Origin of the sequence: Saccharothrix sp. HUAS TT1 (assembly GCF_040744945.1) — a bacterium.
Classification (GTDB): Bacteria; Actinomycetota; Actinomycetes; order Mycobacteriales; family Pseudonocardiaceae; genus Actinosynnema.
This window is the reverse complement of sequence record NZ_CP160453.1, coordinates 3,284,300-3,512,978: the sequence shown is the minus strand read 5'-3', so window position 1 is coordinate 3,512,978 and position 228,679 is coordinate 3,284,300. Positions and strand designations below refer to the sequence as shown.

Sequence of the window (228,679 nt, the reverse complement as noted above, 5' to 3'; positions counted from 1 at the left end):
CGTAGCCGGAGCAGTTGCCGGACGTGCCCTCGCACGCGGGCCAGCCGTAGTTGCCGCCGCGCTGGGACAGGTTCAGCTCGTCCATCACCGTGTTGCCCAGCTCGGCCTGCCACAGCCTGCCCTGGCCGTCGAACGCCAGGCCCTGCACGTTGCGGTGCCCGTAGGTCCACACGTACCGGGCGTTGCCGCCGTTGCCGTAGAACGGGTTGTCGGTCGGCGCGGAGCCGTCGGCGTTGAGCCGCAGCACCTTGCCGCCCAGGTTGCCCAGGTCCTGCGCCCAGTTGGCGTTCTGCCCGTCGCCGGTGCCCGCGTACAGCTTGCCGTCCGGCCCGAACCGCAGCCGGCCGCCGTTGTGGTAGCGGTTGCGCGGGATGCCGGTGAGCAGCACCTGCGCCGAACTGGGCGCCAGGGCGTTGTTCTGCACCTTGATCCGCACGATGCGGTTGTCGCTCGCGGTCGAGTGGTAGACGTACAGGTAGTTGTCGGACGCGAAGGTCGGCGACACCTCCACGCCGAGCAGGCCGCCCTCCGCGCCGGTGCCCGACACGTTCGGCACCACGCCCAGGCTGGTCTTCACCCCGGACGGCGACAGCTTGACGATGTCGAACGCGTCGCGTCGCGCGTACACGCCGGAGCCGTCGGGCAGGAAGTCCAGGCCCCACGGCACGTCGGTGTCGGTGGTCAGCTGCGTCACCGCGCCGACCTGGTCGCCGCCCGACGACGTGGTGGCGGTGACCCCGGTGCTCTGGTCGGAGACGTTGCCCACCGCGTCGAACGCCCGCACGGTGAACAGGTACGAGGTGTTCGGCCGCCGGCCGCCGATCACCGCCGACGTGCCGGTGGCGTCACCGGCCTTCGCGCCGCCCGCCAGGACCTCGTAGCGCGTCACGCCGACGTTGTCGGTGGACGCGTTCCACGCCAGCGACACCGAGTTCGCCGTGACGCCCGTGACCCGCAGGCCCATCGGCGGCGTCGGCCGCTCCGCGTCCGCCTGCGCGGGCGGTGTGCTGACCTCGGCGTTGTCGCTCGCCTGCGAGATGTTGCCGGCGGCGTCCTTGGCGTTGACGTAGAAGGCGTAGGAGCCGTTCGGGTTCAGCCCGGTGACCGTGGTGGACGTGCCGGTGACGGCCTTGACGAACTGGCCGCGCTGGTAGACCTCGTAGGACGTGACGCCGACGTCGTCGGTGGCCGGGTCCCAGGCCAGGTCGACCGAGGTGGGCGTGACGTTGGCCGAGCGCAGGCCGGTCGGCGGCGACGGCGGCGAGGTGTCCGCCCGCCCGGTCTCGCCGAACACCTGGAACTCCTGCAGCGAGTAGCTGTTGTAGGGCGCGGTGCGGCACCGGGCGACGCCGTGCATCCGGACGTACCGACCGGTTCTGCTCACCGCCAGGTCCTCGACGCCGCCCGCGCCGTTGGCGGTCGAGTGGACGGCGGTCCACGTGCTCGCATCAGTGGACGTCTCGACGCGGTACGCGCGGGCGCAGGACAGGTCCCACTGGAGCCGGACCCTGGTGATCGTCGCGGTGGCGCCGAGGTCGACCTGGATCCACGACGGGTCGATGCCGCCCTGGCTGGCCCAGCGGGTGGCGGAGTTGCCGTCCACGGCCATGGCCGGCGCGAGGCCGGAGCTGCCGGAGGACGAGGCGGTGGCCGGTTTTCCCCGGGACAGCAGGACGGGCGCCGCGTGCGCGGGCCCGGCCGACACCAGACCGGACGCCACCAAGGCGAGCGCGGCGAGCAGGGTCGGCCGAGCACGCCGGACAGGGGGTGCCACAGGAGCCTCCACAGTCGTTGACGACTCCCCCGAAGGCCGGGGGAACTGGTGTGGCGGCGGGAGCGGACGTCAGCGCGATCGGGGGTCGGGTTTGCGCAACTGTTGACCCCCAAGCCGGTCGCGTGTAGTGATTCGTCCTGGTGCCCCAAAGGTAAGGGCTTTCCCCGACAGCGTCCAGTGGTGAGGGGAGCGCACCCTGTTCACCGAGCTGCGCCTCGACGGCGTGCGCCGCGCCTTCGGCGACCACGTCGCGCTGGCGGGCGTCGACCTGACCATCGCCGGCGGCGAGTTCGTCGTGCTGCTCGGCCCGTCCGGCTGCGGCAAGTCGACGGCGCTGCGCTGCCTGGCCGGTGTGCTGCCGTTGAGCGGCGGGCGGATCCTGCTGGACGGCGAGCGGATCGACCACCTGTCACCGGCGGAACGCGGGTTCGGCCTGGTGTCGCAGGACCACGCCCTGCCCCCGCACCTGTCCGTGCGGCAGCACATCGCGCCCGGCCCCCTCGGCGACGCCGACCGGGTGCTGCGCCTGGTGCGGCTGACCGACCACGCGGACAAGCTCCCCGCCCAGCTGTCCGACGGCCAGCGCCAGCGGACCGCGATCGCCCATGCCCTCACCCCGCGCCCACCGCTCGTGCTGCTGGACGAGCCACTGTCCGACCTGGACACCCCGCTGCGGTTGGAACTGCGCGCGGAGGTCCGTCACCTGCACCGGTCCCTCGGCCTGACCACCGTCTACGTCACCCACGACCAGGAGGAGGCCCTGGCGCTGGCCGACCGGCTCGTGGTCCTGCGCGACGGCGAGGTGGAGCAGGTCGGCGCCCCGGAGGAGGTCTACGCGCGCCCGCGCAACCACCACGTCGCCGCCTTCATGGGCTACCGCAACCTGCTGCCCGCCCGCGTGACCGCGACCGACGGCGACCACGCGACCGTGTCCCTGGGCGGCGTGCCGCTGACCGGAGTGACCCGCGACGACCTGACCTCCGGCGACGCCGTGGTGGCGATCCGGCCGGAGGACTTCAGCGTGGCCCTCCGGCAGACCGACAACGTCCTGGAGGCCGTGGTGGAAGCGGTCGAGTACCACGGCCGCGAGCACGCGGTGGCCGCCCGGCTGCCCGACGGCCGACCGCTGCACGTGCGCACCGCCGGCAGGCCCTCGCCGGGCGACGCGGTCCGCCTGCGCGTGCCGGTCGACCGGGCGCTGGTCTTCGCCCCCTAGGCCCGGTCACACCACCAGCAACCCCCAGTGCACCGCCCACGGGACGAACAACACCCCGCCGCCGACCACGACCCCGACCCGAACCCGTTGCGCCACCGTCAACTCATCCCTGACCCGCCACCCCCGGACGGCCGTCACCACGAGCGCGGCCACCGCGCCCACCGCCACCACCTGGAGCGCCAGCCACGGCAACGGCCGCCCCAACACCACCACGCCGAGGCTCTTGGCCCCGGTCGACGCGAGGTGCCCCAAGTACCCGAACAGCCCCAGGACCCCCACCGACCCGGCCCCGACGAGCCACCGCACCGGCCGACGGACAACAGACCGACGACCAGCCACGCTCACCCCGAACCCGAACGCCACCGACAACAGCGAAACCGCCGCCACCTGCACCCAGGGCGTCCCGACCTCCACCGGCGCACTCCGCCGCTCCTGCTCCCCCACCGGCCCGACCTCGACCACCGGCGCCCCCGCAGCCAGCCCCTCGACCCAACCGACCACCTGCTCCACGTACTCGGGCGAAACCTCCTCCCCCTTCCGGAACCCGTCCACCGAAACCCGCATCGTGTGATCCGCCCCGGCGACGGCCCGCAGCGCGTAGTTCCGGTTGCCACCCCGGTCCAACGCACCCCGGAACACCTCCACGCTCTCGGCGCCGGGGACCACCCGGTCGAGCGCACCCCACAACCCGAGCACCGGCTGCCGAACCCGCTCCAGCACCGCCGCCACGTCGAACCCGGCCTCCGGGAACAACCCCGCCCCGACCAGCAGCCCCAACGTGGTCCGCGTGGCCGTCCCGACCAACGACCCCGTCACCCCCGCCGCGCCGAACCGGTTGGCCAGGTTCCACGACTGCTGCCGCTCCGGCGGCACCCCGGCGGCCCCGACCGTCACCAGGAACGCCACGTCGGCCGACGCGGACGCCGCCAGCGGCGCCACCCAGCCGCCTTCGCTGACCCCCCACAACCCGCTGCGCGCCGGGTCCACGCCCGGACGCCCCCGCAACGCGCGCAACCCGGCCAGCGCGTCCTCCGCCAACAACCCGAAGTCCACATCCGACTTCGACCTCTTCGGCCGCTTGTCGTAGACCAGCGTCACGATCCCGGCCCGCGCGAACGCCTCCGCCTCCGCCCGGTACCCCTCCCGCGACACCCGCCCGGACCCGTGCACCATCACCATCGCCGGCCACCGGGCGCCGGGATCGCCCACCGGCGCCAGCACCGTGCCGCGCAGGAGGAGATCACCACTCGAAAAGGTGATTTCCTCCGCCACCAACGACACCGGCGACGCCACGGCCACCGGCCCGGACAACCCGGCGGCCACCACCACGACCAGGACTTCCAAGGCACGCCGAAGAGGCGAGTTGCGTTCGGGGAGCACAGGTGCTCTCCTTCCCGTGGGATTCGTGCGTACGAGGAACACGCCGTTCAGGCGTGGTGCCGCGACTCCCGCCTTCCCGGGCCGTCGAGTGCCAGCTCGGCGGCCCGGGGTTTCACGAGCGGTCGTCCGGCTCACCGGGCACCGGAAACGCGAAGAAGCGCACGGCGACCCGCCGCGCGCCCCCGGGCGTCTCCTCCGCCGGTCGCTGGTAGCGCTTCAGCAGCGCCATGTACTCGTCGAAGAACTCGTGCAGCTCGGCCAGCGTCACCCGGACCGAGCCGCGCGAGTACGGCAGCACGTCCGCCCACTCGCCCAGCTCCGCCCGCCCGGCCAGGTAGCTCGCGAACAGCTCCTGGTCGGCCGCCAGCTTCAGCTCGTCGAGCTGCTGCACCAGGGACCGCACTTCCCGGTCCTCCGGCGCGCGCGGGTAGCGCAGGTCCTGCGCGGGCGCCCGCCACCACCGCTCACGGCCGTGCGCCCGCTCGGGCACCTCCTCCACGAAGGCGTGCTTCGCCAACGCCCGCAAGTGGTAGCTGGTGGCGCCGCTGCTCTCACCGAGGGCCTTGCCCAGGACGCTCGCCGTCGCCGGCCCGTGCTGCGCCAGGTGCCGCAGTATCCGCTGCCGCAACGGGTGCGCCAACGAGCGCAGCTCGTCCACCTCGGTGATCTCGCGCGGTTCCACCACGTCGCAAAGCTACCTTTGCAAAGGTACCTTTGCAACCTCAGTACAGCGAGCCGTACAGCTCCTCGTGCACCGAGTGCACCACCTTCCGCTTCACCTTCAGCGTCGGCGTCAGCTCACCGTCGTCCTGGCTGAGGTCCCGGTCCAGCACCACGAACCTCTTGACCTGCGACACGTGCGCGAAGTGCGAGTTCGCCTCGTCCACCACCCCCTGGACGAGGTCGCGCACCTCCGGCGTGCGCGCCAGCGACGGCAGGTCCCCCGGCAGCCCCCGCTCCGCCGCCCAGGGCAGGACCTCGTCCGCGTCGAGCGTGATCAACGCGACCAGGTACGGCCTCCGGTCCCCGTACACCACCGCGTGCGAGACCCACCTCGACCGCCGCAGCTGGTTCTCCACGTTCGCCGGCGCGATGTTCTTGCCACCGGCGGTGATGATGATGTCCTTCTTGCGCCCGGTGATCGTGACGAAGCCGTCCGCGTCGACCTCGCCCAGGTCACCGGTGCGCAACCACCCGTCGGTCAGCACCTCCGCCGTGGCGGCCGGGTTGTTCCAGTACCCCGCGAACACGTGCGGCCCGCTCATCAGGATCTCGCCGTCGTCGCCCAGCTTCAGCGACAGGTCCGCCATCCCGTACGCCCCGACCGACCCGAGCTTGTGCCGCGCCAGCGTGTTGACCGTGCCGACCCCCGTCGACTCGCTCATCCCGTAGCCCTCCAGCACCGGCACCCCGGCGGCGGAGAAGAACTCCAGCACCTCCACCGAGATGGGCGCCGCCCCCGACAACGCCTGGCGCAACCGCCCGCCGAAGATCGCCCGCACCTTCGCGAAGATCGGCTCCACCTGGTCGAAGGCCCTCGCCAGCTCCTCGGGCACCGCCTGCCCGGCGCTCCTCAACCCCCGCACCGCCAACCCGACCGCCACCGCCTGCCGCAACCGCTCCGCCGGCACACCGGCCGTCGCCGCCGCGTAGACCTTCTCGAAGATCCGGGGCACCGACGGCAGGAACGTCGGCCGCACCTCCGACAGCTCCGGCACGATCCGCGACGCGTCACCGCAGAACGCCACCGCCGCCCCCGTGTACAACGCCGACAGGTGCACGATCTGCGCGAACACGTGCGCCAGCGGCAGGAACAGGTAGGACAGGTCGTCCGCCGTGACGTAGGACAGCTCGTCCGTGAGCCGGCACATCGTCAACCAGTTCCGGTTGGTCAGCACGCACCCCTTGGGCGGCCCGGTCGTCCCCGACGTGTAGATGATCAACGTCGGGTCGTCCACCCCGACCGCCGCCCGCCGCTCGTCCAACTCCCCCGGCACCGGCGACGTCCGACCGACCGACCGCAACTCCTCCAACCCGCCACCCTCGACCACCACGACCTCGCGCAACCCCGGCACCAGCCCGCGAACCGACTCGACCTTGTCCCGCTGCGCGGCGTCCTCCGCCACCAGCACCACCGCACCCGAGTCCCCGATGATCCAAGCGCACTCCTCCGCCGCGCTGGACGGGTAGATCGGCACCACGATCCCCCCGACCGCGAGCACCGCCAACTCCACCGCCGACCACTCGACCCGCGTGCCGGACAGCACGCACACCCGATCACCCGGCCGAACACCCAGGTGCACCAACCCCGACGCCAACTCCATGACCCACTCGGCCACCTCGACGAACGTCAGGTCACACCACTTCCCACCCTCCCGGTACCGCCAGGCCACCCTCTCGTCGTGCACCTGCGCCGCCACGAACGGCAGATCGGCAACAACCCTCGCCACCACGACACACACCCCCGCACCCATCGGGCCCGCACCGACCCACCGAGGCTCGATTTGACATGGGTTCGGGCGCCTTAGGCTGGTCGAAGCCGGCAGGCCTGGCGGGACGCTTTACCCCGCCGGGCCTGCCGGCTTTGGCCTGCCTGGGGTGCCCGTAAGGGCCCCATGTCAAATCGAGCCGGACAGACCCACCCCACCCCTTCTTTCTCCCTTCAACAAGTCGTAACCCCACAACAACTAAGCCCCCACCCTCACACCCACCCATCCACCACCCTGGCCAACTCCAACCTCGACCCCACCCCCAACTTCCCGTACACCCGCGACAGGTACACCTCGACCGTCCGCGGGCTGTAGTGCAACGCCGCCGCGATGTCCCGATTCCGCATCCCCTGCTGCACCAACCGCGCCACCTTCTCCTCCGCCTCCGTCAACACCCCCGCCCCACTCCCCACCCCTCGCCCCTTCCCCCTCGCCCTGGGCACCTTCGCCCCCAACTCCCGCAACCTCACCCCCGCCTGCCTCCGCAACCCGTGCGCCCCCACCCCCTGGAACACCCCGTACGCCTCCAACAACTCCCCCACCGCCGCCTCGTCCACCGCCCCCAGCGCCAACTGCGCCCGCGCCTTCTCGAACACCAACCCGCCCACCTCGGCCTCCTCGACCGCCTCCCTCAGCGCACCCGCGTCCCGCTCCACCACCCCGACCACCCGCCGCACCGCCACCCGCGTCCACGGCGCCACCCGGTCGGCCGCCACCACCCGCAACCGCTCCACCGTCCGCCGCGCCTCGTCCACCCGCCCGAGCCCCAGGTCCAACTCCGCCAACCGCCCCAGCAGCACGCAGCTGTACGCCGTCGTCCCGTCCTCGTCCACGGCCGCCACCAGCACCGCCCGCGCGCGCTCCACGTCCCCGCGCGCCGCCAGGTACCCGGCCAGCGCCAACGCGTGCAACCGCGCCATGTTCGGGCTGCCCGGGACCTCCAGCGCCGCCAGCCGGGCCGCGACGTCCAGCTCACCGCGCCACGTCCGCACCTCCAGCTCGATCGCGCGCAGCCCGTGCAGCATCATCAGCTCCTGCCGCGACTCCAGCTCCGCCGTCGCCCGCCCCACCCTCTCCAGGCAGGCGTCCCACGCGCCGCCGAACCAGTCCAGCGCGACCCGCGCCAGCTCCAGCTCACCGCGGAACGCGTGCCCGCCCACCCGTTCCCGCAGTTCCTCCGCCCGCCGCAGCCGCCACGACGCGTCCTGCACCAACCCCGCCAGCGCCCCGGTCGACGCGCCGACCGCCAGCGCCTGCATCTCCAGCGACGCCGAGCCCCCGGCCAGCTCCAGCGACCGGTCGGCGTACTCGACCGTCTTGTCGTGCCGGAACAGCATCGACGTGATCATGGCCAGCCGGTCGAAGACCACCACCCCCTCCGCCGCCGACGTGACGGGCATGGCCTCGATCCGCTCGACCGCCTCCAGCGCCTCCGCGTGCCGCTCGCAGAAGACCAGCAACAACGCCCGCTGCGCGTGCAACGCGATCGGCGCGCCCCCTGCCAGCACCTCAGCGTCGGCCAGCTCCAGCGCCTCGGCCAACCTCCCCACCAGGAACAGGCTGCTCAGCACCACCACCGCGCACCGCGACCGCTCCGGCCCGGCCGGCAACGCCGCCAGCGCCGCCAACCCCGGCTCCACGGCGGCGGCGGGCCGCGAGGCGTGGGCCAGCGCCCGGCACTGCGAGGCCAGCAGCCCGGCCCGCTCCGGTGACGCCACCGGCAGCAGCTCCAACGCCCGCGCGCACAGCGCCGCCGCCGTCTCCGGCGCGGTCGTCCGGTTGGCCTCGGCGGCCTGCGCCATCACCCGGACCGCCCGCAGGTCGCCGGGAGGGGCGGACTCGGCCAGGTGCCAGGCCAGCTCCAGCTCGTCCACCGCCAGGCCGCGCTCCCGGTCGTCCAGCAGCCTGGCGCTGATCAGGCTGTGCAGGTGGCGGCGTTGCGCCGGACCGATCTCCTGGTACAGCGCCTCGCCGACCAGGGCGTGCGAGAACCGGTAGCCCCGGTCCTCGTCCCGGGTCACGACCTGGGCGCGCAGCAGCCGGTCGAACGCGTCCGCCACCGCCTCCTCGGGCAGCGACGACACCCGCGCCAGCAGCCCGATCCGGTCGAGCCGCACCCGCCGGAAGATCGACACCGCGCGGGCGACCGCCCGGGTGTCCCGGTCCAGCGGCGCGACCCGGCGCAGGACGGCCTCCCGCCTGGTCAGCCGGATCGCCGACGGCGACACGGTGAGCCGGGCCCGGTCGCCGTCCACCGCCACGAGGTCCAGCTCGCGCAGCGACCGGGCGATCTCGACCGCGAAGAACGGGTTGCCGTCCGCCCTCCGGCACACCTCGTGCGCCAGGCCGTCGTCCACCGGCGCGCCCAGCACCGCCTCCACGATCCGGGCCACGTCACCGCCCGCCAGCGGCGCCAGTCCGACCCGCACCACCTCGGCGTGCCGCTCGACCCGGTCCAGCAGCTCGTCCGCGCCGTGGTTGCCGTGGTGCGCGCGGGCGGCGGTGATCAGCACCAGCGGCGCGGCGGTGACCCGGCGCAGCACCACCGCCAGCATGGCCAGCGAATCGTCGTCCACCTGATCCAGGTCGTCGAGCACCACCGCCGAGAGGCCGGCGAACTCGCGGGCCACCAGCTCGCAGGTCCGCCCGAACCAGGTGGCGTCGTCCACCAGGACCGCGTCCAGAGCACTCAACGCACCCGACACACCCACCGCACCCGCCGCGGCCCCACCACCCGACACCGACCGCAACGCCGTCACCACCGCCGCGTACGGGATGCGCCTGCTCACGTCGTCCGACTCGGCCACGGCCACCACACGCCCGCGCTCCCGCAACCGGCGACGCACCTCGGCCAGCAGGCTCGACTTCCCGATCCCGGGCTCACCGGACACCACCACCGCCACCAGCCCGGCGGCGGGCGCCCGCTCCACCGCGTCGAGCACGGCTGCCAGTTCGACTTCCCGGCCGAAGAAGGGCGACAAGGGCACCTCCCTCGTTGGGCTCATCACCCTACCGATTGAGGAATCCCTACTCACGTGTCGTGGCTCACGGTGGTGACATGGCGGGGCAACCGAACCACCTGGAGGGTCCGATGACGGTCGAGGGCACCTGCGCCGACGAGTTCGCCGAGGTCCGCGCCGAGTTCGAGCGCAACTTCGCCGAGCGCGGCGAGCTGGGCGCGGGCGTGCACGTGACGGTCGACGGCGAGACCGTGGTCGACCTGTGGGGCGGCGACGCGGGCGGGCGGCCGTGGACCGAGGACACGATCACGCACGTGTGGTCGTGCACCAAGGGCGCGACCGCGCTGTGCTCGCACGTCCTGGCGCAGCGCGGTGAGCTGGACCTGGACGCGCCGGTCGTGCGGTACTGGCCGGAGTTCGGGCAGAACGGCAAGTCGCGCACCCTCGTGCGGGACCTCCTCGCCCACCGGGCGGGCCTGACCGCCGTCCGCGAGCCGCTGCCGCCCGGCGGCATGTTCGACTGGGAGCTGGTGACGGACCTGCTCGCCCGGCAGGAGCCGTTCTGGGAGCCGGGCAGCCGGCACGGCTACCACGCGCTGACGTTCGGGCACCTGGTCGGCGAGGTGGTCCGCCGCGTGGTCACCGCGCCGCTGGCCGAGTTCTTCGAGGAGGAAATCTCCGGCCCCCTGGCCCTGGACTTCTGGCTGACGCTGCCCGAGGACCTGGAACCGCTGGTCGCCCCCACCGTCCCGGCCGACCGCGACGCCGACGTCCCGGCCGTGCACGCGACCGCCATGACGCGGCCCGACTCCATGCAGGCGCTGCTCCTCACCAACACCGGCGGCTACGTCGCGGCGTCGAACTCCCGCGAGGCGCACGCCGCGCAGTACGGCTCGGTCGGCGGGATGAGCAACGCGCGCGGCCTCGCGCAGCTCTACCGCCCGTTGGCGCTGGGCGGCGAGTACAACGGCACCCGCCTCGTCGACGAGGACCGGGTCCGCTCGATGTCGGCCGTCGCGTCGTCCGGCCACGACGAGATGCTGCTGGCCCCGACCCGGTTCGCCCTCGGCTTCATGAAGTCCGTGGACAACCGCCACCTGCCCGCCGCCGACCGCGGCGTGCTGCTGCCGGAGGCCGCGTTCGGGCACTCCGGCATGGGGGGGTCGCTCGGTTTCGCCGACCCGTCCGCCCGCCTGTCCTTCGGCTACGCCATGACGAAGATGGGGCCGGGCATCGGCGTCAACGAGCGCGGCCAGTCCCTTGTGGACGCCGCCTACCGATCGCTGGGCTCCGAGATGCCGTAGACCGACCGCAGCCAGACGCACGTCAGCACGTCCACCAGCTCCCGGTCCCGCGCCGCCGACCGGCGGGTCCGGGAGCGGTTCAGGAACGCCTGCTCGTTCATCGACACGAGCACCCCGGCCAGCGCCTTGGCGTCCGGTCCCGGCGGCGCCGCGCCCGCACCGCGCTCGATGTCGATCTGCGACGCGGTCGCGTCCACGAACCGGTGGGCGACACCGGCCCAGAACTCGCGCATCAGCGGGTCGGTGTCGCGGGCGCGGACGGCGGCGCGCAGCACCGGGCCGTGCTTGCGCCACAGCGCGAGGCTCGCGCCCAGCGCCCGCCGGATCGAGTCCTCGGGCGGTTCGCTGCCGCGCCTGAGCCAGGACGACGCCGACTCGTAGAGCGCGTCGAGGACCCCGCCGGCCAGCGCGTGCAGCACCGCTTCGCGCGACGCGAAGTGGAAGTAGAAGGTGGACCGCGAGATGCCCGCCCCCGCGGCCAGCTCGTCGACCGCGATGTCGTCCAGCGACCGGGTCTGGAGCAGCCGCTCGGCGGTGTCGAGGATCGCCTGCGAGGTGAGGTCGCCCTTGCTGGGCTTGCGCCGCGACCCGACCGTGCCGGCACGTGGGGACATGGCGCACATCCTCGGTTCCCCGCACCGGCAGCCGCAAGGTTTCCGCGCGCACCGCCACCAAGTCGAAAGCTCAGGCTCCCCGCCGAGGGGCGGCCGGCTCCCGACCGGGTGGACAATCGGGGCGTGGACCCCCTCCGGGCGTTGAGGCAGGTCGCGTTCCAGCTGGAGCGCGCCGGTGAACCCACCTACCGGGTGCGCGCGTTCCGCAGGGCGGCCGAGGTGGTGGCCGCCCTGCCGGACGGCGAGCTGGAACGGCGGGCCGCCGCGGGCACGTTGACCGACCTGGCGGGCATCGGCAAGGCCACCGCCGGGGTGGTCGCCGACGCGCTGGCCGGGCGCGAGCCGACCTACCTGAGCCGGTTCCACGAGCCGGTGGTGGGCGGTCAGGCGCTGCGCGCGCTGCTGAAGGGCGACTGCCACACGCACTCCGACTGGTCCGACGGCGGCAGCCCGATCCGCGAGATGGCGGAGGCGGCGCGCGACCTCGGGCACTCGTGGGTGGCGCTGACCGACCACTCGCCCCGGTTGGCGGTGGCCAACGGGCTGTCCGCCGACCGGCTGCTGCGCCAGCTGGACGTGGTGGCCGAGCTGAACGCCGAGCTGGCGCCGTTCCGCGTCCTGACCGGCATCGAGGTGGACATCCTGGACGACGGCTCGCTCGACCAGCGGCCGGAGCTGCTGGCGCGGCTGGACGTGGTGGTCGCCAGCGCGCACTCGAAGCTGCGGATGGCCGCGCCGGAGATGACCCGCCGCCTGGTCGCCGCCGTGGCGAACCCGCACGTGGACGTGCTCGGCCACTGCACCGGGCGGCTGGTGACCGGCAAGGGCCGGCCGGAGTCGGTGTTCGACGCGGAGGCGGTGTTCTCGGCGTGCGTCGAGCACGGCACCGCCGTGGAGATCAACTCGCGGCCGGAGCGGCGGGACCCGCCGGGTCGGCTGCTGCGGTTGGCGGTCGAGCTGGGGTGCTCGTTCTCGATCGACAGCGACGCGCACGCGCCGGGGCAGCTGGACTGGCTGTCGTTCGGCTGCGAACGCGCCGAGGACTGCGCCGTGCCACCGGACCGCGTGATCAACACGCTGGACGCGCCCGCCCTGCTCTCCCTTCTCCGGTAACGCCCGGCCGCCGCCCAGCGGTCCCTCAACGCCCGGCCGCCGCCCAGTGGTCTCAACGCCCGGCCGTCGCCGGCCGCTGCACCCTGGACGCCCGCACCAGGTGCCCGTACCAGGGCACCAGCGGCCCGGTCCGCCCCTCCACCAACCGCTGCCACGTCGCCCGGCACAGCCCCAGGAACGGCGCCGCGTCCCAGTTCCGCGCCAGCTCCGCCAGCGGCCGGCTCTGCACGTTGCCCAGCCAGTACCGCCGGTCGAAGCCGTACGACACCGGCACCGCCGCGCCGTTCGCCTCGATCACCAGCGGCGTGAGCCAGCGGCCGAGCGGCTGGGAGTCGTCCACCGGCGCGGCCATGAAGGCTTCCGGCTGGCGCGCCAGCATGGTGCGCGGCACCGCGTCGAGCTGCACGGCCAGCCCGTGCTCCTCGGCGATGCGGCCCAGTTCCACCGCCGCGTAGGCCAGCTCGACCGCGTCCGGGCGCTCCCCCGCCATCGACCGGTTCGCCGCGCCCTCCGGTTCGAGCGGGTGCACCTGGAGCAGCAGCGCGCCCGACTGCGCCGCGGCGAGCGCGACGTCGCCGAGCTGGGTGGCGTTCCCCTGGGTCAACGTGGTGATCACGCCGACCGGGATGCCCGCCTCGGTCAGCCTGCGGATGCCGGCCAGGGCCTTGTCGAAGCAGCCCTCCTGGGCGCGGATCCGGTCGTGCGTGGCGCGGTCGCCGTCCAGCGAGACGGCCACCAGGTCGACCAGCCCGCGCACCAGGCCGATGCGCCGCTGGGTCAGCGCCACCGCGTTGGTCGTGACGGTCGTCCGCATCCCGGCGTCGCGCGCGGCGCGCAGCAGCGCGGGCAGCTCCGGGTAGAGGAACGGCTCGCCGCCGGAGACGTTCAGCACGTCGTAGCCGAGGTCGGCGGCGTCCGCGACCACCCGGGACAGCACGGGGATCGGGATCGACTCGGCGACGTCCGGACCCGAGCTGGAGTAGCAGTGCAGGCAGCGCAGGTTGCACAGCCTGCTCGGGTGGACCTGCAGCACGGCCCGGCCACTCGTCTGGCCCATTCGGCACCCTCCCGTGGATCTCCCTGTCGGTATGGAGGGAGCAAGCGCCGGCGTGATACGTCACCGGCCGTGGCAGTGCGGCGGCCGTCCCACAACCCCAGGACAATCCCGGTCACCCCGCGAACCGCAGGACGACACCAGCCACCCCCGCGAACCGCAGGACAGCACCAGCCAGCCGACCCCCGTCCCCACATTCCTGCGGATTCCGCACGGCGCCGAATGCGATTTCGCCGTTCCGAAGGTGAACCCGACCGACCCGGTGCTAACGTGCTGCGCCAGTCGAAAATGCGCGTCGCCGCACGAGTCCGGCTCACCTCTTGCGCTTGAAAGGGCCCGCCGACATGGACGACCAGGACCGGGACGACCCGCGCGACCGCAGAATTGCCGGAAAGGCGGTGTGGTTACCCGTCGCCGGGGTCGCCGTGCTGGCGGCGGGCGTGCTCATCGGGGTGCAGCTGAACCCCGCACCCTCGAAAACAGAAGCGTCCACGCAGGTCAAGACCACATCAGCCACGACGTCGACCACGACGTCGGCCGTCGAGGCGAGCATCGCCCCGGTGCGACCGGGCGCGACCTGGCTGGCCGACCTGGCACCGGTCGACAGCAGCTCGATCGACGACATGTACGTGGAAAGCCCGTGGACGGCCGCTCCCGCGACAGTGCGGGAAGTGACCTACACGAAGGCCGTGTCCGCCACCGGCGCCTGGTGCAGATCAGCCCAGCTCACATTCGCGCTCGATGGCGGATATGAGCGCTTCTCCGCCCGGGTCGCGATCGCGGACAATTCATTGGAAACGAAAGGGCTCGACTTCTACGTGGTGGTAGACGACCGGCGGGTGGTCGAGATCGCGAACGCGATCACCGAGCCGCAACCGGTCGACGTCCCGGTGGTCGGCGCGCGGTTGCTGACCATCGGCGTCGAGCCGCCGGCCGACGACCTCAGCGACTGCCCCGGCCCGGAGCGCGTCGGCGTCTGGGCCGACCCGTCCTTCACCACGCCGGCAGGCTGACGGGCTGACGGGTTGACGGGCACCCGGCGCGAACGGCCGGGTGCCCGACGAACCAGAAGAACCGGACGAACCGGGGGACAGAACCTCTGCCGGTCAGGTGTAGCAGGGCTTCTCGAACTTGAAGTCCTTCGCCGTCGGCCCGGTGAAGAAGTCCTCCACCAGCCCGACTCCGGTCGCCGCCTGCTCGTCCGGCTCGTAGATCAACGTCTGCCGGAACGCCGCTTCGTCGGTGTTGCCGGAGAAGTTGCCCGCGCCCTGCGGCAGCATCCCCTCGTAGTCCACCGAGTCCAGCTGCCGCACCGCGGCCAGCACGCCCGCCCTGGTCAGGTCCTTGTTCTCGGCCGCCTTCTCCAGCGCGGCCTTCAGCGGGTACGACCACACCCACCCGGCCGTGTAACCGTCGTTCGGCGTCACGGACGGCAGCGCCTCGCGCAGCGCCTTGTGGCCCGGCGAGTCGGTCGCCCACGACTTCCACGGCGCCGACTGGAGGTACAGCGCCTTGATGGCGGGCGCGGCGGGGCTCTGCATCAGGCCCTGGTTCCACGTCGGCGACGTGCCGATGAACTTGCCCTTGAAGCCGCGCGCCGCGGTCTGGCCGATGATCACCGCCGCGTCGGTCGGCCCGGTGGTCAGGATGACCACGTCCGGCTGGTTCGCCAGCACGGCGTCGATCGCGCCGCCCTGGTTGTCCTGGCCGGTCTGGGTGACCGCGGCGGAGTACGTCAACCCGCGCTTCTCGGCCGCGATCTTCGCGCCGGCCGCCGCGTCGTCGCCGTAGTCGCCGGGCAGGTGCACGGCCATCACGCTCTTGGCGCCCAGCTTGTCCACCGCGTAGTCCACCGAGTTCATCGACTCGACGCAGTAGTTCGCGCCGGATTCGAGGATGACCTCCTCCACGCCCCACAGCGACGTCCACGACGCGGGCACGCTGACCATCTGCGTGCTCTCCAGGTCGGGCAGGATGGCCGCGGTCGTCGGCGAGCCCAGGGTCTGCGCCAGGGCCAGCACCTTGCCCTTGATCTCCTGGTACACCTGGTTGTGGATCTGCGGGTTGTACTTGTTGTCCTTGACGTGGGTGGTGACGTCCACGTCGTAGCCGCCGATGCCGCCCTGGTCGTTGACGCGCTTCCAGAACGCCGCCTGCGACTCCGTGATCGGCACCGAGAGCGTCTTGAACGGCCCCTCGGTCAGGTCCGAGATCGACCCGAGGTAGATGCAGCCGCGGTCACCGTGGCCGGTCTTCGGGCACGGCTCGCTGGTCACCCCGAAGTCGACCTTGATGCCGCCCTTGCCCTCCTGCGGCGCCGCTCCGTCGCCGCCGCGACACGCCACGGCGGCCAGCGCCACCACGGAGAACAGCGCGAGCACCGCTCTGTGACTTGCCATCCGATCCACCCTTCAGTACGAGAAAGGCCAGGTGCGCCAGTAGTTGCGGACGCGCACCCAGATACCGAACAGGCCGCGTGGCTCGACGATCAGGAACACCACGATCAGCAGCCCGTAGAGGACCGCCTCGACCTGGAACACCGTGACCGCACCGGTCGCGTCCGAGCTGATGAACGGCAGCACCGCGGGCAGTTCCCGGGTGATGCGCGGCAGCAGCGTGATGAACAGGGCGCCCATGATCGCGCCGGAGATGGTGCCCGCGCCGCCGATCAGCACCATCGCGATGTACTGCACCGAGAGCAGCAGGCCGAACGAGCCGGGGTCGAAGAACCCGTTGACGACGAACAGCAACGAGCCCGCGACACCGGCGTAGAACGAGGACACGGCGAACGCCAGCGCCTTGTACCGGGTCAGGTCGACGCCGATCACGGCCGCCGCCAGGTCCCGGTCCCGCACCGCGGCGAACGCCCGCCCGATCCGCGACCGGACCAGGTTGCGCGCCAGCACCGCGAAGACCACCAGCAGCACGAACATCAGCAGGTACAGCTGCTGCGGCCCGGTGAACCACGCCGACGCCCGGTCCAGCCGCACGCCGAACAGCTCCGGCACCGCCGCGGGCCGGCCCACGCCGGGGCCGCCGGTCAGCGACGTCCACTCGCGGAAGACGTGCTCGCCGAGGAACACCAGCCCGAGCGTCACGATCGCCAGGTACAGCCCGCGCAACCGCACCGCGATGGGCGCCACCACCAACCCGGCCAAACCCGCCACCAGGCCGGACGCCAGCAGCCACACCGGCAGCGACGTCACGCCGAACCCGAGCACCCGCCCGTCCGGGTCGCCGGACAGCGCCGCGCCGGTGTACGCGCCGATGGCGAGGAAGAACGCGTGCCCCAGCGACACCTGCCCCGCGTACCCGGTCACGATGTTCAGCCCGATCGCGCCGATGGCCGCGACGAACCCGGTGGCCAGCAGCATCAGCAGGTCGTCGGTGATGGCGAACGGCACCAGCAGCGCCACCACCACCAGCGCGCCCGTCCACGTCCGCTTGGGGCGCGTGTTGAGGAACGCCATGTCCTGCGCATAAGAGGTGTACAGCTCCGGTCGACCCTTCACAGCCGCTCCACCTCCTTGCTGCCGAACAGCCCGTAGGGCCGCAGGAGCAGCACGACCAGCATCAGCACGTACGGCGCGACCAGCGCGAAGTTCGGCCCGAGCCAGGGGGCGACGCCGCCCTGGTACGTGCCGACGAGCGATTCGACGACCCCGACCGCCAGCCCGCCGACGACCGCGCCGCCCAGCGAGTCCAGCCCGCCGAGGATGATCGCCGGCAGCGCCTTCAGCGCGATCACCCACAGCTGCTGGTCGACGCCCGCGCCGGTGGCCACGAACACCCCGGCCAGCGCCGCCAGCCCGCCCGCGATCGCCCACGACAGCGCGAACACCGAGCCGACCGAGATGCCCTGCGCCAGCGCGACCTCCTGGTCGTGGGCGACCGCCCGCATCGCCAGCCCGATCCGGGAGTACCGGAAGAACGCGAACAGCACCACGACCACGGCCACCGTCGTCCCGAACATCACCAGGTACCGCTGCTGCACCTCGACGCCGAGCAGCGTCACCGTGGCCAGCCCCCACGGGTCGCCGACCTGCCGCACGTCCAGCCCGATGAACGCGTTGGTCACCACCCGCACCACCACGTCCACGCCGATGGTGATGATCGCGACCACGAACACCGGCTTGCCGATCATCGGCCGCAGCACGGTCCGCTCGACGCCCAGCGCCAGCACCGCGATCAGCACCGCCGCGATGGGCACCGCGGCGAAGAACCCGACCTCGGCGGCCAGGTAGCTGACCAGCACCGCGCCCGCCAGCATGAACGCCGGTTGGGCGAAGCTGATCACCCTGGTGGACTTGTAGATGATGACGAAGCCCAGCGCCAGCAGCGCGTAGATCGACCCGGAGCCCAGGCCCCGGACCAGCGATTGCAGGAACTCGGTCATCCCCGCCCCCCGGAGTACATCTCGTCCACCAGCTCGCCGAACACCTTCGCCAGCGCGGACCGCTTCACCTTCTGCGTCGCGGTCAGCTCGCCGTCCTCGTGGTCGAGCTCCTTGGGCAGCATCCGGAACTTCTTCACCTGCTCGACCGTGGCGAACCGCTCGTTGACCCCGGTGACGATGCCCCGCACCAACTCGCGCACCTCGTCCTTCTCCGCCAGGTCGCGGTAGGTGGTGTAGGCGATCCGGCGCTGCCTGGCCCAGTGGCCGACGGTGTCCTGCTCGATGCCGATCAGCGCCACCAGGTACGGCCGCCGGTCGCCGAGCACGATCGCCTCCTTGACGTACGGCGACGACTTCAGCGCGTTCTCGATCTCCGACGGCGCCACGTTCTTGCCGCCGGCGGTGATGATGATGTCCTTCATCCGGTCGGTGATCCGGACGTGCGTGCCGTCCACCCACTCGCCGACGTCGCCGGTGCGCAGCCAGCCGTCCGGGGTCATCGCCCGCGCGGTGGCCTCCTCGTCGCGCCAGTAGCCCGCGAACACGCCGCCGTGCCGGGTCTGGATCTCGCCGTCGTCGGCGATCCGCAGCTCCACGCCGGGGTGCGGCTCGCCGACCGTGCCGACCTTCACCCGGCCGGGCCGGTTGCCGGTGGCGACGGCGGTGTTCTCGGTCATCCCGTAGACCTCGTGCACCGGCACGCCGATCCCCATGAAGAACCGCAGCACCTGCGGCGAGATGGGCGCGGCGCCCGACGACGCGTACCGGACGTGCCGCATCCCGATCCGGGCCTTCAACGCGCGGAAGCACAGCAGCCAGCCGATGCCGTACCGGAGCCGGGTGCCGAACGTGTGCCGGCCGCCGTTGCGCACCAGCTCGTCGCCGAGCCCGTCGGCCACCCGCAGCCAGAACCGGGTGGTGGCCCGCTTGAGCCGGCTGGTGTTGGCCGCGCTGACCGTGATGGCCGCCATCACCTTCTCCCAGATCCGCGGCACGCCGAACAGGATCGTCGGCTGCACCTCGCGCAGGTTCGCCTGCACGGTCTCGATCGACTCGGCGAAGTGCACCTGCACCCCCGCCGACGCGCTGAACCACGTGGTGAAGATGCGCTCGGCGACGTGGCACAGCGGCAGGTAGGACAGCGTGACGTCCTTGGGCGACGGCGGCGGCGAGGTGAACCCGCCGCCCTCGACCAGGGACTCGACGGCGAACTCGACGTTGGCCACGGTCAGCATCGCGCCCTTGGGCGGCCCGGTGGTGCCCGAGGTGTAGATCAACGTCATCACGTCGTCCGGCTCGACCTCGCGCATCCGCCGCGCCACCGCGTCCGGGTGCTCGGCCCGGTGCTCCTCGCCCAGCGCCAGGAAGTCGTCCCAGGACAGCAGCTTCGGGTTGTCGTAGCGGCCCCGGACGCCGCGCGGCTCGACGTAGACGATGCGCTCCAGCGCGGGCAGCGCGTCCAGCACGGCCAGCGCCTTGTCGACCTGCTCCTGGTCCTCGGCGATGAGCACCCGCGCCCCGGAGTGCGACAGCAGGTAGGCGACCTCGTCGGCCGGGTTGGTCGGGTACAGGCCGACGGTCGTCGCCCGCACGGCCACCGCGCCGACGTCGGCGTAGAGCCACTCGCGGCGGTTCTCCGAGTGGATCGCGACCCGGTCGCCCACGTCGACGCCGAGCGCCAGCAGGGCGTGCCCGACCAGCTCGGCCCGCGCCCAGTACTGCGCCCAGGTGACCTCGCGCCAGACGCCGAAGTCCTTGGCCCGCAGCGCGACCGCGTCCGGCGTGGTCCCCGCCCGGTCGCGCACGCGGGTGACGACGGTCTTGACCCCGGTCACGCGGGACCTCCCGCGCTCTGGTGCGCCTCGCCGAGGTAGGCGCGCACGACGTCCGGGTCCCGCTGCACCTCGGCGGGCGTGCCGGTGCGGATCGGCTTGCCGAAGTCCAGCACCATCACCCGGTCCGCGAGGTCCATCACCAGCCCCATGTCGTGCTCCACCATCACCATGGCGATGCCCAGCTCGTCCCGGACGTCGAGCACGAACCGGGCCATGTCCTCGGTCTCCTCGGCGTTCATGCCCGCGACCGGCTCGTCCAGCAGCAGCACCTTCGGCTCCATCGCCAGCGCTCGCCCCAGCTCCACCCGCTTCTGCACGCCGTAGGGCAGCAGGCCGACCGGCAGCCGCCGCCACTGCTCCAGTTCGAGGAAGTCGACGACCTCCTCCACGGCGGCCCGGTTGGCCAGCTCCTCGCGGCGGGCCTTCCCGACCCACGCGAACGCCGCCAGCGCCCCGTACCGCATGTGGTTGTGCCGGCCGAGCATCAGGTTCTCCACCACCGTGAGGTGGGCGAACAGCTCGATGTTCTGGAACGTCCGGGCGATGCCCATGGCGGCGATCCGGTGCGGGCGCCTGCCCAGCAGCTCCTCGCCGCGGAACCGGACCGAGCCGGACTGCGGCCGGTAGACGCCGGACAGCACGTTGAAGATCGACGTCTTGCCCGCGCCGTTGGGTCCGATGATGGCGAACAGCTCGCCCGCGGCGACGTGGAACGACACGCCGTCCACGGCGGTGACGCCGTCGAACGCGAGCCGCACGTCCCGCACTTCCAGCACGTTGTCCCCCGTGCTCACGACAACCACCGCTTCCGCCGCTTGTAGTGCTTCACGTCGCGGAACGACCGCACGGCGCCCTCGCCGCGCAGGCCCAGGTAGAACTCGCGCACGTCCTCGTCGGCCAGCAGCGCGGCGGCCGGCGAGTCCATCACGACCTTGCCGGTCTCCAGCACGTAGCCGTGGTCGGCGATGGACAGCGCCATGGTCGCGTTCTGCTCGACCAGCAGCACCGTCGTGCCCGCCGCGTTGATCTTCACGATGAGGTCGCGGATCTGCTGCACCACGAGCGGCGCGAGGCCCAGGCTCGGCTCGTCCAGCAGCAGGTAGCGCGGCTCGGACATCAGCGCCCGGCCGATGGACAGCATCTGCTGCTCGCCGCCGGACAGGTAGCCGGCGCTCTGCCCGCGCCGCTCGCGCAACCGCGGGAACAGCTCGTACATCCGGTCGAGGTTGCGCTTGATGCCGCGCGGCCTGCTGTGCCCGCCGATGCGCAGGTTCTCCTCGACCGTCAGCTCGGCCAGGATGCGCCTGCCCTCCAGCGCCTGCTTCACGCCGAGCGAGGCGATCCGGGTCGGCGAAGAGCGGTGGATCGGCTCGCCGTCCAGCGTGATGCCCCCTCGGGTGATCTTGCCGTCGTGCACGTCCAGCAGGCCGGAAAGCGCTCTCAGGAGCGTCGTCTTGCCCGCGCCGTTCGCTCCCAGGAGGGCGACGATCCGCCCCTCGGGAACCCTCAAGCTCACACCGCGCAGCACCAACATCACGTCGTCGTAAACGACTTCAAGGTTGTTCGCCTCGAGCACCAGGCGCCTCCGGGGATCTCGGGAGGCGATCAGTATGACGCCGATCACAAGGTTACCTACCACCGTTCGCAAACCGTGATGAACCAGCGCACGGGGTGTTCGGCTTTCACGATTCTGTTGCGCAGTCCTGTGTGGACTGGTGTAGCGGCAGGTGAGCGCGGGTATGCCCTGGCGACCGGAACGAGGTGCGAGGGAGCGTCGCCACACATGTACGGCTCGGAGGTGGAGCTCAGGGTGGCGGCCAGGCCGGCCCACCTCTCGACCGTTCGCGCGGTCGCGGCGGCGATCGCCCGGTCCACGCCCGAACTGGCCATCGACCTGGTCATCGCGGTGGACGAGGCGTGCAGCTCGCTCATCGCCCGGACGCTGGACCCGTCCGCCGAGATGCGGTGCCGGTTCGCCCGGGAAGGTGATTCCGTGCGCTTCCGGGCAGAGGTTCGGTCCTCCGCCGTCACCGTCCCGGATCATGACTCGTTGTACTGGAGGGTTGTCAGTTCCGTGACCGACGCGGTGGCCACCTGGGTTGACGGGGAGGGCCGGTTGCGGGTCGAGTTGAGGTGCCGGGCATGAACGCCGTGGACTACCAGCCGCTGTTCCACCAGCTGGCGGAGGCGGAGCGGGACGGGAAGCGCTACCAGCGGTTGCGGGACCAGCTGGTCACCGAGCACCTGCCGATGGCCAGGCACATCGCCGACCGGTTCGCCGAGCGGGGCGAGTCGGTCGAGGACCTGCGCCAGGTCGCGGCGGTCGGGTTGATCAACGCGGTGGACCGGTTCGACGTGTCCCGCGGCATCGACTTCCTGGCGTTCGCCGTGCCGACCATCACCGGTGAGGTGCGGCGGTACCTGCGCGACCAGGGCTGGGCGGTGCGCGTGCCGCGGCGGTTGAAGGAGCTGTGCGTCGCGATCGACACGGCGCGGGTCGAGCTGTCCCGGCACACCGGCCGGACGCCGACGCCGAGCGAGGTGGCGCGGCACCTGGGCATCGGGGTGGACGAGGTGTACGAGGGGCTGCACGCGACGTCGGCGTACCACCTGCTGTCGTTGGACGAGCAGTCGATCAGCGACGAGCTGAGCCACGAGGACAGCCTGATCAGCGACGACCCGGCGCTGGAGGTGGTCGAGCTGCAGCACGCGCTGGACCCGATGCTGCGCGGGCTGCCGAAGCGGGAGCGGCGGATCGTCGTGCTGCGGTTCTTCCGGGGGATGACGCAGAGCCAGATCGCGGACTCGGTCGGGGTGTCGCAGATGCACGTGTCGCGCCTGCTGAGCCGATCACTGGCCCGGTTGCGCTCGCTGCTCGATGATGAGTAGGCCGCGCTGAGCCGGCGGCGGGGCGCTCCGTGCTCTCACCGTTCTCCGGGATCCGGCGACCAGCGGTCACCGGTCGAGCGAAAGGGGTGGTCGCAGTGGTGACGAACCTCGCCGGACTCGCGTGGCCACAGCGCACCGCCCTCCTCCTCGGTGGGCTGCTGGTGCTGTGGGGCGTCATCGACCTCGTCCGGGCCGACCCAACCCCGGGCGTCCTGCACTTGGCGACGGGTGCAGTGATCGCCGCCGCCGCGGTGCGCACCCGCGTGGCGCGGCTCGTCGGCTCGCTGATGGGCGTGGTGTTCCTGGTCGTGTTCGCGTTCGGCGTCGGCCAGCCGGGCGGCGCGATGGACGCCGGTTTCGCGGGGAACGCCGCGCACCTGCTGATCGGCTTCGCCTCGGTGGCCGTGGCCGAGAGCTGCGCGTGGTGCGAACAACGGTCCAAGCGCCCCACCACCACCTAGCCTCCCCTCCTTCTCCCCACTCCCCTCTTCACCTGTTCGCCCTGTTGCGTTGGTTGCACCGCTCCCCTTTCGGGTATCTCCCCGATGACCCGATCGGGGAGGACCGATGCACACGGCGAGTCTGCAAGACCTGGTGAACGTCGAGGGCCCGTTCGTCTCGGTGTTCCTGGACGTCGGCGATCACGTGGACCTGCGGTGGCGGGCGATGCGCGACCAGCTCCAGGCCATGGCCGCCGACCCGTACCTCGTGGCGTTGACGCACAACGCGATCACGTCCGGCGTGACCCCTCGCGGCCTCGCGGGCCGCGCGCTGGTCGTCGGCGGCGGCCGGGTGCTGGTGGACCAGTACGTCCCGGTGCCGCCGTCCGGCTACACGGCCCGCTACGGCCCGCTGCCCTACATCCTGCCCTTGGTCGACCTCTCCGAACCCCTGCTGCCGCACGTGGTCGTGCAGGTCGGTGAGCACGGCGCGGACCTGCGCGGCGTCGACCCGACCGGTCGACCGGTCGCCGTGGCCTCAGTCGGCGCCCGCCGTCCGGGTCGTCGCCTGGACGCCGCAGAACTGGCCGACGTCGCCGAGGAAGCGACCACCCTCGTGGACCGCCTCGGTGCGCCGCTCCTCGTCCTGGCAGGCCCCCTCGCCGGCCGCCGCTCACTCCGCGTAGCCCTCCCGACCCGCTACCACCACTTGGTCGTGGAAGTCGAGGGCCCCTCGGACCGGGCCGTCCTGCACCTGGCCGGCCGCGCCAACCAGGACGCCCGACGCGCCGTCGTCGAACGCTTCCGCGACGAGTCCACCCGAATGACCGGCCGCGCCGTCCACGGCCTGGACGCCGTCACCAAGGCCCTGACCGAGGGCCGCGCCGACACCCTGCTCCTCACCGACAGCCTCGTCGGCTCCCGCGAAACCGACCACGGCCGCGCCGACGAAACCCTCCCCCTCCAAGCCATCAAGTCCTCCGCCGAAATCGTCCTCGTCGGCGGCGCCGTCCGCCTCCACGAAGACGTCGGCGCCCTCCTCCGCGACTGACCCCCGCCCCGCCCCCAGCGAACAACCCACCCAAGCAATCCACCTCGCCGGCCACCGCCCACCCGGCCAGCCGTGTGGCGATCAGCGGGACAGGCCAGGCAACGCGCAGGCCCCAGCCACCGAGCAGGCCCCCACAGCTCCCGCCCACGGACCGCGCACGAGCGCGACAGACATCCGACCAGGGCCGCGCACAACGACCGTCGACAGACAGGCCGCGCGAGTCCACAGGCGGTGACACCGAGCCCAACGGCCGGGCATGCGGCGAATGCGATGGGCCGGTGACGTCGCGCCTCGCAGGAGGCCGGGCGGCGGAGCGGCACCGAGACGGCCAACCGCAAACTTCCCGGCCCGGCCCGGCCCGGCCCTGGCCTCGGCTCGACCCGGCGCGGAGAGGCGCGGCAGGACACGGCGAAGCACGGCAAGGCACACGCGGGCGAAACAGGGCACACGCGGGCGAGGCGTAGGCGGGCCGAGCCGGGGCGGGGCACAAGCAGCGCGGAGCCTTGGCAAGGCGAGCCGGAGCGGGCGAGCCGGGGCAGGCCGGGGGAGGCGGGCCAGTCAGGGACGGGCAAGCCGAGTCGGGTGTGACCGGCAGGCAAGCCGGGGCGGGTACGGCGAACAGGCCAGGCGGGACGGGAGCGCGGGACGGGAGCGGAGCCAGGCGGGGTGCTGGCGGGATCGGCGGCGCTAGCGGGTCAGCGGTCATGGCGAGGTCGGCGGCGCTAGCAGGGTCGGCGGTCAGGACGAGTCCGGCGGGGTCGGCGGGGTCGGCGGGGTCGGCGGTCAGTGTGGGTTGGCGGTGGACGTGGGTAGGCGGTCAGGGCGAGCAGAGCGGTCGGGCCGCTGCTGCTGCGGCGGCGGGTGGGGGTGGGGCGCGGGGCGGTGGGGGTAGTTGGTCGAGTGGTGGGGTGAGGGGAAATTGCGGGGTTTCGGGAGGTTCGGGTGAGTGGTGGGCGTGGGTGGTGGTTCGACGGCTCCTCATGGTTTTAACCGAGGCTTGGTAACAGTGTTTTGATACAATTTCAGGCCATGATCACCCGATCGTGAAGACCGACGAAACCCTGACCTGCGAAAACACCGCCCACCTCCCCGCTCACCCCCGAGACGCCGACTTCCCCCGCCCCTTCCGCCTCGGCCGGAGGAGTTGGAGGACGGCGCGTTCCACGGTCTCACGATCAGCGGACTTCGGCTGGATCACCGCGCCCTCCTCGAACAGCTTCACCACCCGCGGGTCGACGTAGGACTTCCGGGCCACCGCCGGCGTGTTCCCCAGGTGCTCCGACACCTCCCGGATCACCGCCGCCTCCACCCGCTTCCGCCCCCGCTTCGACTCCGGCCGCCCCTCCCGCGCGAACGCCGCCGCCGCCAGCACCGTCGCGTGCCAGGTCCGCAGGTCCTTCACCGAGAACTCCGCCCCCACCAGCTCCTTGAACCGCTCGTTCACGTCATCCGACCCGACCGGCCGCCCGCCGTCGTCCACCAGCAGCCGCTCGTCAGCCCCACCCCTCCCCCGCAGCAACGACGCCACCGCCCGAGCCAACCGCGCGTCCTCCACCTCCGTGCAGAACTCGATCCCGCCCTTCGCCGGGTAGCAGAAGTCCACAGTGGACCGCCGCACGGCCACGTGCGAGCACAGCAGCGTCGCCACCCCGTGCGTCCCGTTGTCCGCCGCGTACGTGTCCCCGCCCACCCGGAACACCCCCTGGTCCAGCACCGCCAACGCCACCGCCAGCACCCGCTGCCGGGACCGGCCGCGGCCGTCGAGCTCCCGCCGCACCTCCTCGCGGAACGCGGGCAGCACCGGGGCCAGGTCCAGCACCCGGTCGTGCTTCTCCTCGTCCCGGTCCTGCCGCCACCGCTCGTGGTACAGGTACTGGCGCCTGCCGGCGGTGTCCACGCCGACCGCCTGGATGTGGCCGTTCGGGTGGGGGCACACCCACACGTCGCGCCACGCGGGCGGGATGACGAGGGCCTTGATCCGGGCCACCGACTCGGCGTCGAGGGGCGCGCCGTCGGCGTCGGCGTAGCTGAAACCGCGGCCTCGGGCGCGGCGGCGCCAGCCGGGGGTGGAAGGATCGCTGCGGCGCAGTCTCACGACGGGCAGGTTCCCGGGGCCGGACGGATGAAACCGGTGCGCCGAACAATCCGCAACAGCATGGTTGAAAACTCATCCGATTGGGTATGGGACCGGCATGAGCGAGCCGTGGACCGTGGGTGTCGAGCAGGAATTCCTGCTGGTCGACCCGGAGACACGCCGACCCGTGCCCCTGGCCGAGTCGGTGGCGCAGCACGCCGGGGCGGGCCTCGACGTGCAGCGGGAGCTGACGCCGTTCCAGATCGAGGTCGCCACGCCCGTCTGCCGGACCGCCGAGGAGCTGGCCGAGCAGGTCCTGCTGGGCCGCACGCACCTGGCGAAGGCCGCGCACGCGGCGGGCTGCCGGCTGCTGGCCTCGGCGATCCCGCCGGTGGGCTCGCTGGGGCCGCCCGCCCTGACCGACGACCCCCGCTACCGCCTGATGCAGCGCACGCACCGCGCGATCATCGGCGGCCAGGGCGTCTGCGGGATGCACGTGCACGTGGGCGTGCCGGACCGGGACGTCGCGGTGCGCGTCGCGAACGCCCTGCGGCCGTGGCTGCCGACGTTGCTGGCGCTGGGCGCGAACTCGCCGATCGAGGAGGGCGAGGACACCGGGTACGCCAGTTGGCGCTCGATCGTGTGGTCGCGCTGGCCGATCAGCGGCCCGCCGCCGCACCTGGGCTCGGCCGCCGAGTACGACCGGCTGGTCGGCGCCCTCACGGCGACCGAGGCGCTGCTCGACCGCGGGATGGTCTACTGGGACGTGCGGCCGTCGGTGGAGCACCCGACGGTCGAGATCCGGGTGTCGGACATCCCGATGACGGCGCGCGAGGCGGTGGTGATCGCCGAGGTGATCCGGGCGTTCGCCCGCACCGCCGCCGAATCGGGTGAACCTGATCGGGTGGACGACGTGATGTTGCGGGCCGCCTACTGGCGGGCCGCGCGCGACGGGGTGGACGGCTTGGCGGTGGACCCGTTCACCGGCGGCCTGGTGCAGGCCCGGGAGCGGGCCGCGGAGCTGGTGTCCTGGTGCTCGGGCGCGCTGGCGGACGCCTCGGCGCTGTCCACTGTGGAAGACCACTTGGCTTGGCTGGGCACTCACGGCAGCGGTGCGGCGCGGCAGCGGCGGGCGCTCGGGGCGGACCCCGACGCGCGCGAGCTGGTCGACTCGGTGCTGGCCGAAACGGTCGCTGAGACCGGTTGAGGGCTACCGTGGATTTCGACGCCGCGCCGGCGTCGATGAGTGAGAGGAGAACCGGCGTGCCAGAACCCGCGGCGACGCTCGCTTCCGTGCGGGTCGACCGACCTTCGGACGGCGTGGTGGTGCTGCACGTGTCGGGTGAGTTGGACACGAGCAGCGCGGAGGAGTTGACCAGGCCGCTCAAGGAACACCTGGTCGAGAACGTGCGGGGTGTGGTGGTCGACCTGACCGGGGTGCGCTTCCTCGGCTCGGCCGGGTTGGAGTCGCTGGTCGTCGGCAGTCAGCGGGCGAGCAGCCTCAACGTCCCGCTGGTGCTGGTGGCGACGAGCCGGGCCACCCAGCGGCCGATCGAGGCGACCGGGCTCAGCTCCGTGTTCACCGTCGTCGGTTCCGTGGACGAGGCTTTGGGCCGGTTCTAGAAGGACCGGCGGACGATCCTGATGGCGCAGCGCACTGCTCCCAGCGGGGGCAGTGCGCCCGCCGGGGGCACGACCCACCTCGACGCGGTGGCCGGGATGCGACTCGGCCCGTGCCAGTAGCGGACGTCGGGCGGCGGCACGTGCCGCCGCTCGGGTCCGGGGTCGGGTCTGGCCAGGAACAGCCAGCGCAGCCGCGGGCCGGGAATGGCGAGGATCGGTCCGAGCGGGCCGGCCGAGCGGAGCTGGGTGCTGACCTCGGCGCCCCAGCTGGCGGGCACCTCCACCGCCACCGCGTGCTCGTCCAGCACCAGCGAGTCCGGGGTTTCGTTCGCGTGCCACCGTTGCATGTTCGGTGATCCTGGCGAAGCGCCGTGTCGGATTTGTGTCCGCGTGCGCCTCGTCGCGTTAATCCTGGCCGATGTCCTCGGACCACAGCTCCGGCTCGGCGGCGATGAAGTCGGTCATCATCCGCACGCACTCGGGATCATCCAGCAGGGTGATTTCGACGCCGTGCTCGGCGAGCCAGTCGTGACCGCCGTGGAACGTCCTGGCCTCGCCGATCACCACGTGGGGTATCCCGAACTGGCGAACGAGCCCGCTGCAGTACCAGCAGGGTGACAGCGTGGTGACCATGATCGTGTCGCGGTAGCCGGGCCGGCGGCCGGCGGCGCGGAACGCGGCGGTCTCGGCGTGGGTGGAGGCGTCGCCGTCCTGCACGCGCCGGTTGTGGCCGCGGCCGAGCGGGGCGCCGTCGGCGGTGAACAGGGCCGCGCCGATGGGGATGCCGCCCTCGGCGAGCCCGGTCCGGGCTTCGGCCACCGCCACTGCCAGCAGGTCGCGCAGGTCCACCACCCCAAGGTACCCGCGGGCTCAAGCGCCGAAGCACAGGAACCCGGCGCCGGCGGCGAACGCGGTGTCGCCGTTGTCCCGGTGCGCTTCCTGCGCGCCCGCCAGCGCCACCGCGGGCGGTTCGCCCGCGCCGAGCCTGCGGTGCAGGTCGACCATGAGCGGGGTGGTGATCTCGGCGGGCACCGGGACGACCGGCGCGACCAGGGTCCGGGTGCCGAGCCCGAGGAGCGCGGCGGTGAAGCCCATCAGCTCGTCGCCGGGTCGCACCGCCGACAGGCCGGAGTCGCACGCCGACAGCACGACCAGGGCGGGTGGGGTGCGCAGGCGTTCCAGGTCGTAGACGGTGAGCGGCCCGTCGGCCAGTTCCAGGGCGGAGAACAGCGGGTTGTCCGCGCGGAACGAGCCGTGCGCCGCGACGTGCGCCAGCGGCGCGCCGTCCATCGCCGACGCCACCGCGTCGACCGTCGCCGAGCCGCCGACCAGCACGGACGTCGGGGTGGAGCCGTTGAGCGAGGAGATGGCGGCGATCTCGGTCGGGGCGGCGGGCAGCCGGGGTCCGGCGGCCAGGACCGCCCGGTCGTGCGACGCGGGGGTGGACGTCGCCGCGCGCAGCCACACGGTCGCCGAGGGGACGACCGTCACCGGGCGGCCGTGGCAGGCGGGCAGGGCCGACCACGGCAGGCCGCCGAGCCGGCCGGTGGGCGCGAGCACCAGGGGCCGGTCGTCGAGCCGGCGGCGCAGCGGGTCGAGCAGCCGGTTCTGCAGGAGCCTGGCGGCGTGCTCGGCGCCGGCGCGCACCGGCGCGCGGTCCAGGTGCTCGGGGAGGGTGACCAGCCGGTGCAGGGCGAACCGCAGCAGCCGCAGCTCGCGCAGGGCGCCGTCCAGCGGGCCGAGGCGGTGCAGCGAGGCCCGGCCGCCGGCCACGACGACGGCGAGCAGGGCGCCGTCGTGGTCGACGTACTCGACCAGCGCGGACGTGCCCAGGGCGCGGGCGAGGTCGCCGACCTCGGGCGGTTTGCGGACCGCGCCGCCGCCGCCGACCTGGCGGGTCAGCTCGCGCACCCGCTGCTCGCCGCGCGCCTGCCACTGCCGCAGGGCCGCGGTGGGTCGGCCGGCCGTGGACGCGGCTTCCAGGTCGGCGGTGACGGCGCGCAGCTCGGCGAGCGCGTCGGCCAGCCCGGAGTCCTCCGGGGGTCGGGCGGGTGTCATCCGCAGGGCGCCGGCCCGCCACGCCTCGGCCCAGCTCAGCACCCGGCCCGCCCGGCCGCCCGCGACCGCCGTGCGCAGCCCTTCCAGGGCCAGCGCCTTGCCCTGCGCGCCGCTCAACGCGCGCAGTTCCGGCGCGCCGAGCGACACCCGGTACTCGTCCAGCAGCGCCAGCCCGCGGCGCAGCGCGATCTGCGCGCCGCGCGGGTTGCCGAGCAGGTCGCGCCGCAGCGCCTCGGCGTACCAGCCCTGCACCCGGTGGGCGGCGGGTCCGCCGCGCCGGGCCGCGCCCGCGGTGGTCAGCTCGGCCGCGGCCCGGTCGCGGTCGCCGAGGTCGCGGGCGACCAGGGCCGCGTCGACCCGCGCCTCCAGGCCGGCCATCCGCCAGCCGAGCTCGTCGAGCCGGGACGCGACCCTGGTCAGCGCGGTCACCAGGGCCCTGGTCCGGGTGCCGCTGAGGTAGGCCGCGCGCAGCTCGACGTGCCGCGCGCCCTCCGCCCACACCTCGCGCTTCTCGCGGCGGAAGCCCCGGCGCGCGGCCGCGGCGACGGCGACGGCGCGTTCCAGGTCGCCTTCGAGCAGGGCGATCCTGGCCCGGTAGAACAACGCCTCGGAGCGGGCCAGGACGAGGTCGCCGCCCAGTTCCTCCAGCGCCCGGTCGGCCGCCGCCCTGGCCTCCTCCAGCAGCGGCACGGACACCAGCAGCTCCAGCCGGTTGATCAGCAGTCCCGGTCGGGGCACCGCCAGCCGCCGGTACTCGCGCTCGGCCTCGGCGAACATGGTCAGCGCCCGCGGCACGTCGCCGGCGCGGGACGCGGAGATGCCCGCGTTCCAGCGCACGTCGGCCACGGCCAGCCGCTGGTCGAGCTCGCGGTAGAGGACGGCCGCGCGGTCGAAGTCCTCGTCGGCCGCGCGCAGGCCGCCGGTGTAGGCGCGCAGCAGGCCGCGGTTGTTCAGCGCCCGCGCCTCGACCAGCCGCTCGCCGGAGCGGCGGACGACCTCGATCGCGCCGTTGTAGTCGCGCAGCGCCTCCTCGTACCGGCACAGGTAGTGCAGCACCAGGCCGCGCTGCATCCGGCCGCTGCCCGCGTCGGCGCCGCGCAGGTGCGGGATCGCCGCGTTGATCGCGCGCAGCGCCTGGGCGTGCCGCCCGGTGTTGGACAGCACGAACGCGAGGCTCATCCGGGCCAGTGCCGCCAGCCGCGCGGACCCGGCCCGCTCGGCCGTCCGGACGGACCGCCGCAGGTGGGTCAGCGCCGCGTCGAAGTCGTGCAGCTCGCGCAGCGCGAGACCGATCGCGCGTTCGGCGGCGGACGCCTCCTCGGCGTCCCCCGCCGCCCTCGCCGCCCGCAGCGCGGCCCGACCCAGCTCGACGGCCGCGCGCGGGTCCCGTTGCCGGGCTTCCAGCGCTGCGGCGGCGGAAACCCCTGCCACGAACCCATTATTACCAGCAACGCTGTGGTAGCTTGCTCAGGCTCAGCACCTTCGACGCTGCTGTGAGGCCTCGGTGTCCGAACCATCGAACCGCTCGGAGCTCTACCAAAGAGCGTTCCAACAGGCGATCCTCCAGCACAAGACCTACCGGCTGCACGCCGAGCGCGGGCGGGAGTTCCTGTTCGTCGCGGCCGAGCTGCTGACCATCCCCGAGGACGTCGACCGGGTCTCGCGCAAGCTGTCGCAGAACAACATCTCGAACAGCCGGGGCCGAGACTTCGCCGGGATGAGCAGGCTCCTGCTGCCGCGCAACCCCGACGACGTGCCGTCGATCGTGCGGCTGCTGCGCGACCCGCGGACGTGGCCGGGCGAGCGGACGCCGTTCGTGCAGCCGCACCACGTGCTGGTCGGCCACGGCGGCAACATGCACGGCAACCCGGGCGAGCCGCCGCGGGTGGGCACGCCGCTGGCGGACCCGCCGCAGGGCACGGGCGGGCACGGCAAGGGCGTCGTGGTCGGCGTGGTGGACACCGGGATCGCGGCGACCGCGGGCGCGGACCACCCGCTGTGGCTGGGCGGCGCGTTCGCCACCAGGGCGGACGAGGTCGACACCGCGTACGCGCACGACGACGTGTTCGCCCTCGAAGGCGGGCACGGGACGTTCGTCGCGGGCGTGGTGCGGCAGGCCGCGCCGGGCGTCCGGGTCGACCCGGAGCGGGCGCTGGACCCGATGGGCCTCGGCACCGAGGAGGACTTCGCGCGGGCGGTGACGTCGTTCGACGAGCGGGTGCACGTCGTCAACGCCTCGATGGGGTGCTTCACCCAGGACGACATCGCCTCCGAGCCGATCCGCCGGGCGCTGGCGACCCTGCCGGCCGACGTCGTCGTGGTCGCCTCGGCGGGCAACCAGGGCACGGCCCGGCCGAGCTGGCCCGCGGCGCTGCCCACCGTGGTCGGCGTGTCGGCGGTCGCGCAGCAGCTGGACGGCAGCCGTTCGCCCGCCTGCTACGCCAACCACGGCTACTGGGTGGACGCGTGCGCGGTCGGCAACCGGACCAGCACCTTCCTCCGCGGCCGGTGGGAGCTGCCCGGCCTGCCCGCGGACGTGTTCGACCGGTTCGCCTACTGGCTCGGCACCTCGTTCGCGGCGCCGCACGTCGCCGGGCGGATCGCCACGACGATGACCACGAAGGGTCTTTCCGCGGTCGCCGCGCGGAATTCCCTGCTCAGCGGCAAGCCGGAGTTCTTCCCGGGCTACGGGGTGCTCGTCGAATAACACGATCGGGCGGATGCTGGTATCTGGCAGGCCCGTCGCGTCTCCGTACTGTGTGGCAGCGAAGAGTCCGAAGTCCGTGACCCGGCAGGGGTCCGCGCCGGCGACACCCGGGGCGGAGGCGAGGCATCCCCTGGACAAGAGGAGGGGACGTGACCCCTGCATCCCCGATCGCCGACCTGGTGAGCGCGGCGGCGGAGGGCGACCAGCGCGCGTGGAACGAGATAGTCGAGCGCTACACGCCGCTGGTGCTGGCGGTCGTGCACCGGCACCGGCTGCGGCCCGCGGACGTGGCGGACGTCAACCAGACGGTGTGGCTGCGGCTGGTGGAGCAGATCGGCAGGCTCCGGGAAGCCGACGCGCTGCCCGGCTGGATCGCCACGACGACCCGCAACGAGTGCCTGCGGGTGCTGCGGCTGCAGCAGCGCACCCTGCCGTTCGACCCGCAGTCCGAGGACGAGCCGGCGAGCCGGGAGGACGCGGTCGCGGACCTGGACGAGGAGATGGAGGCCGCGCAGCGGCGGCAGGCGCTGCGCGAGGGCTTCCGGTCGCTGCCCGAGCAGTGCCGGGTGCTGCTGCTCAAGCTGATGGCGGACCCGCCGCCCGGGTACGCGGCGGTCGGCGAGGAGCTGGGGATGCCGGTGGGCAGCATCGGTCCCACCCGGATCAGGTGCTTGGAGAAGTTGCGGAAGACTCCCGCGGTGCTGAGGCTGGTCCGCCCGCGGCCGGGGCGCGGAGGAGGAGGTGTGGTCGGTGTTGAGGGACGATCCGGGGTGGGAAAGCGATGAGGCGCTGCTGCGGGAGCTGGGTGAAGCGCTCGCCGAGGAGCGTGCCGTGCCCGAGCACGTCCTCGCGGCGGCGCGGGCCGCGTACACGTGGCGCACGGTCGACGCCGAGCTGATCGCGCTGACGAGCTACGACTCGATCCTGGACGCCGAGCTGGCGGTGCGGGCGCGGGCGACGCAGACCGCGCGGCAGCTCGTGTTCGACGCCGACGGGGTGTCGGTGCAGGTCGAGGTGACCGAGGCGGGTGTCGCGGGCCAGGTGCTGCCCGCCCGGCCGGGCCGGGTGCTGCTGGTCACCGCGACCGGGCCGGTGGAGGAGGCGGAGCTGGACGAGCTGGGCATGTTCCTGCTCGGGCCGCCGCCCGCGGGGCCGGTGCGGTTCCGGTGCGAGGTCGACGGCACGACCGTGCTGACGGACTGGGTGGTCGTGTAGCCGACCGGGGCGCCCCGAGGTCCGGCGCGCCGGAGGGCCGCCACCGGATCGACGGTGACGGCCCTCCGGCGCGCGGTGGTCAGGCGAACGTCGGCTGCCGCATCGCGTGCTGCACCAACGTGATCAGCGTCTGCTTGGTGGACTGCCGGTTGCGCGCGTCGCACGGCACGATCGGCACCGACTCGTCGATCGTCAACGCCTCGCGGATGTCCTCGATGCGGTGGTGCAGCAGGCCGTCGAAGCAGTTCACGCCGACCACGTACGGCAGCTCGCGGTCCTCGAAGAAGTCGATCGAGGCGAACGCGTCCGACAACCGGCGGGTGTCGACCAGCACGACCGCGCCGATCGCGCCGCGCACCAGGTCGTCCCACATGAACCAGAACCGGTGCTGGCCCGGTGTGCCGAACAGGTACAGGATCAGGTCGCTGTCCAGCGAGACCCGGCCGAAGTCCATGGCGACCGTGGTGGTCATCTTGTTGGGCGTGGCCGACAGGTCGTCCACGCCGACGCTGGCCTCGGTCATCACGGCTTCGGTGGTCAACGGCACGATCTCCGACACCGACCCGACGAAGGTCGTCTTGCCGACACCGAACCCGCCGGCCACCACGATCTTCGTCGACGTGACGGTCAGGCTCGCCGCGGGTGACCCCGGCCGTCCGGGAGCGCCACCGCTCATGTTGCTCTGCTTTCCCTAGTAGTAGGACCTCGCCGGGTGGTGGGACCTCAGCCGCGCATGGCGACGTGCAGCTGCGAGCGGATCTCCGGGGTGAGCTGGACGCCGACCCGCTCGACCAGCCGGGTCATGGCGTAGCCGATCAGGCCGATGTCGCAGTTGGGCGCGGCCAGCACGGCCAGGCACGAGCCGTCGCTGATCGACATCAGGAACAGGTAGCCCCGCTCCATCTCCACCACGGTCTGCTTGACGTCGCCCGCCTCGAAGCAGCGCGCCGCGCCGAGGTTCAGGCTGACCAGGCCCGACGCGACGGCGGCGAGCTGTTCGGCGCGGTCGATCGGCAACCGCTCCGAGGACGCGAGCAACAGGCCGTCCGCGGAGACCACGATCGCGTGCGCGACGCCCGCGACCCGGGCGACGAAGTCATCGACCAGCCAACTGAAGTTTTCGAGTTCCTCGGTTGCGGTGGTCACTTCTGCTCCTTGGTCTGGTTACCGCCCGTGGCGGCGGAGGTGTTGTCTTCGTTGCCGAGCGACAGCCCTTCCCACGGCATACCGGCCTCGTCGCCGGTCTGGCGGCCGAGCTGCACGCCTCGCTGGTAGGTGGCGAAGCGCTGGCGCAACCGGTCGGCAGACCGGCGCGGCGGGATCGCGGTGGCGAGCCCGGCGGGCGCGGCGCCGCTCGCCGCGGGCTGGGTCGCCGTCGGGGCCGACCCGCGCGAGGACGCGGGCGCGGTCAGCGAGCCAGGCATCAGGCGCGCCTTGGGGACGCGCTTGGGCAGGCCCGCGGTCGTGGTGTCGTCCACCGGCGCCTTGAGCGCGCTGGACGCCGCCGTCCAGCTGTCGTCCGCCGCGGCGCCCCAGCCGGGCGCGGACGCGCCGGACGACGGGATCGCCGACGGCGCGGGCTCCCGCTTGGGCAGGCCCGCCGGGGTGGAACCGCGCGGCGCGGGCGGCGTCGGCTTGGCCTGGGCGGCCGGCGCGGCCTGGGCCGGCGGCGTGATCAGGTCGGCCCGGTCGGTGTACGCGGTCTGCTCGGACGCCGTGCCCTCGTGGTGGCCGCCGAGGCCGTCGGCGCCCATCAGCTCGGCGCGGTCGGCGAACATCGTCCGCTCCGACGCGGTCTCCGGCGGCGCGGTGGCGGCGGCCGGCTGCTGGTCGCCCAGCTCGCCGTGCACGCCCGCCTCGGCCTCGCCGCCCTGGAACCAGCGCGACAGCACGTCCTCGTAGATCGGCAGCCGCTGGGTCGAGGCGTCGTCCTCCTCCCGCTCCCGGACCGCGACCGGCGCCGGTCGCGCGGCGTCCGGCGAGTAGGGGGCGTCCGGGGAGTAGGCGGCGTCCGGCGGGTAGGAGTAGTCCGGCACCTCTTCGCCGGGCGGCGGCACGGTCTCGGTCACGGTGGCGGTGAACAGGTCGGTGGCCGGGGTCTGCTCGACCTCGAAGTAGCCGCCGGACTCCGCCTCGTGCGTGTGCACGACCTGCGGACCGGTCGAGGGGGCCAGCTCCAGCGGCGCGTAGCCGCCGGGCGGGATCTCCGGCGTCCACTTCGGCACGCCGGCCAGCACGCCCACGCCGCTGTCCTCCAGCTGCGGGGTGGCCTGGCGCTGCGGCAGCGCCGCCTGCACCGGGCGCGGCGCGACCGGCTCGGGGCCGCGGTGCAGCAGGTCGACGGGCAGGACGACCTGGGCCGTGACGCCACCCTCTATGTCGTCGTTGTTGGTCAGCGTGACCCGGATGTTGTGCCGCTTGGCGAGCTGGCCGACCACGTACAGGCCCATCTCGCGCGCCACCGACACGTCGACCTCGGGCGGGTCGGCGAGCTTGGTGTTGGCCTCGACGACGTCCTGCTCCTGCATGCCGACACCGCGGTCGTGGATGCGGATGGACACCTCGCCGCGCCGGGTCTCGATCGCCCGCACGGTCACCTTGGTGGTGGGCTTGGAGAACGCGGTCGCGTTGTCCAGCAGCTCGGCGATGAGGTGCGCGAGGTCGTTGACCACGCGGCCCTGGACGCGCAGCTCCGGCGCGGGCGCGATCTGGATGCGCGCGTACTTCTCCACCTCGGACACCGCGGCGCCGAGCACCTCGGAGATCGGCACCGGCCGGGTGACCCGGCGGTTGACCGTGGTGCCGGAGAGCACCAGCAGGTTCTCGCTGTTGCGGCGCATCTGGGTGGCCAGGTGGTCCAGCTCGAACAGGCTGGCCAGCTGGTCGGGGTCCTGCTCGTCCTGCTCCAGCCGGTCGATGACGGTGATCTGCCGCTCGACCAGCGCCTGCGAGCGCCGGGACAGGTTGATGAACATGTCGTTGACGTTCGCGCGCAGCGCCACCTGCTCGACCGCGAGGCGGACGGCTTCGCGCTGCACGGCGTCGAACGCCCGCGCCACCTGGCCGACCTCCTCGGTGGTGTTGATCGGCACCGGCACCAGCGCCTCTTCCGCGGCGCGGGCCGGGTCGCGGTGCGTCCGGATCCGCTTGATCGCGTCCGGCAGGCGGTTGCGGGCCACGTCCAGCGCGGTGCGGCGCAGCACGCGCAGCGGAGTCAGCATCGAGCGGGCGACGAACGCCATGAGGGCGAACGCGATCACCAGCGCGACCGCGACCAGCGCCGCGTCGCGCCACGCGGACGCGCGGGCCGCCTCGGTCAGGTCGATCGACGCCTGGTTGGCCTGCCGCTCGATGTCCTGCGACACCTCGCGCAGCAGCGCCGCGGTCTGCTCGCCGAAGCTCAGCACGTCGGCGTCCGAAATGGACACCTTGCCCGCGTCGGCCTGCTGCACCAGCGCCAGCTGCACCAGGAAGTTGCGGCCGTCGACCGGCACACCGGACACGGTGTCCGACAGCAGCTGGCGGTTCTGCTGGCTCGCGGTGGTGGCGAAGTCGGCGAACGCCGCGTCCAGCCGGGACTGCGCCGCGCGCAGGGCGTTGACCTGGCCGGGCGCGAACTCGCCGCGCTCGGCCGTCGACAGCAGGATCGAGTTCTGCTGGGTCAGCTGCTCCTTCGCCGCGTACAGCGCGAGGTTGGCGCCGGCCAGCGGGGTGATGGTCTCGTTGCTCAGGCTGCTCGCGGTGGCGCGGTGCACCTGGGCGAGCGCGGCCAGGACCTGGCCGTAGGCGCTGTGCACCGAGATGTCGGGGTACTTGGTGGTGGTCACCGTGTCCCGCAGCGAGTTGAGGCCGTCCAGCGACTCCAGCGACTTCTGGAACGACTCGCGCACCGCGTCGTCGACGCCGGTCGTGGAGGCCGCGACGTCGCGCAACCTGCCGACCTGGGCGTCGACCTCGCCGGACCGCGTCTGGAACTCGGGGAGGTTCTCCCCGCGACCGCCCGCGACGAACCACACCGCGGCGTCCCGTTCCAGCTGCAGCGCGTTCGAGACCGCCGCCACCTGGGCCGACAGCTGGAGTTCCCGCTGCACCTGGCCGAACAGCTCGACGTCGTCCAGCTGGGTGTTCAACCTCAGCCCGGCGAGCGTCAGCGTGCTCAGCGCGGGCACCAGGAGCACCACCGCCAGCTTGCTGCGCAGGCGCCAGTTCCGCAGACGCCACCGGGAAACTCCCCGGTCGGCGGGCACGGCGCCTGTGCTGGGACCCGAGTCGGGTGGACCGCTTCCCGCGGCACCCGTGTCGAGTTGAATCCGCTCCGGATCTCTCCCGGAGGCGTGGTCGTCGTGACCGCGCACCGTCAGCACACTCCCCAGCCCGGTGAAACGACACTTCCCTACAAACCCGGTGGATCTTGGTGGAAAAATCCGCCGAGTCATACCGCCGTTCGGACGAGGTGACCGGTAGTTTGCAAATCAGCCATTGTCGCGCGCGCCACACCTGGACGCGCTAAACGATCGCTAACCAGCGGTCACCGATTTTTCACACCCTCGACCCGAACGGGAAACACCCGAGGGGGGGAGCCCGGCGACGAGCTCCCCCCGTCGGCTCAGCTGCCCGACCCGCTCACCAACATCGGAGCGACGTCGAAGTCCTGCTCCAACAGGCCGTAGGTTCGCATCAGGCCCGAGACGCGCTGCAGCCGGGTGGCGTCCAGCGTCGTCGGGAACTCGCCGAAGTGCACCAGGCTGGCGGTTTCCTTGTCCACCTTGGCGTACTCGACCAGCAGCGGCTCGACCGTGGGGCGGTCGGCGGCGTCGGCCTGGCCCTTGGCCATCGCGCGCTGGAACGCGGCGACGGTGTTCGGGTTCTCCTTCACGAACTTCCCGGTCGTGGCGTAGCCCGCGATCGGGATGTCGGCGGTCGGGCCGGACGCCGCGTCGAGCACGGTGATCTGACCGCTGGACCGCTGGGCGCGGCTGATGAACGGCTCCACCATGAAGGCGGCGTCGACCGTGCCGTTCTGGACCGCGGCCTCCATGTCCGGGAAGGGGAACTCCTTGAAGTTGACCTTGGCCGGGTCGACGTCGTTGGCCTCCAGGGTCGCCTTCGCGGTCAGCTCGGCGATGTTCCGGAAGGTGTTGATCGCGATGGTCTTGCCCTCCAGGTCCTTCGGCGACTTGATCGTCGAGTCGGACTTGGCGAGGATCAGGAACATCTCCGGCTTGGCCTGGTACCCGTCGCTGACGAGCTTCAGGCCGTCGACGCCCTGGGCGGCCTGCTTCGCCTCGGCGGCGAAGAACGACACCCAGTTGCCGAAGCTGAAGTCGAGGTCACCGCTGATCAGACCCGGGATGGCCGCGGCGCCACCCTGGATGATCTTGACATCTACCTCGAGGCCCTCGTCCTTGAAGTAGCCCTTCTTGATCGCGACGTGGACCGACGCGACGTCGAGGATGGGGAGCAGGCCAAGCGAGATCTTGGCCTTCTCGACCTTGCCCGGCGCAGCGGCGGCGCTGGTGGGCTCCTCCTCGGAGCCACCGAGCAGGCCGCAACCGGAGACGACGGCGAGCATCGCGACAGCGGAGACAACGCCGAAGATCCTTCGTGCCGAGAGGCCGACTCTTCGAGTCATGGGGGGAATCTCCTGTTGGAGTGACGACTTTGCGGGGGCAGGATGCACGGGCGACGGGGGCGCTGCGGAACCACTCAAAGTGACACGAGCGGGTCGGCAAGACCCCAGTCGACCGACACTCGAAGGCTGATCCACTACCTTCGGTGAGCATCTTTGCACAGGCTGTCCAGAGGTTGGGGTATGCGGTGAGCGATCTTGACGCGGAATGGGCCGTACAGAGCAACCGGCGACCGGTTGGCATCGTCGGAGCGGGCCCCGCGGGATTGACCTTGGGGAACCTGCTCCGCGAAGCCGGAATCCCCTGCGTTGTGCTGGAAAAAGGCACCCGTGAGTACATCGAGACCCGGCCCCGCGCCGGCGTCCTGGAGCACCGCGCGGTGCAAATGTTGACCGAGCACGGTCTCGCGGACCGGTTGCTCCAAGAGGCGGACAGGCACGGCGCTTGCGAATTCCGGGTGAACGGCGAAGCCCACGAAGTGGACTACGCCACGTTGTACGACGGCCAAACGCACTACATCTACCCGCAGCAGGAGGTCGTCCAGGACCTCGTGCGGCACTACGTCGACGATCAGGCCGGGGACGTCCGGTGGTCCGTCACGGACGTCGAACTGGACCGGATCGAGTCCTCCGAACCGGTCCTGACCTGGACGAACGCCGACGGGACGCGGGAGCGGCTGGACTGCTCGTTCATCGCCGGCGCGGACGGGTTCCACGGCGTGGCGCGGCGCAGCATCCCGCCGGGCGCGGTGCAGGAGTTCAGCCACCAGCACGGCATCGAGTGGCTGAGCATCCTGGCCGAGGCGCCGCCATCCACCCACAAGGTGATTTACGCGCTTCACCCGGACGGATTCGCGGGCCACATGCTCCGCAGTTCTACGGTTTCCCGCTACTACCTCCAAGTCCCGGTGGACGACACGGTGGACAACTGGCCGGACGAGCGGGTGTGGGCGGAACTGCACAAGAGGTTGGCGCTGCGGGACTCCGACTGGAAGCTCACCGAGGGGCGCATCGTGGAGAAGCGCATCCTGGACATGCGCAGCCACGTGGTCGAGCCGATGAACCACGGCAACCTGTACCTCCTCGGCGACGCGGCGCACATCATCACGCCGGTGGGGGCGAAGGGGATGAACCTCGCCCTGCACGACGCCGAGGTGCTGGCCGACGCCCTGACGAGGTACCACCGAACGGGTGATGAGACGGGCCTGCGGGCGTACTCCGACACCTGCCTGCGGCGGGTGTGGCGTGCGCAGGAGTTCTCGCAGTGGATGGTGTTCATGATCCACCGGTCGCCGGAGCCGTTCCTGAGCCGGTTGGGCCAAGCCCGGCTCGAACACCTCATCGCCTCCGGGTCGTCCGCGGGCTATTTCGCCCAAAACTACGTGGGGCCCTGAGCAGACCATCTTACGATTAACGGGACCGCTTTCCCGGAAAACGGACCGTGAACTGAACGGATCCCCCGACCCCTGTTCCGCGACACCGCAACCGAATGTCCGGCGGAAGTGGAACGGGGCTCGGGGCGAATCCCTCGGCAAGGACATTCGAAGTCCGCCGCGAGGGGTCGGACCCGACCGCCGCCGGGCGCATTCGCCGCCAATTTCCACCCGGTGGCCGGCCGAACACACCCCCGGAATAGCGCAGCGCCGACCACCGGCGCCATAGGAATCACCGATGCAATAGTGCGGCGACGCCGCGGGAATAGCCGCCGACCTCCACGGGGCGTGATCGGCCGATGACGGCGCGATGATCACCAGCGGCCCTCGACGATCTTCGCCGGGCGATAAAGATGTCGAATCGTTGTGAACGATCCTCATCGAAACCAGCCTGCGGGACGGCCTTGCCGGGACGGCGCCGGGCGGTTCTCCGGACAGCACAACGGGCGACCCGCAGGACGGCCCTGAGAGGGCCGACAAGCCACGGATCGCCCGTCGGGCGGTCCCTTCAGTCCACGGACACGCGCCTCACGTCGTGGCGCGCTCCTCGGCCTCGGCGCGGGAGACCTCGGCGCGCTCCGCCTCGGCCCACTTCGCCGCCTGCTGCTCGTTCGCCTCGCGCCGCGCGCGGACCGCCTCGGAGGTCTTGCCGACGTTGAGCAGCCGCGCCACCTCCGCCCGCAGCGCCACGAACTCCTCGGACTCGCGGGTGGTGATCTGGTCGCGCTGCGCGGGCAGGTCGACCTTCAGGTCGGCCACCACGGACGCGGGCGAGGTGGACAGCACCAGGATCCGGTCGCCCAGGTAGACGCTCTCGTCGATGTCGTGCGTCACCACGAGGACGGTCGTGTCCTGCTCGGTGCGCACCTTCAGCAGCAGGTCCTCCAGCTCGAACCGGGTCTGCGCGTCCACCGAGGCGAACGGCTCGTCCATGAGCAGCAGCGCGGGCCGGTAGGCCAGCGCGCGGGCGATCGCCACCCGCTGCTGCATGCCGCCGGACAGCTGCCACGGGTACTTGCGGCCGGCGCCGGACAGGCCGACCCACTCCAGCGCCTCGGCCGCGCGGGCCCGGCGCTCGGCCCGGCCCAGGGTGCGGCGAAGCGGGAACTCGACGTTCTTCTGCACGGTCAGCCAGGGGAACAGCGAGCGGCTGTAGTCCTGGAACACCACGGCCAGGTCGTCCGGCACGCCGTGCACCTCGTTGCCGTGCAGGCTGACTTCGCCCCGGGTCGGCCGGATCAGGCCGGAGATGGTGCGCAGCAGCGTGGACTTGCCGCAGCCGGACGGACCGACCACGCAGACCAGCTCGCCGGCGCCGACGGTGAACGACAGGTCGGCGATCGCGGTGTGCGCGCCGTCCTTCGCCTGGTAGGTGTGGCCGAGGTCGGCCACTTCGAGCATCGCGGTCATGATTTTTCCTCCACCGTCGCGGGGGTGCGCTCCTCCTGCTTCGGTTGCCACGCAAGGGCTTTGCGCTCGAAGCCGAGGAGCACGGTGTTGAGGGCGTAGCCGAGGACACCCAGCAGGATGATCCCGGCCCACATGTCGGGGAAGTCGAACTCGCGCTGTGCGACGAGCAGTTGCGACCCGATCCCGTTGTCGGTTCCGATCAGTTCGGACACGACCATGAGCACCAGCGACAGCGACAGGGAGACCCGCAACCCGGCGAAGATCTTCGGTGCTGCGGAAGGCAGGACGACACCGAGGACCCACTGCGCCTTGGGGATGCGGAACACCGCCGAGGTCTCGAACTTCGTGGCGTCGACGGAGCGGGCGCCGTCGACGCTGTTGAGCAGGATCGGCCACACCACGCCGAAGACGATCGTGGCGAGCTGCATCCGGGTGCCGACGCTGAACACGAGCAGGAACACCGGCACCAGCAGCGGTGGCGGGATCGAGCGCATGAACGTCAGCAGCGGCCCGGCGTACTCGGTGGCCGTCGCGGAACGGCCGAGCGCCAGGCCGAGCGAGATGCCGAGCACGGCGGCGATGCCCCACCCGGCCAGGAGCCGACCGATGCTCGGCAGCACGTGCTCGAACACCGTGTCGGTGAGGAACAGGTCCCCGGCGGAGCCGGAGAACCACAACTGCTGCGCCGCGACGGCGATCTCGGACGGGGGCGGGAAGAACGTGTCGTCGGCGAGCCGGGTCGCCAACTCCCACACCACGACGAGACCGACGAACACGGCCCACCGCTGGACGAAACGGTTCACGACCGACCTCCGGTGACCGCGCTCCAGCCGACCCAGCGGCGCTGCGCGCGTTCCAGCCCCTCGTTGAGCAGGTAGCCGATCACGCCCGCGACGACCGTCCCGGCGAGGACGACGTCCATCCGCCCGGCGCCGCTGCGCGCGTCACCGATGAACTGGCCGATGCCGCCCGAGCCGCCGGCCAGCAGTTCGACGCTGACCACCACGACCAGGCTGGTCGTCGCCGCGAGCCGGATGCCGGTCAGCACGAACGGCAGCGCGGACGGCAGCGCGACGGAGGTGAGCACGCGCACCCGGCCGGAGCCGAAGGCCCGCGCCGTCTCGACCAGCAGGGGGTCGAGCTCGTCCAGCGCGTAGACGGTGTTGAACAGGATGGGCCAGACCGCCGCGTACACCGCGAGGGTGATCTTGGTTTCCGGCCCGATGCCGAGCAGCACGATCACGAGCGGGATCAGCGCCACCGACGGGATCGGCCGCAGGAACTCCACCACGGCGCGGGTGGCGTGCCGGACGGACGCCACGCTGCCGAGGACGAGCCCCAGCGGCACGGCGATCGCGATCGACAACCCCACCGCGATCAGGAGGGCGAGGACCGTCGCGACCACGTCGCGCAGGAAAGCCTCGTCCACCAACAGCTTCAGCAACTCCACCGCTACGACGGACGGCGGTGGCAAGTAGTCCGAGGGAACCATCCGGGACCGGCCGAACAGCTCCCATACGACGAGGAACCCGGCCACACCGAGCAGTCCTCGGGTGAGCGCACGCACGCGCAACGCCTCTTCCCAGTTGATCAACCCCAGCCAACCCGGCTCAATCTAGAGAGTGAAGTCCGCCGCCACAATGAGTGGCGGGAAAACTTCATGATGTGATCTTGCAATTTGCTGTCAGCGGGGACTGAAGCAGGGGGACGCGCCGCGCGTCAGTCCTCGCACGGCGGGTCGAAGGGGACGTCCTGGAAGTAGCCCTCCCACAGCCCCGCCGTCAGCCGGGGCCGCGCGGTGGCGCACACGCGGCGCGCGATCCGCTCGACGTCGGTCTCCCAGAACCGGATCACCGAGTCGCCCGCGCTCACCACCGTCCGGCCGTCCGACGCGAACGCCACCGACTTCACCCCCGTCGCGTGCGCCTCGATCACCGCCACCTCGCGGGGTTCGCCGCGCCCGCCGATGTCGTACAGCCGCAGGTTGCCGTCCGCGGCGGCGATCGCCGCCAGGGCGCCGCGCACCGCCACCCCCTGCGCGGTCGTGCCGAGCGGCCGGGGCGTGACGACCTGCACCGGCAGGCCGGACGTCGTGTCCCACCTCGGTTCCGGCGCGCCCCACAGCACGGCGTCGCCGTCCTGCTCGACCGTCACCAGCCTGCCGTCCGGCGCCGGCGCCACCGACTCGACCCCCACCGCCGCCGGAGCCGCCAGGTACCGGCGGCGCGGCGGCGCCGCGCCCGCCGACTCCCACTCCTCGGTCCACCCGTCGGCCTTGACGACCACCAGCCGGTCGCCGGTCTCGTCGAACGCGACCACGCTCACCGGCGAGTCGCGGGAGACCCGGTCCGAGAACGCGGCCACCTCGGTCAGCGCCACCACGTCCCACAGGCGCGTCAGCCCGTCGGCGCCGCCGGTGGCGAAGTGCCGCCCGCCGGGGTCGAACGCCACCGCCTCGGCCCGCCCGACCTCGCCGGCCAGGTCGGGCGCGGCCAGGTTGGAGGTGCGCCACACCCGGACCGCCCCGTCCTCCGCGAGCGTCACCAGGTGCTCGCCGTCCCGGCTCAGGGAGGCGGCTCGGACCCGGCCGGGGTGCGCGGTCAGCGGCCAGGCGGTGCGCAGGCCGCGCGGCTCGGAGATGTCGACCAGCCGCAGCACGCCCCGCACGTCGACGGTCGCGGCCAGCCCGCGGTCGGCGGCCACCAGCACCGAGCGGACCGGCGAGGACTGCGTCACCGGCAGGTCGGTGATGTCGGTGAGCCGCACGGTCAGGTCGCCGCCCGCGGTGAGCAGCGCCCGCTCGCCCGCGAAGCCCACCGCCGTGACCGGCCCGAGGTGGCCGTCCAGCGCGGCGACCAGGACCGGCGCGGACCGGTCGGTCACGTCCCACAGCCGCGCCGTCCGGTCCTCCCCCGCCGTCGCGAGCACCCGCCCGCCCTCGGCCAGCGCCAGGGCGTGCACGTCGGTGTCGTGCCGCAGCGCGCCGGTCGGCGTGGCCGGGGCGCGGTGGTCGGTCACCTCCCACAGCCGCACCACCCGGTCGTCACCCGCCGTCGCGACCGTGCGGCCGTCGTCGGTGACGGCGAGCGCGGTGACCGCCCCGGTCCCGGACGCCAGCACGGTGGTGGCGCCGGTGTCGACGTCCACCGCGAGCAGCCGGTCGCCGGCGGCGACCGCCGCCACGTGCCCGGTCAGGAACGCCACCTCGCCGGACGCCCCGCCGGTCGGCGGCAGCGGCAGCGGCTCGCCGGTGGCCAGGTCCCACGCCAGCGCGGACCGGGACGCGAAGCCCGCCACGAGGTAGCGGGCGTCCGGCGACAACGCCAGCGACACCGGCGGCTCGGTGAGCTCCGGGCCGGTCAGCACCAGGGGCGCGCCGGGGTGGCGCGGGTCGTCCACCCGCCACACCGCGATCGAGTCCGCCCCCGACGCGGCGACCCGCGAGCCGCCGGCGCCGAACGCCAGCACCCGCGCGTCCGACAGCCCGGACAACCCGCTCAGGTGCGCGGGCCGGCGCGGGTCGGTGACGTCGACCAGCCGCACGTCCCGGATGCTGTTGTCGTCCACCACGGCGAGCACCGCGCCGTCCGGGCTGATCACCGCCGACCGGGCCAGGTCGATCGAGGTCGCGTAGGGCTTGGCGAACGCGCCGAACAACGCGTCCCGCGTCTCCGGCATCGGCGCGAGCCGGTGCGCGGCCAGGGTGAGCTGGAGCGACAGCGCGGGCTGCGCGTCACGCAGCGCCCGCGCCTGGGTGATCACCTTGCGGGCCAGCGCGATGTTGCGCTGCTCGGTCGCGGACCGCTCGGCGTGGACGGCGAACACGATCGCGCCGGCCGCGAGCAGCAGCAGCACGCCCATCACCGACACCAGCTGCCGCAGCCGGCGGGCGCGCCGCTGCTCGACCACCCGCACCGCGTCGTCCGCCGCGACGCTGGCCTTCAGGAACGCCTCCTCCTCCGGCGTCAGCCGCGGTCGGCGCCTGCCGCCGGCCCACTCGCGCACCAGCGCCAACCGCGTGCCGCGGAACAGCGCGCCGGGGTCCCGGTCCAGCGACTCCCACGCGTGCGCGCCCTCGGTCAGCACCCGCCGCACCCGCAGGCCGGCCCGGTCCTCGGCGATCCAGTCCCGCAGCCGCGGCCAGTTCCGGATCAGCGCCTCGTGCGCGAGCTCCACCGTGTCCCGGTTCAGCACCACCAGCCTGGCCTGCGCCAACGCGGCCAGCACCTCCCGGCCCTCGGCGTGGTGGTCGACCTCGGCGCGGGCGACGCGGCGCTTGGTGTCCTCGGTGCCCTCGCCGACCGCGATCAGCCGCAGGAACACGTCCTTGGCGACGGCCCGCCGGCCTGGGCCCATGCCCGCGTGGACCTGCTCGGCGCTGCGGGCGATCGAGTGCTCGACCCCGCCGACCTCCTCGTAGGCCGCGAGGGTCAGCGCGACACCGCGCCGCCTGCGCCACGTCTCCAGCAACGCGTGCGACACCAGCGGCAGCGCCGCCGGCTGGCCCGCCGCGTCCGCCACCAGCCGGGTGACCAGCGCGGTCTCCACCTTGCAGCCGACCGCGACGGCGGGCGCCACGATCGCCTCGCGCAGCTCGTCCGCGGTCATCGGGCCGACCAGCACGTGCCCGCCGCGCAGCGCGTCCACCAGCTCCGGGTGCTGCCCGCAGTGGCCGAGGAAGTCGGCCCGCACGCCCAGCACCACCCTGGTCCGGCTGGTCGGCGCGGTGGCGGCGGTGGTCAGCGCGGCGATGAACGCGGCCCGCTCGGCCGGGTCCGGGCACAGCGTGAAGACCTCTTCGAACTGGTCGACCACGAGCAGCAGGTCGTCGTCACCGCCGACGAGCGCCTGCCGGACCCGCAGGTGCAGGTTCTCCGGGTAGCCGGCGAACTCGGCGGCCAGCGCGGCGGCGTCCTTGCCGCAGAACGCGGCGATCCGCACCGCCAGCTCCTCCACCGGCCGCGGCCCCGGCGTGAGCACGACCGCGGGCCGGCCGGCCGTCGCCACCAGGCCCGCGCGCAGCACCGAGGACTTGCCCGAGCCGGACGCGCCGAACACGCCCGCGAACCGGCGGCCCGCGACCAGCTCCACCAGCTCGCCGACCACCCGGTCGCGGCCGAAGAAGCGGTCCGCGTCCGTCACCTCGAACGCCGCCAGCCCCGCGTACGGCGCCCGCGTCGCGGCCGGCGGGGTGCGCGGGTTGGCGTCCGCGACCCGGTCGCTGAGCGCGCGCCAGCGCGACTCCCACGCCACGACGTCGCCGCCGCACGCGCCCACGTACGCCAGCGTCACCGCGAGGCTCGGCAGCCGCCGCCCGTTCGCCGCCTCCGACAGCGCCGCCGCCGAGTAGTGCGCGTCCCGGGCGAGCTGCCGGTACGCCGGCCGACCGGCCCGTTCCCGCAGCGCGCGCAGGTCCGCCGCGAACTCGCCCAGCTCACGGCTCCCGGGCCGCAGCGGGTCCTCCGGTCTGGCCATCCTCACCCTCCCCCGACGGAGGAGATTGTTCAGAAAAGCCTGTTCAGCGTCCACGCGCTGACACTGAACAACGCCGCTGCCGTAGGAATGGCGGTGGGACCGGTAGGGGTCCCGTCAGGGGGGAGGGGCGCTTGGTGGTGAAGGGGGACTCCACCAAGCGCCTGCCCGCCTACAGGCCGACGGCCTTGTACAGCGAGCCGACTTCCTGGCGGTTGAGCACGCGCATCGAACCGGGCCGCTGGTTGCCCAGCCGCACGTCGCCGACGGCGGTGCGGACCAGGTTCTCCACCGGGTGGCCGACGTGGTCGAGCAGCCGGCGCACGATGTGCTTGCGGCCCTCGTGCAGGATCACCTCGACCAGCGCCTTGCCCGGCATCGCGGAGATCAGCTTGAACGAGTCGACCGCGATCGGGCCGTCCTCCAGCTCGACCCCGGCGCGCAGCCGCTTGCCCAGGTCCTTCGGGATCGGGCCGGGCACCTCGGCGAGGTAGGTCTTGGTGATCTCGTAGGACGGGTGCATCAGCCGGTGCGCCAGGTCGCCGTCGTTGGTCAGCAGCAGCAGGCCCTCGGTGTCGGCGTCCAGCCTGCCGACGTGGAACAGGCGCTCCTTGCGGTTGTGCAGGTAGTCGCCGACGCACGGGCGGTGCGCGTCGTCGTGCATGGTGGACAGCACGCCGCGCGGCTTGTTGAAGACGAGGGTGACCACGTCCTCCTTCAGCACCACGCGCACGCCGTCGACGTGCACGACCGCGTTGTCCGGGTCGATCCGGCGGCCCTGCTCGCGGACCACCTCGCCGTCGACCTGGACGCGGCCGAGTTCGATCAGCTCCTCGGCGACCCGCCGCGAGGCGATGCCCGCCTTGGCGAGCACCTTCTGCAGCCGGATCCCCTCTGGTTGGCCGGAGGTGCCGGGCACGGCCTGGTCAGACATCGTCGATCGCATCCACTTCGGGCAGGAGGGGGGCGATCGGCGGCAGGTCGCCAAGCGACGACAGCCCCAACCGCTCCAGGAACAGTTCGGTCGTGCGGTAAAGGATGCCACCCGTGTCGGAATCCGTGCCCGTCTCGGCGATCAGGCCGCGCGCGACGAGCGTGCGGATGACGCCGTCCACGTTCACCCCGCGCACCGCCGCGATCCGGGCCCTGGTCACGGGCTGCCGATAGGCGATCACCGCGAGTGTTTCCAACGCGGCCCGGGTGAGCTTGGCGCGCTGCCCGTCGAGCAGCAGCTTCTCCACGAATGGCGCGAAGCGGTCCCTCGTGTAGAACCGCCAGCCGTCGCCGATTCTACGCAGGTCGATGCCGCTGCCCTGCTCGGTGTACCGGGCGGACAGCCGGCGCAGGGCGGCCGTGACCCGCCTCACCGACTGGTCGAGGACGCCCGCCAGCTGCTCCTCGGCGATCGGGGAGTCCACCACGAGCAGGATCGACTCCAGCGCGCCCTCGAACTCGGCGTCGTCGGACAGGTCGGGCAACCCGGTCGACTCGGCCTCGTCGTCCACCGGCGGTTCCGGCTCGGCCCCCGGTCGGGTTTCCGGTCGGGTTTCCGGCTCGGGCACGGCGGCGAGCACGGGCGGCCCGGTTTCCCCGACCGGTCCGGACCCGGTTGGTCGGTGCTCGCTCACCCGTACTCCTCGTCCTCGTCGCGGGCCTGCGCCTGCGCCTCCTCGATCGTGCCGCCGACCCACGTGATCCGCAGCTCGCCCAGCGGGTCCGGCTGCTCGAAGGCGAGCGACCTCTCCCGGTACAGCTCCAGCAGCGCCAGGAACCGCGCGACGACCTCCATCGTCTCCTCGCACCCGGCGATCAGCTCGGCGAACGTCGTCGTGCCCAGCTCCACCAGCCGCGCCCGCAGCAGGTCCGCGTGCTCGCGCACCGAAACCCGGTGCTGGTGGATGTGCGACGTCGACACCGTCGGCGGCGGCTTGGGCCGGAACACCACCGCGGCGATCTCGGCGAACCGCCGGTCGTCCACCCCGAGCATCACCTCGGGCAGCAGGCCCTCGTAGCGCTCCTCCAGCGCCACCGACCTCGGGTAACGCCGGTGCGCGCCCCGCTCCAGCTCCCCGAACAGCGCCGCGACCTGCTTGTACGCCCGGTACTGCAGCAGCCGCGCGAACAGCAGGTCCCGCGCCTCCAGCAGCGCCAAGTCTTCCTCGTCCTCCACGTCGCCCGCGGGCAGCAGCCGGGCCGCCTTGAGGTCGAGCAGGGTCGCCGCGATGACCAGGAACTCGGTGGTCTCGTCCAGGTCCCACTGGTCGCCCAGCGCCCGGATGTAGGCGATGAAGTCGTCGGTGACCGTGTGCAGCGCCACCTCGGTCACGTCCAGCGTGTGCTGCGAGATGAGCTGGAGCAGCAGGTCGAACGGGCCCTCGAAGTTGGTCAGCTTGACCTTGAACCGACCGTCGCCCGGCGGCGCGACCTCGGGCTCGGGCGTGGGCTCGGGCTCGGGCTCGGGCGCAGACTCGGCCTCGGGCTCGGGCGCATCCTCCGCCGCGTCCTCGGGCATGGGCTCGGGCAGGGCCTCGGTGACGACCGGAGCGGCCACCTCGGGACCGTTCCCGGGTGCGTCACCGCTCACTGCTCGCGCAACCTGCGCACCAGCAGCGAGTCCGCGCCGTGCGCTTCGAGGTCGTCCAGCACGATCGCGATGGCCTCGCGCACCACCCGGCCCCGGTCGACCGCCAGGCCGTGCGCGCCGCGCAGCGCCAGCCGCGCGTGCTCCAGCGCCAGCAGCTCCTCGTCGGACACGTACACCGTGATCTTGGTCGAGTGCTTCTGCCGCCCGGTGCCCCGCCGCGGCGCGGCCGGTTCCCGCTCCGGCGCGTCGGCGGGCGCGGGACCGGTGGTGGTGAGGCGGAACAGCTCGGACGCGCCCGGCAGCGATGGGCGTCGGGTCACCGGGCGATCACCTCGCGCGCCAGCGCGCGGTACGCCTTCGCGCCGCCCGAGCGCGGCGCCCAGCGGGTGATCGGCTCGCCCGCGACGGTCGTCTCCGGGAACCGGACCGTGCGGTTGATCACCGTGTCGAACACGACCTCGCCGAACGCCTCGACCACGCGCGCCATCACCTCGCGGGAGTGCAGCGTGCGCGGGTCGTACATGGTGGCGAGGATGCCGGTGATCTCCAGCTTCGGGTTCAACCGCTCCCTGACCTTCTCGATGGTGTCTATCAGCAGGGCGACCCCGCGCAGGCTGAAGAACTCGCACTCCAGCGGGATGAGGACGCCGTCGGCCGCCGCGAGGGCGTTGACCGTGAGCAGGCCGAGCGACGGCTGGCAGTCCACCAGCACGTAGTCGTAGTGCTCTATCACCGGCCGCAGCGTGCGGACCAGGGTGTGCTCGCGCCCCACCTCGGACACCAGCTGGATCTCCGCGGCCGACAGGTCGATGTTGCTGGGCAGCAGGTCCATGCCCTCGACCGGGGTCCGCATGATCACGTCGCCGACGCCGACGTTGCGCTCCATGATCACGTTGTAGATCGTCTGGTCGAGCTGGTGCGGGTGCACCCCGAGGCCGACCGACAGCGCGCCCTGCGGGTCGAAGTCGACCAGCAGCACCCGCCTGCCGTACTCGGTGAGCGCGGCGCCGAGGTTGATCGTGGAAGTGGTCTTGCCGACCCCGCCCTTCTGGTTGCACACCGCGAGGATCTTCGCCGGGCCGTGCCGGGCGATCAGCGGCGGGTCGGCGACGAAGCGCAGCGGGCGGCCTGTCGGCCCGATGTCCCCCTCGACCTGCTCGGTGGCGTCGTCGTCCGCGGGTGCGGCGTGCGGGGCGAGGCTCAGCTCGACCGAGGCGCGCGGCACACCGGACGGTGGCGGGGGTGGTGGGGGCGCGCCCCACGCCTGTCCCGCGTGCTCCGGTGTCGACATCGCCTTCCCGATTCCTAGTCCTCTGCCTGGGCGCAGCCTAGGCACAGCGAGGGCGACCAGCAACGTGCCTCGCCGAAGCGCACGCAATCGTTTCCGCGACGTCCCAGCGCCCCGCCGCGGCTCAGCGGCCCACCGCTGCCGCGGTCCGGTCGCCGTCCCGCGCGCAGGCCAGTTCGGCCGCGCGGAGCACCGTGTCGAGCAGGCCGGGGAACAGCTCGTCCAGGTCGTCGCGGCGCAGGGACACCCACCGCTGGTTGCCCCGGGCCCTGGTCCGGGTGATGCCCGCTTCCCGCAGCACCCGCAGGTGCTGCGACAGCGTGGACTTGGCGACGTCCACCATCAGCGCGCCGCACAGGCGCTCGCCGTCGGCTTCGATCTGCCGCACCACCGCCAGCCGGGTGTGGTCGCTCAACGCGTGCAGCACCGCCCCCAGCACGATCGCGTCGCGCTCGGGCTCGTCCAAGTTCGGCACCTGGTCGGCACCTCCAGCTCGTCGGGCTCTGGCAGGGGGGGCACCCGGTCGGGGTGGTCGCCCACGGTACCCGTGGACCTCTCACGTTCTAACCCGTCGCGCGAGGATGAGCGGTGGCGTGCACCTCGCGCAAGGTGTTGACCGTGACGAGCGTGTAGACCTGCGTCGTCGTGACGGACGCGTGGCCGAGCAGCTCCTGCACCACCCGCACGTCCGCGCCGCCCTCCAGCAGGTGGGTGGCGAACGAGTGGCGCAGGGTGTGCGGCGAGACGTCGGCCTCGACGCCCGCGCGCTCGGCGGCGGCCTTCAGCACGTGCCACGCCGTCTGCCGGGACAGCCGGCCGCCGCGGGCGTTGAGGAACAGCGCGGGCGAGCCCCGCTTGGCCAGGGCGGGGCGCGCGCGCACCAGGTACGCCTCCAACGCCTCCAGCGCGGGACGCCCGACCGGCACGATGCGCTGCTTGCCGCCCTTGCCGTCGAGCAGGACGGTGCGCTCGGCGGCGTCCACGTCGTCCACGTCCAGGCCGACGACCTCGGAGATCCGCGCGCCGCTGGAGTAGAGCAGTTCCAGCAGGGCGCGGTCGCGCAGGTGGGCCGGTGTCTCGGTGGGGCCTTCGAGGAGCTTCAGCACGTCGGCCACCGGCAGCGCCTTGGGCAGCCGGCGCGGCGGTGTCGGCGGGTGCACGGCGCGGGCCGGGTCGTGCGCGGTGATGCCCTCCAGGTGGGCGAAGCGGTGCAGGCCGCGGACCGCGACCAGGGTGCGCGCGGCGGAGGACGCGGCCAGCCCCGCTTCGCGCAGGGAGGCCAGGAAGTCGCCCACCAGCGCCTCGGTGACGTCGACCAGGTCGTCCACCCCCCTGGCCGCCAGGTGCTCGGCGTACCGGCGCAGGTCGCGGCCGTAGGAGTCGAGCGTGTTGCGCGCCGTGCCCCGCTCCACCGCCAAGTGGTCCAGGTAGGCGCGCACCACCCGCCCCACCGGGGTCGCGCTCACCGCTGTGCCAACGCAGTCACGGGGGGCGGTGTGGCGTTCGCGCGCGCCCGCGTCGAGGTGCGCGGCGCGTTCGCCGCGCCGTGGGACACCGCTTCCCGCAGGCCGGTCGACACCCCCCGATCCTAGGTCGACCAGCGGGTTCCGGCTCGACCGGCGCTCGCGGGCTGTTAGCGTTCTGCGGGTGTCGGAACCACACCAGGTGCGCATCGGCGACCAGCAGCGCGAAGAGGCGATCACCGCGCTGAACGACCACTTCGCGTCCGGTCGCCTGGAGATCGGCGAGTACGAGCAGCGCGTCGGTTACGCGTCCGCGGCCCAGACCGCGCAGGAGCTGGCCTCCCTGTTCCACGACCTGCCGCAGCCGCACCCGGTGTTCGTGCCCCCGACGTACCCGCCCACGTACCCGCCGACCGGCGCGTACCCGCCGCCCCCCGGTCACCCCACCTCCGGCCACGGCTACCCGCCCGCGTACGCGGACCCGCCCCGGCACCAGGCGTACGGCTACCCGCCGGGGTTCAACCCGAACGCGCCGTACGGCGTCGACCCGCTCACCGGGCAGCCGCTGTCGGACAAGTCGCGCGTCGCGGCGGGCGTGCTGCAGCTGGTGCTGCCGTTCGGCATCGGCCGGTTCTACGTCGGTGACACGGGGATCGGCATCGCGCAGCTGCTGACCTGCGGCGGCTGCGGCATCTGGTCGCTGATCGACGGGATCGTCCTGCTGGTCAACGGCGGCACCGACGGCGAGGGCCGCAAGCTACGCGACTAGGTTGCGCGCGACCATCCACGCCACGGCCAGCGCCACCACCGGCACGCCGACCTCCCGCGGCACCGGCGGCGCCGGCCGCCCGGCCCTGGCCGCCCGGAACCACCGCGCCCACAACCAGGCCAGCAGCGGCAACCCGGCCACCAGCACCACGGCGTTGAAGTGCCAGGCGCCGACGAGGTCGCCGTGCAGCAGGGCGTGCGCCATCCGCGTCGCGCCGCAGGCCGGGCACTGGATGCCGGTCAACGCGTAGAGCGGGCACGGCGGCAGCAGCGACCCGGGCTGGTTGGGGTCCACGAACAGCAGCACCCCGCACCCGCCCACCGCCGCCGCGGCCACCGCCAGCGGACCTCGCACACCCACCACCACCCGCCACCGAACGCTCAACTCATCCCTCCCGAACGTAGGACACGCGCGACGCGAACGCAGGACTCTCGCGAGAGTCCTGCGTCCAGGACGCGAGAGTCCTACGTCCAGGACCGGTGAGTTGAACGCTCAGGACTCGCGGGCCGCGAAGCGGGTCGGGCGGTCCCGGAACGGGGTGTCGGACGGTCGGCCCGTCGCCCCCGAGGTGACCACGACGTGCGCGGCGAGGAGCCCGGACACGGCGGGACCGTTGACGATCTCCCCCGCCAGGGCCATGTCCACCGCCTCGGCCAACGGGAAGCTCCTCGCCTCCAGGTCGGCCTCCTCCTCGCCCTGCACGTCGCGGTCCACCTCGGTGAGCCCGCGGGCCAGGAACACCCGCACCACCTCGTCGGTGAACCCGGGCGACACGGCGACGTCCACCAACGTCGTCCACTCCGACGCCGCCAGCCCGACCTCTTCGGCCAGCTCGCGCCGGGCCGCGGCCAGCGGCGTCTCGTCGCCCGCGTCCAACAAGCCGGCCGGCAGCTCCCAGAGCCGCCGGCCCAGCGGGTGCCGGTACTGGTGGATCAACGTCACCGCACCGGCCGGGTCCAAGGCCACCACCGCCACCGCGCCGAGGTGTTCCACCACCTCGCGCGATGCCGAATCGCCACCAGGCATGGCGACCTCGTCCACCCGCAACGCGACGACGCGCCCGACGTGCACGTCCCGCGACGAAACTGTCTCGAACTCGTGCCGCCCGCTCACTGCGCGACCCCCGCGGTCTCGGGCAGCGGCAGCCGGTCGGCCAGCCGGTAGTCCAGCGCCGCCTTCACGAACGCCGCGAACAGCGGGTGCGGGCGGGTCGGCCGGGACTTCAGCTCCGGGTGCGCCTGCGTGGCCACGAAGAACGGGTGCGCGTCGGCCGGCAGCTCGACGAACTCCACCAGCCGCCCGTCCGGCGACGTCCCGGAGAACACCAGCCCGGCCTCGCTCAGCCGGTCCCGGTAGGCGTTGTTCACCTCGTACCGGTGCCGGTGCCGCTCGGACACCTCCAGCGACCCGTACGCCGCCGCCACCTGCGACCCCGGCAGCAGCGACGCCGGGTACGCGCCGAGCCGCATCGTGCCGCCCATGTCCCGCTGCCCGGAGACGACGTCCTCCTGGTCGGCCATGGTGCTGATCACCGGCGACCCGGTGTCCTCGAACTCCGACGAGTTCGCGTCGGCGATGCCCGCCAGGTTCCGCGCCGCCTCGATGACCAGGCACTGCAGCCCCAGGCACAGCCCCAGCAGCGGGATGCCGCGGGTCCGCGCGTAGGTGATCGCGCCGATCTTGCCCTCGATGCCGCGCACCCCGAACCCGCCGGGGACGAGGACCGCGTCGAGCCCGGCCAGCGCGTGCGCCGCGCCGGACGGCGTCTGGCACTCGTCGGACGGCACCCACACGATCTCGACCTTGGTGCGGTGCGCGAACCCGCCCGCCCGCAGCGCCTCGGTCACCGACAGGTAGGCGTCCGGCAGGTCGACGTACTTGCCGACCAGGCCGATGCGGACCCTCTCGGACGGGTTGTGCACCCGCTCCAGCAGGTCGCCCCACACGGTCCAGTCGACGTCGCGGAACGGCAGGTCGAGCCGCCGCACCACGTACGCGTCCAAGCCCTCGCCGTGCAGCACCTTGGGGATGTCGTAGATGGACCGCGCGTCGACGGCCGCCACCACGGCCTCGTTGTCCACGTCGCACATCAGGCCGATCTTGCGCTTCAACCCGTCCGGGATCTCCCGGTCCGCCCGGCACACGATGGCGTCGGGCTGGATGCCGATGTTGCGCAGCGCGGCGACGGAGTGCTGCGTCGGCTTGGTCTTCAGCTCGCCCGACGGGGCGAGGTAGGGCACCAGCGACACGTGCAGGAAGAACACGTTGTCCCGGCCGACGTCGTGGCGCACCTGGCGGCACGCCTCCAGGAACGGCAGCGACTCGATGTCGCCGACCGTGCCGCCGACCTCGGTGATCACCACGTCGGGCACGACGCCGTCCGGCCCCGGCTCGGCCATCGCCCGGATGCGCCGCTTGATCTCGTCGGTGATGTGCGGGATCACCTGGACGGTGTCGCCCAGGTACTCGCCGCGCCGCTCCTTGGCGATCACCTCGGAGTACACCTGCCCGGTGGTGACGTTCGCGTCACCGGAGAGGTCGCGCGCCAGGAACCGCTCGTAGTGGCCGATGTCGAGGTCGGTCTCCGCGCCGTCGTCGGTGACGAACACCTCGCCGTGCTGGAACGGGTTCATCGTGCCCGGGTCCACGTTCAGGTACGGGTCCAGCTTCTGCATGGTCACCCGGAGACCACGAGAGGTGAGCAGCTGTCCGAGGCTGGACGCGGTCAACCCCTTGCCGAGGGAGGACGCAACACCCCCGGTGACGAAAACGTGCTTGGTCGTACGTGCCTGCTGCACCAAGGAGGCTCCCCGTGGTCCTGGATTTCCGCTGGGGGCCGGCTGCGGTGGTTCCGCACAGCTCAGCGCCCTGTCCACGGGCCCTAACGCTAACACGCCGCCGGTCACCGAGCGCGCTGGCCGGCCCGGAGCGGGATCACTCGGATGGCCTAGGACCGGTCGAACACCGGACCACGGCCCGGTGAACACCCGGTTCCACCCGTCCCGGCCCGACACCCACACCCCCGTTCGCGCACCCCCGCACGCGCACGCCGCCTCAGCTCGACGCCCATCCGCGCACGCGCCTCAGCTCGACGCCCATCCGCCCGGCCGCGCCCGCCCGCCCGGCCACGCCCGTCTGCGCACGCACGCCCGGCTCAGCCCGACATCCCCGGCGCCGGGGCCTCCGCGTTCCCCGCCATCCCATACCGCCCGGCCTTGCCCTCCAGCTGCTCCCGCAGCGCGAGCACCGCCACCACCCGCCCGGCCGCCGTGCCGACGTCGTCCACGGTCGACAGCACCGAGGTCGCCGCCGTGTCCGCCCGCACCACGCCGACCGCGCCCGTCCCGTCCGCCGACCCGACCGAACCCGCCAGCACCACGCCCGCGCCGGACCGGTCCAGCTGGGTGGCGAACCGCGCCACCACCGCCGCCCGGTCGGTCGCCGACTCACCCGAGACCGAACCGCCGGTCAGCACCACCGCCAGCTGCGCGGGCCGCAACCCCTGGTCTGGCGGCTTGACGAACCCGGCGCTCGCCAGCCCGCCCAGCGCCGCCGCCAGCTCCTCCGGCGTGGACCGCGGTTGCCCGGTGTCCTTGTCCACCAGCAGCAACGACCCGAGCAGGCCGCCCGCCCTGGTGCCGGGGTCGGCGCCGGTGGGCAGCCTGCTGCCCGCGGGCTGGAGCCTGGCCACCAGGTCCAGCAGCTTCTCGGACCGGTCCAGGTCGGCGAACGACTCGGTGAGCCGCAGCTCGCCGGTCACGGTCGCGCCCGCCGCCCGCAGCAGCCCGGTCAGCGCGTCCCGGTCGTCCGGCGCGGCGTCGGCGGTGGTGACCAGCACGACGGTCCGCTCGGCCAGGCTCCCCCGCACCGCGGGCGGGCCGACGGACGCCGCGAACCGGTCCGCGGCGGCGAGCCGGGCGTCCAGGTCGTCGCGCTCGACCCGCAGCGCGGCGACCTCGCGGCCCAGCGCGTCCTTGTCGTCGTTCAGCCCGGACAGCAACCGGCCGCTGATCGCGGTCGACCCGAGCACCACGCCGACGGCCAGCGCGAGGAACACCGCGGTGATGGAGACGATGTGGTAGCGCACGGAGATCACCCGGACAACCCCCTGAACCAGTCGGCGACGACGCCCGCGTAGACCTGACCGACACCGGACACCGCGAGCGCGGCCACCACCGCGACCACCGAGGCCACCACCAGCAGCACGACCAGGCCGGTCGACACCCGGCCGCGGTGCAGGGTCGCGACGGCGTGCCCGTCCACGAGCTTGTCGCCGAGCTTGAGCCGGGTCAGGAACGTGGACGGGGTCGACCCGGCGTTGCCCCGGTCCAGGAACTCCCGCAGCCCCGCCTGCACGCCGACCGTCACCACCAGGGACGCGCCGTGCGCCTCGGCCAGCAGCAGCGCCAGGTCCTCGGCGTTGCCGGTCGCCGGGAACGTCACCGCGCCGATGCCCAGGTCCTGGATCCGCTCCAGGCCGGGCGCGTGGCCGTCGATCTGCGCGGGCACCACCACCTCGGAACCGGCCCGCAGCGTGGCCGTGCCGATGGCGTCCGGGTCGCCGACGATGACGTCCGGCGCGTACCCGGCGTCGTGCAGGGTGTCCGCGCCCGCGTCCACGCCGATCAGCACCGGCCGGTGCTCGCGGACGTACTTGCGCAGCTCGCGCAGCTCCTCGGCGTGCCGCGGCCCGGCGGCGACGACCAGCACCTGCCGGTCGCGCATCGGCACGTGCAGCTCGGGCACGCCGATCCCGTCGAGCAGCAGCGCCCGCTCCCGGCGCAGGAACTCGATCGTGTTCGCGGAGAACGCCTCCAGCTGCGCGGCCATGCCCGCCTTGGCCTCGACCATCGAGTCGGCGATCGTCTCGGCGGTCTGCTCGACGCCCCGCGCGACCTCCTTCGCGCCGACGAACACCGCGCCGTCGTGCAGCCGCAGCTTCATGCCCTCCTTGACGTCGCGCAGCACCGCCGTGCCGACGCCGTCGACCAGCGGGACGCCCGCCTCGACCAGCAGTTCCGGCCCAAGGTTGGGGAACCGGCCGGAGATCGACGGCGAGGCGTTGACCACGCCGGCGACCCTGGCGTGCACCAGGGCCTCGGCGGTGCGGCGATCGAGGTCGACGTGGTCGAGGACCGCGACGTCACCGGCGCCCAGCCGGCGCAGCAGGTCACCCGAACGACGGTCGACCCGCGCCACACCGGTGACGCCTGGCAGTTCGTGGTGCGCGCGGCCGAGCAACCCGGAGAGCTTCATGCACCGATGGTGACCCACCGCGCGCCCGGCACGCGGCCAACACGCCGGGCCGATCAGGGCTGGTCAGCACCCTTGTCATTCCAAAGTGGACGAATTTCCCCCGGTCGGGTGACGACGGTCGCCCGCGCCGGGCTCCCCCGCCCCGGGCGGCGGGTCGGCGGGCACGCCCAGGTCCGCGACCGGGATGGCGATGCCGAACGGCGGCGTGTCGTCCTCGTCGTCGGCCACCTGGTACACCGACGGCCCGGTCGGCCGCGCCACCCGCTCCGGCCAGTCGTGCGCCAGCACCGCGCCGACGAGCAGCGCCACCGCCGCGGCGGAGAGCAGCCAGGTGCCCGTGCCGACGAACTGGTCCACGTCGACCGTCGGCGGCGTGTTCTCGGCGCCGAACAGCGTCCGCAACGTCTCCAGCGCCGCCCACACCGTGCCGACGACCACCCCGGACGCCACCAGCACCGCGAACCGGCCGATCGCGGCGAGCAGCGGCGACCGCAGCTGCAGCACCGCGCCGACGCCCGCGAGGACGGCGGCGAAGACCAGGCCGTAGCCGTAGACGGGGATTCCCGGCCCGGCGTCCACCCCGGCCCGCACCGGCTCCTCCACCAGTTCCCACCCGGTCAGCGCCACCGACCGCCGCTCCGGGAACGGCAGCGGACCGCCCGGCCCGTACCGGATGACGGTCTCCCGGCCGAACAGCTCGAACAGCGAGCCGAGCACCACGAACAGCGCGCCCGCGCCGGTGGTGATCACGGCGGCCGCACGTCGGGACATCGCACGCCCTCCCCGTCGCCCGTCGTCGGGCGACGCGGGCGAACCGGCCGGGTCAGCCGGGTCCGGCGCGCCGACCGGCCCCGTCACGGCGTGCCACCCGACCCGTCGGCCGGCCGCTCGTACCGCGACTCCGGGATCTGCGCGACCTCGACCTGGACCACTGGGATGCCGAACGGCGGGGTGTCCACGTCGTCGTCACCGGCGACCTCGCCGTCGTCGTCCACCCGGTACACCACCGCCCCCTCGGGCCGCGGCGCACCGGACCGCCGGGCGTGCAGCAGCACCGCGCCCAGCACGGCCGCCAGCGCCGACGCGCCGAGCACCCACACACCGGCGCCGGCCTCGCCGCGGTAGCCGAGCGGGTCGACCTCCGACGCGCGGCCGACCACCCACACCGCGTACGCCTCGGTCGTCCACACCGCGCCGACCATCAGCGCCGCGCCGGTGATCGCCGAGTAGCGGGCCGCCAGCCGCTGCGACTCCGGCAGGAACGCCAGCGCCGCCGCGACCACCAGCAGCGCCGACGAGATCACGATCGGCACGCCGAACTGGGGGCTGCGCCCGACCAGGACCTGCAGCTGGTGCCCGGCGTCCGGCACCACGTCCCAGGACGTGGTGGTGAACCCGTACCGCGCCCCCTCGAAGTCGGTGCCCTCCCAGAACAGCGGCAGGAACGTGCCGACCGCGGCCGCGACACCGGCCGCCACCAGCAGGGCCGCGCCGAGCAGCCGTCGGCTCACTTCTTCTTCGCCTTGCGCCGCACCACGGGCACGCTCTCCTTGTCGGCCTTCGCCGCCGCCAGCAGCTCCTCGGCGTGCGCGCGGCCGGTGTCGGTGGAGTCCATGCCGGCGAGCATCCGGGCCAGCTCGACCACCCGCTGCGACTCGTCCAGCCTGCGCACGCCGCTGCGGGTCAGCACGCCGTCCGCGGTCTTGTCCACCACCAGGTGCCGGTCGGCGAACGCGGCGACCTGCGGCAGGTGCGTGACCACGATGACCTGGTGGCTGCGCGCCAACCTGGCGAGCCTGCGGCCCACCTCGACCGCCGCCCGACCGCCCACCCCGGCGTCGACCTCGTCGAACACCAGCGTCGGCACCGGGTCGGAGTGCGACAGCACGACCTCCAGGGCCAGCATCACCCGCGACAGCTCACCGCCGGACGCGCCCTTGTGCACCGGCAGCGCGGGCGCGCCGGGGTGCGCGATCAGCCGCAGCTCCACGTCGTCCACGCCGCTGGCGCCCGCGTGCAGCAACCGCCCGTCCACCGGCAGCGCCTGCGCGTCGCCCTGCTCGGCCACCCTCGGCCGCACCGCGACCTCGACCGTGGCGTGCGGCATGGCCAGGCCGGTCAGCTCGTCCGACACCGCCTTGCCCAGCTCCTCGGCCGCCTCGACCCGCTGCGCGGTCACCCGCCGCGCGTACCCGGCCAGCTCGCCGGCCAGCTCGTCGCGCCGCGCGGCCAGCGCCGCCAGCGCCTCGTCGGACGTGTCGAGCCCGTTCAGCCGCGACGACGCGTCCTGCGCCCACGCGATCACGCCGTCGACGTCGGCGGCGTACTTGCGGGTCAACGACTTCAGCTCGGCCTGCCTGGCCAGCACCTGCTCCAACCGCGCCGGGTCGGCGTCCAGGTGCTCCAGGTACGACGCGATCTCCGCGCCGACGTCGGCCAGCAGCGTCTCCGCCTCCACCAGCCGGGACTCCAGGTCGCGCAGCTTCGGGTCGTCGGAGGCCACCAGCCGCCGCCGGGCCTCGCCGATCAGCCCCAACGCGCCGGGCACGTCCGGGTCGCCGTCCGGCGAGCCCGCCACCGCGTACTGCGCGCCGGACGCCGCCTCGCGCAACTGGTCGGCGTCGGCGAGCCGGCGCGCCTCGGCGACCAGCTCCTCGTCCTCGCCCGGCTTGGGGTCGACCGCGGTGATCTCGGCCAGGCCGTGCCGCAGCAGCTCGGCCTCGCGGGCCAGCTCGTGCGACCGCGCGGTGCGCTCGGCCAGCTCGGTCGCCACCCGCAGCCACTCGTCGCGGACCTTCCGGTACGACCGCAGCGGCTCGGCGACCTCGTCACCGGCGAACCGGTCCAGCACCGACCGCTGCTCGGCGGGCCGCAGCAGCCGCAGCTGGTCGTTCTGCCCGTGCACCGCGAGCAGCTGCTCGGCCAGCTCGGACAGCACGCCGACCGGCACGGACCGGCCGCCCAGGTGCGCCCGGGAGCGGCCGTCGGCGCCGACGGTGCGGATCGCGATCACGCTGCCGTCGTCGTCCGGCTCACCGCCGACCTCCTCGGCGACCTTCGCCGCCGGGCTGCCGGCGGGCGCCTGGAACCGCCCCTCGACCACCGCCTTGTCCGCGCCGTTGCGCACGCGGGACGCCTCGGCCCGGCCGCCGCCCAGCAGGTGGAGCCCGGTCACGACCATCGTCTTGCCCGCGCCGGTCTCGCCCGTCACCACGGTGAAACCGGCGTCGAGCTCAAGGGTGGCCTCGTCGATCACACCGAGGCCCTGGATGCGCATCTCGGCCAGCACGACCGGAACACTACTGGGCGACGCGGGCCGCGCGTGTGCTCGGGGGCGGGTGTCCTGCTGTTGATCTAGCCGGTCTGCTTGGCCGACGGACCGCGCCACCCCTGCACCGGCAGCTCGAACTTCTCCACCAGCCGGTCGGTGAACGGGCCGGGCCGCAGCCGGATCAGCCGCAGCGGCGTGCTGCCGCCGACGACCTCGACCCGCGCGCCCGGCGGCAGGTTCACCGTGCGGCGGCCGTCCGCGCACAGCACCGCGGCCTCGCCCTCCGGGTCGACCTCCAGCGCGACGACCGACGCGGGCGACACGACCAGGGGCCGGGCGAACAGCGCGTGCGCGTTGCTCGGCACCACCAGCAGCGCCTGCACGTCCGGCCACACCACCGGCCCGCCCGCCGAGAACGCGTACGCCGTCGACCCGGTCGGGGTGGCCACCAGCACGCCGTCGCAGCCGAACGCCGACACCGGCCGGCCGTCCACCTCGACCACGACGTCCAGGATGCGCTCCCGGGTGCTCTTCTCCACGCTGGCCTCGTTGAGCGCCCACGTGCCCTCCAGCACCTCGCCGTAGACCGACGCGGTGATGTCGAGCGTCATCCGCTCCTCGACCTCGTAGTCCCGGTCGATGACATGCGCGATGGCCTCGTACAGCGCGTCGGAGTCGGCCTCGGCCAGGAAGCCGACCCGGCCCAGGTTCACCCCGAGCACCGGCACGCCCGCCGCCCGCGCCAGCTCGGCCGCGCGCAGCAGCGTGCCGTCACCGCCGAGCACGAACACCAGCTCGGCGCCCTCGGCGGCCTTCTCGTCGGCCACCACGACCTGCGTGTAGCACGACGAGTCCAGGTCGGGCGCCTCGTCCTCCAGCACCCGCAGCCGCACCCCGCCCGCCGCGAACCGCGTCGCGACCTCCTGCGCCACCAGCACGTTGCTGCGCCGTCCGGTGTGGACGACCAGCAGGATCTCCCTCGTCACCGAATCCGTGGTCACCGGGGTCCTTCCGCTACGGCGGCGCGCACGAGCGCGGTGGCGTCGGCCGCGTCGAGGGGTTCGCCCCGGCGCAGCCAGACGAAGAACTCGACGTTGCCCGACGGGCCGGGCAGCGGGCTCGCGGTGACGCCGTGCAGCCGCAGGCCCAGCCCGGCGGCGGACGCGACGACGTCCAGCACCGCCTCCGCCCGCAGCTCCGGGTCCCGCACCACACCGCCCGAGCCGAGGCGTTCCCTGCCGACCTCGAACTGGGGTTTCACCATCGGCAGCAAGTCGCCCTCCTCGTCGAGGCACGCGGCCAGCGCGGGCAGCACCAGCCTCAACGAGATGAACGAGAGGTCGGCCACCACCAGTTCCACCGGACCGCCGATGTCCTCGGGCGTCAACGACCGGACGTTCGTCCGGTCCTTGACCACGACCCGGTCGTCGGTGCGCAGCCGCCAGTCCAGCAGGCCGCGGCCGACGTCGGCCGCGACGACCTGCCGGGCGCCCGCGCGCAGCAGCACGTCGGTGAACCCGCCGGTCGACGCGCCCGCGTCCAGGCACCGCCTGCCCTCGACGCCGACCCCGTCGAACGCCTCCAGCGCGCCGACCAGCTTGTGCGCGCCGCGTGAGGCGTAGTTCGGGTCGTCGGTCTCGCGGACGACCAGCGCGGTGTCCAGCTCGACGGCGGTGGCGGGTTTCGTGGCCACCGTGCCGCGCACGGTCACCTTGCCGTCGGCGACGAGTTGGCTCGCGTGCTCCCGCGACCTGGCCAGCCCGCGGCGGACCAGTTCGGCGTCCAGCCGAGCCCTGCGCGGCACCGGTCAGACCTTGTCGATGCTGGACAGCGCGGCCGTCAACGCGGTGTGCGCGTCGTCGAACCGGGCCACGTGCTCGACCACGTCCAACCCGTCCAGCCCGTCGAGGGCGGCCAGGGCGTCGTCGATCCCGGCCACGGGATCACGCGGCGGACCGGGGAGGGGAACCTCGAAGCTCACGGGATTCAAGGTAGCCGATGCAGCACGGACAGGTCTGCGGCCACGTAGGTCGGCCGCCGGTCCTCGGGCAGCTCCCGCGCCTCGGCCTCGGTGGACACGCCGGTGAGCACCAGCAGCGAGTCCATGCCCGCGTTCACCGCGCCCGCGATGTCGGTGTCCAACCGATCGCCGACCACCAGCGGCCGCTGCGCGCCCGCCGACTTCGCGGCCTGCTCCAGCAGCGGCGTGGCCGGCTTGCCCGCCACCAGCGGCTCGACCCCCGTCGCCGTCCGCAGCGCGGCGACCAGCGAGCCGTTGCCGGGCAGCAGACCGCGCTCGGTGGGCAGCGTCGCGTCCACGTTGCACGCGATCCAGTGCGCGCCGCCCTGCCGGATCGCCACGCACGCCTCGGCCAGCTCGCGCCAGCCCAGGTCCTGCGAGAGGCCCTGCACGACCGCCTGCGCGCCCTCCGCGTCCCGGGTGGGCCGGAACCCGCGCTGCCGCACCTGCTCGGCCAGCGCGTCCGTGCCGAGGACCAGCACGGTGGCGCCGGGCGGCACGAGGTCCAGCAGCATCGCCGCGCCCGCCTGGGCGCTCGTGCTGACCTCGTCCAGGGCCGCGCCGAAGCCCAGTTCGGTCAGGTGCTCGGCCACCGCCTCCGGCGAGCGGGACGCGTTGTTGGTGACGAACCGGATGCCGGTGCCGTGCTCGCGGGCGGCGGCGACCGCCTCGACCGCGCCGGGCACGGCCTCCCGGCCGCGGTAGACCGTGCCGTCGAGGTCCAGCAGCAGGGCGTCGTAGCGGTCCAGCAGCACAGGCGTCTCCGTTCGGTGGCCGGTTCCCCGGTGAACAGTCTGGAGGCTCGGCACCGGGTGGTGCCGAGCCTCCAGCTGTGACTTCGGTCGGTCGGTGACCCCGGTGGGTCAGTCCTGCGGGCTCAGGTCGAACGCCCGCTCGGCCGCGTCGGTCTCGTTGTCGTCGTCGGCCTGGGCGGCGTTGAGGAACCACTTCACGGCTTCCTCGGTGCGACCGGCCGCGGCCAGGTTGTCCGCGTAGGCGTAGAACAGCCGGGCGCTCCACGGCTCGCGCCGCTTCTCGTCCAGGTCGTCGCCCTGGAGCGCCACCACGGCCGCGTCCAGCTGCCCCATGTCCCGACGCGCGCCGGCCGCGACGATCCGCAGCTCCACCGCCTCGTCCGGGGCCAGCAGCGACACCTGCGCCTCGCGAGCCAGCTCGATGGCCCGCTCCGGCCGCCCCAGCGCCCGCTCGCAGTCCGCCATCACCGCGACGTGCCCGGCGCCGTGCGACATCCGGCGCGCGGCGCGCAGTTCGGACAACGCCTCGGCCCACTCACCGGCGTGGTAAGCGGTCAGCCCGGCGGCCTCGCGGACCACCGCGACCCGCGCCGCCTTCGACCGCGCGTACCGCGCGTGCTCCAGCGCCAGCTCGGGCTCGCTGTCGATCAGCATGCCTGCGGCGGCCAGGTGCCGACCGACGATCTCGGCCAGGCCCTTCGGCAGACCGCGCAGCTCCTGCTTCACCTCGGGGTCGAGGACGGAGATGTCGGCGTCCTCGGGCAGCTCGGGCGTGCGGGCCCGGGTGAACACCCGCTCCTCGCCGTCGCCCTCGACCGCATCACCCTCGACCGCCGCCGGGGCCTCCGCAGCCCTTTCTTCCGCCGCTTCGCCCGCGACCGCACGGTCCGCGACCGCTTCGCCCGCAGCCTCGTCGGCCTCGTCGGCCTCGTCGGCCTCGGCCGGAACGTCGTCACCCTCGTCCGCGCCCTCGGCTGCCCCTACCTCAACGGCCTCGACGTCAGTGTCGACCGCCGGGTCGGCTGCAGTGCCGGCCGTCGTGTCAGCCGACGTGCCGACCGGGGCGTCCACGGTCGCGTCGTCAGCGGCCTCGACACCCTGCTGCTGCTCATCACCCTGGGCAACCCGCTCCTGGAACCGCGCCGCCCGCTCACGGCTGCGCTCGTCCCGACGGTCGTTCCCCGGCTTCTCGCTGCCCGGCTTGTCATACCGCGGCTTCTCGTACCGCGGCCGGTCATCCCGACGCTGGTACCCACCCCGGTCACTGCCACCCCGGTCACCACCCGACCGGTCGTCCCGACGCTGGTAGCCACCGCGGTCACCGCCACTGCGGTCACCACCGGTCCGGTCATCCCGACGCTGGTAACCACCGCGGTCGCCACGGTCGCCACCGGACCCGGAGCGGTCGTCACGCGGCCGGAACTCCCGGCGCTCGCCACCCCGGTCGTCCCGCCGCTGGAACCCACTGGGCCGGTCGTCCCGACGCTGGTAACCACCAGGCCGGTCATCACGCCTCTGGTACCCGCCACCGCCACTGCGGTCGCCACCCTGCCGGTCGTCCCGACGCGGGTAGCGGTCACCACCGGTCCGGTCGTCGCGCCGCTGGTAGCCACCGCGGTCACCGCCACTGCGGTCACCACCTGGCCGGTCATCCCGACGCTGGTACCCGCCCCGGTCGCTGCCACCACGGTCGCTGCCACCCCGGTCGTCCCGACGCGGGTAGCGATCACCGCTCGGCCGGTCGTCACGGCGCTGGTAACCACCGCGGTCGCCACCCGAACGGTCATCCCGCCGGGGGTAGCTGCTGCGCTCGCCGCGATCGGACCCGCGGTCGAAACTGCGAGCAGGCCCGCGGTCGTCGCGCGGACGGTCGTAACGAGGGCGCTCGCCCCGGTTGTCATCACGACGATTGTCATCACGACGATTGTCGTCACGCCTGTTGTCATCGCGCCGGAACCCGCCCCGGTCACCGGTGCGGTCGTCGCGACGAGGTGCACTACCGCGATCGTCACGCGAGCGGTCGAAGCGCGGACGGTCGTCACGGGAACGGTCGTCACCGCGAGGACGATCATCGCGGGAGCGGTCGTAACGGGGCCGGTCATCGCGGGAGCGGTCATCACGCGGTCGGTCGTAGCGCGGGCGGTCACCGGAATCCCGGCGGAAACCGCCACCGCGGTCATCACGACGCGGCGCCCCACCGCGATCGTCGCGCGGCTTGTCGTAACGAGGGCGCTCGCCCCGGCTGTCGTCGCGCCGGTCGGCGCCACGAGGCTTGTCATAGCTCGGCCGGTCGTCCCGGCGCGGATAGCCACCGCTCGACCGCTCGCCCGTCCCACCACGGGCGTCACGACCGCCACTGCTCGGCTTGCGGCTCCCCTGGCCACGGCCACCGTCGTCGGATCGGCGCGGTCGGTCTCCCTGGCCACGCTGACGGTCGCCGGGTCGATCCCCGAACCTGGACACTAACTCCTCCTACTGTGGACACGCCGAAAGGGCTTGCGGTTTGGAGCACACATCAATGTGCCCCCACCACAAGCCCTTTCAGGGAAGAATTGTTCGGCGGCGTCCTACTCTCCCACACCCTCACGAGTGCAGTACCATCGGCGCTGGAAGGCTTAACTACCGGGTTCGGAATGGGACCGGGTGTTCCCCAACCGCTATGACCACCGAAACACTATGAAATTACCAACCCGTAGGCACCCCGACCCACCCAAACCCTCCGACCTCCGTCGGGGACAGGTGGACCGTGGTGGTCCGGTTCGGCTCTCTCAGAACCGCACAGTGGATGCGTAGCGCCTTCATGACAAGTCCTCGGCCTATTAGTACCGGTCAACTCCAGCCGTTACCGACCTTCCATCTCCGGCCTATCAACCCAATGGTCTCTTGGGGGCCTTAACCCACAAAGGGTGGGATACCTCATCTAGGAACAGGCTTCCCGCTTAGATGCTTTCAGCGGTTATCCCTTCCGAACGTAGCCAACCAGCAATGCCCTTGGCAGGACAACTGGCACACCAGAGGTCCGTCCGTCCCGGTCCTCTCGTACTAGGGACAGCCTTCCGCAAGTATCCTACGCGCGCGGCGGATAGGGACCGAACTGTCTCACGACGTTCTAAACCCAGCTCGCGTACCGCTTTAATGGGCGAACAGCCCAACCCTTGGGACCTACTCCAGCCCCAGGATGCGACGAGCCGACATCGAGGTGCCAAACCATGCCGTCGATATGGACTCTTGGGCAAGATCAGCCTGTTATCCCCGGGGTACCTTTTATCCGTTGAGCGACCACGCTTCCACAAGCCATGGCCGGATCACTAGTTCCGACTTTCGTCCCTGCTCGACCCGTCGGTCTCACAGTCAAGCCCCCTTGTGCACTTGCACTCGACACCTGATTGCCAACCAGGCTGAGGGAACCTTTGAGCGCCTCCGTTACCCTTTGGGAGGCAACCGCCCCAGTTAAACTACCCACCAGGCACTGTCCCTGATCCGGATCACGGACCGAGGTTAGACATCCAGTACGACCAGAGTGGTATTTCAACGACGACTCCACAACCACTGGCGTGGCCGCTTCACAGTCTCCCACCTATCCTACACAAGCCGAACCGAACACCAATACCAAGCTATAGTAAAGGTCCCGGGGTCTTTCCGTCCTGCCGCGCGTAACGAGCATCTTTACTCGTAGTGCAATTTCGCCGGGCCTGTGGTTGAGACAGTCGAGAAGTCGTTACGCCATTCGTGCAGGTCGGAACTTACCCGACAAGGAATTTCGCTACCTTAGGATGGTTATAGTTACCACCGCCGTTTACTGGCGCTTAAGTTCTCAGCTTCGCCCCGAAGAGCTAACCGGTCCCCTTAACGTTCCAGCACCGGGCAGGCGTCAGTCCGTATACATCGTCTTGCGACTTCGCACGGACCTGTGTTTTTAGTAAACAGTCGCTTCTCGCTGGTCTCTGCGGCCGAAAAATCCTAGCCCGCAAGGGGCTTCAAATCCCTCGGCCCCCCTTCTCCCGAAGTTACGGGGGCATTTTGCCGAGTTCCTTAACCACAGTTCGCCCGATCGCCTCGGTATTCTCTACCTGACCACCTGTGTCGGTTTGGGGTACGGGCCGCATGAACACTCACTAGAGGCTTTTCTCGGCAGCATGGGATCACCCTACTTCGCCTCAATCGGCTATGCATCACGTCTCAGGATATATGAACCGCGGATTTGCCTACGATTCTCCCTACACGCTTACACCAGTACTACCACTCACTGGCGGAGCTACCCTCCTGCGTCACCCCATCGCTTGACTACTACAAGTTCAGGTCCCGCGCTCCACGTAGTCCCTCGTCCGAAGACTCAGGACAGGCTTTGGCGGTTAGTATCACAAGGTTCGCCATGGGCGCGTTCACACGGGTACGGGAATATCAACCCGTTGTCCATCGACTACGCCTGTCGGCCTCGCCTTAGGTCCCGACTTACCCTGGGCGGATTAGCCTGGCCCAGGAACCCTTGGTCATCCGGCGGCAGAGTTTCTCACTCTGCTTTCGCTACTCATGCCTGCATTCTCACTCGTCCAGCCTCCACACCTGGATTCCTCCGGCGCTTCGATGGCTGAACGACGCTCCCCTACCCATCCCAGCTTGCGCTGAAATGACACGGCTTCGGCGGTGTGCTTGAGCCCCGCTACATTGTCGGCGCAGGACCACTTGACCAGTGAGCTATTACGCACTCTTTAAAGGGTGGCTGCTTCTAAGCCAACCTCCTGGTTGTCTGGGCGACCCCACATCCTTTCCCACTTAGCACACACTTAGGGGCCTTAGCCGGCGTTCTGGGCTGTTTCCCTCTCGACTACGAAGCTTATCCCCCGCAGTCTCACTGCCGCGCTCTCACGTACCGGCATTCGGAGTTTGGTTGATTTCGGTAAGCTTGTGGGCCCCCTAGACCATCCAGTGCTCTACCTCCGGCACGAAACACACGACGCTGCACCTAAATGCATTTCGGGGAGAACCAGCTATCACGGAGTTTGATTGGCCTTTCACCCCTAACCACAGCTCATCCCCCAGGTTTTCAACCCTGGTGGGTTCGGGCCTCCACGCGGTCTTACCCACGCTTCACCCTGGCCATGGCTAGATCACTCCGCTTCGGGTCTAGACCACGCGACTATGGGCGCCCTATTCGGACTCGCTTTCGCTACGGCTACCCCACACGGGTTAACCTCGCCACGCAGCACTAACTCGCAGGCTCATTCTTCAAAAGGCACGCCGTCACCCCTAAAGGCTCCGACGGATTGTAGGCACACGGTTTCAGGTACTATTTCACTCCCCTCCCGGGGTACTTTTCACCTTTCCCTCACGGTACTAGTCCGCTATCGGTCACCAGGGAGTATTCAGGCTTAGCGGGTGGTCCCGCCAGATTCACAGCAAATTCCACGAGCTCGCTGCTACTTGGGAACACCACTAGGAGATGTCGGGTTTTCACGTACGGGACTCTCACCCTCTACGGCCACGCTTTCCAGACGCGTTCCGCTAACCACAACATTTTCTGACTCCTTGCCAGTCCGGCAGAACTGACCAGTAGGTCCCACGACCCCGCACACGCAACCCCTGCCGGGTATCACACGAATACGGTTTAGCCTCTTCCGCTTTCGCTCGCCACTACTCACGGAATCACGGTTGTTTTCTCTTCCTGCGGGTACTGAGATGTTTCACTTCCCCGCGTTCCCTCCACACGCCCTATGTGTTCAGGCGTGGGTGACCCCACATGACTGAGGCCGGGTTTCCCCATTCGGAAATTCTTGGATCTCAGCTCGGTTGACAGCTCCCCAAGACTTATCGCAGTCTCCTACGTCCTTCATCGGCTCCTGGTGCCAAGGCATCCACCGTGTGCCCTTAATAACTTGCCACAAAGATGCTCGCATCCACTGTGCAGTTCTCAAAGAACAACCAGACGCTCTGCCACTACTGTCAACGCCTACCGGCAACCCGGCGGTTCGAAGACGGGCGAAGCCCTGTCGTTTCTCGCTGAGGAAAACACTCACGTGTTCTCTCAGGACCCAACAGCGTACCGAACAGAAGTCTCGAACCCTTCACGGACCCTTCCACGCTCCCGAAGGAACAGTACTAACTCCGCGAACAACCCAGGATTCTGCATATAGCCAGCATCCACAATAATGAGCTCCACCCGACGATCGTTCGCCGCCGGCGTGGCCTCCGAACCCGACCGAGATCGAGTCCGCAGATGCTCCTTAGAAAGGAGGTGATCCAGCCGCACCTTCCGGTACGGCTACCTTGTTACGACTTCGTCCCAATCGCCAGTCCCACCTTCGACCGCTCCCCCCAGCAAGCTGGTTGGGCCACGGGCTTCGGGTGTTACCGACTTTCGTGACGTGACGGGCGGTGTGTACAAGGCCCGGGAACGTATTCACCGCAGCGTTGCTGATCTGCGATTACTAGCGACTCCGACTTCACGGGGTCGAGTTGCAGACCCCGATCCGAACTGAGACCGGCTTTGTGGGATTCGCTCCACCTCACGGCTTAGCAGCCCTCTGTACCGGCCATTGTAGCATGTGTGAAGCCCTGGACATAAGGGGCATGATGACTTGACGTCATCCCCACCTTCCTCCGAGTTGACCCCGGCAGTCTCCCATGAGTCCCCGCCATAACGCGCTGGCAACATGGAACGAGGGTTGCGCTCGTTGCGGGACTTAACCCAACATCTCACGACACGAGCTGACGACAGCCATGCACCACCTGTACACCGGCCACAAGGGGGCCAATATCTCTACTGGTTTCCAGTGCATGTCAAGCCCAGGTAAGGTTCTTCGCGTTGCATCGAATTAATCCACATGCTCCGCCGCTTGTGCGGGCCCCCGTCATTCCTTTGAGTTTTAGCCTTGCGGCCGTACTCCCCAGGCGGGGTGCTTAATGCGTTAGCTGCGGCACGGAGGACGTGGAAGTCCCCCACACCTAGCACCCACCGTTTACGGCGTGGACTACCAGGGTATCTAATCCTGTTCGCTCCCCACGCTTTCGCTCCTCAGCGTCAGTATCGGCCCAGAGACCCGCCTTCGCCACCGGTGTTCCTCCTGATATCTGCGCATTTCACCGCTACACCAGGAATTCCAGTCTCCCCTGCCGAACTCAAGTCTGCCCGTATCGACTGCAGGCTCCACGTTAAGCGTGAAGTTTTCACAGCCGACGCAACAAACCGCCTACGAGCTCTTTACGCCCAATAATTCCGGACAACGCTCGCACCCTACGTATTACCGCGGCTGCTGGCACGTAGTTAGCCGGTGCTTCTTCTGCAGGTACCGTCACTCACGCTTCGTCCCTGCTGAAAGAGGTTTACAACCCGAAGGCCGTCATCCCTCACGCGGCGTCGCTGCATCAGGCTTTCGCCCATTGTGCAATATTCCCCACTGCTGCCTCCCGTAGGAGTCTGGGCCGTGTCTCAGTCCCAGTGTGGCCGGTCACCCTCTCAGGCCGGCTACCCGTCGTCGCCTTGGTAGGCCATTACCCCACCAACAAGCTGATAGGCCGCGGGTCCATCCCATACCGCCGGAACTTTCCACCCACCCCCATGCAGAGGCAGGTCATATCCGGTATTAGACCTAGTTTCCCAGGCTTATCCCAGAGTACAGGGCAGGTTACCCACGTGTTACTCACCCGTTCGCCGCTCGTGTACCCCGAAGGGCCTTACCGCTCGACTTGCATGTGTTAAGCACGCCGCCAGCGTTCGTCCTGAGCCAGGATCAAACTCTCCAATAAGGAATGAGTTCGATCGCTCCGAACAACACTGACAAATAATGTCAGTTGTCCAGTAACAATCTCAAAGGAAAACCTCTTGACGAGGTCATACAATTTACTGGCTATTCGGCACGCTGTTGAGTTCTCAAAGAACACGCGCACATCGTCACTCACCGCTCGCGCGGCTCGATCCGAGGCTTGTGTGTCAAAAGCTTTGTGTTGGAAGCTAGACGCCCTGGTCGCAGAGCCTCAGACGAGGCCGGACTGGGTCTTCCGTTCCGAGGTCACCCACTCTACCACGTTCGCGGGAGCTTGGTTCGTGACCTGCCGCACTCCGTTCCGGTGTTCCCGGCCCGTTCCGTGCTGACATGGAGAAAGTTACACGCACCCGAACCGGAGGTCAAATCGGGGGCGCAGCGCCGCGCCACAGGCTGAAACCGCAGGTCAGCAGCCCATGCCGCACTCCACACCACGCTATCCGACCCGCTCCGCCGGCAACAGTGTGACTGCGATCACACTAGAAGATGGCGAAGGCCGCCGGCCCAGGTGGGGCCGACGGCCTTCGATCCGACCTCGTCGGGAGCTGTTCTCGCAGGTCAGACCTGCACGCGCACGCCCGCGGTGTTGCGCTTGCCGCGCCGGACGACCAGCCACGACCCGTGCAGCAGGTCGTCCTGGGCCGGCACCCACTCCTCGTCGGAGACCTTCGCGTTGTTCACGTACGCGCCGCCCTCCTTCACCGTGCGCCGCGCCGCGCCCTTGCTCTCCGCCAGCCCGGAGCTGACCAGCAGGTCCACGATCGTCGGCCCGTCGGCCAGGCGCACCTCGCCGGTCGGCGCCTCGGCCATCGCGGCCTCCAGCGTCGACAGGTCCAGCCCGCGCAGCTCGCCGCGGCCGAACAGGGCCTGGCTGGCCGCGATGACCTGGCGGGTCTCGTGCTCGCCGTGCACCAGGGTGGTGAACTCCTCGGCCAGCCTCTTCTGCGCGGCCCGCAGGTGCGGCGCCTCGGCGGTCTGCCGCTCCAGCTCGGCGATCTCCTCCTTGGGCAGGAAGGTGAACAGCCGCAGGTACCGGACCACGTCGGCGTCGCCCACGTTCACGAAGTACTGGTACCACGCGTACGGCGAGGTCATCGCCGGGTCGAGCCAGACGTTGCCGCCGCCGGTGGACTTGCCGAACTTGCGGCCCTCGGCGTCGGTGACCAGCGGCGCGGTCAGCGCGTGCACCGAGCGGCCCTCGACCTTGCGGATCAGGTCGACGCCGCCGACGAGGTTGCCCCACTGGTCGGAGCCGCCCACCTGGAGCGTGGTGCCGTGCTTGCGGTGCAGCTGGAGGTAGTCGTGCGACTGCAGGAGCAGGTAGCTGAACTCGGTGTAGGACATGCCGTCACCGTCGAGGCGGCGCTTGACCGTCTCCCGGGCGAGCATGACGTTGACCGAGAAGTGCTTGCCGACGTCGCGCAGGAAGTCCAGCACCGGCATCCCGCCGGTCCAGTCCAGGTTGTTGACCACGACCGCTCCGGTGGGGCCGTCGTCGAACTCGACGAACCGCTCCAGCTGGCCGCGGATGCGCCCGGCCCACTCGGCGACGGTGTCCAGCGGGTTGAGCGCGCGCTCCGCGCTGTCGCGCGGGTCGCCGATCATGCCGGTGGCGCCGCCCGCGAGGACGATCGGCCGGTGCCCGGCGCGCTGGAAGCGGCGCAGCATGAGCAGCGGGACGAGGTTGCCGGCGTGCAGGCTGGGCGCGGTCGGGTCGAAACCGCAATAGAGGGTGAGCGGGCCGGCGTCGAGATCCTTCCGCAGCGCGTCGAGGTCGGTGGAGTGCGCGATCAGGCCGCGCCAGGACAGCTCATCGAGGATGTGCTCGCTCACGCGGCCATTGTCCTCCACCTGGTCAAAGCAGTTTGAGGCGGTGCCGCCGCCGGGTAGTCGCCGTGGGAGCCCAGTGGGGACCGGCAGTGGGAGGACCGCGCGATGACCTACTCGAACCGCGACCCGCGGCACGTCGACCGGCCGACCGAGTTCGTGGCCCGCTCCGAGGTCCCGTACGCGGAGGAGGAAGTCGTCGAGCGCGGTGACGGCCGGGTGCGGGCGGTGCGCGTCGCCTGCGCGGTGATCGACGTGCTGTGCTGGACGTTCGCGATCGTGCTGGCGATCCACGTCTTCCTGGTGATCGGCGGCGCCAACCCGGCGAACGGGTTCGCGCGGCTGGTCGAGTCGTGGTCGGCGGCGGTGTCGCTGGGCCTGCGCGACCTGTTCACGCCCGCGAACGCCGGGTTCCGGACGCTGCTGAACGACGGCCTGGCCGCGCTGCTGTGGCTGCTGATCGGCGCGCTGCTGACGGCCGTGATCAGCCGGGTCGCGCTGCCGACCCACGAGCGCCGGGTGTGGTACCGCCGCCGGGCGGTGCGCTGAACCCCCGACCTGGCACTACCTACCGTCACCAAAAGATCACTCTGGCGCGCCCAGGTTTGCCCCGGCTGGTCAATTGTCCTCGTGGCGTTCCCCGGCCAAGTTTGCCTGGTGGCCAGCGACTTGCAGCGGAAGAAGACTTCCATCGTGTTCACCGCGATGGACTCGAACGGCGACGGGTTCCTCGAGCGGGCGGACTTCGAGGCGTTGACGGACCGGTGGGTGCGGATCCGGGGCGCGGCCGACGAGGTGCGGCTGCGGGAGATCATGATGGGTTGGTGGGACGCCCTGCGGGCGGCGTCCGACCACGACCGGGACGACCGGATCACGGTGGACGAGGTGCTGTCGGTCGTGCGGGACCTCGGCACCATGCTCGACCTGGTGGTCGCCACCGCGGAGTCGATGTTCGAGGCGGTGGACGAGGACGGCGACGGCCAGGTGTCCGCGCCCGAGTACGCCCGGATGATCCACGCCTGGACGGGTGACGAGTCGCCGACCGACGCCGTGTTCGCCCGGCTCGACCTGGACGGCGACGGCTCGATCTCGAAGTCCGAGTTCGTCCGGCACTGGGTGGAGTTCTGGGCGGGCGACGACGCGGACGCGCCGGGCGCGCACGTGTTCGGCGAGGTCTAGGGCCGGGTCGTGGTGCGGGTCCGCCGGGTGCCGCGGCGGTAGGCGCTGACGGCGGGCGAGTCGATCCAGAACCGCCACGGCACGTCCACCGCCACGGCCACGCCGACGCGCGGTCCGGTGCGGATGGCGGACTCCTCGACGGGGTCGCCGGCCAGCAGCCGCACGGAGGCGTCGGGCTCGGTCAGGTTCACCCCGTTGTGCGCGCGGTCCAGGCCGAGGACGCCGGTCAGCCGGGCCGGGCCCTTGGCCAGCTCGGCGTGGCTGCGCGCGGTCGGGCGGCGGGCGCGCGCCAGGTCCGCGCCGGTGACCACCTCGCCGGCGCGCAGCAGCACCGCGCCGGGCACGCCGTCGGTCAGCGACACGACGTTCGCGCAGAAGTGCATGCCGTAGACGAAGTAGACGTAGAGCCGCCCGGCCGGGCCGAACATCACGTCGTTGCGCGGCGTCCGGCCGCGGTAGCAGTGCGACGCCGGGTCGTCGCCGCCCCGGTACGCCTCGACCTCCACGATCCGCACGCCGACCACGCCCTCGGGGGTGGTGGACTCGATGACGCCGCCGAGCAGGAGCCGGGCCGCGTCGAGGGGGTCGACGGCCAGCTCCTGCTCGGTGAACAGCCTAGGCGTTGCGGGCAACGGACACCTTGTCGCGCAGCCGCTTCAACTGCTCGGCCACCCGGTCGGGCGCGGTGCCGCCGTGGGCGTCGCGCGAGGCGATGGACCCCTCCACGGTCAGCACGGCGCGCACGTCCGGGGTGAGCGCGGGCGAGATGGCGGCGAACTCCTCGTCGGTCAGGTCCTCCAGCCCGGCGCCGCGGCCCTCGGCGACGCGGACGCACTCGCCCGCCGCCTCGTGCGCCACCCGGAACGGCACGCCCTGCCGGACCAGCCACTCGGCGATGTCGGTGGCCAGGGTGAACCCGGCGGGCGCGGCGGCGGCCATCCGCTCGGTGTCGAAGCGCGTGGTCGCGATCATCCCGGCCAGCGCGGGCAGCAGCAGTTCCAGCTGCTCGACCGAGTCGAACAGGGGCTCCTTGTCCTCCTGGAGGTCCCGGTTGTAGGCCAGCGGCTGGGCCTTCAACGTCGCCAGCAGGCCGGTCAGGTTGCCGATGAGCCGGCCGGACTTGCCCCGGGTCAGCTCGGCGACGTCGGGGTTCTTCTTCTGCGGCATGATCGAGCTGCCGGTGGCCCAGGCGTCGTCCAGCACCGCGAAGCGGAACTCGGCGGTCGTCCAGATGATCACCTCCTCGGCGATCCGGGACAGGTCGACGCCGATCATGGCCAGCACGAACGCGATCTCGGCGGCGAAGTCGCGGGACGCGGTGCCGTCGATGGAGTTCTCCACCGGGCCGTCGAAGCCCAGCTCCTCGGCCACCGCCGCCGGGTCCAGCCCGAGCGACGAGCCGGCCAGCGCGCCGGAGCCGTACGGCGACACGGCGGCCCGCACGTCCCAGTCGCGCAGCCGGTCGACGTCGCGCAGCAGCGCCTGGCCGTGCGCCAGGAGGTGGTGCGCCAGCAGCACGGGCTGCGCGGACTGCAGGTGCGTGCGGCCGGGCATGACGGCGGTGGCGTGCGCGGCGGCCTGGTCGGCCAGCGCCTCGACCACGTCGAGCACACCGGCGGACACCCGGCGGGCGGCGTCGCGCAGCCACATCCGGAACAGCGTGGCGACCTGGTCGTTGCGGGACCGGCCGGCGCGCAGCTTGCCGCCCAGCTCGGCGCCGGCGCGCTCGATCAGGCCGCGTTCCAGGGCGGTGTGCACGTCCTCGTCGGCCAACGTCGGGGTGAACGACCCGGACGCCACGTCGGCCTCCAGGGCGTCCAGCGCCGCCAGCATCCGCTCCAGCTCGTCGGCGGTCAGCAGCCCCGCCCGGTGCAGCACGCGGGCGTGCGCGCGGGAACCCCTGATGTCGTACGGGGCGAGTCGCCAGTCGAAGTGCGTCGACGCGGACAGCCGCGCCATCGCCTCCGCCGGTCCGCCGGCGAACCGCCCACCCCACAATGAACTCACTTGACCGAATCCCTACTTCGCGGCGATCTTGCTCGGCAGGCCCCGCGGTGACGTGGGGCCCGTGCTGGCACAGGACGGCGACCCGCGGCCGGTGACGACCGCGCGGCCACCGCGCAGCACGAGCCGGACCTCGCCGGACACGTGCCGCAGGGTGCTGTCGATGAAGCTGTCCAGTGATTGTCTCAGCGGCGCGAACCACAGCCCGGCGCGCACCAGGTCGGCCCGCCGCCGCTCGACCCGGCGCTTGAACCGGGCCAGGTCGGGGTCGAGGACGGCGTCCTCCAGCTCGCGGTGCGCGGTCGCCAGCGCGATCGCGCCCGCCGCCTCGTAGACGTGCTCGGCCACCGGTCGGTCGAGCGCGCCGGAGCGCCGGTTCAGCTCCCGGACGGCCTGGGACATCGTCACGGTCTCGCCGTCGATGGCGACCGGTCGGCCCCGGTCGAACGCGATGACCAGCTCGTCGGGGTCGCCCGGCTCGACCGGGCGCGCCGGCTGCCGGACCACGTCGACCGGCGGGCCGTCGTCCCGCAGCGGCGCGACGACCTCCAGGTCGGGCGCCAGGGAGCCGACGCAGGTCTCGAAGCGGACGCGGTCGTCGCCGGTGCGGTCGTGCGCCACGGCCGTCGCGCCGTGCCGCCGGGCGGCGTCGACCAGGTGCCGGGCGACGAGCGGCGGCACCAGCTCGGACACCGGCCGCAGGGCGTTGGCGCGCAGCGCGGGCAGGCAGTACCGGTCGGCGAACTCCTCGCGGGCGTCCACGACGACGGCCTCGACCGCGCCGAGGTCCAGCGCCGCGCGCCGGGCGCCGCCCCGGCCGAGGTCCACCGCGACGGCGACGACCCGCGCCCCGGCGTCGACCAGCGGGCGCAGGGCGGCCGGGTCGCCGGACCACGCGAGGACGACCCGCTCACCCATCGGTCTCGTCGGTCTCACCGGGCTGGTCCTCGCCGGGCTGGTCCTCGCCGGCCGCCAGCGCGCTCACCCTGGCGGCCAGGTCGGCGCCGGTGAGGGGTTCCCTGGCCACGGCCAGGATGGTGTCGTCGCCCGCGATGGTGCCGACGATGTCGTGCAGCGCGGCCCGGTCCAGGGCGCTGGCCAGGAACTGGGCCGCGCCGGGCGGGGTGCGCAGGACGGCGAGGTTGCCCGAGTGGTCCACCGAGACCAGCAGCTCGCCGAGCACCCGCACGAGGCGGGTGGTGCCGCCCCGCACGCCGCGCACGGGGCTGCCGTCCTCGGGGATGACGTAGACGGGCGCGCCGCCGTCGGGACCGCGCAGCTTGACCGCGCCGAGCTCGTCCAGGTCGCGCGACAGCGTGGCCTGGGTGACCTCGATGCCTTCCACCGCGAGCGTCTTGGCCAGCTCCGACTGGCTGCGGATGGCTCGCTGGGCGACCAGTTCGACGATGCGGGCCTGCCGCGCGGTCCGGGTCACCGCGAGCGCTCCAGCAGCCAGACGAGCAGCGCCTTCTGCGCGTGCAGCCGGTTCTCCGCCTCGTCCCACACGGCGCTGTTCGGCCCGTCCAGCACCTCGTCGGTGATCTCCTGGCCGCGGTGGGCGGGCAGGCAGTGCAGCACGGTCGTCCGCACGCCGGTCGCGGCGACCAGGTCGGCGTTGAGCTGGTAGGGCCGGAACGGGCGCGTCCGGTCGCGGCCGTCGTTCTCCTGGCCCATCGACGTCCACGTGTCGGTGACCAGCACGTCCGCGCCGTCCACCGCCTCCCGCGGGTCCTCGACGACGACGACCGAGCCGCCGGTCTCCTCGGCGCGCTTGCGGGCGTCGTCCAGCACCCACGGCAGCGGCTGGAACAGCGCCGGCGCGGCGATCCGCACGTGCATGCCCGCGGTGACGCCGCCGAGCAGCATCGAGTGGGACATGTTGTTCGCGCCGTCGCCCAGGTAGGTGACGGTGAGGCCGGCCAGCCTGCCGTGCACGCGGCGGATGGTCTGCAGGTCGGCGAGCACCTGGCAGGGGTGGAACTCGTCGGTCAGCGCGTTGATCACCGGGATGCGGGACACCGACGCCATCGCGTCGATGCGCTTCTGCGCGAACGTCCGCCAGACCACCGCCTCCACGTACCCGGACAGGATGCGGGAGGTGTCCTCGATGGTCTCCTCGCGGCCGAGCTGCATGGACCGGCCGTCGATGATCACCGGGTTGCCGCCGAGCTGGGCGATGCCCACCTCGAACGACAGCCTGGTGCGGGTCGAGTTCTTCTCGAAGATCACCGCGACCGACTTCGGCCCGGCCAGCGGCTTGGCGGTCAGCCGGTCGGCCTTGTAGTCGTCGGCGAGGTCGAGGACCGCCGCCTGCTCCTCGGGCGTCAGGTCGTCGTCGCGCAGGAAGTGGCGCACCATCAGGACTCCCGGCCCGGTGTCGGGAGGAACGACGGCAGGTCGGCCACCAGCCGCCGCGCGTCGGCCTCGGCCAGCACCAGCGGCGGCGCGAGCCGGATCACGTCGGGCTGGATGGGGTTGATCAGATAACCGGCCTGCTGCGCGGCCGCCGCGGCCTTCGCCGAGACCGCCTCGCGCAGCGTGATCCCGAGCAGCAGGCCGGCGCCCCGCACACCGGAGATGAGCGGGTGGTCCAGCGCCTCGACCCCGGCCGCGATCTCCTTGCCGACCGCGGCGGTGTGCTCCAGCAGCCCGTCGGCGGCGATCGTGTCCAGTACCGCGAGGGCGGCGGCGCAGCACACCGGGTTGCCGCCGAACGTGGTGCCGTGCTGGCCGGGCTCGAACAGGTCCTTGGCCGGGCCGACCGCGATGCACGCGCCCAGCGGCAGCCCGCCGCCGAGGCCCTTGGCCAGGGTGATGACGTCGGGCACGATCCCGACCTGGTGGAACGCGAACCAGGTGCCGAGCCGGCCGATGCCGGTCTGCACCTCGTCCAGCACGAGCAGCGCGCCGTGCTCGGTGGTGATCCGGCGGGCCGCTTCGAGGTAGCCCTCGGGCGGCACGACCACGCCGTTCTCGCCCTGGACCGGCTCCACGACGAACGCCGCGGTCTCGTCGTCGATCGCGGCTTCGAGCGCGGCGACGTCGCCGTACGGGATGTGCACGACGCCGGGCACCAGCGGCTCGAACGGCGCGCGCTTGGCGGGCTGGCCGGTCAGCGCCAGCGCGCCCATCGTGCGGCCGTGGAACCCGCCCTCGGTCGCCACCACCTTGGTGCGGCCGGTGCGCCGGCTCAGCTTGAACGCGGCCTCGTTGGCCTCGGCGCCGGAGTTGCAGAACAGCACCCGCCCGTCACCGTCCACACCGGACAGGTCGAGCAGCCGTTCGGCGAGCCGCAGCGCGGGCTCGTTGATGTACAGGTTGGAGGTGTGGCCGATCCTGGCGATCTGCTCGGTCACCGCGGCGACGATCGCCGGGTGCGCGTGGCCGAGCGCGTTGACCGCGATGCCGGTGAGCAGGTCGAGGTAGCGGTTGCCGTCGGCGTCCCAGACGTGCGCGCCCTCGCCGCGGGTCAGGGTCAGGCCGGGCGTGCCGTAGTTGTTCATCATCGCGGCCTGCCACCGCTGCTGGTGCTGCTCGCTCATGCCTCGTCCGCCCCCGTCAGATCGCCGGCTCCACCGGCGGTCACCATCGTTCCGACACCTTCGGAGGTGAAGACCTCCAGCAGCACCGAGTGGGCCAGCCTGCCGTCGATCACGTGCGCCTCGGGCACGCCGCCGCGCACCGCGCGCAGGCACGCCTCCATCTTGGGCGCCATGCCGCTGTCCAGGTCCGGCAGCATCTCCTCCAGCTGGTCGGCGGACACCCGGCGCAGCAGCGAGTCGCGGTCCGGCCAGTCCGCGTACAGGCCCTCGACGTCTGTCAGCACGACCAGCTTCTCGGCCTCCAGCGCCACCGCCACCGCGCCCGCCGCGGTGTCCGCGTTGACGTTGTGCACCACGCCGCCGGCGTCCGGCGCGACCGTGGACACGACCGGGATGCGGCCCGCGCGCACGATGTCGAGCACCGCGTCCGGGTTGACGCCCACGATGTCGCCGACCAGGCCGATGTCGACCTGCTCGCCGTTCACGATGACCGACCGGCGGGCGGCGGTCAGCAGGTGGGCGTCCTCGCCGGACAGGCCGACCGCGTACGGGCCGTGCTCGTTGATCAGGCCGACCAGCTCCCGCTGGACCTGCCCGACCAGCACCATCCGGACCACGTCCATCGCCTCGGGCGTGGTGACGCGCAGGCCGCCGCGGAACTCGCTGTCGATGCCGAGCCGCTTGAGCATCGCGGCGATCTGCGGCCCGCCGCCGTGCACCACGACCGGGTGCAGGCCCGCCAGCTTCAGGAACACCATGTCCTGCGCGAACGCGCGCTTGAGCCCGTCGTCCACCATGGCGTTGCCGCCGTACTTGACGACCACGGTCGCGCCGCGGAACCGCTGCAGCCAAGGCAGCGCCTCGATCAGGATGCCGGCCTTCTCCTGCGCCGTCGTCATGAGCTGTAGGCGCTGTTCTCTTCGACGTAGTCGTGCGAGAGGTCGGTGGTGAGCACGGTGGCCGTGCCGTCGCCCAGGTTCAGGTCGATCACGATCTCGACGTCGCGGCCGGACAGGTCGGCCTCGCTGCGGTCGGCCGCCTTGTGCCCGTCGGCGAACAGCGTCACGCCGTTGATGGCGATGCCGAGCTTGTGCTGGTCGACGGTGGCCCGCGAGCGGCCGACGGCCATCGCGATCCGGCCCCAGTTCGGGTCGGAGCCGAACAGCGCGGTCTTGACCAGGTTGTCCTCGGCGACGGTCTTGGCGACCACGACGGCCTCGGCCTCGCTGAGCGCGCCGTTGACCGTGATGGCGACCTCCTTGGTGACGCCCTCGGCATCCCCTTGGAGCTGCTTGACCAGGTCGTGCGCCACGGCGGTGAGCACTTCGGCGAACTGCTCGGCGGTCGGCGCGACACCGGACGCGCCGGAGGCCAGCAGCAGCACGGTGTCGTTGGTGGACGTGCCGCCGTCCACGTCGAGCCGGTCGTAGGTCTTGGCGGTGACCGCGCGCAGCGCCGCGTCCAGCGCCTCGCCGTCGACCGCGGCGTCGGTGGTGATGACGCTGAGCATCGTGGCCATGTTCGGCGAGAGCATGCCCGCGCCCTTGACGAACCCGCCGACCGACCAGCCGTCGGGGTGGGCCAGCCAGCTCTGCTTGGGCCGGGTGTCGGTGGTCATCACGGCGGTGGCGGCGTTCAGGCCCGCCTGGTCGGTCGAGCCCAGCTCCTGGGCCGCCTTCTCCACGCCCGCCGTGAGGTTGTCCATCGGCAGGCGTTCGCCGATCAGGCCGGTGGAGCACACCGCGACCTCGATCGCGCCGACGTCCAGCACCTCGGCGACCTTCTCGGCGGTGGCGTGGGTGTCCTGGAAGCCCTCGGGCCCGGTGCACGCGTTCGCGCCGCCGGAGTTGAGCACGACGGCGTGCAGCGCGCGCTCGCGCAGCACCTGCTGCGACCACAGCACGGGCGCGGCCTTCACCTGGTTGGTGGTGAAGACGCCCGCGGCGGCCTGGCCGGGGCCCTCGTTGACGACGAGCGCCAGGTCGAGCGCGCCGGACTCCTTGATGCCGGCCGCGACGCCCGCGGCTGTGAAGCCCTTGGGCCCGGTCACGCCTTTGTTGCGGTTCACGGTGCGACTCCCACGGTGGACAGGCCGGTGGTCTCCGGCAGGCCGAGTGCCAGGTTCATGCACTGCACCGCCGCGCCCGCGGTGCCCTTCGCCAGGTTGTCGATCGCGGCCACGGCCACGAGCCGGTTCGCGTCGCGGTCGACGGCGACCTGGAGCTGGACGGCGTTCGAGCCGAGCACCGCGCCCGTGGTCGGCCAGTGGCCTTCCGGCAGCAGGTGCACGAACGGCTCGTCGGCGTACGCCTGCTCGTAGGCGGCGCGGACGTCGGCGTCGGCGTCCTTGAGCGTCGCCGAGCAGGTGGCGAGGATGCCGCGCGGCAGCGGGGCCAGCACGGGGGTGAACGAGACCTTGACCGGGCCGTCGGCGACCGCGGCGAGGTTCTGCGCGATCTCGGGGGTGTGCCGGTGCGCGCCACCGACGCCGTAGGCGCTGAGCGAGCCCATGACCTCGGAGCCGAGCAGGGTGGCCTTGAGCGACTTGCCCGCGCCGGACGTGCCGGAGACCGCCACCACCGCCACCTCGGGCTCGACCAGGCCCATCGCGGGCGCGAGGGCCAGCGAGGACACCGTCGGGTAGCAGCCGGGGACGGCGACGCGACGGGCGCCGCGCAGCCGGTCGCGGTGGCCGGGCAGCTCGGGCAGGCCGTACGGCCAGCTGCCCGCGTGGGCGCCGCCGTACCAGCGCTCCCAGGCGACCGGGTCGGTGAGCCGGTGGTCGGCGCCGCAGTCGACGACGAGGGTGTCGTCACCGAGTTGCGCGGCGATCTCGGCCGAGTGACCGTGGGGCAGGGCGAGGAAGACGACGTCGTGACCCTTGAGGGTGTCGGCCGTCGTCTCGGCCAGCACCCGGTCGGCCAGCGGCAGCAGGTGGGGCTGGTGGGCGCGCAGCGTCGAGCCCGCGTTGCCGCCGGCGGTGAGCGCGCCGATCTCCACGTCCGGGTGGCCGAGCAGGAGGCGCAGGACCTCGCCCCCGGCGTAGCCGCTGGCCCCGGCGACCGCGATCCGTACCGTCATGCGGATAAGTATGCACGCTGGTGCAAAGTCACTCAAATTTATTGCGGGGTTCCGCCGAGCATCACCAGGCGACCGGCAACGACGCCAGCCCGTAGACGACCTGCTGCACGCGGAACTCCGGCTCGGCCACCGCCAACCGCAACGACGGGAACCGGCGCAGCAGGGCCGGGAACGCGATCCGCATCTCGATCCTGGCCAGCGGCGCGCCCACGCAGTGGTGCACGCCGTGGCCGAACGCGACGTGGCTGCTCGCGCTCCGGGTGATGTCCAGGACGTCCGGGTCCGGCAGGAGGGCGGGGTCGCGGTTGGCGGCGGGCAGCGAGAAGACGACCAGCTCGCCGGCTCCGATGACCTGCCCGCCCAGCTCGACCTCGGTGGTCGTCACCCGCGGCACGCCCGTGTGCACGACGGTCAGCCACCGCAGCAGCTCCTCCACGGCGCCGGCGGCGCGCTCCGGCTCGTCGCGCAGCAGCCGCAGCTGCTCGGGGTGGCGCAGCAGGGCGAGCACGCCGAGGCCGAGCATGTTGGCCGTGGTCTCGTGGCCCGCGAGCAGCAGCAGGTCCGCCAGGCCGACCAGCTCCCGGTCCTCCAGGCCGGCGGACTCGTCCCGCACCAGCACGCCCAGCAGGTCGTCGCCCGGTTCGACCTTGGCCCGCGCGACCAGCTCCGCCAGGTACGCCTTGGACTCGAACTGGATGGCCACCCGCTCCTCGAACGACAGCGTCGAGTCGAAGAACCGGGTGTACCGCCGCTGGAACTCGTCCCGGTCCGCGAAGGGCACGCCGAGCAGTTCGCAGATCACCAGCGCGGGCACCGGCAGCGCGAAGTCGGCCACCAGGTCGGCGGGCGGCCCCTTGCGCTCGATCGCGTCGAGGTGGTCGGCCACGATCTCGTGGACGCGCGGTTCGAGGCGGCGCATCCGGCGGGCGGTGAACTCGGGCGCCAGCAGCCGGCGCAGGCGGGTGTGCTCGGGCGGGTCGAACGCGAGCGGGTTGCCCGGCCGGATCGCCGCCACCTCCTCGTCGCTCAGCGCGGGCGCGCCCGGCACCAGGTGGCGCTCCGAGTTGCGGAACCGCCCCGGGTCGCCGAGGACTTCCCGGACCTCCTCGATCCGGGTGACCAGCCACACCGGCCGGCCCAGGTGGGGCGAGTCGACCCGGCGCACGCCGTCCCGCTCGCGCACCTCCACGAGCTCGGGGGCGGGGTCGAAGCCCGCCCGGCGGAAGTGCAGGGGCGTCGGCGGCGTCGGCGCCATGGCAGCCTCCCATCCAGGGTCTTCCGAAAAACCGTAGTCACACGCCGGAGTGACGCGGGAGCCTTCGCAGGAGTGAGTGGCAGCTACGGAGAGCGAGGAACGATGGCGGACCGGCTGCGAGCCGTGATCTTCGACTGGCGGGGGACGCTCGTGCTCACCCCCACCTTCAAGGGGTGGGTGGCGGAGGCGCTGCGGCGGATCGGGCGCGACGCCGACCAGGCCGCCGAGGTGGTGGCGTCGCTGGACCCGGCCCGGCTGGACGCGCCCGGCGTGGACGCGGACGCGGCGCTGCACCGGCGGACGTACTACGAGGGGTTCCGGGCGGCGGGGCTGGACGACGAGCTGGCCGACTCGCTGTACGCGGTGGAGTCCGACCCGGCGGTCAACCCGTTCGCGGTGGACGCCGCGCCGACGTTGCGGGGGCTGCGCGACGGCGGCGTGCGGATCGGGGTGCTCAGCGACATCCACTTCGACCTGCGGCCCGCGTTCGACGGCCTGCCGGTGGACTCGTTCGTGCTGTCGTTCGAGCACGGCGTGGTGAAGCCGGACCCGGCGATCTTCCGGATCGCGCTGGACGACCTGGGCGTCGCGGCGGAGGAGGCGCTGATGGTCGGCGACCGGGCCACCCACGACGGCGCGGGCGTGGAGGCCGGCATGCCGACGCTGCTCGTCCCGCCGCTGAGGGACGTGGACGACGCGCGGCTGCACCTCGTGACGCGGCTGTTCGGTTGGTGATCGTCCCCGCACGGCTCCCCCAGCGCGTCGACCGGCAGACCGAACCGGTGCGACGCGCTGGGCGATCGCGTGGCTAGGCGCCGAACCGCTCCAGGGCGCGGATCTTGTTCGTGGCGTCCAACGCGGCCACCTTGTACGCCTCGGACAGCGTCGGGTAGTTGAAGACGGTGTCCACCAGGTAGTCGACCGTGCCGCCGCACGCCATCACGGCCTGGCCGATGTGCACCAGGTCGGTCGCGCCGGTGCCGAACAGGTGCACGCCCAGCAGCTTGCGGTCCACGGTGGACACCAACAGCTTGAGCATGCCGTAGGCGTCGCCGACGATCGAGCCGCGCGCCAGCTCGCGGTACCGCGCCAGGCCCACCTCGTAGGGCACGGCGGACGACGTCAGCTCGGCCTCGGTCGCGCCGCAGTAGGAGATCTCCGGGATGGTGTAGATGCCGATCGGCTGCAGCGCCGACAGCTCGCGCGCCCGCTCGCCGAACGCGTGGTAGGCGGCGAGGCGGCCCTGGTCCATCGACGTGGCGGCCAGCGCCGGGAAGCCGATCACGTCGCCGACCGCGTAGATGTGCCCGACCGGCGTGCGGTAGTGCTCGTCCACGGTCAGCCGGCCGCGGTGGTCGGCCTCCAGGCCCGCGTTGGCCAGGTCGAGCGCTTCGGTGTTGCCCTGCCTGCCCGCCGAGTACATCACCGCGGCGGCCGGGATGCGCTTGCCGCTGGCCAGCGTGGTCACCGTGCCGGTCTCGGACACGGCGACGTCGACGACCTTCTCGCCGAACCGGAACGTCACCGCGAGGTCGCGCAGGTGGAACTTCAGCGACTCCACGATCTCCGGGTCGCAGAAGTCGAGCATCCGCTCCCGCTGCTCCACCACCGTCACCCGGCTGCCCAGCGCGGCGAACATCGACGCGTACTCGATGCCGATCACGCCCGCGCCCACCACGACCAGCGAGGACGGGATCTCCTCCAGCGCCAGCACCTCGTCGGAGTCGAGCACCCGCACCTCGTCGAAGTCCACCTGGTCCGGCCGCGCGGGCCGGGTGCCGGTGGCGATGACGACGTGCTCGGCGGTCACCGAGTGGTGCTCGCCCCGGTTCGCGCCCTGCACCTCGATGGTGTGCGGGTCGACGAACCGGGCGGTGCCGGCGAGCAGGTCGACCTGGTTGCGGTGCAGCTGCGCGCGCACCACCTGCACCTCGCGGCCGATCACGTGCTGCGCGCGGGAGAGCAGGTCGGAGATGGTGATGTCCTGCTTGACCCGGTAGCTCGCGCCGTAGAGGTCGCGCTGGCTCATCCCGGTCAGGTACATCACCGCCTCGCGCAGCGTCTTCGACGGGATGGTGCCGGTGTTCACGCACACCCCGCCCACCATGTCGGCGCGGTCCACGACCGCGACCCGCTTGCCGAGCTTGGCGCCCGCGATGGCGGCCTTCTGGCCGCCGGGTCCCGACCCGATCACGACCAGGTCGTAGTCGTACTCGCTCATGCCGGGAAGCCTCGCACACGCACCGCTAACCGCGCGCCGCGCGCCCCGAGTAGGTCAGCGGGAACACCGCGTCCTCGCACACCGCCGGCACGTCGTGCGCGATCTGCACGACCATCTCCACCTCGACCGTCCCGGCGGGCGGGATCACCACCGGCTCCGGCATCGGCACCACGGTCAGCACGCCGGACGGGCAGTCCGGCACCCGGTTCCGCGTCGCGTCCAGCGGCTGCCCCGGCTGGGCCTCCAGCGTCAGCACCACGATGTCCACGTCGTTCGGGTTCGACAGCCGCACCAGGCGGAAGCCCTCGCTGCCCGGCGTCAGCTCGACCGCGCCGCCGGAGACGTCGTTGATCCCGAACGGCTGGAGGTCGGCCACCCCGGCCTCACCGCCGCTGATCGAGTAGGCCATCGCGGGCAGTTCGGGTTCCGGCCAGGTCAGGTGCATGGCGGTGACCACGGCGGCGCCGACGCCGAGGATCGTCATGGCGACGGCGGCTTCCATCCGGGGGCCCAAGCTGCGCATGAGGCAACCTCACTCGATTGCTGCTCCAGGCGGTGGGTTCGCCGCTAGCTCCCCGTCGGACCGGCGACCAGACTCGCCCGGCGGTTCATCGCTTCGCCCCTCGGCCCAGCGGGCCGCGAAGCCAATCTTGGAGAACGTTCAACCTGTGCGCAAGGACCTCGCCGACCCGGAAAGAAAGGTCTTTGGACCTCTTGACACGTCGAGCGACGCATCCTGATCTGCACGTTCACCTCGTGCCGTCCACCGAGTGGTTCACCCGGCCGGCGTAGTCCCGGACCCGCAGCAATGCGGGTCCGGGACGTCTCCCTCAGCCTCTGAGCACCGCGCCGAACCGCTCCGCGGCGGCGGCCACGGCCGCGTCGCGCGCCGCTGTCGCCTCCTCGACGGTCAGCGTGCGGTCGGGCGCGCGGAACCGCAGCGAGTACGCCAGCGACCGCTTGCCGTCGCCGACCTGGTCGCCGGTGTAGACGTCGAACAGCCGGATGTCCTCCAGCAGCGCCCCGCCGCCACCGCGCAGCGCCCGCGCCACCTGCTCGGCGGGCACCTCCGCGGGCACGACCACGGCCACGTCCAGCAGCACCGGCGGGTACGCCGACACGACCGGCGCGGGCCGGTTGTCGCTCAACGGCAGCGCGTCGAGGTCCAGCTCCATCGCCACGGTCCGCTTGGGCAGCCCCAGCGCCTCCACGACCTTCGGGTGCAGCTCGCCCGCGTGGCCCACCGGCCAGTCGCCGACCCGCAGCTCGGCGCACCGGCCCGGGTGCCACGGCGGCAGGTCGGAGGCGACGACGGTCAGCTCCACCCCGTACGCCTGGCCGACCAGCCGCGCGGCCTGCACCGCGTCCGCCCAGTCCGCCTGCCGGCCCTTGCCCCACCAGCCGGTCCGCTCGCGGTGGCCCGCCAGCACGGCCGCCACGTGCACCGGCTGCTGCGGCAGCGCCGCCAGCAGCGACGCCACCTGCGCCTCCGACGGCCGGTCGCCGACGCCCACCTCGGGCACCGGCGCCTGCTGCGTGCGCGGCAGCGTGACCTGCGCGACCGCGTAGACCGCGAGGTCCTTCTGGCCGCGGGCCAGGTTGCGCTGCACCGCCTCCAGCAGCCCCGGCACCAGCGTGGTGGCCAGCGCGTGCTTGTCCGCCTCCAGCGGGTTCAGCACGCTCACCGCGTTGCGCCGCACGTCGTCCGCGGCCAGCCCGAGCGCGTCGAACACCGACGGCGCCACGAACGGGAACGGCTTGACCTCGACGAACCCGTTCTCCGCCAGCGCGCGCGACACCGTGCGGCGGCGGCGCTGCTGCTCGGTCAACCCGCGACCGGCGGGCGCGGGCGGCAGCGTGGACGGGATCGTGTCGTAGCCCTCCAGCCGCAGCACCTCCTCCACCAGGTCCGCGGGCTGGGTCAGGTCCGCGCGCCAGGTCGGCGGGATCGCGGTGACCATGGTCGTGCCGTCGTCACCGGTGGTGACCTCGACCTGGCAGCCGATCTGGCCGAGCCTGCGCGCGGTCACGCCGCGGGCGTAGTTCACCCCGGCGACCCGGTCGGGCAGGTTGATCGGCATCGACACCGGCGCGGGCTGCGCGGGCGCGCCGACGTCCGTGCGGCCGGGCTTGATGCTGCCGTCGCCGAACATGTCCAGCAGCCGGGCCGCGCGCTCCAGCGCGACCGGCGCCAGCGCCGGGTCCACCGTGCGCTCGAACCGCTTCGCCGCCTCGCTGGGCAGCTTGTGCCTGCGCACGGTGCGGGCGATCGACGCCGGGTCCCAGTTCGCCGCCTCCAGCAGGATGTCCGAGCTGGTCGCGCCGACCTCGGTGCTCGCGCCGCCCATCACGCCGGCCAGCGAGATCACGCCGCTGTCGTCGGCGATCACGACGTCGTCCGGGTCCAGCGCGCGGACCTGCTCGTCCAGCGTGGTCAGCTTCTCCCCCGCCGCCGCGCGCCGCACCACCAGGCCGCCCTTGACCGACGACGCGTCGAACGCGTGCAGCGGCTGGCCCAGTTCCAGCATCACGTAGTTGGTGACGTCCACCGGCAGCGAGATCGACCGGATGCCGGCCAGCATCAGCCGCCGGCGCATCCACCACGGCGTCGGCGCGGTCGGGTCGACGCCGGTGACGCGGCGGGCCACGAACCGCGAGCACGCGCCCTCGTCCTCGATCCGGACCGGCAGCACCTCGCCCTCGCCCTCGGGCACCTCGGCCGTGCCGGGGTCGAGGTAGGGCACGTCGAACGCGCAGGCGATCTCGCGGGCCAGGCCGCGCACCGAGAACGCGTAGCCGCGGTCGGGCGTCGGCGCGACCTCGATCACCGTGTCGCCGAGGCCGAGCAGTTCCAGCGCGTCGTCACCGGGCTGCGCGGTGCCGCTGGGCAGCACCATGATCCCCGAGTGGTCGTCGCCCAGGCCCAGTTCGGCGGCCGAGCAGATCATGCCTTCGCTGGTGCGGCCGTAGGTCTTGCGGGCGGAGATGGTGAAGTCGCCGGGCAGCACCGCGCCGGGCAGCGCCACCACGACCGTGTCGCCCTCCTGGAAGTTCGACGCGCCGCAGACGATGCCGTTGACCCGGTCCGGGCCGACCTCGACCTGGCAGTAGCGGATCGGCTTCTTGAACTCGGTCAGCTCCTCGATCTCGACCACGCGACCCGCGACGAGCGGGCCGGTGACCGTGTCGAGCTCGTGGACGTCCTCGACCTCGATGCCGATCCGGACGAACGCCTCGGCGAGCTGGTCGGGCGTGGGCGTCTCGGCGAACTCGAGGTTCTCGACCAGCCAGGTAACCGGAATGCGCACCGGTCAGGCCTCCGTTCCGAATGGCTGGGTGAAGCGGACATCGCCTTCGACCATGTCGCGCATGTCCGGCAGTCCGTTGCGGAACTGCAGCGTGCGCTCCAGGCCCATGCCGAACGCGAACCCGGAGTACACCTCCGGGTCGACGCCGCAGTTGCGCAGCACGTTGGGGTTGACCATGCCGCAGCCGCCCCACTCGACCCAGCCCGCGCCGCCCTTCTTCTCCGGGAACCAGACGTCCACCTCGGCGGACGGCTCGGTGAACGGGAAGAAGCTCGGGCGCAGGCGGGTCCGGGAGTCCTCGCCGAACATGGCGCGGGCGAACGCGTCGAGCGTGCCCTTCAGGTGCGCCATGGTCAGGCCCTTGTCCACGGCCAGGCCCTCGACCTGGTGGAAGACCGGGGTGTGGGTGGCGTCCAGCTCGTCGGTGCGGAACGTGCGGCCGGGGCAGACCACGTAGACCGGCGGCTCGCGGTCGAGCAGGGTGCGCGCCTGCACCGGGCTGGTGTGCGTGCGCAGCACCAGGCCCGAGTCGGCGGGCGCCACGTAGAACGTGTCCTGCATGGTGCGGGCCGGGTGGTCCTTGCCGAAGTTCAACGCGTCGAAGTTGAACCACTCGGTCTCCAGCTCCGGGCCCTCCGCCACCTCGTAGCCCATGGCCACGAAGACGTCGGCGATGCGCTCGGCGAGCGTCGAGATGGGGTGGCGCGCGCCGCGGGTCACCCGGTCCCACGGCAGCGTGACGTCCACCGCCTCCTCGCGCAGCACCCGGTCGTCGCGCTCGGCCTGCAGCCGGGAGCGGCGCTCCTCGAACGCGGCCTTGACCGCGTTCTGCGCCTCGTTCACCCGCTTGCCCGCCTCGGCCTTCGCGGCCGGCGGCAGCGCGCCGATCTCGCGGCGGGCCAGCAGGACCGGGGAGCGGTCGCCCAGGTGGCTCGGCTTCACCGCGGCCAGCTCGTCGAGGTCGGCCGCCTTCGCGAACGCCTCACGAGCCTGCTCGACCGCCGAGTCGAGCGCTTCCGGGGAGAGCGCCGCGACCTGCTTGGGGTCGTACGGGTCGTTGGCTCCGGACATGGTTGGTGGACAGCTCCCGTCACGGACACAGGTGGTCAGCCCTCCGCGAGGCACGCGGAGCGGCGGACCGATCCTAGGTGATCGGCCGAGACCCGCCGGCGGCACTGCCCGTTCGGGCTGCTCCCCGTGACTCCCATCGGCCGATCGCGTGACCGGGGAACGACGTCCCACAGCTCCGGACCGCCATTCCGCGGGTCCGCGGGACCGGGGCCGTCGACCGATCGCGACCGGGATTGTCGGTAGGTCGTGGCACTCTTGCCCCAGCGAGCGGACCCCGGCGGGCGAACAGCGGAAAACCGGGTCACAAGCCGCCAGGCCGTACCTAGAATCGTCCGTCCCCACGTGACCTTGACCCGAGGTGGCTCCAGTCCCATGGCACACACCTTCGGTGTCGACCTGCGCGGGATCATCGACCTGCTCAGCCACCACCTCTACAGCAGCCCCCGCGTGTACGCGCGCGAGCTGCTGCAGAACGCGGTGGACGCGATCACCGCCCGCCGCGCGCTCCAACCGGACGCGCCGGGCGAGGTCGTGATCGAGCCGGTCGGGTCCTCCGGCGGCACCTTCCGCATCTCCGACACCGGCATCGGCCTCACCGAGCGGGAGGTGCACGACCTGCTCTCCACGCTCGGCCGCACGTCCAAGCGCGACGACCTCGGCTTCGCCCGCCAGGGCTTCCTCGGCCAGTTCGGCGTCGGCCTGCTGTCGGCGTTCCTCGTCGCCGAGCGCATCCGCCTGGTCAGCCGGTCCGCCCGGGGCGGCCCCGCGGTGCGCTGGACGGCCGACGCGGCGGGCAACTACGAGGTCGAGGTGGACGACACCGCGCGCGCCGGGGTCGGCACCACCATCGAGCTGGTCCCGCACCGCGACTCCGAGCACTGGCTGGAGCACGACGTGGTGAAGGCGCTCGTCACCGAGTACGGCGAGCTGCTGCCGGTCACCGTCCGGGTCGGCGACGACGTCGTCACGCACGGCGAGCTGCCGTGGGTCGAGGACGCGACGGCGTACGGCGCCCGCGTGCTGGGCGTGGAGCCGTTCGACGCGATCCCGGTCGAGGTGCCGACCGTCGGCCTCAGGGGCGTCGCCTACGTGCTGCCCAGCGGCGTGCACCCCGGCGCCCGCCAGTCCCACCGCGTCTACCTGAAGCGGATGCTGGTCGGCGAGGCCATCGAGGGCCTGCTGCCGGAGTGGGCGTACTTCGTCCGCTGCGTGGTCGACTCGACGTCGCTGCGCCCCACCGCCAGCCGCGAATCGCTCTACCAGGACGAGACGCTGCTCGCCGTCCGCGAGGAGCTCGGCCGCCAGGTCCGCGACTGGCTGGTCCGGCTCGACGCGACCAACCCCGACCGCACCCGCGCCCTGCTCGACGCCCACCACCTCGGCATCAAGTCGCTGGCCAGGGCGGACGACGAGATGCTGCGGCTGGTCGAGCGCTGGCTGCCGTTCGAGACCACCGACGGCCCGCAGTCGCTGCGCCAGTTCCGCCGCAAGCACGGCACCGTCGCGCACGTGCCCGACGTGGACGAGTTCCGCCAGCTCGCGCCGGTCGCGCACGCCCAGGGCATGGGCCTGGTCAACACGGGCTACGCCTACGACGTCGAGATCGTGGAGCGGCTGGTCGCGCTGGACGGCCCCACCGCCGCCCGCAGGGTCGCGCCGACCGAGGTGCTGGCCGCGCTCGGCGACCCGGACGACGAGCTGGAGCGCGCGCTGCGCGAACGCCTCGCGCTGGCCGAGGACGTGCTGCAGCGCCACGACTGCGAGGCCGTGCCGCGCGACTTCGACCCCGGCTCGCTGCCCGCGCTGCTGGTCACGAACGTGGAGGGCGAGCGGCGGCGGGACGCGCAGCAGGCCGGCGAGCAGGCCGACCCGCTGTGGGCGGAGCTGCTGGGCAGCCTGGTCGCGTCCTCGTCGTCGGACGCGGCCCAGCGGCTCGTGCTCAACTGCCGCAACCCGCTGGTCCGGCGGCTGGCGCAGCTGACCGACCCGGCGCTGGTGGAGCTGACCGTCGAATCGCTGTACGTGCACGCCCTGCTGCAGGCACGGCGTCCGATGCGCCCGAAGGACACCGCGGCGCTGAACCGCTCGTTCCTGGAACTGCTGGACCGCGCTGTGGGGGATGACCTGTGAACGAGGAGAAGGAAGCCGCCGAGCGGCAGTTCGTCGAGGCGTACCACATGCCCGAGGGCATGGCGCGGCACGAGGCGCTGGAGCGCGCGGCGCGGGCCGCCGACGCCCTCGACCACCTGCCGCTCGCGGTGAGCTGCCGGATCGCGCTGATCCGCTCCGCCTACGACCTGGGCCGCTACGACCTGATGCTGGCGCCGTTCGCCTGGTGCGGCGCGGCGGAGAAGCGCGACCCCACGGCGTTCGACGAGTGGGAGACGCACAGCTTCGACTGGGCGCACAAGTGGATCGTCAGCGGCCTGATCGCCGACCCGCGGTTCACGCTGGAGCAGATCGGCTCGTTCATCGACCAGCTCGCCGAGCGCTACCAGCGGCTCGGGTACTCGATGCAGCCGGTGCACGGCGCGCGCGCCGACCTGGCCGAGCACGTGGGCGACGAGGCCGCCTACCGGGAGCACTTCGCCCGGTACCTGGCGATGGACCGCGGGCCGATGAGCGACTGCGAGGCGTGCGTCGTCGAGGAGCAGGCCGGGCACCTGATCCGGCAGGGCAGGCACGCCGAGGCCGTCGCGCACGCCGAGCACCAGCTGGAGCAGGAGACGGGCTGCGCGACCCAGCCCCAGGGCATCCTGACCACGCTGGCGTTCGCGTTCGTGCGGCTGGGCGACGTGGACCGGGCGCGGCAGGCGCACGTGGTGGCGCACCGGCTGGTGCGCGACGACCTGGTCAGCTCCTACCTGGACGAGCACCTGGAGTTCTGCGCGACGACCGGCAACGTGCGGCGCGGCGTCGAGCTGCTGCGCGGCCACCTGCACCGGGTGCACCACTCCACCAGCCCGTTGCGGGCCATGGAGTTCACCGCGCGGGCGGCGCTGCTGCTCAGCCGGGTGTCGTCGGACGAGGAGTTCGCCGTGCCGCAGGAGGGGCGGACCACCGTGATGTCCGCGCCCGAGCTGCGCGAGCTGCTGGAGGCCCGGGCGCTGGAGATCGCCGCCCGGTTCGACCGGCGCAACGGCAGCGACGCGGTGAGCACCGACGTCCGGCGGGTCCTGGCGGCGCCGGACACGATCCCGGTGCCGCTGGCCGTGCCGGTCGCCCCCGTCGGCCGGCGCTCCCCGGACCCGGACGACCTCGCCGACGAGCCGGTCGCGGTCGCCGACCCGGTCGAGCTGGCGCAGCAGGTGTGCGACGCGTTCGACCACGGCGAGTTCCTGCTCGGGATGCGGCTGCTGCGGTCGTTGCCCGAGGACCTGGACCCGCTGCTGCCCGAGTCGCTCGGCGCGCTGGTCGCGGCGCGGCGGGCGATCGCCGGCGGGCACGTGCGGCCGAAGGCGGAGGTGCTGGCCGAGCTGGAGGTGGCGATCGACCGGCTGGTCGCGTGCGGCGAGCACGACCTGGCCAACCGGTACCGGGCGCGGGGCGCCGGGCTGCGCGCGGAGGAGGGCGGGCTGGCCGAGTGCACGACCGTGGCGCGCACGTGCCTGGCCGAGGCGGAGGCCACCGGCACCGCGTACACCCGGGTGCTGACCAGGTTGCTGCTGGCCGACCTGCTGGCGGACGGCGACGAGTTCGACGAGCAGGGCGTGCTGGCGGGCGAGGCGCTGGAGCTGGCCAGGGCCGAGGTGCCGGAGCTGGTGACGCGGGCGCGGTGCGACCGGGCGCAGCACCTGGCCACCGTCGGTCAACTGGACGAGGCGCACGCCGAGGTGGTGGACGTGCTGGCGGGCGACCCGCCGGCGTCGGTGCGGTTCGACGCGCTGCGGCTGCTGCTGAAGGTGCGGACCGTGCGGGGCGACGAGGAGGCGGCGGTCCGCACGGCGGCCGAGTTCGTCGACTCGTTCAGCCGGCCGCGCGGGCCGTGGACGGCCGAGGCGCACCGCCAGCGGGTGGCGTCGGTCGAACGGCTGGGGCTGGAGGCCGAGCACCTGGCGGAACTGCGCGACGCCGTCACCGCGGGCCACGAGATCGGCCTGCCGGACGACGTGGCGAAGGCGTGCTACGCCCTGGCCGGCGGCTACGTGAAGTCGGGCCGCTTCGTCGAGGCCGCCGAAGCCCTGGAGGAAGCGGTGCGCGTCATCGAGGGGGGCGAGGTCGACCCGGACGTCGTCGTCCCCGTCCGCTACCGCCTGGGTCAGGTGTGCGCGCGGCTGGACGAGACCGAGGCCGCCCGCCACCACCTGGAGGTGGCGCTGGGCCTGGTCCCGGCCGACGAGCCGTGGCGGCGGGCGATGGTCCTGGACGTCCTGGCCGGCGTCCTGCGCAGGCTGGACCTGCCCCTGGAAGCCGCATCGGCCTACCAGGGCGCCGCCGCGGCCTGGCAGGAGGTCGGCGAGCCGACCGAGGCCGCCGGCTCCCTGGTCGAGGCCGCCGCGGCGCTGCCGAACGACGAGTCCGCCGAGTGCGCTGCCACCCTGACCGCCGCCGAACGGCTCCTGACGTCGGTGGAGGACCACGACCACCGCACCCACCTGACCGCCCGCATCGCCGCGATCAGGGCGTTCCTGCACATCCAGGCGGGCGAGCACGCGGCGGCGATCGAGCAGAACGGCATCGCCGAGGAACTGGCCGCGCAGATCGGCGACCTGGACTGGCAGGTGTTCCTCGTCGCCCGCGGGGCCAGGTTCCTGCTGGACTCGGGCGACCCGACCAACGCCGAAGCCGAAGCCCGCCGCGCCGCCACCCTGGCCGGCGACGAGACCCCACCGCAAATCCTGGGCGACACCGCGAACGTCTTGGAGGAAGCTCTCCGAGCACAGGACAAACCGACCGCCGGCGACCCCGTGCTCCGCACTCTGACAGCACGCCTGGAAGCATGACCAATGGCGTGCTGACCAGCCATAACCGCTGGTCAGCACGCCATTGGATGATCGAGCAAGAAGTCAACCACTGTCACTACATCGAGCGAAAGGGTGCCTCAGCCAGAACCAAACCGAACTTCGCGCGTCGCCTATAACAAGCAAGGAGGCCGGCTCAGGCAAGCTCTCCCCCACCCGGCCCGACCGACCTCACCACCCGCCCCAGCCCGCCTCACCCCAGCCCGGCCTCGGGCACCCGGCCTCGCCCCACCCCGGCCTCCGGCACCCGGCCTCGGCCCACCCCGGCCCGGCCTCCGGCCTCGGCCTCAGCCCGCCCTGGCAGCTAGTCAGCCAGTCAAACCCGCTGAGCCCGAGCCGAAGCATAAAGACACACCGCAGCCGCAGTAGCCAGGTTCAAGCTCTCCGCCCCACCGTAGATCGGCACCTTCAGCGCAGCGTCCAACCCGGCCACGACCTCATCGGGCAACCCGTGCGCCTCACTGCCGAACACCCACCCCGTCGGCACCGCGAGGTCGCCCCGCAGGTCCGCCGTCACCAGGTCCTCCGGCGCGTAGCCATCCGCCGCGACCAGCCGCAACCCCGCCGCCCGGCACGCCGCGAACGCCTCGTCCGCGTCCCGCACCCTGGCGATCGGCAGGTGGAACACGCTGCCCGTGGACGCGCGCACGCACTTGCCGTTGTGCGGGTCGACCGCGTCGCCCGCGAAGATCACCGCATCGGCGCCGGCCGCGTCCGCCACGCGCACCACCGTGCCCGCGTTGCCCGGGTCGGCCACCCCGTGCAGCACGGCCACCAGGCGCACGTCCGGTGTGAGCGCGGTGGCCAGCGGCACGTCCACGAGCGAGCACACGGCGACCAGGCCCTGAGGCGTGACGGTCTCCGACAGCGCGGCTGCGGCCTTGTCGGTCACGGTGCTCACCGGGACGCCGGCGGTGGCGGCGTCGTGCACCAGGTCGCCGTTGCGGGCGGCCGCGGTGTCGGTGACGAACAGTTCGTGGACCCGGCCGCGGTCGGTGGCGGCCCAGGCCAGGGCTTCGCGCACGGCCTGCGCGCCCTCGGCGAGGAACCGGGAGTCCCGGTCGCGGCCGGAGCGCCTGGTCAGCCGCCTAGCGGCAACGACCCGGGGAGTCCGTTCGGTGAACGGAGCTTCCCCGGGTCGTGGTGCGCGGTCGTTCGCGCTCAGGCCTTGTCCTCGACGGGCGCGTTGACGTCGCTCGGCAGGGCGGCGCGCGCGGCCTCGACCAGCGCGGCGAACGCGCCCGGGTCGCTGACGGCCAGCTCGGCCATGATCTTGCGGTCGACCTCGATGCCGGCGAGCCGCAGGCCCTGGATGAAGCGGTTGTACGTCATCCCGTTGGCCCGGACACCGGCGTTGATGCGCTGGATCCACAGCTTCCGGAAGTCACCCTTGCGGGCGCGGCGGTCCCGGTAGGCGTAGTTGAGCGAGTGGAGCACCTGCTCCTTGGCCTTGCGGTACAGCCTCGAACGCTGGCCGCGGTAGCCGCTGGCGAGCTCAAGGGTGGTACGGCGCTTCTTCTGGGCGTTCACGGCCCTTTTGACGCGTGCCACGGGTCCATCCTGTCGATCTCGTGGGGCCGGTGTGAGCCGGTCCCGGTGTTAAGGGGGTGGAGGTCTGGGGCCTCGGTGGTTCAGAGGCCGAGCAGCTTCTTCAGCCGCGGCACGTCGTTCTTCGCGACCTCGGTGGTGCCGGAGAGGCGGCGCGTCAGCTTGCTGGACTTCTTCTCCAGCAGGTGGCGCTTGCCGGCCTTCTCGCGGACGAGCTTGCCGCTGCCGGTGACCTTCACGCGCTTGGAGGTCCCGCTGTGGCTCTTGTTCTTGGGCATTTCCGTCCTCAGTCTCGTGCAGCCACCGGGGATGGGGGCGGCCATGCTTGCTCCGGGCCCGCGGGCCCGGAGGTCACTGCGTGCGCCCGGCCCAGGGGCCGGGAGATCACTCCTCGACAGACTCCGCCGTCGCCTCGTCGGCGCTCTCGTCGTGCTTGATCGGGCGGGTCTTCGTGGTCTTGTGCGGGGCCAGCACCATGATCATGTTGCGGCCGTCCTGCTTCGGGTTCGACTCGACGAAACCGAGCTCCGCGACGTCTTCCGCGAGCCGCTGCAACAGTCGGTAACCCAGCTCCGGCCGGGACTGCTCACGGCCCCGGAACATGATGGTCACCTTGACCTTGTTCCCGTGCGACAGGAAGCGGGCGACGTGGCCCTTCTTCGTCAGGTAGTCGTGCGGGTCGATCTTCGGCCGGAGCTTCTGCTCCTTGATGACCGTCAGCTGCTGGTTGCGGCGGGACTCGCGGGCCTTCTGCGCGCTCTCGTACTTGAACTTGCCGTAGTCCATGAGCTTGCAGACGGGCGGCCGAGCCTGCGCGGCGACCTCGACGAGGTCGAGGTCCGATTCCTGGGCGAGTCGGAGCGCGTCCTCGATGCGAACGATCCCGACCTGCTCGCCGTTCGGCCCGACCAGACGAACCTCGGGCACGCGGATGCGGTCGTTGATGCGCGGCTCGGTGCTCACGGGAGCACCTCGGTTCGAGGGACTTGTCATTCACGTCCTTTGTGACTCGTTGTGCGCCAAAGACAAGAGGCCCCACACCTGCCCGGTGTGAGGCCCGCTTCCGACCGATCGCACAACGAAGGGCGCAGTCCACCCCTCGACGGGACCGGACCCGGCCACCTGCTCGAAGCGGCAGACGCGGGTGGGAGCGGGGCTCCACTTGCCGTCCCCGCTGGTGCGGGGACTGGTCGCGCGGAGAATAGTAGCAGACGGCCTTGTCAACCCCCGAATCAGCGACCCTCCCGGCGTGGTTGCGAGAATGGCTCCCGTGACCGACCTGCCTTCGAACAACGTCCGCGACCTGTCCGATGTTCCCAGCGTCGAGGTGATCAGCAAGGCGGCGATCATGCTGCTGTCCTCGGCCGCCGAACGCCTCGGCCTGGCCGACGAGGACCCGGAGCACAGCCCGCGCCGCGACCTCGACGAGGCCCGCCGGCTGATCACGGCGCTGGCCGGCTTGATCACCGCGTCGGTGGAGTACCTGGGGCCGCACGCCGGGCCGTTGCGCGAGGGGCTGCAGTCGGTCCAGCGCGCGTTCCGGGAGGCGTCGGCGTACCCGGACGAGCCGGGTCAGGGCCCGGGTGAGAAGTACACCGGTCCTGTGTACTGAGCGTTGAACTCGGGTGTTCTGAACGTTGGACTCTCGCGTTCCGAACGTTGGACTCTCGTGTTCTGAACGTAGGACACGCGGGTTCTGGGCGTTGGACTCTCGCGGGTGGGGGCCGAACGCGGGGGGCGCGAGGGTCCGAAGGGTTCGGGCGCGGGGTGGGGGTCGGGGGCGCGGGGCGTGCCAGGATCGAGGTGGTTCGCGCGAACTCCTGATCCTCGACCCCTGCACGAGGGAGAACCCGACATGGGAGAGTTCCGCGCGCCTTGGACCCGGTTGGCGGGAGCTGTGGGCGTCGGTGTGGTGGCGGCGGCGTTGGCGGTGGCGCCCGCGCAGGCCGCGGAGGCGTCGATCCGCGACGCCGGCAGCCCGACGGCGGTGCCCGGCAGCTACATCGTGGTGCTGGAGGACGGCGTCGGCGCGGAGGCGGTGGCCGAGCGGGCCGACGTCCGCGTGACGCACCGGTACCGCTCGGCCTTGAACGGTTTCGCGGCGGTGATGAGCGAGCGGGCGGCGAAGCGGTTGGCGGCCGACCCGGCGGTGGCGTACGTGGCGCAGGACCAGCGCGTCCAGGTGACGGCGGACCAGCCGAACCCGCCGTCGTGGGGCCTGGACCGGGTGGACCAGCGCGACCTGCCGCTGAACGCGAACTACAGCTACGCGACGACGGCGGGCAACGTGCACGCCTACATCATCGACACCGGCATCCGCGCGACGCACGTGGACTTCGGTGGTCGGGCGAGCTTCGACGTCAACACGACGGGTGACGGCAACAACACGGACTGCAACGGCCATGGCACGCACGTGGCCGGCACGGTCGGTGGTTCGGCGCACGGTGTGGCGAAGGGGGTGCGGCTGCACGGTGTGAAGGTGCTGACGTGCGGTGGTTCGGGCACGATCGCGGGCGTCGTCGCGGGTGTGGACTGGGTGACGGCGAACGCGCAGAAGCCGGCCGTGGCGAACATGAGCCTGGGTGGTGGCGCGAACGACGCGCTGGACGCGGCCGTGCGGCGGTCGATCGCGTCGGGCGTCACGTACGCGGTGGCGTCGGGCAACTCGAACGCCGACGCCTGCGGCTTCTCCCCCGCCCGGGTGGCGGAGGCGATCACGGTGAACGCCTCGGACCGGGGTGACACCAGGGCGTCGTTCTCGAACTGGGGCACGTGCTCGGACGTGTTCGCGCCGGGTGTGGGCATCACGTCGGCGTGGAGCACGGGCGACACGGCGACGAACACGATCAGCGGCACGTCGATGGCGTCGCCGCACGTGGCGGGCGCGGCGGCGTTGCTCCTGGCGGGCAACCCCGGTGCGTCGCCGCAGCAGGTGCGGGACGCGCTGGTGGCGGCCGCGACGCCGAACAAGGTGGTGAACCCGGGCGCGGGTTCGCCGAACGCGCTGCTGTTCACGGGTTCGGCGAACGCGCCGCAGCCGGGTGGCGACACGCTGGTCCGGGGCGAGGTGCTGGCCGCGGGGCAGGGCAAGACGTCGCAGGACGGCCGGTTCACGCTGGTCATGCAGGGTGACGGCAACCTGGTGCTGTACACGGCGGCCGGTCAGGCGTTGTGGCACACGAGCACCCACGGGACGGGTGCGACGCACGTGGTGCTCCAGCAGGACGGCAACCTGGTGGTGTACACGGCCGCCGGTGTGGCGAAGTGGCACTCCAACACCTACGGCACGGCGGCCGACCGGTTGATCGTGCAGAACGACTCGAACGTGGTGCTCTACGGCCCGACGGGCCAGGTCTTCTGGCACCGCATGCAGTGACGTCGGAGCGGTGGCGCCGGCATCCCCCGGCGCCACCGCCCGTCACGGCCTGACGCCGCTGGCCCGCAGCCTGCGGGCGGCCAGTTCGCGGATCACCTCCGGGTCCTGGCGGCGCCAGCCCTCGACCGGGTCGCCGGGGAACGCGGCCAGGTCGCGCAGCGACAGCGTGGTCAGCGCGTGCAGCGCGAGCAGGTCGAGTCGGTCCTGGTCGCGCAGCCGGCGGGCGGTGCCGGCGCGGCGGGCGAACCGCAGTCGCAGCGGCAGCCAGGTGATCAGCACGAACGCCAGCGGCACGGCGATCAGGGCGACGGTGAGCCACAGCGCGGTGGACTCGACGGCCCGCACCTGGGCGTCGCCCGCGTCGGTCAGGGTGCCGCCCGCGGCGCGGCCCCGGTCGAGCGCGTCGGCCAGCTTCCCGCCGACCAGCGGCAGGTCGCGGGCCTTGGCGGCGGCGTCGCCGAAGGTGTCGGAGAGGTTGTGCCCGGCATCGGCCAGGCCGTCCCCCGGTGCGCGCAGCGCGCGGACCGCGTCACCGGCCCCGTCGGCGACCTTGACCCAGAACCACGTCCAGGCGACCGCGAGCAGGTCGGCGAGGACTTGCCACACCAGTCGGGGCGGGCGATCCGCGTACCACTTCATGGGGTGTGGTCTACCAGTCGCGGCGGTCGGGCGCGTCACCGGTGAGCGGTGTTACCGGGGAGCGACGTGACGGTCGTCGCCGCGCCCGCGCGGTTCGACGGGCTCCGGTGGCCACTAATGTCGAGGTGTGGTCATGACGTTCGGTGAGCTGTTGCGCGCGCACCGGTTGCGGGTCCGGTTGACCCAGGAGGAGCTGGCGGAGGGTTCCGGGGTCAGCGTGCGGGCGATCAGCGACATGGAACGCGGTCGCGCGAAGGGTCCTCAGCGGCGCACGGTGGAGGCGTTGGCCGGGGTGCTCTCGTTGGCGGAGCAGGAGTTCCACGAGTTGTTGGCCGCGGCCAAGGAGGGTCGGGCGCGGCGGGTGGCGTCGTCGGTGGCGCCGTCGGCGCTGCCGCCGGACGTGGCGGACCTGACCGGGCGCGAGGCGGAGCTGGCGGCGTTGGCGGCGGTGGCGGAGCGGGTGCGGACGACGTCGGTGGTCGTGGTGCACGGTCCGCCGGGTGCGGGGAAGACGGCGTTGGCGGTTCGGGCCGCGTATCGATTGGCGTCTCGTTTCGCGGACGGGTGCTTCTTCTTCAACCTGCGCGGGATGGACGCGCGGCCGGTGCACCCGTCGGAGGTGGTGCACCGGATGCTGCTGGCGCTGGGGGTCGAGGAGAAGCGGATCCCGGCGAGCGAGGCGGAGCGCTCGGACCTGTACCGGGCGCGGTTGCGGGAGCGGTCGACGTTGCTGGTGCTGGACAACGCGTCGGACGAGGCGCAGGTGCGGCCGTTGTTGGCGACCGGGGCGGGGTCGTTGGTGGTGGTGACGTCGCGGTTGGTGCTGGGCGGGTTGGAGGCGGGCGCGCGGCTGGGGTTGGAGGTGCTGGACCCCGGTGAGTCGTTCGACCTGCTGGGTGCGATCGCGGGTCGGTCGAGGGTGCGCGCGGAGCCGGTGGCGACGGCGCGGGTGGCGACGTTGTGCGGTCACCTGCCGCTGGCGCTGCGGATCGCGGGCAACCGGCTGGCGAGCCGTCCGAAGTGGACGATCGGGCACCTGGCGGGGCAGCTGGTGGACGAGCGGCGGCGGTTGTCCGCGCTGACCGCGGGCGACCTGCAGGTGCGGACGGCGTTCGAGATGTCGTACCGGCAGCTGGGCGCGAGGGCGGCGGTGCTGTTCCGCCGGTTGTCGCTGGCGCCGGGCGCGGACTTCGGGCCGGACGTGGCGGCGGTGCTGGCGGGCGTGGACCGGTTCGCGGCGGAGGACACGCTGGAGGAGTTGGTGGACATGAGCCTGCTGGACACCGCGGAGGTGCCCGGCCGGTACGCGTTCCACGACCTGATCCGGGTGTTCGCCGGTGAGCGGCTGGTGGAGGAGGAGCCGGCGCCGGTGGTGGGGCGGGCGCGGCGGCGGTTGGTGGACTGGCTGCTGGGCACGGCGGTGACGGCGGCGGGGTTCTTCGGGCCGGACGCGAGCAGCGCGCCGTCCGGGCCGGTGGGCGGTCAGGAGGACGCGGACGCGTGGTTGACCGCGGAGGCCGGGAACTGGCTGGGTGCGTTGCGGTTGGCGGCGGCGGACGGGTCGCACGCCGAGGTGCTGCGGTTGGCGACCGCGATGCACTGGTACTCGGACCAGCGCGGGCGGGCGGAGACGTGGGTCGAGGTGTTCACGGCGGGGGTGGCGGCGGCGCGGGCGTTGGGCAGCGTGCGGGACGAGGCCGTGCAGCTGAACTTCCTGACGTGGACGTTGGCGGTGCTGATGCGCCGGTACGAGGCGGCGGCGGCGTTGCACGCCGAGGCGTGGCGGGCGGCGGTGGCGTCGGGTGACGTGAAGGAGCAGGGCTGGGCGGTGCACTACCGGTCGGTGGCGGAGCTGCGGACCGGGCGGTTGGAGGAGGCGCGGGTCAGCGCGCGGCGGGCGCGGGAGTTGTTCCGGCGGGCCGGTTACCCGTTGGGCGAGCACATCTCGTCGTCGTGCCTGGCGCTGGTGCTGGACGGGTTGGCGCGGCACGAGGAGGCGGTGCGGGTGCACCGCGAGCTGCTGGTGAACGTGCGGTCCGGGAAGCTCGACCTGGCGCCGGTGATGGCGCGGGAGATGGCGGCGATGCTGCTGGTGCGCACGGGTGACAGCCTGGTGCGGTTGGCGCGCTGGCCGGAGGTGCTGGCGGCGGCGGACGAGGCGTTGGAGCTGCTGCGGGCGACGACCGCGCCGTCGAGCCGGTGCGACGCGCTCTACCTGCGGGGGCTCGCGCTGCACCGGCTCGGTGACCCGGTCGGGGCGCGGGCCGAGCTGGAGGCGGCGGCCGAGCTGGTGGTGGCGCACCGCCACCACCGGTCGGCGGTGGTGCTGGGCGCGCTGGCGGAGGTGCACGAGGCCCTGGGCGACCCGGTCGCGGCTGGGGTGGTCCGCGACCGGGCCGCGGCGGTGGAGCCGGTGGCCGTCGAGTGAGGTCGCCGCCCGCGGGCGGCGGCCGTGGCGCTCAGCCGATCGGTGATGCGTTCTTCGCCATCGCCGGGTCCTTCCATGACGTGCTCTCGGGGTGCTCCCAGTCAATCCCCCGCGCGCGTCCGGCGCCACGCAGAACAACCGGCAGAAGTACGTGCGGTCACCCGGTGGGGTGGGCGCCGCCGGTGTCAGTCGACGACGGCGAGGGCGTCGATCTCGACCAGCAGCCCGGCCGGCAGCCCGACGTAGACGGTGGTGCGGGCCGGGAACGGCTCCTCGGTGACGAACTCGCCGTAGGCGGCGTTCATCTCGGCGAAGTGCGCGGTGTCGGTGAGGTAGACGCGGAGCATCACCACGTCGGCCAGGGACGCGCCGCCCGCCGCGAGCACGGCGACGACGTTGCGCAGGGCTTGGCGGGTCTGCTCGGCCACGGTGTCGCCCACGACGGCGCCGGTGGCCGGGTCGAACGCGACCTGGCCCGCCACCTGGAGCACCGGGCCCTTGCGGACGCCCTGGGAGAACGCGGCCACCGGGGTGGGCGCGTCGGCGGTCCTGATCTCGGTCTTCGACATGTGCTGTGCGTTTCCTCTCTGGTGGTCCGTCAGTCGCGCGGCGACCAGCCGCACTCGACGGAGGCCGCTCGCGCGGTCGCGAGCAGGTCGGGCAGGTGGCCGAGGAGGCCGTCGAAGTCGAGCAGCACCTTGGGCACCGACATCGACACGGCGGCGACGACCTCGCCGCGCGCGCCCCGGACGGGCGCGGCGACGCAGTGGATGAAGTCTTCGTGCTCGGCGTTGTCCACGGCGTAGCCGGCGGTGCGGACGCGGTCCAGCTCGGCCAGGTACGCCTCGGGCGTGGTGATGGTGTTCGCGGTGAGCGGCGCGTAGTCGATGGCGCGGGCGACCTCGCGGCGGCGCGGCTCGGGCAGGTCCGACAGCAGCACCTTGGCGACGGCGGTGCAGTGCAGCGGGGCGCGCCGGCCGATGCGGGAGTACATCCGCATGGGGTGGGTGCTGTCGTACTTGTCGATGTAGATGACCTCGCCGTCCTCGTAGGACGCGAGGTGCACGGTGTAGCCGGTGCGGGCGTTGAGCTCGCGCAGGGCGTTCTCGGCGCTGCGCCGCACGTCCCGCTCCTCCAGCGCCCGGTTGGCGAGGTCGAACAGCGCGGTGCCGAGCCGGTAGTGGTGCACGCCCTCGCGCTGCACGAACCGGTGCGACTCCAGGGTGCGCAGGAGCCTCATGGCGGTCGACTTGTGCACCTCGATGACGCCGGACAGCTCGTCCAGCGTCTTCGGTCCGGTGGCCAGCTCGCCGACCAGGGTCAGCGCCCGGTCCAGGCTTTGGCTCATCGACGTCTCCTCAGGTGTGCGGCGGCCCACGTGCGGGAATCGGCGTCCAGCAGTGGCGCGGTCACCGCGGGCGGCAGCGACTCGCCGACATCCTCCCTGGTGAGCAGGGCCGAGGCGGCTTGGAGGTGCCCGGCGCGCAGTCGGCGGGCCGGTGGCTCGCCCGCGAGGTGCGCGGCGAGGTAGCCGGCGGCGAACGCGTCGCCCGCGCCGACGGGCTCGACGACGTCCACCCGCAGGCCGGGCTGGAACGTCGTGCCGCCGTCCTCGACGGTGGTCGCGCCGCGTTCGCCGTGCTTGACCACCAGCGTCGTCGGACCGGGCAGCAGCGCCCGCAGCTCGGCCGGGTCGCCCGTGCCCCACACCGCCCGCGCCTCGTCGGAGCCGGCCAGCACGACGTCCGCCGCGTCGGCCAGGTCGCGCAGCACCGACGGGTCGCGGTCGTGCCACAGGGCGGGCCGCCAGTTGAGGTCGAACGAGACGCGGACGGCCCGGGGTCGGCGCAGCACGGCGCGCAGCAGCGCCAGGCAGCTGTCCGACAGGGCCGCGGTGATGCCGCTGACGTGCACCAGCGCCACGTCGTCCAACCGCAGCCGGTGGAACGCGTCGGGGCCCATCGCGGACGCCGCCGAGCCGCGCCGGTAGTACCGCACCGGGCTGCCGCCCGCGTCGGCCTCCTTGACGTAGAGGCCGGTGGGCCGGTCCGGGTCGACCAGGACGTCGGTGACGTCGACGCCCGCGCCGCCCACCGCGTCGAGCACCGCGCCGCCGAACGCGTCGTCGCCGACGGCGCTCACCCAGCGGCTGCGCGCCCCCAGCCGGGCCAGGTGGACGGCCACGTTGGACTCGGCGCCGCCGATCGCCCGCGTCCACGTGCGCGCGGCGCGCACCGGGCCGGGTTCGGCGGGCACCAGGACGGCCATGGTCTCGCCCAGGCACACCACGTCGCCCGGCAGGTCGAACCGCATCCGGACTCCTTGAACGCATCGGCGATTGACGGGCAGGCGAGCGAATGTTACACACTCAAGCATCACATCGCGCAATAGCCGTTGCGTACCATGCAACGTGAGGAGCGACAGCCGTGGATCTCGACGCACTGGCCGCCATCCGCGCCGAACGGGTCGACTGGAGGTTCAAGGGCCTGCCCGCCGACGTGTTCGGCGCGACGGTCGGCGACGTGGCCGGGCGGCGGCTCGACCTGTTCGCCGACGGCTTCGTCGGACCGCTGGTCGTGCTGGACGCCGCCGCGCTGGAGCACAACCTGGCCACCATGGCCCGCTGGTGCGCCGACCGCGGCGTGCTGCTCGCGCCGCACGGCAAGACGACCATGGCCCCGCAGCTGTTCGCCCGCCAGTTGGCGCACGGCGCGTGGGGCATCACCGCGGCCAACACCAGCCAGCTGCGCGTCTACCGGGCGTTCGGGGTGCGGCGGGTGCTGCTGGCCAACCAGCTGGTCGACCCGGCCGGGCTGCGGTGGCTGGCCCGGGAGCTGGCCGCCGACGACACGTTCGAGTTCACCTGTTGGGTGGATTCCGTCGCGGGCGTGGCGCGGATGACCGAGGCGTTGGGCGAGGTCGACCGGCCGGTGGACGTGCTGGTGGAGCTGGGCGCGCGGGGTGGCCGGACCGGCGCGCGCGACCAGGCCACGGCGCTGGAGGTGGCCCGTGCCGCCGCCGCGAGCCCCGCGCTGCGGCTGACCGGCGTCGGCGGGTACGAGGGGGCGCTGGCGCACGACGCGTCGGCCGAGGCGCGGTCCGTCGTGGACGGCTACCTGGACTCGCTGCGGGAGCTGGCGATCGGGCTGCGGGAGCTGTTCGAGGTGGACGAGCCGATCGTCACCGCGGGCGGCAGCGCGTACTTCGACCAGGTGGCCGCGAAGCTGACCGCGGCGTGGCCGTTCCCGGTGCGGCCGGTGCTGCGCAGCGGCGCGTACGTCACCCACGACGACGGGTTCTACCGCGGCATCTCGCCGCTGGGCCGCACGCCCGGCGCCGAGCCGTTCCGCAGCGCCCTGCGCGCGTGGGCGCAGGTCACCTCCAAGCCGCAGCCCGACCTGGCGCTGCTGACGCTGGGCAAGCGGGACGCGTCGTTCGACGAGGGCCTGCCCGAGCCGCAGGTCGTCCGCGGCCGGGACGGCGTCGAGCGGCCGCTGCGCGCCGAGGTCACCGCGCTCAACGACCAGCACGCGTTCGTGCGGCTGTCCGGCGACGACGTCGAGGTCGGCGAGTGGGTCGGCCTCGGCCTGTCCCACCCCTGCACGGTGTTCGACAAGTGGCCGCTGATCCCGGTGGTCGAGGGCGCCACCGTGGTCGACCTCGTGCGCACCTACTTCTGAGGGGAACGGCGACGTGGACATCGTCTTCAGGGGCGCGCGGGTCGTGGACGGCACCGGCGCGCCCGCCCGCGCGGCCGACGTCGGGGTGCGGGACGGCCGGATCGCCGCGATCGGCGACCGGCTCGACGGCAGGCGGGTCGTCGATGCCGACGGCCGGGTGCTCGCGCCCGGGTTCATCGACATGCACTCCCACTCCGACCTCCAGCTGCTGGTCAACCCCGACCACCTGGCCAAGGTGTCCCAGGGCGTCACCACCGAGGTCCTGGGCCAGGACGGGCTGTCCTACGCGCCCGTGGACGACGACGCGCTCACCGCGATGCGCGCCCAGCTCGCCGGCTGGAACGACGACCCGCCCGGGTTCGACTGGAGCTGGCGCACGGTCGGCGAGTACCTGGACCGCCTCGACCGGGGCATCGCGGTCAACGCCGCCTACCTCGTGCCCCAGGGCACGCTGCGGGTGCTGTGCGTCGGCTACGACGACCGGCCCGCCACCGCCGCCGAGCTGGACCGGATGCGCGAGGTGCTGGCGCGGTCGCTGCGCGAGGGCGCGATGGGCATGTCGTCCGGCCTCACCTACACCCCCGGCATGTACGCCGACACCGCCGAGCTGACCGAGCTGTGCCGCGTCGTCGGCGAGCTGGGCGGGTTCTACAGCCCGCACCACCGCAGCTACGGCGCGGGCGCGCTGGAGGCGTACGCCGAGGTGGTGCGGGTGTCGCGGGACGCGGGCTGCCCCCTGCACCTGGCGCACGCCACGATGAACTTCGACGTCAACCGGGGACGGGCGGGCGAGCTGCTGGACCTGCTCGACCGGGCCATCGCCGACGGCGCGGACATCACCCTCGACACCTACCCGTACCTGCCCGGCGCGACGTACCTGTCCGCGCTGCTGCCCAGCTGGGCGGGCGAGGGCGGACCGGAGGCCACCCTGGCCCGGCTCGCCGACCCCGGCGCCCGCGAGCGCATCCGGGCCGAGGTCGAGGACACCGGCTCCGACGGCTGCCACGGCGTGCCGGTCGACTGGGACGCCATCGAGGTCAACGGCGTGCGCGAGGCCGGGAACGCGCACCTGGTCGGCTCCTCGATCGCCGCGTCCGCCCGCCGGGCCGGGCGGCCGCCCGCCGAGCTGTACTTCGACGTGCTGCTCTCCGAGCGGCTGGGCGCCTCGTGCCTGATGCACGTCGGCCACGAGGACAACGTCCAGGCGATCATGCGGCACCCCGCGCACACCGGCGGCAGCGACGGGCTGCTGGTCGGCGACCGCCCCCACCCCCGCGCCTGGGGCACCTTCCCCCGCTACCTCGCCCGCTACGTGCGCGACCTCGGCGTGCTCGGCCTGGAGGAGTGCGTCGCCCACCTCACCGGACGCGCCGCGCGGCGGCTGCGGCTGACCGACCGCGGGCTGGTGCGGGAGGGGTGGGCCGCCGACCTCGTGCTGTTCGACCCCGACACCGTCGCCGACACCGCCACCTTCGACCAGCCCCGGCAGGCCGCCGCGGGCATCAGCCACGTCCTGGTCAACGGCGTCCCCGTGCTCGACGACGGCGCGCGGACCGACGCCCTGCCCGGACGTTCCCTGCGCAACCCCCGGAGCCGCACGTGATCGACTGGCTGCAGCACACCACCGGCGGCCTGCTGACGCTGTCCGCGCTCAGCATCGCCCTGCTGCTGGCGCTGATCATCAGGTGGAAGGTCGAGCCGTTCATCGCGCTGCTCGTCGTCGGCCTGCTGGTCGCCCTGGCCGCCGGGCTGCCGGTGGAGACGCTGGTCGGCTCGGCGCAGAAGGCGTCGGAGTCGTTGGTGGAGAAGGGCTTCGGCGGCATCCTCGGCCACGTCGCCGCGATCATCGGCCTGGGCACCCTGCTCGGCTCCATCCTCGAAGCCTCCGGCGGCGCCGAGGTGCTGACCCGGTCGCTGCTGCGGGCGTTCGGCGAGAAGCGCGCCCCGCTGGCCATGGGCCTGGCCGGGTTGACCTTCGGCGTGCCGGTGTTCTTCGACATCGGCATCTTCGTGCTCGCACCCCTGGTGTACGTGGCCGCCAAGCGCAGCGGCCGGTCCGTGGTGCTGTACGCGATGCCGCTGCTGGCCGGGCTGTCGGTGATGCACGCGTTCATGCCGCCGCACCCCGGGCCCGTCGCGGCGGCCGGGCTGCTCGGCGTCGAACTGGGCTGGATCATCATCATGGCGCTCGCCGTGGCGATCCCGGCGTGGTTCATCGGCGGCGTGCTGTTCTCGGCGTGGATCGGCAAGCGGCTGCACGTGCCGGTGCCGGAGGAGATGCTGGCCGCGGCGGAGGCGGCGCGCGGCGAGCAGACCAAGGGCGAACCGCCGCTGTCGCTGGTGCTGGGCATCATCGCGGTGCCGCTGGTGCTGATCCTGGCGGGCACGTTCGGCAGCGTCCTGCTGCCCAAGGGTTCCACCGCGCTGGGCGTGTTCACGTTCTTCGGCACGCCCGCGGTCGCGTTGACGATCGCCGTGCTGCTGGCGTTCTGGCTCCTCGGCTTCCGCCGCGGCATGACCCGCGAGCAGGTGACCGACCTGTCCGGCGCGTCGCTGCGACCCGTGGCGATGATCCTGCTGGTGGTCGGCGCGGGCGGGTTCTTCGGCGCGGTGCTGGCCGCGACCGGCGTCGGCAAGGTGCTCGCCACGTCGCTGGCCGACCTCGGCCTGCCGGTGATTGCGCTGTCGTACGTGATCAGCTGCGGCCTGCGCATCGCCCAGGGCTCGGCCACGGTCGCGATCGTGACCACGACCGGCATCGTCGCGCCCGTCGTCGCGGACCTGAGCTACTCGCAGCCGCAGCTGGCCCTGCTCGTCATGTCCATCGCGGCGGGCTCGATCATCGCCTCGCACGTCAACGACGGCGGGTTCTGGATCGTGTCCCGCTACTTCGGCCTGTCGGTGAAGGAAACCCTCCAGACGTGGACCGCGCTGGAGACCATCCTGTCCGTGGTCGGCTTCGCGGTGGCCGCGCTGCTCAGCCTCGTCGTCTGACGGCTCGCCGGACGTGCGGCTAGCCGTCCAGCGCGGCCCGGAACCCGGCCAGGTAGGTGCGCAGGCCCCGCCTGCCGCTGCGCATCATCAGCTCGTGGTTGACCTCCAGCAGCGGTCGGCCCACGAGCGCCAGGCGGCGCAGCAGCGGCTTGCGCACCACCACCTCCTGGTCGTACACCAGCCGCGCGCCCGAGCCCTCCGGGAAGATCCGCCAGCTCGCCGTGCCGTCCAGGTCGCCGACCAGGTCGGCGCGCAACAACCCCGCCGCCGGCTCCTTGGCGTTGTGCCACGCCTGGAACACCAGGTCGTAGGGCAGGAAGGAGCGGCACGTCAGCTCGGCCGCGTCGGCGGCGACCTGGCGCGCCCGCCGCACCTCCGGCCACCACGCCGGGTAGCTGCCCAGGTCGGCGAGCACGTCGAACACCCGACCGGGAGAGCTGTCCACCGACCAGACGCTGCGGAAGCGGTACGAGTTCAGCGGCATGTCGACCATGGTCACGCACACCGGCCGACCGGTCCAACCCCGGGCGCGCCCAGGTTGGCGTGCCCAGGGGTTGGCGCACCCGGCCGACCGCTTGCCCGCGCCGGCCGTGCCCGGCCGACCGCGCACCCGGCCGGCCGGGTGCGCGGAACCCGGTCCGGTCAGCCGACCGCCGCCTCGACCGGCAGCACCTCGCTCAGGAACTGCCCGGTGTAGCTGTCCGCGACCGCCGCCACCTGCTCCGGCGTGCCCTCGGCCACCACCGTGCCGCCGCCGGAACCACCCTCGGGACCCATGTCCACCAGCCAGTCCGACGTCTTGATCACGTCGAGGTTGTGCTCGATCACGATCACCGTGTTGCCCTTGTCCACCAGGCCGTTGATCACGCCGAGCAGCTTGCGGATGTCCTCGAAGTGCAGACCCGTGGTCGGCTCGTCCAGGATGTAGACCGTCTTGCCGGTCGACCGCTTCTGCAGCTCGGCCGCCAGCTTCACCCGCTGCGCCTCACCGCCGGACAGGGTCGGCGCGGGCTGGCCCAGCCGCACGTAGCCCAGGCCGACGTCGACCAGCGTCCGCAGGTGCCGGTGGATCGCGTTGATCGGCTCGAAGAACCCCGCCGCCTCCTCGATGGGCATGTCGAGGACTTCGGAGATCGTCTTGCCCTTGTAGTGCACTTCCAGCGTCTCGCGGTTGTACCGGGCGCCCTTGCACACCTCGCACGGCACGTAGACGTCCGGCAGGAAGTTCATCTCGATCTTGATCGTGCCGTCGCCCGCGCACGCCTCGCAGCGCCCGCCCTTGACGTTGAACGAGAACCGGCCCGGCTGGTAGCCGCGCACCTTCGCCTCGGTGGTCGCCGCGAACAGCTTGCGGATGTGGTCGAACACGCCCGTGTAGGTGGCCGGGTTGGACCGCGGGGTCCGGCCGATCGGCGACTGGTCGACCTGCACCAGCTTGTCGACCTGGTCCAGCCCGCGCACCCTGGTGTGCCTGCCCGGCACCTGCCGCGCGCCGTTCAGCTTGTTCGCCAGCACGGTCGCCAGGATGTCGTTGACCAGCGTCGACTTGCCCGAGCCGGACACGCCGGTCACCGAGACCAGGCAGCCGAGCGGGAACGACACGTCGATGCCGCGCAGGTTGTGCTCCCGCGCGCCGACCACGGTCAGCTGCCGCTTCTTGTCCACCTTGCGGCGGGCGGCGGGCATCGGGATCTCCTCGCGCCCCGCCAGGTACGCGCCGGTGATCGACTCCTTGTTCTTCAGCAGCTCCTGGTACGGGCCGCTGTGCACGACCTTGCCGCCGTGCTCGCCCGCGCCGGGGCCGATGTCGACCACCCAGTCCGAGGTGCGGATCGTGTCCTCGTCGTGCTCGACCACGATCAGCGTGTTGCCCAGGTCGCGCAGCCTGGTCAGCGTCTCGATCAGCTTGTGGTTGTCGCGCTGGTGCAGGCCGATCGACGGCTCGTCCAGCACGTACAGCACGCCGACCAGGCCGGAGCCGATCTGCGTGGCCAGCCTGATCCGCTGCGCCTCACCGCCGGACAGGGTGCCGGACGCGCGGTCCAGCGACAGGTAGTTCAGGCCGACGTCGAGCAGGAAGTGCAGCCGGGCCTGGATCTCCTTGAGCACCGCGCCCGCGATCATCGACTCGCGCTTGCCCAGCTTGAGCCCGTCGAGGAAGTCCGAGCACTCGGCCACCGACATCGCGCACACCTCGGCGATGGACTTGTCGCCCTTGCGCCCGTGGTGCAGCGTGACGGCCAGGATCTCCGGCTTGAGGCGGGTGCCCTGGCACGTGGGGCACGGCACCTCCCGCATGTAGCCCTCGTACTTCTCCCGCATGTACTCGGACTCGGTCTGCTCCTGCCGCCGCTCCAGGAACGGGATCACGCCCTCGAAGTTGGCGTAGTAGGAGCGCTCGCGGCCGTACCGGTTCTTGTAGCGGACGTTGACCTGCTCGTCGACGCCGTGCAGCACCGCCTTCTGCACCTTGGCGGGCAGCTGCCGCCACGGCGTGTCCATCCGGAAGCCGATCGCCAGGCCGAGCGATTCCAGCAGCCGGGTGAAGTACTCGGCGGTCTGACCGGACGCCCACGGCGCGATCGCGCCCTCGGCCAGCGACAGCTCGTCGTCCGGCACCACCAGCTCCGGGTCGACCTCCTTGCGGACGCCGATGCCCGTGCAGGCCGGGCACGCGCCGTAGGGCGAGTTGAACGAGAACGACCGCGGCTCCAGGTCCTCGATCGCCAGCGGGTGGCCGTTCGGGCAGGCCAGGTTCTCCGAGAAGCCGCGCACCCGGCCCGGGTCACCCTCCGGCACGTCCACGAACTCCAGCTCGACCAGGCCGTCGGCCAGCCGCAGCGCGGTCTCGACCGAGTCGGTCAGCCGCTGCTTGGCGCTCGCCTTCACGCTCAGCCGGTCGATCACCACCGCGATGTGGTGCTTCTCCTGCTTCTTCAGCTTCGGCACCTCGGCCAGCGCGTGCACCACGCCGTCGACCTTGGCCCGCGAGTAGCCCTGCGACTGCAGGGTCGAGAACAGGTCCAGGTACTCGCCCTTGCGGCCGCGGATGACCGGCGCGAGCACCTGGAACTTGGTGCCCGCCGCCATCGCCAGCACCTGGTCCACGATCTGCTGCGGCGTCTGCTTGCTGATCGCCTCGCCGCAGGTCGGGCAGTGCGCCTTGCCGGCGCGCGCGTAGAGCAGCCGCAGGTAGTCGTAGACCTCGGTGATGGTGCCCACGGTCGAGCGCGGGTTGCGGCTGGTGGACTTCTGGTCGATCGACACGGCGGGCGACAGGCCCTCGATGAAGTCGACGTCCGGTTTGTCCATCTGGCCGAGGAACTGGCGCGCGTACGCGGACAGCGACTCGACGTAGCGGCGCTGGCCCTCGGCGAAGATCGTGTCGAAGGCGAGGCTGGACTTGCCCGAGCCGGACAGCCCGGTGAACACGATGAGGCTGTCCCTCGGCAGGTCGAGGTCCACCCCTCGCAGGTTGTGCTCGCGCGCCCCGCGAACGACAAGCCGGTCGGCCACAACGGTTCCCTTCGGTTCTTGACCATCCCCCGAACAGGCGTTCGAAAAGCGTATCGGACCACTGCGTCAGCCCTGTCGGGGAGGGCGTCAACCATGCTAGGGGCGGGCACCGACAAATCCGTGAGGGGCACTGGCACGATCGTGCGCCAACGGCTCTACCGGACGGTAGTGAACGCCCCTACGCTGGGGTGATAGGCCGTTCGGCCGCATACGCCGGGATGAGGTGCCCATGAGCTTCGCCGATGCCGCCCAGGTCCGATCCGCCCAGACGAGCGTACCCGCGCCACGCGAGCAGTCGGCAGCGGTGCAGCACGCGATCGCCGGGCTCGCCGAGGTCGAACGGGCGACAGAGGCGCTGTACGAGGTCGTCGCGGCCCTTGACCTGCCGGCTTTGCGCGGGCCGAGCCTGCTGCCCGGCTGGAGCCGCGGCCACGTGGTGACGCATCTCGCACGCAACGCCGACGCCCTGGTGAACCTGATGACGTGGGCGAAGACCGGCGTCGAGCACCAGATGTACCCGAGCGCCGCCGACCGCGACGCCGACATCGCCGAGGGCGCGGGCCGGCCGCCGCAGCTGCTGCGGGCCGACCTCGACGCGGCGTGCCAGCGGTTCACGGCGTTCGCCCGCGACCTGCCGCCCACCGCGTGGGAGGCGGAGGTCGTGCACCCGAAGGCCGGGCCGTTCCTGGCGCACCGGGTGCCGTGGCTGCGGCTGCGCGAGGTGTGGTTCCACCTGGTCGACCTCGACCGGGGCGTCGGGTTCGAGGACCTGCCGCCGGAGCTGCTGGAGCACTTCGTCGAGGACGTCGTCGGCCAGTACGCCGACCGGGCCGACGCGCCCGCCGTGCGGGTGGTGGCGGTGTTCCCGGACGGTCGTCAGCGCGGCTGGGCGCTGACCGCGGACAGCGGGACGTCGTCCGAGGTCAGCGGCTCGGCGGCGGACGTGCTGGGGTGGTTGACCGGCCGCCACAGCGGCGCCCGGCTGACCGGGGAGGCGCCGGCGCTGCCCAAGTGGCTCTGAGCGACGTGCAGGTGGGCGGTGAGCAGCAGCCCGGCCACGGTCGGGCGGGTCGGGCGGCTCGCGGTCAGGACGCGGTGCGCGGGCCGTTCCACGAGCGCGGTGAGCAGCCACCCGAGGACGACGGCCGTCGCCGTGAAGGCCGCGAGCTGCGCCCACGCTCCCCCATGGGGTGAGACCTTCGCCATCACCACGTAACCGATCTCCTGGTGCACCAGGTAGACGCCGTACGAGATGCCAGCGAACCACCTGATCGGGCGAGCCAGCAGGCGGAGCGGCGCGACGTCCCAGTCCCGGCCGCCGGCAGCGGCGCACACGCCGATCAGCAGGAAGCCGAGGCCGACGGTCGACGGCAGGTCCGCGCTGTGCACCGCCTGCGCCAGCAGGGAGGCGGTGAGCAGGGCGAACAGCCGCCCGTCGCCCAGTCGGCGCTTCGACCACAGCCAGATGGCGATGCCGATGGCGAACAGCTGCGCGCGGTGCACGCCCAGGCCGTCGTAGCAGGTGCGGACGAAGCCGGGCTCGACCGTCCAGACCCTGATCACGAGGGGGCCGACGACGAGCGCCCAGAGCAGCGCGTCCAGCCACCGGCCGCAGACCCTGGACGCCAGCAGCGCGCCCGCGACGAAGCCCGTGACCTGCACCGGGAGGGTCCAGTAGGAGAAGTCGACCAGGCGGACGCCGGGGAGCCAGTTCTGCAGCATGAGGACGTTGAAGACGAGGTCGCGCGGTTCGAGCCCGCTCCAGCCGTCCGGCGCGAGGTGGACCAGCACGAGGTAGGTGCAGGTGGCGGCGACCACGTAAGGAGGGAGCAGGCGGGCGAGGCGGTTGCGCAGGAACCGGCCGGGCGCGCCCTTGGACAGCGAGGCGCAGGCGAAGAACGCGGAGATCACCACGAGCGCGCTGGCGCCGAACTCCAGGCTGAAGGCGAAGGCCGGTCGGGCGAGTTCGGAGTGGACGGACGGCCCGGCGTGGGTGGCGTGCTGGAGGAGCACGCACAGCACGGCCAGGGTGCGCAGGACGTCCCAGTTGATCCGGCGGTTGGCAGGCACGAGGCGGAAGGACCCTAATCGGACGAGATCGGAGAGGAAGCGACGAGCGTTCCAGACCCTAGGGGGTCGGCCTGTGCGCGTCCTGAAGGGTGCCCGGTCGGCTACCGTCGGCCATTGTGGACGTACTAGAGGACTACACGGGGCATGTATCGCCGGGCGGACCGGCAGCACGGCGCACCCTGGACGCGCTGACCATCACGAAGGTCTCGGTCGGGCCGATGGACAACAACGCGTACCTGCTGGTGTGCCGCGCGACGAACGAGGGCCTGCTGATCGACGCGGCCGCCGACCCGGAACGCCTGTCGGACGTGGTCGGCCACTCGGTGCACCGCCCGAGGCTGAAGACGGTGGTGACCACCCATCAGCACGCCGACCACTGGGGCGCGCTGGGCGCCGTGGCGGGCGCCAACGGCTCGAACACGATCGCGCACGCGGCGGACGCCCACGTCCTCCCCATCCCGCCGGACGTGTTCGTGGAGCACGGCGACGCGGTGCACGTCGGCGAAGTGCCCCTGACCGTCGTCCACCTGCGCGGCCACACCCCGGGCTCGATCGCCCTGCTCTACCGCGACCCCACCGGCCACCCGCACCTGTTCACGGGCGACTCGCTGTTCCCGGGCGGTCCTGGACGGACAACAAGCCCGGAGGACTTCAAGAGCCTGATGGACGACTTGGAGGCTCGGGTCTTCGGTGAACTACCCGATGACACCTGGTTCTACCCCGGTCACGGGGATGATTCCACGCTCGGAGCCGAGCGCCCCAAGCTCGGCGAGTGGCGTTCGCGCGGCTGGTGAGCTGAAGGACCTCCCGGACGGGGCCGCCTGACTTATCAGGCGGCCCCGTCTGCTGTTGAAGCAGCGCGACGGGGCCTTGATCGGACGCTGGAGGTCCGACCGTGCGCACATCGTGCCAGGTCCACGGCTCGCAGGCGGTGCTGTCGTGAGCATCGAGGCGATCAACTGGCGCTCAACCACGCCCCCATCCCCACCGACCGCAAGGAAGCGTCGACGCTGGCGATCACCTTGATCGCGCTCGCCAACCACGCCGGTCCGGACGGCACCGACGCCTTCCCGTCGATGGACCTGATGACTACCTACACCCGCCTCTCCCGCCGGACCGTTCAAGGCTCGCTGCGGTCACTGGAGGAGCTTGGCCTGATCCGCAAGGGCAACACCCGCGTGAGGGACGCCCGGATCGAGCGAGCTGACTGGCGCCCAGAGGTTTACGACCTGGTGCTATCTGCGGGTACAGCAGCGAGGCGTCAGGATGGCACCCCGCTGACCAGCACGGGGCGTCGTCTGAGCACGAACGGGGCGTCAGGGGGGACCAGGCGGGGCGTCAGCACGACGCCCGAACCGTCCTTCAATCGTCCAAGGAACCGTCCCGCGCTGAGCGCGCCCGGTGGGCGCTCGACGGTGCCGCCAGAGTGTGGGCGGTGTGACGCTCGTCCTGGTGACCCCATCTCCGCTCGGGTTATGTGGACCGACGAGGACCGCACCCACTCCACACCGTGCCCCCGCTGCGCGCCGCAGCGGCTGGGAGGTGTGCGATGAGCGGGCGTGTTCATCTCGTTTATCGGGAGCCAGCCACCACGATCCACCCAAAGCTGACCGCCGTAGCGCTGGCGGCGCTCATTGGCGCGCTGGCCTGGTCCACGACGGGAGTGCACCACACGCTGACCCGAAGCATGACCGACAGGGATGCGGCGTGGTGGGGCGCATGGGCAGTGGAGCCGGTCATCTCGGCAGTGCTGCTGGTCGTGGTTGCGGCCAAGGCTTACCTCGCGACGCACGGCCGGACACTGAAGCACAGGCATCTGAGCGTCGTGGAGTTCGGCGCACTCGCCGTCACGCTTACGCTCAACATCTGGCCGTACACCCCGTGGCAGGCCGACCGGTTCGACCCCATGCAGCTGCTCGCTCAAGCGATCGGACCTCTGGTCGCTATCGGCGCGGTCACCGTCATGCCCGTCATTTGGACCGCCTTCGCCGACCTCGACCACGGCCTACCGGTAGGCGCTACCACCTAGAGTACAGGCGCAACGCCCCTGACGGGGACGCCAAGTCCGAGGGAGCTACCGCAGTTCGCACCGCCCTACTGGTGGAGCGCGCCCGCCAACTGATCGTCGGTGGAAAACTGCCGAGTGCCCCGTCGGCCACCCGGCTGCGCGAGGCCTTGGGGTGTGGTACAGGCACGGCACGTGAAGTCCGCGACACTCTGCGCACGGAGGGAACCACACGACCGGGCCACAGGTGAAGGACCGCCACGTCGGCAGCGGAGTTGATCGGAGACTGGCGTGCCCGCCGCCTGACCAGAAATGTGATATCCCGGCTCCCGTCACAGTGACTGGCGCTACTCGCGACGAACTGACCGACCACGAGCACGGACTCGTCACGACGCCGAGCTGGCTGCTCGGATCAGCTGGCAAACGGATTGTTCGGTCAAGCGCTACGCCGTGCCAGGGGGGTACCAACACCGCGCAGACAGGAGGCTCGACCAGTCCGGCATCGGCGACCCACCTCGACGCGACCTGAACAGCGATAACGGATCACTAAGCGGGTGGGTCGGCACATAGTGTGCCGACCCACCCGCTTAGGACACAAATACCAGCACGATTTATACCGATGCTGATCACGGCAACCGCACATGCCAGCCGCTGTCCACGTGTCTGTCCAGCGCTCTCGTTACAGCTTCCGGCTAAATGTCGGACAGACGCCCCTCTCGCTCGGCTTTAGCCAGTTGCAGCGCTTCCGCGACAGCGGCGAACTCATCCAGTGCCGCTTGCAGGTCCTCGACGATCTCCTGGGCGATGACCTCCGGGGGCTGCAGGTTGTCGCTGTCCTCCAGGTCCGAATCACGCATCCAAGTGATGTCGAGGTTGACCTTGTCACGGGCGAGCAGTTCATCGTAGGTAAAGCACTTGAACCGCTCGGATTCACTGCGGTTGTGTCGATCATCGGGGTTGTACGCCTTGACGAACGCGTCAAGGTGATGCGCCTGGAGTTTGTTCTGCCGCAGCGTGAAGTGCTGGCTGGTACGGAAGTCGTAAACCCACAGCTTCGAGGTCCACGGTGCTTCCGGGCGGGCACGCTTGCGGTCAAAGAACAGCACGTTCGCCTTGACCCCACCCGCATAGAAAATGCCAGTGGGCAGGCGGAGCAGCGTGTGGACGTCGCACTCATTGAGCAGACGTCGACGGATGATTTCGCCCGCGCCACCCTCAAACAGCACGTTGTCCGGAACAACAACGGCCGCCCTGCCATCAATCTTGAGCATGTTCGCGATGTGCTGGACAAAGTTGAGCTGCTTATTGCTGGTAGCCACCCAGAAATCGGCGCGATCGTAGCTAACGTCTTCCCGGGCGACCTTGCCGAATTCATCGATCGAGGTGAAACCGGATTTGCGGCCGAACGGCGGGTTGGCGAGCACAACTGTGGCACGCTCGTTCGGTGCAGGATGCCTCAGCAAAGCATCGCGGACGTCGATAAGCGCCTTTCCGCCCGGGTCTCCGATGCCATGCAGCAAGAGATTCATCTGAGCCAGTCGGGCCGTTCCGTGTACGAGCTCGATCCCGGATATGCCGCCACTGCGAAGGTGCTGCGCGTCTTCCTTCGTCAACTCCTCACCATAGTTGGCCTGAATGTGCTCATGTGCGGCAAGCAGGAAACCTCCGGTACCACAGGCGGGGTCAACGATAGTGTCGTCCGGCCGAGGACGTACACAACGGACCATCGCGTCGATGAGAGGGCGCGGCGTAAAGTACTGGCCAGCACCAGACTTGATGTCCTCAGCACCCTTCTCTAGCAGTGCCTCGTAGGCGTCACCCTTGATGTCCACGCCGGTACCCGACCAGTTAACTTTATCGATCAGGTCGACAATCAGCTTCTTCAACGTGGCGGCGTTGCGAATCTTATTCTCCGCCCCGTAGTAGATCAACCCAAGAGCAGTGTCCGGCTTCCTGCCGAGCTGAGCGAGCACCTTCTTGTAAATGACCTTAAGATCGTCAGCGTCCGCGTCTACAAGAGTTTGCCAACCAAGCCGACTGGGCACAATCTCTTCTGCAGCAAAAGACCTTCGCCCTGAACGCTCCTGTGCCATCTTGAGAAATAGCAACAGAGTCAACTGATCGACATAGTCGATCGTAGACACACCGTCATGCCTGAGCACATGGCAGTAGCTCCACAGCTTGTCGACAAGCTGTTTCGCCTCAGCGATCGTTTTTGGTACCGTCATAGCAGCGTCTCCCTAGTAGTGCCGTTTTCTCGCCGTCCACGCTTAGACGTCGATTGCGACGCCACCCGCTCTTTCTGGAGACGCTCTAGCAACACGGATGCAGGCTCGTCGGAAGTATTTTGGGAAGTCAGTCGACCAGCGAATGCGTCAATTAGAAGAGATCTACGAAGTTGACTTCCTCGAGCTACTGCTATACGGAGGTCCGCCGCAAGCCGCTCCTCCATTCGCGAAAGCTCGGACACCTTCTCAACGATATAACGTTGCAATCCCAAGGGGGGCACTGGGATCGGAATCTCGCGCACCCGAGAACTGTTAAGCGCCAACTGATTTCCACCAGACGACAGTAGACGCGTCTCGTGATAACGCTCTTCCAATACCGTATAGACATACTCAGGAAGCATTGCGGTTTCACTTACGCGTATAGATGCGCAGTTCTGATTGTGAGCTGCCCCAATATCCAGTACTGCAGCTTGACCGCGAGTCTTACCCTCTCCGATCATCGCAAGTAGCACGGTACCCGGCGGATGATACCGAGTATCCCTATTGCCAAGAGCCTCTTCAGAGATGGTTTCGCGAGTGCTACCGATTCTACAAAAGGAAACTTCGCCGCTCGAAACCCACGGAATCGAACCGTTCCAGTTACTAGCAACAGAGCGCGACGGGGTCGCGCCGACATAAACTCGAAATAGTCGACCCATAGTGGACCATCGCCACGAATCGGGTATGGGCCACGGCCCCACTACCTCCTCACCTGCTCCTCCTCCCTGGGCCGTCGCTAGCACATCGTTAGCAGTTCCCATATCGACACCTGAAGGAATTCCGACCCCTTGGAGCATCTTCCGCATAGCCGAGAGTCGGACATTCCGAAGGCGACTTCTACCCCGCTCAACACCTTTCATCGCCGCGTCGAGCCGAGATAGATGGTCTTCAAGTTGTGCCATGATGCGGTTTTGTTCCGCTTCAGGAGCCACGGGAATGGAAACATTCATCAGGCTCGGCACATCGATCGATGCCACGGTCGTGCCACGCTTCGTACATTCTTTGAGGAGTTGCGACTCGACACTGCGCAGATAGTAGGCTATCCAAGCAGGCGCTATACCGGAAAACGGTACGACTGCGCGCATATCCTGATTAAGCGTTGTACCGAAAGGTACGACCGCTACCGGCAACCTTCTCTCCAAGATGCCGGACCTGACTACGATAGCGACAGAGTTCTGCGGAACAAGGCGAGCTGGAGAGTTTCCAAGAGCAAGCTCGGAAATCTTGTCCCGTGTACTAACGAGCACCTCAGATCCCATGTCTTTGGGCGAAAGCCATGGAATCGTGCCGTCGAGCCAATACTCGGGTTTACCTTTCGATGGCGTGCCTCCACCAAACCAGGTTCCAACTTCGCCTAGCCTTACCCATTCCCAGCCCAGGGGCAGGTCGCTCATGCGGGGAGGGTCCTGTTCAACTCGTCCAGCAGTTGTTCCGCGCGGTCGTCGCCGAAGTCACGGATGAAGCCGTCGACGCCGCCGCGTTCGATGAACGGTACGCCATCGAGATCGTCGGGGGTCACGAGGAGGCGGCTGGCCAGGGTGACTGCGATCTTCTCGATCCACCACCGCTGGTCAACGGTGAAGCGCACGCCGCTCTGCTCCTGGCGAGCGAGCCAGTTCGCGAGCGTGTCTTCGACCCGGCTGCGGTAGGTACGCAACTCGGAGTCAAGACCAAGTTCGTAGCGCAGGATGGTCATCAACTCAGGGACGCCCTTACGGCCACCGTTGCCCTTGGCAATGCCGAGGTTCTGATAGGCCCTCCAGAGGACTTCCGGCGTCCATCGGTAGGGCGGCGACTCGATCTTCGATGCCAAACGCTTCAGCGATCTGTACACCTCGGCAGGGTCGCGTCGAGGCTCGCTAAAGGCTACCCGCAGTGCTGCGATCTCGTCGGCGTTGTCTTGCAGGTACTGCCGCCAGTCCTCGACCACCTGCTGCGGGCGGTTTTCGCCCATAAGCCTGGCTTCGACGGACTTCACTTGGTCAGGGTTGTATTCGTCATAGGGCAAGTCGTACTTGCGGCGAATGGTCAGGATGCGCGCCCGCAGCTCGGGTCGTTCCGCGAGGATACGCACAGCGTCGAGCACGAGTTGCTGCTGGGCTTCCGGGCCGCCTGCCTGCAATGCGATCTCCTGAGCCTCCTCGTCGGTGGCACGCTCCAAGCCCTGGGCGATCTTCTTGATTGTCTCGCCGCTGGCAAGCTCGGTTAGTTCGTCTCGTTCGTCTGGTGTGATCTGCCGGTCGAGCGCGCTCAGCCGCGAGGCGAGCGCGGCTGCCTCGTCGATAGAGATGCCCTGGCTGGCGGCGCGGTTGAGCAGCTTCTCTAGACTGACCTGCCGTTGGGTAGCGGGCTGCAATGGCTTGGCATCGACCAAGGGCGAGTCGGTCACGCCGATTGGGTCGACCAACAGGAACTTCTCCTTGGCACGCGCGTCTGGGGTGACCCTCTGGAACTCATCGATGTCGATCGTGCGGGCACCCCGTCCCTTCATCTGCTCAAAATAAGTCGCGCTGGACACCCCGCGGAGGAACAGGACACACTCGAGCGGCTTCACGTCGGTGCCGGTCGCGATCATGTCAACGGTGACCGCAATACGGAACGCTGCATCGTTGCGGAAGTCGGCGATCAACTGCTCGGGGTTCTCTGCCCGGTAGGTGATCTTCGAGCAGAACTTCGTGTCCCCGCTGAAGATCTCACGGACGATGTCGACGATCTCGTCTGCGTGCTGGTCGGTCTTGGCGAAGATGAGCGTCTTAGGCACGAGCTTGCGCTTCGGGAAGTACTGGGGCCAGTCGTCGTGGAACCGCTGGATCACCGTGCGGATCTGGCTCAGGTTCATCACGGTCCGGCCGATGGCGTCCGCGCTGTAGTCCAGGTTCGTGTCGAGCTGCTCGTACCGCTCGCGTCGGGTGTGCAGGTCGACGATGCGCACCGGGACATTCGCCGGGATGCTGCCGCCTTGCTCGCCGATCACGGTTGTGATCCGCATGATGTCGAAGTCGACGTTTACCTGGTCGGCGACGGCCTGCCGGTAGGTGTACTGGCTGACCAGGTTCTCGTGGAAAAAGCCGAACGTCTGAGCCACCGGCGTGGCGGTGAGGCCGACCATGTGCGCATCGAAGTACTCCAGCACAGCACGCCACTTGCCGTAGATCGATCGGTGGCACTCGTCCACGATCACCAGGTCGAACGTCTCCGGCGGCAGCGCGGCGTTGTACTCGACCTCGACGGCGTCCACCTGGTAGTCGTCGTCGCGCTCGTCCTCCGGCACTTCCTCGCCACGGAGCATCGAGTACAGCCTCTGGACAGTGCTGATCACGACGTGGGTTGAGTCGAGCACGACACCGCTGCGCAGTCGCTGCACGTTGTACAGCTCGCCGAACGGCGTCCCGTCCTCGGGCGTCCTGAAGTTCTCGAACTCACCTTGCGCCTGGCGGCCGAGGTTGTTGCGGTCCACCAGGAACAGCACGCGCTTCGCTCCCGCGTGGCGGAGCAGCCGGTAGGTCTCGGTAACCATCGTGAACGTCTTGCCCGCCCCCGTGGCCATCTGGATCAGAGCCCGCGGCTTGTCGTCGGCGAGGGACACCTCCAGGCCGCTGATCGCCTCTACCTGCGCTTTTCGTAGGTCATCGGTGATCAGTTCCGGCATACGACGGAGCCTGTGCCGATAGGTCGGAGCCTCCGTGTTGGCCTCGGCCTCCCTGATCCACCGGGCGATGGTGGCCGGTTGGTGGAAGGAGAACACCCGCCGCGGCCGGGCGACCAGGTCGAGGTTGTTGGTGAATCGGGTCTCCACCGCGGTCGACTCGTAGCGGAACGGCAGCGGCATGCGCCATGCCGCGAGCTGCTGGCCAGCATCCAGTCCGGACGCATAGCGCTCGGTCTGACGGTTCACCGCACCCAGGCTCACGCCTTCCCGTTTGGCCTCGATGACGCCCACCAGCTTCGCGCCGACGTACAGCAGGTAGTCCGCCCGGCCCGTGGCCGTTGCGACCTCACGGACAGCCACACCGAGCTTTGCGTGCACGTTCATGGCTGCGCGGTCCTGCACGACCCACCCGGCGGCGGTGAGCATCCGGTCGATGATCCGCCGGACCTGGGCCTCACTGAGCAGCGGACGACTCGCGATCGCCGCACGCTCAACGTACTCATCCCGCAGGGCAGAGTCGATGGGCGCCGCGTCGGAAGCCCTAGCGTTGAGCTGGCGCTGCAACTCGTCCACCTTGGTGGAAAGCTGCCGGACCAGGTCCTGCAATCCGGCCTGGGCCTGCACCGCGCGCAGGATCTCTTGGCTCGCCGCTGCCTGAGCAGCCACTTCGGCGGTGGCCCGAGCCGTCCTGTCGTCGATGGTCGTCTTCATCTCGACGAGTTCGGCGTGGTACTGGCTCAGAAGCTGACGCAACTCCGCCAGCGCTTCCGACTCCTCGGCAACCACCGGCTCCGGGGCGGCCAGGGGCTGGGGCGGCACGAACGGCGGCGCCGCGTCGCGGCTTCCGCTGACCGTGCGGCTGAACCAGGCACCGAGTTCGTAGCACGCCCTGACCAGTACCAGGGCGTCACGCTGGGCGGCGTACCCTTCGTGAACCGCCTGGTTACCGATAGTGCGAACTTGTTCAAACCAACCATGAACGCGCTGGTTGATGAACCCTTGGTCACTGAGCATTTTAAGGCGTTTGAACTGCTTGTCCGGCATATTGGGTATGCCGAACTGAAGGAATGCTCTCGCCGTCAGCGCTTCACCGAATAGGCGACATTTGAACATCGCCGTATTCGGGTCGGTAAACACTGCGGCCTCGGCAGCCGCGCCGTGCACGACCAGCACAGGCTCATGGGTCAACAAGTGACCGAAGTTCGTCGTACGTTGAGCCAGCTCATGAACCTGCTGGTCTACACCCATTACGCTCCCTGCCCGACTCCGCACCCCTGTCGCACTTGGCTCAGCTAGAGATCATCGCGCAACGCGACGACGATGTTACAACTCGAACGCGCTGCTTCGCTGTGGAATAATGAGACAAGCCGCCACTGGTCATCATCGGCTCGGCTCCGCGGACGACGCGAGACGCTGATCAGCGAATTCCGCTCCGATCCACGGTGTTCGTACTATGACGCGGCCCTGCTCGACGTCTAGAGGAGGTGACAGTTCCATCACTAGGGACGTAGTCCTGTTCTCACCGTGATCGACCACCGACCGCTACAGGAGGCGTGGACGCGATGAACTGTCACTCGTCCGAGTGGACCGCGTCCAGCACCTCGAGGTAGCCGTCACTCACCCGCCACAGGGCGTCCGACACCGCCGTGAGCTTGCCGGGGCTCCAGCGCTTCTCCTCGTACGCACGGGTCTGCCGGCGCAGCGCCCGCAGGCTCACCGCCAGCTCGTCGCGCACCCGCGCCCGCAGCTCGTCCGCTCCCGGCGCGGGTGGGCGGACCTCCTCGCCGCGCCCGTCGGCGAGAGCGGCCAGGGTGTCCTGCGCCGTCCCGCCCTCCAGGTCCCACACGAGCGCCGGCCGGTGGACCACGTGGTTCCAGACCGGTGCGTGGGCCGAGCGCCACAGTGCCCTGAACGGGTTGCGCGACACCCTGGTCGCGTTGGCCCAGTGCTCGGCGCCCGTCGGCTCGCTCAACCACGGAACGTCGTCGACCGGCAGGTCGACCACTACGGCGATGGTCACTCGATCGAGATCACGTGGTGCACCGAGGATGTCCCCGGCCACCCACAGCCCGACCACCCGCAACCCCGGCAGGGCCGCCACCTCGCCGCACTTCGCCGCCAGCTCCTCGACCTGCCGCACCGCCCGTGACCACTTCACCCGCCCATCCTCACGCACGACCGGTCAGCACGGTAACGCGGACGTGCTCGGTGAACGGCGCGTGCGGCTCCAGCGCGTGCCGGACCCGCTCGGCGAACTCCGCCCGACCGGCGGGCGGCGGCAACGTGTCGACCGACAGCGCCGAGAACACACCGCCCACAACGGACTCCAGGTCCAGCGCTCCGCTGTAGTCGACCTGGTGGACGCCGACCCGGAACCCGGCGGCGGCGAGGCTTTCCCCGTACCGGCGCTGCGAATCGTCGTCGGTGCCGCACGTGTTGCCCGCCCGTTGGCCCAACCACTGCTCCAGGCACGTGCGCAACGCCCGCGACCAGTCGCTGTCCTGCAACCACAGCGGCGTCCCGTTGGTCAGCACGGCCACCCCGCCACCGGGCCGGACCAGTGCGGCCAGCTCGCCGAACAGCTCCTCGTGCCGCATCCAGTGCAGCGCCTGCCCGATCGTCACCACGCCGACCGACCCGTCACCGAGCGCGGCCCGCAACGCGGGCACGTCCGCGTCCGTCCCGACCACCCAGCTCAGGTTGGTCCGACCCGCCGCCGCGCGGCGGGCGTGCGCCAGCATGTCCGGCTCCGGGTCCACGCCCACCACGGCGCGGACCCGCTCCGCGAGCGGCACCGCCACCTGGCCGGTGCCGCACCCCAGGTCGATCGCGACGTCGTCGGGCGTCAACCCGAACGTCGCCACCACCGCGTCGAACACCTCCGGCGGATAACCCCGCCGGAACCGGTGGTAGAAGTCGGCCACCTCACCCGCGAAACCCAGTGCCATCCGCCCAGGGTGCCCGCGGCAGGCGGTGGGGCGCAGCGGTTGCGCTCTGGGCGCAACGAACCGGCCCGCGGGACCGCTGGGTATGTTTCGCCGCATGGAGCAGGTGGTGGAGATCTACACCGACGGCGCGTGCAGCGGCAACCCCGGACCGGGCGGGTGGGGCGCGGTGCTGCGGTACGGGTCGCACGAGCGCGACCTGTTCGGCGGGGAGTCGGCGGACACCACCAACAACCGGATGGAGCTGATGGCCCCGATCCGGGCGTTGGAAACGCTCAAGCGCCCCTCGGTGGTGCGGATCTACACCGACAGCACCTACGTGCGCAACGGCGTGCTGTCGTGGATGGCCAAGTGGAAGTCCAACGGGTGGCTGACGACGGCCCGCCAGCCGGTGAAGAACGTCGACCTGTGGCAGCGCCTCGACGTCGCCGCGGCGTCGCACCAGGTCGAGTGGCACTGGGTGAAGGGGCATGCGGGGCACCCGGAGAACGAACGCGCGGACCGGCTGGCGGTCCGCGGCGTCCGGGCGGCGGTGGAGTCAGAGCTGCGGGCAGACGTCGTACATGACGGCGAAGACCTGGGACGACGCGTCTGACCGGCCGGGTGGCAGGTCGAAGTAGGTCCGCGCCGCCTCCACGCAGGTGGCGAGCAGGTCGTTCTCGCTGATCAGGGTGGCTTCACGGGACTTGTTGGTCGCCAGGGCGGCGTCGAGTCCTTCCTGCTGCTCGCGGACGTCGGCGAGGACGCGCTCCCGATCGGCGCGGGTGGCGGCCACGCCGTCGCGCTCGGCGCGTTCGCCCAGGTAGAGGACGGTGAAGACGCCGGCGGTGAGGGCGAGCACGACGGCCAACGCGGTCAGCACGACCAGCGGGGTGCGGCTCGGGGCGGCAGCGGGCGGTGGCGGCGCGGACCGGTCGGCGACCGGTAACCGGTCGGCCGCCAGTGCTTGGTCAGGCGTGGGTGGTTGGTCGGCCGAGGGTGCTTGGTCGGGTGGCGGTGCGTGGTCGGGTGGCGGTGCGCGGTCGGGTAGCGGTGCGAGCACCGGGAACGGTTGGGTGGGGTGATCGGCTGGCGGTCGGCTTCCGGCGTGGTCATGCGTGGCTCCCCGCTCAGCAGTTGGCCGTGGCGCGACCGATGGCGGGCCCGAGGGCCGCGTCGTCGCCGTCCCGGGCCGCGATGATCGTGTCCTTGGCGGGCTCGGCGCACCGGCGCAGGTCGGCGTTGCGCGCCTCCAGGCCGGTGATCCGGTTCGCCACGTCGTCGTTCTGCGCGTCGGTCGCGGCGAGCCTGTTCTCGGCGTCGGTGAGCGACCGGCTGCTCTGCTCCAGGCGCTGCACCTCCGGCACGTGCTCACCCCGCGCGCCGGCGTACAGCGCGATCAGCGGCGCCGACGCGGCCGCGAGCACCACGACGAGCGCGGCCGGCAGCACCACCGAAGGTAGGGACGCCGGTCACCCCCGGCCAAGGCTCGTGCCCCCGGAAACTCCCACCACCTGCCCGGGACCGCGCCGAACCGGTCCGGGGACGGGCGGTCGCTAGGGCAGCAGCACGGTCGCCAGCCGGCGCATGCCCTCGGCGATCTCGGCGACCGTGTTGGTGGTGAACGACAACCGCAGGGTCGACCGGTCCGGTGTCGTCGCGTAGAACGGCGCGCCGGGCACGAACGCCACATCACGCTCCAACGCCGACGTCACCAACGACGCCGTGTCCACGTCACCGGGCAAGCTCAGCCACACGAACATCCCGCCGTCTGGATCGCTCCACCGCGTCCCGGCCGGCACGGTCGACGGCAGCGCGGCGATCATCGCGTCCCGCCGCTCCCCGTAGGCCGCGCACAGCCTGCGGATGTGCGCGTCCAGGTCGTTGTCCCGCAGGTAGACCGCCGCCGCGGCCTGGTCGACGGCGGACGTGTGCAGGTCCGCCGCCTGCTTCACGACCACCAGCGTGCGCATGATCGACTCGGGCGCGCGCAGCCAGCCGAGCCGCATGCCCGGCGCGCCGACCTTGGAGAAGCTGCCCGCGTGCAGCACCCGGTCGCTCATCGAGGCCAGCGACGGCGCCGGCTCGCCCCGGTAGCGCAGCTCGCTGTACGGGTCGTCCTCGACCACCCACAGGTCGTGCCGGTCGGCCAGCGCGGCGATCTCGGCCCGCCTGGCCGCGGCCAGCGTCCGCCCGGTCGGGTTGGCGAACGTCGGCACCAGGTACAGCAGCCGCGGCCGCTCCCGCTCGACGACGTCGGCCAGCGCGGCGGGGTCCACGCCGTGCTCGTCGCCCGCGACGGGCACGACCCGCGCGTCGGCGAGCCGGAAGCACTGCAGCGCCGCGAGGTAGGTCGGCTCCTCGACCGCGACCACCGCGCCCGGCTCCAGCAGGGCGGTCGCCACCAGCGCCAACGCCTGCTGCGAGCCGGACGTGACGAGCAGGTCGCCCACGCCGGTGGGCAGGCCGCGCCGGGTGAGCCGGTCGGCGACGGCGGCGCGCAGGTCGGCGTCGCCCTCGGTGGGCGCGTACTGCAGGGAACGCCTGCTCAACGCCCGGTCGAACGCCGCCCGCAGGCCGTCGACGTCGAACAGCTCGGGCGCGGGCAGGCCGCCCGCGAAGGAGACGACCTCGGGGCGCGAGGTGAGGGCGAGCAGGTCCCGGACGGGGGAACCGGCGAACGTGCGCGGCATGGGGGCTCCTCGGAGTGGTCGAGCGGTGAAGGTTCACGCGGTCGTGCCACGCATGAGGGCTGCACCGGGGTAGAGGCGCCGAGTTCATCCTAACGGGTGAGGTGGACCTGGAAGCGCACCGCGTGGAGCTCACCGGCTGCTGCTACCGCCGTTGCGGCCGTTCGCGTTGGCGCCGGTGGAGTTCTCCGGTGGCTCGGTAGTCGGTTCGACCACCTTTCCGGGTGAACATCTGTTCGAACTCTTCGATCTGCCGACGATTTTGTCGGACCCCTCCCGTACGACTTGGTGACAACACGGGAAGGGATCGGGATGTACGAGACGGTGGACGGTGTGCGCACCTGGTACGAGGTGCGCGGCGAGGGTGAGCCGCTGGTGCTGCTGCACGGCGGTTTCAGCGATTCGCGGGACTTCGAGGCGAACCTGGCGCGGTTGGCGGACCGCTTCCGGGTGTTCCTGGTGGACCGGCGGGGCCACGGGCGGACGCCGGACGTACCGGGGCCGGTGCCGCTGGACGTGCTGGCGGGCGACGTGATCGCGTTCCTGGAGCGGGTGGTCGGCGGCCCGGCGCACCTGGCGGGCTACAGCGCGGGCGGCGTGGTGGCGCTCGGCGTGGCGCAGCGCAGACCGGACCTGGTGCGCGGGCTGGTGGTGCTGAACTCGGGCTACTCCAAGGACGGCTGGCTGTTCCTGCCCGAGCCGGGCGGCGAGCTGCCGGGCGAGGTGGCCGACCGGTACGCCGAGGTGTCGCCGGACGGCCGCGAGCACCTGCCGGTGGTGGTGGAGAAGTTCGCCCGCGCCGCGCACGAGCCGGAGGCGGTCGACCTGGGCGCGATCACCAGTCCCACGCTGGTGCTGGGCAGCGATGACGACATCGTGCACCTGGAGCACACCGTCGCGATGTACCGGGGCATCGCGAACGCGCAGCTCTGCGTCCTGCCGGGCACGTCGCACCTGATGCTGTTCGAGCGGCCCGAGCTGTGCGCGTCGGTGGTGGCGGACTTCCTGACCGGCGCGCCCGCGCCGCTGATGCCGATCCGCCGGGCGGGGGTGAGCGCCTGATTGACACCCTACATGCCAGTACGGCTATATTGCCGTCATGGCATCTACGTTCTCCGTGCTCGCCGACCCGCAGCGTCGGTGGATCCTCGACGTGCTGCGGGAGGGTGAGCGGCCGGTCAACGACCTGGTCGACGGGCTGTCGCTGAGCCAACCCGCGGTGTCCAAGCACCTCCGGGTGCTGCGCGAGGCCGGGCTGGTGGAGGTCCGGCGGGACGCCCAGCGGCGGCTCTACCGGCTGCGGCCCGGGCCGCTGGCCGAGGTCGACGCCTGGCTCGCGCCGTACCGGCGGATGTGGGAGGACAGCCTGGACGCGTTGGAGCGCCGACTGGACGAGGTGGACTCGTGAGCACCGAGTTGCGGCGGATCAACGGCAAGCCCGTGCTGCGGTTCGAACGGGTGCTCGCGCACCCGCCGGCCAAGGTGTGGCGGGCGATCACGGAGCCGGGCGAGCTGGCGCACTGGTTCCCGGCGGCGGTGGCGGTCGACGGGCGGGAGATGACGTTCTCCTTCCCCGACCAGGTCACCACCGGCGAGGTGCTGGAGTCCGACCCGCCGAGGGTGTTCGCGTTCCGGTGGAACACCGACGTGCTGCGGTTCGAGCTGCTGCCGCACGAGCGGGGTTGCCTGCTGGTGTTCACGCACGTGCTGGGCGGCGAGCAGGGCGCGGCGCGCAACGCCGCCGGCTGGGACACCTGCCTGGCCGGGCTGGTGGCGAGGCTCGCCGACCGGCCGTTCGAGCCGCCGGCGGACGTGCGCGAGCCGGTGGAGCGCTACCTCCGCGAGTTCGGGCTGGACGAGGGCCGGTTCGACGGTGGCGTGGTGCGGTTCGTCCGCGACCTGGTCTGGCGCCCGCTGGACGAGGTGTGGTCGCTGCTGACCGAGGGCGAGCAGGGCGTGCCGCCCCGCGCCGCCAACCCGCACGTGCCGCCCGGCCCGCTGGTCGAGCGCACCGAGCCGCGCGTGCTGGCGTTCGACTCGCCGACCGGGCGGGTGCGCTGGGAGTTCCGGCACGGCCCGGACCAGGGCACGGAGGTCGAGCTGACGCACGTGCTCGCGGACCCGGCGTTCGCACCGCAGGCGTTGGCGGCCTGGCACGCGCACCTGGAGCTGTTCTTCGCGGCCCTGTTCGGCGATCTCCGCTGCCCGTGGCCGGAGGACCGGGTCGAGGAACTGATCAAGCACTACCGCGAACACCACTGACTGCAGGGGCCAACCGCCCGAGCACGGCCCGCTGAGCCCGCACGCCCAACCACCCACAGCCGAGACCGATCGCCGCCGCCTGGACCGACCGCTGCCACCTGAACCCTGGCGATGCCGCCCGAGCGCGAGCGCTACCGCAACCGGGAGTCCAGCCGGGCCAGGTGGTCGCGGCCGAAGGGGCCGTTCTCCAGGCCGTCCACCAGGACCTGCGGCAGGTCCGCGGTGATCTCGGCCGACTCCGCGGCGGCTGCCAGGGCGATGGTGGCGACCGTGTCCACGTCCCCGGTGAAGGCGACGCACTCGCGCAGCACCGCGCTCAGCGAACCGCCACCGGACAGCGCGGTCAGCGCCGCCCGCACGCTCATCACGCCCTTCGACCCGACCTTCCCGCGCCACGGCCGCGCCCACTCCCCCGAACCGAGCCGGTCGGCGATCCACGAGCCCACCTCCGCCACCGGACCCAGCGCATGGTGGCAGTAGTGCACGGCCAACGCCGCCGCCCGCGCCGCCGCCACCCCGTCCGGCGTGTCGTGGGTGACCCTGGCCTGCACGTCGGTGTGGTGCAGCACGTCCGCCACGGTCGGCAGCAGGCCGGCGGGGGCGGCGCGCATCGCCGCGCCGCTCTTGTCGCTGTCGGGCCGGATGCGGGCCAGGAACTCGTCGCCGGTGCGCACGGTCTCCAGGAATGCCTGAAAACCACTCGCGTACCCCTCCCGCGGGTCGCGGTGGAAGGCGGTCACGAACGCCGACGCCACCGACTCGGGCGTCCACGGCACGCCGGACGCCCGCAGTTCCGCCAGAGCCAGCGTCATTTGCGTGTCGTCGGTGTAGCTGCCCGGCGCGATGCCGTGGCGCCGCGGGTGCCGCACGTACCCGGCGAGGGTGTTGTGCCTGGTCACGAAGGACGGGTCGGCGTACTCGAAGCCCGCGCCGTACGCGTCCCCGATGGCCAGTTCGACGAGCATGCGGATCACGTTATCGCCCGCGTTATAACTGATTCGATATGTCCTGTTTCACCCGGACGGGTGGTAGGAATCTCCTGACCCAAGACACCCCTGTGCGCGAGCGATCGCGTGTCTTCGGAATCGAGGAACCCTTGCGAATCACCAGGTTGATCCCTGCGCTCGCAGCCGCCCTGCTGTCCCTGGTCGCTCTCGTCCCGTCGGCGTCGGCCGCGCCGGCGACGGCGGAGGGCGGCGTGACGCCGTACATCATCGGCGGGGGCTACGCGAGCAACGCCCCGTGGGCGGCCCGGCTGTTCTCCAACGGCAGGCAGACGTGCAGCGCGACCATCATCGCGCCGACGTGGATCCTGACCGCGAAGCACTGCGTCACCGGCGGCGGGCTGTCGTTCCGCATCGGCAGCCTCGACCAGACGTCGGGCGGCACCGTCGCCAACGGCGTGCAGACGACGAACCACTCGTCGGACCTCGCCCTGGTCCGGCTCGACCGCTCCGTGTCCGCGACCTACGCCCGGCTCGGCCAGCCGGGTTCGGTCACCGTCGGCCAGTCCGTGCAGGTCTACGGCTGGGGCGCGACGTCCCAGTGCGGCTCGGAGATCAACTGCCAGTCGCAGTACCTGAAGGTGGCGAACGTGACCGTCACCGGCGGCTGCACCGACGCCTACGGCGGCAGCGCGATCTGCGCCCGGCGCGGCAACGGCATCACGGCGGGCGGTGACTCGGGCGGTCCGATGATGGCGGGCGGCGTGCAGGTCGGCGTCGCGTCCACCAGCGACCGGCAGACCACCACCGCTTACACGAACGTGACCCGCTACCGGTCCTGGATCCAGTCCGTCGCCGGGGTCTGATCACCGCTGTACCGGCCCGCTCGCGCGATGACGTCACGGCACACCGCCGTCGCGCGAGCGGGCCACCGGCGTGCCCAGATCAGTCCACTGTGGACCTCTTCGAGTCGTAGCGGGAGCGCGCCGCCTCGATCTCGCCCTCGTGCCGGAGCACCCACTGTCCCAAGGGGACGACGAACTCCAGCAGCGAGCGGCCGAGCGCGGTCGCCGAGTACGTGACGCCGGCGGCCCTGCCCGGTCGCACGTGCCGGCCGACCAGGCCGTCGCGCTCCAGGTTGCGCAGCGTGCGGGTGAGGATGCGGCGGCTCAGCTCGTGCACCGCGCGGTCGAGTTCGTTGAACCCGCGAGGGCTTTCGGAGACCAGGCTGAGCACCAGCACGCTCCACTTGTCGCCGACGCGGGCCAGCAGGTCGGACACCGGGCAGGCGGCGCGGTCGGCCGCCGTGACCGGCACCGGGACCAGTGACATGGATGTGCCTTCTTCCGGGTCGTCGTGCCGCGGGCCAGGCTCCAGGTTATGGCGAACGCGGTGATCACGGGTGGCACGAACGGCATCGGGCGGAGCTTGGCCGAGCGGTTGGCGCGGGAGGGCCACCGGGTGGCGGTGGTCGGCCGGTCGGCGGACGCGCCGGCCGGGGTCGAGCTGATCCGCGGCGACCTGAGCACGCTGGCGGGCATGGCCGCAGTGGTCGCCGAGGTGGCGGGGCGGTTCGACGTGGTGGACCGGCTGGTGCTGGGAGCGGGCCGGTTCCAGCGCCGCCGGGTGCTCACCGAGGACGGGTTGGAGCACATGTTCGCGCTGTACGCGGTGAGCCGGTTCGTGCTGGTGGAACGCCTGCTGCCGGTGCTGGAGCGGTCCACGTCGCCGGTCGTGGTGAGCGTGTGCGGGGTGGCCGGGCCGCGCGGGCCCGGCATCCGGTGGGACGACCTGGCGCTGGACCGGCGCTACCGCGCGTCCTGGGCGGTCAGCCAGGGCTCGCGGGCGGCCGACCTGCTCGGCGCGGGCTTCGCCGACCGGCACCCGGGCAGCCCGGTCCGGTACGTGCTGCACAACCCGATGTTCGTGGACAGCGGCCTCGGCGCGCAGGTCGGCGGGCTGCGCGGCCGGGCGCTCGACCTGGTGGCGAAGCGGTTCGCCAGGCCGGTGGCGGACGCGGCGGACCAGGTCCACCGGTTCCTGGCGCCCCCGCCCACCGCGCCGCTCACCGCTTCCCGGGCGGGCCGGCCGGTCGACCTGGACCGGCCGGACCTCGACCGGACCGCGGCGGCCCGGCTCTACGCCCTGCTGGACTGCATCACCGCGAACTCCGCCGCCTGACCAGGGTCAGCAGCGCCAAGCCGCCCACCACCGCCAGCCCGCCGAGCGCGGCCAGCGGGCGCACGTCCACGCCGGTGGCGGCCAGGTCGTCGTGGTGCCGGGAACCGCCCGTCCCCTCGTCCGGCCACGTCGTCACTGCGGTGGTCGGAGCGCTCGTAGTGGGCGCGGTGGTCGTGGGCGCGGCGGTGGTGGGCGCGGCGGTGGTGGGCGTCGGCGAGGTCGTGGGCACAGCGGTTGTGGTGGTCGTGGCAGTGGTGGTCGTGGTGGTGGTGGTCGTGGTGGTGGTGGTCGTGGTGGTGGTGGTCGTCGTCGTGGTGGTGGTAGGCGCGGTGGTCGTGGTGGTGTCGACGCACGAGGGCAGGTCCCCGTTGAACGGGTAGGCGTGGAACTCCTGCCCGGTGTTCGCCGGACCGCCGTGGGTGAGCGAGCCGGTGGTGAAGAACCGGCCCGCCGTGCCCGGCACGGTCACCACCGCCGTGCTCCCCGGCTCGCCGACCAGCACGCTGCCCTGGAACTGCCCGAGGCCGCCGATGGTCACCGAAGTGGCCTCGGGGAAGTTCCACAGCAACCGCTCCCGCAACGCGTTGAACGGGCTGCTGTCGGCGAGGTCGCCGCTGTACGTCACGATCCGCCGCGCCGCGCCGACCAGGTTCACCAGCACCGTCGCGCCCGCCGGGATGCCGGCGAACTCGATGCCCTGCTGCCCGCCGCCGGCCGCCGCGAGGTCGAAGTCCACGGTGAACACCTGCAACGCCGACGTGCCGTCGCCGGTGAACAGGGTCCGGTAGCCCTCGTTCACCGCGGTGCCGGTGGCGACCGCGGTGGCGTAGCACCGGGAGGCCGCGGTCAGCTGAGCCGAGAGCCCGGCGTACGGCGCGAAGGCGTCCGGGTCCGGCGCGTCGGTCCCGGTGATCGCGCCGGTCAACGGCCCCGCGTGCCGCACCACGCCGCCCTCGGCGAGCAGTTCCTGCCCGTCGGCGACCGCCACCGCGCCGCCGGTGACCAGGAAGTCCGACCCGTCGGGCGGCGGCACGCGCGACCCCGCGCCGACGATGCCGACGTTGTAGACCTTCGAGCCGCCGGGGTCCTTGGCCTGGTCGAAGGTCCCGCCGACGACCACCCGCCCCTCGGCCTCGGCGGCGGCGTGGCGGACCAGGAAGTCGCCGCCGACGAAGATGTTCACCGCGTCGTCCCGGCCGGCGAAGTCGCCGTTGCCCACCGGCGGGAAGACGTCGGGGCACAGCGGTCCGAGGCACGGCCCGAGCCCGCCCGGCAGCGGTGCGGCCACCCCGACGCCCTGCAAGGCGACGGCGGCGACCAGCGCGAACGCGGCGAGGGGTCCGGCCAGGTGGGTGCGCGGCATGCACCCGATGCTGTGCGCGGTGATCCCCACCCGCCCGCCGGGACCGGCAGAACCCCTCGTCGGGGTGACGCCCGCTCACCGGGCCGTGCGCCACGGCGGCCGATCGTCGCGGTGAACCGGCGCGTCGAACGGGCGAAAGCCTTGCTGCGCCGGGTGATCCAACGCGACCGAGGTGTCCGTGGAGGTCGGCCGCGCCTCGCTCGGCTTTCGAGAAGCACGCGCCTGAGCCGACTCCCCCGGGTTTCCGGGCATGACGCGGGCGGTGGTTCGTGACACGATCAAGACGTGTCGACCAGCCCGCGTGACCGCGACGAGCAGGGCCGGGCCCGCAACGCGCGACCGCGCGACGGGCTCGGCCGACCCCTGCCCTACGGGCTGCCGGGCGTCGAGCGCCAGCCGGAGGGCGTGCCGCGCACGCCGGGGGAAGCGCTCACCGAGGCGCAGCGGCTGCTCGACCTCGGCCGACCGTTCCACGCGCACGAAGTGCTGGAGGACGCGTGGAAAGCGGCGCCCGAGCCCGAGCGGGAGCTGTGGCGGGGCCTGGCGCAGCTCGCCGTCGGCCTGACCCACGCCGCGCGCGGCAACCGGTCCGGCGCGACCTCGCTGCTGAGCCGGGGCGCGCGCAACATCTCGCCCTACCGGGACGACCCGCCGCACGGGGTGGACGTGGCGGGCCTGCTGGCCTGGGCCGAGACGGGCGACGGCGTGCCGCGGCTGACCGGGTGATCATAACGTGTTGATCAGGCCCTACCGGGACGCGATCGGCGACGTCGCGGACGCGGGTCCGCTGACCTACCTGGACTTCGAAGTTGGGCCGAACGCCGGCTTGGGGGCTCTGGAGCCCGGGTAACTGGTGGTCAACTACCACCCTGGAGGTTCCCGTGCTCGCGATCATCGCAGCGGTCATCTTCGGCCTCGCCCTGCTGCTCGACCTGGCGAACGCCTCGCTCGGCTCCGTGCTGGACGGCGGCACGCTGCTCATGGCCGGTTTGCTGTGCGTGGCCCTGCACCTGGCCGGCGTCGGCGCCGGCGCGCGGTCGTTCAGCTTCCGCCGTCGTCGGTGACGCCCGCCGCACCCGACCGGAACGGTCCCGCCGCCCGGCCGGCCGCGGCTATGCTCCGCCGGTGATCAGAGTGCTGCGTGACTTCTCCACCGGTGTCGGGCTCCTCGGGCAGGGTTTCGGGCTGGTGTTCCGGTCGCCCAAGCTGCTGCTGATCGGCGCGGTGCCGGCGCTGCTCACGACCGTGCTGCTGATCGGCGGCGTGGTGGGCCTCGCGGTGTGGATCGACGACATCGCCGCCTGGGTCACGCCGTTCGCCGACGACTGGAGCGAGGGCCTGCGCGCGGCCACCCGGTTCGCCGCGGGCTTCTCGATCATCGGCGCGTTCATCGCGATCGGGCTGCTGCTGTTCACCGCCATCACGCTGATCATCGGCGGCCCGTTCTACGAGCACATCGCGGAGACCGTCGAGGACACCCACCTCGGCGGCGTGCCCGAGGCCGAGCAGGTGACCTGGCTGAAGTCGGCGGCGGTCGGCGCGCGGGACGCCGTGCTGCTGATCGGCATCGCGGTGCTGTGCGCCGTCCCGCTGTTCGCCGCCGGGTTCATCCCGGTCGTCGGGCAGACCGTGGTGCCGGTGATCGCGGTGTGCGTCAACGCGACGCTGCTCGGCATCGAGCTGACCGCGATCCCGTTCACCCGGCGCGGCCTGAAGCTGGACGTGCGCAGGCGGACGCTGCGCAAGCGGCGGGCCGTCACGCTCGGCTTCGCCGTGCCGACCTACCTGCTGTGCCTCGTCCCGCTGGCGGCGCTGGTCGTGCTGCCGGCCGCGATGGCAGGCGGCACGGTCCTCGCGCACCGCCTGCTGCACGACCAGATCAGGTGAACGGCACCCACGCCCGCTGGGCGAGCCCGTCGAGCCCGCTGATCCGCACGCCCGCCGCGGACACCGTCCACAGGTCGTCGCCGATCACCAGCGCCCGGCGGATGCCCGGGTCGTAGGTCGACCCCTCGTGCCGGACGGTGCCCAGCGCGGAGAACGCGCCGCCACCGAGCCGCAGCACCAGCAGACCGCTGGAGTACCCGGCCGACGGGTCGTCCTCCGTCGGCCCGGACTGCACCGGCAGCGCCACCAGGTCACGCGCGGGCCAGTACAAGAATGCGTGCGGGTCGAACTCGACCTCCGAGTTCGCGCCGGGCAGGTGGTGGCCCGCGACCTTGGTCGGCGCTGCCGGGTCGGACACGTCGAACAGCGACACCTGCGTGCCGGTCACCCGGCCCTGCCCGGTGGCCTCCTGGCCGACGCCGATCAGCCTGCCGTCCCCGGCCGGGTGCAGGTACGCCGAGTAACCGGTGATCTTCAGCTCCCCCACCGCGCGCGGTCGCGCCGGGTCGGACAGGTCCAGCGTGTAGAGCGGGTCGACCTGCCGGAACGTCACCACGTAACCGACCGGGCCGACGAACCGCACGCTGTAGATCCGCTCGCCGAGGCCGAGGCCGTCGACCTTGCCGACCTCGGCGAGCCGCGCGCCGTCCCGCTTCAGCACGGTGACGGCGCTCTGCGTCGCGGGCGCCCGCTCGGGGATGCCCGGCGCGTCCGAGGACGTCGTCGCCACCCGCAGGTGCCCCTCGTGCTCGGACAGCGAGTACTGGTTGAGCAGCACGCCCGCGACCCGGCCGGACGCCACGTGCTCCGGCGGGCCCGGCCGCGACACGTCGAACTGGTGGATCGCCGTCATCGGCGGGGTGGTCGGCGCGAAGCGGGTCATCGGCCGCAGGTGGTGGTCGTCGGCCACGTACAGCGAGGTCCCGGTGCCGTAGACGGTGTCGCCGTCGGCCATGATCGTCACGGCGTCGCCGGAGCCGAGCTCGCCGGGGAAGTCGAACGTCAGCACGGACAGCATCGACGTGGCCGAGTGGTCCGCGGGCCGGCTGACCCGGTCGCACGACACCAGCTCGCCCTCCGAGCGGGCGCCGTCGGCGCCGGTCAGCTCGTAGCGCGGCAGCCAGGCCCCGACCGGCGCGGCGGCGACCAGTTCCCGGTTCTCGACCAGCGACTCCGCCTCGCCGCGACCGTCGGTCGGGTACACCCACGGCAGCCGCGGCGCCGAGTGCACGACCACCCGCACCACGTCCCCGACCTGCCGCGCGTCGACGTACCGGCCGGTGACGGTGAGCGTGCCCAGGACGCGCGGCGCGGCGGACAGGTCGACCAGCGTCACCGACGAGTCGCCGGACCGCCCCTGGTACGGGCCGTCGACCGCGATGCCCCACCCCGCTTCACCCTGCCCGACGACGAGCGCGCGGTCATCGTGCAGCAGCAGCTGGGAGGCGTGGCCGGCGGGCACGTCGAGCGTGCCGGTCAGCTCGCCGGTGGCCACGTCCAGCACGCGCAGCTTCCCGTCGGCGACCGTGACGACCCGCTCGCCGTCGGTCTTGGCCAGGTCCGGCTCGTCCACGCCCGCCTCGTGCGCGTTCGTCTTCGAGTGCTCGGGCACGGGGGCCGCGCCGGGCGGCTGCTGCGCGCTGCCCGCCTTGGAGTCCAGCTGGACCCCGCCCCGTTCGGCGTTCGCCACGAAGTTGTGACCGTCCAGCCCGTACGGGCCGACGTGCGGCGAGATCGCCGTCCGCAGCTCGGCCAGCGCGGTGTCGCAGGTGTCGAACCCCACCAGGTCGACCGGCACCGCCTCGATCGGCGGCAGGACCCGCCAGTCCTGCTCCGGCGTGGGCACGGCGGAGGCCGCGCTCACCCCCACCACCAGCGCGGCGCCGCCGAACACCGCGGCCCGCACACCCCAAGACCGTCGTCTCATGCACCCAGGACGGGACGGGAGGGGCAAACGGTTGCGCGGTCCGATCGGTCACCTCGACGGCGACGTGATTGAGTAGGCCAGGACCGAATTGCCCAACACCCCCGGCCAGGGGGTGGAGCGACCACAGGAGATCACATGGCCCCGAGCAAGCCCGAGGTCGAGCCGTACGACGGCGCACCGCCCGCCGACCTGGTGATCGAGGACATCACCGTCGGCGACGGTCCCGAGGCGTCGCCCGGTCAGCTCGTGCACGTGCACTACGTCGGTGTGTCGCACTCGACCGGCGAGCAGTTCGACGCCTCCTGGGACCGCGGCGAGGCGTTCAGCTTCCCGCTGGGCGGCGGCCGCGTCATCGCCGGCTGGGACCGCGGCGTCGCGGGCATGAAGGTCGGCGGCCGGCGCAAGCTGGTCATCCCGGCCCACCTGGGCTACGGCGACCGCGGCGCGGGCGGCGTGATCAAGCCCGGCGAGACGCTGATCTTCGTGGTGGACCTGCTCGGCGTGAACTGAGCGCGTCGCGGCCCGGTTCCGGCCCCGCTCCGCTCGGAGCGTTCGACCGCCGGCCGGAACCGGGCCGTTCACCACTGCGTCATCCTGTGTGGACCGACCGCACCAGCCAGGGGGGAGCCACCGTGCCCGAGGACATCGGCGCGTCCGAACGCATGCTCGGCCAGTGGCAGCAGAGCATTCAGCAGAAGGCCGAGCGCTACCAGGAGATGGCCTCCCGCGTGCAGGGGATGACCATCTCCGAAGCGTCGCGGGACGGCTCGGTGCGGCTCACCATCGGCTCGAACGGCATCCTGACCCACCTGGAGATCGCCGAGTCCGCGCGGGACAGGCGGATGGCCGAGGTGTCGGCCGAGGTGATGCGGACGTTGCAGCGCGCGCAGTCGCGCATCCCGGAACTGCTCCAGCGGGCCATGGCCGAGACCATCGGCACCGGGGACGAGACGGCCAACGCGCTGTTCGACGAGGCGAAGCGCAACTTCCCCGCGCCGCCGCACGAGGACGGGCCGCAGGCGCCGCCGGTCGGCCGCGAGCTGCGGTTCGGCATCGAGGACGACGATGCTCCCCCGCCGCCGCCCGCCGCGCGCCCCGGACCACCGCCGACCCCGCCGCGCAGGCCCGCCCGCGGACCGGACGAGGACGACGACTTCGGTGGTCGGTCCTTCCTTTCCTGACCAGCTCTCCAGGGGGATCTCATGGCCGGTTTCGAAATCGTCGCCGACACGCTCGCCGCGCACCACAAGCAGTTGGACGACCTCGGCGCGCGGTTGCAGGGCGCGGTGGACGCGGCGAAGACGGTGAGCATGCCGACCGACGCCTACGGCATCATCTGCCAGCCGTTCCGGATGATGCTCGACCCGGTCGAGCAGTGGGGGCTGGACGCGCTGCAGGGCGCGGTGGAGGCGATGGAGGCCGCGGGCCGGGCCGTCAAGGACACCGTCGACCAGTACCAGCAGAGGGAAGACGCGATCCGGGACAGCTTCAAGTCCGGCGACTGACGCAGGTCGCGCCGCCCCCCGGGTCTCGCCCGACCGGCCACGTGCGGCTGTCCCGGCGGTTAAGATCAGCGCACCGGGTCGGGGGGAGCTGATAGGGGTGTTCGACGCATGAGCCAACCAGCCGCGCCGCTGACCGAGCAGGAGCAGAACCAGCTCGTCAGGCAGATCGGCCGCGCCATGCTCCCCGCGCTCCCGCCCGGGTGGCACCGGGTCCGGGCCGAGTACCGGGCGGCCGGTCGGCACATCGAGGTGGACCTGGCGTTCGCGGGCCCCGACGGGCAGTGGCGGCCGGTGCGCCCGCCGATGGACGTGGTGCAGCTGTTCGGCCGGCTCCGCGCGGGCATGCACGAGCCGGTCCGCGGCACGTGGCTGAGCGCGGTGTACGAGATCGAGGCGCCCGCCGCGTTCTCGGTCGACTTCAACGCCGACGACGAGCCGCGCTGGCGCAACCCGCCGCCGGTGATCGGCTTCCAGGACGAGCTGCGCACGTTCCCCCGCCAGGACGACCGCATCCCGGCGTGGTTGCGCCAGCGGGTCGGCCTGCCGCCGCTGCCGCCGCCCGACCGGTCGGACGAGGAGCCGCTGCGCACCGCGAACGTCTACGACGGCCGGGACGAGGCCGGTCGCCCGGTGGTGAACCGGCAGGTGCTGGACGAGGCGCTGGGCGAGGCGCTGCTGACCTACCTGGAGGGCGCGCCGGTCGTGCTGGCCGCGCGCAGCCTGGACGTGGACGAGTTCGTGCCGGGCGACCAGGACGTGCCGCTGAACTTCCGCACCGACGGCTCGTGGATCTGGGCCGGGGCGGTGCCGCACTACCTGCGCAAGCACGGCCTCCCGCCGGAGCCGGACCTGGTGGCGCACATCGTGGCCCGCGGCTTCCGGCTGGACGAGGTGGACGAGGCGACCCGCGAGCGCGCGGTCACCGCGATCACCGGCGGCGCCTGACCCTCACGCCGGGCGCGGCAGCTCCAAGTCCGGTTCCCGTTCCCGGTCCCGGTTCCGCAGGGCGCGGACGAGCAGCACGACCAGGAACGCCAGCCCGCACCAGACGTAGGCGTTGCCCACCACCTGCTGCCACCACTCCCAGTGCCGCTCGACGTCGTTGTCGTTCGGGAACAGCCAGTGCGGCCCGACCGCGAAGACCGCCGCCACCAGCAGTGCCGCCGCCCGGAACGCCGGTCCGCCGCGCACCGCCGTGAGCACCACGAGCGCGGGCCCGATCCAGACCCAGTGGTGCCCCCACGACACGGGCGAGATCAGCAGCCCCACGACGGCGACGGCCAGGAAGTTGACCACGTCGTCCTTCGAACGCGCGCACACGTGGACGGTGATCGCGACCAGGACCAGGGCGAGCAGCACCCAGACGACCACCTGCGCGTTGCCCTCCAACCCCAACCGGGCGAGCACCCCGCGCACCGACTGGTTGCCGGTGTAGGTCAACCGGCCGACCCGGCCCGGGTCGAGCAGGGCGTGCAGCCAGAACTCCCGCGCGTTCGACGGCATGATCGCGAAGCCGACCAGCCCGAGCGCGGCGAACGACCCGATCGCGGTGAGGACCGGCCGCCACTCCCGGCGGGCCACCCAGACCAGCACGAACACCGCGGGCGTCAGCTTGATCGCCGCCGCGAGGCCGATCAGCGCGCCGCGCGGCAGCCAGGTGCGCGGCAGCAGGCAGTCGACCGCGACCAGCACCGCGAGGATCAGGTTGATCTGGCCGAACCACAGCGTCTCGCGCAGCGGGTCGAACACCGAGACCGCGGCGGCGACGCCGAGACCCCACCGCACGGCGCGCTCGTTGCGGCCGTGCACCCGCACCGCGGCGATCAGGCAGATCGCGCTGAGCGCCAGGACGTTCACCACCGCGATGCCGACGATCGCCACCTGCAGCGGCACCAGCGCCACCGCGCTGAACAGCGCCACCGCGATCGGCGGGTAGGTGAACGGCAGGTCCGGCCCGCCGAACGAGGTCGCGAAGTGGTCGGCGTAGACGGGCAGGTCGCGCAGCCACGCCTCACCACCCGCGCGGTACACCCTCAGGTCGAGCGACCAGTCCTGCGGACGGCGCGCGACGTGCAGCACGTTGCCGAGCATGACCAGGAACCAGGCCGCGACCGTCAGGCGCAACCGGGTCGGCGATGTCACCCCTGCGGTGTTCACGGCCTTCAGCACCACTTTCGACGAGTCGGTGGACGGATCGTAGCCGGCACCCGAATGAGGCCCAAGTCACCGTGCCCCACCTCGCTCGTTTACGTAGGGTGGCTAGTTGTGCGCACTCCGTCCCCACGTTCCGACGATCGGGTTACCTATGCGCACAAAAGCGCACGCTCGGGATACCCTGTGCGCATGAGTCCCGCGCTGGAGGCGGTGTTGGCCAAGGCAGGTCTGCAGGTCACCCCCGACGAGTTCCTGTCGCTCGTGGCCGACGCCGCGCGCAAGCTCGCCCCACCACACCCGGACCCGGCGAGCTACTTCCCACCGGACCAGCGCGACGCGCTGGTCGACGTGGGCCTCGACTTGAGCCCGCACCGCGTCACCGACGACCAGGGGCGCGCGCGGACCGTGGTGGCGCACGCCGTGCTGCGCGACTCGGCGCTGAGCGTGGCCGAGGCCGCGCGGCAGCTGGGCGTGGACACCAGCCGGGTCCGGCACCGGCTCGGCGTCGGCCGGCTGGTCGGGTGGAAGGACCGGGGCAGCTGGCGGCTGCCCGCCTGGCAGTTCGCGAGCGGCGGCGTGCTGCCGGGGCTGGAGGCCGTGCTGGCCGCCGTGCCGCCGGACCAGCCCGCGCTGGTGGTGGCCGGGTTCATGACGACCGAGCAGGAGGACCTGGTGGTGGACGGCGGCCCCACGACGCCGCGCGAGTGGCTGCTGGCAGGCGGCGAACCGCGCCGGGTGGCCGCGCTGGCCGCACAACTGGGCACGCCCGCCTGAACCCGACGCCACCGCCGAACTCCCGACGCCGCCGAACCCCGACGCGCCGAACTCCCGACGCCGATGAACACCGGCGTCGACGATCCCCTGTCGCCGAGACCCTTGGACCCGAATGTCACGGCTCCCCCAGCCGCCCGCTCCCGCTGTGCTCCAGGCGACCCTGCGTCGCACCGAGGATGTCGTGGCCGTGCACCGGGCCACCCGGTTGGTGCGCGTCTTCGCCGCGAAGGGGCTGCACCCGCAGCGGTGGAACAGCTTCCGCTACACCGGGCCGCTGCCGCACGCCAGGTTCGACACCCAGCCGCCCGCGCCGGACGGCTCGCCGACGCACGCCCACGACCAGGGGGTGCTGTACTTCGGGATGACCGCGCGGACGTCGATCGCCGAGGTGTTCCAGGCGACGTCGGTGGTGGACCGCCGGACCCGCAGCCCGTTCCTGGTGGTGCTGCGGCCGCGGCGGACGCTGCGGCTGCTCGACCTGACCGGGCTGTGGCCGACCAGGGCGGGCGCCTCGCAGGAGATCAGCTCCGGCCCCAAGGGGCTGACGCAGCAGTGGGCGCGGGCCATCCGCGCGGCCTACCCGGAGCTGGACGGGCTGTGGTACCGGTCGTCGATGGACTCCGGCGCGCCGGCGGTGTGCCTGTGGGACCCGCCGGGCGGCACCGGGTTGCCCGCCTCGCCGGACGTGCTGCTGCCGCTGGAGCACCCCGGCCTCGACCTGCCGCTGGCGCGGGTGTGCGAGGAGCTGAACTACACCCTGCTCGGCTGACGAGGGGGTCGCACGGCTCAGACGCGGCTCGGCTGCCTGCCCCGGCGGCGCGGCGCGGGCAGGAACCGGCCGTACCTGACCTCGGGCAGCTCCTGGCCGCCCAGCTCGTAGCGGTGCACCAGGCCGTCGTGCCGCCAGCCGTGCGACTCGTAGAAGTCCCGGCTCTTGGCGTTGTCCTGGAAGACCCACAGGACCGCGTACCGGAACCCCTGCTCCACCAGGTGCCGCATCGCGGCCTCGTGCACCTCGTGCCCGGCGCCCCGGCCGTGGAAGCGGGGGTCGGCGTAGATCGCCACCAGCTCGCCGGTGTGCAGGTCGGGGTGGGCGTCCTTCGACTCGCGGACCGCGTCGACCGCGCAGTAGGCCCCGATCCGGCCGGTGTCCTCCTCCACCGCGACGAACACCCGGCTGGGTTCGGGCAGCCGCAGCACCCGCGCCCACGCCGGCAGCCTGCTCTCCGGCAGCATCCGGTCCAGCACCGGGTCGTCCACTATCCCGCGGTACGAGTGCTGCCAGGCGTCGACGTTGATCCGGGCGATCTCGGGCGCGTCGTCGGGCCGTCCGGCCCGCACGGTCCACTGCATCCGGTGAGCGTGCCGCACCGACCGCGCCGTCCGCTAGCCGTCGGCTCAACCCCGTCTCGGCTGACCGGCGCACAGGTAGCCCGCGTAGGACTTGCCCTTGACCCGGAACCGGGTGGCGCGGAACCGGTTCGGGTCGAGGTCGTGGAACCGGGTGCGGACCACGTCGTCGAACAGCCGGCCCGAGATGATCAGCACCAGGTCCGAGTCGGCGACCGCCAGCTCCCGGCGCACCACCCTGGCGTCCAGCAGCCTGCTGGTCACGATCGGGGCGTCCCCGACCAGGCCGAACCGGCCCGCGGTGAGCGGGCCGCAGTGCATGGCCACCCGCATCCGCAGCGGGGTGCCCGCGCGGCGCAGCTCCTCCAGCGCGGCGGAGAGCCGGTCGGTGAAGTGGGCGACGACCCACGCGGTGTCCGCGTCGGCGGGCAGCACGGCCAGCTCGCCGTCGCCGCGCACCTGGCGGTACCAGTGGGAGCGGTCCAGCCCGGCGTGGTGGGCGGCCAGGTCCAGGACCTCGCCCAGCCGCGTCTGCGCCAGGGACTGGTCCAGCGCGTCGAGCTTGCTGTAACCCTCGACGTCCACGGCCACCACGAGGCGGTAGACCAGTCCGTCGAGCGGTGTCATGGTGTCGGCTGTCACCGCTCCAGCTTGCTGGGGCGCGACCCGCGGAAGTAGGGCGATCACCGGGTTTCCCGTTTCACAGTTCGGCGATCTCGCGCAGCACCCCGCGGTCGACGACGGTGGTGGCCCGGTACCCCGTGGTGATGACGCCGCGGTCGCGCAGGCCGCGGAACTCCCGGCGCGCGGTGTCCTCCTCCACGCCGACCAGCGACCCGATCTCGCCCTGGGTCAGGTTCAGCTTCAACTCGGTGCCCGCGGCGCCGTGGTGGCCGTAGGAGTCGGCCAGGTACACCAGGACGCGGGCCAGCCGCACGGTCGCCGGGTAGCCGTTGAAGTCCGTGCGCCGCTGCTCGCCCCACGCCAGCGTGCGCAGGATCATCTTGTCCAGGTCGAAGTGGGCGGCCGGGAACCGGGTCAGGAAGGCGGTGAACCCCGCCGCCGTGACCACCCGCGCGCGGGTGTCGACGCACGCGGTCACGGTGGCCGAGCGCGCCTTGCCGGTCAGGAACGCCATCTCGCCGACCAGGTCGCCGCCGACCTTGACGTTGAGCAGCGCGACCCGCCCGTTCTCCAGCGTCACGGTCGCCTTGACCAGGCCGTGGACCAGCAGGACCACGTGGTCGGACCGCTCGCCCTCGCGCATCAGCGCGGCGCCGCGCCGGAACAGCTTCGGCACGCCCAGCTCCAGCAGCGCCGCGCGACCGGCGGCGGACACCGTACCCAGGTAGGTGCCGGTGGGCCAGCCTGATGGGATCGCCATCTCAAGACCTCCTCCGCGAGGCACCAGTGTGCCGCCCGCGCGCGGAGGAGATCCTGGATTCCGGCCGGTTCAGGCCAGGTGGCGGCCCCACCACTCCAGCACCGCGTCGAACCGCTGCGCGCGGTGGCGCGGCTTGCCCGACCGGGTCAGCTCGTGGCCCTCGCCGGGGAACACCAGCATCTCGGCCTCGACGCCGTTGCGGCGCAGCGCCACGTAGAGCCGCTGCGCCTGTTCGAGCGGGCAGCGCCAGTCGTGCTCGGAGTGCACCACCATGAACGGCATGCCGATCTTCTCGGCGTAGGTCAGCGGACTCATCGCGCGCTGCGCCTCCAGGCCGGGCCCGCAGTAGGCGTCGGTGAAGAACCAGCCGATGTCCGACGACCCGGCGAACGAGTCCCACGCGTTGACGGCCCGCTCGCTCCACGCGGCGCGGAACCGCTCGCCGTGGTGCGCGGCCAGCCAGGACGTCATGAAGCCGCCGTACGAGCCGCCCATCACGCCGACGCGGCCGGCGTCGAGGTCCGGGCGCTCCAGCGCGACGTCCAGCACGGCCAGCACGTCGTCCACGTCGACCGTGCCGAACGCGCCGATCACGGCCTGGCCGTGCGCCTGGCCGTACCCGGCGGACCCGCGCGGGTTGGGCAGCACGACCGCGTAGCCGGCCGCCGCGTAGACCTGGGCCTCGTCGAAGAAGCCCCAGCCGTGGTACATGAACGGACCGCCGTGCACGGCCAGCACCACCGGGTGCGGCCCCTCGCCCTCGGGCAGCACGACCCAGCCGTGCACCGGGTAGCCGTCGGGGGCCGAGCCGGTCAGCTCGACCGCGGGCCGCAGCGGCGCCGTCGAGCCGAAGTCGGTCAGCCTGCCGCCGCCCACGAGCACGACCTCGCCGGTGTTGTCGGCCTCGGTCACCACGGCCACCACCCGGTCGCCGTCGGCCGCGAACGACTTCACCTCGGCCCGCTCGCCCGCCAGCACCTCCAGGTCGGCCAGCGGCGCGTTGTCCGCGTCGAGGGGCACCCGGCGCAGCTCGACCGCGCCCCGGTTCCGCACCGCGACGAGCACGCCCGCGTCGGTCACCACCGGCGGACCGGCGGACTTCTCGCAGTCCACCTGCTCCACGTCGGTGAGCCGGGTGAGCTGTTCGCCGTCGAACCGCCACACGCCGGTGTTGCGCGCGACGGCGGGCGTGTGCGGCGGCTGCTCGGGCGAGTAGAACAGCACCCCGCCGTCGGCCAGGCCGACCGGGTGGGCGGCCCAGCCCGGGGTCTGCACGACCAGTTCGGGCTCGCCGCCGGTCGCGGGCACCCGGTACACGTCGTTGTTGAACGACTCGGCCGCGCCGAGGTCGCGCTCGGCCAGGAACAGCACCGCGTCGCCGGCCGCCGTCCAGGCGGGGTCGGCCGCGGAGAACGTGCCGCCGGTCAGCTCCACCGGCTCGGCGTCGGGGTCCAGCGCGTCCACGGTGAACAGCCGCGCGTGCCGGTCGGCGGTGAAGCCGACGTCGTCCAGCCGGTAGTCGAGCCGGGTGATGTGGCGGGGCGCCTCGGCGTCCGGGGTCGGCGCCTCGCCGTCGGCCAGCGGCGCGCCGTAGCGACCGGGCTCGGGCACCCGCGCGGTGAACGCGATCCGGCGCGAGTCCGGCGCCCACACGGGCGCGCTCGCGCCGAGCTTGAAGTCGGTGAGCCCGCGGGCCTCGCCGCCGTCGGCGGGCATCACGTGCAGCTGTGGCGCCTGACCACGCTGCGTGACGCGCAGGAACGCGACCCAGCGGCCGTCCGGGGAGATCCGGGGTGTCAGGTCGCGTTCCGCCCACGTCCAACGCCTCGTCCCGCCGCCGTCCGGGGCGACGCGGTGCAGTCCGCCCCGGTAGGCGTTCGCGGCGACGTCGGGGGTGGTGACGTTCACCAGGACGAGGTCCCCACGCACCGACACGGAGCCGGGCTGGGTCAACGACTGCAAGTCATCGGGGCGCACGCTTCAGCACGTTACCCCACCGATCATTAGCAAGGCTCACGAGATTTTGACGCTCACACTTGGTCACTGGGAGCGGGGACCTGCTTCACCGCTTCCGGGTGCCGCTTCACCTTCACCAGGCTGGCGATGGTGGTGATGACCAGCACGCCCACGATCACGGAGAGCGACAACTCGATGCCGATCGTCGGCACGTGCAGCGGCTCACCGCCGTTGAGGAACGGCAGCGAGTTGGTGTGCAGCGCCTCCAGGATCAGCTTCACGCCGATGAAGCCCAGGATCACCGAGAGGCCGATCGACAGGTACACCAGCTTGTTCAGCAGACCGCCGAGCAGGAAGTACAGCTGCCGCAGGCCCATCAGCGCGAACGCGTTCGCGGTGAAGACCAGGAACGGCTCCTTGGTCAGGCCGAAGATCGCCGGGATGGAGTCCAGGGCGAACAGCAGGTCGGTGGTGCCGATCGCGACGATGACGATGAACATCGGCGTGACGAACCGCTTGCCGTCGATCTTCACGAACGACCTGGCGCCGTGGTAGCGGTCGGCCACCGGGTAGACCTTGCGGACCAGCCGCAGCGCGACGTTCTCCTTGTACTCCTCTTCCTCCTCGTTGTGGTCGGTCCGCGCCAGCTTGTAGCCGGTGTAGATGAGGAACGCGCCGAAGAGGTAGAAGACCCAGCTGAACTCCGCGATCACCGCCGCGCCGACCGCGATGAAGATGCCGCGCATGACCAGCGCCATCAGGATGCCGATCAGCAGCACCTTGTGCTGGTGGATCGCCGGCACCTTGAAGGTGGTCATGATGATCAGGAAGATGAACAGGTTGTCGACGCTCAGCGAGTACTCGGTGATGTACCCGGCGAAGAACTCGCCCGCGTAGACACCACCCGACCAGTACCAGATGCCGATGCCGAACAGGACCGCGACACCCACGTAGAAGGTCACCCACCGGGCGGCTTCACCGATGGTGACCTCGTGCGGTTTGCGGTCGACGATGAAGAGGTCGATGGCCAGGAGGACCACCAGGCCGGCGATCGTGGCGAACCACAGCCACGTGGGTACGGACATCTGCTCAAACCTCCGGTGCATCGCGCGCACGCCAATGACCGGAGGTCTCCTCCGCCGGTTTGGACGACCGACCGGCGGCACCGGGAACCTCACGCCAGGCTCCGTGCTGACGACACCGCCGCGAGGGAGTACTCCCCTCCACGCCACTACAGTCTCACGCACCGGTGCGGGTTCGCGCCAGCGGAGGTGATCAGAGGCACCCGGAACGGCGCAAAACGGACGCGTTTCGCTGAGAGCCCGCCGCGACGCCGGCAGCCCGCTCTCAGCCAATCACGCCTAAGGTCAACTCCGTGGCCTCCCTCAACCGCCTCCGCGGCAGGTGGTCGCTCCCCGCGCTCGTCGTGCTGGTCGCCCTGTTGGGCGCCATCGTGGTCTTCACGCGCCAGGGAGACGACCCCGTCCCGGTGGGCACCCGCGAAGCGGTGATCGACGTCCCGGAAAGCCCGGGCAGCGAGCGCACCGTGCAGATCGACACCACCCTGTACCTGCCCGAGCGCACCCCCGCGCCCGCCGTCCTGCTGCCGCACGGCTTCGGCGGCAGCAAGGCGAGCGTCGCGGCCCAGGCCACCGAGCTGGCCCAGCGCGGGTTCGTCGTGCTGGCCTACTCGGCGCGCGGCTTCGGCCGCAGCACCGGGCAGATCGCGCTCAACTCGCTCGACCACGAGGTTCGCGACGCGCAGAAGCTGCTCGACTGGCTGGCCACCCGCGAGGAGGTCGTCACCGACGGCGGCGGCGACCCGAGGGTCGGGGTGACCGGCGGCTCGTACGGCGGCGCGCTGGCGCTGTCGCTGGCGGGCGTCGACCCGCGGGTGGACACCATCGCCCCGGTCATCACCTACAACGACCTGGCCCAGGCGCTGCTGCCGAACTCGGCGCGCGCCGGCGACGTGCCGGGCGCCACCCCGGCGGCGGGCGCGTTCGCCGACGACGGCGTGTTCAAGCGGTCGTGGGCGGGCATCTTCTTCTCCGCCGGCCTGTCCGGCGCGGACGCCACGAACCCCGGCCAGGAGGCGAGCGAACCCGGTCAGGACGACGACGACCAGGGCCTGGACAACGCCGCCGCCGCGGCCACCGCGCCGCCGCAGCAGGGCGACCCCCGGCCTGCCGGACCGGTGACCGGCGCGTGCGGCCGCTTCCAGGCCGACGTGTGCGCCGCGTACACCGAGGTCGCGACCACCGGCAAGGCCGGGCCGCAGACGCTGGAGGTGCTGCGCCGCGCCTCGCCGTCCGCCGTGACGAACAAGATCACCCAGCCGACGATGCTGGTCCAGGGCGAGCAGGACACCCTGTTCGGCCTCGACCAGGCCGACGCCAACGCCCGCCAGATCGCCGCGAACGGCGCGAAGGTCAAGGTCGTCTGGTACGCGGGCGGCCACGACGGCGGCTCGCCCGGCCCCGAGCTGCGCGGGCAGATCGCCGACTGGCTGGCGTTCCACCTGGAGGGCGAGGGCGCCGACCCCGGCACCGGCTTCGAGTACACCGTCGTCGGCGCGTTCCGCAGCAGCGGCACGCCGTCGCTGCGGACCGTCGTCGCCCCGGCCTACCCCGGCCTGAACGGCGGGGCGGCCACCGAGCGCCGCGACGTGCCGCTGTCGGGCCGCGAGCAGGTGGTGGTGAACCCGGCCGGCGGCAACCCGGCGGCGGTGTCCAGCCTGCCCGGCCTCGGCTCGGTCGTGTCGCGGTCCAGCTCGCTGTCCTCGCGGCTGTCGATCGACATGCCCGGCCAGGCGGCGGTGTTCCAGAGCGAGCCGCAGACCGCGCAGACCCTGCTGACCGGCGCGTCCACCGTGCGGCTGCGGGTGGCCGCGGTGCCCGGCCAGCCGGTGCCCGCCGAGGGCGCGGTGCTGTTCGTGAAGCTGTACGACGCGGACGCGAACGGCGTGCGCACGCTGCCCGGCTCGGCCGTCGCGCCGGTGCGGGTGGCGGACCTGCCCGCCGACGGCACGCCGGTCGACGTCACCGTGACGCTGCCCGGCGCGGTGCGCCCGGTGGAGGCCGAGCACCGGCTGCAGCTGGTCGTGTCGACCACCGACATGGCCTACTCGAACGCCGCCGAGCCCGCCGCGTACCGGATCTCGCTGGCCTCGCCCGCGCTGTCGGTGCCGGTGGTGCCGGGCGTGAACGCGACCAGCGACGTGCCGACCGGCGCGCTGTGGGGCATCGGCATCGTGCTGATCGTCTGCGTGATCGCGGCCGTGGTGGCGTGGTTCCGGCGCAGGCTGGTCGCGGACGTCGACCCGGAGCTGGAGTCGGTGCCGCTGGTGATCGAGGGCCTGAGCAAGTCCTACCCCGGCGGGTTCGTCGCGGTGAAGGACCTGTCGTTCCGGGTGGAGCACGGCCAGGTGCTCGGCCTGCTCGGGCCCAACGGCGCGGGCAAGACCACCACGCTGCGGATGCTGATGGGCCTGATCCAGCCGAGCGAGGGCGGGATCAGGGTGTTCGGCCACCGGGTGACCCCCGGCGCGCCGGTGCTGTCGCGGATCGGGTCGTTCGTGGAGGGCTCCGGCTTCCTGCCGCACCTGTCCGGCGCGGAGAACCTGCGGCTGTACTGGGCGGCCACCGGCCGCCCGCCGGAGCAGGCGCACGTCGAGGAGGCGCTGGAGATCGCCGGGCTGGGCAACGCCGTGCACCGGCGGGTGCGCACCTACAGCCAGGGCATGCGGCAGCGGCTGGCGATCGCCCAGGCCATGCTCGGCCTGCCGGACCTGCTGGTGCTCGACGAGCCCGCCAACGGGCTCGACCCGCCCCAGATCCACCAGATGCGCGAGGTGCTGCGCCGGTACGCGGCGGCCGGGCGCACCGTGCTGGTGTCGTCCCACCTGCTCGCCGAGGTCGAGCAGACGTGCACGCACGTCGTCGTGATGCACAAGGGCTCGCTGGTCGCGGCCGGTCCGGTGGACGAGATCGCGACCGGCGGCGGCGAGGCGAGCTTCCGGGTCGACCGGCCGGAGGAGGCGGCCGCCGTGCTGCGCGGCCTGGCCGGCGTGCACGACGTGCACGTGGACGGCGAGCAGGTGCACGCGAGCCTCAACGGCACGCCGCGCGCGTCGGCGTTGCAGGCCCTCGTGGCCGCGGGTGTGGCGGTGGACCAGGCCGGTCCCCGCCGTCGGCTGGAAGACGCGTTCCTGGAGTTGGTGGGCGAATGAGCAGCGAGAACGGTGTGCACACCGACCCGGCCGCGATCTCCGACCTGACCGACGCGGCGCGGGCCGAGCAGTCGTCGGTCGCGCCGGACGGGTCGAAGGTCGGGTACCGGGCGTCGCGGACGCTGCCGGTGCGGGTCGAGCTGGTGCGGCAGTTGCGCCGGCGGCGGACGCAGTTGGTGCTGGGTTTCCTGGTGCTGCTGCCGTTCATCCTGGTGGTGGCGTTCGAGCTGGGCCAGGCGTCGCCGAACCGGCGGTCCGGCGGGTTCGTCGACCTGGCCACGGCCAGCGGCGTGAACTTCGTGATCCTGACGCTGTTCGTCAGCGGCAGCTTCCTGCTGCCGATGATCGTGGCGCTGTTCTTCGGCGACACGATCGCGAGCGAGGCGTCCTGGTCGTCGTTGAAGTACCTGCTGGCCGCGCCCATCCCCCGGCACCGGCTGCTGCGCCGCAAGGCGGTGGCGTCCGGGCTGATGTCGGTGTTCGCGCTGGCGCTGCTGCCCGCGGTGGCGCTCGGCGTCGGCGTGATCTGGTACGGGGCCGGTGAGGCGGTCTCGCCGACCGGTGAGGCCGCGTCCTTCGGGTCGGGCGTCTACGGCGTCGCGCTGGCGATCGTCTACATCTCGATCCACCTGTTCTGGGTGGCCGGGTTGGCGCTGTACCTGTCGGTGTCGACGGACGCGCCGCTCGGTGCGGTCGGCGGCGCGGTGCTGGCGTCGATCGTGTCGCAGATCCTCGACCAGATCACCGCGCTGGAGGACCTGCGGAACTACCTGCCGACGCACTACGCGCTGGCGTGGGCCGACCTGCTGTCGTCCGACGTCGACTGGTCGCAGATGGCGAAGGGCACGTTCTCCGCGCTGGCGTTCGGCGCGTTCTTCACCCTGCTGGCGGCGCGGAAGTTCGCGCGCAAGGACATCACCAGCTGAGCGTTACCCCCTCGGAGCGGCGCATCGGGAGTGCTCCCGGTGCGCCGCTCCGTCGTTCGGCGCCGGCTCCGGTCGACCGAGAACGCCCTGCGGGGCATGGGACGAGGCGTTCGTTGACGCGACGTAAGGCGAGCCGGCCGAGTGGACCGCTTAGGGTGATCGGGTGACTGTCTACACGGACGAGGAAGGCCGGACGCTGCGCACGGCCGTCTTCGGGGCGATGGTGCTGGTGTCCACGGCGGAGCCGGGCGCCCTGGACGAGGAGAGCCACGCGGGCATCCGGGCGATGACGGCGTTCTCGCCGCAGGTGCGGGAGGCGCTGGGCGCGGGGCGGCCCGAGTTGCCCGCCGGGTCGGCGGCCGACGTGGAGGCCGGGGTGCTGGCGGCGTTGCGGCGGTCGGTGGCGATCGTGACCGCGAAGTCGCCGGTGGAGGCCGAGGTGTTCCCGGCCGCGGTGCTGGCGGTGTGCGCGGAGGTGGCCTCGGCGGACGGGCGGGTCGGTCCGGGCGAGGGCGCGGTGGTCGGGAAGGTGCGCGCGGCGCTGGAGGGCTGAGCGCACCGCGCCGCCCCGGTCACTACGAGGTCCGGGACGGCGCGGTGCGGGCGGTCGCTACTTGACGCCGGCGGCGTCCATGCCGCGCAGCTCCTTCTTCAGGTCCTGGATCTCGTCGCGCAGCCGGGCGGCCAGCTCGAACTGCAGCTCGCGGGCCGCGTTCATCATCTGGTCGGTCAGCTGCTGCACCAGGTCGGCCAGCTCGGACCGCGCCATCGTGCCGGTGTCGCGGTCGGTCAGGACGCCGGAGGCGGCGCGGCCGTTCGCGCCCGGGTCGCCGGTCGGCTTCTTGCCGCGCGAGGTGTTGCGGCCGGAGCCGCCGGGCGCGATGGCGTCCTCGGCCTCGGCGTAGACCTGCTCCAGGATGTCGGTGATCTTCTTGCGCAGCGGCTGCGGGTCCAGCCCCCGCTCCTCGTTGTAGGCGACCTGCTTGGCCCGCCTGCGGTTGGTCTCCTCGATCGCGTGCCGCATCGAGTCGGTGATCCGGTCGGCGTACATGTGCACCTGGCCGGACACGTTGCGGGCCGCGCGGCCGATGGTCTGGATCAGGCTCGTGCCCGAGCGCAGGAAGCCCTCCTTGTCCGCGTCGAGGATCGCCACCAGCGACACCTCGGGCAGGTCGAGGCCCTCGCGCAGCAGGTTGATGCCGATCAGCACGTCGTACTCGCCCAACCGCAGCTGGCGCAGCAGCTCGACCCGGCGCAGCGTGTCGACCTCGGAGTGCAGGTAGCGGACCCGGATGCCGAGTTCGAGCAGGTAGTCGGTCAGGTCCTCGGCCATCTTCTTGGTCAGCGTGGTGACCAGGACCCGCTCGTCCCGCTCGGCCCGCACCCTGATCTCGTGCACCAGGTCGTCGATCTGGCCCTCGGTCGGCTTGACCACGACCTCCGGGTCGACCAGGCCGGTCGGCCGGATGACCTGCTCCACGAACTCGCCGCCGGTCTGGCCCATCTCGTACGGGCCGGGCGTGGCGGACAGGTAGACGGTCTGGCCGATCCGGTCGGCGAACTCCTCCCAGGTCAGCGGGCGGTTGTCCAGCGCGCTCGGCAGCCGGAAGCCGTGCTCGACCAGGTTGCGCTTGCGCGAGGCGTCGCCCTCGTACATGCCGCCGATCTGCGGCACCGTCACGTGCGACTCGTCCACGACCAGCAGGAAGTCGTCCGGGAAGTAGTCGATGAGGGTCGCGGGCGCGGTGCCGGGACCGCGGTCGTCGATGTGGCGCGAGTAGTTCTCGATGCCGTTGCAGAAGCCGACCTGGCGCATCATCTCGATGTCGTACGAGGTGCGCATCCGCAGCCGCTGCGCCTCCAGCAGCTTGCCCTGCCGCTCCAGCACGGCCAGCCGCTCGGCCAGCTCGACCTCGATGTTGCGGATCGCCTTCTCCATCCGCTCCGGACCCGCCACGTAGTGGGTGGCCGGGAAGATGCGCAGCTCCTGCACCTCCTTGACCACGTCGCCGGTCAGGGGGTGCAGGTAGTACAGCTTGTCGATCTCGTCGCCGAAGAACTCGACCCGCAGCGCCAGCTCCTCGTACGCCGGGATGATCTCCACCGTGTCGCCGCGGACCCGGAACGTGCCGCGGTTGAACGCGATGTCGTTGCGGGTGTACTGGATGTCGACCAGGGCGCGCAGCAGCAGGTCGCGCTCGACCTCGACGCCGACCTCCAGCTTGATCGACCGGTCGAGGTAGGACTGCGGCGTGCCGAGGCCGTAGATGCACGACACGGACGCCACCACGATCACGTCGCGCCGGGTGAGCAGGCTCATCGTGGCCGAGTGGCGCAGCCGCTCCACGTCCTCGTTGATCGAGGAGTCCTTCTCGATGTAGGTGTCGGTCTGCGGGATGTACGCCTCGGGCTGGTAGTAGTCGTAGTAGCTGACGAAGTACTCCACCGCGTTGTCCGGGAAGAACCCTTTCAGCTCGTTCGCGAGCTGCGCGGCCAGCGTCTTGTTCGGCGCCATCACCAGCGTGGGCCGCTGGACCTTCTCCACCAGCCACGCGGTGGTGGCCGACTTGCCCGTGCCGGTGGCGCCGAGCAGCACCACGTCCTTCTCCCCGGCGCGGACGCGCCGTTCGAGGTCCGCGATCGCCGCCGGCTGGTCGCCCGCCGGCTGGTAGTCGCTGACCACGCGGAACTGCCCGTCGGTGCGGGGGATGTCACCGACGGGGCGGTGCGACGAGTGCGCCTTGACCGGGATCTCGGTAGGGAAAGCCACGGGTACGACGGTACGCCGGGGGTGTGACAATTTCCGATCCGGACCAGGTCAGGACGCGGACCAGGGGTGCGGGGCCGAGGACGTGGGCCGGGGCGCGGGGTCAGCAGCCGCAGCAGTCGCAGTTGCAGTCGCAGCTCGGGCAGTCGCAGTTGCACCACGCCTCGCGCCACTTGCCGCTCCACGGGCCCGGGTGGGGGTCGCGGCAGCAGAACTGGCACGTGCCGCACTCGTAGAACGCGGCCAGGCACCCCAGCAGGACGCCCCGGCCGCGCGGCGGCTGCACGAGCTTCGGCCAGAACCACAGGCCGCTGCCGGGGCCGGGCTCACCACCGCGCTTGCGCCCCTTGCCGCCGGTCGGCGGTGGCGGCGGGCCGACCGGACCGGTCGCGCCGGGCGGCACGTGGCCCGGCGGCGGCGAGTAGGACCGCGGCGGCGCGCCGAACGGCGGCGCGAAGTCCCGGCCGCCGTGGCCGTGCGGCGGGTGGTGCAGGTGGGGCTCGCCGAACGCCCGCCCGATCGACTCGCGCACCTCGTGCACGAGCAGCACGTGCACCAGCCGGTCGTCGGCGAACTCCGCCTCCCGCAGCGCCAGCTCGATGCCCAGCGCCGCGTCGTCGCACAGCCGCCGCGCCTCGACCAGGTCCGTGCCGGTCGCGACCAGCGGGTTCCACGCGCCGGACGCCCGGTCGGCGGCCAGGTCCTCCACCGCGTCCAGCAGGTGCGCCAGCCGCCCGAACAGCCGCCCGACCTCGCGCAGCGGCGCCGCGTTGCCCGGCCGCCCGGCCAGCACCGCGGTCTGCGCCACGGCCTCGCCCGCCGCCGTCTCGGTCGGCTCGGTCACGGTCAGCACGGACGAGCCGGCGCCCGCCGCTCCCTCGACCGCCGACTGCCGCCGCACGGCGTCCACCAGCACCGCCGTGTCGAACCCGAGGTCGAGGCCGGTCTCGGCCGCCTGCGCCGCCCACCGCCGCGCCACCTGCCTGCCGACGCCGCGCATCGGCGCGCGGGCGAACACTCCGTCACCGTCGGACACGTGGTCGCCGACCTTCGCCGAGGCCAGCACCAGCGACACCGAGGCGGCCAGCCGCGCGCCCGTGCCCACCGCGACGTCCGCCGACTGCATGCCCCGCAGGGCGCACGGTCCCGCGGACCGCCGCGAGCGGCCCGCCTGGGCTTCGACCAGGGCCGAGATGACCAGCCCGTCGTAGTTGGTGACGACCCGGGCGAGCTGGCCGTGGTCGTCGCGCAGGGCCAGGCACAGCCCGCACAGGTGGGCCAGCCACGACTCGCGCAGCTCGGGGCCCAGGCGGTTGCGACAGGGGCGGATGATGCCGAACATGGCGGGAAGAGTAAGCGATCATCCCCCTTATGGGTGACAGAAAGGGGACTTCCCCCGATGTCGATGCCTAAGGTCGGCCCCGTGACGCCGAGCACAACCGGGACCCGCACGCACATCCACCCGCCGAAGATCGAGTACTTCGACGTCGACGCGAAGAGCAACACCGATCCCAAGGGCCACCTGCGCGGGGTCGAGGAGTACCGGCTGACCCGGCACGGCCTCTACATGTTCCGGCCGGTGCCGGGGCACCCCCACCTCTCGCACTTCGAGTCCTGGCTGCTGCCCGCGCACGGGCTGCGGGTGACCCGGCAGTCGTGGCACCCGGGCCACGAGCGCGACTACGACCTGTACGTCGACGTGGTGGAGATCAGCTCCAGCGGGTCGGTGTGGAAGACCGTCGACCTCTACCTGGACCTGCTCGTGCGCACGGGCCGCAGCGTGACCGTGCTGGACACCGACGAGCTGCTGACCGCCCTCGACCGGGGCCTGATCCAGGCGGAGCGGGCGCAGTGGGCGCTGGAGACGACCTACCGGGCGGTGGCGGGCATCGCGGCGCACGGGCACGACGCCGTGCGGTGGCTGGCGGCCCAGGGGACGGTCACCACCTGGCGTCGATGATCACCAACCGACATCAGCGGTCATACAGAAAGTGACACCGCCTGGTCAACCACCATCCGAGTCACGTCACCCGATAGTGACCGGGTACCACACAGACCGTGATATAACGAATCAAACCTCATAGTTACCAACACCACATCTGCGGCTAACCTCGGGTCGCGTGGGAGCGGTCATCACACCTCAGCTGGTCGACGTGGTCGACACCATCAGCGCAGTTCGCAGCTACTCCAGCGGCATGTCGAGGCGCCTGTCGACGTGTCGGGTCGAGCGCTGGGGGCTGCGGCTGGAGTGCCCGACGCCGGAGGACCCGTTCTCCGATTCGGAGGTCACCTGGTTGATGCCGGACCTCGGTCTCCGGCTCACCCACCACCGGCCCCGCTCCCGGCACGCGCGCAGCGGGCCCAGCGTCCTCAGCGCGGTCCGCGTGCAGCGCGACGGCCGCGCGTGGCGCACCACCGACCTGCTCCTCGGCCTGGCCGTGCCCGGCGGCACGACCGCGCGGATCGTGCGGTGCGAGGAGTTCGCCGCCGCCGTCGCCGGGCGCGTCCTCGGACCCGGCGACGCGGACCAGGCTCTGCGGACCGTGCACCGCACCCTGGAAGAGGTCAGCCTGCACCGGCACGACCTCGGCTCGTGGCTGACCCACCGGGGCATCTACGACGTGTGGCCGTCCCTGTAGAAGTCGTCCATCCGCGCGGTCGCCGCGATCATCCACGGCTCCTTCGCCTCGCCGTACGCGAACCCGTCCGCGTCGGACCGGTGCCGCTCCGACAGCTCCAGCTTCACCGCCGCGTACTCGTCCCGCGCCACCGCGTCGGCGCGCAGCCAGTCGCGGAACCGCATCGCCCAGGTCCAGCCCGGACCGCCCTCGACCCGCACGTGCAGGTGGACCCGCCGCCCCGGGTCCGCGCCCGCGTGCAGCCGCTTGAGCCAGTCCTCCGGCGCGCCACCCTCGTGCCTCACGGTGTCCTCGCCGATCCCCAGGCTCGGGAAGCCCGCCTGCGCCAGCGCGCCCTCCAGCTCGGCGGCCTCGTCCAGCGACTTCACCGCCAGCTGCAGGTCCAGCACGTCCTTCGCGGCCAGGCCGGGGACGGACGTGGAGCCGATGTGCTCGACCCGGCGGCCACCGGCGGCCAGGCGGACGCGGGCCGCGACCCGCTCGGCCTGCGCGGGCCACGTCCCGTCGTACGGCACCACGACCGGGGAGCCGGAGGCGTGGCGGCCCAGCCGGACGTTCGACTCGTAGCGCACCAGCCGGTCCGCCCACAGCGCGTCGACCTGCGCCGACACCAGGTCGGGGGTGCCGGAGTTGTCCAGCCACACGTCCGCCACGGCCCGGCGGCGCTCGTCGTCGGCCTGCGCGGCGATGCGGCGGCGCGCGTCCTCTTCGGCCATGCCCCGGCCGCGCAGCCTGGTCAGGCGCTGGTCGAGGTCCGCGTGCACGATCACCACCAGGTGGTACAGCGGCGCCATGCCGTTCTCCACCAGCAACGGGACGTCGTGCACGATGATCGCGTCCGCGGGCGCGGCGGCGATCAGCTCGCCCGTGCGGGCGGCGATCTTCGGGTGCGTGATGCCGTTCAACGTGGCCAGCGCCCGCTCGTCGCCGAACACCCGCGCCGCCAGGGCCGGCCGGTCCAGCGCCCCGTCGGCGGTCACGACGTCCGCGCCGAACGCCTCGACCAGCTCCCGCAGGCCGTCGGTGCCGGGTTCGACCACCTCGCGGGCCAGCCGGTCGGCGTCGATCACCACCGCGCCGTGCTCGGCGAGCCTGCCCGCCACCGTCGACTTGCCCGAACCGATTCCCCCGGAGAGCCCCACGCGCAACATGGCGACCAGCCTGCCACGCGGAGGATCTTCAGGCCCCCTCGACGGGCGTCATCGACTGCTGCGCGACGGCGGCGAGGAAGGCGCCGACGGCGTCGTCCGGCAGCACGTCCAGCTTGGCGCGAGCCACGTACGTCGTCTTGCCGAGCGAGCCGATGACCAGCCGCTCGTCCTTGCTCATGATCAGGGAGCCCTTGCGCTTGCCGACGTCGACCTCCATGACGTTCGCGCCGTCCTGGCGCTCCAGGGCCACGCTCTCGGCGACCCGGCCGGCGGCGGTGGCCTCGTCGGCGTAGGTGGCCAGGCCGACGACCACCGGCGCGGCGCCGAGCTGCTGCTTCTCCGGCACGCCGTAGTAGCAGTCGATCTTGCCGGTGCGCCCGAGGGAGGGCTCGGGGATGCCGATGATGGTCTTCAGCTCACCCGGCAGCTCCCGGCCGAGGCGCTGGTTCAGCACCTCCACCGGGACGACGATCTCGCAGTCGTCCGGCAGCGGCCGGTCCACCATCTGCGGCGTGCGGCTGATCGTCGTGGGCGCCACGATCGTCGGGATCGGCGGCTGCCGCACGGGTTGCGGCTGCACCGCGGCGCACCCCGCGCACGCGAGCACCGCTGCCGTCGCCAACACCATCATCCGCACGCTCATGTGGTTTCCCAACTTAGCGCACGGCAATGACGTCGTACCTCCATCGGGTGAACAACAATCGCCCCCCGCCCGAAGTGGGCGAGGGGCGACCGTCGTCGTTCAGTCAGCCGGCGGGACGCCGACCGGTGCTGCTCAGGCGCCGCCCGACAGCTTCTCGCGCAGCGCGGCCAGCTGCTCGTCGCTGGCCAGCGTGCCACCGGCCTGAGCCGGGGCGCCCGTGCTGGACGACGCGGCGGCCGGGGCGTCGCCACCGGACGAGTAGTTGGTCTCGCCGGCAGCCTCTTCCTCGGCCGCGGCGGCCTTGGCGACCTGCTTCATGTGGGCCTCGTAGCGCGTGTGGGCCTCGGCGTACTGCCGCTCCCACTCCTCGCGCTGCTTGTCGAAGCCTTCCTGCCACTCCTGGGTCTCCGGGTCGAAGCCCTCGGGGTAGATGTAGTTGCCCTGGTCGTCGTACTCGGCGGCCATGCCGTACTGGGTCGGGTCGAACTCGGAGTCGACCGTGAAGCCCTCGTTGGCCTGCTTGAGCGACAGCGAGATCCGCCGGCGGTCCAGGTCGATGTCGATGACCTTGACCATGACGTCGTCGCCGACCTGGACGACCTGCTCCGGGATCTCCACGTGGCGCTCGGCCAGCTCGGAGATGTGGACCAGGCCCTCGATGCCCTCGTCCACCCGGACGAACGCGCCGAACGGGACGAGCTTGGTGACCTTGCCCGGCACGATCTGGCCGATCGCGTGGGTGCGGGCGAACTGGCGCCACGGGTCTTCCTGCGTCGCCTTGAGCGACAGCGACACGCGCTCGCGCTCCATGTCGACGTCCAGGACCTCGACCGTGACCTCCTGGCCGACCTCGACGACCTCGGACGGGTGGTCGATGTGCTTCCAGGACAGCTCCGAGACGTGCACCAGGCCGTCCACGCCACCCAGGTCCACGAAGGCGCCGAAGTTGACGATGGAGGACACGACGCCCTTGCGGACCTGGCCCTTCTGCAGCTGGTTGAGGAACTCGCTGCGGACCTCGGACTGGGTCTGCTCCAGCCACGCGCGGCGGGACAGGACCACGTTGTTGCGGTTCTTGTCCAGCTCGATGATCTTGGCTTCGAGCTCGCGGCCGACGTACGGCTGGAGGTCGCGCACGCGGCGCATCTCGACCAGGGAGGCGGGGAGGAAGCCGCGCAGGCCGATGTCCAGGATCAGGCCGCCCTTGACGACCTCGATGACCGTGCCCTTGACGGGCTCGTCCTTCTCCTTGAGCGCCTCGATGGTGCCCCAGGCGCGCTCGTACTGCGCGCGCTTCTTGGAGAGGATCAGCCGACCTTCCTTGTCCTCCTTCTGGAGGACAAGAGCCTCGACCTCGTCACCGACCTTGACGACCTCGTTCGGGTCGACGTCGTGCTTGATCGACAACTCGCGCGAGGGGATGACGCCCTCGGTCTTGTAGCCGATGTCGAGCAGGACCTCGTCCCGGTCGACCTTGACGATCGTGCCCTCGACGATATCGCCGTCGTTGAAGTACTTGATCGTCTTGTCGATAGCAGCGAGGAAGTCCTCCTCCGTCCCGATATCGTTGATGGCGACCTGCTTCGGCGCAGCGGCAACCGGGACAGTGGTGGTGTCGGTGGACATTAGGTAGGTGGCTCCGGTACGGATTGGGGTTGGTGGCCTGCGGGTTCAACACTGCGTGGAGGGCACGCCCCACCGAGAAGACCGACTCACCAGGTGATCAGGCGATCGAGGACAGCGCGAACCCACTACGCGGGCGATATCGTACGCGGCCGGAAGCCCGCCGGGCAAACCGGCACCCTTGAATGGAGCAGTGTGTCCGACCAGCACGCGAGCGCCGAACTGGCGCTCGGCACCACCGGCATCGCCAAGCGGGGCGTCGACGCGGCCGAGTCGCGGGCGGCCAACCGGATCTGGTGGGACGCCGACGCCGACGACTACCACGCCGAGCACGGCGACTTCCTGGGCGCGGCCGACTTCCTCTGGTGCCCCGAGGGCGTCCGCGAGGAGGAGGCCGGCTACCTCGGCGACGTGCGCGGGCGCCGGGTGCTGGAGGTCGGCTGCGGCTCCGCGCCGTGCGCCCGGTGGCTGGCGTCGCGCGGCGCGCACGCGGTGGCGTTCGACATCTCGGCCGGGATGCTGCGGCACGCGGTGGCGGCGAACGCGGCCACCGGCGTGGCGGTGCCGCTGGTGCAGGCCAGCGCCGACCAGCTGCCGTTCGCGTCGGGGAGCTTCGACGCGGCCTGCTCGGCGTTCGGCGCGCTGCCGTTCGTGGCCGACGTCGGCGAGGTGCACCGGGAGGTGGCCCGGGTGCTGCGGCCCGGCGCGCCGTGGGTGTTCTCGGTGACTCACCCGATCCGGTGGATCTTCCCGGACGACCCGGGACCGGGTGGGCTGACCGTCACCCAGTCGTACTTCGACCGCACGCCGTACGTGGAGGTGGACGACACCGGCCGGGCGACCTACGTGGAGCACCACCGGACCACCGGTGACCACGTGCGGGCGCTGGTCGGCGCGGGCCTGGAGCTGGTGGACGTGGTGGAGCCGGAGTGGCCCGCCGGGCACACCCGGACGTGGGGGCAGTGGAGCCCGCTGCGCGGCCGGCTGTTCCCGGGCACCGCGATCTTCCGCGCGCGGAAGCCGTAACCTGCCCGGCATGGCCGTCGGTCAAGGGCTGGTGGAGGCGCAGGGCGCGCGCTTCGCGGGCGTCGACCCGCTGCTGCCGCCGGTGGTCGCGCCGCCGGACGGCGACGTCATCACCGCGGCGCTGCCGGACGGCGCCAGGGTGGCGGGCGTGCTCCAGCGCCAGGTGCACGACCGGCGCTCGCCCGCGCGGCTCTGGTCGGCCACCGAGGTGTGGGAGCTGACGCCGCTGCTGGGCGGCACCGGCGCGGCGGGCATGGACGTGCTGCTGCGCGCGTGGCGCAAGCGGCTGGACCTGCTCGGACCCGCCGAGCGCGACTCGGCGTGCGTGCTGACCTGGCCGAGCCGGGACGCGGAGGCGACCAGGGCGCTGCTGGACCACGGGCTGGTGCCGCTGACCGTGATCGCCGTGCGGCAGACCGCTCCACCGCCGGTCGCCGGCGCCGCGACGATCCGCCGGGCCACGCCCGCGGACCTGGACGCGGTGGTGACCCTGGCGCTGGCGGAGCTGCGCTACTCGTCCATGGTCGGCTCGACGGTGCACCGGCCGGACGCGGTGGCGCTGAAGCGGCGCACGCTGGCCGAGCGGCTGACCGCGGGCGGGCCGGTGTGGCTGGCCGAGCGGGACGGCATCGCGGTGGGGCTGGCCGAGTGCGCGATGGTCACCTCGGAGCCGGGCAACTGGACGGCGACCAGGCTGCCGCACGGCCGCTGGGGCTACGTGAACTGCGTGTCGGTGCTGCCGGGCGCGCGGGGCACGGGCGTGGGCCGGCAGCTGATGGCGCACGCGCACCGCGAGCTGCACCGACTGGGCGCGGTCGGCACCTACCTCTACTACAACCCGCCGAACCCGCTGTCCTCGGTGTTCTGGCCCCGGCAGGGCTATCGTCCACTGTGGACGATGTGGGAGGTGCGCCCGGCCGGGGCGCTGCGCTGACCGACGTCACACCGCCCCGAGTTGCGAGCGGCCCTCGCCCGGGCCACTATTTGTACTGACCAGTCAGTTCAAATGAGGAGGCCGCGCGGTGCGCCTCCACGCTCGCCGAGTCGGCGTCAACGGCCCGCACGGCCCGTTGCTGAAGCCGACGTCATTGCTGGTCGAGCCGGGTGGCCTGGTGCTGGTGGCCGGTGACCCCGGCGCCGGGCACACCGCGCTCGGCCTGGTGCTGTCCGGGCGGATGCGCCCGAGCACCGGCGAGGTCTCCCCCTCCGCCGCCGAGCTGCGCGAGCACGTCGTCCTGGTGGACTCCCCCGACGTCAGCGAGCCGGAGGGCTCGCTCACGCTGGCCGGCGTCGTCGGCGAGGAGCTGGCCGTCAACGGCGCCCGCAGCGGGCGCCGGGCGGTGGCCGACTGGCTGGTCGAGCGCGGCGCCGAGGAGCACCTGGACCGCCGGTTCGAGCAGGTCCCGGCCGCCACCCGGTGCGCGCTGATGCTGGAGCTGGCCGCCGGCCGACCCGGCGCGACCGCCCTCGTGCTGGACAGCCCCGACCGCTACCACGGCGACCCGGCCGGCTGGTGGGAGCTGGCCCGCGGCCAGGTCGCGCCCGACCGCTCCGTCATCGCCCTGTGCACCACGACCAGCGCGGCCGTCCTGTCCGGGGGCGCGCTCGGCGTGCCCGTCGCGCGGATCGGGGCCGACAACGTCCACGAGGAGTCCGAGTGACCGCCGTCCGGATGGCGTTCAACGAGCTGCGCCGGATCACCTCCGGCAAGCTGCCCAAGCTCGCCGTGCTGGCGCTCGCGCTGGTGCCGCTGCTGTACGCCGCGCTGTACCTGTACGCGAACAAGGACCCGTACTCGCACCTCGACCAGGTGCCCGCCGCGCTGGTCGTGGAGGACGAGGGCGCGACCGCGAGCGACGGCACGCGCCTGGACGCGGGCCGCGACGTCGCCGACGAGCTGGTGAACGGCGGCAGGTTCGACTGGCGCCGGGTGGACGCCGCGCGGGCCGAGGACGGCGTGCGCGACGGCGCGTACACGTTCGCGCTGACCCTGCCCTCCGACTTCTCCCGGTCCCTGCTGTCGTCCGGCGACTTCACGCCCCAGCAGGGCGTCATCGTGCTGACCACGAACGACGCGAACAACTACCTCGGCTCCACGATCGCCAACCAGGTGGTGGCCGAGGTGCGCCGGTCGGTGTCGGTGAAGGTCGGCGAGGAGGCCGCCGACAAGCTGCTGCTCGGCTTCTCCACCATCCGGCAGAAGACCGCCGAGGCCGCCGACGGCGCGACGCGGTTGGCCGCCGGGCAGCAGGACGCCTACACCGGCACTCAGCAGCTCGCCGACGGCCTGGCGCCCCTGGCCGACGGCGCGGCGCAGGTGTCGTCCGGGCTGACCCGGCTGCGCGACTCGACCGCCGAGCTGCCGGTGAAGTCGCAGCAGCTCGCGGCCGGGGCGAAGCAGGTCGCCGACGGCAACGAGACCGTCGCCGCGACCGCCGAGGACGACGCCGCCAAGGCGCAGGACCTGGTGGACCGGCTGAACGCGGCGGACGGCGAGCTGGCGGCGAAGCTGCGCGCGCTGGGGCTGGCCGAGGCCGACGTGCAGCGGGTGCTGGTCGCGGTCGGCGACGTGCGCAAGCCCGTGGACGACGCCAACGCCGAGGTGCAGGGCGCGGCCGGGCAGCTGCGGGCGTTGGCCGGCGGCGCGAAGCAGGTCTCCGACGGCGCGGCCCAGCTCGCCGCGAGCACGCCCGCGCTGACCGACGCCGTCACCCGGCTGAACGACGGCGCGGCGCAGGTGTCCTCCGGCGCGGCGCAGGCGCGGGACGGCGCGGTGCGGCTGCGCGACGGCGAGGCGCAGCTGGTGGACGGCGCGAACCGGCTGCGCGACGGCCTGGCCGAGGGCGTCTCGCAGATCCCGAACCCCGACGACCCGACCCGCGAGTCGACCGCGCGGACCATCGGCGACCCGGTGACCGTGCGCGGGGTGAGCCAGACGGCCGCGGGCAGCTACGGCGCGGGCCTGGCGCCGTTCTTCCTCGGGCTGGCCACCTGGATCGGCGCGTTCGTGCTGTTCCTGCTGCTCAAGCCGTTGCCGAGGCGGGGGCTGGCGACCGGGCAGGCGCCGCTGCGGGTGGCGCTGGGCGGCTGGCTGCCCGGCGTGCTGCTCGGCGCGGCGCAGGTCGTGGTGATGTACGCGGCGGTCACGCTGGTGGTCGGCATCCGGCCGTCGCACCCGGTGCCGGCGCTGGCGTTCCTGCTGCTGGTGTCGGCGACGTTCGTGGCCGTGCTGCACGCGTTGAACGCCCTGCTCGGCGCGGTCGGCAAGTTCATCGGCCTGGTGCTGCTGATCCTGCAGCTGGTCAGCGCGGGCGGCACGTTCCCGTGGCAGACCATCCCGGCGCCGCTGTACCCGCTGCACTACGGGCTGCCCATGGGCTACGCCGTGGACGGCCTGCGGCACCTCATGTACGGCGGGCAGCTGGGCGGCGTCGGCCGGGACGCCCTGATCCTGGTCTGCTACCTGGTCGCCGGCCTTGCCTTGGCGACGCTCGCCGCGTACAAGCAGCGGGTGTGGACACCCAGCCGTCTCAAGCCCGAACTCGTGCTGTGACCGGCCCGCGGCCCGGCCGCACCGCCGCGACCAAGCAGAAGCTGTTCGACGCCGCGCTGCGGCTGGTCGGCGAGCGGGGCGCGGCGAGCGTGACGGTGGACGAGATCGCCGCCGAGGCGGGCGTGGCGAAGGGCACCGTCTACTACAACTTCGCCAGCAAGGACGCCCTGGTCGACGCGCTGCTGCGGCACGGCGTCGACCTGCTGGCCGGCCGGCTGAGGGCGGCCGAGGAGGAGGACGACACCGCCGCGGCGATGGCGTCGCTGGTGGACGGGATGCTCGGGTTCTTCGCCGAGTACCCGGCGTTCGGCCAGTTGCTGGTCTCGGAGCTGTGGCGCACGCCGGGCCAGTGGCACGGCACGCTGAGCCTGCTGCGCGACGACATCGTGTCGATCGTGCGCGGTCAGGTGCAGCGGCTGGCGGACGCCGACCGGCTGCCCGGGGGCGTGCAGGTCGGCACGGCGTCCGCGGCGCTGTTCGGCACGGTGCTGGTGATCGCGCTGGACTGGCAGGTGTTCCAACCCGAGCGCAGCCTCACCGAGGTGCGCGAATCGGTGTTGTCGCTGGTGCACGGGCTGCGGCCGGACTAGTGCCGCATCACCCGGGTGTCGACCTCGCCGACCTGGTGGACCGACGGCGGTCTGCCGTCCAGGGCGCGGTGGACGGCTTCGAGCACGCCGACCGACGTCTCCTCGTGGCTGAGCCAGCGGGTGCTGCCGCCGTGCCGGACGAAGCCGAGCACCACCTGCTGCGTCGGGTGACCGGGCAGGGCCGGGTCGGGCACGCCGCGCACCGGGCGGATCGCGCCGCTGTCGTGCACCTCGACGACCGGGGCGCCCGGGGCGAGCAGGGGCGCGACGGCCGCCAGCACCGCGTCCCAGTAGCTCGCGTGCACCCAGGCGACCAGCAGGTCGGCGGGCCGCTCCACCACCGCGCGGACCCGGTCGGCCAGCTCGGCCGGCCGCGCCCAGTCCGCCGCGACCCCGATCCGCCGACCCCCGACCGGCCGGCCGTCGTCCGGCCCGCCGCCGTCGACCTGACCGCCGCCCACCTGACCGCCGCCGCCCGGCCGGCCCGCGTCGACCGACCGGCTCGCGGCGCGCCGTCCCGCGACCAACCGGCCGTCGATCCGCAGCCCCTCCACCGGCCGGCCCTGCTGCGGCACGTGGCCGCGACCGCGCAGGGACGCCTTCGCCGCACCGCCGAGCACGCCGTCCGGCCGCCGGCTGGGCAGCACCACCTGCCACCCCCGCGCCACCAGCTCGTCCGCGCAGCCCTTCAGCATCCCGGTGCCACCCAGCACCAACGCCGTCCGCTCGCTCATCGCACCGACTCCTCGCCGCGCTCCGCGGCCCGCCGCAGCGGTCCGGACCGCCATTGGTCGACCTGACGCTGTCCTCGCAGCCGCACCACCGCGAGCCGGTCCGCGTGCTCGCCGTCGAGCACCGCGCGGACCCGGCGCCCGGTGCGGGTGTGCGACTTCCACGCCCACCGCAGCAGGTGTTCCGGATCGGTGAACACCGTGCGCAGGGGCGGTTCGACGTTGCCGTTCCACAGCTCCTCGCGGCGGAGCCTGCGCCGCACCGTGCGCACCGTGAGCCGCCGCATCACCACCGCCCGCGGGTGGTCCAGCCAGAGCAGCGTGTCCGCGTGCTCCAGCAGCAGCGGTCGCACCAGGCTGTACTGCCACTCCGCGGCCCACGCCTCGCCCTTGACGAGCCGCCGCACGTCGTCCTCGAACTCCGACCGCTTCGTCCACTGTGGACCGTGGTAGAGCGAGTCGACCTCGACGTGGGGCAGGCCCAGGACGGCGGCGACGGAACGCGCCAGGGTCGTTTTCCCGGAGCCGGACGTGCCGGCCACGAGCACCCGGCGCGGCGGGTGCGGCAACTCGTCGGCTGGTCCCAGGAGCGGCACCGCGCCAGGCTACCGCCAACCGGGGTCCGACAACTCCGCCACGCGGACCGGCTCGCCGGTCTCCAGGCTGCGGTTCGCCGCGAACCCGGTGAGCAGCGACAACACCCCGTCCCGGTGGGTGGCCCGGCGGCCCAGCGGATCGGCCTGGCCGGGCTCGCCGTAGAGCACTTCGGTCATCCGCCGGTCCGCGCCGCCGTGCCCGTCGCCGCCGTGCTCCAGCGGCACCTCGCGCGCCCGTTCGAAGAGCGACTGCACGGTCAGCCGGGCGTGCCCCTCCTCCGGGTTGGCCTGCTTGCCGTGCACCGCGGGTTGCTGCCCGCTGACCCACGTGTTCTCCACGACCTCCAGCTCCAGCCGGCCTCGGCTGCCGTTGACCATCAGCCGGTAGCCCTCCCACGGCGAGTACGCCGTCAGGTGGTAGGTGAGGTCGGCCCCGTTGGCGTAGCGCACGAGCACGGACATGTCGTCCTCAATGGACACCCCGGGCGCGAAGGGGTTCCGGTCGCGGCGGTAGCCGTCCTCGTGCTCGGCGTCGAGGTAGAGCCGGCGCAGCCAGTCGTCGCGCTCCACGTGCAGCGCGAACGGGTCGTCGGCGGCCTCCGGCGAGCCGTGCACCCGGTCGTACGGCCGGTGGTTGCCGTGCCGCTCGCCGTTCTCATCGCCGTAGAAGAACAGCTTGCCGTGCGCGTAGACGACCTCGGGCACGGAGCCGATCCACCAGTTGAGCAGGTCGAAGTGGTGGGTGGCCTTGTGCACCAGCAGCCCGCCGGAGTTCGCCTTGAGCCGGTGCCAGCGGCGGAAGTAGTCGGCGCCGTGGCGGACGTCGAGCAGCCACTCGAAGTGCACCGAGCCGATCTCGCCGACCTCGCCGCCGGCCAGCAGCTCGCGGACCTTCTCGTGCACCGGGTTGTAGCGGTAGTTGAACGTGACGGTGACCCGGCCGTCGGTGCGCTCGACCGCGTCGAAGACCTTGCCCGCGCCGGCCGGGTCGATCGTCATCGGCTTCTCGGTGACCACGTCGCAGCCCGCGTCCAGGGCCTCCACGACGTAGGTGTCGTGGTGGCGGTCGACCGTGCAGACCACCACCACGTCGACCCGCTCGGCCTCGATCATCCGGAGGAAGTCCCCGGCGGCGTAGGTCGGCACGGGTCGGGCCAGGCGTTCGTTGTGCGCGGCCATGCGGGTGGCGTTCACGTCGCAGAACGCGACCAGCTCCCCGTGCTCCGCGTGCTGGACGATCGCGTCCACGTGCAACTCGGCCCGTGCGCCGGTGCCGACGACCGCGTAGCGCCTGCGTGCCATCCCACGCCTCCCCGGTAAGCGTTTTCCCGGGACGCTAACAGGCTCACCACCGCAGGTCGGCCACCAGTTCCTCGTGGGTCAGGTCGAAGGCCAGGGGGTAGCTCACCCGGATGACGTCGTCCTCGTCGCGGGTGAGCCGGGCGCCCGGGAAGACCCGGCCGACCAGGCGCAGCACCGGGACGTTCTCGCCGAGGACGTCGCCGTGCAGCTCGGCGTAGCGCAGGTCGGTGGCGAGCCGGCCGAGGGCGGTCATCAGCTCCGTGCCGACGCCCTTGCGCTGCCACGGGTCGACCACGGCCAGGGCGATCTCGGCGGTGTCGTCGCCGGTGGCGACCAGCCGGGCGATGCCGACCGGCGTGCGGCGGCACTCGGCCACGACGGCGGCCCTGCGGTGGCCGTCGAGGTCGGTGAGGCGGCGGCGCATGGTCGCGGTGAGGCGCGGCACCGGGGCGTGGAAGCGCAGGTAGCGGCTCCGCGCGGACAGGCCGTGGAAGACGGTGTCGACGGCGTCGCCCGCTTCGGCGGCGTGCAGTTCGCGGACTCTCATGGCGGTCGCCCCCTGGGTTCGGATTCCGAACCCTAGCTGGATCCGTTTTTCGAACGCAAGGGGGGTATCGTCGGTGGGCATGGCGCACGTGAAGGTTGCCGACGAGCTGTGCACCGTCTCGCTGCCCGCCGCCCTGCTGGGCGAGCGGTGGACGTTGCTGCTGTTGCGGCAGGCGTTCCTGGGCACGCGGCGGTTCGAGGACTTCCAGGTGGCCATGGACATCTCGCGCAGCGTGCTGACCGAGCGGCTGGGCACGCTGGTCGAGGAGGGCATCCTGCGCCGCGAGGCGTACAAGGACGTGCGGACGCGGTACGAGTACCGGCTGACCGAGAAGGGCCACGACCTCTACCCGGTGCTGATGGCCCTGCGGAAGTGGGGCGACCGCTGGATGGCGCCCGCCGAGGGCCCGTCGTTCGACCTGCACCACCGCACGTGCGGCGGCGACGTCGGGGTGCACGTGTCGTGCGAGGGGTGCGGCGACGAGCTGACCGCGCGGGACGTCCGCGTCACGCCGCTGCGCTGATCACCGCCGGGCGGCCAGGAACTGCTCCACCGCCGAGACCACGTGGATCATGCCCAGCAGCACGGCGAACATGACGAAGTAGACGGTGTGCTCCTGCAGCTCGACCCGGTCGGCCGCCCACACGTCCATGGCGCTGAAGACGGTGAACCAGGCGAGCCAGCCGACGACGGCCGCGCTGAGCCAGCGGGTGTCGCGCTTGACCAGGGCGGCGAGCGCGAGCAGGCCCAGGGCCAGTTCGACCAGCTTCACCAACCAGATGATCGGCATGACCCAGTCGGCGCCCAGGTTGAGGGTGGCGTCCAGGTAGCGGCCGACCTGCTGCTGGCGGTCCTTCCAGCCCAGTGGCAGCTCGGCGAAGTTCAGCACGCCGAACAGCGCGAGGAACACCCCGATGGGTGTGAACAACCGGGACCACCTGTGCACCATCGCCGCCCCCTTCGTCACCACTGATGATCGGTCAGGGGTGGCGGGCGCGAAGTACGGCTGTCCGCAGTGAACACGCAGGTGGGGGTACTCGGTGACTGTCCGGAGCGGACGGTGGCGCCCGCTGAGCCGCGATGCTCGGTGACGGTGCGGAGCTGCGGGCGGCAGTCCCTGGCGGCGGCGGTGCCCGGCGGACCGCAGAGCCTGGCGGACCGCAGAACCCGGCGGGCGGCTGTGCTTGGCGAGCCGCAGTGCCCGGCGAGCCGCAGTGCCCGGCGAGCCGCAGTGCCCGGCGAGCCGGGGTGGTCGGCGGGTGTCAGGGCGCGGCAAGTGCCGGTGCGCGGCACGCGGGCTCGGCGGGCGCAGCGGGCGCCGGGTGGGCTCGCCGGGCGCGGTCAAGCCCGCCGGGTGTGGTGGGCCGGCGAGCGCGGCGAGCCGGGTGGTGCGGCCGTCAGTGCGCCGCCGCGTCCCAGGAGCGGCCCACGCCGACGGAGACCTCCATGGCCACCGACAGCTCGTACGCGCCGCCCATCTGCGCCCGGACCAGCGCCTCGACCTGCTCGCGCTCCCCCTCGGCGATCTCCAGCACCAGTTCGTCGTGCACCTGCAGCAGCATCCGCGACCGCAGGCCCGACTCCTCCAGCGCGCGGAACACGCCGAGCATCGCCACCTTGATGATGTCCGCCGCGCTGCCCTGGATCGGCGCGTTCAACGCCATCCGCTCGGCCATCTCCCGGCGCTGCCGGTTGTCGCTGTTCAGGTCGGGCAGGTAGCGCCGCCGACCGAGGATGGTCTCGGTGTAGCCCTTCTTCCGCGCGTCCTCGACCACGGCGTGCAGGTAGTCGCGCACCCCGCCGAACCGGGCGAAGTACGCCTCCTTCTGCTCCCGCGCCTCGACCGCCGAGATCCGCAGCTGCTGCGCCAGCCCGTACTCGGACAGCCCGTAGGCCAGCCCGTACGACATGGCCTTCACCCGGCGGCGCTGCTCGCCGGTCACCTCCGACGTCGGCACCGAGAACGCCCGCGACGCGACGAACGTGTGCAGGTCCTCGCCGCTGCGGAACGCCTCGATCAGGCCCTCGTCCTCGGACAGGTGGGCCATGATCCGCATCTCGATCTGGCTGTAGTCCGCCGTCATCAGCTCGGCGTAGCCGGGCCCGACCACGAACGCCTCGCGGATCCGCCTGCCCTCGTCGGTGCGGATCGGGATGTTCTGCAGGTTCGGGTCGGTGGACGACAGCCGACCGGTCGCCGCGATCGTCTGGTGGAACGTGGTGTGGATGCGGCCGTCGTCGGCGACCGCCTTGAGCAGGCCGTCCACCGTCGACTTCAGCCTGGTCACGTCCCGGTGCGCGAGCAGGTGCTGCAGGAACGGGTGCTCGGTGGACTCGAACAGGCTCTGCAGCGCGTCCGCGTCGGTCGTGTACCCGGTCTTCGTCTTCTTCGTCTTCGGCATGTTCAGCTCGTCGAACAGCACCGCCTGGAGCTGCTTGGGCGAGCCGAGGTTGATCTCCTTGCCGATCACCCCGTACGCGTCCTGCGCCGCCTGCTTCACGCCCGCCGCGAAGTGCGCCTCCAGCGCCGCCAGGTGCTCGGAGTCGATCGCGATGCCGACCGCCTCCACCTCGTCCAGCACCATCATCAGCGGCAGCTCCAGGTTCGCCAGCAGCGACTCCTGGCCGGTGGCGACCAGCTCCGCGTCCAGCGCGTCGGCCAGCTCGGCCACCGCGAACGCCCGCACGATCGCCGCCTGCGCCGCCTTCTGCCGCTCCTCCTCCTCGTCGGCCAGCAGCGACAGCTGGCCGTCGTCGGGCTCCTCGGCCCGCAGCTCGCGCTTGAGGTAGCGCAGCGCCAGGTCGTCCAGCGCGAACGACCGCTGGCCGGGCCGCACCAGGTACGCGGCCAGCGCCGTGTCGCTGCTGACGCCGCGCAGCTCCCAGCCGCGTGCCCGCAGGGCGCGCAGCGGCAGCTTCAGGTCGTGCGCCGCCTTCACCGCCGACTCGTCGGCCAGCCACCCGGCCAGCGCGTTCTCGTCGGCCTCGGTCAGCGACGCGACCTCGACGTACCCGCCCTCGCCGTCGACCGCGGCCAGCGCCAGGCCCTCCAGCTCGCCGCCGGTCGAGCGGAACGCGAGGCCGACCCGGCCGGACCGGGCGTGCGCGTCGAGCCACGACGCCACCGAGCCGACCGGCACCGGGCCGCCGCTGACCGCGAAGCCCTCCTCGGCCTCCGGCTCGGCGGTGGACAGGGTGGAGAACAGCCGGTCCCGCAGCACCCGGAACTCCAGCTCGTCGAACAGCCGGTGCACCGCGTCGCGGTCCCACGGCCGGACGGCCAGCCCGTCCGGGCCGACGGGCAGCTCCACGTCCCGCACCAGCTCGGTGAGCTGCCGGTTCAGCATGATGTTCGACAGGTTGGCGCGCAGCGCGTCGCCCACCTTCCCGGGCACCGAGTCGATGTGGTCGATCAGGCCGTTCAGCGAGCCGAACTGGGTGAGCAGCTTGACGATGGTCTTCGGGCCGACGCCGGGGGTGTTGGGCAGGTTGTCCGACGAGTCGCCGCGCACCGCCGCGTAGTCGGCGTACAGCTCGGGCGGCACGCCCTGCTTCTCCAGCACCAGCTCGGGGGTGTACCTGGCCATCTCGGACACGCCCTTGACCGGGTACAGCACCGTCACCTTGTCGGTCACCAGCTGCAGCGCGTCGCGGTCGCCGGTGCAGATCAGCACCTCGAAGCCGAGCGCCGTGGCCTGCGTGGTGAGCGTGGCGATCAGGTCGTCGGCCTCGAAGTCGGCCTTCGACAGCGTGGGGATGGACAGCGTGCCCAGCACGTCCTCGATGAGGCTGACCTGGCCGCGGAACTCGTCCGGCGTCTCGCTGCGGCCGGCCTTGTACTCCGCGTACGCCTCGGTGCGGAACGTCTTGCGCGAGACGTCGAACGCCACCGCGATGTGCGTGGGCTTCTCGTCGCGCAGCAGGTTGATGAGCATCGAGGTGAAGCCGTAGACCGCGTTGGTCGTCTGGCCCGTGCCCGTCTGGAAGTTCTCCTTGGGCAGCGCGAAGAAGGCCCGGTAGGCCATCGAGTGGCCGTCGACCAGCAGCAGGCGGGAGGCTTCTGAAGTGCTCACGCGGCGAGTCTAGGGTGGGGGTCCGACAGCGCCGCACCGACTGGAGCAACCGTGACGCCCGCCCCCGAGGACATGCCCGGCTCCGACCAGGCCGTCGCCCACGAGCAGCTGACCACCAAGCTCGGCATCGAGATCACCCGATGGGAGGCCGACCGGCTGGTCGGGACGATGCCGGTCAAGGGCAACCGGCAGCCGTACGGGCTGCTGCACGGCGGCGCGAACGCGGCGCTGGCCGAGACCCTGGGCTCGATCGCGGCGGCCATGCACGCGGCGCCGGAGCGGCTGGCGGTCGGCCTGGAGCTGTCCTGCACGCACCACCGGGCCGTCACCGAAGGCGTCGTCACGGGCGTGTGCACGCCGGTCCACCGGGGTCGCAGCACGGCCACCTACGAGATCGTCATCACCGACGACCAGGACCGGCGAGCCTGCACGGCCCGGCTGACCTGCTTCCTGAAAGATGCCCCGAAGGTGTGAAGGTGCGATTCGGCCCCCGCGGGTGTGCAATCCAGGGGGACCGGGTGAGCTGGAGGTGGGCGTGCGGCGTCTGGTGGCGGTGACGGCCGCCGTGCTGGTGGCGGCCGGTTGTGGCGGCACGCCGGTGGTGGCCGGGCCGGAGACCACGGTCTCCTCGGCGCCGACCTACCCGCTGCCCGCGCAGACGGTGCGGCCGGACGAGAAGCCGCTCAAGATACCCACCACGGCGGACGGCGACACGGCGTTCACGCTGGTCGGGCTCACCACGGAGGTGCCGACGCTGATCGGCAGCCACGCCGAGTTCCACGCCAAGGGCCAGTTCGTCCGGATCCGGATGAGCGTGATCAACAACGGCCGCAGCAGCGTGTCGTTCGACGCCCGCAGGCACGTGCTGGTCGACGACCACGACGTCGAGCACCAGACCGACTCGCAGGCCATGACGATCAAGCGGCAGCCGGAGCGGATCGACCTCGGCGCGAACGTGCGGCTGGAGTACGACGTCTACTACGACGTGCCGAAGGACGCGAAGCCGCTGGCCCTGCGGGTGTACGGCGGTCCGACGCTGACCGACCTGAAGGACGAGTCGAGCACCGAGATCCCGCTGGCCCAGTGACCGGGCCAGCGGGACCGCCGGGCGCTCTCAGTGACCGCCGAGGTACGCCGCGCGCACCTGGGGGTCGTCCAGCAGCTCCGGACCGGGCGCGCTCTTCACGACCCGGCCGGTCTCCAGCACGTACGCGCGGTGGGAGAGCTTCAGCGCCTGCTGCGCGTTCTGCTCCACCAGCAGCACGGTCGTGCCGCGCTTGTTGATCTCCTTGATGATCTCGAAGATCTGCGCGATGAGCATGGGCGCGAGGCCCATCGACGGCTCGTCCAGCAGGAGCACCTTCGGCTTGGTCATCAGCGCCCGGCCGATGGCGACCATCTGCTGCTCGCCGCCGGACATGGTGCCGCCGAACTGGCTCTTGCGCTCCGCCAGCCGCGGGAACAGCTCGTAGACCTCGGCCAGGTCCGCGTCGAGCGCGTCCTTGCGGGTGTAGGCGCCCATCAGCAGGTTCTCCTGCACCGTCATGCCGGGGAACACGCCGCGGCCCTCCGGTGACTGGCCGATGCCCGCCATGACCCGCTTGTGGCCGGGCATCTTGGAGATGTCCTGGCCGTCGAACAGGACCTGGCCGCTGGTCAGCGGGCGCAGTCCGGAGATCGTCTTCAGCGTCGTCGTCTTGCCCGCGCCGTTGGCGCCGATGAGCGAGACGATCTCACCCTCCGCCACTTCCAGGCTGATGCCCTTGATGGCGGCGATCTTGCCGTAGTGGACGTGGATGTCCTTGAGCTCAAGAAGCATCTTCGGACACCCCCAGGTACGCCTCGATGACCTTCGGGTTGTTCTGCACCTCTTGCGGGAGCCCTTCTGCGATGAGCTGGCCGAAGTCCAGCACCGCGACGCGGTCGCTGACGCCCATGACCAGGCTCATGTCGTGCTCGATCAGCAGGACGGTCCGGCCGCTGTCGCGGATCTTGCGGATCAGCGCCTGGAGCGCTTCCTTCTCGGCCGGGTTCATGCCCGCCGCGGGCTCGTCCAGGAGCAGCAGCTTCGGGTCCGTCGCCAGCGCGCGGGCGATCTCCAGCCGGCGCTGGTCGCCGTAGGGCAGGTTCTTCGCGGTCTCGCTCATCCGACCGGGGATGCCGACGAAGTCGAGCAGTTCCCGGGCCAGCTCGCGGCCGCGCTTCTCCTCCTTGCGGTGCCAGGGCAGGTTGAGCGTGGCGCCGATCGCACCGGTCTTGTGGTGCGCGTCCGCGCCGACCATCACGTTCTCCAGCGCCGACATGTTGTGGAACAGCCGGATGTTCTGGAACGTGCGGGCGATGCCCTGCTTGGTGATCTTGAACCGCTTGGTGCCGTTGATCCGGTCGCCGTTGAACAGCACCTGGCCCTCGGTGGGCTGGTAGACGCCGGTGACCACGTTGAACACCGTGGTCTTGCCCGCGCCGTTGGGCCCGATCAGGGCGAAGATCTCGCCCGGGGCGATGCTGATCTTCGCGCCGCGCAGGGCGACCACGCCGCCGAAGCGCATGGTCACGTCGTCCAGCTGAAGGACGGGAGTGCTCACTTGGCCGCCTCCGTCGTCGGTGCTTCGGTGTCCGGACCCGGGACCTCGGCACCCATCGTGCCCATGCCGCCGGTGCCCTCGTGCAGTTCGGCCTTGCGCCGGCGCGACGGCAGCAGGCCCTCCGGGCGCAAGCCCATCATCAGCACCAGCACGCCGCCGAACAGCAGGATGCGGTACTCCGACGGGTCCTTGCCCAGCATGTCCTTCAGCCACTCGACCTCGCGGAACCGCTCGGGCAGCCAGGCGATGACGAACGCGCCGAGCATGACGCCGGGCAGGTTGCCCGAGCCGCCGAGCACGACCGCGGCGAGGATCGTCGCGGACAGGATGAAGGGGAACGTGTTCGGCTCGATGAACACGGCCTTGCCGGCGTAGATGCCGCCCGCGAGACCGCCGATCATGGCGCCGATGGCGAACGCGAGCAGCTTGAACTTGAACGTCGGCACGCCCATCAGCTCGGCCGCGTCCTCGTCCTCGCGGATCGCCGCCCACGCGCGGCCGACCCGGCTCTTCTGCAGCCGCACCGAGAAGATGATCACGACCACGATGGCGAGCAGGATCAGGTAGTAGTACGGCGCGGGCAGGAGCTTGAACTCCACGACACCGGGGATGTCGGTCGGGTGCGGGATGTTCGTGATGCCGCGCGCGCCGCCGATCTCGTCGGTGTTGTTCGCGGTGATGCGGACGATCTCACCGAAGCCGAGCGTCACGATCGCCAGGTAGTCGCCGCGCAGGCGCAGCGTCGGCGCGCCGAGGATGACGCCGGACACGGCGGCCAGGATGATGCCGAACGCCACGGTCGCCCAGTAGTTCCAGCCGTACTGGGTGCCGAAGTAGGCCACCGAGTAGCCGCCGATCGCGAAGAACGCGACGAACCCGAGGTCGAGCAGACCCGCCTGGCCGACCACCACGTTCAGGCCGATGGCCAGCAGGATGTAGGTGCCGATCGGGTAGATCAGCACCGTCGTCCAGTCCGAGCCGGGCGACATGAAGGTGCCGATCCACGGCGCGGGCAGGATCAGCGCGAAAGCGATCGCGGCCAGGTAGACCGCGTACCGCTGCCACGTCTTGGCGTGTTCCCACCAGTCGCGGGCGCCGCCCACCAGGGCGCCGACGCGCCTCAACGGATTCGCGTTGCCAGTCACTCCGTTGCCTTTCATGCGCGGGCCTTCTGCAGGGATTCACCGAGGATGCCGGTCGGTCGGAACATCAGCACGACCACCAGGACGGTGAACGCGATCACGTCCTTCCACTCCGAGCCAAGGAAGATCGCGCCCCAGTTCTCGATCAGGCCGAGCGCGACACCACCGAGAAGCGCGCCGCGCAGGTTGCCGATACCGCCGAGCACGGCGGCGGTGAACGCCTTGATGCCGAGCACGAAACCGACGTTGAAGACCGTGTTCTCGAACTCCATCAGGTAGAGCGCGCCCGCCACGCCGGCCATCGCGCCGCCGAGGAGGAACGTGATCCGCACGATGTTGTCGATGCTGACGCCCATCAGGACGGCGGCCTCGGGGTCCTGCGCGGTGGCCCGGATGCCGCGGCCGATCTTGGTCTTGTTCACCAAGCGGTCCAGGGCGATCATCATGATGACGGCGGCGACCACGACGATGATGTGGTCGGTGCGGACGGCCGCGTTGCCGATGGTGAACACCGTGTCGCGGTCGACGATGCGCGGCGAGGACTGCTGGTTGCGGCCGGGCTTGCCGGTCAACCAGGGGATGATGACGAGCGCGAACAGCTCCATCAGGAACAGGGACGCGCCGATCGCCGAGATCAGCGCGGTGAGCCGGGTGGCGCCCTTCTTGCGCAGCGGCCGGTAGGCCACCAGCTCCAGCAGGACGGCGGCGCCGCCGGACACCGCCGCGGACAGCACGATGATCAACAACAGCACGCCGAACAGCGCCAACCCGGTGAGCGGCGCCGAGGGCGCGATCGCCGTGACCACCACGAGCGACGTGAACGTGCCGATCATGAAGATCTCGGAGTGCGCGAAGTTGATCAGGCGCAGCACGCCGTAGACCATCGTGTAGCCGAGGGCGATGAGCGCGTAGATGGAGCCGAACACCAGTCCGCCCACCGTGCTGGGCAGGATCTGGTTGAGGAAATCATCAAGCATGACAGGTTTGCCTCACGAGACGGGCGGGGGGAGAAACTTCGCGATAGTGGTGGGGAGCGGGAGCAGTCGTTCCCACGACGCTCCCGCTCCCCAGCGCGCTAGCCTGCTTATCTTTTCCGTCTCGGATCAGCCTTCGATCTTGGCTTCCTCGGCGGAACCCAGCAGCTTCACCTGGCCGTCCTTCACCTGGTAGATGAAGATCGCGTTGTTCTCCGGCTCGCCGTTCGCCTTGAACTTGATCGGCTTGGACACGCCCTCGAAGCTGGCCGTCTTCAGGAACTCGTTGATCTTCTCGCCGGTGGTGTTGCCCGCCCCGACGGCCTTGATGAACGCGGTCGCGGCGTCGTAGCCCTCGGTCGCGTAGATGGCCGGGTCGACGTTGGCGCTCTTCTTGTAGTTGTCGAAGAACGTCTTCAACGGACCGGTCACGTCGGCCGACGGGATGTTGCACGGGCAGGCGAGGACGGCGCCCTCGGCGGCCTGGGTGCCCGCGCCGGTGACGAGCTGCTGGTCGAGCGAGCCGTCACCGGAGGCGAACGTCGCCGTCACACCGCCGTCGCGGAGCTGCTTGAGCAGCCGGCCCGCCTGGGCGTAGTAGCCACCGAAGACGATCACGTCGGGGTTGGCCGAGGCGACCTTCGTGACGGTGGACGAGTAGTCGGACGCGTCCTTGGCGAACTTGTCGCGCTCGACCGTGACGCCGGCCGCCTCGAAGGACTTGCCGACGGCCTCGGCCAGGCCGACGCTGTACTCCTGGTCGTCGGACAGGACGAACGCCTTCTTGGGGCTCTTCGCCTTCACCAGGAATTCGGCGATGCCGGGGCCCTGGTCGTCGTCGTTGGCCACGACGCGGTGCCAGTAGGTCCAGTTGTTGCTCGCCAGGCCGGGGTTCGTGGCGGACGGCGAGACGCTGGGGATCTTGTTCTCCTCCAGCTGGCCGCCGATGGCCTTCGACTCACCGGAGAAGGCCGGGCCGATGAGGCCGACGATCTTGTCCTGGCCGATGGCCTGCGTGATCAGCGAGGTCGCCTGGTCGGGCTTGCCCTGGCTGTCGTACTGCACCAGCTCGATCTTGACCTTGGGGTTCGTGGCGTTGTACTCGTCGACCGCCATGACCGCCCCGTTCCGGGGCGGGATCACGATCGCCGAGTTCTCACCGGTGAGGTCACCCATGAACCCGATCTTGACCGAGGTGACGTCGCCACCCGCTTCGCCACCGCCGCCGCCTCCGGCACAAGCCGCGAGCACCAGCGACGAAGCCGCCGCCAGCACCAGAACTCGGCCGAGTCGTGCTCCTGACACCGGAATACCTCCCATGACACCAACCAACCCGCCGGTAGGCGGAGCCCTCACACGAGGGCGTGGGTTAGGGCAGGAACGTAGCTTCAGTTGAGTTCGGTGAACAGGTGGTCTTACTGCTCTGTGTCCACATCGTGACGGTAGTCACCGGATTATGCCCCGAGGTTAACCAACCTCAAATCCAGCTCAAATAGCCGCAGGTCACAAAGCCAATGCGGGCAGTAACCGAGAATGGCCCTGCGGCCTGTCCGATACTCGAACGGGTATCTCCGGCTGATACTCAGCCGAAGTTTTCGATGACGGCTTCGGCGACGGCCTTCATCGTCGTGCGCCGGTCCATCGCGGTGCGCTGCACCCAGCGGAACGCCTCGGGCTCCGACAGGCCCTGCTTGGTCATCAGCAAACCCTTGGCGCGTTCGACGACCTTGCGCGTCTCCAGCCGCTCGGTCAGCCCGGCGACCTCGTTCTCCAGCGCCTGCAGCTCGGCGAAGCGGCTCATCGCCAGCTCGATCGCGGGCACCAGGTCGCGCTTGGCGAACGGCTTGACCAGGTAGGCCATCGCACCCGCGTCGCGGGCCCGCTCCACCAGGTCGCGCTGGCTGAACGCGGTGAGGATGACGACCGGCGCGATGCGGTTGCCCGCGATCACCGACGCGGCCTCGATGCCGTCGACCTTGGGCATCTTCACGTCCATGATCACCAGGTCCGGCCGCAGCTCGGTGGCCAGCGTGACCGCTTCGTCGCCGTCGGCGGCCTGGCCGGCCACCTCGTACCCCTCCTCGCGCAGCATCTCGACCAGGTCGAGGCGGATGAGGGCTTCGTCCTCGGCCACGAGCACGCGCCGGGGCGCGACCTCGGGCTGGGCCTCGGCAGCCTGATGGGTCACCGGGGTCCTCCTGACACTCTGGCGGCGGCTCGACGCGGTCGCGTCGGACGAAACCGCAGTCTACCGGCGTCCCCGGGCCGGTCGACGCGGTCGGGCCGTGATCACGGCCACCGGCGACGACTTCGTCGGTTCGGCCCCGGGCGCTCGGCCGAACGCCGTGGGTGAGCACCGCCCCTGGCGGGTGTCCCCCGCCAGGGGCGGTCGGCTCAGCGCACCGGCTGCGGCGGCTCCCACCACCCGGTCACGCCCTTCGGCCACTCCATCGCGGCCAGCGCGGGCTCGTGCTCCGGGTTCGGCCCGTCGACCTCCCGCAGGTACAGGTCGTGCCACCCGTTGGAGAGGCCGAGACCCCCGCCGGCGCTGGGGACTTCCGCGGCGCCGGGCAGGCCGAACACGGGGTGCAGCAGCCGGTCGGCCACCCCCACCACACCAAGGCCCTCCGGCCACTCCACCCACCACCGGTCGCCCTGCGCCAGCGCGCGCACCCACGGCGTGGCGCTGAACAGGTGGTACCGGCGCAGCACGGCGCTGCCGGCACCGGTCGGGTACGGCGTCTCGTCCAGGTGGTCGCGCTCGACGGGGGCGAGCGGGCCGTCGATGAACGCGCCGGTCAGACCGCGGCCGTCGAGCAGGTTGCGCACGTACCTCAGGCCCTCGGCCCACGCCCGCTCGTCCACGCCCGCGAGGTGCACGGCCGCGTCCAGCCCGATCAGCCGCAGCTCCACCGAGCGCGGGTGGTGGGTGACCCGCAGGCCGGCCACGCCCGACACCCACGACTCGTCGTGGCGCGGCAGCAGCTCGTACAGCAGCGGGCCCAGGGCGTGCTCGGTGAGGTGCACCCTGGGGTGCGGCGCGGGCTCGACCGCGCGGAACGCGTGCGCCGGGCGCAGCATGCTGGCCGGCGGCCGCAGCTGGAGGTGCGCGCCCGCGTCCAGCCCCGCCTTGAGCAGCACGCACTCCAGCGCCCGCTGGTCCTCGCCGTCGGCGTCGGGCAGGAACAGCCCGCGCGCGTCGGCCTTGCCGCGCAACGCGTCCACCACGCGTTCGCGCCGGTCGTCCGGCAGGTCGTGCAGCACCGCCTTCACCGCGGGCACGGCCTGGGTCAGGTTCTCGCCGGTGTAGGTCCGACGCAGGTCGACCAGTTGCTCGGTCAACGACGATCGCGCCACAGCAGTCCTCGCTCCCGCCGCCCGGCTCGGCGCAACAAGGACGCGTCAACGCGTCGTTCAACGGACTTCGGTGGTCCTGCCGCGAGCAGGGGTGCCCTCACCCCGCGGCGGATCACGCCACCCGTTGCCGGGGAGTGGCTCCAGCCTCACGTCTGCTCGCACACGCCACTTCCGACGATAGCAAGCCCACGCGCGTGACGCCGCCACGTTTCGGCACGGCGGTCGCCTCGTGGACGCATTCCGCCGCGCACGGCGTCGAGGCGTCCGTTGTGGACGGTTCCGGCGCCGCCGGGCCCGCTAGGGTGTCGAACATGAGTTCGAACGAACGCACGTGGCCGGCGGCGGACGCCGATGACGAGCTGCGGCTGCTGACCGACTTCCTGACCTTCCTGCGGCTGACCGCCGTCGCCAAGGTCGAGGGCCTGAGCCGGGCGGACGCCACCGCCACCCCGATCCCGACGTCGCCGGTGGTGAGCGCGCTCGGCGTGCTGCGGCACCTGACGGCGGTCGAGCGGTGGTGGCTGTCGATCGAGGCGGGCGGTGTCGAGCTGCCGTCGCTGTGGGGCGCGGACGCGGACGCGTCGTGGCTCCTGCACCCCGGCGACACGGTGGAGTCGGTGATCGCCGAGTACCGGGCCGAGTGGGCGCGGTCGGCGAGCGCGCTGGACGGGCTGGGCCCGGACGACCGGACCCGCGGCGACCACTCCGGCAACGGCCGCACGGTGCGCTGGGTGCTGGCGCACCTGGTGCAGGAGACCGGCCGGCACGTCGGCCACCTGGACTTCCTGCGGGAGCTGGCGGACGGCGTGAAGGGCGAGTAGCCCGCCGGGGGCGGGAGGTCGCGCTCCGGATCGCGCACCCGGACGACCACCGAACCGGTGTCCCACCTGCGGGTGAACGGACGTGCACCGCCCGGCGGCGGCTGATTGGATCAACGCCCATGCGCCATCCGTCCGCGGTGCTCGCCGCGCTCGTGCTGTCCCTGTCCGCCGTCGCCCCGGTCGCGTCCGCCGCGCCGTCGGCCCCCGCGCGCGCCGAGGTCGACTTCGCCGGGACCGTGTCGCTGAGCGGCTGCTCCGGCGCGGTGGTCCGGCCGCCGGACTACGACCCGGCCGACCCGGCGCTGGTGATGACGAACGGGCACTGCGTGAAGTTCATGGAGCCGCGGGAGGTCATGGTGGACCTGCCTTCGGACCGGGAGTTCAAGCTGATCGACGGCGACGGCGACGGCTCGCTCGGCACGCTGCGCGCGACGTCCCTGGTCTACGCCACGATGTTCGGCACGGACGTGGCCCTCTACCGGGTCGGGTCCACCTACGCGGAGGTCGAGGCGAAGGGGTCCCGCGCGCTGGAGCTGTCGCCGGAGCAGCCGGGCGAGGGCATCGACATCAGGGTCGTCTCCGGTTATTGGCGCGACGTCTACGAGTGCGAGGCGGACGGCTACGTGCACGAGCTGCGCGAGGGCCGGTGGACCTGGCAGGGCTCGATGCGCTACACCGAGGACTGCCACACCAAGGGCGGCACGTCCGGCTCTCCGGTGGTGGACCTGGCCACCGGCAAGGTGGTGGCGGTCAACAACACCGGCAACGAGGACGGCGAGGAGTGCACGGACAACAACCCGTGCGAGGTCGACGAGAACGGCAGGAAGACGGTCCGCCAGGGCATCGGCTACGCCCAGCGCACGCACCAGATCGCGCCGTGCCTGACCGGGGGCGGTCGGGTGGACCTGACCGCCCCCGGCTGCGGGCTGCCGGGACCGGCGGCCTAGAACCGCTCGGCGGACAGCGCCAGGACCGCCGCCATCGGGTTGCCCAGGTGGTAGTGGTCCACGGCCAGGTAAGTCGGCGTTTTACGGGCGGCGGGCTCGCAGAAGCGGCGGGCTCGGTCGGCCGACTTGCCGTTGTCCGTGCCCGCGGTGGACGGGATCGGCACGTCCCGGAAGTGGTTCATCACGAACAGCGGCCGGAAACCGGGCTCGGTGCGGTTGAGCGGCGTGCCCCAACGGCTGTGGCAGGACCAGTCGGAACCGCCGAGACCCGAGCCCATCGACCAGTGGTTCTCCACCGTCCACTCCGGTTGGTACATCACGCCGAAGCCGTCCCGCGGCACGGCGTCACCCGACCGGGCGTGGTCGGTGAAGATCATCAGCCGCCGGCCGGTGGCGCGCAGGGCGTTCAGGGTCGGCCAGCCGTTCGCCCGCACGCCCTCCCGGTCCGGGCGGAACAGCACGTCGGCCAGGCCGTCGACCCGGCCCAGCTCGGCGCGCAGCACCTCGGCCGGGACGTAGTCCTCCAGGAAGATCGTGACGAACTCGGTCGGGTTGCGCTCCAGGAAGTCCACGACCCGCTGGACGTCCACCCACAGCGCCACCGGCCGGCTGACCCACGTGCAGCTGTTGTGGCACAGGATCGCGCCGTCCGGGGTGTGGTGGACGTCCAGCTGGAACCCGCGCACGCCGTCCGCGAGCTGCCGCTCGATACCGCGGGCCTGGTTGGGCGCGAGGTTGACGAACGGCGGGGCGAAGCCGCCGTCCACGCCGTTGGCGTAGGCGTTGTGCGCGGTCAGGAAGGTGACCTGGTCCAGCCGCCGCTCCCCCTCCGGCGGGGCGGGGGTGCGCCGCGGCGACACCGGGGTGAGGTACCAGAGGTCGGCGCCGGCGCCGACGCGCACCTGGTCCGCGCCCGAGGCGATCAGGTAGCGGTCGGCGCCGGGGACCTTGAGCCGGCTCCGGTCGCCGTCGGGCAGCACGTCCCACTGCGCGTCGGCGCTGTCGCAGGACGTCATCACGGCCTGGTCGCCCTGCCGGCCCAGGCACTGCGAGCCCTCGCGCAGCGTGCGTCCGTCGAAGGTCCACTGCTGGCGGTCCTCGTCGCCCTTGGGCCTGCGCTGGAGCACTGACGTGCCCGAGACGCCGACGTTCAGGCCCGTGGTGGCGCTTTGCACGTAGTGGAGGCCGGTCGCGGCCTCGGCGGTGGTGGCGGGTGCGGTCAGGGAGGCGACGAGCGCGGCTATCAGGGCCGGTCGGGTGGCGCGCATCAAGATGTCCTCTCGAAGGCTCCGCGGCGGCGGGCAGTCCACAGGGTAAACGCGAAACTCATTCAGGTCAGTACCGTCCTACTCTGGTGCCATGACCGAACCGTGGGGCGACCCCGAGAAGATCCGCCGCGTCCTGGCCGAGGGCGACACCTGGGCCGTGGTCGGGCTGTCCGACGACCCGCGCCGCGCCGCGCACGGCGTGGCCAGGTTCCTGCAGCAGCGCGGCAAGCGGATCGTGCCGGTGCACCCGGACGCGCCGACCGTGCACGGCGAGCAGGGCTACGCGTCGCTGGCCGACATCCCGTTCCCGGTCGACGTGGTCGACGTGTTCCGCCGCTCCGAGGCGGCGGGGCAGTTCGCCGACCAGGCGGTGGAGATCGGCGCGAAGGCGGTGTGGTTCCAGCTCGACGTGCTGGACGAGGCCGCGTACGAGCGGGCCACCGCGGCCGGGCTGGACGTCGTGATGGACCGCTGCCCGGCCATCGAGTGGTCGGCCAACGGACCGCGCTGATCACCGCCGGACCGCCGGGAAGCCGTGGACGCGGGCGGCGAGCACCACGACCAGGGCGGGCGCCAGGAGCACCAGCGCGCTCCACGACAGCGCCGCCGGCCCGAACCCGCCCAGCAGCAGGCCGCCCGCGACACCGCCACCCGCCATGGCCGCGTTCCACAGCGTGACCAGCAGGGCCTGCGCGGTGTCCGCGGCCTCGCCGCCCGCGTCACCGGCCGCCGTCGTCAGCAGCGTCGGCACGCCGCCGAACCCCAAGCCCCACAACGCCATCGCGAGGTAGGTGAACGGCGTGCCGACCAGCGCGAGGGCCGCGACCGCGACCAGGGCGGTCGCGGCGATCACCAGCAGCCGCAGCCGGCGGTCGACGAGCACGCCGACCACCCCGATGCCCACCACCGACGCCACGCCGAACACCAGCAGCGCCACGTCGACCTCGCCGGCCAGGCCGAGGTGCGCCAGGTAGGCGGCGATGTAGGTGTAGAGGACGGTGTGCGCCAGCACGAACGCCAGAGTCACGGCCATGACCGCGACCAGGCCGGGCGCGGCGAGGGTCCGCGCGACCGGGACCCGACCGCCGCGCGGCTGCCCCGGCTGGTCCGGCACCGCCGCCGCCACCCAGCCGACCAGCACGACGGCGACCGCCGTCATGGCCCAGAACGACGCGCGCCAGCCCAGCGCGTCGCCCAGGAACGCCCCCGCGGGCACCCCGAGCGACAGCGCGACCGGGATGCCCGCCATCACCACCGCCACCGCCTTGCCGCGCAGGTGGGCGGGCGCGACCCGGCGGGCGTACCCGGCCAGCAGCGCCCACACCAGACCCGCGGCGACACCGGCGACCAGCCGGGCGACGAGGGTCAGCGGGAAGGACGCGGACACGGCGGTGACGGTGTTGGCGACCGCGAACCCCGCCACCCCGGCCAGCAGCAGGCGCTTGCGCCGCCAGGTGGAGGTGACCGCCGACAGCGGGATCGCCGCCGCGACCGTGCCGAGGGCGTAGACGGTCACCAGCTGGCCGGTCGCGGCCTCGCCCACGCCGAGGCCGGCGCTCATCCCGGGCAGCACGCCGGCGGGCAGCGCCTCGGTCAGCACGGTGGTGAACGCGGCCGTGGCCAGCGGGAGCAGCGGGCGCAGGGGCAGCTCCCCCGCGACGGGCAGGACGTCGGCGCGCGGTGCGGTGTCGCTCATGCCGGCGATGGTCGGACCTCACACCGGTGTCAGGTGCAATCCGCAGCGGCGTGGGGTGGAGCACTCCTGCGCCCACCGCCTCCCTAGTAGCCTGCGGCCCATGCCGGTCGTCGCGCTCAACGGGATCAACCTCAGCTACCACGTGGAGGGCGAGGGCGACCTCGTCGTCATGGTGATGGGCACCGGCAGCCCGGGGCGGGTGTGGCACGCGCACCAGGCGCCCGCGCTGCGCGGGGCCGGTTTCCGGGTGGCCACCATCGACAACCGGGGCATCCCGCCGACGGACGAGTGCGCGTCCGGCATGGTCATCGGCGACCTGGTCGGCGACACGGCGGCGTTGATCGAGCGGCTGGGCGGTCGGGCTCACGTCGTCGGCACGTCCATGGGCGCGCGGGTGGCGCAGGAGCTCGCGCTGGCCCGGCCCGACCTCGTGGCCAAGGCCGTGATGCTGGCGACGGCCGGTCGCAACGACCCCGTGCAGACGGCGTTGTCACGCGGCGAGCGCGCCCTGCACGACCAGGGGATCACGCTGCCGGGGCCGTACCACGCGGCGGTGACGGCGGTGCTGAACCTGTCGCCCAAGACCTTGCGGGACCGGGTCGGCGTGCGGGACTGGCTGGACGTGTTCGAGTTCTCCGGGTCCGCCGTGGGCAAGGGCGTGCGGGCGCAGATGGAGATGAACCAGTTCGAGAGCAGGCTCGACGCCTACCGCGGCATCACCGTCCCGTGCCTGGTGGTGGGTTTCGCCGACGACCGGGTCCTGCCCGCCTACCTGGGCCGCGAGGTGGCCGACGCGATCCCCGGCGCGCGGTACGCGGAGGTGGCCGACGCGGGCCACTACGGCTTCCTGGAGCAGCCGGCCGAGGTGAACCGGCTGCTGGTGGACTTCCTCCGGGGCTGAGCCGGAACCCGGCCCGGACCGGCCACCGAGGGTGACCGGCCGACCACGTTAACCCTTCTACCACCGCGTCGCGAACGCCGTTACCGTCGATCGCGACCTGGTGGGAGGGCACATGGACGCGCGACGGCTCGGCCGCGCCACCCGGCTGGCCGCCCTGTTCGCCGTGGGCGGGGTGACCTGCCTGGTGCTCGTCCCGGTCGCGATCAACACCGCCACCGGCGGGTCCGCGCCCCGCGTGCTCGGCGGCTACGCGCCCTGGTTGTGGCCGTCGCTGGCCGTGCTGACCGTCCTCACCGCGTGCCTCGCGGCGTGGGAACCGCTGAGCGCGCTGCTCGTGCGGCGGCGGCCCGCGCACCCGGCCAACCGGCGGGCGGCGCTGGACCGGGTGGAGCGGTTCGTCCGGGACCGGGTGGCCGGCTCGCTGGCCGAGCAGGTGCGGCTGAAGCTCGGCGTCGCGCCCCGGGTCGGGCCGCGGCTGTCGACGCGCGTGCGCCACCCGCTGGTGGTGGCGGGCGAGCCGGGCGCGGGCAAGACGACGCTGCTGCTGGAGCTGGCCGAGGCGCTGCTCGCGCGGGCCCGCGCCGACCTCGGCCAGCCGGTGCCGGTGGTGGTGGACCTCGGCGGCTGGCGGCGTGACGAGGACTTCGGCGAGTGGCTGCTGCGCGCGCTCGCCGACCGGTACCGGATCGGGGCGCGGGTCGGCCGGGCGTGGCTGCGCGAGCGCGCCGTCGTGCTGCTGTTCGACGGGCTGGACGAGCTGGCGCCCGCCGACCGGGTCGAGTGCCTGGCGTGGATCACCGCGCTGAACGTGCCGCAGGTCGTGCTGTGCACCGCGGGCGACGAGCACGAGCACCTGCCGCGCTACGACGTCGTGCGCGTGGAACCGTTGTCGCGCAACGTCGTCCAGGAGCTGATCGCGGCGTGCGGCCCCCGGTTGGACGGCCTGCGCGACGAGTTGGAGAAGAACCCGGACCTGTGGGACGAGGTGCGCACGCCGCTCGCGTTCGGCCTGCTGGCCCTGGCCTACCGGGCCGGGCGGGCGGAGTACCGGGGCGTGCTGGAGACCTACCTGGTCGAGTCGGTGGCCCGGGGTCCGCACCGTCCGGAGCGGACGGTGCGCGCGCTGCGGTTCCTGGCCCGCATCGCCCGGCGCAAGCGCGACCTGCTGGCCAGGTCCCGGTTGCCCGCGCGGCACGTGTGGCTGGACTTCGTCGGCCCGGAAGTGGTGTGGCGGCTGTTCCGGCGGGCCGCGCCGAGCGCGCTCGCGGGTGCGGCGGCGGCGTTGTGCTTCGTGGTCGGTGTTCGGCTCGGCCTGGTGCCCGCCGCGGTCGCCGCCGCGGCGACGGTCCTGGTGCCGCGCAGCACTTTCAAGGTGAAGCGGGGCGACCCGCGGCGCGGGAACCTCTGGGCGGTGGTGGGTTTCGCCGGCGGCGCGGCGGTGACCGGTGCGGCGACCCTGCTCGGCGGGCTGCTCGGCGCGCAGGCCGCCCGGTGGCCGGCGGCGGTCGGGTACGGGCTGGTCGTCGTGGTCGCGCTGCTGGTCGCCCGCGGGATCACCCGGGACTGGTACGGCGCGGTGGCGTGCACCTTCGCGCCCGCGGGGGTGATGGTGCTGACCGGTCCGTCGGTGGAGTTGCTGAGCGCCCTGGGGATGGGGCTCGCGGCGGGCGGGCTGGTGGGCGCGTTCGTCGGCGGGCTGGCCGGGGTGTGGTCCAACCTGCGGATCCGGCCGGCCACCGGGCTGCGCTGGCTGCCGGCGGCGGGCGCGGCGGGCGCGGGGCTGGCGGTGCTCGCCGGCGCGGACGTCCGGCTTTCGGGGCTGGGCGCGGTCACCGGCCTGCTGGTCGGCCTGGCCGGCACGCCGAGCGCGAACCGGCCGTTCGAGCCGGTGGCCGAGCTGCTGGCGAGGCCGCTCGCGCTGGACGAGTTCCCGTTGCGCCGCAAGGCGGTCCTGCAGTCCGCGCGGGACCGGGTGCTGCTGGTGGACGAGCACCGGTTCCCGCACGGCGCGGTCCGCGACCACCTGGCCGGGTGCGACCCGGCGGAGCTGGCCGCGACCGTGGCGCGCCGGCAGGCCGACCTCAGCCCCACCGGGTCCGACCCCAGGGCTTGAACACCGACAGCGCCGTGTTGAACGTGTAGAGCGCCAGCGAGACGCACGCCGCCGCCAGGACGTCGCCACCCGCCGTGCCCACGACGCCGTCCGCCGCCTCGTGCAGGCCCGAGCGCAGCGAGAACGTCGTGGCGACCACGGCGACGACGGTCAGCGCGAACTTCACCAGCACCCAGCGGTGCTTCACCAGGCCCCACCTCGTGCCCACCGACAGCACCACGCCGGTCACCAGCGCGGCCAGCGCCAGCGGCAGCACGACGAGGTCGCCGAGCAGCGACATCGCCTGGTAGAGCTGCGGCGCGTCGAACGCCGCCAGCGCCAGCACGAGCATCCCGATCGTGACGCCGAGCCAGCCCACGGACGAGATGACGTGCAGCAGCAGCCACGTCTTGCGCGCTCCCGGTCTCATGGCGCACAGCCTGGCCCGCGCCGCGCCGTCACCGCGTCGGCCCGGCGGCGGCTCCCGCGCCTACGCCTGGTGACGTACCCAGTGCTCGGGGTGGGCCAGGGACTTCGGCAGCTTGGTCGCCGTGCTGCCCCTGGCCGCGTCCACCTGGGCCTGGGTGAGGAAGAAGGCGTCGGTCAGGTCCGCGCCGGCCAGGTCGGCGCCGCGCAGGTCCGCGCCGATGAAGTCGACCAGCCGCAGGTCGGCGTCGCGCAGGTCGGCGCCGATCAGGTACGCGCCGCGCAGCGTGGACCGTCGCAGGTTCGCGCCCCTCAGGTCCTTGCCGATCAGGTCCGCGCCGCGGCGGTTCTTGCCCTTGCCCCGGGTCAGGTCGCTGGCGCGCAGCAGCAGGGCGTTCACCCGCTCCCAGAAGGGGCCGACGTCCAGCGCCAGCAGTTCGTCCGGTGTGCCGCTGGTGAGCGCTTCGACCTCCGCCCGCAGCGCCTCGGCGTCGGCGTGCAGCGGGCGGGCCGGTTCCAGCGCCAGCGCACCGGTCAGGTACCAGAGCAGTTCGTGGAGTTGGCGCATCACCGGGAAGACGTCGAACATCGTGCTCGCCGACGCCGGGTCGTCGCGCCAGCTCGTGCCGCCGAACGTCACCTGCGCCACCTGCTGGCCCGCGCCGAAGCAGTCGTACACCGTGCAACCCGGAAAACCCCTGTCCCGCAAGCGGGTGTGGATGCCGCAGCGGAAGTCCTGGCCCAGGTTCGGGCACGGCGTGCGGGCGGGCTTGTCGATCGCGAAGTCGACGGACTCCGCGAACGCGGGCACCACGCAGCACAGGGCGAAGCAGCGCGCGCAGTCGGCGCGGAGGTCGTTCATGCGCTCAACGCGTCGCTCAGCGTGTCCAAGACCTGCTGCCCGTACTTGGCCAGCTTGTTCTCGCCGACGCCGCTGATCGCGCTCAGCTCGTCCAGCGTGGCCGGGCCGGACGTGGCGATCTGCCGCAGCGTGGCGTCATTGAAGATGATGTAGGGCGGGACGCCCTGCTCGCGCGCCTGCGCCGTCCGCCACACCCGCAGCCGCTCGAACACCGGCGCGGCCTCGGCGGGCAGGTCGACCGGCGCGCCCTTGGCCGCCTTGGCGGTCTTGACCTTCGCCGCGCGCTCCGGCTCGCGCCGCATCAGCACCTGGCGGCCCTGGAACAGCACCTCGTCACTGGCGGGCGTGACGACCAAGGTGGAGTACTCGCCCTCGACCGCGAGCAGGCCCTGCGCCAGCAGCTGCCGGACCACGCCGCGCCAGCCGCTCTCGTTCAGCTCGGCGCCGATGCCGAAGACCTTCAGCTGGTCGTGGTCGTGCTGGATGACCTTCGCGGTCTTGCGGCCGAGCAGGATGTCGATCGTCTGCCCCGCACCGAACTTCTGCCGCCGCTCGTTGCGCAGCCGCACCACCGTGGACAGCACCTTCTGCGCGGCCACCGTGCCGTCCCACGTCTCCGGCGGGGCCAGGCACGTGTCGCAGTTGCCGCACGGCTCGCCGGACTGGCCGAAGTAGTCGAGCAGCCGCACGCGGCGGCACTGGACCGTCTCGCACAGCGCGAGCATCGCGTCCAGGTGCGCCATGAGCTTGCGGCGGTGCTGCTGGTCGCCCTCGGAGTCGTCGATCATCTTGCGCTGCTGGACGACGTCCTGGAGGCCGTAGGCCAGCCACGCCGTGGACGGCAGCCCGTCCCGGCCCGCGCGGCCGGTCTCCTGGTAGTAGCCCTCGACGGACTTCGGCAGGTCCAGGTGGGCGACGAACCGGACGTCCGGCTTGTCGATGCCCATGCCGAACGCGATGGTCGCGACCATCACCAGGCCGTCCTCGCGCAGGAAGCGGGACTGGTTGCGCGCGCGGGTGCCCGCGTCGAGGCCCGCGTGGTAGGGCAGCGCCGGGATGCCGTTCTCGGTGAGGAATTCGGCGGTCTTCTCGACCGAGTTGCGGGACAGGCAGTAGACGATGCCCGCGTCGCCCTTGTGCTCGGTGCGCAGCAGTTCCAGCAGCTGCTTCTTCGGCTCGTTCTTGGGGACGATGCGGTACTGGATGTTCGGGCGGTCGAAGCTGGCGACGAAGTGCTTGGCGTCGCCGAGGGCGAGGCGTTCGGCGATCTCGGCGTGGGTGGCCCGGGTGGCGGTCGCCGTGAGCGCGACGCGCGGCACCTCCGGCCACCGCTCGTGCAGGTGCGACAGCGCCAGGTACTCGGGCCGGAAGTCGTGGCCCCACTGGGAGACGCAGTGCGCCTCGTCGATGGCGAACAGGGCGATCCTGCCGCGGTCGAGCAGGCGGGTGGTCTGCTCGGTGCGCAGGCGCTCGGGGGCGAGGTAGAGCAGGTCCAGCTCGCCGGCCAGGAACTCGGCCTCGACCAGGGCGCGCTCGTCGGGGAACTGGGTGGAGTTGAGGAAGCCGGCGCGCACGCCGAGGTCCCGGAGCGCGTCCACCTGGTCCTGCATCAACGCGATCAGGGGCGAGACGACGACACCGGTGCCCTCGCGCACCAGGGACGGGATCTGGTAGCACAACGACTTCCCACCACCGGTGGGCATGAGCACCAACGCGTCGCCGCCACCGATGACGTGGTCGACGATCTCCTGCTGGTCCCCGCGGAAGGACTCGTACCCGAAGACCCTTCGCAGCACCTCTTGCGAAGCCATCGCGCGATCCTAACCGACCCCACCGACAGCTTCTTCAGGGCACGAGGTTCAGCCCCCGACTGCCGCCACCCGGGCCGCCAAGGCCGCGCTCCTGGCTTGTTCCGCAGCCTCGTCGGCCGCCTCCATCGCCTCGACCGCAGTCCGCACGGCGGCCTGTGCCTGCTCCGCGGCGCGAAGGGCGCACTCGGCTGCTTCGTCAGCCGACACGGCTTGCTGCTCGGCGCCTGCTCGTCGCGCCGACTCCGCCTCCACCCGCGCGAGCGCAGCCGCCGTGCGCGCTTGCGCGCCCGCTTCGTAGGCATCACCCAGCACATCGTCCGCAGCTTTGAGCAGGGCCATGTCGCTCAGCGCCGCATCGGACTGCTCCCGCAGCACCTTGAGGTGCGACTCGCCGAGCACGATCTCGATGGTGTCCCCGATGGCCAGGAACGCCGTCGTCTCCAGACTCCCCCGCAGGTCGATCGACACGTCGTCGTGCAGGTGAACGCCGACGCTCATGACAACCCGGCTCCGCAGCCCGCTCATACCGCGCTCACCTCGTACGCGTGCTTCCACACCTTGTTTCCTCCTGTGTTCAGCGACCCGCCTCGCACGAGGCGTCGTGGGTCGATCGCCATGGGACGGTGTCGCACGCTACAGTCGGCTTCGTAAAAAACGTACGTGCATTCTGCACTCATAACTGATCGGATGAATTCGCTACCGCACTGGACCGTCATCCGGTATGCACGTGCAGAGAGCACAACTGACACAAGGATCGATGCTTTGGCCAACCTCGATGACACCGGCCCGGCCAGTCAGCGTCGCCAACTCGGCGCTGCGATGCGCAGCTTCCGCAAGGAGGCGGGCGTCGACCGCGAAGAAGCGGCCGAGCTGATCGAGGCGACCGGCCCGACGCTCACCCGCAAGGAGCGCGGCGAGAGCAGGTTCAAGCGCCAGGAGATCGAGGTCCTGGCCAAGGCGTTCGACGTCGGGGACGACGAGGTGGCCATGCTGCTCGAACTGGCCCGCGAAGTCCGCGCCGGCACGAAGCGCGGCGAGTTCCCGATGTTCGTCCCGGTCAAGAGCCGCGCCTTCCTGGAGTTGGAACGTGCCGAAGCCGTGGAGATCCTGGCGGTGACCCTGACCCTGGTGCCGCTGTACTTCCAGACCGAGGCGTACATGCGCGAACTGTGGCTGCGCAGCGGTGACTTGATCGCGCCCGGACGCGTCGAGCAGTTGGTCGACCTCCGCAAGACCAGGCAGCAGGTGCTCGCCAAGCGCAACCCGCCCATGATCCGCGCCGTCGTCCACGAGACCGCCCTGCGCCTCCCCATCGGCGGCCCGGCCGTGATGCACGAGCAGTTGTCGCACCTGGCGTCGGCCTGCGACCTGCCCAATGTCGAGATCCAGGTCCAGCCCTTCGCCGCAGGCGCCTACCCCGGCATGGACTCCACCTTCTACCTGCTCCGCTTCCCCAACGGCCCCGCAGGTGACGTCGTCCAGGTCCACGGCCACGCCGAGTCCTTCTACCGCGACCGCGAGACCGCGACCGAGCCCTACCGAGTGGCCTGGGACCGCCGCAAGGTCGCCGCCCTGGACCTACAGGCGTCCAAGGCCCTCGTCCTGGACGCCGCAACCGGGTTCGCGGACGCAACGGGCAGTTGACCCCCGCGCAGGCAAGATGAGCCGATGACCGAACAACCGACGTGGCGCAAGTCCAGCCACAGCACCGGCGATGGCGGCGGCAACGAGTGCGTCGAAGTGGCGTGGAACGACAACAAGACCCTGCTCCGAGACAGCAAGAACCCGATGCGACACCTCCGCGTGGACCTCAGGGGCCTGCTGAGCGCGATCAAAGCCAGTCGCTTCGACGTTTGACGACGCTCGACAACAACCCGCAGTGCCCCGGCCGGGCGGTGGCCGGGGCACAAGTCGTCCCCGCGCTGTACCGGTATCCGTGGTACTCGGGATCGACGGACAGCGGGAAGGTCAAGCACCGCCTGCCCGACCCCTGAACACGTTCTCCCGGTGCCAGCAGAAGTACTTCGCTGACCACTCGGTGAACGCGCTGCTCCGAGTGCCCTCCAGCAGCCGCAGGTGCGGGTCGAGAGGCCCTCCGGTCGGAGCGGTCCGCACCACGCCCTCCTCGTCCAGGGTGACGTAACCCAGCTCGAACAGCCGGTCGCAGCCGAACGAGCAGGCGAGCATCGCGATGTTCTCCAGGTCCTGGCGCTCCTCGGGCGGCGCCACCTTCCGCGCCTTGACGTGGGCAGCGATCAGGAACTCCACCGGGAACGATCGCCCGCACAGTGCGCACTCAGCCTGATCGGCACCGTTGACCAGCAGTTTCCGCAACGCACCCTGCTCTTTGCGGTACTTGGCGAACGCCCGCCCGTCGAACTCGGCGAACTGCCGATCAGTGCGCTTCGGCGGGACGAGCACGGTCTGCCCGCCCTCGACCTCGGCACCGGCCGCCACCGCGACCAGCTCGTCCACCAGGCTCCCGACGGGTGCAGGCTCGCCCTCGGCGAACCGGTCGAGCCCCGCCTGCACCTCGTCGAGCGCGATCGACGCACGCCCGCCTGGGCTCTCCACCACCACAGCGCCTGCGGGCACCGCGACGATCCGACCTCCGCCTGGCAGCTCCTCACCGATGCGCAGGCGCAGCTCATCCGCCGCCTTGGCCGCGAACTCAGCCCGACCTGTCGGCCACACGATGTCCTGCCGAACGCCCTCCAGCTCGCGGCGGAGTCGCCCTGCATCCTGCGGCCGGTACCCCGGCACCTCCAGCAGCAGCCGGATGCGCTTGCTGTTGTTGCCGGCCTTCGGCGCGCCCTCCCGCTGACCGATGCGGCCCTGGGGGCTGGTGAGCTGCTTCCGCACCTCGGCGAAGTCGAGGCTGGGGTACAGCCGCAGCCCTCGCACCAGCAACCGGTCCTCCTCAGGCAGCTTTCGCGTGTTGAGGGAGTCGACCAGTGCCGTGCGCACTACGGCACGTCGGTCTCCCAGGCGGCGTAGCAAGAGTTCCAGCGCGTCCTTGTAATCCGCGTTGCGGACACCTCCTCCGCGCTTCTTCCCGCCGGCGCTCTCCAGCACCAGCGCGAAAGCTCCCCCCTCGGCTTCGACCGAAAAACTGGCGTTCAGCGGGCTCCCCGAGTCGTCCACAAGCATGCGTACACGTTGCCAGAACGCAACGGGTGAGCGTGCCCGATCCGGCATCATGAGTGGATGGGGGAACTGTCCGGGGACGAGGCGAAGGCGCTGGCGAGCAGCCTGCGCCGGTTGTTCCAGCTGACCGCGAACATCGTCGAGCAGGACGGTGACGCGGCGCCGTTGGTGGCGCGCGTGCGAGACCACCTGGGGTGCGACCTGCCGCAGGTGCTGTCGGTCGCGACGCGGTTCGAGGTGTGGGAGCACGTCAACCTGCAGCGGGGCGTGGACGCCTACCTCGCCGAGCACACGCCGGACGCCGAGTGGTTCGGCGTGGGCGGGCAGCACCGCGGTCACGAGGACATCATGGGCATGCTCCTCGCGGCCCGGCACGCGATGGCGTACGGGATCGGGGCAGCCGACTACGCGACCGCGGCGGTGGGGCCGGAGGAGAGCGCCGAGGTGGTGCAGCTCGGGCTGGTGGCGACGGCCGCCCCCGACGGCACGCCGGTGCTGGTCGGCGTGCGCGGGTTCACCGACTTCGGGCCGCCGGCGTGCCGGTTGGAGGTGCTGGCGGCCGACCGGGCGGCGGCGCGGGCGGTCGGTGGCGAGGTCGAGCGGCTGATGCGCGAGCACGACGTGTTCCGCGGGCAGGTGCTGTCGTTCGGGGTGAGCGAGCACCGGGGCAACGAGCTGGTGACGTTCCTGCCCCGGCCCGCGCTGGACGCCGCCGACGTGGTGCTGCCGGACGGCGTCCTCGACCTGATCGAGGAGCACGTCGTCGGCATCGCGGAGCACTCGGAACGGCTGCTCGCGGCGGGGCAGCACCTCAAGCGCGGCCTGCTGCTGCACGGTCCGCCCGGCACCGGGAAGACGCACACCGCCCGCTACCTGATGAGCAGGCTGCGCGGCTGCACGGTGATCCTGCTGACCGGCCAGGCGATGCGGCTGATCGGCCAGGCGGCGGCGCTGGCGCGGCGGTTGCAGCCGTCGGTGGTCGTGGTGGAGGACGTCGACCTGGTGGCCATGGACCGCGGCTTCGCGGCCGGGCCGACGAACCCGCTGCTGTTCACCCTGCTCGACGCGATGGACGGGGTCGGCGCGGACGCCGACGTCACCTTCGTGCTCACCACGAACCGGGCGGACGAGCTGGAACGGGCGCTGGCCGACCGGCCGGGCCGGGTCGACCTGGCGGTCGAGGTGCCGCGGCCGGACGCGGCGGGGCGGCTGCGGCTGCTGCGCCTCTACGGGCGCGGTGTCGACCTGCGGGCCGACCTCGGGCCGGTGGTCGAGGCGACCGAGGGCGTCACGGCGTCGTTCATCAAGGAGCTGCTGCGGCGGGCCGTGCTGGGCGCGCTCCGCGCCGGCGGCTCGGGCGGGGCGCCGGTGGTCGGCGACGAGCTGGCCGACCTGGCGCGGGCCATGACCGACGAACGCGCCTCGCTGACGAGCGCGCTGCTCGGCGGTCGGCCCAAGCCGGAGGACCCCAGATCGGACAACACCGGACCGGATAACACCAGCCCGGAGGCTCCCGGACCGGTGCGCCAGGCGTGGGAGGTCGGGCCGGGACTGGCCCCCGGCAGCTGACCGGCGTTCCCCCGCGCGCTCCGCCGTGCCATGGTGGCCCTACCGAAATTGGTCTGGACCTCAAGGCGGAAGGGGAGCGCGACGATGCGCGGCACCACCGTGTTACCGGGGACGCCCGACCGGGCGCCGCGCGAGGGCGAGCTGCCGGTGCACCGGCTGGAGGTCCCCGCGCCCAACGCGCTGCCGTTCGCGGTCGGCACGTTCGACACGATCGGGCCGATGTCGCGGGCGTCGTTCCCGCACCGGCACACGTTCCACGAGATCGTGCACGTCACCGGCGGCGCGGGCACGCACGTGGTCGACCTGGCCCGCTGGGAGCTGCGCCCGCCGCACCTGTGCGTGATCGCGCCCGGCCAGGTGCACCACTGGGACGGCGCGCGCGACCTGCGCGGCTCGGTGCTGCTGTTCACCGACGACTTCCTGCTGGACCACCCCGCGGACCGCGACCTGCTGCGCCGGTTGAGCGAACGCCCCTGGCTGACGCTGGACGAGCCGACGCACGCCCGCGTCGGCGGGCTGATCGCCGAGCTGGACGAGGAGTACCGGCGCGGCGAACCTGGCGTCGAGACGGTGCTGCGGGCGTTGCTGCACGTGCTCGTCGTGCGCGCGGCCAGGCTGCCCGAGACGCCGGCCGCCGCGCCGCCCGCCCGACCGGGCGCGGTGGCCGAGGAGTTCGCCCGGCTGGCCGGCCGCACGGACCACGCGCTGTGGTCGGTGCGCGAGTACGCGGAGCGGATCGGCGTGACCCCCGGCTACCTGACCGAGGCGGTGAAGGCCGCGACCGGGCGGACGCCGTCGGAGCTGGTGCGGGAGGCGCGCACGCACGAGGCGATGCGGTTGCTGGCGAAGACGGACCTGAGCGTGCGGCAGGTCGCGAACCGGGTCGGTTTCGCCGACCCGGCCTACTTCTGCCGCTTCTTCCGGCGCGAGACGGGCTTGAGCCCCGGCGGTTTCCGCCGCGGCGACGAGCGCCGTTCACAGTGAGCGGGACGCGCAACGGCGACCGCGAGGATCACCACGACCAGCCGCTCCAGTCCATCGTCCGGGGGCGGGACCCGTACCTAGGTTCGTGGTCATCCCCTCAACGAGGAGCAGGAATGGACGCATCCAAGGACGGCGGCGGCACGACCGAGCGCGGTCCCGGCAACGGCGACGGCGACCCGACCGACGCCCGCCACCTCAGCCGCAAGACCGTGCTGCGGGCCGCGTTCGCCGCCGGGGTCGCGCTGCCCGTCGCGATGATGGGCGTGCCCGCGCTGGCCCGCACGGTCGGCGCGAGCGGTGAGCCGGTGGAGCTGACGCCGGCGTGCGACGACGGCGACGACCCGACCCCGCCGCAGACCGAAGGCCCGTACTTCAAGCCGAACTCGCCGCGCCGCACGTCGCTGGTCGACGCGGGCACGCCGGGCACCAGGCTCACCGTCACCGGCTACGTGTTCGGGCTGGCGTGCCTGCCGCTGGGCAACGTGCTGATGGACTTCTGGCAGGCGGACAACAACGGCGTGTACGACAACACCGGCTTCCGGTTCCGCGGCCACCAGTTCACCAACCCGGACGGCTCGTTCTCGCTGACCACGATCGTGCCCGGCCTCTACCCCGGCCGCACCAGGCACATCCACGTGAAGCTGCAGGCGCCCGGCCGGCCGGTGCTCACCACCCAGCTGTACTTCCCGGGCGAGCCGCGCAACAACACGGACACCATCTTCGACCCGCGGCTGCTGATGACGGTGCAGAACGCGGGCAGCGGCCGGGAGGCCAAGTTCGACTTCGTGCTGAACGTGCCGCAGAGCACGACGACGCGGCCGACGTCGACCACCACCACGCCGTCGTCACCCGGAGGTGGGACGTGGGCGGTCGGGACGAACTACGCGACCGGCGCCCGCGTGATCCACGGCGGGGTCGACTACGTGTGCCTCCAGGGGCACCTGGCCCAACCGGGCTGGGAGCCGCCGAACGTGCCCGCGCTCTGGCGGGCCGGGTGACCGGCCGCTGACCACCGGGCCCGTGACCGCCTACCGGTCGCGGGCCCTGGTGGCGTCCCCGGTGGTCAGGAGGTCTCGCCGGCGCCCTGCGGCGGCACGTCGACCGGCTCGCGGAACAGGTCGGTGTAGGACCGCTGCTCCTCGCGACCCGGCGCGGACATCGTCTCCCGGTGCGTGTCCGGGTGGCTGAACACGGCGGTCAGTGGTGGAACGTGCATGTTTCCAACTTTCTCCGCGTCCGGTGCGCGCTCACAGCCGGTGGGAACCGGGCCGGAGGTCGCCGCACGGCGCGACGGGTGTTCGGGAACGACAACAGAGGAATCGCCCGATAACGACCACGGTACACGTCGCGGTGGCACAACACGTGGGATTTCTCCGCGGGTGACGCCGTCACTCCAGAGTGGAGTACCGGTCACCGCGCCCTGACCTGCGACTCCACTCCGTTACGATTCGGCTCCGAGCTGGAGGGGGCCATGGCACACGACGGGTTCGAGCACTGCGCGGACGAACGGCTCGACGCGGCGGGCGAGGTCGCGGTCTCCCGGCTGATCATGGCCGACGGCGACCTGGACCACGCCGCGCGCCACCTCGCGGACGCGCTGGCGACCGATCCGCGGCTGCCCGACGCGCACGAGGCGCTGGCCGAGTTCGTCGCCCGCGCGGGTGGCGCGGACCGGGCGGCGCGGCACTTCGAGCCCGAACCGGTGCGGGCGTTCGTCGGCACGCTCGCCGCGCACGCCCACGTGCGCGCGATGGCGGGCCGCTGGGACGAGGCCGTGCAGGAGCTGTTCGCGGTGGCCTCGCACGAGCCGCGCCGGCCGTGGCTGGACGTCGCCTGGCTGCAGCGCGCCGACCTGCCCGACCTGCTCGGCCCGAACGCCGCCGCGATCGCCATCGCCCGGTTCGCGCAGCCGCTGGCCGACCCGGTCGCCGAGGTCGACCGCCCGCCGCTGCTGCCCGCGCTGGCGCTGCTGCGCGGCTGCGTCGCCCGCCACCCCGACCACGCGATGCTGCTGTGGTGCGGCTCCACGCTGGCCCGCAGGCTCGGCGCGTTCGACGAGGCGGTCGAGTGGGCGCAGCGGTCGTTCGACGTCGAGCCGACCCACCAGGCGGCGGTGGTGAAGGGGTACGCGCTGCGCGGCGCGGGCCGGTGGGACGACGCGCTCGCCGCGTGGCGGCGCGAGGCCGCCCGCACGCCCGAAGACCACGACCTGTTCCTGGACATCGCGGAGCTGCTGGAGGCGATGGGCCGCCCGGCCGAGGGCCTGGAGTGGGCGCGGCGGGCGGCCGACGAGAACCCCGAGCACCCGAAGGCGTTCGCGATCGCCCTGGGCCTGCGGCACGTGGTGGACGGCGACGTACGGCACCTCGTCGCGCTGGCCGACCACCTCCGCGACCGGCCGGAACGCGACTTCGCGGGCGAAGTGCTCGCCCGGCGCGGCCGGGGCAGGCCGTGGCTGGGCCGGGTGCCGGAGCCGACCGGGGCCGTCGTCACCCTGCTGTGCGAGCTGCTGGAGCGGAGCGAGCCGGCGCCGGACACCACGCTCGACGTGGAGCTGTCCGCGCTGGAGCCGCCGAGCGCCCTGCTGGCGCTGCGGTCGGCGTTCCCGCGCGGTTCGGTCACCGTCGACGGGCTGCCGGAACCGGACCCCAGGCAGCCGGTCCGCGCCGTGCGGCACGTCGTGTGGGCCTACGACGGGACGGTGGCCCGCCCGGCCGTGCCGCCGCCGTCGCGGGAGGCCGCCGAGGCCGTGCGCGCCGTCGCGGCGTTCCACTGGCCGTCGCTGCCCGCCGCCTACGACCGGGCGGTCGTGCTGTCCGCGCTGGACCCGCTCGACCTGCTCGGCGTGCTGGTGCACCCGCCCGTTCCGCCGGACGACGAGGTCGGCCGCTGGCTAGTCCGCCACGCGCCGCACCTGTGGGTGCGCGCCGTGCAGGCGTGGGCGTGCCTGGGGCTGGCGCACCACCGCGCCGACGAGCCGTGGCCGGTGTCGAGCCGCCGGGAGGTCCTGGCGGACCTGCTCGACGGTCCCGAGGACTGGGTCTCGGAGGCGGCGGGCCTGGCGCTGCTGGCGACCGCGTGGGTGGAGCCCGCGGCTCGGCAGGACGTCCGGGAGCTGCTGGTGAACCGGCTGGCAGCGGCCGCGCAGGCGTGGCAGACCCGTGAGGTCACGGTGCTGGCGTCGCTGTGCGAGCTGGTGCTGGCCCTGCCGGACCCGGAGCCCCGGGCCGCCGAGTTCGCCCGGCGCCTGCTCGCCGAGGAGCGGTCCGAGGACGGGTCCGAGGAGCAGGCGGAGGGCTGACGCCGGGTGTCACCAGGCGTCACGGCTGCGGTAGGCCGTGTCCGGTTCCTCCTCCTCCACCGGCGCGGCACGCCGCACGACCCGCGGCGGCGCGGTGACCGCGGCCGGCTCCTGCGGCGGCTCGTCGCCGAACAGCCGCCGGTCCTCGGCCAGCACCTGGTCCAGCAGCTTCGTGTCGCCCAACGCCGCCCGGACCACCTCGGCCTGCTTGCGGGCGGCGTCCGCGCGGGCCAGCGCGATGGCGCGCAACGTCCGGGAGGACAGCACCGCGGGGTCCGTCGTGCGCACCGCCGCGCCGAACGCGATCGACTTGACCGCGCCGTCCGACCCGGCGACCACGGTCACCACGCCGTCGTCCGACGTCGCCGTGCCCACCACGTCCCGCAGGCCCTCGGCCATGCGCCGGTAGGACTCGGCGCGCAGCCGGTTGTCCGCCGAGGCCGTGTCGATCGCCTCGATGCGGCGCAGCAGGATGTCGCCCGGTCCGGTCACCTGGCCGCTCCCCCGTCCGGTCGGATGGTCTTCAGGAACGCCTGGAAGTCGCCCACCAGGCCCTCGAACTGCACGGGCGTCGCGCTGAGCACGATCTCCAGCACCGCGCGGCGGTCCGGGTCGCGGACGTCCGGCAGGGCCAGGAACACCTGCAGCTGCACCAGGTCCACCGGCCGGCCGTCGATCGGCGCGGTCAGCCGCACCACCTGCGTGTAGCCGGAGTCCAGCTCGGTGCGCCTGCCGACCTCCACCGCGCCGATTCCGCGCTCCAACCGGGCCACCGCCTCGGCGGCGAGCCGCGCGAGCGTGGCGTCGTCGGCGCGGACCTCGCCGGTGATCGTCACGTTGGCGGTGAACCCGGCGGCGGAGCCGGGGTGCAGTGCGACGAACGCCGCCTGGGGCGCGCCGACCTCGTCGGGTGGCGCCGAGAGCCACCCGTCGGGCAGCGAGAACTCGATCGGCACCGGGAGGGTGCTGGCCATGCGCTGGTTCCTTCCTGCGGTCGTCCGGTCAGCGACCGAACAGCTTGCCGATCGCGCGACCCGCGCTCTCCGCGGCGTTCCCGACACCGCGGCCCACGTCCGCGGCGATCTCGCCGACGTCGTCCGCGACGTCGGCCACCGCCTCCACGACCTCGACCGGGTCGACGGTGACGTCGAACCCGACCTTGCCACCCACGCCGAACGCGACCCCGAGCGACCCGCCGACGTGGAACTTGCCGTCCTCGCCCACGCCGAACTGGCCACTGGCGTGGGCGCCGACGCCGGCCCACGCCTCGCCCTTCGCGCCCGCGCCGATGCCCGCGACCTCCGCGCCGACCTCGCCGGACACCTTGGCCCCCGCGAACGCCTCCGCGTTGCCCTTCACGCCGAGCAGCCCGATGGAGCCCTTCACCTCGCCGGCGACGCCGACCGTGCCGTCCGCGCTGCCGGACACGCCCGCGTGCTGCCCGAGCCTGACCTCGCCCTCGGCGTGGCCGGTGGCCAGGTAGGCGCCCGCGTTCGCGCCGACGGCCACGCCCGCGTAGCTCGCGGTCGCGGTGAAGCCCGCGTCCGCGCCGAGCACGGAGCCGCTGATCCGCCCGCTGCCCTCGACCGGCCCGGCGGTGAAGTCGCCGTCCTCCTCACCGTGCCGGACGTCGACGTGCCCGTCGTCGCCCCACTCGCGCTCGTGCAGGTCGATGCCGATCTTCTCGGCGATCTCGCCGACCACGTCGGTGAGCAGGCGCTTGGACTGGTCACCGGTCTCGCTCTCGTACGAGCCGCCGTCGACGCTGTACTGCCAGCCGCCGGTGTCCTCGCCCTCGTCGTCGGTCTCCCGGTGCGAGGCGCCGTACGAGTCCTTGCCGAGCGACTTCTTGTAGCCGCCCTTGCCGTCGGGCTCCCAGCCCAGCGCCCGCGCGACCACGTCGCCGATGCCGGACAGGGTGCTGCGGGCGTCGCCCAGGACCTTCTGCGCGTCGGCCGCGCCCGCCTGGCCGGGGTCCTGGAAGGGCGCGGTCGGCGCGCCGGACAACGCCATCGCCGCGTGCTCGGCGGCGGCCAGCCGGGTCGCGGCCTGCGCTTCCAGGTGCAGCTCGATGGCGCGTTGCGCCTCGCGCTGGCTGCCGACCAGCGCGTCGCCGTAGTCGGCCAGCAGCTGCCCGCCGCCGCCGAGGTCTTCGGCCGCCCGCAGCCACCGGGGCGGTTCGGCGCCGAACGCGGACCGGAACGCGCTGCTCGCGTCGCCGCTCCAGCCGCCGGGGTCGATCCGGCCCAGGTCGGCGCCGACCGCCACGACCGCGCGCACCGTCGTCACCAGCTGCCGCAGGTCGCCGCTGATCAGCTCGGGCTCGCCGGGCACGAGCGCCTTCGGGTCGTTGGTCTCGCCCAGCCGCGCCGCCATCAGGGCGCCGTCCGGTCGACCGGCTTCAGCGGCGTCGTGCCGAGGCGGCGGGAGATGTCGTTGGCGCCCACCGCGGAGCCGAGGCCGTCGAACCCGGCCGCGCCTTCGCCGTCCACGTCCACATAGGACGAAGCGGCGGCACGGAGGCCGATGGCGTGCTCATCGGCCTGCTGCCGCAACCGTTCCACAGAGGACTTCATCCCGTCGATGAACAGCTCCCACGCCCCGGCGACCCCGGCGTGCCCGTACTCGCCGCTCGGACCGCACCACACCACGCCCGACGCGCGGTCGCCGACGTCACCGATCTGCCCGGCCGCCCGCCGCAGCTCCTCGGGCACCGCCCCGAACCCACTCATGTCCGCCCACCAGTCACCGGCTCCAGCTGTTCAGGTGACACCTATAGCGGAGCGGGCGCTCCGGCGCAGACGTTTGGCCGAATCGGACCGCGCGCCCACCTCATCGCGGCTGGCGCGGCGCCGGGTTGGTGGCGGCGATCAGCGAACGGGTGCGGGCCGGGGCGGTCGGCGGCAGGGTGGCGAGGACGTCGGCGAGCGAGTCCGCGGCCAGGCTGCGCCGCCAGGCCTCGTGCGCGTCGGCCATCTTCGCGGCGAGCGGGCAGACCTCGCGGCAGTCCTCCGGCGCCAGCGCGCCGCGCCCGCGCTGCCGGATCTCCTGGCACTCGTACGGCGGGGCCGCGCCGTCGACCGCCTCCACGACCTGGAGCAGCGTGACCTCCGCGGCGGGCCGGGCGAGCCGGAACCCGCCGCGCGGGCCGGTCGTCGCGGTCAGCACACCGGCCCGGACCAGCGCCTGCAGCTGCTTGGCCAGGTAGGGCGCGGGCAGGTCGTAGTACGCCGCGAGCTGGGCCGCCGACGCGGTGGCGCCCGGCTCCAGCTGCGCGAGGGTCGTCGCGCAGTGCAGGACCCACTCCGTGCTCACAGGCAGCTTCACACCGCCTAGTCTATCCAAGACATTGCGGATCTATTTAGTCCGAGATAGGTTGACGGCACACACCCACCCGGGAGGGGATCGTCATGCGGATCGCAGTCGCCGGCGCCACCGGCAACATCGGCAGCCTCACCGCCGCCACCCTGGAGCGCGCCGGTCACGAGGTCGTGCGCGTCAGCCGTTCGCTCGGCGTGGACCTGACCACCGGCGAAGGGCTCGACGAAGCGCTGACCGGCGTCGACGCCGTGGTCGACGCGGTGAACGCGCCCGCGACCGACCGGGACGACAGCGTCGCGCTGTTCGGCGGGACCACCCGGAACCTGCTGGCCGCCGAGCAGCGCGCCGGCGTGCGGCACCACGTGCTGCTCTCGATCGTCGGCATCCACCGCGTCGAGGGCAACCCGCACTACGCGGGCAAGCGCGAGCAGGAGCGGCTGGTGACCGAGGGGCCCGTGCCGTGGACGATCGTGCCCGCCACCCAGTTCCACGACTTCGCCGGGATGGTGGCCGGCTGGACCGAGCGGGACGGCGTCGCGACCGTCGCGCCGCTGCTGGTGCAGCCGATCGCGCCGCAGGACGTGGCCGACGTCCTGGCGGAGGTCGTCGTCGGCGAGCCCGCGGGGCGGTACCCCGACCTCGCCGGCCCGGAGACGCAGGACCTGGTCGACCTGGCCCGGCGCACCAACCAGGCGCGCGGGCGGGACGTCCGGCTCGTGCCGACGTGGTCGGGCGTGTTCGGCGTCGAGATGGCCGGGAACGCGCTGCTGCCCGGCGAGAACGCCCGCATCGCGCCCACCACGTTCGACCAGTGGCTCGCCGGTTAGGACCGCCGTGCGGCGAGCGGAGTACCGCGAACACCCCGGACATCACTCCTTCGAGTGATCTCCGGGGTGTTCGCCTACCACTGCCCGCACCGCGGGCGACAGCACAGGTACAGGGTCACCCGCCGAGCGGGGGCGCCGGTCCGACGCCGTCCCCCGGCGCCGGACCGGACCCGGTCACCGGCTGGAGTCGACCAGCTCCCGGCGTTCCCGGCCCTCCTCCAGCCCGGCGCCCTCGACGTCGAGCGCCGGCAGCCGGCGCAGCCACTTCGGCAGCCACCACGCCTTCTCGCCCAGCAGCGCCAGCGCGGCGGGCACCAGGACCATGCGGACCACGAACGCGTCCACCAGGATGCCGATGGCCAGCGCGAACGCGATGGACTTCATCGGGCCCTCGCCGGCGGGCACGAAGCCCGCGAACACCGAGAACATGATCAGCGCGGCGGCGACGACCACCGGCGCGGCCTGGCGGAAGCCGGTGTCGATCGAGTCCCGCGGCGACTTGCCGTGGTGGTGCGCCTCGTGCATCCGGGACACCAGGAAGATCTGGTAGTCCATCGCGAGCCCGAACAGGATGCCGACCATCAGGATCGGGGTGAGGCTCAGCAGCGGGCCGGTGCCGTCCAGGTTGACCGCGTCGGCCAGCCAGCCCCACTGGAACACCGCGACCGTCGCGCCGAGCGACGCGCCGATGGTGAGCAGGAAGCCGAGCACGCCGACCAGCGGCACCAGGATCGACCGGAACACCAGCACCAGCAGCACCAGGGCCAGGCCGACGACCAGCGCCAGGTAGACCGGCATGGCCTCGTCCAGGGCCACCGCCACGTCGACGCTGACCGCGGTCGCGCCGGTGACGTAGGCGGTGGCGCCGGACACGTCGGCGAGCCGGTCGCGCAGGTCGGTGACCAGCTGCTCGGTGGCCTGCGTCGCCGGGCCGGACTCGGGGATGACGCTGACCATGGCGGCCGTGCCGTCGGCGTTGGGCCGCGGCGGCGTGACCAGCGCGACGTCGTCCGCGCCCTGGATGTCCGGGATGGCCGCGGTGGCCGCCGCGACGGCGTCGGCGCCCTCGAACAGCACCACCAGCGGGCCGTTGAAGCCCTCGCCGAAGCCGTCGGCGAGCACCCGCTCCGCGCGGGCCTGGGTCGAGTCGGCGGGAGGCGCCGCGACCAGCGTCGTCTCCATCGACAGGACCGGCACGGCGATCGCGCCCAGGCCGACGACCGCGAGCAGCAGCGCCGCCACCCGGTTGCGGGCGATCCCGCCGATCCAGCCGCGGAAGAAACCGCGCTCGCGCGGTTCGGCGGTCGGCTCAGCGGTCGGCTTGGCGTCGGTCGGCTCGGTTTCGGTGACGGCGGCGGACTCGGTGCGCTGCTTGCGCGGCAGCACGCGACGGCCGAGGTAGCCGAGCACGGCGGGCACCAGCGTGACCGCGACCAGCACCGCGACGATGATCGTCAACGCGGCGGCGACGCCCATCTGGGTCAGGAACGGGATGCCGACGACGGCCAGGCCGGCCAGCGCGATGACCACGGTCAGGCCGGCGGTCACGACCGCGGAGCCCGCGGTGCCGACGGCGGTGCCGATCGCGTCGCCGACGTCCCGGCCCCGGCGCAGCTCCTGCCGGTAGCGGTTGATGATGAACAGGGCGTAGTCGATGCCCACCGCCAGGCCGAGCATGGCGGCCAGGATCGGCGTGGTGGACTGGAGGTCCATGAAGCCGGTGGCGATCGTGACGCCGAGCGCGCCGATGCCGACGCCGACCGCGGCGGTCAGCAGGTTCATCCCGGCCAGGACCAGCGAGCCGTAGGTGACGGCCAGCACCAGCAGCGCGATGATGACGCCGATCACCTCGGCCGGGCCGCCGACGTGCGGCGGCGCCTGCGTGGCCTCACCGGTGACCTCGGCGGTCAGCCCGGTCGCGCGGACGTCCTGCGTAGCGTCGAACAGCGCGGTGCGCTGCGCTTCGGTGACGTCGCCGACCTGCGCCTCGTAGGTGACCGTGCTGTAGGCGACGTCCTGGTCGGCGTTCACGGTCGGGTTCTGCGGGTCGAGCGGGTTGCCGGCCGACGTCACGCCGGGCAGCGCGGACAGCTCCTGGACGAGCTGCCCGAGCTTCGCGGCGTTCTCCGGCGCGGTCAGCCGCTGGCCGTCGGGCGCCTGCACGACGACCCGCGCGGTCGCGCCGCCACCGGCGCCGAACTCGTCGCTGATCTTGTCCAGCGCGGTGGTCGACTCCTGGCCGGGGATCGAGAAGGACCCCGAGGTGGTGCCCGCCAGGGTCGCCGCGCCGACCGCCGTGCCGCCGAGCACCAGCAGCCAGAGCAGGACGACGACCAGGCGGCGCCGGTGCGCGCCGAAGCCGAGTCGGTAGAGCAGACGTGCCATGGGAGTCAGACCTTTGCCGGAGTGGGGATGGGGTCGTGGTGACCGAGCGCGTCGAGGCAGGTCGCGATGATGTGCGGTCGCCAGGAGGTCTTGTCGCCCGCGTGGTTGGCGGCCAGGCTCAGCACGGCCAGGGCGCTGAGCATCCCGATGACCCGGACCAACCGCTCGGTGTCGCCGCCCGCGGGCTCGACGCCGAAGACCGCGAGCACGTGCTGGGACAGGGCGTCGAGCCGGTCGCCGTCCACGTCGTCGGCGCCGAGGGTGCCGATCGCCCGCGACTCCAGCGCGATCAGGCCGGGGCGGTCCAGGGCGAAGTCGACGAGCAGTTCGACGGCGCGGCGGTCGCGCGGCGGCCCGGCGGGCACCAGGGCCGCCTGGTCCAGGAGCTGTCGGCTGTGCGTCCGCCCGACGTCCCGCGCGGCCTCGAAGAGGGCTTCCTTGCTCGGGTAGTGGTGCAGCAGCCCGGCCTTCGACAGGCCGACCGCGTCGGCCAGGTCCTTCACCGACGTGTGGTCGAAGCCGTGCCGGGCGAACAGCCCCGCCACCCGGTCGAGCAACTGGTCCTCGCCCTGCCCGCGCAGCGTTCGTGCCATACCTCCACGGTACGCACCCACCGACCGATCCGGTCGGCGGACCGACCGATCCGGTAGGTGCGTTCCATCACGCCGCCCCCGAAGTCGCCGAACGCCCCCTAAAACCACCGCTCAACCGACAGCACGTCGAATTCCGCACCTACCGAAGCCACTCATTCCAACCGCTCGGACACCGCCGACCGGTCAGTGGAGAGCACTGCTGTCGCCAGCCTGCGATTGCAACGGTCCGTGCGGGACAACGGGGTCACCGGGACATCGGCGTCGGTTGTGGACCGTGATCCCGGGTTCGCGCCTGCGCGCCCACCGCGCATCCCGTCATCGCACTGGAGGCCGAGCCTCGGCGTTCGCGGGTGTGGTGCCCCCGGTGCGACTCGAACGCACACTGGACGGATTTTGAGTCCGCTGCCTCTGCCGATTGGGCTACGGGGGCCGGCGGGAGCACTGTACTCGATCAGATCACCCGACCGCCGGGTGCCCCCGCGCGGGGAGGCGGCCGGGTGACGTCCCGTCAGGACCGGACCAGGCGGCCGATCGCGGCGGAGGCTTCGGCGATCTTCTCGTCCGCCACGGAGCCGCCCTCGGCGACGGCCTGGGCGACGCAGTGCTTCAGGTGCTCGTCCAGCAGACCGAGGGACACCGCCTGCAACGCCTTCGTCGCGGCGGAGATCTGGGTCAGCACGTCGATGCAGTACTCGTCGTTCTCCACCATCCGCTGGAGGCCGCGGACCTGCCCCTCGATGCGGCGCAGGCGCTTGAGGTAGGCGTCCTTGTCCGCCGTGTAACCGTGCATCGCTCCCGACCTTCCCTACCCTGGGCGGGTATCCGAACCCCAGGATAGGCCACTCGACCGGGTGTGACCGGCACCACGGGGTGACGGCTTGCGGACCCTCGCATTTCGGCCGGGTGCGGTTTGTGTCGCGAAATGACCCGTCCGGGGGCATCAGTCACATTTTCACCGCGAAAGGTTAGGCGATATTCCTCTCGTGCACTATGGTGTCGTCCTAAGCGTGTGGCGCAACTAGTCGAGGGCAGCACGCGCTATGCGAGCACACACGGAGGAACAGTGGCACAGCAGACCGTCGTCCAACTCATCGACGACCTCGACGGCAGCGAAGCCGCCGAGACCGTGACCTTCGCGCTGGACGGTGTGGAGTACTCCATCGACCTCTCCAAGGAGAATGCGGACAAGCTCCGCGACTCCCTGGCCGACTTCGTCGCCAAGGCGCGCCGGGCAGGTGGCCGCAAGCAGCGCAAGGGCACCGGCAAGAGCACGGTAAAGGCTGGTGACAAGGCCCAGGCCCAGGCCATTCGAGACTGGGCTCGCGCGCAGGGCCACCAGATCTCCGACCGGGGCCGCATTCCCCAGGGCCTGGTCGTGCAGTTCCAGGAAGCGCACGCCTCCTGACTCGCGTCGTTTTCCCCTGCGGTGGACTAGTCCTACCGCAGGGGAAAACCGCAGGTCGGGACCTTTTAGGCGAGGTCGGACCGCTCCGGGAACGCCACCCCGGCCAGGCGGAGCAGGGCAGTCGCCTTGACTGCGGTCTCCTCGAATTCGGCTACGGGGTCGGACAGCGCGATGACCGCGCCCCCGACCCCGAAACTCACCTTGTCCCGGTCCACCACCAGCGTCCTGATGACGATGCTGAAGTCGGCCGTTCCGGAGAGTGAGAAGTAACCGAGCGCTCCGGAGTAGACACCCCGGGGCCCGGCTTCCAGGCCGTCGATGATCTGCATTGTCCGGATCTTGGGCGCGCCGGTCATGGACCCGCCCGGGAACGCCGCCCTAACCACCCGCACGGCGGAACTACCGGAACGCAGTCGGGCCCGAACGGTGCTGACGAGCTGGTGCACTGTCGCGTAGCTCTCCACCTCGAAGATCCTGGGCACCTCGACGCTGCCGACTTCCGCGCAATGGCCCAGATCATTGCGGACCAAGTCGACGATCATGAGGTTCTCGGCGCGGTCCTTCGCGCTGGTCGCCAAGGCCCCGCGCAAAGCCCGGTCCTCGGCGGGGGTCGCCCCGCGGGGCCGCGTGCCCTTGATTGGCTCGGATTCGACGACACCCTGTCGGTCGACCCGGATGAACCGCTCGGGTGAAGTGCTGAGCACCGAGAGCGCGCCGAAACGGAGCAACGCCCCGAACGGCGCCGGGCTTTCCGACCGCAGGAACCGGTAGGCGTCCCACGGGTCGACCGGGCCGCGCCAGCTGACCGCGTTCGTCAGGCACACCTCGTAGCTCTCGCCCGCCGTGATGGCCTCCTGGCAGGCCGCGACCAGCTTCAAGTAGTGCGCGCGGCTGTGCCGGGCCTGCACGGCGCCCGCGTCGACGGGTCGCGGCTCGGGCGCCGGTCCGGCGGTGAAATCGGTGAGGAATTCGGCCGTTCGGCTCAACCAGCCGTCCTCGTCGGACAACGCCAAGAGGTGGACGCACCGGGAAACGTGGTCGAAAACCAGCGCCCGGTCGGCGAACACGAATGCCGCGTCGGGCTGCTCCGAACGGTGCGCCGCCGTGCCGCCGCATTCGGCCTTCAGCTCGTAGCCGAGGTAGCCGACCCAGCCCAGGGCGAACTCGAACGGGACGTCGGGCGGCGCCACCCGCCACTCCGCCAGGTCGGCCTCCAGCCAGTCGAAGAACGGGCCGGGGTGCGCGACCCCGTCCACGGTCACCTCGCCGGTCCACACGTCGTAGGTCGCCACGCGCGCCAGCGGGCCGGAGGCGTCGCCCATGACTGAGAACCGGCCGCGGTCCCCGGTGAGGCTGCTGTCCAACCAGAACGCGTGGTGAGACGCCCCGTACAGCGCTGCGTAGACGGCCTCGGGTGAGGGGTGCGCGTCGACGCGCCGCACCAGCACCTCGCGGGTGGGAGCGGCCGGCGGGACAGCGGGGGCGGGAGCGGGGACCGAGGCGTGGGTGGGGGCCCAGGCGGGCGGCAGGACAGCGGGCGGCGCGGCGGCGGGCAGCGGGGCGGCCGTTGGCGGCGGGACAGCCGAAGCTGGCGGCGGGACGGCGGGCAGGACGGGTGCGACAGGCGCGACGGCGGTGGCGGCCTCGGTCAGGTCGCGGAAGTTGGCCAGCAGGTGGTGGCCGTGCGACGTGCACACCGACTCGGGGTGGAACTGCACGCCCCACGCCGGTCGGGAGCGGTGGCGGACGGCCATCAGCACGTCGTCGGAGGACGCCCAGGCGATCGGTTCCAGCGACGGCGGCAGGTCGGACACGGCCAGCGAGTGGTAGCGCACCACGGGCAGCGGCGACGGCAGGCCCGCGAACAGGTCGACCCCGGTGTGCCGCACGAGGTCCACCACGCCGTGCCGGGGCGTGACCAAGCCCACCGACGCGCCGTGCGCCAGGCACAGCCCCTGGTGGCCCAGGCACACCCCGAGCAGCGGTATCCCGGCGTGCTCGACCACGGCCCGGCACAGGCCGAAGTCGGCGTCGCGCTGCGGCCGGCCGGGGCCGGGCGAGATCAGCACGTTGTCGAAGCGCCGCAGGTCGGCCAGCCGGAACCGCGGGTCGTCGTTGGTGATGACGACCGGCTCGCGCCCGTTCACCTCGGCCAGGTACTGGAAGAGGTTGAAGGTGAACGAGTCGTGGTTGTCGATGAGCAGCGTTCGCATGGCAAACGGCACGGTACCTGCACGAACACCCGGATGGAGTACCCCTGGGACAAGAAGGCCGGGCGGTCGCGCCGCCCGGCCTCCCCTCCCTCCGCGACTCAGTCCAGGTGGAACGCCGGGTCGGTCGCCAGCGCCGCGAGCTGCGCGACCGTCAGCGCGGGCCGGGACAGCGCCGGGTGACCGGACTCCAGGTACTCACTCGCGTAGGCGACCGTCACCCGTGTCCCGTCCGGGTGCCGGTAGAACGCCGCCGAGTCCATCGTGTTCCGGCCCCCGTCGACGGCGGAGCCGGTGACGACCGCGACCTGCTCGCCCCCGACCTCGACCAGCTCGCACGACCCGCCCGACACCGGGTACGGCCACTTGGTGGCCGCCGCGCACCCCTCCAGGTCGCCGAGCCTGGTGTTGCCCCTGGTCTCGACCCGGACGGACAGCTCGCCGACGCCCGGCTCACCGGGGATGACGAGCGGCGTGGTGGCGTCGTACTCCCAGACCTGCAGGTCACCGGCGTAGTCGGCGAACTGCGCCTGGTGCCGCGTCATGGGCCCGTAGTCCTCGAAGCCGACCCTGGTGCGGTCCTCGGCCCGCACGCCGGGCGGCAGCGAGGACGCCAGGTCGTTGAGCAGCTCGGCGCCCTTGTCGGCCCGCGGCCCGCTGGTCGCGGTCCGGTCGGTCTGCCCGTCCGGCCACGGGGTGGAGGTCTTCGAACCCGGCGCCTGCGTCCCCGACGCCGCGCCGGGCGGCATCGATGTCAGCGACGGCGGCGCGGACGGCAGCCCCGTCGGGGTGACGACCGGCGCGGACCCGGACGGCGGCCCGGCCACCCGGGCACTGCCACCACCGCCGGTCAGGTTCGGCACCAGGACGGCGCCGACCGCGATGGCGACCACCGCGAGACCGGCGAACCCGCCGCCCAGCGCCGTCTGCCTGCGCCGCTGCGCGCGACGCCCCCGGTCCAGCGCGGCGCCGGGGTCCATCGGCGGCGGCGGGCTGCTCGCCACCATCGCCTCCTGCAACGCGCTCTTCAGCTCGTGCTCGTTCATCGCACCTTTTCTCCCTGCTGAGGGGTGATCAGGCCGCGCAGCGTCTGCAGCCCCCGCGCGGCCTGGCTCTTCACCGTTCCGTCGGAACAGCCCAACGCCCTGGCGGTCTCCTCGACCGACAGGTCCTCCCAGTACCGCAGCACGAGCACGGCGCGTTGCCGGGGCGGGACCCGCGCCAGCGCCGCCAGCAGCACCAGCCGGTCCTCCACCGAGCCGCGCCCGACGTCCGCCGAGTCGGCGGTCGACTCGCTCACCCGCTCCTTGCGGAACCAGCCCCGGCGCAGGTCCGACACGAACGTCCGGACCAGCGTCTGCCGGGTGTAGGCGTCCAGCGCCTCGTGCCGGTCGATCCGCCGCCACGCCACGTAGAGCTTGGCGAAGGTGGCCTGGACCAGGTCCTCGGCCCGGTGCCAGTCGCCGCACAGCAGGTACGCGGTGCCGCGCATGGCCTCGGACCGCGCCGCGAAGTACTCGCTGAACGCGGCGTCCCGATCACTCATCTGTCCCCCCCCGGACTGCGGTACGGGGTAATCACGCCGGTGGGGCCCCGGGGGGTTGCACGTCCTCGCCAGGATTCGTGGAAACTGGTCTGACCACCACAGGGGAGGCCGTGCTTGTTGTTCTTCGTGCTGTTCGCCGTCGTGATGGGCGCGGCGCACTACTACATCTGGCGCAGGTTCGTCCTGGCCACGACCCGGCCCGGGCGCGGCCGGCGGATCGGCACCGCGGTGGTGGTGGCGCTGTACGCCCTGCTGGTGGCCGCGCTGTCGGTGAGCAGGCTCGGGTCCGGCTTCGGCGTGGCGGTCGCGTGGCCGGGGTTCCTCTGGCTGGCGGGCGCGTTCTACCTCGTGGTGATCATGGGCGTGCTGGAGGTCCCGCGGCTGGTGCTGCTGCGAGCCGCGCGCCGGCGGCAGGCGCCGGTCACCGCGGGCGCGCCGGCCGAAGAGGCCCCCGAGGAACCCGCGGAGCAGCCGGCTGACCCGGGTCGACGGCTGTTCATCGCCCGGTCGCTGGCCGTCGCGGGCGGCGTGGCCACGGCGGGCGTCGTCACCTACGGCGCCACCCAGGCGCTGGGCGACCCGCTGGTCAAGCGGGTGCCGGTGACGCTGGGCAAGCTCGACCAGCGGCTGTCCGGCTACCGGATCGCGGTGGTCAGCGACATCCACCTCGGGCCGCTGCTCGGCCGCGGCCACACCGAGCGGATCGTGCGGATGATCAACGAGCAGCAGGTGGACCTGGTGGCGATCGTCGGCGACCTGGTCGACGGCTCGGTGGCCGAGCTGGGCGAGGCGGCGGCCCCGCTGCGCGACCTGGTGAGCACGCACGGCAGCTTCTTCGTCACCGGCAACCACGAGTACTACTCCGGCGCCGAGCCGTGGCTGGCCGAGCTGGAGCGGCTGGGGGTCAACCCGCTGCGCAACGAGCGGTTGACGATCGAGCGGGCCGGGGCGTCGTTCGACCTCGCGGGCGTGAACGACGTCACCGGCGCGGGCTTCGAGGACGGCCCCGACTACGCCCGCGCGCTGGACGGCCGCGACACGTCGACACCCGTGGTGCTGATGGCGCACCAGCCGGTGCAGGTGCGCCAGGCAGCCAAGCACGGCGTGGACCTGCAGCTGTCCGGGCACACGCACGGCGGCCAGATGTTCCCGTTCCACCTGGCCGTGGGCTTGCAGCAGCCGGTGCGCAGCGGCTTGGAGACCGTCGACGGCACCCAGGTCTACACCAGCAACGGGGCCGGGTTCTGGGGTCCGCCGGTGCGCGTCGGCGCCCCGCCGGACATCAGCGTCGTGGAGCTGCGTCACAAGTTCGCCGGCTGATAGCGCTTTTTCCGCCTCCACCGCCTAGAGTGGACGGCCGTGCCCGAACACGGTCGGACCGTGCCTGTTCACGGTTGCGGAGGGGGACCCCTAGCGAGATGACGACGAGCTTTGCCGATCACCGGCTCCACGAGGCAATGGCTCGTATTCGTCGTTTCCTGGACCACGATCAACCGGACACGCCCTGCCTGGTCATCGACCTGCCGACGGTCCGCGACCGGTTCGCGGCGATCCGCGCGGCGCTGCCGCGGGTGGGGATCTTCTACGCGGTGAAGGCGAACCCGACGCCGGACGTGGTCGGGCTGCTGGCCGCCGAGGGGTCGAGCTTCGACGTGGCGAGCCCCGCCGAGATCGACCTGTGCCTGGCCCGCGGCGCGGCGCCGGAGGTCATCTCGTACAGCAACCCGATCAAGAAGGCGCGTGACATCGCCTACGCCCACGGGCGCGGGGTGCGGCTGTTCGTGTCCGACAGCGAGCAGGACGTGCGCGCGATCGCCGAGCACGCGCCGGGCGCGTCCGTGCTGCTGCGCATCCTGGTCGACAGCAAGGGTTCCACCTACCCGTTCGGCAAGAAGTTCGGCTGCTCGCCCGAGATGGCGACGGATCTCCTGCGGTTGGCCGCCGAACTCGGACTCGTTCCGCTGGGGGTGGCGTTCCACGCCGGGTCGCAGCAGCTGGACCCGAACGGCTGGGACGGCGCGATCGCGGACGCCGCCGGGATCATCGGCAAGTTGCGCGCCGAGGGGCTCTCGCCGACCACGGTCAACCTGGGCGGCGGGCTGCCCGCCGGCTACCTGACCCAGCCGCCGCCGCTGACCGACTACGCCGCCGCCATCACCGCGTCCATCGCGCGCCACTTCGGCGACTTCGCGCCCGAGGTGATGGTCGAACCGGGTCGCGCCGTCGTGGCCGAGTCCGGCGTGATCCGCTCCGAGGTGGTGCTGGTGTCGCGCAAGTCCTATTCGGACGAACGGCGCTGGGTCTTCCTCGACATCGGCCGCTACGGCGGCCTCGCGGAGACCGAGGGCGAGGCCATCGCCTACCCGCTGGCGACCAGCCGCGACGGCGTCGCCACGACCGGGGGCGAGGTCGGCCCGGTCGTGCTGGCCGGCCCGACCTGCGACGCCGACGACGTGCTGTACCAGCACACGTGCTACGAGCTGCCGCTGGACCTGCGCGCGGGCGACCACGTCGACCTGCTCGGCGCGGGCGCCTACACGGCCAGCTACTCGTCGGTGGCGTTCAACGGCTTCCCGCCGTTGGCCACCCACTGCGTGCGATGAGCACGCCCACACCTGTCCGCTGAAGTCCCCTCCTGAAGATGTTTGGAGTGATTGATGTCCGAACTCCCGTGCGAATCCGAGCCCGTTGGCTTGTTCGCAGGACAGCACGTGCTCGCCGAGCTCGAAGGCGTGAGCCCCGAACTGCTCGACGACGAGCAGTTCCTGCGACACGCGCTCGGCGAAGCGCTCACCCAGGCTGATGCCACGGTGTTGGAGGTGGTCTCCAAGCAGTTCGAGCCGCAAGGGGTCACCGTGCTGGCCCTGTTGTCGGAGTCGCACGCGTCCATCCACACGTACCCGGAGGTCGGGGCCGTGTTCGTGGACGTGTTCACCTGCGGCACGCGCGCCAAGCCCGCGCTCGCGGTGCAGTTGCTGGCCGAGGCGCTGGGAGCTGTGTCGGCACGGACGGACATGATCAGCCGGGGGCACCGGGTCCCCGCGCTCGTCGGTGAGGAGAAGGCGTGATCCGCGAACCGCTCGCGGCCGGGATGACCAGGCACTGGGACGTCTCGGAGGTCGTGGTCGACACCAGGACCGAGTTCCAGCACCTGGTGATCGCCCGCACCGCACAGGGGTTGTCGCTGTTCTGCGACGACGACCGGCAGAGCACCGAGTTCAGCCAGCTGACCTACCACGAGGCGCTGATGGCGCCGGCGCTGCTGCTGGCCGACCGCGTCGACCGGGTGCTGGTCATCGGGTCGTCCGAGGGCGTGGTGTGCCAGATGGCGGTGGCGGCGGGCGCTTCGGTGGTCGACCACATCGACATCGACGAGCAGGCCGTGCGGCTGTGCGCCGAGCACCTGCCCTACGGCTACTCGCTGGACGAGCTGGCGCTCGCGGAGAAGGGCGAAGGCCCGGTCCACGTGCGGTACATCGACGGCTACGAGCACATCCGCACCACTTCCGAGCGCTACGACATCGTCCTGGTGGACCTGCCGGACGAGCGCGAGGAGGAGGCGCAGCACAACCGCCTGTACGGCGCGGAGTTCCTGGCCATGTGCAAGGCGCTGCTGACGCCGGGCGGCGTCGTGGTGTCGCAGGCGGGCTGCCAGACGATGTGGCGCAACACCACGCTGATCCGGATGTGGCAGCGGTTCAACGAGGTGTTCGGCACGGTCGCCTACTACGGCTCGGACGAGCACGAGTGGGCGTACCTGTTCGGTCGGGCCGACGAGGTCGCCGACCCGACCGCGCTGATGGTCGAGCGGCTGCCCGGCTGCGGCTACCAGCCGGAGACGATCGACGACCTGGCGCTGGTCGGCAACTCGATCCCGCCCTACCAGGTCCGCCACTCCCTGGCCTGACGGACGGGGCCGTCCCCCGCGGGGGACGGCCCCGTCCCGGCGGTCACGCCAGGGCGCGGCGCAGGAAGTCGACCTGGAGCAGGAGCAGGTTCTCGGCCACCTGCTCCTGCGGGGTCATGTGCGTGACGCCGGACAGCGGCAGCACGGTGTGCGGCCGGCCCGCCGCCAGCAACGCGCTGGACAGGCGCAGGGTGTGCGCGGCCACCACGTTGTCGTCGGCCAGGCCGTGCACGATCATCAGCGGGCGCTCCAGCTTCGGCGCGTCGGCGACGAGCGAGTTGGCGTCGTACACCTCCGGCCGCTCCGCCGGGTGACCGAGGTAGCGCTCGGTGTAGTGCGTGTCGTACAGCCGCCAGTCGGTGACCGGCGCGCCCGCGATGCCCGCGTGGAACACGTCCGGCCGGCGCAGCACGGCCAGCGCCGCCAGGTAGCCGCCGTAGGACCAGCCGCGGATGCCGACCCGGGTCAGGTCGAGGTCGGGCTCCCCCGCCGCGACCGCGTGCAGGGCGTCCACCTGGTCCTCCAGGGTCGCGCCCGCGAAGTCGAACGCGATCTCCCGCTCCCACGCCGGACCGCGGCCGGGCGTGCCGCGGCCGTCCACCACCAGCACCGCGAAACCCTGGTCCGCCAACCACTGCGACGTCAGGTAGGCGTTGCGCGCCGACACCACGCGCTGCGCGTGCGGACCGCCGTACGGGTCCAGCAGCACGGGCAGCTTGGCCCCCGGCACGTGGTCGCGCGGGAACAGCAGCGCGGCCCGCAGGTCGCGCTCGCCGACGGTCAGCAGCCGCACCTCGGGCGTCAGCACGGGCGTCTCGGCGAACGTGCCGATCTCGCCGCCGGTCGACACGGTGACCCGCGCGCCGAAGTGGTCCATCGACGACCGGCTCAGCACCGTGACGCCGCCACCGCGGGCCACGCCGTGCACACCGTCCTCAGTGGACAGCCGGGTGACGTCGGAACCGGTGACCAGGAACACGTGCGTCGTGGTCGGGTCGTCGGTGGAGGCGGTGACCAGGACGCCGTCCTCGGCCGCGTCCACCACCGAGCGGACCTGGAAGCCGTCCGGCGTCCACGGCCGGTCGCCGACGACGAGCCGGTTCGCGCCGTCGACCGGCAGCACCCGGACCAGCTCGCCGCCCGGCGTCCAGCGCGGCGTGCCGGGCACGACTTCCAGCCAGTGCGGGTCGGTGTCGTCGGCGACCACCTCGGTGGCGCCGGTCTCCACGTCCACCGCGAGCACCAGGACCCGGCGCTGGTCGCGCGACTGGACCTGCAGCAGCGGCTCGCCGTGCGAGGTCCACGACACCGAGTTGAGGTACGGGAACGCCTCGCGGTCCCACGTCACGTCGGTGCGGCCGGCGCCGAAGACGGCCACCTCGACCACGGCGTTCGCCTCGCCCGCGGCCGGGTACGCGATCTCGGCGGCGGGCGTGCCGGGGTTGGCCGGGTCGGCGATGTGCCAGCGCGGCACCGGCGCGTTGTCCACCCTGGCCGCGAGCACGCGCTCGCCGTCCGGCGAGAACCAGTGACCGCGGTAGCGGCCCATCTCCTCGGCCGCGATGAACTCGGCCAGGCCCCACGTGACGTCCGGGCCGTCCGGTTCGGCGACCACGCGGTCCGCGCCGGTCTCCAGGTCGACCACGTGCAGCGCGCCGGCGGCCACGTAGCCGACCTTGCGGCCGGTCGGGTCCAGCCGCGGGTCGATCGCGGCGCCGGCGACCGGCAGCTCCCGCACCGCGCCGGTGGCGAGTTCGACCACGAACAGCCTGCCGGACAACGCGAAGACCGCCTGCCGCGCGGCGCCGTCGGTGGCGTAGCCGACGATGCCCGCCGCCTGCTCGCGGGTCCGCTCGCGGCGGGCCCGCTCCTCCGGGGACAGGTCCTCGGGGTCGGTCAGCAGGGTGGCCGGGTCGGCCAGCAGCGACTCGGTCCGGGTGGCGGTGTCGAACGCCCACAGGCCGTTCGCCCGGCTCGTGGCCGTGGCGGTGCGGAGGAAGTACACCTTGGCGCCGTCCGGCGCGACGGTGAAGGTCCGGGGTGCGCCGAGGGTGAACCGCTGGGTGCGCGCGTGTTGGCGCGGGAAGGAGATCTCGTTGCCCACCCGGACACCCTACGGGGGCCCCTGTCCTCGGTTCACGTGTTCGCCGGGCTGAACCGCTCCGGTGCGCGGGCCGTAGTCGTCGGTGGAGCGATTGACGGACCAAGGAGGAGTGAGTGTGATCCGACGAAACCGCATCGCCATCGCCGTCGCGGGCGGCATGGCTGCCGTGCTCGCGCTGGTCATGTGGACTTCCAACGCCACCGGCCTGCAGGGCCGGACGGTCGCGCAGACCGAGCAGGTCGGCGCCGCGGCCCAGGGCGACTACGGCGACGTCCAGGAACCCTTGGCCCCTCCGACCAGCGAGGAGGCGGCGCCCGTCGAGGAGCCCGCCGCCGAGGAGCCCGCGGGTCAGGCCGCGCCGGCGCCGTCCGGACCGCAGGTCACGCTGGTGGCCAAGACCGTGGACAAGATGGGCGAGGTGGTGCAGGACGGCGACGGCCGCACGCTGTACCGGTTCGACAAGGACGCGCCGGATCCGGCGAAGTCCAACTGCGAGGGGCAGTGCGCCGTCACCTGGCCGCCCGTGCTGACCGACGGCGCGCCGCGACTGCAGGGCGTCGACCCGGCGCTGGTCTCGACGGTGAAGCGGGCCGACGGCACCGAGCAGGTCACCCTGGACGGCTGGCCGCTCTACACCTACGCGAAGGACGAGGCGCCCGGCAAGTGGCGCGGTCAGGGCGTCGGCGGCACCTGGTTCGTGGTGCGGCCCGACGGCAAGCGCAACGTCGAGTGCCTGCCACCGGGGGTGACCGCGCCGGCCGCCTAGTCCACTGTGGAACGCCCTGATCCCCCGGCCCGGGGTTGGCCGGGGGATTCGGCCGTCGCGCAGCGGGCCGTCAGAGCACGCGCACGGCCTCGGCGAAGTCCAGCCGCGGGTTGCGCGGGTGGGTGCCGGAGTGGTCCGGGTAGCCGATGTTGACGATCACCAGCGGCAGTTGGGCGGTGTCGGCGAAGAACTCGCGGCGCACGCCCTCGGCGTCGAACCCGCTCATCGGGCCGGCGGCGAGGCCGGCCGCGCGAACGCCGACGATGAAGTAGCCGACCTGGAGCAGGGCGCTCGTCCTCGCCGCCTCGGTCCGCTTGGCGTCGTCGGCGAACGCCGCCTTCGCGCCGGCGAAGTGCGGGAACGTCCGGCCCAGGTGCTCGTGGAAGTCGGTGTCGGCGGTCAGCACCGCGGTCACCGGCGCGGCCAGCGTCTTGGCCCGGTTGCCCTCCGCCATGTGCGGCGCGAGGCGGGCCTTGGCCTCCTCGCCGCGGATGAACAGCACGCGCAGCGGCTGGCTGTTCATCGCGGTGGGTCCGTGCTTCACCAGGTCGTGGATCGCGCGGAGCTGGTCGTCGGTCACCGGTTCGCCGGTGAACGCGTTCGCCGTGCGCGCCTCGCGGAACAGCAGGTCCTGTGCTTCGCGCGGCAGCGCCAAGGCGTCGAGCGTGGTGGTCATGGTTCTTCTCCCGGTTGTCCCGTGCGCGGGTCGCGCACGGGACAACCTCCAGCAAACCCCAACTATTTCGTGGCGACGTTCACAGCGTCGGGTACAGCGGGTGCTTGGCCGCCAGCACCTCGACCCGCGCGCGCAGCTCCGCCAGGTCCGGCGAGGGCTGCAAGGCCGCCGCGATGACGTCCGCCACCTCGGCGAAGTCCGCCGCGCCGAACCCGCGAGTGGCCAGCGCCGGCGTGCCGACGCGCAGGCCGGAGGTCACCATCGGCGGGCGCGGGTCGTTCGGCACCGCGTTGCGGTTGACCGTGATCCCGACCTCGTGCAGCCGGTCCTCGGCCTGCTTGCCGTCCAGTTCGGACGCCACCAGGTCCACCAGCACCAGGTGGACGTCCGTGCCGCCGGTGAGCACCTTCACACCGGCCGCCGCGGCGTCGGGCCGCGACAACCGGTCGGCGAGGATCTTCGCGCCCTCGACCGTGCGCCGCTGCCGGTCGGCGAACTCGGGCGACGCGGCGTGCTTGAACGCCACCGCCTTGCCCGCGATCACGTGCTCCAGCGGACCGCCCTGCTGGCCGGGGAACACCGCCGAGTTGATCTTCTTCGCCAGGTCGGCCTCGTTGGTGAGGATCACCCCGCCGCGCGGGCCGCCGAGCGTCTTGTGGGTGGTCGTCGTCACCACGTGCGCGTGCGGCACGGGGCTCGGGTGCAGGCCCGCCGCCACCAGGCCGGCGAAGTGCGCCATGTCCACCATCAGGTACGCGTCGACCGAGTCGGCGATCCGGCGGAACTCGGCGAAGTCCAGCTGCCGCGGGTACGCCGACCAGCCCGCCACGATGAGCTTGGGCCGGTGCTCGGCCGCCAGCCGCTCGACCTCGGCCATGTCGACCCGGCCGTCCTCGTCCGACACGTGGTAGGGCACCACGTTGTAGAGCTTGCCGGAGAAGTTGATCCGCATGCCGTGGGTCAGGTGGCCGCCGTGCGCCAGGTCCAGGCCCAGGATCGTGTCGCCCGGCTGCAGCAGGGCGAACATCGCGCACGCGTTGGCCTGCGCGCCCGAGTGCGGCTGCACGTTCGCGAAGCCGGCCCCGAACAGCGCCTTGACCCGCTCGATCGCCAGCCGCTCGATGACGTCGACGTTCTCGCAGCCGCCGTAGTACCGGCGGCCCGGGTAGCCCTCGGCGTACTTGTTGGTCAGCACCGACCCCTGCGCCTGGAGCACCGACACCGGCGTGAAGTTCTCCGAGGCGATCATCTCCAGCGTGCTCTGCTGCCGGTGCAGCTCGGCGGCGACGGCGTCCGCGACCTCCGGGTCGAACTCCGCGAGGGAGGTGTTGAAGTGCTCGGACATGTGTGGGTCTCTCCCTTAGCTGTTGCGCTTGTAGAAGGGCAGCGCGACGACTTCGACCGGCTCGTGCTTGCCGCGGACGTCCACCGACAGCGCGGCGCCGGGCTCAGTGTTGCCGACGGCCACGTACGCCATCGCCACCGAGTACCCCAGGGTCGGCGACAGCGCGCCGCTGGTGACCTCGCCGATCCGCTCGCCGGCCGCGTCCAGCACCGGGTAGCCGTGCCGGGGCGCGCGGCGGGAGGTGGTCTTCAGGCCGACCAGCACCTGGTCGACACCCCGTTCGGCGACGGCGGCCAGGGCGTCGCGGCCGACGAAGTCGCCCGGCTTGTCGAGCTTGACCACCCGGCCGAGGTTGGCGTGGAACGGCGTGCGCTCGCGACCCAGCTCGTTGCCGTACAGCGGCATGCCCGCCTCCAGCCGCAGCGTGTCGCGGCAGCCGAGGCCGGCGGGCCTGAGGTCGTGCGGCGCGCCCGCCTCCAGCAGCGCCCGCCACACGTGCGCGGCGTCGTCCGGGGCGGTGAACAGCTCGAACCCGTCCTCGCCGGTGTAGCCGGTGCGGGCCAGCAGCACGGGCCTGCCCGCCACCTCGGTCGGGTACGACGCGTAGTACTTCACGCCGGCCAGGTCGGTCGGCGTGAGGCCCGCCAGGATGGCGGTGGCGTTCGGGCCCTGCACGGCGAGCAGCGCGTAGTCGGTCGACTTGTCCTCGACCACCGCGTCGAAGCCCCCGGCCCGCTCGACCAGCGCCTCGTGCACGACGGCGGCGTTGGAGGCGTTGGCGACGACCAGGTACTCGGTGTCGCCGAGGCGGTAGACGATCAGGTCGTCCACCACGCCGCCGTCGGCCTCGCAGATCATCGTGTAGCGGGCGCGGCCGACGCCGATCGCGGACGCGTGGCCGACCAGGGCGTGGTCCAGCGCGGCGCCCGCCTCCGGGCCGGTGAGCAGGATCTCGCCCATGTGGGTCAGGTCGAACAGGCCCGCCGACGTGCGCACCGCGTGGTGCTCGGCCAGCTCGCTGTCGTAGCGCAGCGGCATCCGCCAGCCCGCGAAGTCGGTGAACATGGCGCCCAGCGCCTCGTGCTCGGCGTGCAGGGGCGTGCGGCGGCTATCCATCAGGCGGGTCCTCCCTGGGTGCGGACATGCCGAAGGGCCGACCGGTCGGGTCGGCGGGCGGGCACGTCCGAAGGATTCACGAGCGAAAGGATGACACGGTCCATCGGAGACTCCTCGTCGAGTGAGCCTCCCCCTCTGTCATGGGCCTGAGAGCTTCACCACCCCGCGAGGGGCGGCTTGCACCGTGGGCGAGGCGCGGTGGCGCGCCTGCTTTCCAGAGTTGCCTTCGTCGGGCGGTAGCTGTGCCTGAGAGATTCCGGGGAGGATTTGCTCCTTCGGCGCCCCTGGTCGGGGACTCTCCCGCTCGACATCGACGGCCGTGTCCAGTTGTCGCCGCAGACGCTAGGCGTGCCGGACGGCCCTGGTCAACCCGGGGGTCACAGGGCCTTGGCGGCCCGGACGCTCTCGACCACCTTGCGCTCGGCGTAGAACGACACGAACGGGATCGTGCCGGCGAGCAGCACCAGGACGGTGCCCTTGATCGACCAGCGGGCCTTGAGCGCCAGGTCGACGGTGAGCACCAGGTAGACCGCGTAGAGGAAGCCGTGGACCGGGCCGACGACCCGCATCATGCCCTCGTTGCCGCCCGAGTACTTGGCGATCATCGCGACGACGAGCAGCAGCAGGCCGCAGCCGACGACGTAAGCCATGAACCGGAACCTGGTCAACGCGCCGCTCATCGCCCTGCCTTCCCCTCAACGGTGGTCCGCGCGTGGAGTTCGGCGAGCATGCGGTTGTAGGCCGCCAGCTCTTCGTCCTCGTCGTCCACCGCGGGTGCTCTGATGGGCTCAACGGTAACGACCGGCCGCGACGGCGCGACCACCGGCTCCGGGGCGGGCCCGTCGGCGGGCCCGGCCGAGGCCGCGGCGGCGTCCTCCGCCTTGCGGCGGGCGTCCAGCTTGACGATGCGCCACACCATGAACGCCGGGAAGAGGCCGAACAGCGGCCACTGGAAGACGTAGCCGAGGTTCTG

The 228,679-nt window shown here is 72.2% G+C and carries 209 protein-coding genes, 1 tRNA gene, 3 rRNA genes, 1 pseudogene and 2 riboswitches (2 of these 216 cut by a window edge); of the genes and pseudogenes, 77 read left to right on the top strand and 137 right to left on the bottom strand.

Translation table 11 applies throughout. The annotated features are described in order from the left end of the window. Window positions 1-1,774: the 5' portion of a PQQ-dependent sugar dehydrogenase gene (locus AB0F89_RS17230; RefSeq protein ID WP_367137364.1), read on the bottom strand. 287 nt of this gene lie to the left of the window's left edge; 1,774 of the gene's 2,061 nt are visible here — the first part of the coding sequence; its start codon is at window positions 1,772-1,774; its stop codon lies beyond the left edge, outside the window. A gap of 223 nt (window positions 1,775-1,997) precedes the next feature. On the opposite strand from AB0F89_RS17230, the gene AB0F89_RS17225 reads away from it, so the two are divergent. Beyond that, window positions 1,998-2,990, top strand: coding sequence for an ABC transporter ATP-binding protein (locus AB0F89_RS17225; protein WP_367137362.1), 993 nt, complete (start codon window positions 1,998-2,000; stop codon window positions 2,988-2,990). A 6-nt stretch (window positions 2,991-2,996) separates the two neighbouring features. On the opposite strand, the gene AB0F89_RS17220 is transcribed toward AB0F89_RS17225, so the two are convergent. The 4 genes from AB0F89_RS17220 to AB0F89_RS17205 all read right to left on the bottom strand — a co-directional run bounded on the left by AB0F89_RS17220 (window position 2,997) and on the right by AB0F89_RS17205 (window position 9,840). After that, the gene (locus AB0F89_RS17220; RefSeq protein WP_367137360.1) at window positions 2,997-4,370 is read right to left on the bottom strand and encodes an alpha/beta hydrolase family protein; all 1,374 of its coding nucleotides are present in this window, start codon (window positions 4,368-4,370) and stop codon (window positions 2,997-2,999) included. A gap of 112 nt (window positions 4,371-4,482) precedes the next feature. Further along, the gene (locus AB0F89_RS17215) at window positions 4,483-5,055 is read right to left on the bottom strand and encodes an ArsR/SmtB family transcription factor (protein ID WP_367137358.1); all 573 of its coding nucleotides are present in this window, start codon (window positions 5,053-5,055) and stop codon (window positions 4,483-4,485) included. Between the two features lie 37 nt (window positions 5,056-5,092). Further along, the gene (locus AB0F89_RS17210) at window positions 5,093-6,820 is read right to left on the bottom strand and encodes a long-chain fatty acid--CoA ligase (RefSeq protein WP_367137356.1); all 1,728 of its coding nucleotides are present in this window, start codon (window positions 6,818-6,820) and stop codon (window positions 5,093-5,095) included. 251 nt (window positions 6,821-7,071) lie between these two features. Beyond that, window positions 7,072-9,840: an AAA family ATPase gene (locus AB0F89_RS17205; protein ID WP_367137354.1), complete on the bottom strand. Its 2,769-nt coding sequence runs from the start codon at window positions 9,838-9,840 to the stop codon at window positions 7,072-7,074. Window positions 9,841-9,917: 77 nt separating this feature from the next. Here AB0F89_RS17205 and AB0F89_RS17200 point away from each other — a divergent pair, with 77 nt between their 5' ends. Further along, a complete protein-coding gene (locus tag AB0F89_RS17200) occupies window positions 9,918-11,123 on the top strand; it encodes a serine hydrolase domain-containing protein (RefSeq protein WP_367137352.1) in 1,206 nt (401 codons plus the stop codon). Here the strand turns inward: AB0F89_RS17200 and AB0F89_RS17195 are convergent. Continuing rightward, window positions 11,093-11,737, bottom strand: a complete 645-nt coding sequence (locus AB0F89_RS17195) for a TetR/AcrR family transcriptional regulator (protein WP_367137350.1) — start codon at window positions 11,735-11,737, stop codon at window positions 11,093-11,095. The genes AB0F89_RS17200 and AB0F89_RS17195 overlap by 31 nt on opposite strands. A gap of 123 nt (window positions 11,738-11,860) precedes the next feature. Between AB0F89_RS17195 and AB0F89_RS17190 the strand changes: the two genes are divergently transcribed. Next, complete coding sequence (locus tag AB0F89_RS17190) at window positions 11,861-12,850, top strand: PHP domain-containing protein (RefSeq protein ID WP_367137348.1); 990 nt, start codon at window positions 11,861-11,863, stop codon at window positions 12,848-12,850. 52 nt (window positions 12,851-12,902) lie between these two features. Here AB0F89_RS17190 and AB0F89_RS17185 read toward each other — a convergent pair whose 3' ends face one another. Further along, complete coding sequence (locus AB0F89_RS17185) at window positions 12,903-13,907, bottom strand: radical SAM protein (protein ID WP_367137346.1); 1,005 nt, start codon at window positions 13,905-13,907, stop codon at window positions 12,903-12,905. A gap of 341 nt (window positions 13,908-14,248) precedes the next feature. Here AB0F89_RS17185 and AB0F89_RS17180 point away from each other — a divergent pair, with 341 nt between their 5' ends. Next, a complete protein-coding gene (locus AB0F89_RS17180; RefSeq protein WP_367137344.1) occupies window positions 14,249-14,917 on the top strand; it encodes an NPCBM/NEW2 domain-containing protein in 669 nt (222 codons plus the stop codon). 93 nt (window positions 14,918-15,010) lie between these two features. Here the strand turns inward: AB0F89_RS17180 and AB0F89_RS17175 are convergent, their stop codons facing one another. Genes AB0F89_RS17175 through AB0F89_RS17150 form a run of 6 tightly spaced genes read right to left on the bottom strand, consistent with a single transcriptional unit; the run spans window position 15,011 to window position 21,669 of the window. After that, window positions 15,011-16,303 carry an ABC transporter substrate-binding protein gene (locus AB0F89_RS17175; protein ID WP_367137342.1) on the bottom strand — a complete coding sequence of 431 codons (1,293 nt, stop codon included), beginning with the start codon at window positions 16,301-16,303 and terminating at the stop codon, window positions 15,011-15,013. A gap of 12 nt (window positions 16,304-16,315) precedes the next feature. Further along, window positions 16,316-17,416: a branched-chain amino acid ABC transporter permease gene (locus AB0F89_RS17170; RefSeq protein WP_367137340.1), complete on the bottom strand. Its 1,101-nt coding sequence runs from the start codon at window positions 17,414-17,416 to the stop codon at window positions 16,316-16,318. Further along, window positions 17,413-18,300 carry a branched-chain amino acid ABC transporter permease gene (locus AB0F89_RS17165; RefSeq protein ID WP_367137338.1) on the bottom strand — a complete coding sequence of 296 codons (888 nt, stop codon included), beginning with the start codon at window positions 18,298-18,300 and terminating at the stop codon, window positions 17,413-17,415. The genes AB0F89_RS17170 and AB0F89_RS17165 overlap by 4 nt, the downstream gene beginning before the upstream one ends. Beyond that, window positions 18,297-20,135 (bottom strand): long-chain fatty acid--CoA ligase, encoded by a 1,839-nt coding sequence (locus AB0F89_RS17160; protein WP_367137336.1) that lies wholly within the window; start codon window positions 20,133-20,135, stop codon window positions 18,297-18,299. Before AB0F89_RS17160 ends, AB0F89_RS17165 begins: the two co-directional genes overlap by 4 nt. Further along, a complete protein-coding gene (locus tag AB0F89_RS17155; RefSeq protein ID WP_367137334.1) occupies window positions 20,132-20,929 on the bottom strand; it encodes an ABC transporter ATP-binding protein in 798 nt (265 codons plus the stop codon). Before AB0F89_RS17155 ends, AB0F89_RS17160 begins: the two co-directional genes overlap by 4 nt. Beyond that, window positions 20,926-21,669 carry an ABC transporter ATP-binding protein gene (locus tag AB0F89_RS17150; RefSeq protein ID WP_367138898.1) on the bottom strand — a complete coding sequence of 248 codons (744 nt, stop codon included), beginning with the start codon at window positions 21,667-21,669 and terminating at the stop codon, window positions 20,926-20,928. The genes AB0F89_RS17155 and AB0F89_RS17150 overlap by 4 nt, the downstream gene beginning before the upstream one ends. A gap of 120 nt (window positions 21,670-21,789) precedes the next feature. On the opposite strand from AB0F89_RS17150, the gene AB0F89_RS17145 reads away from it, so the two are divergent. The 4 genes from AB0F89_RS17145 to AB0F89_RS17130 all read left to right on the top strand — a co-directional run bounded on the left by AB0F89_RS17145 (window position 21,790) and on the right by AB0F89_RS17130 (window position 24,515). Then, window positions 21,790-22,281 carry an ATP-binding protein gene (locus AB0F89_RS17145; protein WP_367137332.1) on the top strand — a complete coding sequence of 164 codons (492 nt, stop codon included), beginning with the start codon at window positions 21,790-21,792 and terminating at the stop codon, window positions 22,279-22,281. Next, a complete protein-coding gene (locus AB0F89_RS17140; RefSeq protein WP_367137330.1) occupies window positions 22,278-23,024 on the top strand; it encodes a SigB/SigF/SigG family RNA polymerase sigma factor in 747 nt (248 codons plus the stop codon). The genes AB0F89_RS17145 and AB0F89_RS17140 overlap by 4 nt, the downstream gene beginning before the upstream one ends. Window positions 23,025-23,122: 98 nt before the next feature. After that, window positions 23,123-23,485, top strand: a complete 363-nt coding sequence (locus AB0F89_RS17135) for a hypothetical protein (protein ID WP_367137329.1) — start codon at window positions 23,123-23,125, stop codon at window positions 23,483-23,485. Window positions 23,486-23,591: 106 nt separating this feature from the next. Beyond that, a complete protein-coding gene (locus AB0F89_RS17130) occupies window positions 23,592-24,515 on the top strand; it encodes a hypothetical protein (RefSeq protein WP_367137327.1) in 924 nt (307 codons plus the stop codon). 1,093 nt (window positions 24,516-25,608) lie between these two features. On the opposite strand, the gene AB0F89_RS17125 is transcribed toward AB0F89_RS17130, so the two are convergent. Then, window positions 25,609-26,610 carry a DNA topoisomerase IB gene (locus AB0F89_RS17125; protein ID WP_367137325.1) on the bottom strand — a complete coding sequence of 334 codons (1,002 nt, stop codon included), beginning with the start codon at window positions 26,608-26,610 and terminating at the stop codon, window positions 25,609-25,611. A 97-nt stretch (window positions 26,611-26,707) separates the two neighbouring features. Between AB0F89_RS17125 and AB0F89_RS17120 the strand changes: the two genes are divergently transcribed. After that, entirely contained in the window at window positions 26,708-27,796 is a 1,089-nt protein-coding gene (locus AB0F89_RS17120; protein WP_367137323.1) for a glutamate--cysteine ligase, read from the top strand. Between the two features lie 56 nt (window positions 27,797-27,852). After that, entirely contained in the window at window positions 27,853-28,212 is a 360-nt protein-coding gene (locus tag AB0F89_RS17115; protein ID WP_367137321.1) for an STAS domain-containing protein, read from the top strand. On the opposite strand, the gene AB0F89_RS17110 is transcribed toward AB0F89_RS17115, so the two are convergent. Genes AB0F89_RS17110 through AB0F89_RS17100 form a run of 3 tightly spaced genes read right to left on the bottom strand, consistent with a single transcriptional unit; the run spans window position 28,209 to window position 31,701 of the window. Beyond that, entirely contained in the window at window positions 28,209-28,559 is a 351-nt protein-coding gene (locus AB0F89_RS17110) for a hypothetical protein (RefSeq protein WP_367137319.1), read from the bottom strand. The two genes, AB0F89_RS17115 and AB0F89_RS17110, sit on opposite strands and share 4 nt — an antisense overlap. A 58-nt stretch (window positions 28,560-28,617) precedes the next feature. Further along, on the bottom strand, window positions 28,618-29,064 hold the full coding sequence (locus AB0F89_RS17105) for a nucleoside deaminase (protein WP_367137317.1): 447 nt from the start codon (window positions 29,062-29,064) through the stop codon (window positions 28,618-28,620). An 18-nt stretch (window positions 29,065-29,082) separates the two neighbouring features. Continuing rightward, window positions 29,083-31,701, bottom strand: coding sequence for a CHAT domain-containing protein (locus tag AB0F89_RS17100; protein ID WP_367137315.1), 2,619 nt, complete (start codon window positions 31,699-31,701; stop codon window positions 29,083-29,085). A gap of 73 nt (window positions 31,702-31,774) precedes the next feature. On the opposite strand from AB0F89_RS17100, the gene AB0F89_RS17095 reads away from it, so the two are divergent. From AB0F89_RS17095 to AB0F89_RS17085, 3 genes are all read left to right on the top strand, one after another. Continuing rightward, on the top strand, window positions 31,775-32,977 hold the full coding sequence (locus AB0F89_RS17095) for a S8 family serine peptidase (RefSeq protein WP_367137313.1): 1,203 nt from the start codon (window positions 31,775-31,777) through the stop codon (window positions 32,975-32,977). A 149-nt stretch (window positions 32,978-33,126) separates the two neighbouring features. After that, on the top strand, window positions 33,127-33,762 hold the full coding sequence (locus AB0F89_RS17090) for an RNA polymerase sigma factor (protein WP_367137311.1): 636 nt from the start codon (window positions 33,127-33,129) through the stop codon (window positions 33,760-33,762). Further along, the gene (locus AB0F89_RS17085; protein ID WP_367137309.1) at window positions 33,728-34,192 is read left to right on the top strand and encodes a hypothetical protein; all 465 of its coding nucleotides are present in this window, start codon (window positions 33,728-33,730) and stop codon (window positions 34,190-34,192) included. Before AB0F89_RS17090 ends, AB0F89_RS17085 begins: the two co-directional genes overlap by 35 nt. 79 nt (window positions 34,193-34,271) lie before the next feature. Here AB0F89_RS17085 and AB0F89_RS17080 read toward each other — a convergent pair whose 3' ends face one another. From AB0F89_RS17080 to AB0F89_RS17065, 4 genes are all read right to left on the bottom strand, one after another. Beyond that, on the bottom strand, window positions 34,272-34,868 hold the full coding sequence (locus tag AB0F89_RS17080; RefSeq protein WP_123746366.1) for an ATP/GTP-binding protein: 597 nt from the start codon (window positions 34,866-34,868) through the stop codon (window positions 34,272-34,274). A gap of 47 nt (window positions 34,869-34,915) precedes the next feature. Beyond that, window positions 34,916-35,338 (bottom strand): roadblock/LC7 domain-containing protein, encoded by a 423-nt coding sequence (locus AB0F89_RS17075; protein ID WP_053721145.1) that lies wholly within the window; start codon window positions 35,336-35,338, stop codon window positions 34,916-34,918. Continuing rightward, entirely contained in the window at window positions 35,335-38,370 is a 3,036-nt protein-coding gene (locus tag AB0F89_RS17070; RefSeq protein ID WP_367137307.1) for a nitrate- and nitrite sensing domain-containing protein, read from the bottom strand. Before AB0F89_RS17070 ends, AB0F89_RS17075 begins: the two co-directional genes overlap by 4 nt. Before the next feature lie 428 nt (window positions 38,371-38,798). Then, window positions 38,799-39,764: an ABC transporter substrate-binding protein gene (locus AB0F89_RS17065; RefSeq protein ID WP_367137305.1), complete on the bottom strand. Its 966-nt coding sequence runs from the start codon at window positions 39,762-39,764 to the stop codon at window positions 38,799-38,801. 203 nt (window positions 39,765-39,967) lie between these two features. Here AB0F89_RS17065 and AB0F89_RS17060 point away from each other — a divergent pair, with 203 nt between their 5' ends. Continuing rightward, complete coding sequence (locus tag AB0F89_RS17060) at window positions 39,968-41,215, top strand: 4-hydroxybenzoate 3-monooxygenase (RefSeq protein ID WP_367137303.1); 1,248 nt, start codon at window positions 39,968-39,970, stop codon at window positions 41,213-41,215. 567 nt (window positions 41,216-41,782) lie between these two features. On the opposite strand, the gene AB0F89_RS17055 is transcribed toward AB0F89_RS17060, so the two are convergent. The 11 genes from AB0F89_RS17055 to xerD all read right to left on the bottom strand — a co-directional run bounded on the left by AB0F89_RS17055 (window position 41,783) and on the right by xerD (window position 53,450). Further along, a complete protein-coding gene (locus AB0F89_RS17055; protein WP_367137301.1) occupies window positions 41,783-42,664 on the bottom strand; it encodes an ABC transporter ATP-binding protein in 882 nt (293 codons plus the stop codon). Further along, entirely contained in the window at window positions 42,661-43,467 is an 807-nt protein-coding gene (locus AB0F89_RS17050) for an ABC transporter permease (RefSeq protein WP_367137299.1), read from the bottom strand. Before AB0F89_RS17050 ends, AB0F89_RS17055 begins: the two co-directional genes overlap by 4 nt. Further along, a complete protein-coding gene (locus AB0F89_RS17045; RefSeq protein WP_367138896.1) occupies window positions 43,464-44,231 on the bottom strand; it encodes an ABC transporter permease in 768 nt (255 codons plus the stop codon). Before AB0F89_RS17045 ends, AB0F89_RS17050 begins: the two co-directional genes overlap by 4 nt. 152 nt (window positions 44,232-44,383) lie before the next feature. Further along, complete coding sequence (locus tag AB0F89_RS17040; protein ID WP_367137297.1) at window positions 44,384-48,139, bottom strand: hypothetical protein; 3,756 nt, start codon at window positions 48,137-48,139, stop codon at window positions 44,384-44,386. A 169-nt stretch (window positions 48,140-48,308) separates the two neighbouring features. Further along, window positions 48,309-49,070, bottom strand: coding sequence for a pseudouridine synthase (locus AB0F89_RS17035; RefSeq protein ID WP_367137296.1), 762 nt, complete (start codon window positions 49,068-49,070; stop codon window positions 48,309-48,311). Then, window positions 49,063-49,698, bottom strand: coding sequence for an SMC-Scp complex subunit ScpB (gene scpB / locus AB0F89_RS17030; RefSeq protein ID WP_367138894.1), 636 nt, complete (start codon window positions 49,696-49,698; stop codon window positions 49,063-49,065). The genes AB0F89_RS17035 and scpB overlap by 8 nt, the downstream gene beginning before the upstream one ends. 62 nt (window positions 49,699-49,760) lie before the next feature. Then, window positions 49,761-50,687, bottom strand: coding sequence for a ScpA family protein (locus tag AB0F89_RS17025; RefSeq protein WP_367137294.1), 927 nt, complete (start codon window positions 50,685-50,687; stop codon window positions 49,761-49,763). 29 nt (window positions 50,688-50,716) lie between these two features. Beyond that, a complete protein-coding gene (locus AB0F89_RS17020) occupies window positions 50,717-51,040 on the bottom strand; it encodes a hypothetical protein (RefSeq protein ID WP_367137292.1) in 324 nt (107 codons plus the stop codon). Beyond that, window positions 51,037-52,011: a ParA family protein gene (locus tag AB0F89_RS17015; RefSeq protein ID WP_367137290.1), complete on the bottom strand. Its 975-nt coding sequence runs from the start codon at window positions 52,009-52,011 to the stop codon at window positions 51,037-51,039. Before AB0F89_RS17015 ends, AB0F89_RS17020 begins: the two co-directional genes overlap by 4 nt. A gap of 121 nt (window positions 52,012-52,132) precedes the next feature. Next, the gene (locus AB0F89_RS17010; RefSeq protein ID WP_367137288.1) at window positions 52,133-52,483 is read right to left on the bottom strand and encodes an ArsR/SmtB family transcription factor; all 351 of its coding nucleotides are present in this window, start codon (window positions 52,481-52,483) and stop codon (window positions 52,133-52,135) included. A gap of 88 nt (window positions 52,484-52,571) precedes the next feature. Further along, window positions 52,572-53,450 carry a site-specific tyrosine recombinase XerD gene (xerD, locus tag AB0F89_RS17005; protein WP_367138892.1) on the bottom strand — a complete coding sequence of 293 codons (879 nt, stop codon included), beginning with the start codon at window positions 53,448-53,450 and terminating at the stop codon, window positions 52,572-52,574. A gap of 205 nt (window positions 53,451-53,655) precedes the next feature. Between xerD and AB0F89_RS17000 the strand changes: the two genes are divergently transcribed. Beyond that, window positions 53,656-54,240 (top strand): DUF1707 domain-containing protein, encoded by a 585-nt coding sequence (locus tag AB0F89_RS17000; RefSeq protein ID WP_367137286.1) that lies wholly within the window; start codon window positions 53,656-53,658, stop codon window positions 54,238-54,240. Here the strand turns inward: AB0F89_RS17000 and AB0F89_RS16995 are convergent. From AB0F89_RS16995 to AB0F89_RS16935, 13 genes are all read right to left on the bottom strand, one after another. Continuing rightward, entirely contained in the window at window positions 54,229-54,594 is a 366-nt protein-coding gene (locus AB0F89_RS16995) for a DUF2752 domain-containing protein (protein ID WP_367137284.1), read from the bottom strand. The genes AB0F89_RS17000 and AB0F89_RS16995 overlap by 12 nt on opposite strands. A gap of 138 nt (window positions 54,595-54,732) precedes the next feature. Then, window positions 54,733-55,353: an NUDIX domain-containing protein gene (locus AB0F89_RS16990; protein WP_367137282.1), complete on the bottom strand. Its 621-nt coding sequence runs from the start codon at window positions 55,351-55,353 to the stop codon at window positions 54,733-54,735. After that, window positions 55,350-57,041 (bottom strand): CTP synthase, encoded by a 1,692-nt coding sequence (locus AB0F89_RS16985; protein WP_367137280.1) that lies wholly within the window; start codon window positions 57,039-57,041, stop codon window positions 55,350-55,352. The genes AB0F89_RS16990 and AB0F89_RS16985 overlap by 4 nt, the downstream gene beginning before the upstream one ends. Window positions 57,042-57,394: 353 nt before the next feature. Beyond that, entirely contained in the window at window positions 57,395-58,336 is a 942-nt protein-coding gene (locus AB0F89_RS16980; RefSeq protein ID WP_367137278.1) for a copper transporter, read from the bottom strand. Then, complete coding sequence (gene steA / locus AB0F89_RS16975) at window positions 58,333-59,496, bottom strand: putative cytokinetic ring protein SteA (RefSeq protein ID WP_367137276.1); 1,164 nt, start codon at window positions 59,494-59,496, stop codon at window positions 58,333-58,335. Before steA ends, AB0F89_RS16980 begins: the two co-directional genes overlap by 4 nt. A gap of 75 nt (window positions 59,497-59,571) precedes the next feature. Next, window positions 59,572-60,267 carry a hypothetical protein gene (locus AB0F89_RS16970; RefSeq protein ID WP_367137274.1) on the bottom strand — a complete coding sequence of 232 codons (696 nt, stop codon included), beginning with the start codon at window positions 60,265-60,267 and terminating at the stop codon, window positions 59,572-59,574. A gap of 83 nt (window positions 60,268-60,350) precedes the next feature. After that, window positions 60,351-61,007 carry a hypothetical protein gene (locus AB0F89_RS16965; protein ID WP_367137272.1) on the bottom strand — a complete coding sequence of 219 codons (657 nt, stop codon included), beginning with the start codon at window positions 61,005-61,007 and terminating at the stop codon, window positions 60,351-60,353. Beyond that, complete coding sequence (gene recN / locus AB0F89_RS16960; RefSeq protein ID WP_367137270.1) at window positions 61,004-62,785, bottom strand: DNA repair protein RecN; 1,782 nt, start codon at window positions 62,783-62,785, stop codon at window positions 61,004-61,006. Before recN ends, AB0F89_RS16965 begins: the two co-directional genes overlap by 4 nt. 65 nt (window positions 62,786-62,850) lie before the next feature. After that, window positions 62,851-63,768 carry an NAD kinase gene (locus tag AB0F89_RS16955; protein ID WP_367137268.1) on the bottom strand — a complete coding sequence of 306 codons (918 nt, stop codon included), beginning with the start codon at window positions 63,766-63,768 and terminating at the stop codon, window positions 62,851-62,853. After that, window positions 63,765-64,571, bottom strand: a complete 807-nt coding sequence (locus AB0F89_RS16950) for a TlyA family RNA methyltransferase (protein ID WP_367137266.1) — start codon at window positions 64,569-64,571, stop codon at window positions 63,765-63,767. Before AB0F89_RS16950 ends, AB0F89_RS16955 begins: the two co-directional genes overlap by 4 nt. Before the next feature lie 3 nt (window positions 64,572-64,574). Next, on the bottom strand, window positions 64,575-64,748 hold the full coding sequence (locus AB0F89_RS16945; RefSeq protein WP_367137265.1) for a hypothetical protein: 174 nt from the start codon (window positions 64,746-64,748) through the stop codon (window positions 64,575-64,577). Between the two features lie 5 nt (window positions 64,749-64,753). After that, window positions 64,754-65,542, bottom strand: coding sequence for an HAD-IIA family hydrolase (locus tag AB0F89_RS16940; RefSeq protein ID WP_367137264.1), 789 nt, complete (start codon window positions 65,540-65,542; stop codon window positions 64,754-64,756). A 108-nt stretch (window positions 65,543-65,650) separates the two neighbouring features. Next, a complete protein-coding gene (locus AB0F89_RS16935) occupies window positions 65,651-66,268 on the bottom strand; it encodes a hypothetical protein (protein ID WP_367137263.1) in 618 nt (205 codons plus the stop codon). Here AB0F89_RS16935 and AB0F89_RS16930 point away from each other — a divergent pair. Further along, window positions 66,212-68,008 (top strand): hypothetical protein, encoded by a 1,797-nt coding sequence (locus AB0F89_RS16930; RefSeq protein ID WP_367137261.1) that lies wholly within the window; start codon window positions 66,212-66,214, stop codon window positions 68,006-68,008. The genes AB0F89_RS16935 and AB0F89_RS16930 overlap by 57 nt on opposite strands. An 88-nt stretch (window positions 68,009-68,096) precedes the next feature. Here AB0F89_RS16930 and rrf read toward each other — a convergent pair. The 4 genes from rrf to tyrS all read right to left on the bottom strand — a co-directional run bounded on the left by rrf (window position 68,097) and on the right by tyrS (window position 75,135). Beyond that, window positions 68,097-68,213, bottom strand: a 5S ribosomal RNA gene (gene rrf / locus AB0F89_RS16925). A gap of 128 nt (window positions 68,214-68,341) precedes the next feature. Further along, window positions 68,342-71,421: ribosomal RNA gene (locus tag AB0F89_RS16920) — 23S ribosomal RNA — on the bottom strand. A 346-nt stretch (window positions 71,422-71,767) separates the two neighbouring features. Beyond that, window positions 71,768-73,285: ribosomal RNA gene (locus tag AB0F89_RS16915) — 16S ribosomal RNA — on the bottom strand. Together the 16S, 23S and 5S rRNA genes form the textbook arrangement of a ribosomal RNA operon. Before the next feature lie 575 nt (window positions 73,286-73,860). Continuing rightward, a complete protein-coding gene (gene tyrS, locus AB0F89_RS16910) occupies window positions 73,861-75,135 on the bottom strand; it encodes a tyrosine--tRNA ligase (RefSeq protein ID WP_367137259.1) in 1,275 nt (424 codons plus the stop codon). 102 nt (window positions 75,136-75,237) lie between these two features. On the opposite strand from tyrS, the gene AB0F89_RS16905 reads away from it, so the two are divergent. Together AB0F89_RS16905 and AB0F89_RS16900 are read left to right on the top strand one after the other, a co-directional pair. Beyond that, window positions 75,238-75,678 (top strand): hypothetical protein, encoded by a 441-nt coding sequence (locus tag AB0F89_RS16905; protein WP_367137257.1) that lies wholly within the window; start codon window positions 75,238-75,240, stop codon window positions 75,676-75,678. Window positions 75,679-75,786: 108 nt separating this feature from the next. Continuing rightward, the gene (locus AB0F89_RS16900; RefSeq protein WP_367137255.1) at window positions 75,787-76,308 is read left to right on the top strand and encodes an EF-hand domain-containing protein; all 522 of its coding nucleotides are present in this window, start codon (window positions 75,787-75,789) and stop codon (window positions 76,306-76,308) included. On the opposite strand, the gene AB0F89_RS16895 is transcribed toward AB0F89_RS16900, so the two are convergent. The 10 genes from AB0F89_RS16895 to AB0F89_RS16850 all read right to left on the bottom strand — a co-directional run bounded on the left by AB0F89_RS16895 (window position 76,305) and on the right by AB0F89_RS16850 (window position 86,190). Then, window positions 76,305-76,940, bottom strand: coding sequence for a DNA-3-methyladenine glycosylase (locus AB0F89_RS16895; protein WP_367137253.1), 636 nt, complete (start codon window positions 76,938-76,940; stop codon window positions 76,305-76,307). The genes AB0F89_RS16900 and AB0F89_RS16895 overlap by 4 nt on opposite strands. Further along, window positions 76,924-78,267 carry an argininosuccinate lyase gene (gene argH, locus AB0F89_RS16890; RefSeq protein ID WP_367138890.1) on the bottom strand — a complete coding sequence of 448 codons (1,344 nt, stop codon included), beginning with the start codon at window positions 78,265-78,267 and terminating at the stop codon, window positions 76,924-76,926. Before argH ends, AB0F89_RS16895 begins: the two co-directional genes overlap by 17 nt. Window positions 78,268-78,327: 60 nt before the next feature. After that, a complete protein-coding gene (locus tag AB0F89_RS16885) occupies window positions 78,328-79,248 on the bottom strand; it encodes an argininosuccinate synthase domain-containing protein (protein WP_367137251.1) in 921 nt (306 codons plus the stop codon). Continuing rightward, window positions 79,223-79,747, bottom strand: coding sequence for an arginine repressor (locus tag AB0F89_RS16880; RefSeq protein ID WP_367137249.1), 525 nt, complete (start codon window positions 79,745-79,747; stop codon window positions 79,223-79,225). Before AB0F89_RS16880 ends, AB0F89_RS16885 begins: the two co-directional genes overlap by 26 nt. Next, window positions 79,744-80,670 carry an ornithine carbamoyltransferase gene (gene argF, locus AB0F89_RS16875; protein ID WP_367137247.1) on the bottom strand — a complete coding sequence of 309 codons (927 nt, stop codon included), beginning with the start codon at window positions 80,668-80,670 and terminating at the stop codon, window positions 79,744-79,746. Before argF ends, AB0F89_RS16880 begins: the two co-directional genes overlap by 4 nt. Further along, window positions 80,670-81,854, bottom strand: coding sequence for an acetylornithine transaminase (locus AB0F89_RS16870; RefSeq protein ID WP_367137245.1), 1,185 nt, complete (start codon window positions 81,852-81,854; stop codon window positions 80,670-80,672). Before AB0F89_RS16870 ends, argF begins: the two co-directional genes overlap by 1 nt. Next, window positions 81,851-82,753, bottom strand: coding sequence for an acetylglutamate kinase (gene argB / locus AB0F89_RS16865; protein WP_367137244.1), 903 nt, complete (start codon window positions 82,751-82,753; stop codon window positions 81,851-81,853). The genes AB0F89_RS16870 and argB overlap by 4 nt, the downstream gene beginning before the upstream one ends. Then, on the bottom strand, window positions 82,750-83,922 hold the full coding sequence (gene argJ, locus AB0F89_RS16860; protein WP_367137242.1) for a bifunctional glutamate N-acetyltransferase/amino-acid acetyltransferase ArgJ: 1,173 nt from the start codon (window positions 83,920-83,922) through the stop codon (window positions 82,750-82,752). Before argJ ends, argB begins: the two co-directional genes overlap by 4 nt. Continuing rightward, on the bottom strand, window positions 83,919-84,935 hold the full coding sequence (argC, locus tag AB0F89_RS16855; RefSeq protein ID WP_367137240.1) for an N-acetyl-gamma-glutamyl-phosphate reductase: 1,017 nt from the start codon (window positions 84,933-84,935) through the stop codon (window positions 83,919-83,921). The genes argJ and argC overlap by 4 nt, the downstream gene beginning before the upstream one ends. A gap of 61 nt (window positions 84,936-84,996) precedes the next feature. After that, complete coding sequence (locus tag AB0F89_RS16850) at window positions 84,997-86,190, bottom strand: cytochrome P450 (RefSeq protein ID WP_367137238.1); 1,194 nt, start codon at window positions 86,188-86,190, stop codon at window positions 84,997-84,999. Between the two features lie 102 nt (window positions 86,191-86,292). On the opposite strand from AB0F89_RS16850, the gene AB0F89_RS16845 reads away from it, so the two are divergent. Next, window positions 86,293-86,925: an HAD family hydrolase gene (locus AB0F89_RS16845; protein ID WP_367137236.1), complete on the top strand. Its 633-nt coding sequence runs from the start codon at window positions 86,293-86,295 to the stop codon at window positions 86,923-86,925. Window positions 86,926-86,998: 73 nt separating this feature from the next. On the opposite strand, the gene sthA is transcribed toward AB0F89_RS16845, so the two are convergent. The 4 genes from sthA to pheS all read right to left on the bottom strand — a co-directional run bounded on the left by sthA (window position 86,999) and on the right by pheS (window position 92,790). Then, a complete protein-coding gene (sthA, locus tag AB0F89_RS16840; protein WP_367137234.1) occupies window positions 86,999-88,411 on the bottom strand; it encodes a Si-specific NAD(P)(+) transhydrogenase in 1,413 nt (470 codons plus the stop codon). 25 nt (window positions 88,412-88,436) lie between these two features. Then, a complete protein-coding gene (locus tag AB0F89_RS16835) occupies window positions 88,437-88,934 on the bottom strand; it encodes a hypothetical protein (RefSeq protein ID WP_367137232.1) in 498 nt (165 codons plus the stop codon). Window positions 88,935-89,241: 307 nt separating this feature from the next. Next, window positions 89,242-91,719, bottom strand: a complete 2,478-nt coding sequence (gene pheT / locus AB0F89_RS16830; protein WP_367137230.1) for a phenylalanine--tRNA ligase subunit beta — start codon at window positions 91,717-91,719, stop codon at window positions 89,242-89,244. Between the two features lie 3 nt (window positions 91,720-91,722). Further along, window positions 91,723-92,790, bottom strand: a complete 1,068-nt coding sequence (gene pheS / locus AB0F89_RS16825; protein ID WP_367137228.1) for a phenylalanine--tRNA ligase subunit alpha — start codon at window positions 92,788-92,790, stop codon at window positions 91,723-91,725. A 372-nt stretch (window positions 92,791-93,162) separates the two neighbouring features. On the opposite strand from pheS, the gene AB0F89_RS16820 reads away from it, so the two are divergent. Further along, window positions 93,163-94,920, top strand: a complete 1,758-nt coding sequence (locus AB0F89_RS16820) for an HSP90 family protein (RefSeq protein ID WP_367137226.1) — start codon at window positions 93,163-93,165, stop codon at window positions 94,918-94,920. Continuing rightward, on the top strand, window positions 94,917-97,733 hold the full coding sequence (locus AB0F89_RS16815) for a hypothetical protein (RefSeq protein WP_367137224.1): 2,817 nt from the start codon (window positions 94,917-94,919) through the stop codon (window positions 97,731-97,733). The genes AB0F89_RS16820 and AB0F89_RS16815 overlap by 4 nt, the downstream gene beginning before the upstream one ends. Before the next feature lie 334 nt (window positions 97,734-98,067). Here AB0F89_RS16815 and AB0F89_RS16810 read toward each other — a convergent pair whose 3' ends face one another. The 4 genes from AB0F89_RS16810 to infC all read right to left on the bottom strand — a co-directional run bounded on the left by AB0F89_RS16810 (window position 98,068) and on the right by infC (window position 100,292). Beyond that, entirely contained in the window at window positions 98,068-98,916 is an 849-nt protein-coding gene (locus tag AB0F89_RS16810; protein ID WP_367138888.1) for a TrmH family RNA methyltransferase, read from the bottom strand. Further along, window positions 98,913-99,302: a 50S ribosomal protein L20 gene (rplT, locus tag AB0F89_RS16805; protein WP_367137222.1), complete on the bottom strand. Its 390-nt coding sequence runs from the start codon at window positions 99,300-99,302 to the stop codon at window positions 98,913-98,915. Before rplT ends, AB0F89_RS16810 begins: the two co-directional genes overlap by 4 nt. An 80-nt stretch (window positions 99,303-99,382) precedes the next feature. Continuing rightward, a complete protein-coding gene (gene rpmI, locus AB0F89_RS16800; RefSeq protein WP_053722438.1) occupies window positions 99,383-99,577 on the bottom strand; it encodes a 50S ribosomal protein L35 in 195 nt (64 codons plus the stop codon). Window positions 99,578-99,683: 106 nt separating this feature from the next. Beyond that, window positions 99,684-100,292, bottom strand: a complete 609-nt coding sequence (gene infC, locus AB0F89_RS16795; RefSeq protein ID WP_367137219.1) for a translation initiation factor IF-3 — start codon at window positions 100,290-100,292, stop codon at window positions 99,684-99,686. Window positions 100,293-100,560: 268 nt separating this feature from the next. Here infC and AB0F89_RS16790 point away from each other — a divergent pair, with 268 nt between their 5' ends. Both AB0F89_RS16790 and AB0F89_RS16785 read left to right on the top strand, forming a co-directional pair. Next, entirely contained in the window at window positions 100,561-100,911 is a 351-nt protein-coding gene (locus tag AB0F89_RS16790; RefSeq protein ID WP_367137218.1) for a DUF1844 domain-containing protein, read from the top strand. Between the two features lie 243 nt (window positions 100,912-101,154). Beyond that, window positions 101,155-102,675 carry a S8 family serine peptidase gene (locus AB0F89_RS16785; RefSeq protein ID WP_367137216.1) on the top strand — a complete coding sequence of 507 codons (1,521 nt, stop codon included), beginning with the start codon at window positions 101,155-101,157 and terminating at the stop codon, window positions 102,673-102,675. 42 nt (window positions 102,676-102,717) lie between these two features. On the opposite strand, the gene AB0F89_RS16780 is transcribed toward AB0F89_RS16785, so the two are convergent. Continuing rightward, complete coding sequence (locus AB0F89_RS16780) at window positions 102,718-103,314, bottom strand: hypothetical protein (RefSeq protein WP_367137214.1); 597 nt, start codon at window positions 103,312-103,314, stop codon at window positions 102,718-102,720. Window positions 103,315-103,447: 133 nt separating this feature from the next. Between AB0F89_RS16780 and AB0F89_RS16775 the strand changes: the two genes are divergently transcribed. Continuing rightward, the gene (locus AB0F89_RS16775) at window positions 103,448-105,742 is read left to right on the top strand and encodes a helix-turn-helix domain-containing protein (protein WP_367137213.1); all 2,295 of its coding nucleotides are present in this window, start codon (window positions 103,448-103,450) and stop codon (window positions 105,740-105,742) included. Between the two features lie 185 nt (window positions 105,743-105,927). Here AB0F89_RS16775 and AB0F89_RS16770 read toward each other — a convergent pair whose 3' ends face one another. The 3 genes from AB0F89_RS16770 to AB0F89_RS16760 are packed head-to-tail and all read right to left on the bottom strand — an operon-like array spanning window position 105,928 to window position 108,055. Beyond that, window positions 105,928-106,311, bottom strand: coding sequence for a RidA family protein (locus AB0F89_RS16770; RefSeq protein ID WP_367137211.1), 384 nt, complete (start codon window positions 106,309-106,311; stop codon window positions 105,928-105,930). 29 nt (window positions 106,312-106,340) lie between these two features. Then, window positions 106,341-107,090: an IclR family transcriptional regulator gene (locus AB0F89_RS16765; protein ID WP_367137209.1), complete on the bottom strand. Its 750-nt coding sequence runs from the start codon at window positions 107,088-107,090 to the stop codon at window positions 106,341-106,343. Next, entirely contained in the window at window positions 107,087-108,055 is a 969-nt protein-coding gene (locus AB0F89_RS16760; RefSeq protein WP_367137207.1) for a sugar kinase, read from the bottom strand. Before AB0F89_RS16760 ends, AB0F89_RS16765 begins: the two co-directional genes overlap by 4 nt. A gap of 113 nt (window positions 108,056-108,168) precedes the next feature. Here AB0F89_RS16760 and AB0F89_RS16755 point away from each other — a divergent pair, with 113 nt between their 5' ends. The 3 genes from AB0F89_RS16755 to AB0F89_RS16745 are packed head-to-tail and all read left to right on the top strand — an operon-like array spanning window position 108,169 to window position 112,416. After that, window positions 108,169-109,422: an amino acid deaminase gene (locus tag AB0F89_RS16755; protein WP_367137205.1), complete on the top strand. Its 1,254-nt coding sequence runs from the start codon at window positions 108,169-108,171 to the stop codon at window positions 109,420-109,422. A 13-nt stretch (window positions 109,423-109,435) separates the two neighbouring features. Continuing rightward, on the top strand, window positions 109,436-111,025 hold the full coding sequence (locus tag AB0F89_RS16750; RefSeq protein ID WP_367137203.1) for an amidohydrolase family protein: 1,590 nt from the start codon (window positions 109,436-109,438) through the stop codon (window positions 111,023-111,025). Then, on the top strand, window positions 111,022-112,416 hold the full coding sequence (locus AB0F89_RS16745) for a GntP family permease (protein ID WP_367137201.1): 1,395 nt from the start codon (window positions 111,022-111,024) through the stop codon (window positions 112,414-112,416). The genes AB0F89_RS16750 and AB0F89_RS16745 overlap by 4 nt, the downstream gene beginning before the upstream one ends. A gap of 19 nt (window positions 112,417-112,435) precedes the next feature. Here the strand turns inward: AB0F89_RS16745 and AB0F89_RS16740 are convergent, their stop codons facing one another. Together AB0F89_RS16740 and uvrA are read right to left on the bottom strand one after the other, a co-directional pair. After that, window positions 112,436-112,900, bottom strand: coding sequence for an SRPBCC family protein (locus AB0F89_RS16740; protein WP_367137199.1), 465 nt, complete (start codon window positions 112,898-112,900; stop codon window positions 112,436-112,438). A 158-nt stretch (window positions 112,901-113,058) separates the two neighbouring features. Next, complete coding sequence (gene uvrA / locus AB0F89_RS16735; RefSeq protein WP_367137197.1) at window positions 113,059-115,932, bottom strand: excinuclease ABC subunit UvrA; 2,874 nt, start codon at window positions 115,930-115,932, stop codon at window positions 113,059-113,061. A gap of 229 nt (window positions 115,933-116,161) precedes the next feature. On the opposite strand from uvrA, the gene AB0F89_RS16730 reads away from it, so the two are divergent. Then, window positions 116,162-116,953, top strand: a complete 792-nt coding sequence (locus AB0F89_RS16730) for a maleylpyruvate isomerase family mycothiol-dependent enzyme (protein ID WP_367137195.1) — start codon at window positions 116,162-116,164, stop codon at window positions 116,951-116,953. A 110-nt stretch (window positions 116,954-117,063) separates the two neighbouring features. Here the strand turns inward: AB0F89_RS16730 and AB0F89_RS16725 are convergent. Beyond that, a pseudogene (locus tag AB0F89_RS16725) lies at window positions 117,064-118,002 on the bottom strand (acyltransferase family protein); the annotation flags it as partial. 116 nt (window positions 118,003-118,118) lie between these two features. On the opposite strand from AB0F89_RS16725, the gene AB0F89_RS16720 reads away from it, so the two are divergent. From AB0F89_RS16720 to AB0F89_RS16710, 3 genes are all read left to right on the top strand, one after another. After that, a complete protein-coding gene (locus AB0F89_RS16720) occupies window positions 118,119-118,796 on the top strand; it encodes an MBL fold metallo-hydrolase (protein WP_367137193.1) in 678 nt (225 codons plus the stop codon). Between the two features lie 228 nt (window positions 118,797-119,024). Continuing rightward, window positions 119,025-119,555, top strand: coding sequence for a helix-turn-helix domain-containing protein (locus tag AB0F89_RS16715; RefSeq protein ID WP_367137191.1), 531 nt, complete (start codon window positions 119,025-119,027; stop codon window positions 119,553-119,555). Beyond that, the gene (locus tag AB0F89_RS16710; protein WP_367137189.1) at window positions 119,552-120,031 is read left to right on the top strand and encodes a hypothetical protein; all 480 of its coding nucleotides are present in this window, start codon (window positions 119,552-119,554) and stop codon (window positions 120,029-120,031) included. Before AB0F89_RS16715 ends, AB0F89_RS16710 begins: the two co-directional genes overlap by 4 nt. A gap of 668 nt (window positions 120,032-120,699) precedes the next feature. Here the strand turns inward: AB0F89_RS16710 and AB0F89_RS16705 are convergent. The 5 genes from AB0F89_RS16705 to AB0F89_RS16685 all read right to left on the bottom strand — a co-directional run bounded on the left by AB0F89_RS16705 (window position 120,700) and on the right by AB0F89_RS16685 (window position 128,871). Further along, the gene (locus tag AB0F89_RS16705) at window positions 120,700-122,235 is read right to left on the bottom strand and encodes an N-6 DNA methylase (protein WP_367137187.1); all 1,536 of its coding nucleotides are present in this window, start codon (window positions 122,233-122,235) and stop codon (window positions 120,700-120,702) included. Further along, the gene (locus tag AB0F89_RS16700) at window positions 122,232-123,668 is read right to left on the bottom strand and encodes a restriction endonuclease subunit S (protein ID WP_367137185.1); all 1,437 of its coding nucleotides are present in this window, start codon (window positions 123,666-123,668) and stop codon (window positions 122,232-122,234) included. Before AB0F89_RS16700 ends, AB0F89_RS16705 begins: the two co-directional genes overlap by 4 nt. After that, a complete protein-coding gene (locus AB0F89_RS16695) occupies window positions 123,665-127,171 on the bottom strand; it encodes a DEAD/DEAH box helicase family protein (protein WP_367137183.1) in 3,507 nt (1,168 codons plus the stop codon). Before AB0F89_RS16695 ends, AB0F89_RS16700 begins: the two co-directional genes overlap by 4 nt. 322 nt (window positions 127,172-127,493) lie before the next feature. Beyond that, complete coding sequence (locus AB0F89_RS16690; protein ID WP_367137181.1) at window positions 127,494-128,081, bottom strand: hypothetical protein; 588 nt, start codon at window positions 128,079-128,081, stop codon at window positions 127,494-127,496. Between the two features lie 10 nt (window positions 128,082-128,091). Further along, window positions 128,092-128,871, bottom strand: coding sequence for a class I SAM-dependent methyltransferase (locus AB0F89_RS16685; RefSeq protein ID WP_367137179.1), 780 nt, complete (start codon window positions 128,869-128,871; stop codon window positions 128,092-128,094). A 94-nt stretch (window positions 128,872-128,965) separates the two neighbouring features. On the opposite strand from AB0F89_RS16685, the gene rnhA reads away from it, so the two are divergent. Next, the gene (rnhA, locus tag AB0F89_RS16680) at window positions 128,966-129,463 is read left to right on the top strand and encodes a ribonuclease HI (protein ID WP_367137177.1); all 498 of its coding nucleotides are present in this window, start codon (window positions 128,966-128,968) and stop codon (window positions 129,461-129,463) included. Here the strand turns inward: rnhA and AB0F89_RS16675 are convergent. The 4 genes from AB0F89_RS16675 to AB0F89_RS16660 all read right to left on the bottom strand — a co-directional run bounded on the left by AB0F89_RS16675 (window position 129,407) and on the right by AB0F89_RS16660 (window position 131,540). Then, complete coding sequence (locus tag AB0F89_RS16675; protein WP_367137175.1) at window positions 129,407-129,730, bottom strand: hypothetical protein; 324 nt, start codon at window positions 129,728-129,730, stop codon at window positions 129,407-129,409. The two genes, rnhA and AB0F89_RS16675, sit on opposite strands and share 57 nt — an antisense overlap. After that, a complete protein-coding gene (locus AB0F89_RS16670) occupies window positions 129,724-129,963 on the bottom strand; it encodes a hypothetical protein (protein ID WP_367137174.1) in 240 nt (79 codons plus the stop codon). Before AB0F89_RS16670 ends, AB0F89_RS16675 begins: the two co-directional genes overlap by 7 nt. Window positions 129,964-129,977: 14 nt before the next feature. Continuing rightward, entirely contained in the window at window positions 129,978-130,301 is a 324-nt protein-coding gene (locus AB0F89_RS16665; RefSeq protein WP_367137172.1) for a hypothetical protein, read from the bottom strand. Between the two features lie 102 nt (window positions 130,302-130,403). After that, window positions 130,404-131,540, bottom strand: a complete 1,137-nt coding sequence (locus tag AB0F89_RS16660) for a PLP-dependent aminotransferase family protein (protein ID WP_367137170.1) — start codon at window positions 131,538-131,540, stop codon at window positions 130,404-130,406. 309 nt (window positions 131,541-131,849) lie between these two features. On the opposite strand from AB0F89_RS16660, the gene AB0F89_RS16655 reads away from it, so the two are divergent. The 3 genes from AB0F89_RS16655 to AB0F89_RS16645 are packed head-to-tail and all read left to right on the top strand — an operon-like array spanning window position 131,850 to window position 133,799. Continuing rightward, window positions 131,850-132,599 (top strand): alpha/beta fold hydrolase, encoded by a 750-nt coding sequence (locus AB0F89_RS16655; protein ID WP_367137168.1) that lies wholly within the window; start codon window positions 131,850-131,852, stop codon window positions 132,597-132,599. Window positions 132,600-132,636: 37 nt separating this feature from the next. After that, window positions 132,637-132,945: an ArsR/SmtB family transcription factor gene (locus AB0F89_RS16650; RefSeq protein ID WP_367137166.1), complete on the top strand. Its 309-nt coding sequence runs from the start codon at window positions 132,637-132,639 to the stop codon at window positions 132,943-132,945. Next, the gene (locus AB0F89_RS16645; protein ID WP_367137164.1) at window positions 132,942-133,799 is read left to right on the top strand and encodes an SRPBCC family protein; all 858 of its coding nucleotides are present in this window, start codon (window positions 132,942-132,944) and stop codon (window positions 133,797-133,799) included. The genes AB0F89_RS16650 and AB0F89_RS16645 overlap by 4 nt, the downstream gene beginning before the upstream one ends. 131 nt (window positions 133,800-133,930) lie before the next feature. On the opposite strand, the gene AB0F89_RS16640 is transcribed toward AB0F89_RS16645, so the two are convergent. After that, on the bottom strand, window positions 133,931-134,764 hold the full coding sequence (locus AB0F89_RS16640) for an ADP-ribosylglycohydrolase family protein (RefSeq protein WP_367137162.1): 834 nt from the start codon (window positions 134,762-134,764) through the stop codon (window positions 133,931-133,933). 146 nt (window positions 134,765-134,910) lie between these two features. Here AB0F89_RS16640 and AB0F89_RS16635 point away from each other — a divergent pair, with 146 nt between their 5' ends. Next, window positions 134,911-135,609, top strand: a complete 699-nt coding sequence (locus AB0F89_RS16635; RefSeq protein ID WP_367137160.1) for a trypsin-like serine protease — start codon at window positions 134,911-134,913, stop codon at window positions 135,607-135,609. Window positions 135,610-135,688: 79 nt separating this feature from the next. On the opposite strand, the gene AB0F89_RS16630 is transcribed toward AB0F89_RS16635, so the two are convergent. Then, window positions 135,689-136,075: a winged helix-turn-helix transcriptional regulator gene (locus AB0F89_RS16630; RefSeq protein WP_367137158.1), complete on the bottom strand. Its 387-nt coding sequence runs from the start codon at window positions 136,073-136,075 to the stop codon at window positions 135,689-135,691. 48 nt (window positions 136,076-136,123) lie between these two features. Here AB0F89_RS16630 and AB0F89_RS16625 point away from each other — a divergent pair, with 48 nt between their 5' ends. Further along, entirely contained in the window at window positions 136,124-136,924 is an 801-nt protein-coding gene (locus AB0F89_RS16625) for an SDR family NAD(P)-dependent oxidoreductase (RefSeq protein WP_367137156.1), read from the top strand. On the opposite strand, the gene AB0F89_RS16620 is transcribed toward AB0F89_RS16625, so the two are convergent. After that, complete coding sequence (locus tag AB0F89_RS16620; protein WP_367137154.1) at window positions 136,902-138,287, bottom strand: choice-of-anchor A family protein; 1,386 nt, start codon at window positions 138,285-138,287, stop codon at window positions 136,902-136,904. The genes AB0F89_RS16625 and AB0F89_RS16620 overlap by 23 nt on opposite strands. Window positions 138,288-138,572: 285 nt before the next feature. On the opposite strand from AB0F89_RS16620, the gene AB0F89_RS16615 reads away from it, so the two are divergent. The 3 genes from AB0F89_RS16615 to AB0F89_RS16605 all read left to right on the top strand — a co-directional run bounded on the left by AB0F89_RS16615 (window position 138,573) and on the right by AB0F89_RS16605 (window position 140,174). After that, entirely contained in the window at window positions 138,573-139,013 is a 441-nt protein-coding gene (locus AB0F89_RS16615) for a DUF309 domain-containing protein (protein ID WP_367137152.1), read from the top strand. A gap of 155 nt (window positions 139,014-139,168) precedes the next feature. Further along, the gene (locus AB0F89_RS16610) at window positions 139,169-139,351 is read left to right on the top strand and encodes a hypothetical protein (RefSeq protein WP_367137150.1); all 183 of its coding nucleotides are present in this window, start codon (window positions 139,169-139,171) and stop codon (window positions 139,349-139,351) included. Between the two features lie 61 nt (window positions 139,352-139,412). Beyond that, on the top strand, window positions 139,413-140,174 hold the full coding sequence (locus tag AB0F89_RS16605) for an EI24 domain-containing protein (RefSeq protein ID WP_367137148.1): 762 nt from the start codon (window positions 139,413-139,415) through the stop codon (window positions 140,172-140,174). Here AB0F89_RS16605 and AB0F89_RS16600 read toward each other — a convergent pair. After that, window positions 140,167-142,101, bottom strand: a complete 1,935-nt coding sequence (locus AB0F89_RS16600; RefSeq protein WP_367137146.1) for a beta-propeller domain-containing protein — start codon at window positions 142,099-142,101, stop codon at window positions 140,167-140,169. The two genes, AB0F89_RS16605 and AB0F89_RS16600, sit on opposite strands and share 8 nt — an antisense overlap. A gap of 135 nt (window positions 142,102-142,236) precedes the next feature. On the opposite strand from AB0F89_RS16600, the gene AB0F89_RS16595 reads away from it, so the two are divergent. The 4 genes from AB0F89_RS16595 to AB0F89_RS16580 all read left to right on the top strand — a co-directional run bounded on the left by AB0F89_RS16595 (window position 142,237) and on the right by AB0F89_RS16580 (window position 144,551). After that, window positions 142,237-142,611, top strand: coding sequence for an FKBP-type peptidyl-prolyl cis-trans isomerase (locus tag AB0F89_RS16595; protein WP_367137144.1), 375 nt, complete (start codon window positions 142,237-142,239; stop codon window positions 142,609-142,611). A 122-nt stretch (window positions 142,612-142,733) separates the two neighbouring features. Beyond that, entirely contained in the window at window positions 142,734-143,282 is a 549-nt protein-coding gene (locus AB0F89_RS16590; RefSeq protein WP_367137142.1) for a YbaB/EbfC family nucleoid-associated protein, read from the top strand. 21 nt (window positions 143,283-143,303) lie between these two features. Continuing rightward, window positions 143,304-143,606: a type VII secretion target gene (locus AB0F89_RS16585; RefSeq protein ID WP_367137140.1), complete on the top strand. Its 303-nt coding sequence runs from the start codon at window positions 143,304-143,306 to the stop codon at window positions 143,604-143,606. A gap of 108 nt (window positions 143,607-143,714) precedes the next feature. Continuing rightward, window positions 143,715-144,551: a hypothetical protein gene (locus AB0F89_RS16580; protein WP_367137138.1), complete on the top strand. Its 837-nt coding sequence runs from the start codon at window positions 143,715-143,717 to the stop codon at window positions 144,549-144,551. Window positions 144,552-144,554: 3 nt separating this feature from the next. On the opposite strand, the gene AB0F89_RS16575 is transcribed toward AB0F89_RS16580, so the two are convergent. Beyond that, complete coding sequence (locus tag AB0F89_RS16575) at window positions 144,555-145,748, bottom strand: glycosyltransferase 87 family protein (protein ID WP_367137136.1); 1,194 nt, start codon at window positions 145,746-145,748, stop codon at window positions 144,555-144,557. Between the two features lie 201 nt (window positions 145,749-145,949). Here AB0F89_RS16575 and AB0F89_RS16570 point away from each other — a divergent pair, with 201 nt between their 5' ends. Then, complete coding sequence (locus tag AB0F89_RS16570; protein ID WP_367137134.1) at window positions 145,950-146,534, top strand: DNA-binding protein; 585 nt, start codon at window positions 145,950-145,952, stop codon at window positions 146,532-146,534. 112 nt (window positions 146,535-146,646) lie between these two features. Further along, a complete protein-coding gene (locus AB0F89_RS16565; protein WP_367137132.1) occupies window positions 146,647-147,303 on the top strand; it encodes an RES family NAD+ phosphorylase in 657 nt (218 codons plus the stop codon). 17 nt (window positions 147,304-147,320) lie between these two features. Here AB0F89_RS16565 and AB0F89_RS16560 read toward each other — a convergent pair whose 3' ends face one another. The 5 genes from AB0F89_RS16560 to AB0F89_RS16540 form a co-directional block, all read right to left on the bottom strand. Continuing rightward, window positions 147,321-147,887 carry an N-acetyltransferase family protein gene (locus AB0F89_RS16560; protein WP_367137130.1) on the bottom strand — a complete coding sequence of 189 codons (567 nt, stop codon included), beginning with the start codon at window positions 147,885-147,887 and terminating at the stop codon, window positions 147,321-147,323. A gap of 45 nt (window positions 147,888-147,932) precedes the next feature. Further along, window positions 147,933-148,526: a hypothetical protein gene (locus tag AB0F89_RS16555; RefSeq protein ID WP_367137128.1), complete on the bottom strand. Its 594-nt coding sequence runs from the start codon at window positions 148,524-148,526 to the stop codon at window positions 147,933-147,935. A gap of 58 nt (window positions 148,527-148,584) precedes the next feature. Beyond that, window positions 148,585-149,268: a Crp/Fnr family transcriptional regulator gene (locus AB0F89_RS16550; protein WP_367137126.1), complete on the bottom strand. Its 684-nt coding sequence runs from the start codon at window positions 149,266-149,268 to the stop codon at window positions 148,585-148,587. A 69-nt stretch (window positions 149,269-149,337) separates the two neighbouring features. Further along, complete coding sequence (locus AB0F89_RS16545; protein WP_367137125.1) at window positions 149,338-151,245, bottom strand: alpha/beta fold hydrolase; 1,908 nt, start codon at window positions 151,243-151,245, stop codon at window positions 149,338-149,340. A gap of 53 nt (window positions 151,246-151,298) precedes the next feature. Further along, the gene (locus AB0F89_RS16540) at window positions 151,299-152,309 is read right to left on the bottom strand and encodes a TerC family protein (protein ID WP_367137123.1); all 1,011 of its coding nucleotides are present in this window, start codon (window positions 152,307-152,309) and stop codon (window positions 151,299-151,301) included. Window positions 152,310-152,599: 290 nt separating this feature from the next. Between AB0F89_RS16540 and AB0F89_RS16535 the strand changes: the two genes are divergently transcribed. The 3 genes from AB0F89_RS16535 to AB0F89_RS16525 all read left to right on the top strand — a co-directional run bounded on the left by AB0F89_RS16535 (window position 152,600) and on the right by AB0F89_RS16525 (window position 156,934). Further along, window positions 152,600-155,455 carry an alpha/beta fold hydrolase gene (locus AB0F89_RS16535; RefSeq protein ID WP_367137121.1) on the top strand — a complete coding sequence of 952 codons (2,856 nt, stop codon included), beginning with the start codon at window positions 152,600-152,602 and terminating at the stop codon, window positions 155,453-155,455. Continuing rightward, a complete protein-coding gene (locus AB0F89_RS16530; RefSeq protein ID WP_367137119.1) occupies window positions 155,452-156,381 on the top strand; it encodes an ABC transporter permease in 930 nt (309 codons plus the stop codon). The genes AB0F89_RS16535 and AB0F89_RS16530 overlap by 4 nt, the downstream gene beginning before the upstream one ends. 163 nt (window positions 156,382-156,544) lie before the next feature. Further along, on the top strand, window positions 156,545-156,934 hold the full coding sequence (locus tag AB0F89_RS16525; RefSeq protein ID WP_367137117.1) for a hypothetical protein: 390 nt from the start codon (window positions 156,545-156,547) through the stop codon (window positions 156,932-156,934). A gap of 57 nt (window positions 156,935-156,991) precedes the next feature. Here the strand turns inward: AB0F89_RS16525 and uvrB are convergent, their stop codons facing one another. Next, window positions 156,992-159,151 (bottom strand): excinuclease ABC subunit UvrB, encoded by a 2,160-nt coding sequence (uvrB, locus tag AB0F89_RS16520; protein WP_367137115.1) that lies wholly within the window; start codon window positions 159,149-159,151, stop codon window positions 156,992-156,994. Window positions 159,152-159,251: 100 nt separating this feature from the next. Beyond that, window positions 159,252-160,490 (bottom strand): DUF5685 family protein, encoded by a 1,239-nt coding sequence (locus AB0F89_RS16515; RefSeq protein ID WP_367137113.1) that lies wholly within the window; start codon window positions 160,488-160,490, stop codon window positions 159,252-159,254. A gap of 81 nt (window positions 160,491-160,571) precedes the next feature. On the opposite strand from AB0F89_RS16515, the gene AB0F89_RS16510 reads away from it, so the two are divergent. Then, window positions 160,572-161,108 carry a DUF402 domain-containing protein gene (locus AB0F89_RS16510; protein WP_367137111.1) on the top strand — a complete coding sequence of 179 codons (537 nt, stop codon included), beginning with the start codon at window positions 160,572-160,574 and terminating at the stop codon, window positions 161,106-161,108. Window positions 161,109-161,268: 160 nt separating this feature from the next. Further along, a complete protein-coding gene (locus AB0F89_RS16505; RefSeq protein WP_367137109.1) occupies window positions 161,269-161,787 on the top strand; it encodes a DUF402 domain-containing protein in 519 nt (172 codons plus the stop codon). Here the strand turns inward: AB0F89_RS16505 and coaE are convergent. From coaE to rpsA, 3 genes are all read right to left on the bottom strand, one after another. Continuing rightward, complete coding sequence (gene coaE, locus AB0F89_RS16500) at window positions 161,763-162,938, bottom strand: dephospho-CoA kinase (RefSeq protein ID WP_367137107.1); 1,176 nt, start codon at window positions 162,936-162,938, stop codon at window positions 161,763-161,765. The genes AB0F89_RS16505 and coaE overlap by 25 nt on opposite strands. 28 nt (window positions 162,939-162,966) lie before the next feature. After that, window positions 162,967-163,581 (bottom strand): hypothetical protein, encoded by a 615-nt coding sequence (locus AB0F89_RS16495; RefSeq protein ID WP_367137105.1) that lies wholly within the window; start codon window positions 163,579-163,581, stop codon window positions 162,967-162,969. 132 nt (window positions 163,582-163,713) lie between these two features. After that, on the bottom strand, window positions 163,714-165,207 hold the full coding sequence (gene rpsA, locus AB0F89_RS16490; protein WP_306750136.1) for a 30S ribosomal protein S1: 1,494 nt from the start codon (window positions 165,205-165,207) through the stop codon (window positions 163,714-163,716). A gap of 192 nt (window positions 165,208-165,399) precedes the next feature. On the opposite strand from rpsA, the gene AB0F89_RS16485 reads away from it, so the two are divergent. The 5 genes from AB0F89_RS16485 to AB0F89_RS16465 all read left to right on the top strand — a co-directional run bounded on the left by AB0F89_RS16485 (window position 165,400) and on the right by AB0F89_RS16465 (window position 170,373). Then, window positions 165,400-166,230, top strand: coding sequence for a class I SAM-dependent methyltransferase (locus AB0F89_RS16485; protein WP_367137103.1), 831 nt, complete (start codon window positions 165,400-165,402; stop codon window positions 166,228-166,230). Between the two features lie 10 nt (window positions 166,231-166,240). Then, window positions 166,241-167,164 carry an N-acetyltransferase family protein gene (locus tag AB0F89_RS16480; RefSeq protein ID WP_367137101.1) on the top strand — a complete coding sequence of 308 codons (924 nt, stop codon included), beginning with the start codon at window positions 166,241-166,243 and terminating at the stop codon, window positions 167,162-167,164. 88 nt (window positions 167,165-167,252) lie between these two features. Further along, window positions 167,253-167,891 carry a hypothetical protein gene (locus tag AB0F89_RS16475; protein WP_367137099.1) on the top strand — a complete coding sequence of 213 codons (639 nt, stop codon included), beginning with the start codon at window positions 167,253-167,255 and terminating at the stop codon, window positions 167,889-167,891. Then, a complete protein-coding gene (locus AB0F89_RS16470) occupies window positions 167,888-169,783 on the top strand; it encodes a YhgE/Pip family protein (RefSeq protein ID WP_367137097.1) in 1,896 nt (631 codons plus the stop codon). The genes AB0F89_RS16475 and AB0F89_RS16470 overlap by 4 nt, the downstream gene beginning before the upstream one ends. After that, window positions 169,780-170,373, top strand: a complete 594-nt coding sequence (locus tag AB0F89_RS16465) for a TetR/AcrR family transcriptional regulator (RefSeq protein WP_367137094.1) — start codon at window positions 169,780-169,782, stop codon at window positions 170,371-170,373. Before AB0F89_RS16470 ends, AB0F89_RS16465 begins: the two co-directional genes overlap by 4 nt. Here AB0F89_RS16465 and AB0F89_RS16460 read toward each other — a convergent pair. From AB0F89_RS16460 to AB0F89_RS16445, 4 genes are read right to left on the bottom strand one after another with little or no spacing between them, the layout of a single operon-like run. Then, window positions 170,370-171,107 (bottom strand): hypothetical protein, encoded by a 738-nt coding sequence (locus AB0F89_RS16460; protein WP_367137092.1) that lies wholly within the window; start codon window positions 171,105-171,107, stop codon window positions 170,370-170,372. The two genes, AB0F89_RS16465 and AB0F89_RS16460, sit on opposite strands and share 4 nt — an antisense overlap. Beyond that, a complete protein-coding gene (locus AB0F89_RS16455) occupies window positions 171,104-171,700 on the bottom strand; it encodes an AAA family ATPase (protein WP_367137090.1) in 597 nt (198 codons plus the stop codon). Before AB0F89_RS16455 ends, AB0F89_RS16460 begins: the two co-directional genes overlap by 4 nt. A 9-nt stretch (window positions 171,701-171,709) precedes the next feature. Next, a complete protein-coding gene (locus AB0F89_RS16450; RefSeq protein WP_367137088.1) occupies window positions 171,710-173,002 on the bottom strand; it encodes a Gfo/Idh/MocA family protein in 1,293 nt (430 codons plus the stop codon). 43 nt (window positions 173,003-173,045) lie between these two features. Beyond that, window positions 173,046-173,549 carry an N-acetyltransferase family protein gene (locus tag AB0F89_RS16445; protein WP_367137086.1) on the bottom strand — a complete coding sequence of 168 codons (504 nt, stop codon included), beginning with the start codon at window positions 173,547-173,549 and terminating at the stop codon, window positions 173,046-173,048. A gap of 79 nt (window positions 173,550-173,628) precedes the next feature. On the opposite strand from AB0F89_RS16445, the gene AB0F89_RS16440 reads away from it, so the two are divergent. After that, complete coding sequence (locus AB0F89_RS16440) at window positions 173,629-174,072, top strand: winged helix-turn-helix transcriptional regulator (RefSeq protein WP_367137084.1); 444 nt, start codon at window positions 173,629-173,631, stop codon at window positions 174,070-174,072. Here AB0F89_RS16440 and AB0F89_RS16435 read toward each other — a convergent pair whose 3' ends face one another. Together AB0F89_RS16435 and polA are read right to left on the bottom strand one after the other, a co-directional pair. Next, a complete protein-coding gene (locus AB0F89_RS16435) occupies window positions 174,073-174,477 on the bottom strand; it encodes a hypothetical protein (protein ID WP_367137082.1) in 405 nt (134 codons plus the stop codon). A 469-nt stretch (window positions 174,478-174,946) separates the two neighbouring features. Next, window positions 174,947-177,622 carry a DNA polymerase I gene (polA, locus tag AB0F89_RS16430; RefSeq protein ID WP_367137080.1) on the bottom strand — a complete coding sequence of 892 codons (2,676 nt, stop codon included), beginning with the start codon at window positions 177,620-177,622 and terminating at the stop codon, window positions 174,947-174,949. 72 nt (window positions 177,623-177,694) lie between these two features. On the opposite strand from polA, the gene AB0F89_RS16425 reads away from it, so the two are divergent. Continuing rightward, window positions 177,695-178,096 (top strand): hotdog fold thioesterase, encoded by a 402-nt coding sequence (locus AB0F89_RS16425; RefSeq protein WP_367138886.1) that lies wholly within the window; start codon window positions 177,695-177,697, stop codon window positions 178,094-178,096. Window positions 178,097-178,157: 61 nt separating this feature from the next. After that, entirely contained in the window at window positions 178,158-178,709 is a 552-nt protein-coding gene (locus tag AB0F89_RS16420) for a DUF4352 domain-containing protein (protein ID WP_367137078.1), read from the top strand. A 27-nt stretch (window positions 178,710-178,736) separates the two neighbouring features. Here the strand turns inward: AB0F89_RS16420 and AB0F89_RS16415 are convergent, their stop codons facing one another. The 7 genes from AB0F89_RS16415 to AB0F89_RS16385 form a co-directional block, all read right to left on the bottom strand. Continuing rightward, window positions 178,737-179,441, bottom strand: coding sequence for an ABC transporter ATP-binding protein (locus AB0F89_RS16415; protein WP_367137076.1), 705 nt, complete (start codon window positions 179,439-179,441; stop codon window positions 178,737-178,739). After that, window positions 179,431-180,171, bottom strand: coding sequence for an ABC transporter ATP-binding protein (locus tag AB0F89_RS16410; RefSeq protein ID WP_367138884.1), 741 nt, complete (start codon window positions 180,169-180,171; stop codon window positions 179,431-179,433). The genes AB0F89_RS16415 and AB0F89_RS16410 overlap by 11 nt, the downstream gene beginning before the upstream one ends. Before the next feature lie 32 nt (window positions 180,172-180,203). Next, on the bottom strand, window positions 180,204-181,367 hold the full coding sequence (locus tag AB0F89_RS16405; RefSeq protein ID WP_367137074.1) for a branched-chain amino acid ABC transporter permease: 1,164 nt from the start codon (window positions 181,365-181,367) through the stop codon (window positions 180,204-180,206). Beyond that, window positions 181,364-182,326 carry a branched-chain amino acid ABC transporter permease gene (locus AB0F89_RS16400; RefSeq protein ID WP_367137072.1) on the bottom strand — a complete coding sequence of 321 codons (963 nt, stop codon included), beginning with the start codon at window positions 182,324-182,326 and terminating at the stop codon, window positions 181,364-181,366. The genes AB0F89_RS16405 and AB0F89_RS16400 overlap by 4 nt, the downstream gene beginning before the upstream one ends. A 126-nt stretch (window positions 182,327-182,452) precedes the next feature. Beyond that, window positions 182,453-183,628, bottom strand: a complete 1,176-nt coding sequence (locus tag AB0F89_RS16395; protein ID WP_367137070.1) for a branched-chain amino acid ABC transporter substrate-binding protein — start codon at window positions 183,626-183,628, stop codon at window positions 182,453-182,455. A gap of 277 nt (window positions 183,629-183,905) precedes the next feature. Further along, on the bottom strand, window positions 183,906-184,511 hold the full coding sequence (locus AB0F89_RS16390; protein WP_367137068.1) for an ANTAR domain-containing response regulator: 606 nt from the start codon (window positions 184,509-184,511) through the stop codon (window positions 183,906-183,908). A gap of 206 nt (window positions 184,512-184,717) precedes the next feature. Then, window positions 184,718-185,680 (bottom strand): hypothetical protein, encoded by a 963-nt coding sequence (locus AB0F89_RS16385; protein ID WP_367137066.1) that lies wholly within the window; start codon window positions 185,678-185,680, stop codon window positions 184,718-184,720. A gap of 311 nt (window positions 185,681-185,991) precedes the next feature. On the opposite strand from AB0F89_RS16385, the gene AB0F89_RS16380 reads away from it, so the two are divergent. Then, window positions 185,992-186,501, top strand: a complete 510-nt coding sequence (locus tag AB0F89_RS16380) for a DinB family protein (RefSeq protein WP_367137064.1) — start codon at window positions 185,992-185,994, stop codon at window positions 186,499-186,501. Between the two features lie 119 nt (window positions 186,502-186,620). Then, complete coding sequence (locus AB0F89_RS16375) at window positions 186,621-187,448, top strand: serine protease (protein WP_367137062.1); 828 nt, start codon at window positions 186,621-186,623, stop codon at window positions 187,446-187,448. On the opposite strand, the gene AB0F89_RS16370 is transcribed toward AB0F89_RS16375, so the two are convergent. Further along, window positions 187,445-188,716 (bottom strand): phospholipase, encoded by a 1,272-nt coding sequence (locus AB0F89_RS16370; protein ID WP_367137060.1) that lies wholly within the window; start codon window positions 188,714-188,716, stop codon window positions 187,445-187,447. The two genes, AB0F89_RS16375 and AB0F89_RS16370, sit on opposite strands and share 4 nt — an antisense overlap. Window positions 188,717-188,807: 91 nt before the next feature. Here AB0F89_RS16370 and AB0F89_RS16365 point away from each other — a divergent pair, with 91 nt between their 5' ends. Further along, window positions 188,808-189,227 (top strand): CoA-binding protein, encoded by a 420-nt coding sequence (locus AB0F89_RS16365; protein WP_367137058.1) that lies wholly within the window; start codon window positions 188,808-188,810, stop codon window positions 189,225-189,227. Here AB0F89_RS16365 and AB0F89_RS16360 read toward each other — a convergent pair whose 3' ends face one another. Then, entirely contained in the window at window positions 189,228-190,412 is a 1,185-nt protein-coding gene (locus AB0F89_RS16360) for an MFS transporter (protein ID WP_367137056.1), read from the bottom strand. 100 nt (window positions 190,413-190,512) lie between these two features. On the opposite strand from AB0F89_RS16360, the gene AB0F89_RS16355 reads away from it, so the two are divergent. Together AB0F89_RS16355 and AB0F89_RS16350 are read left to right on the top strand one after the other, a co-directional pair. Further along, entirely contained in the window at window positions 190,513-191,313 is an 801-nt protein-coding gene (locus tag AB0F89_RS16355) for an alpha/beta fold hydrolase (protein WP_367137054.1), read from the top strand. 112 nt (window positions 191,314-191,425) lie between these two features. Continuing rightward, window positions 191,426-193,426 (top strand): NACHT domain-containing NTPase, encoded by a 2,001-nt coding sequence (locus AB0F89_RS16350; protein ID WP_367137052.1) that lies wholly within the window; start codon window positions 191,426-191,428, stop codon window positions 193,424-193,426. On the opposite strand, the gene AB0F89_RS16345 is transcribed toward AB0F89_RS16350, so the two are convergent. The 4 genes from AB0F89_RS16345 to AB0F89_RS16330 are packed head-to-tail and all read right to left on the bottom strand — an operon-like array spanning window position 193,395 to window position 197,029. Continuing rightward, on the bottom strand, window positions 193,395-193,835 hold the full coding sequence (locus AB0F89_RS16345; RefSeq protein ID WP_367137050.1) for a hypothetical protein: 441 nt from the start codon (window positions 193,833-193,835) through the stop codon (window positions 193,395-193,397). The genes AB0F89_RS16350 and AB0F89_RS16345 overlap by 32 nt on opposite strands. Before the next feature lie 60 nt (window positions 193,836-193,895). Beyond that, complete coding sequence (locus AB0F89_RS16340; RefSeq protein WP_367137048.1) at window positions 193,896-194,693, bottom strand: pentapeptide repeat-containing protein; 798 nt, start codon at window positions 194,691-194,693, stop codon at window positions 193,896-193,898. Then, the gene (gene recQ, locus AB0F89_RS16335) at window positions 194,690-196,504 is read right to left on the bottom strand and encodes a DNA helicase RecQ (protein ID WP_367137046.1); all 1,815 of its coding nucleotides are present in this window, start codon (window positions 196,502-196,504) and stop codon (window positions 194,690-194,692) included. The genes AB0F89_RS16340 and recQ overlap by 4 nt, the downstream gene beginning before the upstream one ends. Window positions 196,505-196,552: 48 nt before the next feature. Then, complete coding sequence (locus AB0F89_RS16330; RefSeq protein WP_367137044.1) at window positions 196,553-197,029, bottom strand: hypothetical protein; 477 nt, start codon at window positions 197,027-197,029, stop codon at window positions 196,553-196,555. Window positions 197,030-197,266: 237 nt separating this feature from the next. Between AB0F89_RS16330 and AB0F89_RS16325 the strand changes: the two genes are divergently transcribed. Both AB0F89_RS16325 and AB0F89_RS16320 read left to right on the top strand, forming a co-directional pair. After that, window positions 197,267-198,148, top strand: a complete 882-nt coding sequence (locus tag AB0F89_RS16325; RefSeq protein WP_367137042.1) for a helix-turn-helix domain-containing protein — start codon at window positions 197,267-197,269, stop codon at window positions 198,146-198,148. Between the two features lie 24 nt (window positions 198,149-198,172). Continuing rightward, window positions 198,173-198,361, top strand: a complete 189-nt coding sequence (locus AB0F89_RS16320) for a DUF397 domain-containing protein (RefSeq protein ID WP_367137040.1) — start codon at window positions 198,173-198,175, stop codon at window positions 198,359-198,361. 111 nt (window positions 198,362-198,472) lie between these two features. Here the strand turns inward: AB0F89_RS16320 and AB0F89_RS16315 are convergent, their stop codons facing one another. Beyond that, window positions 198,473-199,654: a hypothetical protein gene (locus AB0F89_RS16315; protein WP_367137038.1), complete on the bottom strand. Its 1,182-nt coding sequence runs from the start codon at window positions 199,652-199,654 to the stop codon at window positions 198,473-198,475. Between the two features lie 57 nt (window positions 199,655-199,711). On the opposite strand from AB0F89_RS16315, the gene AB0F89_RS16310 reads away from it, so the two are divergent. The 3 genes from AB0F89_RS16310 to AB0F89_RS16300 all read left to right on the top strand — a co-directional run bounded on the left by AB0F89_RS16310 (window position 199,712) and on the right by AB0F89_RS16300 (window position 203,202). Then, window positions 199,712-201,220 carry an AAA family ATPase gene (locus AB0F89_RS16310; protein WP_367137036.1) on the top strand — a complete coding sequence of 503 codons (1,509 nt, stop codon included), beginning with the start codon at window positions 199,712-199,714 and terminating at the stop codon, window positions 201,218-201,220. Window positions 201,221-201,304: 84 nt separating this feature from the next. Further along, window positions 201,305-202,204: an AraC family transcriptional regulator gene (locus tag AB0F89_RS16305; RefSeq protein WP_367137034.1), complete on the top strand. Its 900-nt coding sequence runs from the start codon at window positions 201,305-201,307 to the stop codon at window positions 202,202-202,204. Between the two features lie 113 nt (window positions 202,205-202,317). After that, window positions 202,318-203,202 (top strand): carbohydrate-binding protein, encoded by an 885-nt coding sequence (locus AB0F89_RS16300; RefSeq protein WP_367137032.1) that lies wholly within the window; start codon window positions 202,318-202,320, stop codon window positions 203,200-203,202. A 65-nt stretch (window positions 203,203-203,267) separates the two neighbouring features. Here AB0F89_RS16300 and AB0F89_RS16295 read toward each other — a convergent pair whose 3' ends face one another. Continuing rightward, window positions 203,268-203,420: a hypothetical protein gene (locus AB0F89_RS16295; protein WP_367137030.1), complete on the bottom strand. Its 153-nt coding sequence runs from the start codon at window positions 203,418-203,420 to the stop codon at window positions 203,268-203,270. A gap of 255 nt (window positions 203,421-203,675) precedes the next feature. Here AB0F89_RS16295 and AB0F89_RS16290 point away from each other — a divergent pair, with 255 nt between their 5' ends. Further along, window positions 203,676-205,505, top strand: coding sequence for a hypothetical protein (locus AB0F89_RS16290; protein ID WP_367137028.1), 1,830 nt, complete (start codon window positions 203,676-203,678; stop codon window positions 205,503-205,505). Window positions 205,506-205,514: 9 nt separating this feature from the next. Here AB0F89_RS16290 and AB0F89_RS16285 read toward each other — a convergent pair whose 3' ends face one another. The 5 genes from AB0F89_RS16285 to AB0F89_RS16265 form a co-directional block, all read right to left on the bottom strand. Next, the gene (locus AB0F89_RS16285; RefSeq protein ID WP_367137026.1) at window positions 205,515-205,997 is read right to left on the bottom strand and encodes a YbaB/EbfC family nucleoid-associated protein; all 483 of its coding nucleotides are present in this window, start codon (window positions 205,995-205,997) and stop codon (window positions 205,515-205,517) included. Further along, on the bottom strand, window positions 205,994-206,479 hold the full coding sequence (locus tag AB0F89_RS16280) for a hypothetical protein (protein WP_367137024.1): 486 nt from the start codon (window positions 206,477-206,479) through the stop codon (window positions 205,994-205,996). Before AB0F89_RS16280 ends, AB0F89_RS16285 begins: the two co-directional genes overlap by 4 nt. A 28-nt stretch (window positions 206,480-206,507) precedes the next feature. Continuing rightward, complete coding sequence (locus AB0F89_RS16275) at window positions 206,508-207,881, bottom strand: putative T7SS-secreted protein (protein ID WP_367137021.1); 1,374 nt, start codon at window positions 207,879-207,881, stop codon at window positions 206,508-206,510. Further along, window positions 207,881-208,237, bottom strand: coding sequence for a hypothetical protein (locus AB0F89_RS16270; protein WP_367137019.1), 357 nt, complete (start codon window positions 208,235-208,237; stop codon window positions 207,881-207,883). Before AB0F89_RS16270 ends, AB0F89_RS16275 begins: the two co-directional genes overlap by 1 nt. Window positions 208,238-208,337: 100 nt before the next feature. Further along, the gene (locus AB0F89_RS16265) at window positions 208,338-208,832 is read right to left on the bottom strand and encodes an Rrf2 family transcriptional regulator (RefSeq protein WP_367137018.1); all 495 of its coding nucleotides are present in this window, start codon (window positions 208,830-208,832) and stop codon (window positions 208,338-208,340) included. A gap of 83 nt (window positions 208,833-208,915) precedes the next feature. Here AB0F89_RS16265 and AB0F89_RS16260 point away from each other — a divergent pair, with 83 nt between their 5' ends. Beyond that, window positions 208,916-209,653 (top strand): SDR family oxidoreductase, encoded by a 738-nt coding sequence (locus AB0F89_RS16260; RefSeq protein ID WP_367137016.1) that lies wholly within the window; start codon window positions 208,916-208,918, stop codon window positions 209,651-209,653. A gap of 174 nt (window positions 209,654-209,827) precedes the next feature. On the opposite strand, the gene AB0F89_RS16255 is transcribed toward AB0F89_RS16260, so the two are convergent. From AB0F89_RS16255 to AB0F89_RS16240, 4 genes are all read right to left on the bottom strand, one after another. Further along, window positions 209,828-212,038 (bottom strand): MMPL family transporter, encoded by a 2,211-nt coding sequence (locus AB0F89_RS16255; protein WP_367137015.1) that lies wholly within the window; start codon window positions 212,036-212,038, stop codon window positions 209,828-209,830. Window positions 212,039-212,043: 5 nt separating this feature from the next. After that, window positions 212,044-212,631 (bottom strand): TetR/AcrR family transcriptional regulator, encoded by a 588-nt coding sequence (locus AB0F89_RS16250; protein WP_367137013.1) that lies wholly within the window; start codon window positions 212,629-212,631, stop codon window positions 212,044-212,046. A gap of 353 nt (window positions 212,632-212,984) precedes the next feature. Further along, window positions 212,985-213,061, bottom strand: a tRNA-Leu gene (locus tag AB0F89_RS16245). A 78-nt stretch (window positions 213,062-213,139) separates the two neighbouring features. Beyond that, entirely contained in the window at window positions 213,140-213,421 is a 282-nt protein-coding gene (locus tag AB0F89_RS16240; RefSeq protein WP_367137011.1) for a metal-sensitive transcriptional regulator, read from the bottom strand. A 273-nt stretch (window positions 213,422-213,694) separates the two neighbouring features. On the opposite strand from AB0F89_RS16240, the gene AB0F89_RS16235 reads away from it, so the two are divergent. Next, window positions 213,695-214,036: an Lsr2 family protein gene (locus AB0F89_RS16235; RefSeq protein WP_033430611.1), complete on the top strand. Its 342-nt coding sequence runs from the start codon at window positions 213,695-213,697 to the stop codon at window positions 214,034-214,036. Between the two features lie 65 nt (window positions 214,037-214,101). Here the strand turns inward: AB0F89_RS16235 and pabB are convergent, their stop codons facing one another. The 3 genes from pabB to AB0F89_RS16220 all read right to left on the bottom strand — a co-directional run bounded on the left by pabB (window position 214,102) and on the right by AB0F89_RS16220 (window position 217,792). Continuing rightward, window positions 214,102-216,249: an aminodeoxychorismate synthase component I gene (gene pabB, locus AB0F89_RS16230; RefSeq protein ID WP_367137009.1), complete on the bottom strand. Its 2,148-nt coding sequence runs from the start codon at window positions 216,247-216,249 to the stop codon at window positions 214,102-214,104. Window positions 216,250-216,347: 98 nt separating this feature from the next. Then, on the bottom strand, window positions 216,348-217,292 hold the full coding sequence (locus AB0F89_RS16225) for a hypothetical protein (protein WP_367137007.1): 945 nt from the start codon (window positions 217,290-217,292) through the stop codon (window positions 216,348-216,350). Continuing rightward, on the bottom strand, window positions 217,289-217,792 hold the full coding sequence (locus tag AB0F89_RS16220; RefSeq protein ID WP_367137005.1) for a SigE family RNA polymerase sigma factor: 504 nt from the start codon (window positions 217,790-217,792) through the stop codon (window positions 217,289-217,291). Before AB0F89_RS16220 ends, AB0F89_RS16225 begins: the two co-directional genes overlap by 4 nt. A gap of 114 nt (window positions 217,793-217,906) precedes the next feature. Here AB0F89_RS16220 and AB0F89_RS16215 point away from each other — a divergent pair, with 114 nt between their 5' ends. From AB0F89_RS16215 to AB0F89_RS16200, 4 genes are all read left to right on the top strand, one after another. Further along, on the top strand, window positions 217,907-219,112 hold the full coding sequence (locus AB0F89_RS16215; protein WP_367137003.1) for a metallophosphoesterase: 1,206 nt from the start codon (window positions 217,907-217,909) through the stop codon (window positions 219,110-219,112). Window positions 219,113-219,210: 98 nt separating this feature from the next. Next, entirely contained in the window at window positions 219,211-220,395 is a 1,185-nt protein-coding gene (locus AB0F89_RS16210; RefSeq protein ID WP_367137001.1) for a type III PLP-dependent enzyme, read from the top strand. Between the two features lie 54 nt (window positions 220,396-220,449). After that, window positions 220,450-220,860 carry an adenosylmethionine decarboxylase gene (gene speD / locus AB0F89_RS16205; RefSeq protein WP_367136999.1) on the top strand — a complete coding sequence of 137 codons (411 nt, stop codon included), beginning with the start codon at window positions 220,450-220,452 and terminating at the stop codon, window positions 220,858-220,860. Beyond that, window positions 220,857-221,699: a spermidine synthase gene (locus tag AB0F89_RS16200; protein ID WP_367136997.1), complete on the top strand. Its 843-nt coding sequence runs from the start codon at window positions 220,857-220,859 to the stop codon at window positions 221,697-221,699. The genes speD and AB0F89_RS16200 overlap by 4 nt, the downstream gene beginning before the upstream one ends. Window positions 221,700-221,742: 43 nt before the next feature. Here the strand turns inward: AB0F89_RS16200 and AB0F89_RS16195 are convergent, their stop codons facing one another. Then, a complete protein-coding gene (locus AB0F89_RS16195) occupies window positions 221,743-223,803 on the bottom strand; it encodes a prolyl oligopeptidase family serine peptidase (RefSeq protein ID WP_367136995.1) in 2,061 nt (686 codons plus the stop codon). A 115-nt stretch (window positions 223,804-223,918) separates the two neighbouring features. Between AB0F89_RS16195 and AB0F89_RS16190 the strand changes: the two genes are divergently transcribed. Next, window positions 223,919-224,569, top strand: coding sequence for a hypothetical protein (locus AB0F89_RS16190; RefSeq protein ID WP_367136993.1), 651 nt, complete (start codon window positions 223,919-223,921; stop codon window positions 224,567-224,569). Between the two features lie 70 nt (window positions 224,570-224,639). On the opposite strand, the gene AB0F89_RS16185 is transcribed toward AB0F89_RS16190, so the two are convergent. The 5 genes from AB0F89_RS16185 to AB0F89_RS16165 form a co-directional block, all read right to left on the bottom strand. Next, entirely contained in the window at window positions 224,640-225,245 is a 606-nt protein-coding gene (locus AB0F89_RS16185; protein WP_367136991.1) for a malonic semialdehyde reductase, read from the bottom strand. Between the two features lie 79 nt (window positions 225,246-225,324). Continuing rightward, on the bottom strand, window positions 225,325-226,590 hold the full coding sequence (glyA, locus tag AB0F89_RS16180; RefSeq protein ID WP_367136989.1) for a serine hydroxymethyltransferase: 1,266 nt from the start codon (window positions 226,588-226,590) through the stop codon (window positions 225,325-225,327). Between the two features lie 15 nt (window positions 226,591-226,605). Next, entirely contained in the window at window positions 226,606-227,709 is a 1,104-nt protein-coding gene (gene gcvT / locus AB0F89_RS16175; RefSeq protein ID WP_367138882.1) for a glycine cleavage system aminomethyltransferase GcvT, read from the bottom strand. A gap of 122 nt (window positions 227,710-227,831) precedes the next feature. Further along, window positions 227,832-227,930, bottom strand: a riboswitch (glycine riboswitch). Next, a riboswitch (glycine riboswitch) is annotated at window positions 227,931-228,019 on the bottom strand. It abuts the riboswitch before it with no gap. A 64-nt stretch (window positions 228,020-228,083) separates the two neighbouring features. Then, the gene (locus AB0F89_RS16170) at window positions 228,084-228,386 is read right to left on the bottom strand and encodes a DUF3817 domain-containing protein (RefSeq protein WP_367136987.1); all 303 of its coding nucleotides are present in this window, start codon (window positions 228,384-228,386) and stop codon (window positions 228,084-228,086) included. Next, window positions 228,383-228,679, bottom strand: partial view of a hypothetical protein gene (locus AB0F89_RS16165; protein WP_367136985.1) — the 3' portion only. Its footprint extends 123 nt past the window's final position; 297 of the gene's 420 nt are visible here — the last part of the coding sequence; its start codon lies off the right edge, out of view; the stop codon is at window positions 228,383-228,385. The genes AB0F89_RS16170 and AB0F89_RS16165 overlap by 4 nt, the downstream gene beginning before the upstream one ends.

Coding starts and splice junctions, on each gene's coding strand:
- AB0F89_RS17200 (WP_367137352.1), top strand. CDS start 9,918: ATGGCGGGGCAACCGAACCACCTGGAGGGTCCGATGACGGTCGAGGGC.
- AB0F89_RS17195 (WP_367137350.1), bottom strand. CDS start 11,737: ATGTCCCCACGTGCCGGCACGGTCGGGTCGCGGCGCAAGCCCAGCAAG.
- AB0F89_RS17185 (WP_367137346.1), bottom strand. CDS start 13,907: ATGGGCCAGACGAGTGGCCGGGCCGTGCTGCAGGTCCACCCGAGCAGG.
- AB0F89_RS17180 (WP_367137344.1), top strand. CDS start 14,249: ATGGACGACCAGGACCGGGACGACCCGCGCGACCGCAGAATTGCCGGA.
- AB0F89_RS17175 (WP_367137342.1), bottom strand. CDS start 16,303: ATGGCAAGTCACAGAGCGGTGCTCGCGCTGTTCTCCGTGGTGGCGCTG.
- AB0F89_RS17165 (WP_367137338.1), bottom strand. CDS start 18,300: ATGACCGAGTTCCTGCAATCGCTGGTCCGGGGCCTGGGCTCCGGGTCG.
- AB0F89_RS17150 (WP_367138898.1), bottom strand. CDS start 21,669: ATGTTGGTGCTGCGCGGTGTGAGCTTGAGGGTTCCCGAGGGGCGGATC.
- AB0F89_RS17145 (WP_367137332.1), top strand. CDS start 21,790: ATGAACCAGCGCACGGGGTGTTCGGCTTTCACGATTCTGTTGCGCAGT.
- AB0F89_RS17140 (WP_367137330.1), top strand. CDS start 22,278: ATGAACGCCGTGGACTACCAGCCGCTGTTCCACCAGCTGGCGGAGGCG.
- AB0F89_RS17130 (WP_367137327.1), top strand. CDS start 23,592: ATGCACACGGCGAGTCTGCAAGACCTGGTGAACGTCGAGGGCCCGTTC.
- AB0F89_RS17120 (WP_367137323.1), top strand. CDS start 26,708: ATGAGCGAGCCGTGGACCGTGGGTGTCGAGCAGGAATTCCTGCTGGTC.
- AB0F89_RS17110 (WP_367137319.1), bottom strand. CDS start 28,559: ATGCAACGGTGGCACGCGAACGAAACCCCGGACTCGCTGGTGCTGGAC.
- AB0F89_RS17080 (WP_123746366.1), bottom strand. CDS start 34,868: ATGAGCGGTGGCGCTCCCGGACGGCCGGGGTCACCCGCGGCGAGCCTG.
- AB0F89_RS17065 (WP_367137305.1), bottom strand. CDS start 39,764: ATGCTCGCCGTCGTCTCCGGTTGCGGCCTGCTCGGTGGCTCCGAGGAG.
- AB0F89_RS17055 (WP_367137301.1), bottom strand. CDS start 42,664: ATGACCGCGATGCTCGAAGTGGCCGACCTCGGCCACACCTACCAGGCG.
- AB0F89_RS17040 (WP_367137297.1), bottom strand. CDS start 48,139: ATGGCCAGACCGGAGGACCCGCTGCGGCCCGGGAGCCGTGAGCTGGGC.
- AB0F89_RS17035 (WP_367137296.1), bottom strand. CDS start 49,070: ATGTCTGACCAGGCCGTGCCCGGCACCTCCGGCCAACCAGAGGGGATC.
- AB0F89_RS17015 (WP_367137290.1), bottom strand. CDS start 52,011: ATGTCGACACCGGAGCACGCGGGACAGGCGTGGGGCGCGCCCCCACCA.
- steA (WP_367137276.1), bottom strand. CDS start 59,496: ATGAAGCTCTCCGGGTTGCTCGGCCGCGCGCACCACGAACTGCCAGGC.
- AB0F89_RS16970 (WP_367137274.1), bottom strand. CDS start 60,267: ATGTCCCGACGTGCGGCCGCCGTGATCACCACCGGCGCGGGCGCGCTG.
- AB0F89_RS16905 (WP_367137257.1), top strand. CDS start 75,238: ATGACCTACTCGAACCGCGACCCGCGGCACGTCGACCGGCCGACCGAG.
- argH (WP_367138890.1), bottom strand. CDS start 78,267: ATGGCGCGGCTGTCCGCGTCGACGCACTTCGACTGGCGACTCGCCCCG.
- argF (WP_367137247.1), bottom strand. CDS start 80,670: ATGGTGCGCCACTTCCTGCGCGACGACGACCTGACGCCCGAGGAGCAG.
- AB0F89_RS16870 (WP_367137245.1), bottom strand. CDS start 81,854: ATGAGCGAGCAGCACCAGCAGCGGTGGCAGGCCGCGATGATGAACAAC.
- argB (WP_367137244.1), bottom strand. CDS start 82,753: ATGACGACGGCGCAGGAGAAGGCCGGCATCCTGATCGAGGCGCTGCCT.
- argC (WP_367137240.1), bottom strand. CDS start 84,935: ATGACGGTACGGATCGCGGTCGCCGGGGCCAGCGGCTACGCCGGGGGC.
- AB0F89_RS16850 (WP_367137238.1), bottom strand. CDS start 86,190: ATGGCGCCGACGCCGCCGACGCCCCTGCACTTCCGCCGGGCGGGCTTC.
- AB0F89_RS16845 (WP_367137236.1), top strand. CDS start 86,293: ATGGCGGACCGGCTGCGAGCCGTGATCTTCGACTGGCGGGGGACGCTC.
- sthA (WP_367137234.1), bottom strand. CDS start 88,411: ATGAGCGAGTACGACTACGACCTGGTCGTGATCGGGTCGGGACCCGGC.
- AB0F89_RS16835 (WP_367137232.1), bottom strand. CDS start 88,934: ATGCGCAGCTTGGGCCCCCGGATGGAAGCCGCCGTCGCCATGACGATC.
- pheS (WP_367137228.1), bottom strand. CDS start 92,790: ATGTCCGGAGCCAACGACCCGTACGACCCCAAGCAGGTCGCGGCGCTC.
- AB0F89_RS16820 (WP_367137226.1), top strand. CDS start 93,163: ATGGCACACACCTTCGGTGTCGACCTGCGCGGGATCATCGACCTGCTC.
- rpmI (WP_053722438.1), bottom strand. CDS start 99,577: ATGCCCAAGAACAAGAGCCACAGCGGGACCTCCAAGCGCGTGAAGGTC.
- infC (WP_367137219.1), bottom strand. CDS start 100,292: ATGACAAGTCCCTCGAACCGAGGTGCTCCCGTGAGCACCGAGCCGCGC.
- AB0F89_RS16790 (WP_367137218.1), top strand. CDS start 100,561: ATGGCTCCCGTGACCGACCTGCCTTCGAACAACGTCCGCGACCTGTCC.
- AB0F89_RS16785 (WP_367137216.1), top strand. CDS start 101,155: ATGGGAGAGTTCCGCGCGCCTTGGACCCGGTTGGCGGGAGCTGTGGGC.
- AB0F89_RS16780 (WP_367137214.1), bottom strand. CDS start 103,314: ATGAAGTGGTACGCGGATCGCCCGCCCCGACTGGTGTGGCAAGTCCTC.
- AB0F89_RS16775 (WP_367137213.1), top strand. CDS start 103,448: ATGACGTTCGGTGAGCTGTTGCGCGCGCACCGGTTGCGGGTCCGGTTG.
- AB0F89_RS16770 (WP_367137211.1), bottom strand. CDS start 106,311: ATGTCGAAGACCGAGATCAGGACCGCCGACGCGCCCACCCCGGTGGCC.
- AB0F89_RS16765 (WP_367137209.1), bottom strand. CDS start 107,090: ATGAGCCAAAGCCTGGACCGGGCGCTGACCCTGGTCGGCGAGCTGGCC.
- AB0F89_RS16760 (WP_367137207.1), bottom strand. CDS start 108,055: ATGCGGTTCGACCTGCCGGGCGACGTGGTGTGCCTGGGCGAGACCATG.
- AB0F89_RS16740 (WP_367137199.1), bottom strand. CDS start 112,900: ATGCCGCTGAACTCGTACCGCTTCCGCAGCGTCTGGTCGGTGGACAGC.
- AB0F89_RS16730 (WP_367137195.1), top strand. CDS start 116,162: ATGAGCTTCGCCGATGCCGCCCAGGTCCGATCCGCCCAGACGAGCGTA.
- AB0F89_RS16710 (WP_367137189.1), top strand. CDS start 119,552: ATGAGCGGGCGTGTTCATCTCGTTTATCGGGAGCCAGCCACCACGATC.
- AB0F89_RS16705 (WP_367137187.1), bottom strand. CDS start 122,235: ATGACGGTACCAAAAACGATCGCTGAGGCGAAACAGCTTGTCGACAAG.
- AB0F89_RS16700 (WP_367137185.1), bottom strand. CDS start 123,668: ATGAGCGACCTGCCCCTGGGCTGGGAATGGGTAAGGCTAGGCGAAGTT.
- AB0F89_RS16695 (WP_367137183.1), bottom strand. CDS start 127,171: ATGGGTGTAGACCAGCAGGTTCATGAGCTGGCTCAACGTACGACGAAC.
- AB0F89_RS16685 (WP_367137179.1), bottom strand. CDS start 128,871: ATGGCACTGGGTTTCGCGGGTGAGGTGGCCGACTTCTACCACCGGTTC.
- rnhA (WP_367137177.1), top strand. CDS start 128,966: ATGGAGCAGGTGGTGGAGATCTACACCGACGGCGCGTGCAGCGGCAAC.
- AB0F89_RS16670 (WP_367137174.1), bottom strand. CDS start 129,963: ATGACCACGCCGGAAGCCGACCGCCAGCCGATCACCCCACCCAACCGT.
- AB0F89_RS16660 (WP_367137170.1), bottom strand. CDS start 131,540: ATGCCGCGCACGTTCGCCGGTTCCCCCGTCCGGGACCTGCTCGCCCTC.
- AB0F89_RS16655 (WP_367137168.1), top strand. CDS start 131,850: ATGTACGAGACGGTGGACGGTGTGCGCACCTGGTACGAGGTGCGCGGC.
- AB0F89_RS16650 (WP_367137166.1), top strand. CDS start 132,637: ATGGCATCTACGTTCTCCGTGCTCGCCGACCCGCAGCGTCGGTGGATC.
- AB0F89_RS16640 (WP_367137162.1), bottom strand. CDS start 134,764: ATGCTCGTCGAACTGGCCATCGGGGACGCGTACGGCGCGGGCTTCGAG.
- AB0F89_RS16630 (WP_367137158.1), bottom strand. CDS start 136,075: ATGTCACTGGTCCCGGTGCCGGTCACGGCGGCCGACCGCGCCGCCTGC.
- AB0F89_RS16625 (WP_367137156.1), top strand. CDS start 136,124: ATGGCGAACGCGGTGATCACGGGTGGCACGAACGGCATCGGGCGGAGC.
- AB0F89_RS16620 (WP_367137154.1), bottom strand. CDS start 138,287: ATGCCGCGCACCCACCTGGCCGGACCCCTCGCCGCGTTCGCGCTGGTC.
- AB0F89_RS16600 (WP_367137146.1), bottom strand. CDS start 142,101: ATGAGACGACGGTCTTGGGGTGTGCGGGCCGCGGTGTTCGGCGGCGCC.
- AB0F89_RS16595 (WP_367137144.1), top strand. CDS start 142,237: ATGGCCCCGAGCAAGCCCGAGGTCGAGCCGTACGACGGCGCACCGCCC.
- AB0F89_RS16585 (WP_367137140.1), top strand. CDS start 143,304: ATGGCCGGTTTCGAAATCGTCGCCGACACGCTCGCCGCGCACCACAAG.
- AB0F89_RS16580 (WP_367137138.1), top strand. CDS start 143,715: ATGAGCCAACCAGCCGCGCCGCTGACCGAGCAGGAGCAGAACCAGCTC.
- AB0F89_RS16570 (WP_367137134.1), top strand. CDS start 145,950: ATGAGTCCCGCGCTGGAGGCGGTGTTGGCCAAGGCAGGTCTGCAGGTC.
- AB0F89_RS16565 (WP_367137132.1), top strand. CDS start 146,647: ATGTCACGGCTCCCCCAGCCGCCCGCTCCCGCTGTGCTCCAGGCGACC.
- AB0F89_RS16560 (WP_367137130.1), bottom strand. CDS start 147,887: ATGCAGTGGACCGTGCGGGCCGGACGGCCCGACGACGCGCCCGAGATC.
- AB0F89_RS16550 (WP_367137126.1), bottom strand. CDS start 149,268: ATGGCGATCCCATCAGGCTGGCCCACCGGCACCTACCTGGGTACGGTG.
- AB0F89_RS16540 (WP_367137123.1), bottom strand. CDS start 152,309: ATGTCCGTACCCACGTGGCTGTGGTTCGCCACGATCGCCGGCCTGGTG.
- AB0F89_RS16530 (WP_367137119.1), top strand. CDS start 155,452: ATGAGCAGCGAGAACGGTGTGCACACCGACCCGGCCGCGATCTCCGAC.
- AB0F89_RS16515 (WP_367137113.1), bottom strand. CDS start 160,490: ATGTTCGGCATCATCCGCCCCTGTCGCAACCGCCTGGGCCCCGAGCTG.
- coaE (WP_367137107.1), bottom strand. CDS start 162,938: ATGTTGCGCGTGGGGCTCTCCGGGGGAATCGGTTCGGGCAAGTCGACG.
- AB0F89_RS16495 (WP_367137105.1), bottom strand. CDS start 163,581: ATGAGCGTGCGGATGATGGTGTTGGCGACGGCAGCGGTGCTCGCGTGC.
- rpsA (WP_306750136.1), bottom strand. CDS start 165,207: ATGTCCACCGACACCACCACTGTCCCGGTTGCCGCTGCGCCGAAGCAG.
- AB0F89_RS16480 (WP_367137101.1), top strand. CDS start 166,241: ATGGCCGTCGGTCAAGGGCTGGTGGAGGCGCAGGGCGCGCGCTTCGCG.
- AB0F89_RS16460 (WP_367137092.1), bottom strand. CDS start 171,107: ATGAGCGAGCGGACGGCGTTGGTGCTGGGTGGCACCGGGATGCTGAAG.
- AB0F89_RS16450 (WP_367137088.1), bottom strand. CDS start 173,002: ATGGCACGCAGGCGCTACGCGGTCGTCGGCACCGGCGCACGGGCCGAG.
- AB0F89_RS16445 (WP_367137086.1), bottom strand. CDS start 173,549: ATGAGAGTCCGCGAACTGCACGCCGCCGAAGCGGGCGACGCCGTCGAC.
- AB0F89_RS16440 (WP_367137084.1), top strand. CDS start 173,629: ATGGCGCACGTGAAGGTTGCCGACGAGCTGTGCACCGTCTCGCTGCCC.
- AB0F89_RS16425 (WP_367138886.1), top strand. CDS start 177,695: ATGCCCGGCTCCGACCAGGCCGTCGCCCACGAGCAGCTGACCACCAAG.
- AB0F89_RS16415 (WP_367137076.1), bottom strand. CDS start 179,441: ATGCTTCTTGAGCTCAAGGACATCCACGTCCACTACGGCAAGATCGCC.
- AB0F89_RS16410 (WP_367138884.1), bottom strand. CDS start 180,171: ATGCGCTTCGGCGGCGTGGTCGCCCTGCGCGGCGCGAAGATCAGCATC.
- AB0F89_RS16405 (WP_367137074.1), bottom strand. CDS start 181,367: ATGAAAGGCAACGGAGTGACTGGCAACGCGAATCCGTTGAGGCGCGTC.
- AB0F89_RS16400 (WP_367137072.1), bottom strand. CDS start 182,326: ATGCTTGATGATTTCCTCAACCAGATCCTGCCCAGCACGGTGGGCGGA.
- AB0F89_RS16380 (WP_367137064.1), top strand. CDS start 185,992: ATGAGTTCGAACGAACGCACGTGGCCGGCGGCGGACGCCGATGACGAG.
- AB0F89_RS16375 (WP_367137062.1), top strand. CDS start 186,621: ATGCGCCATCCGTCCGCGGTGCTCGCCGCGCTCGTGCTGTCCCTGTCC.
- AB0F89_RS16370 (WP_367137060.1), bottom strand. CDS start 188,716: ATGCGCGCCACCCGACCGGCCCTGATAGCCGCGCTCGTCGCCTCCCTG.
- AB0F89_RS16365 (WP_367137058.1), top strand. CDS start 188,808: ATGACCGAACCGTGGGGCGACCCCGAGAAGATCCGCCGCGTCCTGGCC.
- AB0F89_RS16360 (WP_367137056.1), bottom strand. CDS start 190,412: ATGAGCGACACCGCACCGCGCGCCGACGTCCTGCCCGTCGCGGGGGAG.
- AB0F89_RS16355 (WP_367137054.1), top strand. CDS start 190,513: ATGCCGGTCGTCGCGCTCAACGGGATCAACCTCAGCTACCACGTGGAG.
- AB0F89_RS16350 (WP_367137052.1), top strand. CDS start 191,426: ATGGACGCGCGACGGCTCGGCCGCGCCACCCGGCTGGCCGCCCTGTTC.
- AB0F89_RS16345 (WP_367137050.1), bottom strand. CDS start 193,835: ATGAGACCGGGAGCGCGCAAGACGTGGCTGCTGCTGCACGTCATCTCG.
- AB0F89_RS16340 (WP_367137048.1), bottom strand. CDS start 194,693: ATGAACGACCTCCGCGCCGACTGCGCGCGCTGCTTCGCCCTGTGCTGC.
- recQ (WP_367137046.1), bottom strand. CDS start 196,504: ATGGCTTCGCAAGAGGTGCTGCGAAGGGTCTTCGGGTACGAGTCCTTC.
- AB0F89_RS16330 (WP_367137044.1), bottom strand. CDS start 197,029: ATGAGCGGGCTGCGGAGCCGGGTTGTCATGAGCGTCGGCGTTCACCTG.
- AB0F89_RS16320 (WP_367137040.1), top strand. CDS start 198,173: ATGACCGAACAACCGACGTGGCGCAAGTCCAGCCACAGCACCGGCGAT.
- AB0F89_RS16315 (WP_367137038.1), bottom strand. CDS start 199,654: ATGCTTGTGGACGACTCGGGGAGCCCGCTGAACGCCAGTTTTTCGGTC.
- AB0F89_RS16310 (WP_367137036.1), top strand. CDS start 199,712: ATGGGGGAACTGTCCGGGGACGAGGCGAAGGCGCTGGCGAGCAGCCTG.
- AB0F89_RS16305 (WP_367137034.1), top strand. CDS start 201,305: ATGCGCGGCACCACCGTGTTACCGGGGACGCCCGACCGGGCGCCGCGC.
- AB0F89_RS16300 (WP_367137032.1), top strand. CDS start 202,318: ATGGACGCATCCAAGGACGGCGGCGGCACGACCGAGCGCGGTCCCGGC.
- AB0F89_RS16295 (WP_367137030.1), bottom strand. CDS start 203,420: ATGCACGTTCCACCACTGACCGCCGTGTTCAGCCACCCGGACACGCAC.
- AB0F89_RS16290 (WP_367137028.1), top strand. CDS start 203,676: ATGGCACACGACGGGTTCGAGCACTGCGCGGACGAACGGCTCGACGCG.
- AB0F89_RS16280 (WP_367137024.1), bottom strand. CDS start 206,479: ATGGCCAGCACCCTCCCGGTGCCGATCGAGTTCTCGCTGCCCGACGGG.
- AB0F89_RS16275 (WP_367137021.1), bottom strand. CDS start 207,881: ATGGCGGCGCGGCTGGGCGAGACCAACGACCCGAAGGCGCTCGTGCCC.
- AB0F89_RS16270 (WP_367137019.1), bottom strand. CDS start 208,237: ATGAGTGGGTTCGGGGCGGTGCCCGAGGAGCTGCGGCGGGCGGCCGGG.
- AB0F89_RS16260 (WP_367137016.1), top strand. CDS start 208,916: ATGCGGATCGCAGTCGCCGGCGCCACCGGCAACATCGGCAGCCTCACC.
- AB0F89_RS16255 (WP_367137015.1), bottom strand. CDS start 212,038: ATGGCACGTCTGCTCTACCGACTCGGCTTCGGCGCGCACCGGCGCCGC.
- AB0F89_RS16250 (WP_367137013.1), bottom strand. CDS start 212,631: ATGGCACGAACGCTGCGCGGGCAGGGCGAGGACCAGTTGCTCGACCGG.
- AB0F89_RS16240 (WP_367137011.1), bottom strand. CDS start 213,421: ATGCACGGTTACACGGCGGACAAGGACGCCTACCTCAAGCGCCTGCGC.
- pabB (WP_367137009.1), bottom strand. CDS start 216,249: ATGCGAACGCTGCTCATCGACAACCACGACTCGTTCACCTTCAACCTC.
- AB0F89_RS16225 (WP_367137007.1), bottom strand. CDS start 217,292: ATGAACGAGCACGAGCTGAAGAGCGCGTTGCAGGAGGCGATGGTGGCG.
- AB0F89_RS16220 (WP_367137005.1), bottom strand. CDS start 217,792: ATGAGTGATCGGGACGCCGCGTTCAGCGAGTACTTCGCGGCGCGGTCC.
- AB0F89_RS16210 (WP_367137001.1), top strand. CDS start 219,211: ATGACGACGAGCTTTGCCGATCACCGGCTCCACGAGGCAATGGCTCGT.
- speD (WP_367136999.1), top strand. CDS start 220,450: ATGTCCGAACTCCCGTGCGAATCCGAGCCCGTTGGCTTGTTCGCAGGA.
- AB0F89_RS16185 (WP_367136991.1), bottom strand. CDS start 225,245: ATGACCACCACGCTCGACGCCTTGGCGCTGCCGCGCGAAGCACAGGAC.
- glyA (WP_367136989.1), bottom strand. CDS start 226,590: ATGTCCGAGCACTTCAACACCTCCCTCGCGGAGTTCGACCCGGAGGTC.
- AB0F89_RS16170 (WP_367136987.1), bottom strand. CDS start 228,386: ATGAGCGGCGCGTTGACCAGGTTCCGGTTCATGGCTTACGTCGTCGGC.